Source organism: Bradyrhizobium sp. USDA 4532, assembly GCF_024171315.1.
GTDB lineage: Bacteria > Pseudomonadota > Alphaproteobacteria > Rhizobiales > Xanthobacteraceae > Bradyrhizobium > Bradyrhizobium australafricanum.
The window spans coordinates 7,123,881-7,343,553 of the sequence record NZ_JALJZN010000001.1; the positions used below are offsets into that span (position 1 = coordinate 7,123,881).

General features: G+C 65.0%; 230 protein-coding genes, 3 tRNA genes and 1 pseudogene. 130 read left to right on the forward strand and 104 right to left on the reverse strand.

Annotated elements, in window-relative coordinates; translation table 11 throughout:
• Positions 1–20: 20 nt before the first annotated feature.
• The 5 genes from tilS (at position 21) to J2R76_RS32745 (ending at position 5,956) form a co-directional block, all read left to right on the forward strand.
• Complete coding sequence (tilS, locus tag J2R76_RS32725) at positions 21–1,055, forward strand: tRNA lysidine(34) synthetase TilS (protein WP_057018121.1); 1,035 nt, start codon at positions 21–23, stop codon at positions 1,053–1,055.
• Positions 1,056–1,313: 258 nt separating this feature from the next.
• Positions 1,314–3,236: an ATP-dependent zinc metalloprotease FtsH gene (gene ftsH, locus J2R76_RS32730; protein ID WP_057018122.1), complete on the forward strand. Its 1,923-nt coding sequence runs from the start codon at positions 1,314–1,316 to the stop codon at positions 3,234–3,236.
• 39 nt (positions 3,237–3,275) lie between these two features.
• On the forward strand, positions 3,276–3,662 hold the full coding sequence (locus J2R76_RS32735) for a DUF3052 domain-containing protein (RefSeq protein WP_253625387.1): 387 nt from the start codon (positions 3,276–3,278) through the stop codon (positions 3,660–3,662).
• 121 nt (positions 3,663–3,783) lie between these two features.
• The gene (locus J2R76_RS32740) at positions 3,784–4,983 is read left to right on the forward strand and encodes an ABC transporter substrate-binding protein (protein WP_253625388.1); all 1,200 of its coding nucleotides are present in this window, start codon (positions 3,784–3,786) and stop codon (positions 4,981–4,983) included.
• 136 nt (positions 4,984–5,119) lie between these two features.
• The gene (locus J2R76_RS32745; protein ID WP_076824982.1) at positions 5,120–5,956 is read left to right on the forward strand and encodes an IS5 family transposase; all 837 of its coding nucleotides are present in this window, start codon (positions 5,120–5,122) and stop codon (positions 5,954–5,956) included.
• 172 nt (positions 5,957–6,128) lie between these two features.
• Here J2R76_RS32745 and J2R76_RS32750 read toward each other — a convergent pair whose 3' ends face one another.
• On the reverse strand, positions 6,129–7,628 hold the full coding sequence (locus tag J2R76_RS32750) for a hypothetical protein (protein WP_253625389.1): 1,500 nt from the start codon (positions 7,626–7,628) through the stop codon (positions 6,129–6,131).
• A gap of 398 nt (positions 7,629–8,026) precedes the next feature.
• On the opposite strand from J2R76_RS32750, the gene J2R76_RS32755 reads away from it, so the two are divergent.
• Together J2R76_RS32755 and J2R76_RS32760 are read left to right on the forward strand one after the other, a co-directional pair.
• The gene (locus tag J2R76_RS32755) at positions 8,027–8,701 is read left to right on the forward strand and encodes a TetR/AcrR family transcriptional regulator (protein ID WP_026191806.1); all 675 of its coding nucleotides are present in this window, start codon (positions 8,027–8,029) and stop codon (positions 8,699–8,701) included.
• 94 nt (positions 8,702–8,795) lie between these two features.
• A complete protein-coding gene (locus J2R76_RS32760) occupies positions 8,796–9,224 on the forward strand; it encodes an OsmC family protein (protein ID WP_016841620.1) in 429 nt (142 codons plus the stop codon).
• A gap of 77 nt (positions 9,225–9,301) precedes the next feature.
• On the opposite strand, the gene pyk is transcribed toward J2R76_RS32760, so the two are convergent.
• A complete protein-coding gene (gene pyk / locus J2R76_RS32765) occupies positions 9,302–10,738 on the reverse strand; it encodes a pyruvate kinase (protein ID WP_253625390.1) in 1,437 nt (478 codons plus the stop codon).
• Positions 10,735–11,343, reverse strand: coding sequence for a DUF1036 domain-containing protein (locus tag J2R76_RS32770; protein ID WP_038377731.1), 609 nt, complete (start codon positions 11,341–11,343; stop codon positions 10,735–10,737). Before J2R76_RS32770 ends, pyk begins: the two co-directional genes overlap by 4 nt.
• A 196-nt stretch (positions 11,344–11,539) precedes the next feature.
• Between J2R76_RS32770 and J2R76_RS32775 the strand changes: the two genes are divergently transcribed.
• From J2R76_RS32775 to J2R76_RS32785, 3 genes are all read left to right on the forward strand, one after another.
• Positions 11,540–11,842, forward strand: coding sequence for a DUF1244 domain-containing protein (locus J2R76_RS32775; RefSeq protein ID WP_050422684.1), 303 nt, complete (start codon positions 11,540–11,542; stop codon positions 11,840–11,842).
• Positions 11,843–12,113: 271 nt separating this feature from the next.
• A complete protein-coding gene (locus J2R76_RS32780) occupies positions 12,114–12,386 on the forward strand; it encodes a DUF2312 domain-containing protein (protein WP_016841616.1) in 273 nt (90 codons plus the stop codon).
• A 152-nt stretch (positions 12,387–12,538) separates the two neighbouring features.
• Entirely contained in the window at positions 12,539–14,302 is a 1,764-nt protein-coding gene (locus tag J2R76_RS32785; RefSeq protein ID WP_076828030.1) for an adenylate/guanylate cyclase domain-containing protein, read from the forward strand.
• Positions 14,303–14,338: 36 nt separating this feature from the next.
• Here the strand turns inward: J2R76_RS32785 and J2R76_RS32790 are convergent, their stop codons facing one another.
• The 3 genes from J2R76_RS32790 to J2R76_RS32800 form a co-directional block, all read right to left on the reverse strand.
• A complete protein-coding gene (locus J2R76_RS32790; protein ID WP_253625391.1) occupies positions 14,339–15,934 on the reverse strand; it encodes a DUF882 domain-containing protein in 1,596 nt (531 codons plus the stop codon).
• Positions 15,935–16,199: 265 nt separating this feature from the next.
• Positions 16,200–18,497 (reverse strand): murein L,D-transpeptidase, encoded by a 2,298-nt coding sequence (locus J2R76_RS32795; RefSeq protein ID WP_253625392.1) that lies wholly within the window; start codon positions 18,495–18,497, stop codon positions 16,200–16,202.
• A gap of 308 nt (positions 18,498–18,805) precedes the next feature.
• Positions 18,806–20,296: a sigma-54 dependent transcriptional regulator gene (locus J2R76_RS32800; RefSeq protein WP_253625393.1), complete on the reverse strand. Its 1,491-nt coding sequence runs from the start codon at positions 20,294–20,296 to the stop codon at positions 18,806–18,808.
• Between the two features lie 142 nt (positions 20,297–20,438).
• On the opposite strand from J2R76_RS32800, the gene J2R76_RS32805 reads away from it, so the two are divergent.
• The 10 genes from J2R76_RS32805 to J2R76_RS32850 all read left to right on the forward strand — a co-directional run bounded on the left by J2R76_RS32805 (position 20,439) and on the right by J2R76_RS32850 (position 29,494).
• Positions 20,439–22,355, forward strand: coding sequence for a M3 family oligoendopeptidase (locus J2R76_RS32805; protein WP_253625394.1), 1,917 nt, complete (start codon positions 20,439–20,441; stop codon positions 22,353–22,355).
• 270 nt (positions 22,356–22,625) lie between these two features.
• On the forward strand, positions 22,626–22,778 hold the full coding sequence (locus J2R76_RS32810) for an aa3-type cytochrome c oxidase subunit IV (protein WP_253625395.1): 153 nt from the start codon (positions 22,626–22,628) through the stop codon (positions 22,776–22,778).
• Positions 22,779–22,923: 145 nt separating this feature from the next.
• Complete coding sequence (locus J2R76_RS32815) at positions 22,924–24,048, forward strand: Re/Si-specific NAD(P)(+) transhydrogenase subunit alpha (RefSeq protein ID WP_253625396.1); 1,125 nt, start codon at positions 22,924–22,926, stop codon at positions 24,046–24,048.
• Positions 24,049–24,059: 11 nt separating this feature from the next.
• The gene (locus J2R76_RS32820) at positions 24,060–24,377 is read left to right on the forward strand and encodes a proton-translocating transhydrogenase family protein (protein WP_016841609.1); all 318 of its coding nucleotides are present in this window, start codon (positions 24,060–24,062) and stop codon (positions 24,375–24,377) included.
• Between the two features lie 43 nt (positions 24,378–24,420).
• Entirely contained in the window at positions 24,421–25,818 is a 1,398-nt protein-coding gene (locus J2R76_RS32825) for an NAD(P)(+) transhydrogenase (Re/Si-specific) subunit beta (RefSeq protein ID WP_253625397.1), read from the forward strand.
• Between the two features lie 10 nt (positions 25,819–25,828).
• Positions 25,829–25,999, forward strand: a complete 171-nt coding sequence (locus tag J2R76_RS32830; protein WP_200844487.1) for a hypothetical protein — start codon at positions 25,829–25,831, stop codon at positions 25,997–25,999.
• A gap of 15 nt (positions 26,000–26,014) precedes the next feature.
• On the forward strand, positions 26,015–26,833 hold the full coding sequence (locus J2R76_RS32835; RefSeq protein ID WP_253625398.1) for an alpha/beta hydrolase: 819 nt from the start codon (positions 26,015–26,017) through the stop codon (positions 26,831–26,833).
• 53 nt (positions 26,834–26,886) lie between these two features.
• Positions 26,887–27,984 carry a calcium:proton antiporter gene (locus tag J2R76_RS32840; protein ID WP_253625399.1) on the forward strand — a complete coding sequence of 366 codons (1,098 nt, stop codon included), beginning with the start codon at positions 26,887–26,889 and terminating at the stop codon, positions 27,982–27,984.
• 37 nt (positions 27,985–28,021) lie between these two features.
• The gene (locus J2R76_RS32845) at positions 28,022–28,306 is read left to right on the forward strand and encodes a cupin domain-containing protein (protein ID WP_253626105.1); all 285 of its coding nucleotides are present in this window, start codon (positions 28,022–28,024) and stop codon (positions 28,304–28,306) included.
• A gap of 264 nt (positions 28,307–28,570) precedes the next feature.
• Positions 28,571–29,494 carry a hypothetical protein gene (locus J2R76_RS32850; protein ID WP_253625400.1) on the forward strand — a complete coding sequence of 308 codons (924 nt, stop codon included), beginning with the start codon at positions 28,571–28,573 and terminating at the stop codon, positions 29,492–29,494.
• A gap of 48 nt (positions 29,495–29,542) precedes the next feature.
• Here J2R76_RS32850 and J2R76_RS32855 read toward each other — a convergent pair whose 3' ends face one another.
• Together J2R76_RS32855 and rpsU are read right to left on the reverse strand one after the other, a co-directional pair.
• Positions 29,543–30,205 (reverse strand): tetratricopeptide repeat protein, encoded by a 663-nt coding sequence (locus J2R76_RS32855; protein ID WP_253625401.1) that lies wholly within the window; start codon positions 30,203–30,205, stop codon positions 29,543–29,545.
• 113 nt (positions 30,206–30,318) lie between these two features.
• On the reverse strand, positions 30,319–30,615 hold the full coding sequence (rpsU, locus tag J2R76_RS32860; RefSeq protein WP_021078544.1) for a 30S ribosomal protein S21: 297 nt from the start codon (positions 30,613–30,615) through the stop codon (positions 30,319–30,321).
• Positions 30,616–30,879: 264 nt separating this feature from the next.
• On the opposite strand from rpsU, the gene aqpZ reads away from it, so the two are divergent.
• On the forward strand, positions 30,880–31,602 hold the full coding sequence (gene aqpZ, locus J2R76_RS32865; RefSeq protein WP_057019013.1) for an aquaporin Z: 723 nt from the start codon (positions 30,880–30,882) through the stop codon (positions 31,600–31,602).
• A gap of 173 nt (positions 31,603–31,775) precedes the next feature.
• Here the strand turns inward: aqpZ and J2R76_RS32870 are convergent, their stop codons facing one another.
• Positions 31,776–32,882 (reverse strand): 5-(carboxyamino)imidazole ribonucleotide synthase, encoded by a 1,107-nt coding sequence (locus J2R76_RS32870; RefSeq protein WP_076829604.1) that lies wholly within the window; start codon positions 32,880–32,882, stop codon positions 31,776–31,778.
• Positions 32,879–33,367, reverse strand: coding sequence for a 5-(carboxyamino)imidazole ribonucleotide mutase (gene purE, locus J2R76_RS32875; protein WP_028335999.1), 489 nt, complete (start codon positions 33,365–33,367; stop codon positions 32,879–32,881). The genes J2R76_RS32870 and purE overlap by 4 nt, the downstream gene beginning before the upstream one ends.
• Positions 33,368–33,512: 145 nt before the next feature.
• On the opposite strand from purE, the gene J2R76_RS32880 reads away from it, so the two are divergent.
• Complete coding sequence (locus J2R76_RS32880) at positions 33,513–34,238, forward strand: GGDEF domain-containing protein (RefSeq protein WP_057019015.1); 726 nt, start codon at positions 33,513–33,515, stop codon at positions 34,236–34,238.
• Here J2R76_RS32880 and J2R76_RS32885 read toward each other — a convergent pair.
• The 3 genes from J2R76_RS32885 to J2R76_RS32895 all read right to left on the reverse strand — a co-directional run bounded on the left by J2R76_RS32885 (position 34,233) and on the right by J2R76_RS32895 (position 35,127).
• Entirely contained in the window at positions 34,233–34,484 is a 252-nt protein-coding gene (locus tag J2R76_RS32885; RefSeq protein ID WP_018268738.1) for a hypothetical protein, read from the reverse strand. The two genes, J2R76_RS32880 and J2R76_RS32885, sit on opposite strands and share 6 nt — an antisense overlap.
• A gap of 30 nt (positions 34,485–34,514) precedes the next feature.
• A complete protein-coding gene (locus J2R76_RS32890; protein WP_028336001.1) occupies positions 34,515–34,724 on the reverse strand; it encodes a hypothetical protein in 210 nt (69 codons plus the stop codon).
• A 196-nt stretch (positions 34,725–34,920) separates the two neighbouring features.
• A complete protein-coding gene (locus J2R76_RS32895) occupies positions 34,921–35,127 on the reverse strand; it encodes a YdcH family protein (RefSeq protein ID WP_016847372.1) in 207 nt (68 codons plus the stop codon).
• A gap of 240 nt (positions 35,128–35,367) precedes the next feature.
• On the opposite strand from J2R76_RS32895, the gene J2R76_RS32900 reads away from it, so the two are divergent.
• Positions 35,368–35,553 (forward strand): YdcH family protein, encoded by a 186-nt coding sequence (locus J2R76_RS32900; RefSeq protein WP_016847370.1) that lies wholly within the window; start codon positions 35,368–35,370, stop codon positions 35,551–35,553.
• A 96-nt stretch (positions 35,554–35,649) separates the two neighbouring features.
• Here J2R76_RS32900 and J2R76_RS32905 read toward each other — a convergent pair whose 3' ends face one another.
• Entirely contained in the window at positions 35,650–36,753 is a 1,104-nt protein-coding gene (locus tag J2R76_RS32905) for an NAD(P)/FAD-dependent oxidoreductase (RefSeq protein WP_076829607.1), read from the reverse strand.
• 274 nt (positions 36,754–37,027) lie between these two features.
• Between J2R76_RS32905 and J2R76_RS32910 the strand changes: the two genes are divergently transcribed.
• The 3 genes from J2R76_RS32910 to J2R76_RS32920 all read left to right on the forward strand — a co-directional run bounded on the left by J2R76_RS32910 (position 37,028) and on the right by J2R76_RS32920 (position 43,391).
• The gene (locus tag J2R76_RS32910; protein ID WP_253588853.1) at positions 37,028–39,715 is read left to right on the forward strand and encodes an EAL domain-containing protein; all 2,688 of its coding nucleotides are present in this window, start codon (positions 37,028–37,030) and stop codon (positions 39,713–39,715) included.
• A 350-nt stretch (positions 39,716–40,065) separates the two neighbouring features.
• Positions 40,066–41,589, forward strand: coding sequence for an ABC-F family ATP-binding cassette domain-containing protein (locus tag J2R76_RS32915; protein ID WP_253625402.1), 1,524 nt, complete (start codon positions 40,066–40,068; stop codon positions 41,587–41,589).
• Positions 41,590–41,924: 335 nt separating this feature from the next.
• Complete coding sequence (locus J2R76_RS32920) at positions 41,925–43,391, forward strand: glycerol-3-phosphate dehydrogenase (RefSeq protein WP_253625403.1); 1,467 nt, start codon at positions 41,925–41,927, stop codon at positions 43,389–43,391.
• Between the two features lie 155 nt (positions 43,392–43,546).
• On the opposite strand, the gene J2R76_RS32925 is transcribed toward J2R76_RS32920, so the two are convergent.
• The gene (locus J2R76_RS32925) at positions 43,547–44,776 is read right to left on the reverse strand and encodes a tetratricopeptide repeat protein (protein ID WP_253626106.1); all 1,230 of its coding nucleotides are present in this window, start codon (positions 44,774–44,776) and stop codon (positions 43,547–43,549) included.
• Between the two features lie 295 nt (positions 44,777–45,071).
• On the opposite strand from J2R76_RS32925, the gene J2R76_RS32930 reads away from it, so the two are divergent.
• The 3 genes from J2R76_RS32930 to J2R76_RS32940 are packed head-to-tail and all read left to right on the forward strand — an operon-like array spanning position 45,072 to position 47,907.
• Positions 45,072–46,172, forward strand: a complete 1,101-nt coding sequence (locus J2R76_RS32930) for an ABC transporter ATP-binding protein (protein ID WP_253626107.1) — start codon at positions 45,072–45,074, stop codon at positions 46,170–46,172.
• Positions 46,169–47,083, forward strand: a complete 915-nt coding sequence (locus J2R76_RS32935) for an ABC transporter permease (RefSeq protein ID WP_253625404.1) — start codon at positions 46,169–46,171, stop codon at positions 47,081–47,083. The genes J2R76_RS32930 and J2R76_RS32935 overlap by 4 nt, the downstream gene beginning before the upstream one ends.
• A complete protein-coding gene (locus J2R76_RS32940) occupies positions 47,083–47,907 on the forward strand; it encodes an ABC transporter permease (RefSeq protein WP_253625405.1) in 825 nt (274 codons plus the stop codon). Before J2R76_RS32935 ends, J2R76_RS32940 begins: the two co-directional genes overlap by 1 nt.
• Before the next feature lie 92 nt (positions 47,908–47,999).
• On the opposite strand, the gene J2R76_RS32945 is transcribed toward J2R76_RS32940, so the two are convergent.
• The 4 genes from J2R76_RS32945 to J2R76_RS32960 all read right to left on the reverse strand — a co-directional run bounded on the left by J2R76_RS32945 (position 48,000) and on the right by J2R76_RS32960 (position 53,432).
• Positions 48,000–48,851: a carbohydrate ABC transporter permease gene (locus tag J2R76_RS32945; RefSeq protein ID WP_057019024.1), complete on the reverse strand. Its 852-nt coding sequence runs from the start codon at positions 48,849–48,851 to the stop codon at positions 48,000–48,002.
• Entirely contained in the window at positions 48,848–49,717 is an 870-nt protein-coding gene (locus J2R76_RS32950; protein ID WP_026191797.1) for a carbohydrate ABC transporter permease, read from the reverse strand. Before J2R76_RS32950 ends, J2R76_RS32945 begins: the two co-directional genes overlap by 4 nt.
• Before the next feature lie 204 nt (positions 49,718–49,921).
• Positions 49,922–51,307 carry an ABC transporter substrate-binding protein gene (locus J2R76_RS32955; RefSeq protein ID WP_168855444.1) on the reverse strand — a complete coding sequence of 462 codons (1,386 nt, stop codon included), beginning with the start codon at positions 51,305–51,307 and terminating at the stop codon, positions 49,922–49,924.
• A gap of 160 nt (positions 51,308–51,467) precedes the next feature.
• Entirely contained in the window at positions 51,468–53,432 is a 1,965-nt protein-coding gene (locus J2R76_RS32960; protein WP_253588857.1) for an AsmA family protein, read from the reverse strand.
• Positions 53,433–53,674: 242 nt separating this feature from the next.
• Here J2R76_RS32960 and J2R76_RS32965 point away from each other — a divergent pair, with 242 nt between their 5' ends.
• From J2R76_RS32965 to J2R76_RS32990, 6 genes are all read left to right on the forward strand, one after another.
• Positions 53,675–54,382, forward strand: coding sequence for a CoA transferase subunit A (locus tag J2R76_RS32965; RefSeq protein ID WP_016842309.1), 708 nt, complete (start codon positions 53,675–53,677; stop codon positions 54,380–54,382).
• 24 nt (positions 54,383–54,406) lie between these two features.
• Positions 54,407–55,057 (forward strand): 3-oxoacid CoA-transferase subunit B, encoded by a 651-nt coding sequence (locus tag J2R76_RS32970; protein ID WP_018268725.1) that lies wholly within the window; start codon positions 54,407–54,409, stop codon positions 55,055–55,057.
• Position 55,058: 1 nt separating this feature from the next.
• A complete protein-coding gene (locus J2R76_RS32975; RefSeq protein ID WP_253625406.1) occupies positions 55,059–55,703 on the forward strand; it encodes a GNAT family N-acetyltransferase in 645 nt (214 codons plus the stop codon).
• Between the two features lie 351 nt (positions 55,704–56,054).
• The gene (locus J2R76_RS32980) at positions 56,055–57,062 is read left to right on the forward strand and encodes a GlxA family transcriptional regulator (RefSeq protein ID WP_076829629.1); all 1,008 of its coding nucleotides are present in this window, start codon (positions 56,055–56,057) and stop codon (positions 57,060–57,062) included.
• Positions 57,063–57,165: 103 nt separating this feature from the next.
• The gene (locus tag J2R76_RS32985; RefSeq protein WP_253588859.1) at positions 57,166–57,693 is read left to right on the forward strand and encodes a Tautomerase enzyme; all 528 of its coding nucleotides are present in this window, start codon (positions 57,166–57,168) and stop codon (positions 57,691–57,693) included.
• Positions 57,694–57,706: 13 nt separating this feature from the next.
• On the forward strand, positions 57,707–58,690 hold the full coding sequence (locus J2R76_RS32990) for a carbon-nitrogen hydrolase family protein (protein ID WP_253625407.1): 984 nt from the start codon (positions 57,707–57,709) through the stop codon (positions 58,688–58,690).
• A 58-nt stretch (positions 58,691–58,748) separates the two neighbouring features.
• On the opposite strand, the gene J2R76_RS32995 is transcribed toward J2R76_RS32990, so the two are convergent.
• The 3 genes from J2R76_RS32995 to J2R76_RS33005 all read right to left on the reverse strand — a co-directional run bounded on the left by J2R76_RS32995 (position 58,749) and on the right by J2R76_RS33005 (position 62,374).
• Positions 58,749–60,116: an MFS transporter gene (locus J2R76_RS32995; protein WP_253625408.1), complete on the reverse strand. Its 1,368-nt coding sequence runs from the start codon at positions 60,114–60,116 to the stop codon at positions 58,749–58,751.
• Between the two features lie 78 nt (positions 60,117–60,194).
• Entirely contained in the window at positions 60,195–61,724 is a 1,530-nt protein-coding gene (locus tag J2R76_RS33000) for an aldehyde dehydrogenase (RefSeq protein WP_253588862.1), read from the reverse strand.
• A complete protein-coding gene (locus J2R76_RS33005) occupies positions 61,721–62,374 on the reverse strand; it encodes a GntR family transcriptional regulator (RefSeq protein ID WP_076829643.1) in 654 nt (217 codons plus the stop codon). The genes J2R76_RS33000 and J2R76_RS33005 overlap by 4 nt, the downstream gene beginning before the upstream one ends.
• A gap of 156 nt (positions 62,375–62,530) precedes the next feature.
• On the opposite strand from J2R76_RS33005, the gene J2R76_RS33010 reads away from it, so the two are divergent.
• Entirely contained in the window at positions 62,531–63,328 is a 798-nt protein-coding gene (locus tag J2R76_RS33010) for an alpha/beta fold hydrolase (protein WP_253625409.1), read from the forward strand.
• Positions 63,329–63,459: 131 nt separating this feature from the next.
• Positions 63,460–63,945, forward strand: coding sequence for a Crp/Fnr family transcriptional regulator (locus J2R76_RS33015; protein ID WP_253625410.1), 486 nt, complete (start codon positions 63,460–63,462; stop codon positions 63,943–63,945).
• On the opposite strand, the gene J2R76_RS33020 is transcribed toward J2R76_RS33015, so the two are convergent.
• Both J2R76_RS33020 and J2R76_RS33025 read right to left on the reverse strand, forming a co-directional pair.
• Complete coding sequence (locus J2R76_RS33020) at positions 63,884–64,711, reverse strand: metallophosphoesterase (RefSeq protein WP_253625411.1); 828 nt, start codon at positions 64,709–64,711, stop codon at positions 63,884–63,886. The genes J2R76_RS33015 and J2R76_RS33020 overlap by 62 nt on opposite strands.
• 162 nt (positions 64,712–64,873) lie before the next feature.
• Positions 64,874–68,761 carry a PAS domain-containing protein gene (locus tag J2R76_RS33025; protein WP_253625412.1) on the reverse strand — a complete coding sequence of 1,296 codons (3,888 nt, stop codon included), beginning with the start codon at positions 68,759–68,761 and terminating at the stop codon, positions 64,874–64,876.
• 356 nt (positions 68,762–69,117) lie between these two features.
• Here J2R76_RS33025 and J2R76_RS33030 point away from each other — a divergent pair, with 356 nt between their 5' ends.
• The 5 genes from J2R76_RS33030 to J2R76_RS33050 all read left to right on the forward strand — a co-directional run bounded on the left by J2R76_RS33030 (position 69,118) and on the right by J2R76_RS33050 (position 71,698).
• On the forward strand, positions 69,118–69,516 hold the full coding sequence (locus tag J2R76_RS33030; RefSeq protein WP_092085090.1) for a phasin family protein: 399 nt from the start codon (positions 69,118–69,120) through the stop codon (positions 69,514–69,516).
• Positions 69,517–69,787: 271 nt separating this feature from the next.
• Positions 69,788–70,222, forward strand: coding sequence for a phasin (locus tag J2R76_RS33035; protein WP_028336028.1), 435 nt, complete (start codon positions 69,788–69,790; stop codon positions 70,220–70,222).
• Between the two features lie 190 nt (positions 70,223–70,412).
• Positions 70,413–70,489 (forward strand) — tRNA-His (locus tag J2R76_RS33040).
• Positions 70,490–70,689: 200 nt separating this feature from the next.
• On the forward strand, positions 70,690–70,983 hold the full coding sequence (locus J2R76_RS33045) for a hypothetical protein (protein WP_375166547.1): 294 nt from the start codon (positions 70,690–70,692) through the stop codon (positions 70,981–70,983).
• Between the two features lie 388 nt (positions 70,984–71,371).
• Positions 71,372–71,698: a hypothetical protein gene (locus J2R76_RS33050; protein ID WP_018273595.1), complete on the forward strand. Its 327-nt coding sequence runs from the start codon at positions 71,372–71,374 to the stop codon at positions 71,696–71,698.
• A 13-nt stretch (positions 71,699–71,711) separates the two neighbouring features.
• On the opposite strand, the gene J2R76_RS40715 is transcribed toward J2R76_RS33050, so the two are convergent.
• The gene (locus J2R76_RS40715; protein WP_256521274.1) at positions 71,712–71,846 is read right to left on the reverse strand and encodes a hypothetical protein; all 135 of its coding nucleotides are present in this window, start codon (positions 71,844–71,846) and stop codon (positions 71,712–71,714) included.
• A gap of 34 nt (positions 71,847–71,880) precedes the next feature.
• Here J2R76_RS40715 and J2R76_RS33055 point away from each other — a divergent pair, with 34 nt between their 5' ends.
• Positions 71,881–72,561: a ParA family protein gene (locus tag J2R76_RS33055; protein ID WP_028336032.1), complete on the forward strand. Its 681-nt coding sequence runs from the start codon at positions 71,881–71,883 to the stop codon at positions 72,559–72,561.
• Between the two features lie 462 nt (positions 72,562–73,023).
• Here J2R76_RS33055 and J2R76_RS33060 read toward each other — a convergent pair whose 3' ends face one another.
• Entirely contained in the window at positions 73,024–73,320 is a 297-nt protein-coding gene (locus J2R76_RS33060; RefSeq protein ID WP_028340592.1) for a DUF4282 domain-containing protein, read from the reverse strand.
• A 318-nt stretch (positions 73,321–73,638) separates the two neighbouring features.
• On the opposite strand from J2R76_RS33060, the gene J2R76_RS33065 reads away from it, so the two are divergent.
• The 3 genes from J2R76_RS33065 (at position 73,639) to J2R76_RS33075 (ending at position 74,904) form a co-directional block, all read left to right on the forward strand.
• Positions 73,639–74,097 (forward strand): MaoC family dehydratase, encoded by a 459-nt coding sequence (locus J2R76_RS33065; protein WP_057019033.1) that lies wholly within the window; start codon positions 73,639–73,641, stop codon positions 74,095–74,097.
• Between the two features lie 8 nt (positions 74,098–74,105).
• On the forward strand, positions 74,106–74,588 hold the full coding sequence (locus J2R76_RS33070; RefSeq protein ID WP_076829845.1) for a MaoC family dehydratase: 483 nt from the start codon (positions 74,106–74,108) through the stop codon (positions 74,586–74,588).
• A gap of 172 nt (positions 74,589–74,760) precedes the next feature.
• Positions 74,761–74,904 carry a hypothetical protein gene (locus J2R76_RS33075; protein WP_016841369.1) on the forward strand — a complete coding sequence of 48 codons (144 nt, stop codon included), beginning with the start codon at positions 74,761–74,763 and terminating at the stop codon, positions 74,902–74,904.
• A 107-nt stretch (positions 74,905–75,011) separates the two neighbouring features.
• Here J2R76_RS33075 and J2R76_RS33080 read toward each other — a convergent pair whose 3' ends face one another.
• The 6 genes from J2R76_RS33080 to J2R76_RS33105 all read right to left on the reverse strand — a co-directional run bounded on the left by J2R76_RS33080 (position 75,012) and on the right by J2R76_RS33105 (position 78,818).
• A complete protein-coding gene (locus tag J2R76_RS33080; protein WP_167350365.1) occupies positions 75,012–75,152 on the reverse strand; it encodes a hypothetical protein in 141 nt (46 codons plus the stop codon).
• Positions 75,153–75,538: 386 nt separating this feature from the next.
• Entirely contained in the window at positions 75,539–75,961 is a 423-nt protein-coding gene (locus tag J2R76_RS33085) for a hypothetical protein (protein ID WP_016841371.1), read from the reverse strand.
• A gap of 155 nt (positions 75,962–76,116) precedes the next feature.
• Entirely contained in the window at positions 76,117–77,058 is a 942-nt protein-coding gene (locus J2R76_RS33090) for a hypothetical protein (protein ID WP_253625414.1), read from the reverse strand.
• Between the two features lie 249 nt (positions 77,059–77,307).
• Positions 77,308–77,742, reverse strand: coding sequence for a nuclear transport factor 2 family protein (locus J2R76_RS33095; RefSeq protein WP_026193357.1), 435 nt, complete (start codon positions 77,740–77,742; stop codon positions 77,308–77,310).
• Positions 77,743–78,026: 284 nt separating this feature from the next.
• Positions 78,027–78,287, reverse strand: a complete 261-nt coding sequence (locus J2R76_RS33100) for a hypothetical protein (protein ID WP_028336038.1) — start codon at positions 78,285–78,287, stop codon at positions 78,027–78,029.
• Positions 78,288–78,347: 60 nt separating this feature from the next.
• On the reverse strand, positions 78,348–78,818 hold the full coding sequence (locus tag J2R76_RS33105) for a nuclear transport factor 2 family protein (protein ID WP_253589048.1): 471 nt from the start codon (positions 78,816–78,818) through the stop codon (positions 78,348–78,350).
• A 312-nt stretch (positions 78,819–79,130) separates the two neighbouring features.
• Here J2R76_RS33105 and J2R76_RS33110 point away from each other — a divergent pair, with 312 nt between their 5' ends.
• The 4 genes from J2R76_RS33110 to J2R76_RS33125 all read left to right on the forward strand — a co-directional run bounded on the left by J2R76_RS33110 (position 79,131) and on the right by J2R76_RS33125 (position 81,944).
• Positions 79,131–80,249, forward strand: coding sequence for an alpha/beta fold hydrolase (locus J2R76_RS33110; protein WP_253606857.1), 1,119 nt, complete (start codon positions 79,131–79,133; stop codon positions 80,247–80,249).
• Between the two features lie 419 nt (positions 80,250–80,668).
• The gene (locus J2R76_RS33115; RefSeq protein WP_229191210.1) at positions 80,669–80,902 is read left to right on the forward strand and encodes a hypothetical protein; all 234 of its coding nucleotides are present in this window, start codon (positions 80,669–80,671) and stop codon (positions 80,900–80,902) included.
• A gap of 91 nt (positions 80,903–80,993) precedes the next feature.
• A complete protein-coding gene (locus J2R76_RS33120; protein ID WP_016841379.1) occupies positions 80,994–81,188 on the forward strand; it encodes a hypothetical protein in 195 nt (64 codons plus the stop codon).
• 255 nt (positions 81,189–81,443) lie between these two features.
• Positions 81,444–81,944 carry a GNAT family N-acetyltransferase gene (locus J2R76_RS33125; RefSeq protein ID WP_141343020.1) on the forward strand — a complete coding sequence of 167 codons (501 nt, stop codon included), beginning with the start codon at positions 81,444–81,446 and terminating at the stop codon, positions 81,942–81,944.
• Between the two features lie 27 nt (positions 81,945–81,971).
• Here J2R76_RS33125 and J2R76_RS33130 read toward each other — a convergent pair whose 3' ends face one another.
• From J2R76_RS33130 to J2R76_RS33155, 6 genes are all read right to left on the reverse strand, one after another.
• Positions 81,972–82,388: a pyridoxamine 5'-phosphate oxidase family protein gene (locus tag J2R76_RS33130; protein ID WP_253625415.1), complete on the reverse strand. Its 417-nt coding sequence runs from the start codon at positions 82,386–82,388 to the stop codon at positions 81,972–81,974.
• Between the two features lie 3 nt (positions 82,389–82,391).
• Positions 82,392–85,304 (reverse strand): excinuclease ABC subunit UvrB, encoded by a 2,913-nt coding sequence (gene uvrB / locus J2R76_RS33135; protein ID WP_253625416.1) that lies wholly within the window; start codon positions 85,302–85,304, stop codon positions 82,392–82,394.
• 112 nt (positions 85,305–85,416) lie between these two features.
• Positions 85,417–85,623, reverse strand: coding sequence for a hypothetical protein (locus J2R76_RS33140; RefSeq protein ID WP_371852155.1), 207 nt, complete (start codon positions 85,621–85,623; stop codon positions 85,417–85,419).
• The gene (locus J2R76_RS33145) at positions 85,620–85,856 is read right to left on the reverse strand and encodes a hypothetical protein (protein ID WP_038377734.1); all 237 of its coding nucleotides are present in this window, start codon (positions 85,854–85,856) and stop codon (positions 85,620–85,622) included. The genes J2R76_RS33140 and J2R76_RS33145 overlap by 4 nt, the downstream gene beginning before the upstream one ends.
• Before the next feature lie 108 nt (positions 85,857–85,964).
• The gene (locus J2R76_RS33150; protein WP_253625417.1) at positions 85,965–87,185 is read right to left on the reverse strand and encodes an NAD(P)-binding domain-containing protein; all 1,221 of its coding nucleotides are present in this window, start codon (positions 87,183–87,185) and stop codon (positions 85,965–85,967) included.
• Positions 87,178–88,080: a LysR substrate-binding domain-containing protein gene (locus tag J2R76_RS33155; RefSeq protein ID WP_069276582.1), complete on the reverse strand. Its 903-nt coding sequence runs from the start codon at positions 88,078–88,080 to the stop codon at positions 87,178–87,180. Before J2R76_RS33155 ends, J2R76_RS33150 begins: the two co-directional genes overlap by 8 nt.
• A 112-nt stretch (positions 88,081–88,192) precedes the next feature.
• Between J2R76_RS33155 and J2R76_RS33160 the strand changes: the two genes are divergently transcribed.
• Positions 88,193–88,426: a hypothetical protein gene (locus tag J2R76_RS33160; RefSeq protein WP_076829863.1), complete on the forward strand. Its 234-nt coding sequence runs from the start codon at positions 88,193–88,195 to the stop codon at positions 88,424–88,426.
• 106 nt (positions 88,427–88,532) lie between these two features.
• Here J2R76_RS33160 and J2R76_RS33165 read toward each other — a convergent pair whose 3' ends face one another.
• From J2R76_RS33165 to J2R76_RS33175, 3 genes are read right to left on the reverse strand one after another with little or no spacing between them, the layout of a single operon-like run.
• Positions 88,533–89,210, reverse strand: coding sequence for an SCO family protein (locus J2R76_RS33165; RefSeq protein WP_253589052.1), 678 nt, complete (start codon positions 89,208–89,210; stop codon positions 88,533–88,535).
• Entirely contained in the window at positions 89,207–90,322 is a 1,116-nt protein-coding gene (locus tag J2R76_RS33170; RefSeq protein ID WP_253625418.1) for an MBL fold metallo-hydrolase, read from the reverse strand. Before J2R76_RS33170 ends, J2R76_RS33165 begins: the two co-directional genes overlap by 4 nt.
• A gap of 48 nt (positions 90,323–90,370) precedes the next feature.
• On the reverse strand, positions 90,371–90,550 hold the full coding sequence (locus tag J2R76_RS33175) for a hypothetical protein (RefSeq protein WP_253625419.1): 180 nt from the start codon (positions 90,548–90,550) through the stop codon (positions 90,371–90,373).
• Here J2R76_RS33175 and J2R76_RS33180 point away from each other — a divergent pair.
• Positions 90,549–91,256, forward strand: a complete 708-nt coding sequence (locus tag J2R76_RS33180) for a glutathione binding-like protein (RefSeq protein WP_253625420.1) — start codon at positions 90,549–90,551, stop codon at positions 91,254–91,256. The genes J2R76_RS33175 and J2R76_RS33180 overlap by 2 nt on opposite strands.
• Before the next feature lie 118 nt (positions 91,257–91,374).
• On the opposite strand, the gene J2R76_RS33185 is transcribed toward J2R76_RS33180, so the two are convergent.
• A complete protein-coding gene (locus tag J2R76_RS33185) occupies positions 91,375–92,166 on the reverse strand; it encodes a crotonase/enoyl-CoA hydratase family protein (protein WP_253625421.1) in 792 nt (263 codons plus the stop codon).
• Positions 92,167–92,245: 79 nt separating this feature from the next.
• Here J2R76_RS33185 and J2R76_RS33190 point away from each other — a divergent pair, with 79 nt between their 5' ends.
• Complete coding sequence (locus J2R76_RS33190) at positions 92,246–92,848, forward strand: TetR/AcrR family transcriptional regulator (RefSeq protein ID WP_057019048.1); 603 nt, start codon at positions 92,246–92,248, stop codon at positions 92,846–92,848.
• Between the two features lie 99 nt (positions 92,849–92,947).
• On the opposite strand, the gene J2R76_RS33195 is transcribed toward J2R76_RS33190, so the two are convergent.
• A complete protein-coding gene (locus J2R76_RS33195) occupies positions 92,948–93,622 on the reverse strand; it encodes an HAD family phosphatase (protein WP_253625422.1) in 675 nt (224 codons plus the stop codon).
• 315 nt (positions 93,623–93,937) lie between these two features.
• On the opposite strand from J2R76_RS33195, the gene J2R76_RS33205 reads away from it, so the two are divergent.
• The 3 genes from J2R76_RS33205 to J2R76_RS33215 all read left to right on the forward strand — a co-directional run bounded on the left by J2R76_RS33205 (position 93,938) and on the right by J2R76_RS33215 (position 97,172).
• On the forward strand, positions 93,938–95,521 hold the full coding sequence (locus J2R76_RS33205; protein ID WP_253625423.1) for a DUF1800 family protein: 1,584 nt from the start codon (positions 93,938–93,940) through the stop codon (positions 95,519–95,521).
• The gene (locus tag J2R76_RS33210; protein ID WP_253625424.1) at positions 95,518–96,747 is read left to right on the forward strand and encodes a DUF1501 domain-containing protein; all 1,230 of its coding nucleotides are present in this window, start codon (positions 95,518–95,520) and stop codon (positions 96,745–96,747) included. Before J2R76_RS33205 ends, J2R76_RS33210 begins: the two co-directional genes overlap by 4 nt.
• A gap of 80 nt (positions 96,748–96,827) precedes the next feature.
• Positions 96,828–97,172 (forward strand): endonuclease domain-containing protein, encoded by a 345-nt coding sequence (locus J2R76_RS33215; RefSeq protein WP_057015131.1) that lies wholly within the window; start codon positions 96,828–96,830, stop codon positions 97,170–97,172.
• A gap of 67 nt (positions 97,173–97,239) precedes the next feature.
• Here the strand turns inward: J2R76_RS33215 and J2R76_RS33220 are convergent, their stop codons facing one another.
• From J2R76_RS33220 to J2R76_RS33230, 3 genes are all read right to left on the reverse strand, one after another.
• Positions 97,240–98,181, reverse strand: coding sequence for an aldo/keto reductase (locus J2R76_RS33220; RefSeq protein ID WP_253625425.1), 942 nt, complete (start codon positions 98,179–98,181; stop codon positions 97,240–97,242).
• Between the two features lie 271 nt (positions 98,182–98,452).
• Positions 98,453–98,914 (reverse strand): GNAT family N-acetyltransferase, encoded by a 462-nt coding sequence (locus tag J2R76_RS33225; protein WP_172649052.1) that lies wholly within the window; start codon positions 98,912–98,914, stop codon positions 98,453–98,455.
• 103 nt (positions 98,915–99,017) lie between these two features.
• Positions 99,018–99,833, reverse strand: a complete 816-nt coding sequence (locus tag J2R76_RS33230) for a PAS-domain containing protein (protein ID WP_076829885.1) — start codon at positions 99,831–99,833, stop codon at positions 99,018–99,020.
• Positions 99,834–100,045: 212 nt separating this feature from the next.
• Here J2R76_RS33230 and J2R76_RS33235 point away from each other — a divergent pair, with 212 nt between their 5' ends.
• The gene (locus tag J2R76_RS33235) at positions 100,046–100,399 is read left to right on the forward strand and encodes a DMT family protein (protein WP_028336063.1); all 354 of its coding nucleotides are present in this window, start codon (positions 100,046–100,048) and stop codon (positions 100,397–100,399) included.
• 190 nt (positions 100,400–100,589) lie between these two features.
• Here the strand turns inward: J2R76_RS33235 and J2R76_RS33240 are convergent, their stop codons facing one another.
• From J2R76_RS33240 to J2R76_RS33250, 3 genes are all read right to left on the reverse strand, one after another.
• Positions 100,590–100,745, reverse strand: a complete 156-nt coding sequence (locus J2R76_RS33240) for a hypothetical protein (RefSeq protein WP_168859260.1) — start codon at positions 100,743–100,745, stop codon at positions 100,590–100,592.
• Positions 100,746–100,806: 61 nt separating this feature from the next.
• Positions 100,807–100,983, reverse strand: coding sequence for a hypothetical protein (locus tag J2R76_RS33245; RefSeq protein WP_253625426.1), 177 nt, complete (start codon positions 100,981–100,983; stop codon positions 100,807–100,809).
• 180 nt (positions 100,984–101,163) lie between these two features.
• Positions 101,164–101,817 (reverse strand): glutathione S-transferase family protein, encoded by a 654-nt coding sequence (locus tag J2R76_RS33250; RefSeq protein ID WP_057015955.1) that lies wholly within the window; start codon positions 101,815–101,817, stop codon positions 101,164–101,166.
• Between the two features lie 609 nt (positions 101,818–102,426).
• On the opposite strand from J2R76_RS33250, the gene J2R76_RS33255 reads away from it, so the two are divergent.
• The 3 genes from J2R76_RS33255 (at position 102,427) to J2R76_RS33265 (ending at position 105,202) form a co-directional block, all read left to right on the forward strand.
• A complete protein-coding gene (locus tag J2R76_RS33255) occupies positions 102,427–103,629 on the forward strand; it encodes a pyridoxal phosphate-dependent aminotransferase (RefSeq protein ID WP_028340563.1) in 1,203 nt (400 codons plus the stop codon).
• 249 nt (positions 103,630–103,878) lie between these two features.
• Complete coding sequence (locus tag J2R76_RS33260) at positions 103,879–104,400, forward strand: DUF992 domain-containing protein (protein WP_076829891.1); 522 nt, start codon at positions 103,879–103,881, stop codon at positions 104,398–104,400.
• A 319-nt stretch (positions 104,401–104,719) separates the two neighbouring features.
• Positions 104,720–105,202, forward strand: a complete 483-nt coding sequence (locus J2R76_RS33265) for a DUF992 domain-containing protein (protein WP_168859258.1) — start codon at positions 104,720–104,722, stop codon at positions 105,200–105,202.
• On the opposite strand, the gene J2R76_RS33270 is transcribed toward J2R76_RS33265, so the two are convergent.
• Entirely contained in the window at positions 105,199–106,131 is a 933-nt protein-coding gene (locus J2R76_RS33270) for an alpha/beta fold hydrolase (protein ID WP_083715109.1), read from the reverse strand. The genes J2R76_RS33265 and J2R76_RS33270 overlap by 4 nt on opposite strands.
• Before the next feature lie 124 nt (positions 106,132–106,255).
• Between J2R76_RS33270 and J2R76_RS33275 the strand changes: the two genes are divergently transcribed.
• The 6 genes from J2R76_RS33275 to J2R76_RS33300 all read left to right on the forward strand — a co-directional run bounded on the left by J2R76_RS33275 (position 106,256) and on the right by J2R76_RS33300 (position 112,597).
• The gene (locus tag J2R76_RS33275) at positions 106,256–107,170 is read left to right on the forward strand and encodes a LysR substrate-binding domain-containing protein (RefSeq protein ID WP_253625427.1); all 915 of its coding nucleotides are present in this window, start codon (positions 106,256–106,258) and stop codon (positions 107,168–107,170) included.
• Positions 107,171–107,329: 159 nt separating this feature from the next.
• The gene (locus J2R76_RS33280; RefSeq protein WP_076829896.1) at positions 107,330–109,378 is read left to right on the forward strand and encodes an elongation factor G; all 2,049 of its coding nucleotides are present in this window, start codon (positions 107,330–107,332) and stop codon (positions 109,376–109,378) included.
• Positions 109,379–109,517: 139 nt separating this feature from the next.
• Positions 109,518–110,159, forward strand: coding sequence for a YoaK family protein (locus J2R76_RS33285; protein WP_076829899.1), 642 nt, complete (start codon positions 109,518–109,520; stop codon positions 110,157–110,159).
• 31 nt (positions 110,160–110,190) lie between these two features.
• Positions 110,191–111,033, forward strand: a complete 843-nt coding sequence (locus J2R76_RS33290; protein ID WP_076830082.1) for a shikimate dehydrogenase — start codon at positions 110,191–110,193, stop codon at positions 111,031–111,033.
• 116 nt (positions 111,034–111,149) lie between these two features.
• On the forward strand, positions 111,150–111,728 hold the full coding sequence (locus tag J2R76_RS33295; protein WP_194295382.1) for a hypothetical protein: 579 nt from the start codon (positions 111,150–111,152) through the stop codon (positions 111,726–111,728).
• A gap of 260 nt (positions 111,729–111,988) precedes the next feature.
• A complete protein-coding gene (locus tag J2R76_RS33300; protein ID WP_057015947.1) occupies positions 111,989–112,597 on the forward strand; it encodes a hypothetical protein in 609 nt (202 codons plus the stop codon).
• A gap of 175 nt (positions 112,598–112,772) precedes the next feature.
• On the opposite strand, the gene J2R76_RS33305 is transcribed toward J2R76_RS33300, so the two are convergent.
• Positions 112,773–113,909: an alpha-hydroxy acid oxidase gene (locus J2R76_RS33305; protein WP_016846679.1), complete on the reverse strand. Its 1,137-nt coding sequence runs from the start codon at positions 113,907–113,909 to the stop codon at positions 112,773–112,775.
• 142 nt (positions 113,910–114,051) lie between these two features.
• Between J2R76_RS33305 and J2R76_RS33310 the strand changes: the two genes are divergently transcribed.
• The 11 genes from J2R76_RS33310 to J2R76_RS33360 all read left to right on the forward strand — a co-directional run bounded on the left by J2R76_RS33310 (position 114,052) and on the right by J2R76_RS33360 (position 125,622).
• Complete coding sequence (locus tag J2R76_RS33310; protein ID WP_162832399.1) at positions 114,052–114,225, forward strand: hypothetical protein; 174 nt, start codon at positions 114,052–114,054, stop codon at positions 114,223–114,225.
• A gap of 216 nt (positions 114,226–114,441) precedes the next feature.
• Complete coding sequence (gene glmM / locus J2R76_RS33315) at positions 114,442–115,788, forward strand: phosphoglucosamine mutase (protein ID WP_016846677.1); 1,347 nt, start codon at positions 114,442–114,444, stop codon at positions 115,786–115,788.
• A 305-nt stretch (positions 115,789–116,093) separates the two neighbouring features.
• On the forward strand, positions 116,094–117,344 hold the full coding sequence (locus J2R76_RS33320; protein WP_253625428.1) for an MFS transporter: 1,251 nt from the start codon (positions 116,094–116,096) through the stop codon (positions 117,342–117,344).
• 301 nt (positions 117,345–117,645) lie between these two features.
• Positions 117,646–118,491: an outer membrane protein gene (locus J2R76_RS33325; RefSeq protein ID WP_057017933.1), complete on the forward strand. Its 846-nt coding sequence runs from the start codon at positions 117,646–117,648 to the stop codon at positions 118,489–118,491.
• 201 nt (positions 118,492–118,692) lie between these two features.
• Complete coding sequence (locus J2R76_RS33330; protein ID WP_229190707.1) at positions 118,693–119,577, forward strand: outer membrane protein; 885 nt, start codon at positions 118,693–118,695, stop codon at positions 119,575–119,577.
• Between the two features lie 82 nt (positions 119,578–119,659).
• Positions 119,660–120,250: a glutathione S-transferase family protein gene (locus tag J2R76_RS33335; protein WP_076829905.1), complete on the forward strand. Its 591-nt coding sequence runs from the start codon at positions 119,660–119,662 to the stop codon at positions 120,248–120,250.
• 18 nt (positions 120,251–120,268) lie between these two features.
• Positions 120,269–120,739, forward strand: coding sequence for a GNAT family N-acetyltransferase (locus tag J2R76_RS33340; protein WP_076829907.1), 471 nt, complete (start codon positions 120,269–120,271; stop codon positions 120,737–120,739).
• A 168-nt stretch (positions 120,740–120,907) separates the two neighbouring features.
• Positions 120,908–121,120, forward strand: coding sequence for a hypothetical protein (locus J2R76_RS33345; RefSeq protein ID WP_050382779.1), 213 nt, complete (start codon positions 120,908–120,910; stop codon positions 121,118–121,120).
• Positions 121,121–121,198: 78 nt separating this feature from the next.
• Positions 121,199–122,371 carry a phosphoserine transaminase gene (locus J2R76_RS33350; protein ID WP_076829910.1) on the forward strand — a complete coding sequence of 391 codons (1,173 nt, stop codon included), beginning with the start codon at positions 121,199–121,201 and terminating at the stop codon, positions 122,369–122,371.
• A gap of 228 nt (positions 122,372–122,599) precedes the next feature.
• The gene (gene serA / locus J2R76_RS33355; protein ID WP_076829913.1) at positions 122,600–124,189 is read left to right on the forward strand and encodes a phosphoglycerate dehydrogenase; all 1,590 of its coding nucleotides are present in this window, start codon (positions 122,600–122,602) and stop codon (positions 124,187–124,189) included.
• A 260-nt stretch (positions 124,190–124,449) separates the two neighbouring features.
• Positions 124,450–125,622 carry an acetyl-CoA C-acyltransferase gene (locus J2R76_RS33360; RefSeq protein ID WP_057017940.1) on the forward strand — a complete coding sequence of 391 codons (1,173 nt, stop codon included), beginning with the start codon at positions 124,450–124,452 and terminating at the stop codon, positions 125,620–125,622.
• Positions 125,623–125,695: 73 nt separating this feature from the next.
• On the opposite strand, the gene J2R76_RS33365 is transcribed toward J2R76_RS33360, so the two are convergent.
• On the reverse strand, positions 125,696–126,154 hold the full coding sequence (locus J2R76_RS33365) for a MarR family winged helix-turn-helix transcriptional regulator (protein ID WP_076830085.1): 459 nt from the start codon (positions 126,152–126,154) through the stop codon (positions 125,696–125,698).
• 81 nt (positions 126,155–126,235) lie between these two features.
• Here J2R76_RS33365 and J2R76_RS33370 point away from each other — a divergent pair, with 81 nt between their 5' ends.
• The 3 genes from J2R76_RS33370 (at position 126,236) to J2R76_RS33380 (ending at position 130,530) form a co-directional block, all read left to right on the forward strand.
• On the forward strand, positions 126,236–127,669 hold the full coding sequence (locus J2R76_RS33370; protein WP_253625429.1) for an MFS transporter: 1,434 nt from the start codon (positions 126,236–126,238) through the stop codon (positions 127,667–127,669).
• A 181-nt stretch (positions 127,670–127,850) separates the two neighbouring features.
• Positions 127,851–129,524: a mucoidy inhibitor MuiA family protein gene (locus tag J2R76_RS33375; protein ID WP_253625430.1), complete on the forward strand. Its 1,674-nt coding sequence runs from the start codon at positions 127,851–127,853 to the stop codon at positions 129,522–129,524.
• Between the two features lie 169 nt (positions 129,525–129,693).
• Positions 129,694–130,530, forward strand: a complete 837-nt coding sequence (locus J2R76_RS33380) for an enoyl-CoA hydratase-related protein (protein ID WP_076829918.1) — start codon at positions 129,694–129,696, stop codon at positions 130,528–130,530.
• A 378-nt stretch (positions 130,531–130,908) separates the two neighbouring features.
• Here J2R76_RS33380 and J2R76_RS33385 read toward each other — a convergent pair whose 3' ends face one another.
• The 5 genes from J2R76_RS33385 to J2R76_RS33405 form a co-directional block, all read right to left on the reverse strand.
• Entirely contained in the window at positions 130,909–132,261 is a 1,353-nt protein-coding gene (locus J2R76_RS33385) for an esterase-like activity of phytase family protein (RefSeq protein ID WP_253625431.1), read from the reverse strand.
• A gap of 108 nt (positions 132,262–132,369) precedes the next feature.
• A complete protein-coding gene (locus J2R76_RS33390; RefSeq protein WP_076829921.1) occupies positions 132,370–133,173 on the reverse strand; it encodes a heme ABC transporter ATP-binding protein in 804 nt (267 codons plus the stop codon).
• The gene (locus J2R76_RS33395; RefSeq protein ID WP_253625432.1) at positions 133,170–134,270 is read right to left on the reverse strand and encodes an iron ABC transporter permease; all 1,101 of its coding nucleotides are present in this window, start codon (positions 134,268–134,270) and stop codon (positions 133,170–133,172) included. Before J2R76_RS33395 ends, J2R76_RS33390 begins: the two co-directional genes overlap by 4 nt.
• Positions 134,267–135,217, reverse strand: a complete 951-nt coding sequence (locus J2R76_RS33400) for a hemin ABC transporter substrate-binding protein (protein WP_076829927.1) — start codon at positions 135,215–135,217, stop codon at positions 134,267–134,269. The genes J2R76_RS33395 and J2R76_RS33400 overlap by 4 nt, the downstream gene beginning before the upstream one ends.
• Positions 135,218–135,225: 8 nt before the next feature.
• Positions 135,226–135,432: a hemin uptake protein HemP gene (locus J2R76_RS33405; protein WP_076829930.1), complete on the reverse strand. Its 207-nt coding sequence runs from the start codon at positions 135,430–135,432 to the stop codon at positions 135,226–135,228.
• A 251-nt stretch (positions 135,433–135,683) separates the two neighbouring features.
• On the opposite strand from J2R76_RS33405, the gene J2R76_RS33410 reads away from it, so the two are divergent.
• From J2R76_RS33410 to J2R76_RS33435, 6 genes are all read left to right on the forward strand, one after another.
• Positions 135,684–138,029 (forward strand): TonB-dependent hemoglobin/transferrin/lactoferrin family receptor, encoded by a 2,346-nt coding sequence (locus tag J2R76_RS33410; protein WP_141342807.1) that lies wholly within the window; start codon positions 135,684–135,686, stop codon positions 138,027–138,029.
• A gap of 147 nt (positions 138,030–138,176) precedes the next feature.
• Positions 138,177–138,509 (forward strand): antibiotic biosynthesis monooxygenase, encoded by a 333-nt coding sequence (locus J2R76_RS33415; protein ID WP_021080657.1) that lies wholly within the window; start codon positions 138,177–138,179, stop codon positions 138,507–138,509.
• Entirely contained in the window at positions 138,506–139,030 is a 525-nt protein-coding gene (gene hutX, locus J2R76_RS33420; protein ID WP_244558898.1) for a heme utilization cystosolic carrier protein HutX, read from the forward strand. Before J2R76_RS33415 ends, hutX begins: the two co-directional genes overlap by 4 nt.
• 224 nt (positions 139,031–139,254) lie before the next feature.
• Positions 139,255–139,992 (forward strand): tonB-system energizer ExbB, encoded by a 738-nt coding sequence (gene exbB / locus J2R76_RS33425; protein WP_371852156.1) that lies wholly within the window; start codon positions 139,255–139,257, stop codon positions 139,990–139,992.
• Positions 139,993–139,995: 3 nt separating this feature from the next.
• Positions 139,996–140,442, forward strand: a complete 447-nt coding sequence (exbD, locus tag J2R76_RS33430; RefSeq protein WP_076829938.1) for a TonB system transport protein ExbD — start codon at positions 139,996–139,998, stop codon at positions 140,440–140,442.
• Positions 140,443–140,445: 3 nt separating this feature from the next.
• The gene (locus J2R76_RS33435) at positions 140,446–141,267 is read left to right on the forward strand and encodes an energy transducer TonB (protein ID WP_076829939.1); all 822 of its coding nucleotides are present in this window, start codon (positions 140,446–140,448) and stop codon (positions 141,265–141,267) included.
• A 178-nt stretch (positions 141,268–141,445) separates the two neighbouring features.
• Here J2R76_RS33435 and J2R76_RS33440 read toward each other — a convergent pair whose 3' ends face one another.
• The 4 genes from J2R76_RS33440 to J2R76_RS33455 all read right to left on the reverse strand — a co-directional run bounded on the left by J2R76_RS33440 (position 141,446) and on the right by J2R76_RS33455 (position 145,951).
• Entirely contained in the window at positions 141,446–142,288 is an 843-nt protein-coding gene (locus J2R76_RS33440) for a carbohydrate ABC transporter permease (protein ID WP_016840579.1), read from the reverse strand.
• A gap of 46 nt (positions 142,289–142,334) precedes the next feature.
• Entirely contained in the window at positions 142,335–143,291 is a 957-nt protein-coding gene (locus J2R76_RS33445) for a carbohydrate ABC transporter permease (RefSeq protein WP_076829942.1), read from the reverse strand.
• A 128-nt stretch (positions 143,292–143,419) separates the two neighbouring features.
• The gene (locus J2R76_RS33450; RefSeq protein ID WP_016840581.1) at positions 143,420–144,766 is read right to left on the reverse strand and encodes an ABC transporter substrate-binding protein; all 1,347 of its coding nucleotides are present in this window, start codon (positions 144,764–144,766) and stop codon (positions 143,420–143,422) included.
• Positions 144,767–144,907: 141 nt separating this feature from the next.
• Positions 144,908–145,951: a C-terminal binding protein gene (locus J2R76_RS33455; RefSeq protein WP_028340530.1), complete on the reverse strand. Its 1,044-nt coding sequence runs from the start codon at positions 145,949–145,951 to the stop codon at positions 144,908–144,910.
• 276 nt (positions 145,952–146,227) lie between these two features.
• On the opposite strand from J2R76_RS33455, the gene J2R76_RS33460 reads away from it, so the two are divergent.
• Positions 146,228–147,913 carry a methyl-accepting chemotaxis protein gene (locus J2R76_RS33460; RefSeq protein WP_057015598.1) on the forward strand — a complete coding sequence of 562 codons (1,686 nt, stop codon included), beginning with the start codon at positions 146,228–146,230 and terminating at the stop codon, positions 147,911–147,913.
• 209 nt (positions 147,914–148,122) lie between these two features.
• On the opposite strand, the gene J2R76_RS33465 is transcribed toward J2R76_RS33460, so the two are convergent.
• Together J2R76_RS33465 and J2R76_RS33470 are read right to left on the reverse strand one after the other, a co-directional pair.
• Positions 148,123–149,094, reverse strand: a complete 972-nt coding sequence (locus tag J2R76_RS33465) for a tripartite tricarboxylate transporter substrate binding protein (RefSeq protein WP_229160502.1) — start codon at positions 149,092–149,094, stop codon at positions 148,123–148,125.
• 265 nt (positions 149,095–149,359) lie between these two features.
• The gene (locus J2R76_RS33470) at positions 149,360–149,743 is read right to left on the reverse strand and encodes a nuclear transport factor 2 family protein (protein WP_076829947.1); all 384 of its coding nucleotides are present in this window, start codon (positions 149,741–149,743) and stop codon (positions 149,360–149,362) included.
• A gap of 135 nt (positions 149,744–149,878) precedes the next feature.
• On the opposite strand from J2R76_RS33470, the gene J2R76_RS33475 reads away from it, so the two are divergent.
• Both J2R76_RS33475 and J2R76_RS33480 read left to right on the forward strand, forming a co-directional pair.
• Complete coding sequence (locus J2R76_RS33475; RefSeq protein ID WP_076829948.1) at positions 149,879–150,835, forward strand: LysR family transcriptional regulator; 957 nt, start codon at positions 149,879–149,881, stop codon at positions 150,833–150,835.
• 1,996 nt (positions 150,836–152,831) lie between these two features.
• Entirely contained in the window at positions 152,832–153,359 is a 528-nt protein-coding gene (locus tag J2R76_RS33480) for a hypothetical protein (protein ID WP_141342808.1), read from the forward strand.
• A 10-nt stretch (positions 153,360–153,369) separates the two neighbouring features.
• Here the strand turns inward: J2R76_RS33480 and J2R76_RS33485 are convergent, their stop codons facing one another.
• The 3 genes from J2R76_RS33485 to J2R76_RS33495 all read right to left on the reverse strand — a co-directional run bounded on the left by J2R76_RS33485 (position 153,370) and on the right by J2R76_RS33495 (position 155,819).
• Positions 153,370–153,603 (reverse strand): hypothetical protein, encoded by a 234-nt coding sequence (locus J2R76_RS33485; RefSeq protein ID WP_057015605.1) that lies wholly within the window; start codon positions 153,601–153,603, stop codon positions 153,370–153,372.
• 176 nt (positions 153,604–153,779) lie between these two features.
• Positions 153,780–154,748 (reverse strand): DMT family transporter, encoded by a 969-nt coding sequence (locus J2R76_RS33490; RefSeq protein WP_076829957.1) that lies wholly within the window; start codon positions 154,746–154,748, stop codon positions 153,780–153,782.
• A 225-nt stretch (positions 154,749–154,973) separates the two neighbouring features.
• Positions 154,974–155,819: a metal-dependent phosphohydrolase gene (locus J2R76_RS33495; protein ID WP_229192590.1), complete on the reverse strand. Its 846-nt coding sequence runs from the start codon at positions 155,817–155,819 to the stop codon at positions 154,974–154,976.
• Positions 155,820–155,948: 129 nt separating this feature from the next.
• Between J2R76_RS33495 and J2R76_RS33500 the strand changes: the two genes are divergently transcribed.
• Positions 155,949–156,350 carry a DUF1330 domain-containing protein gene (locus J2R76_RS33500; RefSeq protein ID WP_253625433.1) on the forward strand — a complete coding sequence of 134 codons (402 nt, stop codon included), beginning with the start codon at positions 155,949–155,951 and terminating at the stop codon, positions 156,348–156,350.
• A gap of 121 nt (positions 156,351–156,471) precedes the next feature.
• On the opposite strand, the gene J2R76_RS33505 is transcribed toward J2R76_RS33500, so the two are convergent.
• Positions 156,472–157,086: a TetR/AcrR family transcriptional regulator gene (locus J2R76_RS33505; protein WP_253625434.1), complete on the reverse strand. Its 615-nt coding sequence runs from the start codon at positions 157,084–157,086 to the stop codon at positions 156,472–156,474.
• A 75-nt stretch (positions 157,087–157,161) separates the two neighbouring features.
• Here J2R76_RS33505 and J2R76_RS33510 point away from each other — a divergent pair, with 75 nt between their 5' ends.
• The gene (locus tag J2R76_RS33510; protein WP_057015609.1) at positions 157,162–157,566 is read left to right on the forward strand and encodes a hypothetical protein; all 405 of its coding nucleotides are present in this window, start codon (positions 157,162–157,164) and stop codon (positions 157,564–157,566) included.
• A gap of 205 nt (positions 157,567–157,771) precedes the next feature.
• On the opposite strand, the gene J2R76_RS33515 is transcribed toward J2R76_RS33510, so the two are convergent.
• The 5 genes from J2R76_RS33515 to J2R76_RS33535 all read right to left on the reverse strand — a co-directional run bounded on the left by J2R76_RS33515 (position 157,772) and on the right by J2R76_RS33535 (position 162,908).
• Positions 157,772–158,989 (reverse strand): alpha-hydroxy acid oxidase, encoded by a 1,218-nt coding sequence (locus J2R76_RS33515; protein ID WP_309143559.1) that lies wholly within the window; start codon positions 158,987–158,989, stop codon positions 157,772–157,774.
• A gap of 145 nt (positions 158,990–159,134) precedes the next feature.
• Positions 159,135–159,944 (reverse strand): MlaD family protein, encoded by an 810-nt coding sequence (locus J2R76_RS33520; protein ID WP_253589086.1) that lies wholly within the window; start codon positions 159,942–159,944, stop codon positions 159,135–159,137.
• Between the two features lie 257 nt (positions 159,945–160,201).
• Positions 160,202–161,131: a DMT family transporter gene (locus J2R76_RS33525; RefSeq protein ID WP_253625435.1), complete on the reverse strand. Its 930-nt coding sequence runs from the start codon at positions 161,129–161,131 to the stop codon at positions 160,202–160,204.
• A 214-nt stretch (positions 161,132–161,345) separates the two neighbouring features.
• Positions 161,346–161,732, reverse strand: a complete 387-nt coding sequence (locus J2R76_RS33530) for a hypothetical protein (protein WP_253625436.1) — start codon at positions 161,730–161,732, stop codon at positions 161,346–161,348.
• Between the two features lie 402 nt (positions 161,733–162,134).
• The gene (locus tag J2R76_RS33535) at positions 162,135–162,908 is read right to left on the reverse strand and encodes a LuxR family transcriptional regulator (RefSeq protein ID WP_016842683.1); all 774 of its coding nucleotides are present in this window, start codon (positions 162,906–162,908) and stop codon (positions 162,135–162,137) included.
• 81 nt (positions 162,909–162,989) lie between these two features.
• Between J2R76_RS33535 and J2R76_RS33540 the strand changes: the two genes are divergently transcribed.
• From J2R76_RS33540 to J2R76_RS33550, 3 genes are read left to right on the forward strand one after another with little or no spacing between them, the layout of a single operon-like run.
• On the forward strand, positions 162,990–163,646 hold the full coding sequence (locus J2R76_RS33540) for an acyl-homoserine-lactone synthase (RefSeq protein WP_168857556.1): 657 nt from the start codon (positions 162,990–162,992) through the stop codon (positions 163,644–163,646).
• Positions 163,606–164,970: a cytochrome P450 gene (locus J2R76_RS33545; RefSeq protein ID WP_253589087.1), complete on the forward strand. Its 1,365-nt coding sequence runs from the start codon at positions 163,606–163,608 to the stop codon at positions 164,968–164,970. Before J2R76_RS33540 ends, J2R76_RS33545 begins: the two co-directional genes overlap by 41 nt.
• 38 nt (positions 164,971–165,008) lie before the next feature.
• Complete coding sequence (locus tag J2R76_RS33550) at positions 165,009–165,227, forward strand: hypothetical protein (RefSeq protein WP_016842680.1); 219 nt, start codon at positions 165,009–165,011, stop codon at positions 165,225–165,227.
• Positions 165,228–165,296: 69 nt separating this feature from the next.
• Here J2R76_RS33550 and ybaK read toward each other — a convergent pair whose 3' ends face one another.
• Positions 165,297–165,779 (reverse strand): Cys-tRNA(Pro) deacylase, encoded by a 483-nt coding sequence (gene ybaK / locus J2R76_RS33555; protein ID WP_057015615.1) that lies wholly within the window; start codon positions 165,777–165,779, stop codon positions 165,297–165,299.
• Between the two features lie 347 nt (positions 165,780–166,126).
• Here ybaK and J2R76_RS33560 point away from each other — a divergent pair, with 347 nt between their 5' ends.
• The 5 genes from J2R76_RS33560 to J2R76_RS33580 all read left to right on the forward strand — a co-directional run bounded on the left by J2R76_RS33560 (position 166,127) and on the right by J2R76_RS33580 (position 171,030).
• On the forward strand, positions 166,127–167,419 hold the full coding sequence (locus J2R76_RS33560) for an adenylosuccinate synthase (protein WP_076829982.1): 1,293 nt from the start codon (positions 166,127–166,129) through the stop codon (positions 167,417–167,419).
• 35 nt (positions 167,420–167,454) lie between these two features.
• A complete protein-coding gene (locus tag J2R76_RS33565) occupies positions 167,455–169,002 on the forward strand; it encodes a hypothetical protein (RefSeq protein WP_253625437.1) in 1,548 nt (515 codons plus the stop codon).
• A gap of 195 nt (positions 169,003–169,197) precedes the next feature.
• Positions 169,198–169,632, forward strand: coding sequence for a DUF5413 family protein (locus tag J2R76_RS33570; protein WP_038382276.1), 435 nt, complete (start codon positions 169,198–169,200; stop codon positions 169,630–169,632).
• 375 nt (positions 169,633–170,007) lie between these two features.
• Positions 170,008–170,376 (forward strand): Crp/Fnr family transcriptional regulator, encoded by a 369-nt coding sequence (locus J2R76_RS33575; protein ID WP_024582951.1) that lies wholly within the window; start codon positions 170,008–170,010, stop codon positions 170,374–170,376.
• Positions 170,377–170,469: 93 nt separating this feature from the next.
• Complete coding sequence (locus J2R76_RS33580; RefSeq protein WP_253625438.1) at positions 170,470–171,030, forward strand: DUF4112 domain-containing protein; 561 nt, start codon at positions 170,470–170,472, stop codon at positions 171,028–171,030.
• Between the two features lie 63 nt (positions 171,031–171,093).
• On the opposite strand, the gene J2R76_RS33585 is transcribed toward J2R76_RS33580, so the two are convergent.
• The 6 genes from J2R76_RS33585 to J2R76_RS33610 all read right to left on the reverse strand — a co-directional run bounded on the left by J2R76_RS33585 (position 171,094) and on the right by J2R76_RS33610 (position 175,560).
• Entirely contained in the window at positions 171,094–171,384 is a 291-nt protein-coding gene (locus tag J2R76_RS33585) for a hypothetical protein (protein ID WP_016844322.1), read from the reverse strand.
• Between the two features lie 224 nt (positions 171,385–171,608).
• The gene (locus tag J2R76_RS33590; RefSeq protein WP_016844323.1) at positions 171,609–171,773 is read right to left on the reverse strand and encodes a DUF3309 family protein; all 165 of its coding nucleotides are present in this window, start codon (positions 171,771–171,773) and stop codon (positions 171,609–171,611) included.
• A 196-nt stretch (positions 171,774–171,969) separates the two neighbouring features.
• Complete coding sequence (gene msrB, locus J2R76_RS33595) at positions 171,970–172,383, reverse strand: peptide-methionine (R)-S-oxide reductase MsrB (RefSeq protein ID WP_253625439.1); 414 nt, start codon at positions 172,381–172,383, stop codon at positions 171,970–171,972.
• Positions 172,384–172,497: 114 nt separating this feature from the next.
• On the reverse strand, positions 172,498–173,214 hold the full coding sequence (gene msrA, locus J2R76_RS33600) for a peptide-methionine (S)-S-oxide reductase MsrA (RefSeq protein ID WP_253625440.1): 717 nt from the start codon (positions 173,212–173,214) through the stop codon (positions 172,498–172,500).
• 313 nt (positions 173,215–173,527) lie between these two features.
• Positions 173,528–174,291, reverse strand: a protein-coding gene (locus J2R76_RS33605) for an IS5 family transposase (RefSeq protein WP_139481326.1) whose coding sequence is annotated in 2 segments (ribosomal slippage) — positions 173,528–173,953 and positions 173,956–174,291 — 762 coding nt in all. Because the reading frame shifts where the segments join, the coding sequence is not laid out codon by codon here.
• A 159-nt stretch (positions 174,292–174,450) separates the two neighbouring features.
• Positions 174,451–175,560 (reverse strand): ATP-dependent RecD-like DNA helicase, encoded by a 1,110-nt coding sequence (locus J2R76_RS33610; protein ID WP_057017316.1) that lies wholly within the window; start codon positions 175,558–175,560, stop codon positions 174,451–174,453.
• A gap of 218 nt (positions 175,561–175,778) precedes the next feature.
• Here J2R76_RS33610 and J2R76_RS33615 point away from each other — a divergent pair, with 218 nt between their 5' ends.
• From J2R76_RS33615 to J2R76_RS33645, 7 genes are all read left to right on the forward strand, one after another.
• Positions 175,779–176,984, forward strand: coding sequence for an LLM class flavin-dependent oxidoreductase (locus tag J2R76_RS33615; protein WP_253625441.1), 1,206 nt, complete (start codon positions 175,779–175,781; stop codon positions 176,982–176,984).
• A 216-nt stretch (positions 176,985–177,200) separates the two neighbouring features.
• Positions 177,201–178,151 carry a sulfonate ABC transporter substrate-binding protein gene (locus J2R76_RS33620; protein WP_253625442.1) on the forward strand — a complete coding sequence of 317 codons (951 nt, stop codon included), beginning with the start codon at positions 177,201–177,203 and terminating at the stop codon, positions 178,149–178,151.
• A 41-nt stretch (positions 178,152–178,192) separates the two neighbouring features.
• A complete protein-coding gene (locus J2R76_RS33625; protein ID WP_168857549.1) occupies positions 178,193–179,146 on the forward strand; it encodes a sulfonate ABC transporter substrate-binding protein in 954 nt (317 codons plus the stop codon).
• Positions 179,128–180,309 carry an FMNH2-dependent alkanesulfonate monooxygenase gene (gene ssuD / locus J2R76_RS33630; protein ID WP_253625443.1) on the forward strand — a complete coding sequence of 394 codons (1,182 nt, stop codon included), beginning with the start codon at positions 179,128–179,130 and terminating at the stop codon, positions 180,307–180,309. Before J2R76_RS33625 ends, ssuD begins: the two co-directional genes overlap by 19 nt.
• A 158-nt stretch (positions 180,310–180,467) precedes the next feature.
• The gene (locus tag J2R76_RS33635) at positions 180,468–181,214 is read left to right on the forward strand and encodes an ABC transporter permease subunit (RefSeq protein WP_057017321.1); all 747 of its coding nucleotides are present in this window, start codon (positions 180,468–180,470) and stop codon (positions 181,212–181,214) included.
• Positions 181,215–181,222: 8 nt separating this feature from the next.
• Positions 181,223–182,062 (forward strand): ATP-binding cassette domain-containing protein, encoded by an 840-nt coding sequence (locus J2R76_RS33640; RefSeq protein WP_253626109.1) that lies wholly within the window; start codon positions 181,223–181,225, stop codon positions 182,060–182,062.
• Between the two features lie 7 nt (positions 182,063–182,069).
• On the forward strand, positions 182,070–182,660 hold the full coding sequence (locus tag J2R76_RS33645; protein ID WP_253625444.1) for a flavin reductase family protein: 591 nt from the start codon (positions 182,070–182,072) through the stop codon (positions 182,658–182,660).
• A gap of 26 nt (positions 182,661–182,686) precedes the next feature.
• On the opposite strand, the gene J2R76_RS33650 is transcribed toward J2R76_RS33645, so the two are convergent.
• Positions 182,687–183,064 carry a hypothetical protein gene (locus J2R76_RS33650; protein WP_016844337.1) on the reverse strand — a complete coding sequence of 126 codons (378 nt, stop codon included), beginning with the start codon at positions 183,062–183,064 and terminating at the stop codon, positions 182,687–182,689.
• Between the two features lie 169 nt (positions 183,065–183,233).
• Here J2R76_RS33650 and J2R76_RS33655 point away from each other — a divergent pair, with 169 nt between their 5' ends.
• Entirely contained in the window at positions 183,234–183,389 is a 156-nt protein-coding gene (locus J2R76_RS33655; RefSeq protein ID WP_028333460.1) for a hypothetical protein, read from the forward strand.
• Positions 183,390–183,428: 39 nt separating this feature from the next.
• On the opposite strand, the gene J2R76_RS33660 is transcribed toward J2R76_RS33655, so the two are convergent.
• From J2R76_RS33660 to J2R76_RS33690, 7 genes are all read right to left on the reverse strand, one after another.
• Positions 183,429–184,814 carry a sigma-54-dependent Fis family transcriptional regulator gene (locus J2R76_RS33660; protein ID WP_253625445.1) on the reverse strand — a complete coding sequence of 462 codons (1,386 nt, stop codon included), beginning with the start codon at positions 184,812–184,814 and terminating at the stop codon, positions 183,429–183,431.
• 54 nt (positions 184,815–184,868) lie between these two features.
• Entirely contained in the window at positions 184,869–185,219 is a 351-nt protein-coding gene (gene fliN / locus J2R76_RS33665; RefSeq protein WP_028333458.1) for a flagellar motor switch protein FliN, read from the reverse strand.
• A gap of 20 nt (positions 185,220–185,239) precedes the next feature.
• Positions 185,240–185,863 carry a FliH/SctL family protein gene (locus J2R76_RS33670; RefSeq protein WP_253625446.1) on the reverse strand — a complete coding sequence of 208 codons (624 nt, stop codon included), beginning with the start codon at positions 185,861–185,863 and terminating at the stop codon, positions 185,240–185,242.
• Positions 185,863–186,948, reverse strand: coding sequence for a flagellar motor switch protein FliG (fliG, locus tag J2R76_RS33675; RefSeq protein WP_018273552.1), 1,086 nt, complete (start codon positions 186,946–186,948; stop codon positions 185,863–185,865). The genes J2R76_RS33670 and fliG overlap by 1 nt, the downstream gene beginning before the upstream one ends.
• A 1-nt stretch (position 186,949) precedes the next feature.
• Positions 186,950–188,578 carry a flagellar basal-body MS-ring/collar protein FliF gene (gene fliF, locus J2R76_RS33680; protein ID WP_168857544.1) on the reverse strand — a complete coding sequence of 543 codons (1,629 nt, stop codon included), beginning with the start codon at positions 188,576–188,578 and terminating at the stop codon, positions 186,950–186,952.
• Positions 188,579–188,752: 174 nt separating this feature from the next.
• Positions 188,753–189,028, reverse strand: coding sequence for a DUF1153 domain-containing protein (locus tag J2R76_RS33685; RefSeq protein WP_002714638.1), 276 nt, complete (start codon positions 189,026–189,028; stop codon positions 188,753–188,755).
• Positions 189,029–189,203: 175 nt separating this feature from the next.
• Positions 189,204–190,064, reverse strand: a complete 861-nt coding sequence (locus tag J2R76_RS33690; protein ID WP_253625447.1) for a LysR substrate-binding domain-containing protein — start codon at positions 190,062–190,064, stop codon at positions 189,204–189,206.
• A gap of 80 nt (positions 190,065–190,144) precedes the next feature.
• Here J2R76_RS33690 and mdcA point away from each other — a divergent pair, with 80 nt between their 5' ends.
• From mdcA to J2R76_RS33705, 3 genes are read left to right on the forward strand one after another with little or no spacing between them, the layout of a single operon-like run.
• Complete coding sequence (mdcA, locus tag J2R76_RS33695; RefSeq protein ID WP_253625448.1) at positions 190,145–191,800, forward strand: malonate decarboxylase subunit alpha; 1,656 nt, start codon at positions 190,145–190,147, stop codon at positions 191,798–191,800.
• A 12-nt stretch (positions 191,801–191,812) separates the two neighbouring features.
• Entirely contained in the window at positions 191,813–193,072 is a 1,260-nt protein-coding gene (locus tag J2R76_RS33700) for a malonyl-CoA decarboxylase (protein WP_253625449.1), read from the forward strand.
• A gap of 34 nt (positions 193,073–193,106) precedes the next feature.
• Positions 193,107–193,886 (forward strand): alpha/beta fold hydrolase, encoded by a 780-nt coding sequence (locus J2R76_RS33705; RefSeq protein WP_253625450.1) that lies wholly within the window; start codon positions 193,107–193,109, stop codon positions 193,884–193,886.
• Positions 193,887–193,945: 59 nt separating this feature from the next.
• On the opposite strand, the gene J2R76_RS33710 is transcribed toward J2R76_RS33705, so the two are convergent.
• The gene (locus J2R76_RS33710) at positions 193,946–195,166 is read right to left on the reverse strand and encodes an OpgC domain-containing protein (RefSeq protein WP_057017329.1); all 1,221 of its coding nucleotides are present in this window, start codon (positions 195,164–195,166) and stop codon (positions 193,946–193,948) included.
• A gap of 127 nt (positions 195,167–195,293) precedes the next feature.
• Positions 195,294–195,476 carry a hypothetical protein gene (locus J2R76_RS33715; protein ID WP_038377339.1) on the reverse strand — a complete coding sequence of 61 codons (183 nt, stop codon included), beginning with the start codon at positions 195,474–195,476 and terminating at the stop codon, positions 195,294–195,296.
• A gap of 512 nt (positions 195,477–195,988) precedes the next feature.
• On the opposite strand from J2R76_RS33715, the gene J2R76_RS33720 reads away from it, so the two are divergent.
• Complete coding sequence (locus tag J2R76_RS33720) at positions 195,989–196,966, forward strand: AraC family transcriptional regulator (protein WP_253589101.1); 978 nt, start codon at positions 195,989–195,991, stop codon at positions 196,964–196,966.
• Positions 196,967–197,146: 180 nt separating this feature from the next.
• On the opposite strand, the gene J2R76_RS33725 is transcribed toward J2R76_RS33720, so the two are convergent.
• From J2R76_RS33725 to J2R76_RS33735, 3 genes are all read right to left on the reverse strand, one after another.
• Positions 197,147–197,347: a hypothetical protein gene (locus J2R76_RS33725; protein ID WP_057017332.1), complete on the reverse strand. Its 201-nt coding sequence runs from the start codon at positions 197,345–197,347 to the stop codon at positions 197,147–197,149.
• Between the two features lie 203 nt (positions 197,348–197,550).
• Positions 197,551–197,772 carry a DUF6894 family protein gene (locus J2R76_RS33730; RefSeq protein ID WP_253625451.1) on the reverse strand — a complete coding sequence of 74 codons (222 nt, stop codon included), beginning with the start codon at positions 197,770–197,772 and terminating at the stop codon, positions 197,551–197,553.
• Positions 197,773–197,931, reverse strand: a complete 159-nt coding sequence (locus tag J2R76_RS33735; RefSeq protein WP_253625452.1) for a hypothetical protein — start codon at positions 197,929–197,931, stop codon at positions 197,773–197,775.
• Positions 197,932–198,109: 178 nt separating this feature from the next.
• On the opposite strand from J2R76_RS33735, the gene J2R76_RS33740 reads away from it, so the two are divergent.
• The 3 genes from J2R76_RS33740 to J2R76_RS33750 all read left to right on the forward strand — a co-directional run bounded on the left by J2R76_RS33740 (position 198,110) and on the right by J2R76_RS33750 (position 198,932).
• Positions 198,110–198,295, forward strand: coding sequence for a DUF3606 domain-containing protein (locus J2R76_RS33740; RefSeq protein WP_028333447.1), 186 nt, complete (start codon positions 198,110–198,112; stop codon positions 198,293–198,295).
• A 1-nt stretch (position 198,296) separates the two neighbouring features.
• Positions 198,297–198,473, forward strand: a complete 177-nt coding sequence (locus J2R76_RS33745; RefSeq protein ID WP_253625453.1) for a DUF2934 domain-containing protein — start codon at positions 198,297–198,299, stop codon at positions 198,471–198,473.
• A gap of 114 nt (positions 198,474–198,587) precedes the next feature.
• A complete protein-coding gene (locus tag J2R76_RS33750) occupies positions 198,588–198,932 on the forward strand; it encodes a DUF1236 domain-containing protein (protein WP_028333446.1) in 345 nt (114 codons plus the stop codon).
• Positions 198,933–199,041: 109 nt separating this feature from the next.
• On the opposite strand, the gene J2R76_RS33755 is transcribed toward J2R76_RS33750, so the two are convergent.
• From J2R76_RS33755 to J2R76_RS33765, 3 genes are all read right to left on the reverse strand, one after another.
• Positions 199,042–199,245, reverse strand: coding sequence for a hypothetical protein (locus tag J2R76_RS33755; RefSeq protein WP_125459363.1), 204 nt, complete (start codon positions 199,243–199,245; stop codon positions 199,042–199,044).
• Positions 199,246–199,620: 375 nt separating this feature from the next.
• Positions 199,621–200,334 carry a flagellar hook assembly protein FlgD gene (locus J2R76_RS33760; RefSeq protein WP_069276532.1) on the reverse strand — a complete coding sequence of 238 codons (714 nt, stop codon included), beginning with the start codon at positions 200,332–200,334 and terminating at the stop codon, positions 199,621–199,623.
• Between the two features lie 10 nt (positions 200,335–200,344).
• Positions 200,345–201,937, reverse strand: coding sequence for a flagellar hook-length control protein FliK (locus J2R76_RS33765; RefSeq protein WP_253625454.1), 1,593 nt, complete (start codon positions 201,935–201,937; stop codon positions 200,345–200,347).
• A 357-nt stretch (positions 201,938–202,294) separates the two neighbouring features.
• On the opposite strand from J2R76_RS33765, the gene mnmA reads away from it, so the two are divergent.
• The 4 genes from mnmA (at position 202,295) to J2R76_RS33785 (ending at position 204,770) form a co-directional block, all read left to right on the forward strand.
• Positions 202,295–203,491, forward strand: a complete 1,197-nt coding sequence (mnmA, locus tag J2R76_RS33770) for a tRNA 2-thiouridine(34) synthase MnmA (RefSeq protein ID WP_253606932.1) — start codon at positions 202,295–202,297, stop codon at positions 203,489–203,491.
• Entirely contained in the window at positions 203,415–204,155 is a 741-nt protein-coding gene (locus J2R76_RS33775; RefSeq protein ID WP_253625455.1) for a methyltransferase domain-containing protein, read from the forward strand. Before mnmA ends, J2R76_RS33775 begins: the two co-directional genes overlap by 77 nt.
• Before the next feature lie 53 nt (positions 204,156–204,208).
• On the forward strand, positions 204,209–204,577 hold the full coding sequence (locus J2R76_RS33780) for a hypothetical protein (protein WP_076830031.1): 369 nt from the start codon (positions 204,209–204,211) through the stop codon (positions 204,575–204,577).
• A 116-nt stretch (positions 204,578–204,693) separates the two neighbouring features.
• Positions 204,694–204,770: transfer RNA gene (locus tag J2R76_RS33785), tRNA-Met, on the forward strand.
• On the opposite strand, the gene J2R76_RS33790 is transcribed toward J2R76_RS33785, so the two are convergent.
• Positions 204,727–206,424 (reverse strand): recombinase family protein, encoded by a 1,698-nt coding sequence (locus J2R76_RS33790; RefSeq protein WP_253626110.1) that lies wholly within the window; start codon positions 206,422–206,424, stop codon positions 204,727–204,729. The genes J2R76_RS33785 and J2R76_RS33790 overlap by 44 nt on opposite strands.
• Before the next feature lie 348 nt (positions 206,425–206,772).
• Here J2R76_RS33790 and J2R76_RS33795 point away from each other — a divergent pair.
• Together J2R76_RS33795 and J2R76_RS33800 are read left to right on the forward strand one after the other, a co-directional pair.
• A tRNA-Glu gene (locus J2R76_RS33795) sits at positions 206,773–206,842 on the forward strand.
• A gap of 100 nt (positions 206,843–206,942) precedes the next feature.
• Entirely contained in the window at positions 206,943–207,374 is a 432-nt protein-coding gene (locus J2R76_RS33800) for a DUF6538 domain-containing protein (protein WP_253625456.1), read from the forward strand.
• Between the two features lie 79 nt (positions 207,375–207,453).
• Here the strand turns inward: J2R76_RS33800 and J2R76_RS33805 are convergent, their stop codons facing one another.
• Together J2R76_RS33805 and J2R76_RS33810 are read right to left on the reverse strand one after the other, a co-directional pair.
• Complete coding sequence (locus J2R76_RS33805) at positions 207,454–207,867, reverse strand: hypothetical protein (RefSeq protein WP_253625457.1); 414 nt, start codon at positions 207,865–207,867, stop codon at positions 207,454–207,456.
• Between the two features lie 47 nt (positions 207,868–207,914).
• Positions 207,915–208,310 (reverse strand): hypothetical protein, encoded by a 396-nt coding sequence (locus J2R76_RS33810; RefSeq protein WP_200844448.1) that lies wholly within the window; start codon positions 208,308–208,310, stop codon positions 207,915–207,917.
• Between the two features lie 145 nt (positions 208,311–208,455).
• Between J2R76_RS33810 and J2R76_RS33815 the strand changes: the two genes are divergently transcribed.
• The 3 genes from J2R76_RS33815 to J2R76_RS33825 all read left to right on the forward strand — a co-directional run bounded on the left by J2R76_RS33815 (position 208,456) and on the right by J2R76_RS33825 (position 210,636).
• On the forward strand, positions 208,456–209,388 hold the full coding sequence (locus tag J2R76_RS33815) for a Ku protein (RefSeq protein WP_253625458.1): 933 nt from the start codon (positions 208,456–208,458) through the stop codon (positions 209,386–209,388).
• A 283-nt stretch (positions 209,389–209,671) separates the two neighbouring features.
• Positions 209,672–210,175: an NUDIX domain-containing protein gene (locus J2R76_RS33820; RefSeq protein ID WP_253625459.1), complete on the forward strand. Its 504-nt coding sequence runs from the start codon at positions 209,672–209,674 to the stop codon at positions 210,173–210,175.
• Complete coding sequence (locus tag J2R76_RS33825; protein WP_253589108.1) at positions 210,172–210,636, forward strand: metallophosphoesterase family protein; 465 nt, start codon at positions 210,172–210,174, stop codon at positions 210,634–210,636. Before J2R76_RS33820 ends, J2R76_RS33825 begins: the two co-directional genes overlap by 4 nt.
• A 74-nt stretch (positions 210,637–210,710) precedes the next feature.
• On the opposite strand, the gene ligD is transcribed toward J2R76_RS33825, so the two are convergent.
• Entirely contained in the window at positions 210,711–211,658 is a 948-nt protein-coding gene (gene ligD / locus J2R76_RS33830) for a non-homologous end-joining DNA ligase (protein ID WP_253625460.1), read from the reverse strand.
• 245 nt (positions 211,659–211,903) lie between these two features.
• Here ligD and J2R76_RS33835 point away from each other — a divergent pair.
• Positions 211,904–212,091: pseudogene (locus J2R76_RS33835) on the forward strand (DUF3606 domain-containing protein).
• Positions 212,092–212,116: 25 nt separating this feature from the next.
• Here the strand turns inward: J2R76_RS33835 and J2R76_RS33840 are convergent.
• Both J2R76_RS33840 and J2R76_RS33845 read right to left on the reverse strand, forming a co-directional pair.
• The gene (locus J2R76_RS33840; RefSeq protein WP_141340648.1) at positions 212,117–212,395 is read right to left on the reverse strand and encodes a hypothetical protein; all 279 of its coding nucleotides are present in this window, start codon (positions 212,393–212,395) and stop codon (positions 212,117–212,119) included.
• 362 nt (positions 212,396–212,757) lie between these two features.
• The gene (locus tag J2R76_RS33845) at positions 212,758–213,006 is read right to left on the reverse strand and encodes a hypothetical protein (protein ID WP_253589111.1); all 249 of its coding nucleotides are present in this window, start codon (positions 213,004–213,006) and stop codon (positions 212,758–212,760) included.
• Between the two features lie 412 nt (positions 213,007–213,418).
• Here J2R76_RS33845 and J2R76_RS33850 point away from each other — a divergent pair, with 412 nt between their 5' ends.
• The 3 genes from J2R76_RS33850 (at position 213,419) to J2R76_RS33860 (ending at position 215,926) form a co-directional block, all read left to right on the forward strand.
• The gene (locus J2R76_RS33850) at positions 213,419–213,673 is read left to right on the forward strand and encodes a hypothetical protein (RefSeq protein ID WP_253589112.1); all 255 of its coding nucleotides are present in this window, start codon (positions 213,419–213,421) and stop codon (positions 213,671–213,673) included.
• A 381-nt stretch (positions 213,674–214,054) separates the two neighbouring features.
• Positions 214,055–214,366 carry a DUF736 domain-containing protein gene (locus J2R76_RS33855; protein WP_253625461.1) on the forward strand — a complete coding sequence of 104 codons (312 nt, stop codon included), beginning with the start codon at positions 214,055–214,057 and terminating at the stop codon, positions 214,364–214,366.
• 363 nt (positions 214,367–214,729) lie between these two features.
• On the forward strand, positions 214,730–215,926 hold the full coding sequence (locus J2R76_RS33860) for a DUF932 domain-containing protein (protein ID WP_141340642.1): 1,197 nt from the start codon (positions 214,730–214,732) through the stop codon (positions 215,924–215,926).
• A 121-nt stretch (positions 215,927–216,047) separates the two neighbouring features.
• On the opposite strand, the gene J2R76_RS33865 is transcribed toward J2R76_RS33860, so the two are convergent.
• Positions 216,048–216,275 carry a helix-turn-helix domain-containing protein gene (locus tag J2R76_RS33865; protein WP_141340641.1) on the reverse strand — a complete coding sequence of 76 codons (228 nt, stop codon included), beginning with the start codon at positions 216,273–216,275 and terminating at the stop codon, positions 216,048–216,050.
• Between the two features lie 236 nt (positions 216,276–216,511).
• Between J2R76_RS33865 and J2R76_RS33870 the strand changes: the two genes are divergently transcribed.
• The 3 genes from J2R76_RS33870 (at position 216,512) to J2R76_RS33880 (ending at position 217,827) form a co-directional block, all read left to right on the forward strand.
• Positions 216,512–216,784, forward strand: coding sequence for a DUF2285 domain-containing protein (locus tag J2R76_RS33870; RefSeq protein ID WP_141340640.1), 273 nt, complete (start codon positions 216,512–216,514; stop codon positions 216,782–216,784).
• A gap of 163 nt (positions 216,785–216,947) precedes the next feature.
• Entirely contained in the window at positions 216,948–217,142 is a 195-nt protein-coding gene (locus J2R76_RS33875) for a transcriptional regulator domain-containing protein (protein WP_141340639.1), read from the forward strand.
• Between the two features lie 307 nt (positions 217,143–217,449).
• Entirely contained in the window at positions 217,450–217,827 is a 378-nt protein-coding gene (locus tag J2R76_RS33880; RefSeq protein ID WP_246786598.1) for a DUF2285 domain-containing protein, read from the forward strand.
• A 353-nt stretch (positions 217,828–218,180) separates the two neighbouring features.
• Here the strand turns inward: J2R76_RS33880 and J2R76_RS33885 are convergent, their stop codons facing one another.
• Both J2R76_RS33885 and J2R76_RS33890 read right to left on the reverse strand, forming a co-directional pair.
• The gene (locus J2R76_RS33885; protein ID WP_253625462.1) at positions 218,181–218,468 is read right to left on the reverse strand and encodes a hypothetical protein; all 288 of its coding nucleotides are present in this window, start codon (positions 218,466–218,468) and stop codon (positions 218,181–218,183) included.
• Positions 218,469–218,729: 261 nt separating this feature from the next.
• Positions 218,730–219,176 (reverse strand): hypothetical protein, encoded by a 447-nt coding sequence (locus tag J2R76_RS33890; RefSeq protein ID WP_253625463.1) that lies wholly within the window; start codon positions 219,174–219,176, stop codon positions 218,730–218,732.
• Positions 219,177–219,673: the final 497 nt, after the last annotated feature.

Sequence of the window (219,673 nt, forward strand, 5' to 3'; positions counted from 1 at the left end):
CGCCAGCAGCTGGTTTTGCGATGCCCGACGATCAATCCGCCATCCCGGCAAGGGACGCCAAGCGCCTGTTCGCAGGCCTTGCGGGCGCGCCGGCGCTCCTGCTTGCGGTGTCCGGCGGTCCCGATTCAGTCGCGCTGATGTGGCTCGCCGCGCGCTGGCGCCGCGCGCTCGCGCAGGGACCGCGGCTGGTGGCGGTCACGGTCGATCACGGCCTGCGTCCTGAAGCGGCTCGCGAGGCGCGCGACGTCAAGCGGCTGGCGCGAAGTCTCGAGCTGCCGCATCACACGTTGCGTTGGACTGGACCAAAGCCTGGAACCGGCGTGCCGGCGGCCGCGCGCGCGGCCCGCTATCGACTGCTCGCGCAGGCCGCACGCAAGCATGGCGCCACGCATATTTTGACCGCGCACACCCGTGACGATCAGGCCGAGACGCTGTTGATGCGGATGCTGCGCGGCAGCGGCGTTGCGGGCCTCTCGGCAATGGCGCGCGAGACCGAGCGCGATGGCGTCTTGCTGACACGGCCGCTGCTCGACATCTCCAAGGCCCAGCTGATCGCGACGCTGCAGAAGGCGCGCATCGGCTTTGCCGACGATCCGACCAACCGCGATCGAACCTTCATGCGTCCGCGGCTGCGCGCGCTGATGCAGATGCTCGCGGCGGAGGGCGGCGACGCGCGGAACCTGGCGCGGCTTGCCGCGCGGATCGCGCGCGCCAACGCCGCCCTGGAGGTGCTGGTCGACGGCGCCGAGCACTATCTTGCGTTGAAGAGCGAGGATAACTCTGGCACGGGCTTCGATGCTGCACTGTTCGCAGTAATGCCCGAGGAAATTCGCGTCCGTCTGCTCAAGCGCGCCATCGACCGCGTCGGACATGAGGGCCCGGCCGAGCTCGGCAAGGTCGAAACCCTGCTCGCCGCGATGGACGAGGCCTTGGATGGGACTTTGGGAAAACGCGAATCCAGGCTGAAACAGACCCTTGCCGGAGCGGTCATCAGCATCGCTGCCGGCCGGATCAGGATCGGCCCGGCACCGCCCCGCCGGGCGCGCTCCCGCTGAGCCGGGTTCGATTGTTTCAATCGCTGTCATAATCGGGCAAAGAGGCTTAACCACCCCGGAAAAACACCGGATTCAGCGCCATTTTTTGACCGGGAATCGCGCTAGGATGCGGTAAATAGTCGTGCGTGGTTCCCTTGGCATCTACCCCAGCGGCACCTAAATTGTATGCCATCGACGGGATGGATTCCCTGGGGATTCCCACAGAGCCTGCCCAAGGATAGAGAGAGGCCGCGATCCGCGCGACCACGAAGGAAGACCATGAACGCCAATCTGCGGAATTTCGCCCTCTGGGTCATCATTGTCCTGCTGTTGCTGGCGTTGTTCACGCTTTTCCAGAATCCTGGCCAGCGCTCGTCGTCCTCGGACATCTCGTTCTCGCAGCTTCTCACTGAGGTCGATCAGGGCCATGTCCGCGACGTCGTGATCCAGGGGCCGGAGATTCACGGCACCTTCAACAACGGCACGAGCTTCCAGACCTACGCGCCGAGCGATCCGACGCTCGTGAAGCGCCTCTTTGACGCCAAGGTGCAGATCACCGCGAAGGCGCCCGGCGATAACGTGCCGTGGTTCGTCTCGCTGCTCGTCTCCTGGTTGCCGTTCATCGCGCTGATCGGCGTGTGGATCTTCCTGTCGCGGCAGATGCAGGGCGGCGCCGGCAAGGCGATGGGCTTTGGCAAGTCGCGCGCCAAGATGCTGACCGAGGCCCATGGCCGCGTCACCTTCGAGGACGTCGCTGGTGTCGACGAGGCCAAGCAGGATCTGCAGGAGATCGTCGAATTCCTCCGCGACCCCGGCAAATTCCAGCGGCTCGGCGGACGGATTCCGCGCGGCGTGTTGCTGGTCGGCCCTCCCGGCACCGGCAAGACGCTGATCGCGCGCGCGGTCGCGGGCGAAGCCAACGTGCCGTTCTTCACCATCTCCGGTTCTGACTTCGTCGAGATGTTCGTCGGCGTCGGCGCGAGCCGCGTCCGCGACATGTTCGAGCAGGCCAAGAAGAACGCGCCCTGCATCATCTTCATCGACGAAATCGACGCGGTCGGCCGTCATCGCGGCGCCGGCCTCGGCGGCGGCAACGACGAGCGCGAGCAGACGCTGAACCAGTTGCTGGTCGAGATGGACGGCTTCGAGGCCAATGAGGGCGTGATCCTGATCGCGGCGACCAACCGTCCCGACGTGCTCGATCCCGCGCTGCTGCGTCCCGGCCGCTTCGACCGCCAGGTCGTGGTGCCGAACCCGGACGTCGTCGGCCGCGAGCAGATCCTCAAGGTTCACGTCCGCAAGGTGCCGCTGGCGCCGGATATCAACCTCAAGACCATCGCGCGCGGCACCCCGGGCTTCTCGGGCGCCGACCTGATGAACCTCGTCAACGAGGCTGCGCTGACCGCCGCCCGCCGCAACAAGCGGATGGTGACGCAGGCCGAGTTCGAAGAGGCCAAGGACAAGGTGATGATGGGCGCCGAGCGCAAGTCGCTCGTGATGACCGAGGAAGAGAAGCTGCTGACGGCCTATCACGAGGGCGGCCACGCCATCGTTGGCCTCAACGTCGTCGCGACCGATCCGATCCACAAGGCGACCATCATTCCGCGCGGCCGTGCGCTGGGCATGGTGATGCAGCTGCCGGAGCGCGACAAGCTGTCGATGTCGCTCGAGCAGATGACTTCGCGCCTTGCCATCATGATGGGTGGCCGCGTCGCCGAAGAGTTGATCTTCGGCCGCGAGAAGGTGACCTCGGGCGCCGCCTCCGACATCGAGCAGGCGACCCGCCTTGCCCGCATGATGGTGACGCGCTGGGGCCTCTCGGAAGAGCTCGGCACCGTCTCCTACGGCGAGAACCAGGACGAGGTGTTCCTCGGCATGTCGGTCTCGCGCACGCAGAACGCATCGGAGGCGACCGTCCAGAAAATCGACTCCGAGATCAGGCGTCTGGTCGAGGAAGGCTACAACGAGGCGACCAAGATCCTCACCGAGAAGCGCGAGGATCTCGAGGCGCTCGCCAAGGGCCTGCTCGAGTTCGAGACGCTGACCGGCGACGAGATCATCGACCTCTTGAAGGGCAAGAAGCCCAATCGCGAGTCGGTGCTGGAGCCGTCGACGCCGCGCGCATCCGCCGTGCCGCCGGCCGGCAAGCCGCGCCCGCGTCCCGATCCGGACACCGGCATGGAGCCGCAGCCGCAGGCGTAAGCCTCGCCCGCGATGGCCGGCACGTCCGGCAGACCAGTTGTGCAAAAGCTCGGCCTCAAGCCGGGCTTTTGTATTTTTGTCGACGGGTTGTCCGTTCCCTACGGCGACGTTGTCGGCGAACTGCCCGCCGATGTGCTGGTGACGAAGACCGCAAGGGCACCGCTCGATGCCGTGCACCTGTTCGCCGCCAAGGCCGAGGGGCTTGCGGCCAGGCTGCGGCGTTACCGTCATGCGATCGCCCCTGACGGCATGATCTGGGTATCGTGGCCGAAGAAGAGTTCGGGTGTCGCGACCGACCTCACGGAGAAGGAGGTCCGCGCAACCGGGCTCGCGAACGGCCTGGTCGACGTCAAGGTCTGTGCGGTCGATAACGTCTGGTCGGGGCTGAAATTCGTGATCCCGGTCAGGGACCGCGGCAAGCGCTGAAATCGCGCCTTTCGAATATCCGTGGCCTCCGCTGCAACGCCGTGGCATCCTCCCGCCAAGCCGTCAAACGGCACAGCCGCGATGTCTGAAGGCGCGGCAAGAAAAAGGGAAGGGGAGGCCGATGCGCAAGGCATTCGGCGCGCTTGGCGCCATTTCGTTCCTGCTGCTGCCCACGTCTTCTCTCGCCGACGAGATGCGGGGCGTCACATCAACCGAAATCAGGATCGGCCAGACCATGCCCTATAGCGGGCCGGTGTCGGCGTTCGGCGCACTCGGCAAGGGCGAAGCCGGCTATTTCAGGATGCTGAACGAGCGCGGCGGCATCAATGGCCGCAAGATCAACTTCATCTCGCTGGACGATTCCTACGCGCCGCCGAAGACGGTGGAGCAAACGCGCCGCCTCGTCGAGAGCGACGAGGTCGCGCTGATCTTCTCCTCGATCGGCACCGCGCACAACACCGCGATCGCAAAGTACCTGCAGGGCAAGAACATCCCGCAGCTGTTCCTGGCCTCCGGCGCCTCGAAATTCGGCGACGTCACGCAATTCCCGCAGGCGACGATGGGCGTGCAGGCGCCGTTCCGCTACGAGGCACGGCTCTATGCGCGCTATGCGCTGGCGAAGAATCCGAATGCAAGGTTCGCCGTCATCTCGCAGAACGACGACTACGGCCGCGACTATCTCGCCGGCCTCAAGGACGTGCTCGGCGAGAAGTATGAGTCTCTGGTCACGGTTGCGACCTATGAGATCACGGACCCGACGATCGACTCCCAGATCGTCAAGCTGAAGGCCACCAATGCAGACGTCTTCGTGATTGCGGCGACGCCGAAATTCGCGGCGCAGTCGATCCGCAAGGCCTTTGAGATCGGCTGGCGGCCGATGACGTTCCTGTCCAACACCGCGGTGTGGATCTCGACCGTGATGCAGCCTGCCGGCGTCGAGGCCGGCACCGGCATCATCTCCACGGCCTATGTGAAGGATCCGGACGACCCGGCATGGAGCGACGATCCCGGCATGAAGGGCTGGCGCGAGTTCATGACCAGATACGTGCCGGAAGGCGATCAGCACGACACCAACTACGTCAACGCCTACAACAGCGCGATGGCGCTGGAGGCGGTGCTGAAGGCCTGCGGCGACGATCTCTCGACCGAGAACATCCTGCGTCAGGCATTCGCGATCAAGGGCCTGGAATTGCCGATGTTGCTGCCGGGCATCAAGGTCAACACCTCGCCGGCCGACCACGTGCCGGTCGATCAGATGCAACTGATGCGCTTCAACGGCAAGACCTGGGATCGCTTCGGCGAGCTTCAGACGGGGAATTGAGGGTGGGGCTGATCGCGCTTGAACTGCGAGCGCCGGGGATCAAACCCGTCATCCTGAGAGCCTGACTGAAAAATGGGTGAGTGATCTCAGTGGGGTGTGATTCCATCGGATTTGCAAAGATTCGAGGGAGAGCACGATGCCCTGGACCAAGATCACTCGGGAGCAATATCGGCGGGACGATCTGCGTTATGCAAGCGATATGACCGATGCGGAGTGGGCGGTGATCAGACGCCTGTTGCCGCGAGCGAACCGGCGCGGCCGGCCGCGTAAGACGGAGCTGCGTCGTGTGATCGAAGCGATCCTCTATATCGTTTCGACCGGCTGCCAGTGGCGGGCGTTGCCGCAGGAGTTCCCGCCCTATTCGACGGTGCAGGGCTATTTTTATAGATGGCGGGATACAGGCCGGTGGCAGAGGATTGTCAGCGTGCTTGTCCGACGGGCGCGAAAAAAGCTTGGACGGACACCGAAGCCGACGGCAGCCGTGATCGACAGTCAAAGTGCGCCAACCACGCAAGCTGGCGGACCGCGCGGCTACGATGCAGGCAAGCGCATCTACGGCCGCAAGCGGCATATCGTGACGGATACCAATGGCCTCCTCCTTGGGGTTCATGTTCATCCGGCCAACGTTCAGGACTGCCATGGCGCCGTACCGCTGCTGAAGAACGTGCGGATGAACTTCCCCCGGCTGCGCCACGTCTTTGCCGACCGGATCTACCGCGGAAATCAACTCCTCGACGCGCTCTCAGACTGCGGTCCATGGACTGTCGAGATCGTCGAGCGGCCTCAAGGCGTCAAAGGCTTCCAGCTTCTGCCGAGGCGGTGGGTGGTTGAACGCACATTCGCTTGGTTCGGCAGATGCCGCCGCCTCGCCAAGGACTTCGAGGCGACGGTGGCAACCGAAGCTGCCTGGCTGCTGATTGCACACATCAGGCTCCTGACCCGCAGACTCGCGGCTGCAGCTAAGGTTGGGTGATTTATGAGTCAGACTCTGAGGAGCCGCGCAGCGGCGTCTCGAAGGATCGACGGCCCGACTGGTGGCCGATTCATCCTTCGAGGCTCGCCCAGCGGCGCAATTGCGCCGCAAGGCTCGCACCTCAGGATGACGGGCTCAGCAGTGCGCGATTCCAGGCAACGCAATAGCAAAGCTACTTCGAACCCGTGGCCGCCGCCGCGCCGGTCTTCGTCTCGTCCGAGCGTACATGGATCACGGCGATGTCGTCCTTGTACAGCCGCTTCCAGCCCTTCAGATGATCCAGCGCGTTGCCGGCGGGAGAGTCCGAGCTCAGCAGCGTGGCATCGATCCGGTATTTGTCGAGCAGGCCCAGCAGCCGGCCGACGTCGCGGGCGTCGAGCGCATCGTAATAGTTGAGCACGAATTGCTCGCCATAGAGCTCGGCGCGGCCGTCGATGAACACCTTCATGTCGCGGCTGACCATGTAGCCGCCGAACGGCGCGGTGCTGAACACGCGTTGCGCCTTGTGCTGCTGCAGCACGTCGACCGCGGCAACGGGCGAGAACATCGGGAGGAATTTGAACTGATGCTGCGCGACGAACATCGCCGTCGTCACCCACGCGCCGATCACCATCGCGATCACAGCCAGGATCGTGACGACGGGAAATGCGCGCGTTTCTTCGAAGCGGGCGGCGGTGGCGCCTGCCGTTCCCCATTGCTCGGCGATCGGCTTGGCGAGCACCAGCGGAGCGATGAACGCGAATACCTCGATGTTGCGGACATGGCTCAGCGCCATCCAGATCAGCCCGAGCAGCAGCAGGATCCGCGGCACCGACAGCGTCAGCCTGCGATAGCAGATCAGGCCGATCAGGCCGAGCAGCGTGGCTTCGAAGAAGCTGGGCTTGCTGAAATCCGCCGGCTTCCATTCCCCGATCAGCGTCAGCAATTTGCCGAGGCTGAGGATCTTGGTCGCGCCGAGCAGGCTGTTCCAGCCATAGGGCGTCAGGCAGCTCGCGGCCAGCGCGGCGAAGCCGAACAGGCCCCATCGCACGACAAGCTGGCGGCGGCGGCCGGGCTCCGCGTTCCACACCGCCTCCAGTCCGATCGGTCCGATCAGCGCCAGCCCGAGAACGAAGCCGCCATGCAGATTGGCCCACAGCGTCATCAGCGGCAGCAGCCACCATGACGGTGAAGTGCGGCGATCCGCGGCCGCGAGCAGGCCGCCGATGAACGCCAGCAGCACCGGCAGCGCCAGCACATGCGGCCGCGCCAAGAAGTGGATCGTCGACAACAGCAGCGCCAGCGCCGCGATCAGAAGCGCGCGCGCCGGATCGAAATACGGGCTCAACAGATGCAGGAAGATCGCGACCGTCGCGCCGATCGCCATCGACGACAGGATCACCGGCCCGGCCCAATCGCCGCCGTATACGAGCGCGTACACCACCTGCGACAGCCACGAGCTCGAGATCCAGGGCTCGCCGAAACGGGTGAACGAGAACACGTCCGATGTCGGCATCGCGCCGTGTTCGAGGATCCACTGTCCGACCCGGATCTGCCACATCGTGTCGGAATCGCGCAGCATGATTTCGCCGGCCGAGAGATAAAACAGATAGGCGCCCATGGCGGCGCACAGCGGCACCAGTCCTCGCGCCGCGCTACGGCTGCTCACGCTGCTGGTGATGGAGAGTGACATGCGCTTTCTTGCTTGTTTCGGCCGGGGGCATCCAGAGCCAACGCCACGCGTGATGCTGGCGCGCACTCGACCACGGCTTCCGATAAATTCGGGTAAATGCCGCGGCGATATCGCGAGTGTGCGCAAGATCAGATGTCTCGATTTCGAGCGATCACCTTAGCCGGCGATTTACCATCGCGGCCCTGAACCGGTCGGGGAGAGGCCCGAAGCACCGCCGGCTCAATCAGAGGTGGTACCAGAGGTTGCAAAAAAATCCTTACAATTCCAGCTTGTCAACCAGTCTGAATAGTTGTTCACTTCTTCAGGCGATTGCGGGATCAATCGCTCAAAACGTTGAAGACTCGTGTGTTCTGCCGGTGGGCGCCGGCCGGGGCGCACGGCGGGGGGGACGGAACGCCATGGTTTACCGGCGAACTCATCAGGTCGTGAAACGGCTGGCCGCGCGGCGCAGCGCCATCCTGTCGGCTGCGCGGGACGCGGCGGCGGCGGGCGGCATGGCGGCGGTCCAGATCGCACCCGTCGCGGTGCGGGCCAATGTCGCGGCCGGAACAGTCTACCGCTATTTCCCGTCGAAGGCCGAGCTGATCTCGGAATTGATCACGGAAGTCTCGCGCGACGAGCTCACGGCGATCCGGCGTGCCGCCGATGCCGCGCCGGGGCCGTCATCGGCGCTTGCCGCCGCGGTGACGACGATCGCGGTCCACGTGCTGTCGCAGCGCAAGCTCGCCTGGGGCATTTTGGCCGAGCCGGTCGACGTCGACGTCACCGCCTCGCGCCTCGCCAGCCGCCGCGATATTTCCGGCGAGCTTGCCATGCGCATCGATGCCGCGGTGCGCGCCGGGCACCTGCCGGCGCAGGACACGGCGCTGGCCGCCACCGCCTTGCTCGGCGCGCTGCACGAAGCGCTGGTCGGCCCGCTGGCGCCGGCCAATCTCGACGATCCGATCAAGCTGCGTGACGCGGTGCAGACCGTGACGCTGCTTGCGCTGCGCGCGGTCGGCGTGATGGACGCACGCGCGCGTGGCCTCGTGGTGCAGGCGACGACTCCGGCGAAGGCGCTGGTCGGCGCCTGAGTCCAGGATGAGGCCAACGCGCGCGAAGAACACTTCTGTCGCATTGGCGTTGTAGTTTTGCGGGCTGGGTTCAACCAACCTCACGGAGCAACGCATGACGACAACCCATGGCTCGGCCAAATGGCAGGGCGGCATCAAGGACGGCAAGGGCGCGATCTCGACCAAGAGCGGCGCGCTCTCGGATTACCCCTACGGCTTCGCCAGCCGTTTCGAGGGCAAGCCCGGTTCGAACCCGGAGGAGTTGATCGGCGCTGCGCACGCCGCCTGCTTCACGATGGCGCTGTCGCTGATCCTGGGCGAAGCCAAGCTCACGGCGGAGCATATGGAGACCAAGGCCGATGTGACCCTGGAGAAGGTCGCCGACGGCTTCGCGATCACCGCGGTGCATCTGACGCTGTCGGCAAAGATCCCGGGCGCCGACAATGCGACGTTCCAGGAACTGGCCGGCAAGGCGAAGGCCGGATGTCCGGTGTCGAAGCTGCTCAACACCAAGATCACGCTCGACGCGTCGTTGCAGGGCTGATCGCGGCGCGTCGGGTTAGAGCGTTTTCGAGCGAAATAGGCACCGGTTCGTGTGAAGAAGACGCGTCAGACTGGAATCTAGAGCTGCGCGTCGCCCCTCGGGCCGACCGAGGCGATGCGCAGCATGTTGGTGGTGCCGGGCGCGCGCAGCGGAACGCCGGCAACGATGATGACGCGCTGGCCGGCCTTGGCAAAACCGTCGCGGAACGCAATCGAGCCGGCGCGGTCGACCATGTCGTCGAGATCGTGAGCGTCCTCGGCGACCACGCAATGCACCCCCCACACCACCGACAGCTTGCGGCCGGTGACGAGGTTCGGCGTGATCGCGACCACCGGCACCTTGGGGCGCTCGCGCGCCACGCGGATCGCGGTCGAACCTGATGACGTCCAGCAGATGATCGCCGACAGGTCGAGCGTCTCGGCGATCTGCCGCGCGGCGTCGGCAATGGCGTCACCCACCGTCGCTTCGGGATCGACGCGCTGCGCGTTGATCACGTTGCGATAGGTCGGGTCGCGCTCGACCTCCTCGCCGATGCGGTTCATGGTGGAGACTGCCTCCACCGGGAATTTGCCGGCGGCGGATTCCGCCGACAGCATGATGGCGTCGGCGCCTTCGTAGACGGCGGTGGCGACGTCGGAGACTTCGGCGCGCGTCGGCACCGGCGCCTGGATCATCGATTCCAGCATCTGGGTCGCGACCACCACCGGCCTGCCGGCGCGGCGCGCCATCCGGATCATCTGCTTCTGCAGGCTCGGTACCCGTTCCAGCGGCAGTTCGACGCCGAGATCGCCGCGCGCCACCATCAGCGCGTCCGACGCTTCGATGATGTCGGCAAGGCGGTCGATCGCCTGCGGCTTCTCGATCTTGGCCATCACGGCGGCGCGGCCGCGGATCATCTTCTTGGCCTCGATCACGTCCTCGGCGCGCTGCACGAAGGACAGCGCGACCCAGTCGATCCCCTCCGGCAGCGCGGCTTCCAGGTCGGCGCGGTCCTTTGCGGTCATCGCCGACACCGGCAGATCGGTATCGGGCAGGCTGACGCCCTTGCGGTCCGACATCTTGCCGCCGATCACGACGCGCGTGATCGCGCGCTCGGGCGAGGTTTCCTCGGCGATCAGCCGCACCTTGCCGTCGTCAAGCAACAGCGCATGGCCCGGGCGGAGCGCCGCGAGGATCTCCGGATGCGGAAGCTGGACGCGGCTGTTGTCGCCCGGCGTCTTGTCGGAATCCAGAATGAAGCTCTGGCCGTTCTTGAGCTGGGTCGAGCCTTCCGCGAACGAGCCAAGCCGCAGCTTCGGCCCTTGCAGGTCGACCAGGATGCCGATCGGCCGGCCGTAGCTCGATTCGACATTGCGGATGGTCTTGACCAGCTCCCGCATCTTGTCATGCGGGGTATGGCTCATGTTGATGCGGAAGACGTCGGCGCCCGCCTCGAACAGCTTGCGGATCATCGCGCTGTCTGAGGAGGCCGGGCCGAGCGTTGCGAGGATCTTGATTCGACGCAGTCGTCTCATGGTTTGTTTCCGGGTGGTGCGGCTGGCGGCAGACCAGACGCGCCCGGAGGCGCTGCGCCCGGCGGCGGGTTGGGCAGGCCCGGCATCGCCCCGGGACTTCCTGGACCCACGCCGCCCGGCATTCCCGGTACTTTCTGCGGCTGTTGTTCGTTGGCTTCGGTCAGCTGGACGGTCCATGCACGCTGCTCGCCGGTGTCGACCTCGAAGAAGCCGGTGCGGTCGAACCCGCGCGCCAGGCAATTTTCGGTGCCCTTGATGGTGAATTCCTTGTCGCGCGAGCACATGAAGGCCTGGCCGGACCATTCGCCGCCGCGATCATAGTCGAGAGCGTAGATGTAGTAGTAGCGCGCCACAAGGTTGCCGCGCAGCAAGGTCTCGCAGGTGCGCGACGACACATTCCACCAGCCCTCGGTGGTCCAGCCCTCGGCGTCCTTGTAGCCGAGCGCGATGCCGACGCGGCTCGAGGTGTTGTTGCAGAGCCGGAAATCGGCCGCCGCCGGGCTCGTCCACAGGCAGGCCGCGACCAGCGCCAGCACCGGCAGGAGGCCGGCCAACGTCAGACGGATATTGCGGGGAGCTGAGGCGAGGGAATCTGTTGGGCTCATGCAGCGAAGCTATATCAAATCATGGACGATTTCGCGTGCCCGGCCGGCACTGTCAACGGGCGGGCGCCCGTCTGCGACGCTGTCGGACCATGGCCGGGGTGGCCGGACCGGTCCGTTTTGCGCGCCGATATGGCAAAATCTGTGACAATTCCCACCTGATATCAATATGGTGAGCGCGACACACGGGATCACGATCATGAGCATTGACGACAAAACCAGAACGGAACTCGAGGCCGCGGTCTTCCGGCGTCTCGTCAGTCACCTGCGCAACCGCACCGATGTGCAAAACATCGACCTGATGAACCTCGCCGGCTTCTGCCGCAACTGCCTGTCCAACTGGATGAAGGAAGAGGCCGACGCCAAGGGCCTTGCCGTGAGCAAGGACGAGAGCCGTGAGGCGGTCTACGGTATGCCGTATGAGGAATGGAAGGCGAAGTATCAGGGCAGCGCGACGCCGGAGCAACTCGCGGCGATGAAGAAAGCCCAAAGCGGGCATTAAGCCGAGCAACGTCATTCCGGGATGGTGCGTTAGCACCAGACCTCAGATGCGCAATTGCGCATCGGGGAATCTCGAGATTCCGGGTTCGATGCTGCCGCATCGCCCCGGAATGACGTTTATACCTGAAAGACCAGCATCTCCTGTGGGCGCGCTGTGGATGAGCGCGATGTTTCCTTGACGGAACGCGCGCCAAAATCGAGGGTCGCCCGCAGCAAGCGGTGCGCAAGGCGCGTATTCGCGTAACATTTCAATGCCTGTTCAGGAGTGCGCGATGGCCACCACGTCTGCCGCCGTCAAGGAAGAGCCCGCAACGCGATTTGCCAAGGACCAGCTCAAGTCCATCATCGAGCGCATCGAGCGGCTGGAAGAAGAGAAGAAGACGATCTCGGACGACATCCGCGACGTCTATGCCGAGAGCAAGGGCAACGGCTTCGACGTCAAGGCGCTGCGCGCCATCATCCGTCTGCGCAAGCAGGATCCGAACGAGCGCCAGGAGCAGGAGACCATCCTGGAGACCTACATGCAGGCGCTGGGGATGCTCTGAGGCGGCCAGCGGCCACCCCTGCTGGCGTTTGCCAAGGCGCTCCAAGCCCCCCAAGGCTCAGGTCGATGCTCCTGGAAGGCCTCCTGTCGAGGCTTGGGTGAAATCACGGGATTTGCTACACTGGCGGTGAGGTAACCGGGCAGATCGTTCAGATGGACGTGCCAGGACCAGAGCGCCGGCTCGCTGCGGTCCTCGCCGCCGACATGGTCGGCTATAGCCGCCTGATGGAGGCTGACGAGACGGGCACCCTTGCGCGCCTCAAAACCCATCGCATCGAGCTGATCGATCCGGCCATCGCCAAGAATCGCGGCCGCATCATCAAGACCACCGGCGACGGCCTGCTGGTCGAATTCCACAGCGTCGTCGATGCGGTGCTGTGCGCGGCCGAGGTCCAGAGCCGGATGGCGAAGCGCAACGCCGACGTCGCGCCGGCGCGGTGGATGCAGTTTCGCATCGGCATCAATCTTGGCGACGTGATCGTTGACGGCGCCGATATCTTCGGCGACGGCGTCAACGTCGCGTCCCGTCTGGAGACGCTGGCCGAGCCCGGCGGCATTTGCATTTCCGGCGCGGTGCGCGATCAGGTCGGCGATCGCCTGGAAGATCTGAGCTTCGAGGATCTCGGCGACCAGACCGTCAAGAACATCGCGCGCCCGATCCGGGTTTTTCGCGTTCATCTCGAATCCGGTGCCAGGCCCGTTCCGGAGCACCCGAGCGCGGTGGCCGCCCCTGTCGTCGCCAAGAAGCCCTCCATCGCCGTGCTGCCGCTCGTCAACATGAGCGGCGATCCCGAGCAGGAATTCTTCGCCGACGGGCTCACCGAGGACATCATCACCGAGCTGTCGCGCTTCCACGATCTGCTGGTGATCTCGCGCAACTCGAGCTTCGTGTACAAGGGCAAGGCCGTGAAGGTGCAGGACGTCGCGAAGGAATTCGCCGTCGACTATGTGCTGGAAGGCAGCGTGCGGAAGGCGGGCGGCCGGATCCGCGTCACCGTGCAGCTGATCGACGCCGTGGCCGACCGGCACGTTTGGGCCGAACGCTACGACCGCGAGCTTGCCGACATCTTCGCGATCCAGGACGAGATGACGCGCGCGATCGTGGCGACCTTGCCGGGGCGCGTCGAGGCTGCCGCGCATGACCGCGTCAAGCGCAAGCCGACCGACAACATGGCGGCCTACGAGTGCGTGCTTGCCGCCAAGGTGCTGCATCATCGCTCGGCACGGGACGACAACGCGGAGGCGCAGCGCCTGCTCGAGCGGGCCATCGTGCTTGACCCAAACTATGCCCATGCCCACGCCTGGCGGGCCTGCGTGCTCGGCCAGACCTGGGTCTACAACTGGTGCACCGACCGCGACGCGACCATGGCGCAGGTCGCCGCAGAGCTCGAGATCGCGCTCAAGCTCGACGACAATGACAGTGACGTGCACCGGATCCTCGCCGCGCTGAACCTTAACCGCGACGACCACGACAAGGCGGCCTTCCACCAGGAGCGCGCGCTCGCGCTGAACCCGAACTACGACCTCGTGGTCGTGCAGCAGGGCGAGCTCCTGACCTGGCTCGGGCGGCCCGAGGAGGGCATCGACTGGATCAAGCGGGCGATGCGCCTCAATCCGTTCCATCCGGAGCGCTTCTGGAGCCATCTCGGCCGGGCCTGCTATTGCGCCGAGAAATACGCCGACGCCGTCGAGGCGTTCTCGCGCATCACGCGCCCCGATCACACCCATCATGCCTTCCTCGCGGCGACCTTCGCGCAGATGGGCAACACGGTGGCGGCCTCTGCCCACGCCGCCGAGGTGCTGAAGCGCGAGCCGACCTTCTCGGTTGCCGCGCATCTGACAACCCAGCGCTACAAGTATGAGCCCGATCGGGCACGCTACGAGGCCGGCCTGCTCAAGGCAGGGCTGCCGGCCTGAAGGGGCGGAAAGCTATCTTGTCGGCAGAAGCGCGGCTCAGCGCAGCGAGGCGGTGCGGAGCACGAAGGACTGAGTCGTCAGGAGGGCGGTCGCCGAGCCCGAGAAGCGGTCGCAGGTCATGCCCATCATCGGATCTTCCGAGAAGGTCATGACGACGGCGGCCTGCGGCTTCACGAAATGAGCCCGCATCATGGTCATGTCGGTGTCGCCAAGCACCGTGGTCAGCATGGCATTGCTGGCGCTCGGCGCCAGCATCACCACGCGCATCCAGATATCGTTGCCCTTGGCAGCCGAGATCCGCGCGGAGGTGGTTATCACGCCCTGGCTCGGTGCGCCCTTGGCAACGACGGTGTTGATTTCGGTGCTAGGGACCGCACCATTGCGCGTCGGGCGCACGTTGCGCGGGATCGGCGCGGTCGCTGCGACGATGTTTGCGCGATCGACCGGTGACGCCGCAGGCGCATAGGCCAGCGCCTTGTTGAAGTTTTCGGTTGTCGTGCTGGCAGTGGTCTGCGGATCGGTACCGCCGACCGCCTCGCGGGCCTTCAGCGCGGCTATCTGCGCCGCCGACGCCTGCTTCGGCGCCTCACCCTCGTCACCCCAGAAGCCGCGGGCATTGATGATGTCGGCAGGGGATTGCGGCGCGGTGTTCTCGGCCACCTGCACCACTTGCACCGCCGGCTTCGCCTTCGGCATCGGCACGAGCTGGGCGTCGGCGGCGGCGAGCTGGATGGCGGCGGCGAACTGCGGCTTGGCGCGCGGCAGCGGAACCGGATCGGCGGCTTTGGCGGGCGCGGCGGCAGCCACCACGGTGTTGGCGGCGGGCTTGTCGTTCACGCTGGCCGCGCCTTCGTCTTCATCGTCACTCGACTTGCCGCCACCGAACAGCTTCGCGAACAGGCTCGGCTTGCCGATGGTCGCGGCATCGTCACCATTGCCGCGGCGCTCGATATCGGCCTTGGCAAGCTCATAGCCCTTGAGCGGCGTGCCGTCGGTCGGGACATGGACGGTGCGGCCGTCGGGGAACACCCTGACCAGCTGATCGCGGGTCATGCGCGGCCAGTGGCGGATGCTGCCGGTGTCGAGATGGACGAACGGCGAGCCCGAGGTCGGATAGAAGCCGACGCCGCCGCGCTGCAGGCGGAGGCCGGCGTAGCGGATCTGCTCCAGCGGCACGCCCGGGATGAAGAAGTCCATCGCATGCCCCAGCATGTGCTGGCTGTGGCGCGCAACGCCCGAGGAGCGGCGGCGGAGCATGGCGTTGGTGGCAGGGGCGCGATAGGCGGAGATGATCTGGATCGGCTGCTTGCCGCCGACGTCGTTATAGACGTCCCACAGGATGTCGAAGAGGTGACGGTCCATCACCGTTTCATCCTGGGAACGCCAGTCACGCAGGAAGTGGTTGAGCTGCTTCAGCGCGCCTTCGTCGTAGCGGCCCTCGCGCTTGAAGGTGACGGTGAGGTCTTCGCCGGAATGGGTGTGGTGGAAGGAGAGGGTGCGGGTCTGGTTCAGCGCGGTGGCATCGTGCACCGATCCTGCGCCCGCCAACAGCAATAGCGCAGTCAGGCCGACTTGGTATCCGGCCTTAGGCAACGACAGCGGATTGCAGCGGCGTGCGAAGACAGCCAGCACTATGAGCCCACCCAGTCGACGAGCGTTCGGTCGGCATCTTTCGCAGACCCCCTGCGGAAGACGGTGAACGCTTTCTTAAAGCGGGAGGGTTAACCGAGGTTTACCGACCCGCCCCCAAGTTAGGCTTAACTAACTGGGCGACTGTGGCAAAAGATAGCCCTGCTCCCCGGCCGAGACCCGAAATGGTTAACGTAAACGATCTCGCCTTTTGAGCGAGATCGTTGATTTTGCTTCAAAATTTATCCCAATCGGGCCGCAATGCAGACTAGCGGGTGATCACCCGGCGCTGCTGCTGGGCCTGCCCACGACGGATCGGCTGCGGCTCCGGCTGTCCGAATCCCCCGAACAGGCGCTCGAAGAAGTTTGGTCCGGAGGAGCCAAAGCCGTTGTCGCCGGCGACATTGACGCCGGCGGGCAGGCTGCTGCTCGGCGGACGCGAGTAGCTCGGCTGGGCGTGCGCCACCACCGTCTCGAGATCCTTGCCGCGGTTGTTCCTGAGCAGCGACAGCATGCTGGCATCGCGGCCGTAAACGTCCCTGCGCAATTGCAGCTTGCCGGCATCGTCCACGAACGCGGTCTGGTAGGTGATGTTCACCGGGATCGGCGTCGGGAATTTCAGGTCGACCTCGCTCGAACCGTACATGCTGCGGATCCGCTCCGGCGTGTAGTGCTGGTTCGGCTCGGTAATGTTGAGCAGGACGGCGGCGTACTGATCGGGATTCTGCACGCGCATGCAGCCGTGGCTGAAAGCGCGCTCGTCCTTCGCGAACAGGTACTTGTCCGGCGTGTCGTGCTGATAGACCAGGAACTTGTTCGGGAAGTTGAAGCGGATGCGGCCGAGCGCGTTGGCTTCACCCGGCGGCTGCGAGATGTGGATCGAGCCGTCGCGGTTGCGCTCGAGCCTGAGGCCCATGCGCTGCAGCACCGTCGGATCCTGCTGCAGGGCCGGCAGATATTCGTTGTAGATGATCGACGGCGGCACGTTCCAGGTCGGATTGACCGTGATGTACTTCATCGTCTCGGTCAGAAGCGGCGTGGCATGCTGGCCGGGCTTTCCGGTGACGACGCGGGTGGTCCAGACCGGCGCGCCGTTCTGCATCACCTTCAGCGTGTAGTCCGGGATGTTGAGGATCACATAGGCATTGCCGACACTGGCGGCGCCGAGCTGGCGCGGCAGCCAGCGCCAGCGCTCCATGTTGACGATCACGGTGTCGATCTGCCGGTCGCGCTTCGGATTGTTCAGCGCCTTCACCGTGCGCTCGTCGAGAACGCCGGTCGGCTTGAGGTCGACGCTGCTCTGGAATTTCTCCACCGCCCGCGCGACCGTCGCGTCATACTTGGTGCTGTCGGCATCCTCGGTGATGCCGAGCTTGTTGCGCAGGTCCGGCACGCGCGGATCGTCCATCTCGACCGCAGCCTGCTTCTTGCGCGCCGGCAAATATTTCAGCGTCGGACCGTCCGCGATCGTGATGACCGGACCGTCGCCCTGGCCGCGCAGCTCGGCGAGCTTCTTCTTCAGCTCCTTGTAGAGCTTCTGCGGCGGGTTGTAGCCGTCGAGCGCGGCGGAGGCGTCCTTGGCGGAGGTCACATTGGCGAACACTTCCGCCGGATCGATCGGGTGCTCCGGATAGAGAATGTCCGCCGACACCTGCGACCAGTGCATGCGGCCGCTCTGGGCCTGGCGGGCGTAGTCCAGCATGCTGGCGGCGAGCTTCAGCTCGGCGTCGGCCAGCGCGTCCGGCGAGGTCGCCGCGGCGAAATCCGGCACCGGATAGTCTGATGCATCGAGGCCGTCGGCGGCCGCGTCCTTCAGGCGGGCGATGACGCCCTTGCCGGCGTCGGTCAGCTTGCCGGCCTTGGTGAACACCGGCGCGTATTCGCGAGCGGAATAGAATTTCTCTGCCGCCGCGCGCTCGTTCTTGCGGTCGAAGCTACGCAGCGACTTGCTGGCGAGCAGTTCGCGCAGCTTGTCGGCAACCGGCTGGTCCTCGGCGGCGACGTTGCTCGCCGCCTTCGCCGGTTCGCTCGCCGGCGCTGCGGCGGTCGCGGGGGCAGGAGCTGTGGTCGGCGCCGCTGCCGTTGCAGGCGCGGGGCTTGCGGCAGGCGCGGTGGCCGTTGCAGGGGCGGGGGTGGCCGCCGCCGGCGCGACGGCGGTATCGGTCTTCGGGCCATCGGCGGGCTTCGTCGCCGGCGCGGTCGCGACATCGGCGGGCTTCGGCTCGACGGCCTTTGCAGTCGCGCTCGGCTCCGCCGGCTTGGCGTCGACCGGTTTTGTCTCAGCGGGTTTGGCCTCGGTGGCGTGCACATCCGCTGGCTTCACGTCGGCCGGCTTGGCTGCATCGGGCAGCGCGGCGGTGGTGTCGGCCTTGAAATCGCTTGCGGTGGGGGGCGGCACGTTGGCCGGTTCGGGGCGCGGGATCGCCGCGTCGATCGCGAGTTCCGAAGCGCTGGAGTGCGGCGTGTCCTGCGCGAGGGCCGAGGTCGCGGACACCGTGAGGAAGGTTGCCGCGACGGCCATCAATACGCGGTCAAATCCTCTACGGTTGTTCGAACAGTCACGCATCGTCACACCCCCTGGGTGAAACTGCCCCTCATCAAGTTGGAACAGTTCAAATCAGAATTTGGTTTCATAGCTTGCGCGAAAGCGCCGGCCTCTCGATCGACTCGCACGCCTGCACGCAACGAACGCAGACGATACCTTTGCCCCTCTCATGCAGCCAGCGCCATGCGGGGCAACTCACGACAAACTGACCTCGAAGCAGCTGATTTCGCTCCGGGCTGTGCGTTTTTGCCACGCGGCACAGCCTTTGTCTGTCACCGCCACGACACGGTTCAAAAGGTTCCCTGGTGCGGCCCTGTCGGCCTCGAGGGCTAAGTAGCGTCGTTTGCGCGCGCGCCGGCCGCGGCTTCGTCGAGCTTGCGGTAGAGTGTCGAGCGGCCGATCTTGAGGCGGCGCGCGACCTCCGACATCTGTCCGCGATAATGCGAAATCGCGAAGCGGATGATCTCATTCTCGAGATCTTCCAGGGGGCGCACCTCGCCCGCGGCACTGAGCATGGAAAGGCCGCCGGCGGTGGGCAGGGAGGTGGCAACCGGTATTTCATTACCGGAAATCATGGCGGGGGCCGTGGAAGGCGACACCACCAGCGGCTCGCCCTGCAGCGATTTGCCATCCGGCGCCGGATGCGCCGTTCCTTGCGGGAAATCGGCGAGCCCGAGCTGGTCGCCATCGCTCATCACCACGGCGCGATACACCGTGTTCTCGAGCTGGCGGATGTTGCCCGGCCAGTCGAGCTGCGAGAGGTGGGCCATCGCCTCGCCGCTGATGCCAGTGATGTTGCGGTTTTCCTCGGCGCAGAACCGCGCCAGGAAATGCCGCAGCAGATGCGGGATGTCTTCGCGCCGCTGTCGCAGCGCCGGAATGGTTAGTGGCAGCACGTGCAGGCGATAGAACAGGTCCTCGCGGAACTGGCCGGCTTTCACGAGATCAAGCAGCTTGCGGTTGGTCGCCGAGATGATGCGAACATCGACCTTGACCGGCTTGCGGCCGCCGACCGCCTCGACGGTGCCTTCCTGCAGGGCGCGCAGCAATTTCACCTGCGTGGCCAGCGGCAATTCACCAACCTCGTCGAGGAACAGCGTGCCGCCATGCGCTTCGACGAACTTGCCCTGATGGCGCTCGGTGGCGCCGGTGAAGGCGCCTTTCTCGTGGCCGAACAGGATCGATTCGACGAGATTGTCCGGGATCGCGCCGCAATTCACCGCAACGAACGGCTTGGCCTTGCGCTCGCTGCTGCCGTGAATGGCGCGCGCGAACAGTTCCTTGCCGACGCCGGATTCGCCCTCGATCAGCACCGGGATCGTCGAGGACGCGGCCTTTTGCGCGGTGCGCAGCACCCCGGCCATCGCCTCGCTGCGGGTGATGATGTCGGAGAAGGTCAGCCGGCCCTCGCGGCTGTGACGGATCCGCTGCAATTCGCCCTTCAGCGCCGAGGCGTTGAGGGCGTTGCGCAGGGAAACCTGCAGCCGCTCGAAGCCGACCGGCTTGACGACGAAATCCTGGGCACCGGCGCGCATCGCCGACACGACATTGTCGATGCCGCCATGCGCGGTCTGCACGATGACCGGGACGGTCAAACCAGCTTCACGAATTTTTGCGAGGACTCCGAGACCGTCGAGGCCCGGCATCACGAGGTCGAGCACGACGGCGTCAATCGCCTGCGTCTCGGATGCGGTCAGGGCCGCGATCGCCGCGTCGCCACTGTCCACGACGAGGGGCTCATAGCCGCACTTCTGCACCATGTTTTCAACCAAACGGCGCTGTACTGCGTCGTCATCGGCGATCAAAATGGTGGCAGCCATGGTTTTCCCCGCACGCTACGTTTATTTGTCTCGAATCGGGGCAATGTCGCCGATGCCGATTAACGCACTCTTAAATGTTGCAAACCCGCATTCATTCCGCCGCCGCCGACATCTTTCCGACTGAACTAAGGTTACGAACAAGATGACCTCGCGCTCCAAAACTGCATCCAACAAGTCTGCCCTCGGCAAGGCCGCTCTCCGCAAGGAAGCCGCGTTGCGCAAGACGGCCGCGCAACGCAAATCGTCCGCAGGCGGCCCGGCCGCGAAAAAGGCAGCCAGCAAGACCGGCAAGCTTCCGGAATGGAATCTGGCAGATCTCTACTCCGGTATCGATGCGCCTGAGGTCGCACGCGACTTGCAGAAAATGGACGCAGATTGCGTCGCGTTTGAGACCGACTACAAGGGCAAGCTTGCCGAAAATACCGCCAAGGAAGGCGGCGGAAGGTGGCTGGCCGAGGCGATCAGGCGCTATGAGGCGATCGACGATTTGGCTGGCCGTCTCGGCTCTTACGCCGGCCTGGTCCATGCCGGCGACAGCGTCGATCCCGCGATCTCGAAATTCTACGGCGATGTCTCCGAGCGGCTGACCGCCGCGTCGGTGCATCTGTTGTTCTTCTCGCTCGAGCTCAATCGCGTCGACGACGACGTGATCGAGCGCGCGATGGCCGAACCGGAGCTCGGCCATTACCGGCCGTGGATCGAGGATCTGCGCAAGGACAAGCCGTACCAGCTCGAGGATCGCGTCGAGCAGCTGTTCCACGAAAAGGCGCAAAGCGGCTACGCGGCCTGGAACCGGCTGTTCGACCAGACCATCTCCGGTCTGCGTTTCAAGGTCGGCGGCAAGGAGCTCGCGATCGAGCCGACGCTGAACCTGCTGCAGGACAAGGCGGGGGACAAGCGCAAGGCTGCCGCGCAGGCGCTCGCCAAGACCTTCAAGGACAATGAGCGCAGCTTCGCGCTGATCACCAACACGCTCGCCAAGGACAAGGAAATCTCCGACCGCTGGCGCGGCTTCCAAGATGTCGCAGATTCCCGCCATCTCAACAACCGCGTCGAGCGCGAGGTGGTCGATGCGCTGGTCGCCTCGGTGCGCGCGGCCTATCCGAAGCTGTCGCACCGCTATTACGCGCTGAAGGCCGGCTGGTTCAAAAAGAAGAAGCTGCCGCACTGGGACCGCAACGCCCCGCTGCCGTTCGCGGCGGCCGGCACCATCGCCTGGCCCGAGGCGCGCAACATGGTGCTGTCGGCCTATAGCGGCTTCTCGCCCAGGATGGCCGAGATCGCGGAGCGCTTCTTCGACGATCGCTGGATCGATGCGCCGGTCCGTCCCGGCAAGGCGCCCGGCGCGTTCTCGCATCCGACCACGCCGTCGGCGCATCCCTATGTGCTGATGAACTATCAGGGCAAACCGCGCGACGTGATGACGCTGGCGCATGAGCTCGGTCATGGCGTCCATCAGGTGCTGGCGGCGAAGAACGGCGCGCTGATGGCGCCGACGCCGCTGACGCTGGCGGAAACCGCAAGCGTGTTCGGCGAGATGCTGACCTTCAAGCGGCTATTGTCCCAGACCAGGAACGCCAAGCAGCGCCAGGCGCTGCTCGCGGGCAAGGTCGAGGACATGATCAATACCGTGGTGCGGCAGATCGCGTTCTATTCATTCGAGCGCGCGGTTCATACCGAGCGCAAGAACGGCGAACTCACCGCCGAGCGGATCGGCCAGATCTGGCTCAGCGTGCAGGGCGAGAGCCTGGGGCCGGCGATCGAGATCAAGCCGGGCTACGAGACGTTCTGGATGTACATTCCGCACTTCATCCACTCGCCGTTCTACGTCTATGCCTATGCGTTCGGCGATTGCCTCGTGAACTCGCTCTATGCGGTCTATGAGCACGCGTCCGAAGGCTTTGCCGAGCGCTATCTCGACATGCTCGCCGCCGGCGGCACCAAGCACTATTCCGAGCTGCTGAGGCCGTTCGGGCTCGACGCCAAGGACCCCAAATTCTGGGACGGCGGCCTGTCCGTCATCGCCGGCATGATCGACGAGCTGGAGGCGATGGGCTGAGGGCCCATCGGCGTTCCGGCCGGGCCGGGCGGCAGCCGGTCCCGTGCCAGTTTCGTTCGGCGTTTTTTTGCGCCTGACGGCATGATCGTTCCATGACGCCTGCGTTTGGGAGGCCAATCCTGCCGAGGGGCTGGCGCGGCGTCGTCGCTCGAACGTGGATCGGGGACGATTTGCGCTTCAAATCGCCCGATCGGGACCGCGCCGTTGCCCTGCCTATCCGTTTGCGGTAATGGCTCGCGGAGGAACGCGAATTTCTGACTGGGGACAGCGATGGCAGACCATAGCGAAGTGGCCTACACGACCGCCGACAGCAACGATTACGTGGCGCATGAGCAGACCTATGAAGGGTTTCTCATGCTGGTCAAATGGGGCACCATCAGCGTCGCCATTATTCTCGCCTTGATGGCCTATTTCCTGGTCTGATCCTTAGATCGGCTAGCGGCGCCGCCGTCCCGCGGCGGTGCCGGAATTTCCTGTCGAAACCCGGATGTAAAAACCGGGTATCCAAATCTGGCGAAAATAACGCTAGTTTGAAGACGCGTGCGCCGCTCGCGCCGCCGGAGGGCCCATGAAGATTGCCGTTGCCAAGGAAATTGATCCGTCCGAGCCGCGGGTTGCGGCCTCGCCCGATACCGTGAAGAAGTTCAGGGCACTCGGCGCCGAGGTCGCGGTCGAGCCGGGCGCGGGCATCAAGTCGGGCTTTCCCGATTCGGAGTTCACCGCGGTTGGCGCCACCGTCAGCGCGGACGCGCTCAAGGATGCCGACATCATCATCAAGGTGAAGCGGCCGGAAGCCTCCGAACTGTCCAAATACAAGCGCGGCGCGCTCGTCATCGCGATCATGGATCCCTACGGCAACGAGGCCGCGCTGAAGGCGATGGCCGATGCCGGCGTGTCCGCCTTCGCGATGGAATTGATGCCGCGCATCACCCGCGCGCAGGTGATGGACGTCTTGTCCTCGCAGGCCAATCTGGCGGGCTACCGCGCCGTGATCGAGGGCGCCGAGGCGTTTGGCCGCGCCTTCCCGATGATGATGACCGCCGCCGGCACCGTTCCGGCCGCCAAGGTGTTCGTGATGGGCGTCGGCGTCGCCGGCCTGCAGGCGATCGCGACCGCGCGGCGGCTCGGGGCCGTCGTCACCGCGACCGACGTGCGCCCGGCCACCAAGGAACAGGTCGAATCTCTCGGCGCGAAATTCCTCGCCGTCGAGGACGAGGAATTCAAGAACGCGCAGACCGCCGGCGGCTACGCCAAGGAAATGTCCAAGGAGTACCAGGCCAAGCAGGCCGCGCTGACCGCCGAGCACATCAAGAAGCAGGACATCGTGATCACGACCGCGCTGATCCCGGGCCGTCCGGCACCAATGCTCGTCACCGGCGAGATGGTGAAATCGATGAAGCCCGGCTCGGTGCTGGTCGATCTCGCGGTCGAGCGCGGCGGCAATGTCGAGGGCGCGAGGCCCGGCGAAGTGGTCGAGACCGATGGCATCAAGATCGTCGGCTACACCAATGTCGCCGGCCGCGTCGCAGCGTCGGCCTCGGGGCTCTACGCGCGCAACCTGTTCTCGTTCATCGAGACGATGGTCGACAAGGCCAACAAGGCGCTCGCGGTCAATTGGGACGACGAGCTGGTGAAGGCCACTGCGCTGACCAAGGACGGCGCCGTCATCCATCCCAACTTCCAGCCGAAGTAAGGAGAGAAGCCATGGAGCATCTCGCGCAGGCCGTCGATCCGTTCGTGTTCCGGCTGTCGATTTTCGTGCTCGCCGTGTTTGTCGGCTATTTCGTGGTGTGGTCGGTGACGCCGGCGCTGCATACGCCGCTGATGAGCGTGACCAACGCGATCTCGTCGGTGATCGTGGTCGGCGCGCTGCTTGCGGTCGGCGTCGGCATGGTCTCGAGCGGTTCGGGCTGGGCCCGCGGCTTCGGCTTCGTCGCGCTGATCTTCGCCTGCGTGAACATCTTCGGCGGCTTCCTGGTCACCCAGCGCATGCTCGCGATGTACAAGAAGAAAGCCAAGTGAGCGGCAATCACCTCGGGGTGATGAGGATTTTGGGGGACCTGAGATGAGCGCCAATCTCTCTGCACTGTTGTATCTCGTGGCGGGGGTGCTGTTCATCCTGTCGCTGCGCGGCCTGTCGAGCCCGGCGTCGTCGCGCCAGGGCAACATGTTCGGCATGATCGGCATGGCGATCGCCGTCGGCACCACGCTGGCGAGCCATCCGCCGGACGACGGCGTGGCCTGGCTGCTGGTCATCCTCGCGGTCGCGATCGGCGGCGGCATCGGCGCCGTGATCGCGCGCCGGGTGCCGATGACCTCGATGCCCGAGCTCGTCGCCGCGTTCCACTCGCTGGTCGGCATGGCCGCGGTGCTGGTCGCCGCCGGTGCGTTCTATGCGCCCGAGGCGTTCGACATCGGCACGCCCGGCAACATCCATCCGCAGAGCCTGGTCGAGATGTCGCTCGGCGTCGCGATCGGCGCGCTGACCTTCACCGGTTCGGTGATCGCGTTCCTGAAGCTGTCGGCACGGATGAGCGGCGCGCCGATCATCCTGCCGTTCCGCCACGTCATCAACATCGTGCTGGCGCTGGCGCTGGTGTTCTTCATCGTCGGCCTCGTGATGAGCGGCAGCGCGCTCGACTTCTGGCTGATCACCATCATCGCGCTGGCGCTCGGCGTGCTGATGATCATTCCGATCGGCGGCGCCGACATGCCGGTCGTGATCTCGATGCTGAACTCGTACTCCGGCTGGGCCGCGGCCGGCATCGGCTTCACGCTCGGCAATTCGGCGCTGATCATCACCGGCGCGCTGGTCGGCTCCTCCGGCGCGATCCTGTCCTACATTATGTGCCACGCGATGAACCGCTCGTTCATCTCGGTGATCCTCGGCGGCTTCGGCGGCGAGACCGCCGCGGCCGGCGGCGGCTCGGGTGAGCAGAAGCCCGCCAAGCTCGGCTCGGCGGATGACGCCGCCTTCATCATGAAGAACGCCTCCAAGGTCATCATCGTGCCCGGCTACGGCATGGCGGTGGCGCAGGCCCAGCACGCGCTGCGCGAGATGGCCGACATCCTGAAGAAGGAAGGCGTCGAGGTGAAATACGCCATTCACCCGGTGGCGGGCCGCATGCCCGGCCACATGAACGTGCTGCTGGCCGAGGCCAACGTGCCCTATGACGAGGTGTTCGAGCTCGAGGACATCAACTCGGAGTTCGCCCAGGCCGACATCGCCTTCGTGATCGGCGCCAACGACGTCACCAACCCGGCGGCGGAAGAGGACAAGACCTCGCCGATCTACGGCATGCCGGTGCTGCAGGTCTGGAAGGCCGGCACCGTGATGTTCATCAAGCGCTCGCTCGCCTCGGGTTATGCCGGCATCGACAACCCGCTGTTCTACCGCGACAACACCATGATGCTGCTCGGCGACGCCAAGAAGGTCACCGAGAACATCGTCAAGGCGATGTAAGGCGGTAGCGATGGCGCTGAACCGGGAGTGGCATCGAGCGCATCGCATGCCGCTCCAGGCGACGCGCGAGCAGCGCATCAAGTGGCACGTCGCGCATGCGGCGGCGTGCGCGTGCCGACCGGTCCCCGACAGCATCAAGGCGGACGTCGAGAAGCTGCTCAAGCTCCACGGCAAGACATAGCCGCGGCCACCGCTGATGGCGCTGGCACTCGCAATCCTGAAATGGTTCCTGATCGCCGCGGTCGTCGTCTATCTCGGCGGGCTCGCGGTGCTCTACGTCAAGCAGCGCGAGTTGCTGTTTCCGATCCCGCCGGTCGGACGGACTGCGCCGGCAGCCGCGGGCCTTCCCGAAGCGGAAGAGCATGTCCTGACCACGGGCGACGGCGAGAAGGTCATCGTCTGGCACGTGCCGGCGAAGCCGGGCCGGCCCGTCGTGCTGTTCTTTCATGGCAATGGCGATTTCCTTGCCGGGCGCGTGGCGCGCTTCAAGGCCATCACGGCCGACGGCACCGGGCTGGTGGCGCTGTCCTTTCGGGGTTACGCAGGGTCGAGCGGGTCTCCGAGCGAGCAAGGACTGCTGCAGGACGCCGCAGCGGCTTACGCCTTCACCATCGCGCGCTACTGCGCCGAGCAGATCGTGGCCTGGGGTTTCTCGCTCGGCAGCGGCGTTGCGGTCGCGCTCGCCGCCGAACATCCGCTCGGCAAGCTGATCCTCGAGGCGCCGTATACGTCGACGGCCGACGTCGCCGGCGCGCATTTCTGGTATGTGCCGGTCACCCTCCTGATGCGCGATCAATTCCACTCCGACCGGCTCATCGCGCAGGTCAAGGCGCCGCTCCTGATCATGCATGGCACCGACGATCCGGTGATCCCGATTAGCTTCGGCGAGCGCCTGTTCGATCTCGCCCATGAGCCCAAGCAATTCGTGCGACTGCCCGGTGGCGGGCACGACAATCTCGACGATTTCGGTGCGATGGCGACGGCGCGGCGGTTTATCGGCGCCGCAAGAGGCTGACGGCGGCGATTGTCTGTCGCATAATCGCGCCACCGAAGTGAGGGGACCCCACGATGAGTGCACACGGACCGATGCCGCGGTCGGCCTGGCTGTATCCCGTTCTGGCGGTGCTGTTGTTTGCCGCGGTCACGGCCACCGGCTACAGCTTCGCGCCATCGGCCGGGGGCTGGGTGTTTGCGGCGGTGCTGCTGGTCATTCTGTTCGGCACCGTGTTCGCGGCGGTCCACCATGCCGAGATGATCGCCGAGCGGATCGGCGAGCCGTTCGGCACATTGCTGCTGACGCTCGCGGTGACGGTCATCGAGGTGGCGCTGATCTCGACCATCATGCTGGGCGAAACGCCGGCGCCGACCCTGGCCCGCGACACGGTGTTTGCGGTGGTGATGATCGTCTGCAACGGTCTGGTCGGGCTCTGCATCTTCATCGGCGGCCTGCGCTACAAGGAGCAGGATTTCCAGATCACCGGGGCGAACCTTTACCTCAGCGTGCTGTTCGTGCTCGCGACCATCACGCTCGATATGCCCAATTTCACGCTGACCTCTCCGGGCCCGGTGTTTTCCGCGGCCCAGCTCGCCGTGGTCAGCATAGTGACCGTGCTGCTCTATGCGGTGTTCCTCTACACCCAGACCATCCGTCACCGCGATTATTTCGTCAGCGGCGCCAATGAGGCAGCGGCGCATGGCGAGGTGATGTCGGACCGCATGACGGCGATCAGCGTTGCACTGCTGCTGGTCTCGCTGCTGGCGGTGGTGCTGCTGGCGAAGAAATTCTCGCTGGTGGTCGATGTCGTTACCGTCAAGATCGGCGCGCCGCCGGCCTTTGCCGGCCTGGTGGTGGCGGCCCTGATCCTGTTGCCGGAGAGCGTTGCCGCTGTGTCGGCGGCGCGCAAGAACGACCTGCAGAAGAGCATCAACCTTGCGCTCGGCTCGTCGATCGCCACCATCGGGCTTACGGTTCCCGCGGTGGCCGTAGCCGCCTATGCGCTCGACAAGCAATTGGTGCTCGGGCTCAGCAACCAGCATATGCTGATCCTGCTGCTCACCTTCATGGTCAGCATGCTCACCTTCGGAACCGGCCGCACCAACATCCTGTTCGGGCTGGTTCACATGGTGGTGTTCGCCGTGTTCGTGTTCATGGTTTTCGTGCCGTAGAGCATGATCCGCTTAAAAAAAATTGGAGAAAATGACGATGCTCAGTGCCAAATCGGATGTGCAGGTGGATACGGCGGAAGTCCGGGTGACCGAATGGCGCCTCGCGCCGGGCAGCGCCACCGGCCACCACACCCATGAGATGGACTATGTCATCGTTCCGATCACGGCGGGCGAGATGACGATCGTGGCGCCGAACGGCGAGCGCTCGAAGGCGCAGCTCGGAGCCGGCAAATCCTATTTCCGCAAGGCCGGGGTCCAGCACGACGTGCTCAACGAGACGGCCAGCGAGAGCGTGTTCCTCGAGGTCGAACTCAAGCCCTGACGCGGCGCGAGAACCAAGCAAGGAACCCTGCACCCGCCGAATGGCAGGTCCGAGCCGGTGCGGCTGTGGAAATTCATAACCCGTTAACGGCTGCGCGATGATCTAGCAGGCGGATGCGGCCTGCGCAGGGGACGCCTCCGGCTGAAACCAAAGCGACACCAAAGGTGACGTCGGAACGGGGGTTTGCCACCGATCCGACGCAGTTGATCCCTGAATGTGCCTCAAAGTTCCAGCATGTAATAGCGGGGTGGGGAGTGGCAGGTCATGCTGAGTTACCTGAAGAAATTCGTGATGGACATCTTACCCTCGGTGGCAGCGACCATCATCGGGGCGTACATCGTTAATCACTACATCGTGGCCAAGCCGGAAGCACCGGCAGCCGCAGCCTTGACCGCCGCAGTCGATCCCAAGGTAAATCCCAAGGCAGATCCGAAAGCCGCCGCCAAGCCCGCCACCGTCGTCAGCAGCCTCCCCGAAGCCGGCGTGAAGGCCAAGGGCATGTCCGAGCGCACGCTGATCGAGCGGTCGGCGTCCGAGAAGGCCACCGTCACCGAGAAGGCCACCGTCACCGAGAAGCCTGCCGAGAAATCGGCCGACCCCAAATCGGCCGATGTGAAGCCTGACGTGCCGGCCGATACCGCCAGCATCCCGGCCGACACCCGCCATCATCCGGCGGCGCCGAAGGCCGTCGCGAAGGTCGCGCCCGCCGCGCCGCAGCCGGCCGCGCCCGCGACGTCAGCCGCGCCGGTCGAGGCTGCTGTGACGCCCGAGGAAAGCCGCGACGCCAACGACCTCGCACGCGCCGCCATCGAGCGGCTGCGCAAGGAGCGTCCGCAGGAGGCGGCGCGGTCCCAGGATGCCACGCGCACCGATCTCGCCCGCCTGCCTGAGGCGCAGCGTCCGGCAGCCACGTCGGCGATCCGGCCGTTGCCGCCGCCGATCATGGTGTCGAGCCCGTCCACTGACAATGTCGATCAATCCTCGCAGCCGCGTCCGCCCTATGCCGCCGGCGGCCAGGATTCCAACCGGCTGACGCCGCCGGCCGACATTCCGGTCCCGGTGGTGCAGGCCCCGCTCGACCTGCGCGCCGAGGCGATCATGCCGGCGCAGAAGAACGAGCGCACGTCGGTGACCGACGACATGTTCTCCGGCATGAAGTCGATGTTCCACGCCGTCCTGCCGAAGTAGCCACAGCGCCGCTCGATCGTTTCTGACGGATTGCCTTCACGCCAAGGGCTAGCCGCCGGTGCGCGCCAGCCCGCTGCGCGCATTGCCGTCGCCTGGCCGCAGCGCGAGCGCGCGATTGTAGGACGCCGCCGCCTTGGCCTTGTCGCCGAGCCGCTCATAGGCCTGGCCGCGCGTGCTCCACGCCCCAACATTGCCGGGATCGGCCTGCACGGCCTCGTCGAGATCGCTGGCGGCCTGCTTGGCCTTGTCGAGCGCGAGGTAGCTGGTGGCACGGCCGACCAGGGGCTCGGCCCTCTGCGGCGACAGCCCGCTGGCTGCCGTGAAATCGTCGATCGCCTGCTGATGCTGTCCGCGGCCCTGATAGATCAGGGCGCGGCCGTAGAGCGCCTGGATGTTGTAAGGGTCGGCCGCCAGCGCCTGTTCGAACTCCGCCATCGCCTCGTCGAGCTTGCCGGAGCGCGCCAGCGCCTGCGCACGCGTGGTGTGATCCTTGGCGCTGTTGACGTCTTGCGGGGTGATGGTGTCGGCGACGGGCTTGTCGGCGGTGGCAGCGGGCTTCGGCTTGTCGTCCGAGGAGCCCCATGAACCGAGGTCGAAGGAGCAGCCTGCGAGCGGCAGGCCGAGAAGCACTGCAATGATGACGAGATGCGGCGCGCAACGGCGCTGCGCCGGTCCTGGAAAGGGCGGGCGGGCTACCGGATCAGCCGTCATGCAAAATGCTCTTGCCGGTCGTTTTGCATGGGTACCCCGGAACGCGGCGTGCTTCAAAACGACAACGCGGGCCCGTGGCCCGCGCTGTTAGACTTCCATATCGGCAAAGCGGTTCAGCGAGGGCCGCGACCGGCGCCTGCACCGCCCGGACGGCCGCCGCGGTCGCCACCGGGGCCAGCGCCGAACACCGGCTTCGGCTTCATCGGCAGCAGGCCTTCGCGCTGCAGCTTCTTGCGCGCCAGCTTGCGCGCGCGGCGCACGGCTTCGGCCTTTTCGCGGGCCTTCTTCTCAGACGGCTTTTCGTAGTGACCGCGGAGCTTCATCTCGCGGAAAATGCCCTCGCGCTGCATCTTCTTCTTCAGCGCCTTCAGGGCTTGGTCGACATTGTTATCGCGGACGAGAACCTGCACGCGGCATCCTCTTTTGAATTGATCGGTTCGGAATTCTGGCGAGGTGAAGGGACGGCAAAAGGCCTGCCTCTTAACCCTAGGCGCGCGCATGTATCAGACAAACGCGCAGATGTCCACCGGTCGAGTGACTTTCGGGCCTAGTAAAGCCACGAAATAGGGCGAAAATGCCATTGTGCGGCCCTGATTTGGGTGGTTTGGCGCCCAGATGAGGGCCGCTCCCGGCGTTTTGGATAACCCGGACATTGGAAATAGGGGAGATGCGAGATGGAGATGAAGAAATACGCTGCCGAGGCCATCGGTACGTTCTGGCTCACATTCGCTGGTTGCGGCAGCGCGGTGATCGCGGCCGGCTTTCCGCAGGTCGGGATCGGCCTGGTCGGCGTGTCACTGGCCTTCGGGCTGAGCGTGGTGACCATGGCCTATGCGATCGGCCATATCTCGGGTTGCCACCTCAACCCGGCGGTGACGGTCGGGCTCGCCGCGGGTGGGCGTTTCCCGGGCGGCCAGGTGCTGCCCTACATCATCGCGCAGGTTGTGGGCGCAATCATCGCGGCCTGGCTGCTCTATGTGATCGCGAGCGGCGCGCCCGGCTTCGATGTCAGCAAGGGCTTTGCCTCCAACGGCTATGACGCGCACTCACCCGGCCAGTACAACATGGTGGTGTGCTTCATCACCGAGGTGGTGATGACCATGATGTTCCTGTTCATCATCATGGGATCGACCCATGGCAAGGCACCCGCCGGCTTCGCACCGCTCGCCATCGGCCTCGCGCTGGTGATGATCCATCTCGTCAGCATTCCCGTCACCAACACCTCGGTGAATCCGGCGCGCAGCACCGGGCCGGCGCTGTTCGTCGGCGGCTGGGCGCTGGGGCAGCTCTGGCTGTTCTGGGTCGCACCCCTGATCGGCGGTGCGCTCGGCGGCGTGATCTATCGCTGGCTCAGCGACGAGCCGACCGGCATCGTCGCCGGCGCGAAGACGGCGTGATCGGCGAGAGCGTTTTCGAGCGAAGTGGACGCCGGTTCGCGTGAAGAAAACGGGTAAACAAAAATCCAGAGCATCGGTTCTGATTCAATCAGAACCGTTGCTCTAATGGATCGTGGTTGCCACGATCCCATTTCCATCGATGCGACGAAGGCGGCTATCGGCCGCGTGTGGAATTATCCCTTGCGGGCCGGCGTCACTTCGGTGACGTGTCCCATCTTGCGGCCGGGGCGCGGCGTGCCCTTGCCGTACAGATGCACTGTGGCGCCGGGAACGGTGAGCCACTGCTCGTAGCTCAGGATGTCGTCGCCGATCAGGTTGGTCATGACGACGTCGCCGTGGCGCACCGGCTTGCCCAGCGGCCAGCCGGCGATCGCGCGGATGTGCTGCTCGAACTGTGAGATCGAGGCGCCGTCGAGCGTCCAGTGACCGGAATTGTGCACGCGCGGCGCGATCTCATTGACCAGCACCGTCGCCTTGCTGCCGTTGCCGGGCACCGCGAACATCTCCACCGCGAGCACGCCGACATAGTCGAGCGCCGAGGCGATCTCTTCGGCGATCGCGCGCGCCTGCACGGCAAGCTCATCGGTGATCGCGGCCGGCGCGCGGGAAATTTTCAGGATGTGGTCGCGATGCTCGTTCTCGGTGACGTCGAAGCATTCGACTTCGCCGGACGCGGAGCGGGCCGCGATCACCGAGATCTCGCGCTCGAACGGCACGAAGGCCTCGAGGATGGCCGACTTGGTGCCGAGGTCCTCCCAGACCTGTTCGAGGTCATCGCCCTCGCGGATGATGGCCTGGCCCTTGCCGTCATAGCCGAAGCGGCGGGTCTTGATCACCGCGGGCAGGCCGATGCGTTCGATTGCCGTGCGCAGCGTGCCGACCGAGGACACGTCGGCGTAGTCGGCCGTGCCGATGCCGAGCTTGCTGATGAAATCCTTCTCGATCAGCCGGTCCTGCGTGGTCTCCAGGATCTTGTAGGCCGGCAGCACCGGGCGCCGCGCGGCGAGCACCATCGCGGTCGCGGCCGGGACATTCTCGAACTCATAGGTGACGACGTCGACATCGTTGGCGAACAGTTCGAGCGCCTCGACGTCGGCATATTCCGCGCAGGTCGCGTTCTGCACCACGTCGAACGCCGGGGAGTCCGGATCCGGCGAAAACACCTGGCAGCGGAGCCCGAGGCGCGCCGCGGCCATCGCCAGCATCCGGCCCAATTGTCCGCCGCCGAGGATTCCAATGGTGTCGCCCGGCTTCAGCTTCACTGCGTTCGAAGCCGTCACGCCGCGCCCTCCGGATGCTCGTTGACCGCGTCGGTCTGCTGCTTGCGCCAGGCCGCAAGGCGGGCCGACAGAGCCGGATCGTTGAGTGCGAGCACGCTCGCCGCGAGCAACGCGGCATTGATCGCGCCGGCCTTGCCGATTGCCAGCGTTCCGACCGGGACGCCGGCCGGCATCTGCACGATCGAATAGAGCGAATCGACGCCCGACAGAGCCTTCGACTCGACGGGAACCCCGAACACCGGAAGCTCCGTCAGCGCGGCCGTCATGCCCGGCAGATGGGCGGCGCCGCCGGCGCCGGCAATGATCACCTTGTGGCCGGCTGCCTTGGCGCCCTTGGCAAAGGCATAGAGCCGATCCGGGGTGCGGTGGGCCGAAACGATGCGCGTTTCGCAGGCCACGCCGAGCGCAGCCAGCGTCTCGGCGGCATGGCGCATGGTTTCCCAGTCGGACTGACTTCCCATGATGATGGCGATCGGAGCGGTCATCTCTTCAATTCTGTGCAGGAATCCAAAAGCATAGGCCGATTATAGGGACGGCCCGGGCGTCATCCAAGGCGTGGCAAGGGAGTTAGAATGGACTATCCTGTCTTGGTGAATCCCGGCAAGCCTTCATAAGCAGGCCTCAACAAGGATGCGCATGAAGAAGAAGACGACGTCGGCCGCCTCCGGGGCCGCGAAACGACGGAAAGGCGCGCCCGCCGCGCGCAAATCCAGGCCGGGCAAGACTGCAGCCAAGCGGGCTGGAACCAAACGGGCTGGAACCGGAGCTTCCACGCGAGGCGCGGTCGCATCCGGCGACAAATCGACCATCCGCAGCTTGCGGGCGCAGCTGGCGCGGGCGCAGGCCCGGATCGAGGAGCTGCAGGCCTCCGCCGAGACCGACTTCCTGCTCGACATCTTCAACCGGCGCGGATTCGAGCGCGAGCTCGCCCGTTCGCTCTCCTTCATCAAGCGTTATCAGGCCTCCGGTGCGCTGATCGTGCTCGACGTCGATCGCCTCAAGCCGATCAACGATGCCTTCGGCCACGCGGCGGGCGACGAGGTGCTGAAGGCGATCGTTGCCGCGATATCGGATCAGGTGCGCGCTTCCGATGTGATCGGCCGTCTCGGCGGTGACGAGTTCGCCGTGCTGCTGTGGAATCTCAGCGAGATCGATGCCCGCGCCAAGGCGGCTGCGCTGGAAGAGGCGATCGATCGGTTGACCTTCATGTTTCGTAACAGCCAGGTCACCGCAGGCGCCTCCGCGGGCGTTGCTATCCTTACCGCGCACTCGGATATCGATCGCGTGCTCGATGAGGCCGACCGTGCGATGTATGTGCGCAAGGCCCAGCGGCGCCACGAATCCCGAGAACTATAACGCGCTCAAATCCTCCGGCACATTTCCGTAAGCACGCAACAGCTTGGCATCGCCGAATTCGCCGATCGCAGGATCGCCGGTGCGGCTGAACGCGACGGCGCCGATGCTGCCGGGCATCCGCGACATGGTCTCCGCGCGGCGCAGCGCGACCGCCGAGCTCTGGCATTCCTCGGCATTGCCGGCGACCGGCGTGCCGTCATCATCCTGCATGAAGGGCAGTGCCACGTAATACGTTACATCGGCCATCGCTGTGCTCCCTGAAGATCAGGCCAAGGATCAGGCGGCATCGCTCGCCGCCCGGGTCTGCGCCGGCACGCAGCCGGCGGTGATCGCGGCCTGCAATTCCTCAAGCTCGGCTTCCAGATATTCGTTGGCCATGATCAGCGCCTTGATGGTGCTGCGCAGGTTGCCGTCGCACATCGCGATCGCCTGATCGCAGGCCTTCTCGTAGCGGCTGTTGTCGGGCAGGGAAGGCGGTGCGGACATGGCGAAACTCCCTCTGATGGCTGGCGGCTGGGCTGGCATGTTCTCTTTTTGTTCATGTGGAGTCAAGCGCCGGGAAACCGCCTTCCGTCCGTTGCCGCGAACGTGAAGCCGGCGAGGCGCTGTGGATGACGGGGAAAACCGTCGCCCGGTCTGAACCGGAAGCGCCGAACCGCGAAGGCCCGCGCCGCGGCACGCGTCAGGCAATGATGTCGGGCGTGATCTGGTCTTCGATAAAGGCGATGCGATCGCGCAGTTGCAGCTTCCGCTTCTTCAAGCGCTGCAGCATCAAGAGATCCGGCGCCGGCGACTGATGCAGCGCGTCGATCGCGGCATCGAGGTCGCGGTGCTCTTGTTGCAGCCGCGCGAGTTCGGCGATTAGTTCGCGCTCATCCTGATCGTTCATGGTTGTGTATTAACTGATAAGCACGATAAGGTTGTTGCGGCTGAAGTCGCCGCTCGCCGGAATATCCTCCTTGAACGCGCGCCGCGCAAGCCGGACCGGTTCCATAGTCACGATTGGTTACAGATAAACCGAAATGAGTGCGTGCGGCATTTCGCGTCCCCCATCGACAGCGCCGTCCACTCGTGTACACTCGGCGGTCCGGATCGAACCTGAGGTTTAACGCACCGAGGAGTGTTCGCAATGGCAATACAGGCCCATCTCATTGAGCTGGAGCGTAAACACAAAATACTCGAGAACGAACTGCACGAAGCGCTCGTTCACCCCTCTGTAGACGACCTGCATATTTGCGAGCTGAAGCGCCGCAAGTTGATGGTCAAGGATCAAATCGAGCGGTTGAGACTGTCCGCCGACGACACGGTCCACTAGACCGCCCCCCTGCAAATTAGCAAATAGCCTGGCCTTTCACCGAGGGATGAACGCCCAAGCGCGCGCGCATCCCCCGGGAGGCCTTACTGTATTTGCTCAGAGTTCCGCCAACGCGCCGACATGGTCGGCGACCGCGAGGGACGATGTCAGTCCGGGCGATTCAATCCCGAACAGGTTGATCAGGCCCGCGACGCCGTGATCGGCCGGCGCCTGGATCAGGAAATCCTGGGTCGCCACCGCCGGCGGCACGATCTTGGGGCGGATTCCCGAATAGCTCGGCATCAGCGCGCCGTCCGGCAGGGCCGGCCAGTATTTCCGGATCGCCGGATAGAACCGCTCGGCCCGATCAGGGTCGACCGCGTAATCGATGTGATCGATCCATTGGACGTCGGGCCCGAATCTCGCCTGTCCGGCCATGTCGAGCGTCAGGTGGACGCCGAGCCCACCGGGTTCCGGCACCGGGTAGATCAGCCGCGAGAACGGCGCCCTGGCGCTGCAGCTGAAGTAATTGCCCTTGGCCAAATAGGCCGTTGGAATCAATTCGATCGGCATGCCCTCGACGTTGCGCGCGACTGCCGTCGCGCCGAGCCCGGCGGCATTGACCAGGAGATCGCAGGCCAGCGTCATCGGCGCGGCGCCGCCGGCCTCGATCTCGAACCCGTCGGCGGTGGCCTTGGCGTGGAGCAGCGGCGTATGGAAGGCGAACGCCGCCCCGGCCGCCTCGGCGTCACCGCGCAGCGCCAGCATGTAAGCATGGCTGTCGATGATCCCGGTCGAGGGCGACAGCAGCGCTGCGTCGCAATTCAGCGCCGGCTCCAGCGCGCGCGCCGCCTCGCCGGACAACAGCTGCATGTCGTCGACGCCGTTGGCCTCGGCATGCGCGCGGATCGACTGCAGCTTCTCGGTCTCCGCAGGCGTGGTGGCCACGATCAGCTTGCCGCAATTCTTGTGCGGGATGCCGTGCTCGGCGCAGTAGCGGTAGAGCGCCCGCTTGCCGCTGACGCACATCCGCGCCATCAGGCTGCCGGCGCGGTAGTAGATGCCGGCGTGGATCACCTCGCTGTTTCGCGACGAGGTCACCGTGCCGATCCCCTCGGCCTCCTCGAGCACAATCACTTCGCGGCCGGCCTGTGCCAGCCGCCGCGCCACGGCGAGGCCGATCACCCCCGCACCGACGATCACGCAATCAACCCTGTCCATCTCGTCCTTCAGGTCCGAAAATTTCCGCCCGGCCACGCCATGACCGCTGCCGCCAACATCGTTCAGCCGATCCGGTCGCTTTGGGCAAGTGCTTATTAGGCAAGTGCTTGGGCCATCTCAAAAAGTTGGGAGGCCACGCGCTGTTAGTGGAGCATTAATCATGTCAGGGCAATTGCCATAAATTAAGTCAGCATTTTCCGGTTGCATCAGTACGCGTTTACCCGATCCAAACCGCCGGAGCCGGACACTCGCCCCGGAAATCCGCGGGTGATCGATGGTTGGCAGGAAGGTGCAGGCGGGCGGGAAGAATTCGATTCCGGCAAGGGCCGTGCTCTGCCTGATCGCCGCCGTCGCGCCGTGCGCTGCAGCCCGGGCCGGCACCGGTGCGTTCGCGCCGTCGAGCTATCTGGGCAGCCTCGATCCCGGCCTGGTCTGGGAGCTGCTGATCGGCAGCGTGGTGGTGGCGTCCTTTTTCGGCGCGGTCGGTATGTGGATCCTCTCGGCGCTGCGCAAGGCCAAGCGCGCGCAATTGCGGCGTAACGCCTTCGTCTCGTCGGCACTCAACCATTTGAACCAGGGCGTGGTGATGACCGATGCGCAGGAGCGCATCGTGTTCTGCAACGACCGCTATCTCGACATCTACGGCCTGTCGCGCGCCGACATCAGGCGCAACATGACCGGCGTCGAGCTGCTGGAACTGCGCCGCGACCGCGGCGTGCTCGATCTCAGCGCCGAGGATTTCTTCGCCAGGGCCGCGGCGCCCGAGGGATTGGTTACCGAGCTGCCCGGCGGCAGGTCGGTGCTGGTGAAGTATTTTCCGCTGCCGAACGGCGGCTCGGTCGCGACCCATCTCGATTGCACCGACCAGCGCAAGCTGTCGCGCAAGCTCGCCTCGACCACGCAATTCCTGGAATCGGTGCTCGACAATGTTCCGGTCTGCGTCGCGGCCAAGAACATCGAGGACGGCCGCTACATCTTCGCCAACCGCGCATTCGAGCGCTTCTCGCGCTTCTCGCGCGATCACATCGTGGGCAAGCGCGCCGACGAGATCTTCCGCCCCGAGACCGCCGCCAGCATCGACACCGCCGACCGCGCGGCGCTGAACGCGGCGGAAGGCTATCATCGCAGCGAATTCTTCGTCGAACGCGGTTCGGACAAGCGGATCCTCGCCTCCAACCGCGTGATCGCCCGCAACGAGGCCGGCGAGCCGGAATTCCTGATCGCGCTGTTCGAGGACGTCACCGATCGCCGTTCGCTGTCGCGCGAGCTCGAGAACAACAAGAAGTTCCTCGAGCTCGTGGTCGACAACATCCCGGTCTCGCTGATCGTGCAGCGGGTCAGCGACGGCCGCTACCTGCTGGCCAACCGCAGCGCCGAGACGATCCTCAATCGCCGCCGCGAGGACGCCGCCGGCCTGACCGCGTCCGACATCTTCAATGCGCGTGAAGCCAAGCTGATCATCGCCCGCGACGAGGCCGCGATCAGGAAGCGCAGCATGATCGCCGAGGAGCATCCGATCTCGACCAAGGACGGCCTGCGGCTGTTCCTGACCCGCCGCATGACCGTGCTCGACGATGTCGGCGAGCCGCAATATCTGATCAAGACCCATGAGGACGTCACCGACCGGCGCCAGACTGAGTCGCGGATGGCGCACATGGCCTATCATGACGGCCTGACCGATCTGCCGAACCGCGCCGCCTTCCTGCAGGCGCTGACCCAGATGATCGAGGCCTGCGACGGCACCGACGAGGAGTTCGCCGTGCTCTGCGTCGATCTCGACGGGTTGAAGGAGATCAACGACGTCTACGGCCATGCGATGGGCGACAAGGTGCTGATCGAGGTCGCGCAGCGTTTGCAGGCCGTGGCACGCGGCGGCGTGGTGGCGCGGCTGTCCGGCGACGAATTCGGCCTCATCATCGACGGCAAGCAGCCGGTCGCCGGCATCGCGCTGGCCGAGCAGGCCGCCGAGGCGCTCGGGCAGGATTTCCTGATCGACGGCAAGTCGGTGCGAACCGGCCTCACCACAGGGATCGCGGTGTTCCCGGACAACGGATCCGACGCGGCCTCGCTGCTGGCCAATTCCGGCGCGGCGCTGTTTCGCGCCAAGGCGAAGTCGCGCGGCACGATCTCGATCTTCGAACCGGAGATGGACCAGCAGATCCGCGATCGCCGCGTGCTGCACCAGGAGCTGTCGGTCGCGATCAAGAATGGCGAATTGTCGCTCTACTACCAGCCGCAGGCCGCCGCGGGCGGCAGCGTGGCGGCCAGCCAGATCATCGGCTTCGAGGCGCTGGCGCGCTGGCACCATCCGGTGCGCGGCTTCGTGCCGCCCGGCGACTTCATTCCGCTCGCGGAAGAAAGCGGCCTGATCGTCGAAATGGGCGAATGGATCCTGCGCGAAGCCTGCCGGGAGGCAGCCTCCTGGGCGATCCCGCTGCAGGTCGCGGTGAACCTGTCGCCGGCGCAATTCACCCATGGCGACCTCGTCGGCCTCGTGCATTCGATCCTGCTCGAGACCGGGCTCACGCCGGACCGGCTCGAGCTCGAAATCACCGAGGGCGTGCTGATCGAGGATTTCGACCGCGGCCTGTCGCTGCTGCGGCGGCTGAAGGCGCTCGGCGTCCGCATCTCGATGGACGATTTCGGCAGCGGCTATTCCTCGCTGAGCTACCTGCAGGCGTTTCCGTTCGACAAGATCAAGATCGACCGCGCCTTCGTCATCAATCTCGGCCGCAACCCGCAATCGGCCGCGATCGTGCGCGCGGTGATCGATCTCGGCCACGGCCTTGAAATGTCGATCGTCGCCGAAGGCGTCGAGACCGAGGCGCAGCTCGACTTTCTCGCCGAAGAAGGCTGCGACGCGGTGCAGGGCTATCTGATCGGCAGGCCGGCCCCGATCGGTCAATTCGCCGCGCTGGTCGGCGGCGACCAGCTTGCCGAAACCGTGCGCAGAGCCGGGTAATTTGGCCTGAATGGTCGCCGGTCCGGCCGGCTGTGCTTGCCATCCGCTGCACGTCCGGCTACATCTCGACCCACCACATCATTTCAGCCGAGAAAGGAGGGCCGCGTCGTGGCGAGATACACCGATCCCCACCTCAAGCGTGGCCCCGTCAACGCCCTGCAGATGCGTTTGCAGGGCTGACCGGAAACTCGCGCTAAATCCTTCCTGGTCTGCCCTTCGTGGCGGTGCGGCGTCGACGCTTGAGCGTTCGCGCCCGCACATCAATCCCTCGCCGCGCTTCGACACGCACATCCGATGATGGCTGGACGCCTCGGGATGTTGCGATTGCCGGCAAGACCAGAGAATTGATCGTGACCCTCATCAATGTCCGCAATCTCGGCGTGACGCTGAACGCGCCGCTGTTTTCCGAACTGAATTTCGTCGTCAATGCCGGCGACCGCATCGGGCTGGTGGCCGCCAATGGCCGCGGCAAGTCCACGCTGCTGCGCTGTATCGCAGATGCGATGGAGCCTAACGAAGGCGATATAACCCGCGCGCGCGGACTGACCGTCGGCCATGTCGAGCAGGATGCGCCGCCCAGACTGCTGGATACGCCGTTCCATGCCGCCGTGCTCGAGGCGCTTCCCGGCGAGCAGCGCGCCAGCGAGGGCTGGCGGGTCGACGTCGCCTTGCAATCGCTCGAGGTGCCGGAGGAGCTGTGGACGAGACCGCTGAAGCAGCTGAGCGGCGGCTGGCTGCGGCTTGCGGTGCTCGCCCGCGTGCTGGTGACCGAGCCCGACGTGCTACTGCTCGACGAGCCGACCAACCATCTCGACCTCGCCAAGATCGGCCGGCTCGAGGGCTGGCTGAACGCGCTGCCGCGCGAGATGCCGGTGGTGATCGCAAGCCATGATCGCGCCTTTCTCGATGCGACGACCAACCGGACACTGTTCCTGCGCCCGGAGCGGTCGCAGCTGTTCTCGCTGCCCTATACCGCGGCGCGCGCGGCGATCGACGAATTCGATGCCTCGGACGAGCGGCGCTATCAGCGCGACATGAAGGCCGTGCGGCAGCTCCGGCAGCAGGCCGCGAAGCTCAACAATCTCGGCATCAATTCCGGCAGCGACCTTCTGCTGTCGAAGACCAGGCAATTGAAGCAGCGCGCCGAGAGACTGGAGGAGACGGCGAAGCCCGCGCATCTGGAGCGCTCGGCCGGAACGATCCGGCTCGCTAACCGCGACACCCATGCCAAGGTCCTGATCAGGCTGGACAACGCCGGGATCGCCACACCCGACGGCCGGCTGTTGTTCAGGACCGGCCAGCAGTTCATCTGCAAGGGCGACCGGATTGCGCTGCTCGGGCCGAATGGCGCCGGCAAGACCCGCTTCGTCGCGGCGCTGCGGCTGGCGATCGAGAATGCCGCAGCGGCACCGGCCGAGATCCGGGCCACCGAGTCATTGGTGCTTGGCTATTGCGATCAGGCGCTGGACGATCTCGCCGATAGCGACACGCCGATGCGCATGCTGACGCGGCGCTTCGAGGTCGGTGATCAGCGGGCGCGCGGCCTGCTCGCCGGTGCCGGGCTCTCGATCGAGATGCAGGGCCGACCGATCGGGCGGCTGTCGGGCGGGCAGAAGGCCCGCCTCGGCATGCTGGTGCTGCGGCTCACCCAGCCGAACTTCTATCTGCTCGACGAGCCGACCAACCACCTCGACATCGAGGGCCAGGAGGCGCTGGAGGACGAGTTGATGGAACAGCAGGCCAGCTGCCTCCTGGTGTCGCACGACCGCCAGTTCGTGCGCACGGTGGCCAACCGGTTCTGGGTGATCGAAGGCAGGAAGCTGATCGAGGTCGATGGACCGGAACAGTTCTTCGCCGCGGCCGGCGCGGACTAGCGCGTGATGGCGTCAGATTGGATAGCCGTCGCGAAGGCGGTGTGCCTCTCCCGCTCGCGGGCCGTCGCAGGAGGAGCGCTGCCAAATTATCGAAAACAACCCCATGCAAAGTAGCCGGCGGCGGCGCGGCGTTCGAGCAGGCTACTTGACACGTCGGGCAACTCAGGGGCATTATTCCAATATTCCGAAATCATGCAAGCGTACGCTCGCCCCGCAAGCGGGAAGGTGAGTGTGCCGTGATTCACCCGGACATCATGTAGTTCAGCGCCGCGCCTTGACGCATTTTTCGTGCGAACCCGTCTTTTGTTCGCATTGAAATGCGATAGGCGTTGCGCATGGCGGACTACGACGTCGCGATCATCGGCGGTGGCCTGAACGGCACGAGCATTGCTCGTGATGCCGCCGGCCGCGGCCTGCGCGTGATCCTGCTGGAGCAGGGCGATCTCGGTTCCGGCGCATCGCAGGCTTCGCCACGGCTGGTCCATGGTGATCTGGCCGGGCTGGAACGGCGGGAGTTCTTCCGCGTCCGCCGGGCGCTGAGGGAACGCGACGTGTTGCTGCGCATTGCGCCGCATCTGGTGCGGCCGGTGCGCTTCGTGATCCCGGCGCATGCCGAGGAGCGGCCGCCGTGGCAGTTGCGGTCGTTGCTGCTGCTCTACGAACGGCTGACTTCGCGCAGCGGTCTGCCGCGCTCGGCGACGCTCGATGTCACCCACCATCCGGTCGGCAATGCGCTGAAGCGGCCGTTCGGAACCGCGTTCGAATACTCCGACTGCGTCGTCGACGATTCCCGGCTCGTCGTGCTCACCGCCGTCGATGCCGCAGCGCGCGGCGCCGATATCCGCACCGGCGCGCGCGTGACCCGGGCCGAGCGCGGCGAGACCTGGCGGCTGGTCGCGATCGACCGCGGCTACCGACGGGTGATCACGGCGCGGGCGCTGGTCAGCGCGACCGGCGCGTGGAGCGCCTCGGTCGCCGACATCGTGCTGCGCGTGCCCGCGCCGCAGCTTGCGACCGTGCAGATCAGCCAGATTGTCGTGCGCCGCCTGTTCGACTGCGACAACGTCTATGTGTTTCAGAACCCTGACGGCCGGTTGATCTTCGCCAGTCCCTACGAGCGCGACTTCACCCTGATCGGCAGCGTCAGTCATCCCTTCAAGGGTAATCCGGCGGTGGTCGCAATTGGTGTGCGCGAGGAGGCCTATCTCTGCGACGCAGCCAATCGCTACTTTCGCGAACAGATCGCTCCAGTCGATGTGCTGCGGACCGTCTCCGGTGCCAATTCCGTGCTCGTGCCCGCGCGCCGGCACATGAGCGATGGCGCAGCGCTGCTCGATGTCAGGCGCGGCAAGGCGCCGCTGCTTACGATCTTCGGCGGCGACGTCACCACCGCGCGGCGCCGCGCCGAGCGGACGGTGTCGGAGTTCACGCGGTTTTATCCGATGACGCCGCGCTGGACCGCAACGGCGCCGCTGCCGGGCGGCGAGTTCGCGTGGCAGCGCTTCGAGACCGAGGTCGACATCGTCCGCGACCGCTGGCGCTTCCTCGGCGAGGCGCAGGCGCGGCGGCTGGTGGCCGCCTATGGGCTGAACGTCAGAGATGTTCTGGGCGACGCCAAAGAGAAGGCCGATCTCGGCCCGGCCTTCGGTCCCGAACTGACCGGCGCCGAGGTGCGCTACCTCATGCGCAAGGAATGGGCGCGCTTTGCCGACGATATCCTGTGGCGCCGCTCAAAGCTCGGGCTGACCATGCCGCAAGCCGATCGCGACGCGCTTGCGGCGTTCATGGCGAAGATGGATTGAGCTCCATTCAAACCTCCCCTTGAAAAGGGGAGGTCGCTTTGCTCGCCAGAGCAAAGCGGGTGGGGATTCTGCCTCCATGACAACCGGTGTCGTTCGTGGCCGACCCCCATCCCGACCTTCCCCCTTTCAGGGAAGGAGGAGAGCTCCAGCAGCGGCTATTGCCGGGCCGCCTCCTGTGACCAGGCGAGGTCGCGCCGGGACGGACGGCGATGCAGCCGCTCCGAGATCAGGCTCGTTGCCTGCTGGCCCTGGCCGGCGCGCAGGCATGCGACGATGAAGGTGTCCTCCCACAATTCACGTTGCGCATGGCTGCCGCCGATTCGCACCAGCTCTGGCATCAGCGGCGCAAGGATGCGCACCGCGTCGTCGTGATCGCCGGCGGCGAAGGCCGCGATCCCGCGGCCGAGCCCGATCGCCGCGGGGCCCGGCGCCAGTCTGCCGTCGGCGTCGCGCGTGGCCATCTCGACCAGCCGCGCCTCGAGCGCGTCGTTGTTGGTCGTGGCTGCGACGAGCGCGTGGTGCACGTCGGCGAAATGCGCGCCGGCCTTCGGGAAGTAGCCGTCGCCATAGGCGGCGACATCCTTCCAATGCTGCTCGAGACCGGTCTTGCCGGCGACCGTCAGCCGCCACAGCAGCGAGGCCGTGTCGGTGAAGATATTGAGCGGCGGATAGGGGCGGCCCGCCGGCTTGATGTGCTGCTCGTAAATGTCGAGCGCGCTGTCGGCGTCGCCTTCCTCGATCGCAATCAAGGCGAGGTGCCAGGCGAGATGGCCCTGCAGGAAGCTGGTGCGATCATTCGCCGGCAGCCAGGCGGAGAGGAAGCTGCGGCCTTCCGCCCCATTGCCCTGCTCGAACAGCGCATGCGCCACCGCGTGCGCCGCCCCGGCATTCTCCGGCTTCAGCGCATAGCCGCGCTCGGTGATGGCGCGGCCCGAGACGATATCGCCGGCCTCGGTCTTCGACCAGCCGAGATAGGTGAGGAACCACCAGTCGTCGCCATAGTCGCTGATGTAGCGCTCGCAGATCGAAAGCCGCGCCGAGTCATGGTCGGGCCGGCCGGAGAACGCATAGAGGCCGAAGGCGCCGAGCAACAGCGAGAGGATCTGCGCATCGCGCGGATATTCGGCAAGGTGCTGTTCGGCCGCTGCCATCGCCTTCTTGCCCTGGCCCTCGATGACTGAGGCGATGATCTCGATGTGCTGGCGCTCGCGCGGGCTTGCGGCCGCGGCCAGCTGCCGTGCATCGGCCGCCTTGGCGCGGGCCTTGGCGCCTTCCATGTTGAGCTGGTGGACGCGGGCACGGCCGATATGGGCCAATGCGAAATCGGGGTCCTCGGCGATCGCCGCCTCGAATGCCGCATCGGCGCCATGCAGCGCCGCCAGCATGCGATCGACGCCGTCGACATAGTAGGCGGCGGCGCGGTCCGAGCTCGTCGTCAGCGGCAGGCCGTAGCGGTCGTGAATCATCGGTTGCCCCTCGAATTTGACTGCGAAGTCTAGCAGAGGTGCGGACGCCGACAATATTGCGGGAGATGTCCGTGAGGCGGTTGAGCCGGTGGCGATCCGCCGCTAGCTTGCCGCCAGAATCGGACCTTACGGGGAATCGGGGCTGACGGACGTGACATCGGGCGAAGCGAGTGCGGAGGCGGCAAGGCCGTTGCCTGAACCGGCCGTCCCGGACATGCCGCTGCTGCGGATCGAGGGTGTCGCCAAGTCGTTCGGCAATTTCCGCGCGGTCGACAAGCTCTCGCTCGATATCCGCGCCGGCGAATTCTTCGCGCTGCTCGGCCCGAGCGGCTGCGGCAAGACCACGCTGCTGCGCATGCTCGCCGGCTTCGAGACGCCGGACGAGGGCCGCATCCTGCTTGGCGGCAGCGACATCGCGCAGGTGCTGCCGCATGAGCGGCCCGTCAACATGATGTTCCAGAACTACGCGCTGTTCCCGCATCTGTCGGTGCGCGACAACATCGCCTTCGGGCTGAAGCGCGCCGGCATGGCGCGCGCCGACATCGCGGCCCGCGTCGCCGAGATGGTGGCGCTCGTCAAGCTCGAGGGGATGGAGAAGCGCAAGCCCGACCAGCTCTCCGGCGGACAGCGGCAGCGCGTCGCGCTGGCGCGCTCGCTGGCGCGGCGCCCGCAGGTGCTGCTGCTCGACGAGCCGCTCGCGGCGCTCGACAAGAAGCTGCGCGAGAGCACGCAAGGAGAGCTCATGGAGTTGCAGCGCCGGCTCGGCATGACCTTCATCATCGTCACCCACGACCAGGAGGAGGCGATGACGATGGCCGGCCGCATCGGGGTGATGGATGCCGGCCGTCTGGTCCAGGTCGCCACCCCGCGCAATCTCTACGAGGCGCCGGCCTCGCGCTGGATCGCCGAGTTCGTCGGCGACATCAATCTGTTCAACGGCGAGGTCACGTCCCGCGAGAACGGGCGCCTGACGGTCGCGACGGCTGATGCGGGCAGGCTGGCGGTCAGCGAGCTGTGGCCGCCGGTGACCAGGCAGGTCGTTGCCGTCGCGATCCGCCCCGAGAAGGTGAAGCTGTCGCGCCGCGCGCCGGCAACGGACGGCGGCGCGTCGCAGGCGATCAACCGGCTGGAGGGCGTCGTCACCGACGTCAACTATCTCGGCGGCGTGACCAGCTACCGGGTGAAGCTGGAGACGGGCGCGGTGGTGCGCGCGTCGATGGCCAACACCGCGCGGCTCGATGTAGATGCCTATCTCGCCGGCCAGCGTGTGGTGGCATGGTTCACCGCCGACGATTGCCTGGTGCTCGAACAATGAGCGCGCGCCGCATCTTCGCCCGGCCGGCGCGGTTCGCCGCGATCGCGCCCTATCTGTGGATGGTGCTGTTCTTCCTGGTGCCGTTCGGCTTCGTGCTGAAGATCAGCCTGTCGCAGACCGCGATCGCGCAGCCGCCCTATACGCCGGTGTTCGAGTTCACTGAGGGCCGCGCGGCGCTGGCCGCGGCGTTCGCGCAATTGTCGTTCGACAATTTCCGCCTGCTGATCTCGGACAATCTCTACATCCTGTCCTATCTGCGCAGCCTCGTCGTCGCGGTGACCGCGACGCTGATCCTGCTCCTGATCGGTTATCCCATTGCCTACGGCATGGCGCGGTTGCCGCAGCGTTGGCAGGGCGTGGCGATGATGCTGGTCATCGTGCCGTTCTGGACCTCGTTCCTGATCCGCATCTATGCCTGGATCAACATCCTGCAGCATGACGGCCTGCTCAACCAGGTTCTGCTGGCGCTGCACATCGTGTCCGCGCCGGTGGTCTGGCTGTCGACGGACAGCGCGATGTATCTCGGCATCGTCTATTCCTATCTGCCGTTCATGATCCTGCCGCTCTATGCGACGCTCTCCAGGATGGACGCGTCGCTGCTGGAGGCCGCGGGCGATCTCGGCGCCTCGCCGTTGCAGGCGTTCTGGCTGGTGACATTCCCGCTGTCGCTGCCCGGCATCGGCGCCGGCGCGCTGCTCTGCTTCATTCCTGTTGTCGGCGAGTTCGTGATCCCCGATCTGCTCGCCGGCTCCAACTCGCTGATGATCGGGCAGACGCTGTGGCTCGAGTTCTTCACCAACAAGGACTGGCCGGTCGCATCGGCCGCCGCGGTCGCCTTGTTGCTGCTGCTGGTGCCGCCGCTCGTACTCTACGATCGCCTGCAGCGGCGTCAGCTCAAGGCCAACAGCTGATGGCGCGCCCCGTCACCAGGCTCACCAGGCTCACCCGCTTCAACATGACGTCGCTGGCGCTCGGGCTGGCGTTCCTCTATCTGCCGATCGTCATCCTCGTGATCTACTCGTTCAACGCCTCGCGGCTGGTGACGGTGTGGGGCGGCTGGTCGCTGCGCTGGTACCGCGAGTTCTTTGGCGACCGCGCCATGCTGGAAGCGGCGTGGATGAGCCTGTCGGTCGCCGCGGTGTCGGCGACGCTGGCGACACTGCTGGGCACGCTGGCGGCGATCGGGCTGGCGCGCGGCGAGCGGTTCCGGGGCCGGGCACTGTTCTCCGGCATGCTGTATTCGCCGCTGGTCATGCCCGAGGTGATCTCCGGCCTGTCGCTGCTGCTTTTGTTCGTGGCGCTCAATGCCGAGCGCGGGTTCTGGACGGTGACGATCGCCCACACCACGCTGACGATGTGCTTCGTCACGGTCGTGGTGCAGTCGCGCCTCGCCACGCTCGACCGCAGCCTGGAGGAGGCCGCGATGGACCTCGGCTGCGATCCGGTGCGGGCGTTCCTCCTGGTGACGCTGCCGCTGATCGTGCCGGCGATCGTGGCGGGGTGGATGCTTGCCTTCACGCTGTCGCTCGACGACGTCGTGATCGCGAGCTTCACCGCCAGCCCGGGTTCGGCGACGCTGCCGATCCGGATCTATTCCGAGGTCCGGCTCGGAGTGAAACCCGAGATCAACGCGATCTGCACGCTGGGGATCGCGCTGATTGCCGTGATCATCGTGATTGCCTCGTTCGCCTCGAAACTGTCGAGCGCGCGCGGCGAGAGCGCCGCGCCGCTGTAATTTCCGTCATTCCGGGGCGATGTGAAACATCGAACCCGGAATCTCGAGATTCCGGGTCTGGTGCTAGCGCACCATCCCGGAATGACAGCGCGTCACGACTTGACGGCGCCTGCCGTCAGCCCGCCGACCATGTAGCGCTTGAAGGCGTAATAGACCGCGGCCGGCGGCAGCGCGTAGATGAAGCCGGTGGTCATCAGGAGCTCCCACGGCGAGTCGTCCGCGGCGAGGAAGTTGCCGAGCGCAACCGGCAGCGTGATGTCGGTGTCCTTCGACAGCAGCAGGAACGCGTAGAGATATTCGTTCCAGGCGAGCAGGATCGCATAGGTGCCGACCGCGACCAGCGACGGCATCATCAAGGGCACATAGACCAGGCGGAACAGCTGCAGTGTGGTGGCGCCGTCCATCGTCGCGGCCTCGTCGAGCTCGACCGGCAGCTTGTCGGAGGCCTGCTTCAAGACCCAGATCGCGTAGGGCGCGGCGATCGTCACCATCGCGAGGATCAGCGACCAGTGATTGTTGAGCAGGCCGTAATTGCCCATGGTGCGGTACATCGGCACGGCGAGGAACGCGGCCGGAATGAAGTAGGTGAACAGCGCCAAGTTCATGACGGCGCGGCCGCCCGGCACGCGCAGCCGCGAGATCGAGAACGCGGCGGCGGTGGCGACGAACAGCGTCAGCGCACCGACCGCGAGCGCGATCACGGTCGAATTCCAGAACTGGATCCAGAAGTCGCGCAGGAAGTAATGCTGCTGGTGGAACACGATCGAGAAATTGTGCAGCGTCGGATGCGTCGGCCACAGCTTGCCGGTGAACGCGTCCTCCTTCGGCGAGATCGCGAACACGAACATGTGGTAGATCGGAATCATGGTCCAGATGAAGACCGGGATGCCGATCAGGAGCAGCTTGGCCTCGGTACCGACTTCGCGGAGGGTGGGTAGCTTCATCGCGACAACCGTTTCATCATGAAATAGACCAGCGGCAGCACGAACGGCATGGCGCAGACGATCGAGGCCATCGCCAGCGAGAGCTGGTCGAGGCGCAGATAGCGGATGCCGAGCGTCGACAGCACATGGGTGAGGTCGGCGGGCCCGCCGCCGGTGAGCAAATAGACGCTGTTGAAGTCGCCGAGCGTCCAGATCATCGAGAGCAGCGTGCACGTGACGTAGAGCGTCTGCATCGACGGCCAGGTGATGTAGCGGAATTTCTGCCACCAATTGGCGCCGTCGACGTCGGAGGCCTCGTACAGATCGTGCGAGATGGCGAGCCGTCCGGTCAGCAGGATCAGCGTCCAGAACGGCAGCGACTTCCAGATGTGCACGCCGATCGCCATCGCCAAAGCGACCGATGGATCGTTCAGCCAGTTCGGGCCGTCGTCGCCGGTGAACTTGAAGATCAACTGGTTGACCACGCCCCATTCGGGATTGAGCATGAAGCGCACCGACAGGATGGTCGGGATCGAGGGCACCGCCCAGGGCAGGATGAAGATGACAGACAGCCACCTGATCCAGGGCCGCTGCTGGGCGAAGAAGCCGGACAGGAACAGCGCGATCAGCATCTTGATGTTGATGCCGATGACCAGGAAGATCAGCGTGTTGATCGCCGCGCGCGCGAAAATCGGGTCGTGATAGAGCGCGACATAGCTCGCCGGATGGCGCGCCAGCCACAGGCCGTAGCCGACCGGATAGACCACAAAGGCGAGGAAGACGAGCAGATAGGGCGCGAGCAGCACGATGCCCCAGACCTGCGGCGGCGACAGCCGCGCCGACAACGGCGGCGAGGGGACATCGGATGCGGAGAGTGTGATCGCCATTCGGTTACTCTAAGATGTCGCTTACGTCGTCGATGTCGCCTACGTCGTCGTCCCGGCGAAGGCCGGGACCCATAACCACAGGGCCCGGCCGTTGCCAGAAAGCCGTCGACCAGCCTGCTCCCAAATTATTGCCTCGGCGTATGGGTCCCGGCTTTCGCCGGGACGACGCGGAGCAAGTGTCGGCAGTGCCGGTCATCGTTGATGTTACCCCGCGACCTGCTTGATGCGGGCAATCAGTTCGTCGACGGCCTTGTCCACCGGCACCTTCTCGCTGACGACGCGGTTCATGGCCTTGGCCCAGACGTTCTCGTTGTTCAGGATGGTGAACTTCCAGTTCTTGGTGAAGTCGAACGGCGCGGTGCCGCCGGTGAACTGATTCCACACCGCCTTGCGGTGCCGGTCGGCCTGCCAGAACGGGCTCGCCTGGCTGGCCTTGGTCACCGGGAACCAGCGACCGAGCGCGCCCTCGACATAGGGCCGCACATTGTCTTCCTGCATCAGGAACGCGATGAACTGCTTGCCTTCCGCCTTGTTCTTGGCGTTGGCGAAGATCAGCCCGGTCTTGACGTCGGAGCGGTACTTGATGGTCGAGCCGTCCGGTGCCTTGGGGAAGGACGCGGTGATGATGTCCTGCTCATAGGCCTGCTTGCCGGCGGCGCGCTGCGCGTCGGTCAGCGCCGGGTTGGTGGAATCCTCGAACCACTTCGCCGCGATCGAGATCGTGAAATTGTGGGTCATTACGATCGTCTTGTTGTGGAAGGCGACGTTGTTGTCCGGATCCTTCCAGGTCGTCGAGGAGGGCGGCGTGCAGCCCTTGATGTAGGTGTCGGTGTAGTCCTTCAGCGCGTGGACCAATCCGTCTCGGACCTTGGGATCGTCGACCAGCAGCTTGCCGTCGTCGTCGACCAGCTTGACGTGATAGGCGTCCATGAAGGTGTAGAACGACTGGAACGAGTCGGTGGATTCCACGCCCATCGGCTGGCCGACGCCGTAGATGCGCTGGCCGGTCGCCTTGCGGATCGCCGGCTGCACCTTGTCACACCAGAACGACCAGTAGTCCTCCCACTTGGTCGGGATGTCGGCGGCCTTGAAGCCGGCCTTCTCCAGCATGTCGCCCCAGATCTGGACGTGCATGCTCTGCTGCTTCAGCGGGAAGCCGTAATAGGCCTTCTTCTTGGCGACGTCGTTGTAGAGCAGCGCCGTCTCCAGCGTGTTCGGCGCGAACGCGTCCTTCATCGGCAGCAGGATGTCGGAGAGATCCTCGAGTTTGCCTTCATAGGCCCATTTGCCCTGGGCCTGCACATCGTAGGTGTCCGAATAGGCGACGTCGGGCACGGTGCCGGAATCGAGCGCGGCGACCGTCTTCGGAATCATGTCCTGGATCGCGTATTGCGACAGTTCGACCTTGATGCCGGTCTTGGCTTCGAATTTCTTGATCGTTTCAAGCAGCGCGTCGTCTTCGGATTTGTAAAATCCCTTGCCCCACCAGACGGTGATCGTCTTGCCCTGGGCCAGAGCGGGTGCAGTTGCGGCGAACAGGCCGACCGCGGCGACCGCAATTGATAGCGCACCGATAACCTTGGATCTCACGTTATTCTCCCTCATGAGGCCGGCTTTTTAACCGGTTGGAGAAAACACTAGCGCATGCCCGTGACCCGATAAAGATGTCGCGCCGCCGACTTGTGTAGGGGTTTGCGGCGAGCGCGTGGATCGGTCCCGGTGCATCGATGCGCAAAGTGAATGGATTCGATCAGTTTGACTTCGCATTCTCGGCCGACGCCGCCGGTGCGCCGCCGGGCGCGCCTGCCGCAGCATCGGGCGCCGCCGCGGGCCGCGCGGCTCCGCCGGTGAAGCGCTCGATCACCGAGCGCACCGCGTCGCGGGTCTTGCGATCCTTCACCGCATCGAGCAGCGGAGCGGAGGCCGGCGAGCGGCGGATCAGGCTTTCCGGATCGGGGAAGATCAGCGGATCGTCCCACGGCCCCTGGATCACGAAGGGCAGATCGAAACCGTTGCCGCCGGCCGATGCCGAGGTCAGGCTGGCGACGCCCTTGAGATCGTATTCGCGCGACGGCACCGAGGCCGTGCCGGTCAGCGTGATCTTCGCGGTGGGGCTTTCGACATGAATGTCGTCAGCGGTCGCGACGCCGTCGGCGAATTTCACCGAGATGCTGAGATTGTCGTAGGGCGTCGAGCCGGAGCGGAAATTGCCGCCGCCGGACAGCGGCCGCTTCTCCAGCCGCTTCAACAGCTGCTCGACATTGAAGCCCGCGATCGCGCCGTCATGTCCATTCAGCGTCGCGGTGCCGTCGAGCGACGACGCGAGCCCGAACGGGCTCGAGCCCGAGGCGGTCAGCGAGACATTCAGGTTGCCGCGGCCGGACAGCTTGTTGATGCCGAACAATTCGCTGGCGCAGGCCTGCAGATCGACATCGGTGAACTGGAATTGCGCCCTGACGTCGGCGACCGCATCCGAGCGCGCGATCGCGAACGAGCCCTTGGCGATGCCGCCATACATCTGCGCCTCGCCGACGCTGAGCGCCAGCGCGCCGCCGCGCAGATTGGCGCCGAACGCGGTGCGGCCGAGCTTGGACGGGCCGACCGTGACCTTGGCCGCCGACAGGCGCATGTCGAGATCGGTCGACGACAGCGAGGAAAGGTCGAACAGCTGCCTGTTCCAGTCGCGCTGGCCGCTGGCCAGCAGGCGGAACGTCGAGATGTAAGGCGTGAAATCGAGGTTGCCGGCGGCAAGCGTCGCCTGCAGCGTCTGCCGGCCGTTATTGGCGTAGGTCATCACGCCCTCGGCGACGTTGCCGTCGAGCTCGACATTGACATTGGTGAGCGCGACCGAGCCGCCGACCACATTGGCGCGGGCCTTCAGCGCGAAGCGGCCGAAGCCGCCACCGCCGCCGGGCGGGGCCTGTCCCATCCAGCGCAACGCGTTGCGCAGCGACGGTGAGTCCATGGTGGCGACGCCTTCCATCATCAGGCTGGTGCGGTTGGCGACGGTTCCGTCGAAAGCAACTTTCAGCGGCGCGCTGGCGAGCCGTGCCTTCAGGCCGGAGCGGTCGCCCGACAGCAACGCGACGAAGTCGCTGGCGCTGATCGAGCCGTCGACGCGTTCGCCGCGCCAGTCGAACTGGCCGGTTGCGGCAAAGGAACGCGAGATCGAGGGCCAGGCCAGCGACAGGTCGATATCGCCGAGCTGCTCGGAGATGTTGTTGGTGCCGTCCTGGTAGTTCAGCTCGCCGTCCTGGATCCGGATTTCGGAGAACGACACCTGGTTCTCGGCGCCGGGCGTCATCGCCTTGGCGATGGTCTCGACGAACGGCGTCCAGTTGCTCTCGCCGGCGCCGTCGCGGACCACATGGATATGGGGACGGAGCATCATGACGTCGGCAATCTCGAACCGCCGCAGCAACAGCGGCAGCAGGCGCAGATTGGCGGTCAGCACGTCGACCTGCAGGGCGGGACCGATGGTATCGGCGCCCTTCAGCCCGACATTATGAAAGGAGACGTAGCTGCCCGGAAAAACCGAGACGTCGATCGGGCCGTTGACGACCAGTTCGAGCCCGGTCACGGCGCGGATCTGCGCCTCCACCGCGCGCTGCAGCGCGTCCCGGTTGAGGAACCACGACGTTCCGACCAGCCCGACCAGCGCCAGGCCGAAAAGCGCCGCGATCGGCATCCCCAGGCGCTTAATTCCTTGGGCCATCGTCAATGACATATCCGGGTCGGGTTGAATTTTGTCGGGTCGTCGTCGAACACAGCGGGCTCTCGCCGGAGGCCCCTGCCAACCCACGCAACTTGAAGGGTTTTCTTGTCGCTTTCAAGGCCATGTTGCTGCCGCGGGCCGCCGCCCGTCGCCGCACCGGGCCGTGATTGACGCATTGCGAAGATTTCGCCTAATAATCCGCTTTGCCACAGCCGTTCCGCCCTCCATCAGGTATTCGCTGCATGAACAAAGTTTATCCCGACGCCAAATCGGCACTCGATGGTCTCCTCAAGGACGGCATGATGATCATGTCGGGCGGCTTCGGCCTCTGCGGCATCGCCGAGACCCTGTCCGACGCGATCCGCGAGTCCGGCGTCAAGGGCCTCACCGTCGTCTCCAACAATGCCGGCGTCGACGGCATCGGCCTCAGCCGGCTGCTGGAGACCCGCCAGATCAAGAAGATGATCTCGTCCTATGTCGGCGAGAACAAGCTGTTCGCCCAACAGTATCTCGCCGGCGAGCTCGAGCTCGAGTTCAACCCGCAGGGCACGCTGGCCGAGCGCATCCGCGCCGGCGGCGCCGGAATCCCGGCCTTCTACACCAAGACCGGCGTCGGCACGCTGATCGCCGAAGGCAAGGAAGTGAAGGAATTCGACGGCGAGAAGTACATCATGGAGCGCGGCCTGTTCGCCGACGTCGCCATCGTCCATGCCTGGAAGGGCGACACCGCCGGCAATCTGGTCTACCGCAAGACCGCGCGCAACTTTAACCCGATGATGGCCACCGCGGCGAAGGTCACCGTCGCCGAGGTCGAGCACCTGGTGCCGGCCGGCGAGATCGATCCGGACCACATCCATACCCCCGGCATCTTCGTCAAGCGCATCGTCGAGGTCGGGACCGGCAAGAAGCGGATCGAGTTCCGCAACACCCGTCCGCGGCCCGCCGCCTAAAACATAATCCTTCAGGAGAGCCACATGGCCTGGACCCGTGAACAGATGGCCGCCCGCGCCGCCAAGGAGTTGCGCGACGGCTATTACGTCAATCTCGGCATCGGCATCCCGACGCTGGTCTCGAACTACATCCCCGACGGCATCGACGTCAGCCTGCAGAGCGAGAACGGCATGCTCGGCATGGGCCCGTTCCCCTATGAGGACGAGGTCGACGCCGACCTGATCAACGCCGGCAAGCAGACCGTGAGCGAGCTGCCCTCGACCAGCTATTTCTCGTCGGCCGATTCCTTCGGCATGGTGCGCGGCGGCCATATCGATCTGTCGATCCTTGGCGCCATGCAGGTGGCGCAGAACGGCGACCTCGCCAACTGGATGATCCCCGGCAAGATGGTGAAGGGCATGGGCGGCGCCATGGACCTCGTCGCCGGCGTCAAGCGCGTCGTGGTCGTGATGGAGCATTCCGCCAAGGACGGCCCCAAGCTGCTCAAGCAGTGCAACCTGCCGCTGACCGGCGAGCGCGTGGTCGACATGGTCGTCACCGATCTTGCGGTGTTCACCATCGACAAGCACGGCAAGGACGGCATGGCGCTGATCGAGCTCGCCGACGGCGTCACGCTCGACGAGGTCAAGGCCAAGACCGAGGCCGAATTCCGCGTCGCGCTGAAGAACACCTGAGATGATCGGCGCGGGACGATCCTCGATCCGTCCCGCACGATCCGATGACGCCGGCTTCATCGCCCGCATTGTCCTGGCCGCGCAGCGCGGCCCGTTGCCGCGCGGCTGGTTCGACATCGCGCTCGACCGGGGCGAGGCGGAATGCCTGGCGTTCATGACACGGCTCGCCGTGGCGCGGGTGCGGTCATGGTATCACGTCGCCCATTTCCTGATTGCTGAAGTCGATGGCGTGCCGGCTGCCGCGCTGTGCGCGATTCCGGCATCCGGAACCGTCCTCGCCGCACGTGCGGCGATCGAGGAAGTCGCAGCAGAGACCGGCATGGACGCCGATGCCATCGTCGCGCGCGGCGGCTATGCCCGTAACTGCTGGGTGCAAGGCGGCGAGGGCGACTGGCTGATCGAGCATGTCGCCCGACAAGCGTCCCATCGCAGCGGCGGTCTGGTGCAGGACTTGATCCGCCGCGCACTCGCCGACGGCAAGGCGGCCGGTTACACGCAGGCATCGATCTCGTTCCTGATCGGCAACGACGCCGCCGAACGCTGCTACGCCAGGGCCGGCTTCGCCTTCGCCGAAGAGAAGCGCGACGCCGCCTTCGAGGCGATGACCGGCGCGCCGGGCTTTCGCAGATTTGCGCGGGCGATGTGAATAGGGCGCACGGCGAACGGCCCGCATATACATCTGTCGTCCCGGCGAAGGCCGGGACCCATACGCCGCGGCGGATGTTGCAGGCGGGACTCGTCGTTGCAATCGCGCATGACAATTCGCGTCGGTGGTTATGGGTCCCGGCCTTCGCCGGGACGACGGTGAGTGTGCGGCACGGCTTGTGAGTCATACGCCCGCATTTTCGCGACATGGTTTGTCCGGGTTGACAGTTTTTTGCTGAGTTTCCCGTCGGGCAGCCACACGGCGCGGCGCATTCGGCGCCCGCCGCCCGCTTGTCCGGTCGTCCATGCAATGGCAGAATTGCGCCATGTTGTGCAAAATCGGACACGGGCCATGCCACTCATCCGGATCTGGGTCTATGACGGTATCCTCGCTTCGGGCGTGGCGGGGATTGTCGACGTGTTCACCGCCGCCAATTCGGTGACGTCGCGGCGACCGCGACGTCGCAGCGGCACGCCGTCGCAGCTGCGGTGGCGCGTCGAGTCCTTGAGTGGCCGACCGGTCCACACGGCGTCAGGCCAGGTCATCGGCGTCGATGGGCCGATCGGTGCGCGGTCTTCGGCAGACGCGGTGGTGATCCCGGGACCGTTCGTCGGCGATATCGAACGTTTCTTCGCGCGGCTCGATACCGTCGAGCCGCTACTCGCGGCGCTGCGTCGGCAGCATGAGCGCGGTACCCTGCTCGCGTCCTATTGCACCGGCAGCTTCATCCTCGCCGAGGCCGGCCTGCTCGACGGCAGGGTTGCGACCACCCATTGGGCGAAGGGACGGACATTCGCGATGCGCTACCCGGCGGTGGATCTGCGCGTCGCCGAGATCCTCACCGAGCAGAACCGCATTGTCTGCTCGGGCGCGGTGACCACCTCGCTCAATCTCGCGCTTCGGCTGGTCGAGAAATTCGCCGGTGCCGACGTAGCCGCCGAGACCGGCAAGCTGATGCTGATCGACAGCAATCGCGTCTCGCAGGCACCCTATGCCAGCCGCGCGCGCGACACGCAGCACTCCGACGCGCTGGTGGCGCGGGCGCAGAGCATGATGGAGAAGTCGCTGCAACAGGGCTTCAGTCTGGCCAGGCTGGCCCGCGACCTTTCGGTCAGCGAGCGGACGTTGAACCGCCGCTTCAAGCTGGCGGTCGGCGAGGCGCCCTTGCAATATCTGCAGGCGCTGCGGGTGGATGTCGCCAAGCGCCTGATCGAAACCACGCGGCTGAAGCTCGACGCGGTCAGCGGGCGCGTCGGCTACAACGATCTGTCGACCTTCCGTCGTCTGTTCAAGCGCGAAACCGGGCTTTCGCCCCGCGAATACCAGCGTCGGTTCGTGCGCAGGGCCCCCGCTAGCTGAGAAGGCCGTGTCCGAATTTGCCCTGAGAATGGCGATACTGCCACTGCTGCAAGGAGCACGCCGCGCATAGACCTCGTCCTGTCAACAACAGGAGGTCGCCTCAATGCCGATGATCGACGTGACAATTCCCGAAGGAGCCCTGAAGGTGGAAGCGGAGGCGCGGCTCATCAAGGAGCTCGGCGATATCCTGATCGGCCACGAGGGGTTCGATCCGGCGAACAAGGTTGCGCAAGGCGTCACCGTTGTCTTCCTGCATCGGCCGGCCGCCGTTTATGTGGCGGGCCAGCCATCGCCATCGCCACGATTTCGCATCGTCCCGACGGTCCCCGAGGGGCAGTACACCGAAGCCTCGCGCGCGGCCTTGGTGAAGGACGTCACCGACGCGGTGGTGCGCGCTGCCGGCGGTTCGTTCGAGGATGTGGCGCCGCAGGTCTGGGTGTTTCCGACCGAGATCCCCGACGGCCAGTGGGGCAGCCGTGGCGTCATTCGTCCGCTGCCGGACATCCAGGCCTTCATCGCCGGCGAGCACGAGCGCAAGGTCGGCGAGGCGCGTCTGGCGCGACGGCGGCGCGTCAAGGCGCTGGAGTTGCTTGCGGGCGCGCTCGACGCTGCCCGCAAGGGCGTCGACTGACGCGGGCACAATCATGACATCCGACACGCATTTCAGGCTCGCGGCGGTCCAGGCCGCCGCGGTGCAATTCGATCGCGACGCTTCGCTGGAGAAGGCCTGCCGCCTGATCGGCGAGGCCGGCGCCATGGGCGCGACGATCGCCGCCTTCGGCGAGACCTGGCTGCCCGGCTATCCCTTCTTCTGTCACGCGCCGACCGGGCCGAACACGTTTCGCGCGATGGCCGAATATCTCGACAACGCGGTCGAGATTCCCTCGCCCACGACCGATCGGCTCTGCGCCGCCGCCGAGGCCGCGGGACTGGATGTCGTGATCGGCGTCGCCGAACGTGATGCCGTGACCAAGGGCACGGTCTACTGCACGCTGCTGTTCATCGGCCGCGAGGGACGGCTGCTCGGCCGCCATCGCAAGCTGAAGCCCACCTTCAACGAGCGCTCGGTGTGGGCCGATGGCGACGCGGCGGGCCTGCGCGTGCATGAGCGGCCCTATGGCCGGATCAGCGGCCTCAATTGCTGGGAGCACAACGCGATGCTGCCCGGCTATGCTCTGGCCGCGCAGGGAACGCAGATTCACGTCGCGGCGTGGCCGGGGCGGGAGCCCGCGGTGGCGCCACCGTCGCCGACGCCGCTCTGGCCGCGGCAGTTGTTGCTGTCGCGAGCGTTCGCCTCGCAAGCCGGCTGCTACGTCATCGCGGTCGGCGGCATGCGCTCGCACGAAATCACGCCGGAACGTTACCGCGAACTATCGACGATCGAGTACAGCGGTGACAGCGTCATCATCGATCCGCGCGGCGAGGTCATCGCAGGTCCGGCGCAGGGCGAGACCATCCTGATCGCGGACGGCTCGCGGGAGGCCGTGCTCGCCGCCAAGGCGCTGTGCGATATCGGCGGCCATTATTCGCGCCCCGACCTGCTGCGGCTGATCGTCGACCGCAATCCGCAGGAGCAGGTCATCGACTGCGGCTTCGCCGGGCGTGTCACGCCGGAGATGTGGGAGTGACGCGACGGCGCGGGTAACCCGCGCCGTCAAAGCCTGTAGCGAGAAAGGTCGCTCCGTGTCACGAAGCCTCCTGCGGAATTGCGGATGGTGATTCCTCGCCCTTGAGCTCCTCGAGGCTGCGGTGCCGCGGCTCGATGCCGAGCGCCCATACGGTGATGATCTGCACGATGAGCAGTCCGATCATCAGGGCCATCACGCCGGCGACGCCGCGCGCTTCGAACAGCATCACGACCAGGAATGGTGTCACGATGGTGGCACCTCGACCGAGTGTGTTGACTATGCCGGATGCCCGCAGCCGCACCTCGGTCGGGAACAGTTCGGGAATATAGATGCCGAACAACAGTGCGACCAAGACATAGATCGGCACGGTCAGCGCGAAGCCGACGGCCGGCAGCAGGAATGGATCCGAGATCATCGGATAGATGACGCCGAGGATGATCGATATCAGCGATGCGCCGATGATCGTGGGCTTGCGGCCCCAGCGGTCGGCGGTCAGGGCGCCGATCGCCGAGCCGATCGGCGCGCCAAGCGCCATCAGCAGCGAGTAGCCGAACGAGGTCGCGACGGACAGGCCCTGCTTGATGAAGAACACCGGCAGCCAGGTCACGAAACCGTAAAGCAGCGTATTGATGGTAATCAGGCATACCGCGCCGACGATCATGCGGGACAGCAGCGGCGCAGCGAACAGCGTGGCGAGATCGGGCGACACCGGTGCCGGCGTTGCAGCCGCGGGCGCCGGCAAGGGCTGACCCTGGGAAGCTTCCTTCTCGATCGCCTGCATCAGCGCCTCGGCCTCGGCGGTGCGTCCTACCGCCTCCAGCCAGCGCGGCGACTCCGGCAGCGACTTGCGCAGGTACCAGACGATCAAGGCGCCGACGCCGCCCAGCACGAACATCGCGCGCCAGCCGAATTGCGGGACGACGACCGATGCGACCAGCAGCGCGATGGGCAGGCCGGTCACGACACAGACGGCGGTGAAGCCGAGCCACTTCCCGCGGCTCCGGGCCGGCACGAACTCGGTCATGGTGGAATAGCCGACAACATTTTCGGCGCCGAGACCGACGCCCATCACGAAACGGCAGGCAATCAGAAAGGCCATGTTTGGCGCAAGCGCCGCCGCCAGGGACGCGATGCCGAACAGCAGCAAATTGAACTGGTAGGTGAAACGCCGTCCGTAACGGTCGCCGAGGAAGCCGGTGCCGAAAGATCCGAGCATCATGCCGACGAAGGTTGCGGAGATGAACGCGGCGTTTTGGGCGAGCGTCGAGAATCCGGTCTTCAGCGTCACGCCAAGCACGGTGCCGGCGATATAGATGTCGAAACCGTCGAAGAACATTCCGATCCCGATCAGGATCATGATCCGGCGGTGGAATGGTCCGATCGGTAGCCGATCGAGGCGGCTCCCGGCATTGACCGATGTCGACATATGCGCTCTCCCCTTGACTGTTTCCTCGGTGATGCGGCCCGCCATCTGTGGGCGGTTTGCCGCTTTGCTCGACTGCGGCTAGTTCAACCGGCGCTGGCTGGCCGTGTCGCGGTACCAATCGAACGGCTGTTCGTGGGTCGCGACCATCACGCTCTTGGTGTTGAAATGGTCGTCGAAGCTCTCGGTGCCGCATTCCCGGCCGATGCCGGAATCGTCAACGCCGCCCCAGGGCGAGGCCGGATCGAGCCGGTGGTGATCGTTGATCCAGACGATCCCGGCCTTGACCGCGGCGGCCACGCGATGCGCGCGCGCGACGTCGCGGGTGCGAATGGCGGCGGCGAGGCCAAAGGGCGAATCGTTGGCGAGCCGGAGCGCGTCGGCCTCGTCCTTGAAGGGGGTCACCGAGGTGAAGGGACCGAATACCTCCTCCTGGAAGATCCGCATGTCGGATTTGACGTCGGCGAACACGGTCGGTTCGACGAAATAACCGTTGTCGTGGCCCGCGACCTTTGCGGCCACGCCGCCGGTGAGCAGCCGCGCGCCGTCTTCATGACCGTAGCGCGCATAGCTGAGAACGCGGTCGCGCTGGCGTGCCGAGATCACCGGCCCAAGCTGCGTGTTCGGATCGAACGGATCGCCAATGCGGATGGTGCGGGTCTTGGCCTGCAGCTTTTCGACGAACTCGTCGTAGATCGAGGCCTGCACGATATGGCGCGACGCGCAAACGCAGGTTTGGCCGGCGCCGATGAAGGCCCCGAACGCGGCATAGTTAACGGCGCGGTCGACGTCGAAATCGTCGAATATCATCACCGGCGTCTTGCCGCCGAGCTCCATGGTCTGGTGCGCGAACACCTTCGCCGCGGCGCTGCCCGCGATGCGGCCGGCTTCGGTCCCGCCGGTCAGCACAAGCTTGTCGATGTCGCCATGCTCGGCGAGCATCTTGCCGGCGCTCTGGCCGAGGCCAAGCACGATGTTGAAGACGCCGGGAGGCAGTCCGGCCTCGCTGAAGATCTGGGCGAGCTTCAATGTCGTCAGCGGCGTGTATTCCGACGGCTTGACAACGGTGACGCATCCGGTCGCCAGCACGACGGCAAGCGACTTGCACAGGATCATGAGCGGGTGATTGAAGGGCGTGCAGTTGGCGACGATTCCGATCGGCGTGCGCAGGGTGTAGTTCAGATACGCGCCTTCGACCGGGATGACGGAATCGCGGCGCGACAGCGCCAGTCCGGCGAAGTAGCGGAAGAAATCCGGCAGGCGCGACAGCTGCGCGCGGGTTTCGTTGACCGGACGGCCGTTGTTCAATGTCTCCAGCCGGTACAGCGTGTCGAGATTGGCCTCGAACGCGTCGGCGAGCCTGTTGACGAGCCGGGCGCGCGCCCTCGTGTCCATCCCGCCCCACGCCTTGCCTTCGAATGCAGCGCGAGCGCTCTTCATCGCACGGTCGATATCCGCGGCGGTCGAATTCGGAATCCGGGCGATGACGTCGCCGGTCGCGGGATTGCGGACGTCGAGCATCTCGCCGTCTCCGGCCTCGACCTCGCGTCCGTCGATGAAGTTGCCGTGGATCTCGACGTCGATCGTCGCGGGCTTCGACGGAATGTTCATGATGACCTCTCTTCGACGATGACGGCGTTGCGCTTGAGTGCCGGCAGCACGCGCTTTTCGGTCGCCGCGATGTGAGCCTTGATGATGCGGGCCGCGGTGCGTGCCTCGCGCCGCTGCATGGCGTCGATCAATGCGACATGCTCGGCCACGAGCTTCGCCGGGTCGTGGCCCTTCAGATTGGAGACGCTGACGCGCACCAGCCGATCGGCCTGGCCGATCAGGTCGCAGAGCGTGGTCGCCATGCGGCGGTTGCCCGACGCGTGCGCCAGCGCCGAGTGGAAGCCGCGATTGTAGGTGATGAAGTCCTCATGGCTGCCGGAGAAGCGACGGAATTCATCGAGTGATTTCAGGATGCTGTCGGGCGCGCTCTCGATTGCTTCGGCGACGCAGGCCGGCTCGAGCGCAAGGCGGAAGCGCAGCAGATCGCGGGCGTCGGACAGCGAGATCGGATTGACCCGGTAACCCTGGCGGGGCTGCACCGTCACGAGGTGCTCGCGCTCGAGCCGCAGCAGGGCGTCGCGGACCGGCTGGCGGCTGACCGCGTAACGCTCCGCCAGATCCTGCTCTCGTATTTCATCGCCAGGAGCAAGCTGACACGATAAAATATCAGATCGCAGGTTTTCGTAGATATTCTCGCGGAGAAGGATCATTTTATTGGAGTCTCCTGCCCAATAAAATGCAGTCTGTGAAATATCACGTCAAGCTGAAATCCTTGAAATCCGGGTGATTTGATTTATCAATCGTCCGCAGGGGCGCTTTGGAGCCCAAATGCGCGAATTTCGGGCACGATTTGAAAGAGAGCGACGATGGACAGGCTTTTGGCCAACCGCACAGTCAACGCAGCCCAGTCGGGCGAGGGGCCGCCGCTGGTCCTGTTTCACTCGCTGCTGTCGGATCGCGCGAGCTTCGATGCGATCGTGCCGGAACTTGCCCGCTCGTTTCGGACCATCGTGCCGGAACTACCGGGATTCGGTCGGTCGAGCGCGGTCGAGGGTGGTGGCCTCGCCGCGATCGCCGATCGGATGGCGGACGCGGTGCATGATGCGGCTGATGGCACGCCGGCCATCGTGCTCGGCAACGGTTATGGCGGGTTCGTCGCGCTGCAGATGGCAATCCGCCACCCGGCGATCGCGAGCCGGCTGATCCTCGCCGACAGCGGTGCGGCGTTCTCCGAGCCGGGCCGCGAGGCGTTTCGCAACATGGCCAGGGTTTCACGCGAGAAGGGGCTCGCCGCGATCACCGACATTGCAATGCGCCGGCTGTTTGCACCGGATTTCCAGGCACAGCATCCCGCGCTGATGCAGGATCGCCGCGACGCATTCCTGCGCACCGATCTCAACGTGTTCTGCGCGGCCTGTGACGCGCTGGCGAGCCTCGATCTTCGTGCCGAACTACGCAGCGTGACTGTACCGACGCTCGTCGTGGTCGGCGAATATGACGAGGCGACGCCGCCGCCGATGTCATACGAATTGGCAGGCGGCCTGCCGAGAGCCAGGCTCAGGGTCATTCCGGGATGTGCGCATGTCCCGCAACTGCAATCGCCAAAACTGTTCCTCGATACGATCGGCGATTTCCTGGCGGTCAAGCATAACGCGCCCGCCTGAGGCGCGCGCAAAGGGCTGGATCGCGCCGCGGGTCACGCGGTGGCGTGCCGACAATTTGGGCAGAACGCCCAGCTAATGCCGTTTGACGCGACAGCATCTCTGCCTAGTCTGACCGGAGACGGAGATGAAACATGCGAGCGATCCTTGATCACTGCACCGGCGGTCGCAGGCGCAGCCTGCCGGCGGGCACGGATTTCATCGAGGAGGGCGGCAAGACCGGTCATCTGTTCGTGCTGCTCGAGGGCAAGGTGGAAGTCGTCAAGGGCGACAGCTTGGTGGCCGTGATCGACGAGCCCGGCGCGGTGTTCGGCGAGATGAGTGTGTTGCTCGACCGGGCGCACAGCGCCAACGTGCGCACGGCCACTGATTGCGTCCTGTACGAGTTCGACGATGCGGCGTCGTTCCTGCGCGAGCAGCCGGAGGTGGCGCTGCTGATCGCGCAGCTCCTGGCGCAACGGCTTCATGTCGCCACGACCTATCTTGCCGACCTGATGCACCAATATGCCGATCACGGCACCCATCTGGCGATGGTCGGCGAGGTGTTGCAGAGCATGATCAACCTGCCGCCGATGCAGGTCGCGCCAGGCTCGGATCGGCAATCCGATCCAAGGATATGAGCCAGTCCGGCGCCTCGTGCAGGGGAGCCGCCGGCCGCGACAGCGGCGCCTTGAGATCGATCATCTGCGCATCGCCGGCGGCGAGCCAGAACGCCTTGTCCTGTGCGAGATCGAGCACGATGTAGACCGGTGGACGGCCGGGCTGCAGGCCGGTGTTGAACACCCAGGTCGGTCCGATCCGGTCGAACCACGAGCCCATCTGGATGAACGGCGACTGATGCACATGGCCCGAGATCACCAGCGCCGGATGGTGGCGCTCGATCCAGCCGAGCAGCTCGGCGTCGCCGAAGAAGCGCTTGCCGCCCCAGCTGGTCGGCGAATCCGCCGGCGGGGCGTGATGGACCCAGACCCAGCGGCGGTGCGGCACCGCGGCTGCCGCGCGAAGCTGCTCGTCGATCCGCGCCTTGACCAGCGGGCCGTCCCACCACGGGCACACCGTGAACAGCGTGTCGTCGATGGCCAGATTGTCGCCGTCGCAGGCGACGCCGAACCCCCTGATGCCGGCGACCCAGCGCGCGATCTTCTCGCCCTCCGGGTTGCGCTCGTCGAGGTCGTGATTGCCCGAGCAGAAGATCACCCGCGTGAGATCGGCGAGCCGCGACAGGTATTTCGTGACGACGACGATCTGGGCGCGGAAATCGACCGCCGAGCCGAGGTTGAGCGCATCGCCGGCGAAGATCACGAGATCGAATTGCGGTGCCGCCGCCAGCAGCCAGTCGAACTGCGGCAACGAGTAATGCAGATCGGCGACGACAAGACAGCGCATCGGTGAAATCCGAATGCCCGGAAAACGGGCGGGGCCGCACGGCAATGATTTCAAACAAGCCAAATCGCAGCAAGATCTATGCCGCGCCGCGCGGATCCGACGCGACAGATGTTCGCAGTGTCCTGGAATCGGCCGGCAAGAGCGGGAAGGGCGGATCGCTGCTCACGCCCTTGCTGTGGCGTGGGCGAAGGTCACCTCGATCAGCGTGCCGGTGCGGCCGCCGGTCCGGATCTGGAATTTGGCGCGATTGGCTTCGACCAGCGCCTTGGTCAGCGACAGGCTGACGCCGCCGGAGCCGGCCTGATCTGATGGCGTCGGGGCGCGGAACGGCTCCAGCGCGGCGGCGACCTCGTTGTCGTTGAGACTCTGCCCGGTGTCGCGCACGCGCAGCATCACCTCGCCGAAATCCGACAGCGCGGTCGAGACGATCACCTGGCCGCCGGCATTGGCGAGATGGATCGAATTGCCGATCAGGTTCAGCGTGATCTGGCGCAACGCGCGGGCGTCAGCGACCACAGGCGGCAGCGTGTGGGCGAGCGAGGTGCGGATGATGATGCGCTCGCGGTTGGCCTGCGGCTGCATCACAGCGACGCAGCTCTCCACCATCTCGTTGAGGTTCTGGCTGGCGAAGGCGAGGTCGAGCTTGCCGGTCTCGATCCGCGACAGGTCGAGCAGATCGTTGACGATCGCGATCACCCGCTCGCCGGAGGCGCGGATGTCCTTCATGTATTCGACATAGCGCTCGTTGCCGAGCGCGCCGAAGCGCTCGCCGATCATCACCTCGGCAAATCCGATGATGGCGTTGAGCGGCGTGCGCAGCTCGTGGCTGATCCGCGCCAGCATGTCGGACTTGGCGTTGGCGGCGCGTTCGGCGAGCCGCCGCGCCTCGCGCAATTCGCCCTCGCTCTTCTTCGTTTGCGACAGATCACGGAACACCGCGAAGAAGTTCGGTCCATCGGCGCGGGTGCGGCCCATCGTCACCGACAGCGGGATGATGCCGCCCTGGCGGACGCGGCCGAGCGTCTCGCGGCCATGGTCGAGCAGGCTGGCGACGCCGGCCGATTTCAGGCTGGCAAGATAGTCGAAGATGCCGTGCTGGCTTTCCGGCGCGAACAGATCGGCGAGCTTGCGGGTGACGAACTCGTCGCCGTCATAGCCGAACAGCGCCTCGGCGCTGCGGTTGCAGGAATGGATGTTGCCCTCGGCATCGAACATGATGATGCCTTCGGCCGCGGTGTCGAGGATCGCGCCGAGCTCCTCGGCGTCGGCGTGGCCGGCCTGCGGCTCAGCCGGCGCAAGCAGCGGCTCGGCGGCGGCCACAGGCTCCGGCTCGGACAGCGCCGCGGCGATCGCGGCATCCTCGTCCAGCGTGCGCGAGAAGATCAGCGCCAGCGCGGAATCGTCGTCCCAGGTGATGGTGTGCAGCCGCGCCTCGGCGGACACCGACTGCGCGCCGTGCTCGGTGCTCTGGTTCGCGGAGATCGTCACCGGCGTGCCGGTGCCCGACGTGCTGCTCGCCTGCGAGACGCCGGGCTCGACATAGAGCGCGTCGAGGCCGCCGGCGGCTTCCAGCGCGTGCAGGCTGTCATGGCCCATGCGCGAGAGGAAGGCGCGGTTGGCATAGAGCAGGCGGTCGAGCCGGTAGATCAGGATGCCGACCGGCAACAGATCGAGCAGCGCGCGGTCGCGCCGGGAGTCGGCGCGCGGCGCCGGCTCCGCCGCAGCCAGCCAGCTGGCCTTTGGTGTTTCCGCCGGTGTCTCCAGCTGCGCGACCGCCTCTTGCGCTGGCGCCTCTGCTTGCTGCGGCGGTTCGCTTGCGGGCGGCGCTTCGGCGACCGGCTCGGCCGGCACGCTGTCGTCCGTCGTCGCGGCGAGGCCGGCCTCGTTCTCGAGCCGCGCCGACAATTGACGGGCGAGCTCGTTGAAGGCGTTGTTCTCGACCGGCGTCAGCGACGGCGGCCGGGTGTCGCCGGCGGGACGGAACGGCACCACATTCGGTGGCGGGTCGTGACGCACTTCGTGCGTTTCCTCGTGCGTTTCCACGGCGTGATCCGGATCGGCTCGGTGTGAAGTCTCTGCGGCTGTCGGCTCGGTCAATTCCTCGGGTGGTGCTGCTGCGGTCGTGTCGGGCGGCGGCTCCGCGTGCGGCGGAGGATTGTCCTGTGGCGCGGCGGGCCCGGGCGGCGCAACGGTGCGCGGCGCCGGTGCGACATCGGCCGACAGCGATTGCGGCGCGACCGTGCCGCTGAAGAACTCATAGCGGCGCAATGCGGCGAGTCGCGCAAGCCCGTCGAGGTCGCGACACACACCAAAGCCGCGGTAGCCGGCGAAATTCCTGGCACGATCGAACACCGGCAGGCCGGACAGTTCGACCGGCAGCCGGCCGCCACCGTCGACTGGCCAGTGCAGCGTGATGCCGCTCCAAGTGTCATGGCTGGCGAACGCCTGCATGACGCGGCCCTCGGGATCGAGGCCAAAACTCTCGGCGATGTCGCTCCACAGCCGGCCGAAGCCCGCCGCGGTGTGCAGGCCGATCAGGCGGGTGAATTCATCGGAGCCAAGCGAGAAGCGGGCCTCATGGTCCATCTGCCACATGAAGCGCAGCGGATGGCGCCGCACCGGCAACGGCTCGTCGAGCCATGATGGTGGTGGCACCGGCGCCAATGTCGCGGGCTCCGGCTCGGCGGCAGGTGGCGGCGCGGGCGCATCCGCGATCGCATAAGGCGAGGGGGCGGGATCGGCCGGGGGCGCCGATATTTCCGGCGCGTGCGTGCGTGCCGTCTCTGCGAGATCAGGCGCAGGCTGTTCGACCGGCGCTTCAGCGGGTGCTTCGATCAGCGCTTCCGACAGCGGCTCCTCCACGGCGGGGCTTTCGTCGGGCGTGGTGTCGAGAGGTGCAGTCTCGACGGGCGTCGGCTCTGAATGCGTGAGTTCTGCCGACGCAAGTGGCGGGGCAAGAGGCGTAGGCTCTTCGATCTGCGCGCCGTCCGGCACTTCGATCAGTGCTTCCGACAGAGGTTCCTCGGCGGCAGCTGTTTCGTCTTGCGTGGTGTCGAGAGCTGCGGTCTCGACGGGCGCCTCTACGTGCGCCGCCTCTGCTGCCGCGGCAGATGGAGCAGCATTCTCAGGTTCGGATTTAGCCGCGCTGACGATCGGCTCGATCGTGACGCGCTCTTCCAACTGCGGATCCAGCGCGTCGAACAAGGCGATCGGTGCTGCGCTGGCCGTCGCGGGCGCTTCGTCATGCGCAACGGCTTGTTCGATAACTGCAGGTGCTGGCGGCGGCTCTACGGCCATGGCCTCTTGCTGCGCTGGCGCTGCGGGAGCCGGTGCTTCGCGCGCCGGCGTCTCCGGCTCAACCGGCGCAGGCACGATCGGCGCCGGCCTTGCGGCGAGATGCGCCGCCGGCTTGATCAACGCGACCAGCGCGCGATCGGCGCCGTGCCCGATCCGCTGCAGCACGACGCGGCCGATCGCAACGCTCGCCGCCGCGCGGCCCTGCGCCAGCGCCTCACCGCGCGCGGCATCGAGACCGGCTTCGGTGAGGTCGTGCAGGCCGGGCAGCGTACGCGCCGCCTCATTGGTTGCGACCAGCAGTCCGTTGCTGGTGAAGGCGGCGGCCGGACGCGGCAAGCCCTGCAGCAGCCGCTGCAGGCGTTCCGCGAGCGGCATGCCGCGGCCGGTCGCGTTGAGCGCCGTCATCAGGATGCCGTGGCTGCCGTCCGGCAGGTCGATCCGGGCGCAGCCGCAGGTCGCGAGCATGCCGGGCGCAGCGCCGAAGCCGCGCAGCCGCTCCAGGCGGACCGCGCCATTGGCGTTCAGGCTGTGGCCGAGCCGCGCGACCTGGCGGCGGTGCGGATCGGCCGGGCTGAAGCCGCGCTTCGCCAGCTCGGCGCCGTTGGCGGCACCGAATACCTGCGCGCCGACCGGATTGGCCCAGAGAATCCGCGCGCCGTCGGCCGCCCACAGCCATGCCGGCAGGGCGCCCGTCGCATGATCCGCCAGCCTGACATCGCCGAGCGCCTGGATCTGGAATTCCGCGTCACTCATCACGCAAGATTTGACCGCATGGGTTTGGCTTTCTTCCTTAAGCTCAGCCGAAGGCCCGGCAGCCGCAGGACAACAGCCTTAACAGAAGGTTAGTATCGCAACTGGGGGGCGGCAGGTCCATGTCCGCAGCGAAACTGCCCCCGCCAAAGCCGGGATAACGTTAACTCGGCTGAACGATCCACAGCCGTTTGGCGTTGTCGGGCAAAGAGAGGTTGCTGCGAGCCGCGCGATGCGGAACCAGGCGGCGCCGCGTCACACCTGCGATTGCAGTGCCACGATATATATTCTGCCGTCTATCTTGCCCTGGGCCCGCAGGGCCAAGCGGCGGGCCGATCAGCAAGCGAGGGAGAGCGACCATGAGCGACAACGGGCGTGACCATTTCGAGATCCCCAAGTTCGAGATTCCCAAGGATATGCGGTCGATGGCGGAGGCGAGTTTTGAGCAGGCGCGCAAGGCGTTCGAGCAATTCGTGACCAACGCCAAGGACACCGCCGGCAAGATCGAGGAGCGCAACGCCACGGTGCGCGCCGGCGCCAAGGATCTTTCGACCAAGGCGCTGTCCTATGCCGAAAAGAACGTGCAGTCGTCGCTGGACTACGCCGAGGCGCTGCTCAAGGCCAAGGACCTCAGCGACGTCATGCGGCTGCACAGCGAATATGTGCAGGGCCAGATGCGCTCGCTCGCCGAGCAGGCCAGCGAGATGGGCCAGGCCGTCAGCCGGGCCGCGATGGACGCGGTCAAGCCGAAGAACTGACGAGGCGCATTGGCCGCGGCCGACCCTGGCGCATTCAGCCTCGGTCGGCCGCGGTAATCTTTTGTTCCGTCAGATAAAAAATGTGGCGTCGCACGCGATCTTACGTTGCGTTGCACAAAATTGACATGATATGGGTGTTTATTAGGCGCGCCCGACGAAGGGCACTCCCGTGAATCAAGGCAGCGTGATCCATTTCAGCGCTCCCGCCCTGATGGGCTCCGGGACGTCCGCAATGGTCACATCTACTCACCCGTTGCGAAGGATTACACGTATGACCAACCCGTCCGATCCGTTTTCCGCCTCGATCATTCCGTTTGAAGTTCCCGAGCAGATGCGCGCGTTCGCCGAGAAGGGCGTTCTGCAGGCCCGCGACAGCTACGCCAAGTTCAAGGACGCTGCCGAGACCCACAACTCGACGGTCGAGGCCGTGTTCACCTCGGTGAGCAAGGGCGCCAGCGAGTATTCGGCCAAGCTGATCGAGTTCTTCAAGGCCAACACCACCTCCTCGCTCGACTTCGCCCAGGAGCTGTTCAGCGTGAAGTCGCCGACCGAAGCGGTCGAGCTGTGGACGTCGCACGCCCGCAAGCAGTTCGAGACCTACACCGCGCAGGCCAAGGAACTGGCCGAGCTCGGCCAGAAGGTCGCCAGCGAGACCGCCGAGCCGATCAAGGCCAGCGCCTCGAAGTTCTACAAGCCGGCCGCCTGATCGCTGCCGTTTGGGAGACCAGCGAAAGGCCCGGGCCGAAGCGGTCCGGGCCTTTTTGCTGGGCAGGAGCCCGTCAAGCGGCCCGACATAACAGCGGAAATCGACGCGTTACGGCCTTGCCAAAGCGCGGCGTTGCACCTAGTTTCCGCCCGAAATCGCCGCCCCGCTTGAGCGGGCCGCGCGTCAGGATGCAGTTGTAGCTCAGTTGGTTAGAGCGCCTGTCTGTGGAACAGGAGGTCGGTGGTTCGAGCCCACCCAACTGTACCATCCGCAAGATCAGTCAGCGCGACATCGCAAAATCCGGCCATCGCAAGGTCGCTCGCCCTTGTCGCCCGGCGTGTCACCGCGTCCGCTTGCACTTCTCCGTCCCGTCACCCAAACTGACTGACACGACGCCTTAACGACGCCTAGTGACACCTTTGGGGGGATGCATGGGGATCGCCTGTTCAAGGAGTTTTTCGTTTGCGTTGATATCAAGCATCGCTCTTGCGGCGCTGCTGCTGCCGGGCCGAAGTGAGGCCTATACGCAAGACCAGCAGCAGGCCTGTACGCCGGATGCGTTCAGGCTTTGCGGCCCCGAGATTCCCGACGTCGATCGCATCACGGCCTGCATGATCAGGAACAAGGCGCAGCTCTCGCCGGCCTGCCGGGTGTTCTTCCGCGGTGGTCCCGAGCCGCGTGAAGCGAGCGAGCGCGTGGAACGGCGTCCTGCCAAGCACAAGGCCGCCAAATCGCACAGGGCGAAGAAGTCCACCCACTAAATGATTCCCATCGCGCGCACGCGGCTAACTTGGCGCATTCTCGTCGAGCGGACCGCTGTGCGCTTCACCTCGCCCCGCGTGCGGGCGCGTGCGGGGAGAGGTCGGAACGCATCGTCAGATGCGTTCCGGGTGAGGGGGAGTCTCCACAAGCGCAACTATCGCCATCCACGCGGAGACAGCCCCTCACCCCAACCCTCCCCCCGTAAGAACGGGGAGAGGGAGCGCAGCGCCATCGCGGTCAACGCAATCTCATCGCGCGGTGGATCGCCTCCATGCGATTTCAAGGCTGCGATGCGCGACAGACTGACGCCTTGTGACGCTGTCACGCAGCATCATCTCTGGGGCTTGTATTGTCAGCCAAATCTGTTCCGCTTGTGGAACGGATGGAGTGGGACGCGTGAGCGAATACTACAAACAAGAGATCGATCGGCACTTCGCCTGGTTCGAAGCCAAGCTGCCGGAAAAGCCGGCGCGCTTCGTCGCGTGGCTGCGCAAGCCGTCGTCGCGCTATGTGCGGATTCCGCTCGCGATCCTCCTGATCATCGGCGGCATCTTCAGCTTCCTGCCGGTGCTCGGACTCTGGATGCTGCCGCTCGGACTCCTTTTGTTCGCGCAGGACGTTCCGTTCCTGCAGAAACCGACCGCGCAATTGCTCGGCTGGATCGAGCGCAAGTGGATCGAGCGCGAGCGCGCGAAAGCTGCCGGAAAACGCTAGGCACCGAGTCATATCAAACGCTTAGGGCTTCCATTTGCGGTTGCGTCATAAGTTCGGTGTGACTCAAAAAGCAAAACGCACCGGTAATCTTGGCCACTTTGCGGATTGCAAGAAATTTTTTCTTTCGCGAATCAGCGTGCTGATTCATTTTCGCCTCCTGGGGTCAATCTGGAGGCCAACGTATGAACGTGATTGTTTTCGCTTCGCGTAAGGGGGGCTCGGGAAAAAGTACCCTGGCTGCTCACCTCGCCGCGCAAGTGCACAAGGCAACGAAGCCCTGTCTGCTGATCGACGCCGATCCGCAGGGCTCGCTGACTCTCTGGCACAAGCTGCGCGGCACCAACGAGCCGGCGATCAAGACGGCGGTGAACTCGGTCAGCGGGATCATTGCCCAGGCCAAGCGTGACGGCATCGAGTGGGTGTTCATCGACACGCCGCCGAACCTCTCGGCCGTGGTCGACGACTCCATCAAGAACGCCACGATGGTGATCATTCCGGCGCGGCCCGGCGTGTTCGACGTCAACGCCGTGCAGGAAACCATCCAGACCTGCCGCTCGATGCGCAAGCCCTATGCCGTCGTGATCAACGGCGCGCCCGCGCAGCGTGACGGCGCCGAGAGCCGCATCGTCGCGATCGCGCGCGAGGCGCTGGCGAAATTCCGCGCTCCGGTGTGGAGCGGCCAGATCACCAACCGCGCCGATCTTCTGATGGCGCTCGGCCAGGGCGAAGGCGCCCGCGAATATTACGCCGAAGGTCGCGCCGCTGCCGAGATCAATCGGCTGTGGGCCGCGATCGAACGCTCGATCAAGGCGATCCGCGGCACGGCGTCGGCGTCCGGTACGATGCACAAGCAAGCGGCGTAACAACGCCGCTTACGTTCGAAATGGAAAGAACGCGCGGCTCCCGCGCGTTTTTTGTCGTCGAGAATATTGGAGTCATTCCGGGGCATGCGAAGCATGAGCCCGGAATCTCGAGATTCCGGATTCGATGCTCACGCATCGCTCCGGAATGACGGAGGGGATGCCCTCACGCCACCATCAGCAGATAGAACACGATCACCGGCGCCAGGGTCAGGATCACCGACCAGATGCCGACAGCCCATAAAATATCCTCGGTCGTAAAGCCCGGCTCGGCACCCGGCCTCACGGCAACAAACCCATTCCTCGAATTCACGACGCCCCCGCGCTGGTCTTGGCAATGCGGAAGGCTGTACGCGAGCGGATTTAAGATACCGGTCGGAATTTCGCGGGCATTTGCGCGCGGGTGCTACTTCGGATTAACCACAGCCCCGCCGGTCGGTCGCGTTCGGCCGGGTGCCGTTCGCTTCAGTGCATTGCTCCGTCCCGATCGCGGATCGCTCCGAGATGCTCGTTGATCCGGAATACGATCAGGATGAACTCGGCGGCGATGCGCGAGAACACGATGCCGACGAAGACGCTGGCGATCGACGCGAGCAGCTGGATGAATCCGACGAACGGGCTGATCGCCATCGCCGTGAGGCTCCACAGGATGCCGGAGATCCCGAACAGCACGATGACCGCGATCACCAGCCAGTAGAACGTCTTGATGATCGTGGGCGTGATGAAGCGGTCCCACTGAAACAGATCCTGGAAATCGAACATCATGGTTCTCCCGGCCAGCCGAATATGATTCGCGTCTCGTTCATCCTACTGCGTGACCGCCGGCGTGATCACTTCATCCCGGGAGCCTGCGCCGCAGGCGTCCGTCGGGAAGAGGCTTTCGCCGGGCCAATGGTTCGGGACGGCGCCAGGCGCCTCCGCGACCAGAGGGATCGATACCGCAGAAGCCCATTCGGTCTCGCCAAAGGCGAGCCCCGGACCGGGCGCCGGCAGTCCAGGGGCGAGCTATGCGAGTGGGCCGGTTGTGATTGCCGCAAATAACGGCCACAATCGGGCTTCCCTCCGGCATATCCTCACCCAATGACCACGCTGACCTTCGAAGACTTCAAGCCCGGCCGCTTCGGCACGTTCGGCCCGCGCCATGTTTCACGCGAGGAGATCCTCGCCTTTGCCGCCGAATTCGACCCGCAGCCGATGCATCTCGACGAGGAGGCGGCGAAGAAATCCATGCTCCGCGGCCTGTCGGGCTCGGGCTGGCATCTCGGCTCGCTGATGATGCGGATGCTGTTCGACGGCTTCATCGGCCGCACCGCCTCGCTCGGTTCGCCCGGGGTCAACGAGATGCGCTGGGTGGCGCCGCTGCGTCCGGGCGACGATTTGACGCTGGATGTCGACGTCGTCGAGGCGCGCGTCTCGAAGAGCCGGCCCGAGACCGGCATCGTCACTTTCAAGGGCACCATCCGCAACGCGCGCGGCGAGATGCTGTGCGAGATGGAGTCGCCGATCATCGTCAGCCGCCGCGACGGCGCGAGCGCATAGGAGAGGTCATGCGCTTTTTTGAAGATATCGAGATCGGCGCGCGGCGCGAGTTCGGCTCCTTCACCTTCACGCCCGAGGACATCAAGCGGTTCGCCGCGCAGTTCGATCCGCAGCGCTTCCATCTCGACGAGGAGGAGGGGCGCAACTCGCTGTTCGGCGGGCTCGCCGCATCGGGCTGGCATGTCGCCAGCGTCTGCATGAAGCTGCTCGTCGCCGACGGCAAGCGGCTCGCCGCGGAAGCCGCCGCGCGCGGCGAGGAGGTCGCGGTCTGGGGGCCCTCGCCGGGCTTTCGCGAACTGCGCTGGATCCGCCCGGTGCTGGCGGGCGATACCATCAGCTTCACCAACCAGGTCGAGACCAAGCGCACGTCCGAAAAGCGGCCCGAATGGGGCATCCTTCAGGCCCGCAACACCGGCGTCAATCAGCGCAACGAGGTGGTGTTCTCGTTCCTCGCCACCGCTTTCGTGCCGCGGCGGAATCCCGGTTCCTGATGTTGCCCGCGCGCCTCTGATGTTGCCCGGACGCCATGGTTAGCGAATGACTTCTGCTGCCGACGCAGTTGTGCGTTGCGTGGAACTCAGTTTTTGCTAACGCATTCTGAACCTTTGTCCCTGCCTTATGGTTTGAGGGCACGGACATCTGGCAAGAATGACTGGGGATACCATGGCAGATCGCAGCGCGCTGAAACTCGTCGGCATTATCTTCGCGACGGTAACGGTTGTGGTGATGCTGGCCACCGGAATGGTCGTGAAGGGCTTTGCCGACGGCAATTATTCCTTCGAGACCACCGCGAGCATCGACCGCTGATTGACCGTCTGTAACTCCCGGCGCTCGAGGGAGCGCAGGTGGCGTGCATTTGCGCTTTTCAATGTGATCTGTCGGCAGGCTGCGTCACATTTCTTCCAAGCTTCAGTCTAACGATTCCAGATCAGCACCATCACGACCGTCGCGGCTGCCAGGATGCCGATGAAGCGGATCATGATCGTGCCGATGCCCTGCTGCGGCTGGCGCAGCGGAATCGGATCGGCGGCGTTATCCGGCCGGACGCTCTGCATGACTTCGTCTCCAAATGGATGCCCGGCTAGTGTCCCGAATCCGAAGTTCGCATCATTTGCCGCACCTTCGGAGCGAACTTCGGATTCGATAAGGACACTAGCAAACCTTTGATTCTAGTGTACTTTATGAATGCGAAGTTCGTGAAAGTGGCTGCCGCGAAATCGCACGAACTTCGCATTCAGCACACTAGGCGCGGTCCGGACGCGAATTCCGGATTGGACGCGGGCTCGACATCCCCAGTTCAAATCGGCTTCTGCAAAAAATTGACGTCGCGGAGTTTACACCGCGCTGAATAACGAATCGTTCTGCGCTGAATCAGGCCGCAAAGCGAAGCCGCCGCCCCCTGTTCAGGAGGCGGCGGCGATCAGTTTGGAAAACTGAAGTATCAGCTGTTGCGCAGGCCGTCGGCGGCGCGCTTCCACTGCGAGACGTTGTCGGCGATCATGCGCGTCGACTTCATCGCGGCCTGGCTGAGCTGGGCATAGCCGGAGATCTCGCGCTGGACGCGCTGGCCCTCGGCATGCAGCAGGTCACGCAGGCTCTCGAGCTCGCCGATCAGCTTCTCGATCTCGGCGAGCGAGGTGCCGGCGACGCGCTGGATCAGCGAGTTGACGTTGCTGACGGTGGCATCGGTGTTGGTGTCGGTCGGCGCGGTCTCCGGACTCGCCACCGGCCGGCGCAGATAGGCGATATCGTTGCGCACGAAGTCGCGGATGCCGGCTTCGACTTCCGAGACGGCGGCGAGGTTGGTGTCGACCTCGGACGTCGTTTCGACTTCGGCTTCCTCGGTACGGTTGGTGGCGTTCATCGGCTTTCCCCTTGGTCGCAATGGCGAAGCGCGGCTTGTCCCCCGCACGACGAATTGATGAAGTTACGGACCTATCAGTGCCGCCGAATTTGACCGCATCTGGGCCAAGTTGCGGCAATGCCTGATCATTTAGCGCGATAGAGCTAACAGACCGTTCACCATGAGCGCTTGTAGCCGGCGCTGATGCTCTTGTTGGTGGTGCCCTGGGAGGTCTCGCCGACCGAGCCGGAGACGGTAACGCCGTCGAACAGCTTCTGCTCGGCACCGATCCGGCGCAGCCATCTGTCGTCGGAGGTCGACAGCGTCTGGCCTGCCGTGATGCTGGTGCCGGTGTCGTTAACCGACAGGCTCGCCGACTGATCGGTGTCGTAGCTGCGCGAGGAGTGGTTGATGATGCCGGGCACCGGGACCACGCCCTGCTGGATGAGGTTGTAGCCGTTCTGCAGCGTCAGCGAATATTGCTCCGACAGCGGCACCGACTTGCTCAAGGAGGTGCCGACCTTGCTCTGGTCGGCGGAGGGATCGACCCGCGCCTCGACCGAGGTCTTGTCCCAGATCGAGGCCACGCCGCCGGTCGAGATCGCGGCCCAGGCCGAGCCGCCGGACTGCGGCAGGCTGCCGCCATTGGCGAGCCGCTCCGACAATTGCTCCGACGTCGTCATCGTGCCTTGCCTTGCGATCGTCATGTCGGCGCCGATGCGGGTATCGAGGAATGGCGAGATCGACTGCTTGACCGACACCGCCGACGAGCCGTTGGCGTTGTTGTTGGTCGACCAGGATGGATCCTTGCCGGCGATGCTGGCGGGCCTCGCCGCACGCTTCGGCGCCAGCGTGGGCAGGCTCGTAGAATCGGTGTCGAGCTGGCTCCAGTCGAGCTTGCTCTCGTCGATGTCCTTCAGGATGTCGGCGTCATTGGCATTGGCCGCCGGCGGCTCCTCGTCGGCCGCAGCCTCGGCGTTATCAGCTGCGCTATCCTGGGCGGCGGGAGCGATCTGCCACGGCGGGGTTTGCGCGCCGGCCGACAGCGCCATCGCCAGGCTGAAGCCGGCTGCCAGCACCTGCAGCCTTGCCCAGCCAAATCGTAATGTGAAAGTCATTCCCAGCCCGCAAATTCCAGAGCCGCAGCATGCATTGCCGTGGCGCAAAATTGTGGCATCGGCGCTCTGAAAGCAAGTGATCAACGCGTGATCGTCATGTCCGGGACAAACGCGCAGCGCGTTCGCGCGGCGCGTCCCGAGCGCGGCCGTTCGGGGCTGGCAAAACAGGCCGCCGCTGCCGGGGCGCCTGAACGCGAAGACGCGCTTCGCGCTTTAGCGCCCCGGACATGACGAAGGCGTGAAAAGCCGTCAGACCGCGATGCGCGGCAGATGGATCGGGTAGCCGACGGTCTGCTCGACGAGGTCGAAACTGTCGACCAGCACGCGGAAGCTCGTCAGCTTGCCGGCCCTGAACTGCGCGAAATGCGCGATCCGGAGCGAGATCGGCTTGTTGGAGTCGAGTGCCGTCAGCGAATAGCGCAGCATCGAGGCTGCGGAATCCACGCCGAGCATGATCTGTTCCCGGTCGAAGCGGTGAACCCTGAGGTTCTCGCCGATCTGCCGGATCACCTCGAGCACCGCGGCCTTGCCGCGGCGCGCGCCGAAAAAGGAAAACAGGTCGATCGGCCCATAGATGGACCATTCGACCTCGTCGTCGAGCAGCGGCTCGATATCTGCAAGCTGGCGTTCGTTGATCGCGCGATGCAATGCGCGCGAAAAACGCCAGAGACTATGCTCTGTCATTTTGGCCTTGTCCTGAAACTGGATTTTCAAACGCAAACGGATGGCAGGGGGTCAGCGCCGACGCCTTGCCAGGTTGCTGCACATCGCTATTGCGGCCTGAAATAGTGCCGAACGGCAAAAACGCAAATGACTTTTTTGCAATGCACAATTGCGCGGAATTTTACCGGAATGTGACCGCCGACCTCTGGATTCTGGTTCTGACGCGCTTTTTTGTTGCGAACCGGCATCCACCCCGCATCACGTGGGGAGCAGGCTTCGCGCGGAAAGGCTCCGGTCGCCGCAATTCAGCGGTCGCGCTGCCGCACCGGTTGCCGCTCGATCACGATTTCGGCGTCGCGGATCGCCACCACCGCGAACAGCAGTGCGCCGCCGATGCCGCCGATCGCGGCGCCGAGCGGCATGAAGGTGAAAAACACCAGCGTTCCGCTGTCGATACCCGAGGTTCTGGCCAATCCGATCCAGCTAAGGCCGGCTCCGATGCCGAAGGCGGCGCCGCCAAGGGCGCCCAGCGCCAGGCCAAGCACAGCGAGCAATGCGATTTTCATGGTGGTTTCAGCCCCGACCGCAACAAGCCCGGTAATAAGTCAGCGCCGGGCTGTCGAGGTTCAACGCCGGCGTTGCGAATTTGCCTGCACGATGTCGTCGCGCCCGGTCAGCGCCGCCGCGACGTCGCGCTCCAGCACCTGCTGGACGAGGTCGAAGGTGTCGATGATCTCGCGGATCTCGGTGATCTTGCCGTCGCGCAGCGTGTAGAACACCGCCACATCGAACTGCACCACGCGGGCGTTGTTGCGCTTGCGGAAGAACACGCGCAGCTGCGCGGCGACCCTGTCGCCCTGGGTCACCACGATCGGCGCCTCATAGCGCATGTCCGAATAGCGCTCGTGGATCGTGGTCCACATCTGGCGCAGCGCGGCCTTGCCGCGGTGCTGGCCCATATGCGGAAGAATGTCGATCGGGGCGTTGGCGAGAAACGCGACGTCGTCGCTGCAGCGATCGAGCGCGCCCTCGATGCCGCCGGCATAATAAACGTCGAGGAAGTTCAAGACGCGCTGCCGGTTCAAATCCTCGCCCATGATCGACTCCGCCGGTCCGACTCGCTCTGGCCCGGCATTGTGAACCGGAGCATTCCACAATCAAACAACATATGTTTGACGCGCGAGACGCGATTAGGTTCGGCAACCAGCGCGTGCATTGTGGCGCAAAATGCATGCGGCGCGCCGGTTCGCGCAATGCGACGACGGGCGGCTGTCGCGGTGCAGGCGGCGGTTTATTCCGCGCCTGCGCCGCTTAAATCTTCGCGCCCGCGGCCTTGCCGCGGCGCCGCCGGCCCGTATGCTTCGCGGCGGAAGGCGGCCGAACAGAGCCGCCCCGATGGGGAGAGACCAATGAAGCGCATCACCCACTTCGCCGCGATCCTGTCGCTGCTGGCATGCCCGGCGATCCCGCCCGCCTTCGCACACACGCCGCAGCAGCCTGCCCACCAGCTCTACAACGAAGGCGACCTGAAGCTCGAGAGCGGCGAGGCGATCAAGGATTTCTCGATCTCCTACGTCACCCACGGCACGCTGAACGCGAAGAAGTCGAACGCCATCCTGATGGTGACCGCGATCTCGGGCAATCATCACCGGCTCGATTTCATGATCGGCCCCGGCAAGGCGCTCGACCCCGACAAGTATTTCATCGTCTGCACCGATGCGATCGGCAACGGGCTGACCACGTCGCCGAGCAATTCGAAGGCGCAGCCGCGGATGCAGTTCCCGAAATTCGCGATCCGCGACATGGTGGAATCGCAGTATCGGCTGATGAAGGAGAAGCTCGGTATCGACCATGTCGTCGCCGTGGTCGGCCCCTCGATGGGCGGCATGCAGGCGCTGCAATGGGGCGTCAGCCATCCGGACTTCATGGACGCGCTGGTTGCGATGGTGCCGCTTGCGAAGACGCCGGCCTGGTCGGTCGCGGTGATGGAGGCCTCGCGCAAGGCGATCATGAACGATCCGGCGTGGAAGGACGGCAATTACGAGGCGCCGCCGGAGAAGGGCCTCAAGCTGTTCCGCGATATCGTCGCGCTGCTCGCGGCGCGCACGCCCGACATGTATGCGGCGCAGTTCAAGTCCGGCCCCGACGTGTTGCCCTGGATGGCCGAGCAGGAGACCGCGCTGTGGAAGCTGTTCGACGCCAACGACTGGATCTACCAGAGCTGGGCCTATGACCGGCACGATGTCGGCACCACGGCCGGGTTCGGCGGCGACACCGCGAAGGCGCTGGCTTCGATCAAGGCGAAGACGCTGATCCTCACCGGCACCAAGGACCTGCTCAACCCCGAATTCGAGCCGAACCAGATGGGCCAGAACATCGGAGGCGTGACCATCAAGACGATCAGCCCGGGCACCGTGACCGGCCACGCTTCGGCCGGCGGCTTCTTCCCGGCGGATGTCGAGTTTCTCAACCGCGAAACCGGGGTGTTCCTCGACGGCGTGACCGACGGCGGCAAGAAACTGGAGTGATCGGCTGAACCGGCCGCGCCTCGCAGACGTGGAGGCATGCGGCGGGCAGCTGTCCGCGAGTTAATGAAACCTCCGCCCGCGCCCCCGGTTGGTTCGGCGTGGGCGACGCATCCGCGATCAGGAGTTCCTTATGAGAAACACCATGCCGCTTGCCGTCGCCGCCCTGGTTGTCTCCAAATAAATCATGCGAGCGCGCACCGCGCGACGGTGAGCCGGCGTCGACGCCGGCCACGAGGCCTTGAGCTCCTCCGGGGCCGGCCGGTGAAATCGCGCCGGCTCGCTGTCGCGGTGCGTTCGACAACAGCTAATCCGACGGCGCCGCCTTGCCGGCGGCGCGGTCGATGGTGAACCGCTCGTCTTCCCGGAACCGGCGGTGCCGCTGCGCCGTTGATGCGGCAGCATTGCATTGGAGCCGCATCATGAAATCGATTGTTCTCGCGTCCGTCATTGCCGTCAGCGCGCTCGCCTTGGCGTCGCCTGCCGACGCCAAGGGTTGCATCAAGGGCGCGATCGTCGGCGGCGTCGCCGGTCATTATGCCGGCCATCACGGCATGCTCGGCGCCGCCGCCGGTTGCCTCTACGGCCGCCATCACGCCAAACAACAGCGCCAGCAGCAACCGCAGTCACAGCCCGCGCAGCAGGAGAAGCTGTAGGATCAGTTGTGAAGCCACGTTCCGGGAATGAAGTCTCGTTCCGGGAACGCCGTCCGCACCGGCCGCGTTGTCTCCATGCGTAACGGAGACGATGATGACGAAACCAAAGACAAAGACCATCCAGCCCGTTCCTGACGACAACAAGAGCCACAAGGGCCCCGGCAGCACCCCCAGCGTTCCCATCGACACCACCAAGGGCCATCGCGACGACGAGAAGCACAACATCCGCGAGCAGGCCGCGCACGGTAATCTGACCCAGAACACCAGCAACAAGCGATCGGGTTAGACGCAAGGCGAGCATATTCCGCCGTCGTCCCGGCGAAGGCCGGGACCCATAACCCGCGGCGGATGTCGTGAACGGGATTCGTCGTTCCATTGTCTTTCACGATGATCGTCTGTGGTTATGGGTCCCTGCTTTCGCAGGGACGACACCGAATATGTGGTTCGGCCGGTGAGTCATACCTCCGCATTCTCGCGACATGATCTGCCCGAGCTTTGCGCTTCCCTTGCGCCCCGTTCTCGATCGGCCTTATCTGCGAGCATGCAGATCAAGGACGAACGCCCCGAAGATGCCGCCGCGATCAGCCGCATCACGGCGGCAGCATTCGCAACAGCGCCGCACAGCAGCGGCACCGAAGCCCGCATCGTCGAGGCGCTGCGCCAGGCTGACGCGCTGACGATTTCTCTGGTCGCTGTATCCGACGACGGCAGCATCTTCGGCCACGTCGCGTTCTCGCCGGTCCGGATCGAAGGTGTAGTAGGACGTTGGTATGGGCTTGGCCCGGTCTCGGTCGCACCCGACCTGCAACGGCAGGGCACCGGCGGCGCGCTGATCCGCGCGGGACTTGCTCGCCTCGCGGCGATGAATGCTGACGGCTGCGTCCTGCTCGGCGATCCCGCCTATTACAGCCGCTTCGGCTTTGTCAGCGATCCCGCGCTGACCTATGGCGGCGAGCCCAGCCCGTACTTTCAGCGGCTGGTGCTGAAGGGCGATCCGCCGAAGGGGGATGTGAAGTACCATGCGGCGTTCGATGTGACGTGATCAGGTACCGCCTCAAGACGACGTGGCTCACGGCAGAGTCATTTCCTCGATCCGCGCCGGCACCGCGCCAAAATCGCTGAACCGGGCCCAGTTCGGCCGTATCCGCACATAGCCGATGTTCGGCCATGTCTCGCGCTCCGGCCCGTCGGGCCACGCCGCGAAATACACCTGCTTGCAGGCGATGAGCTCCGCGCCGCTCGGGAAGTCTGCGATGCCCTCGACCTGTGCGGTCTGTTCGGCGTCCCAACCGATCACCAATGCCGCGCGCGGATCGGCGCGGAGGTTCTGGTATTTGCGCGAGGTGGTCAGCGTGTCGAAGAAGATCTCGAGATTGTCGCTGACCGCGATCCCGACGACCGCCGCCTGGGGCGCGCCGTCGTGAGCCGTGCTGACCACCGCGAGCCGATGCACCCGCAGGAAGGTGAGAAGCTCGGCGCGCGTCATGATCTACCTTTTCTTCCACCCGCCCCGCTTGCCCGGCGCGCCGCCGCTCGACCGCGGCGACGGGCCGAACTCCGGCCCCGACTGCCGCGAGTCGGTCGGCTGGATGATGCGGCTCGTGGTGCCGAACGGCTTTGCGGGCAGCGCGCCGCTGGGGCGGAAGGGCAGCGATTCCGGGCCGTGCATCTCGTCGAGATCGGGCTTGTGGATGCGTGAGCCGGACTTGCCGCCGCGGCTCGCCTTGAGCGAGGTCTGCGCCGACTTGTTCTTCAATGCGCTGACCGGCAGGTTGGCGGCATCGCCGTATTTTCTTGTGCCGGCATAGGCGCCGGCCTGCTTCTGCACGTTGCGCTGCTTGGCGGTGGGGTCGTCGACCACGGCCATCTCGGTGGCGCGCAGCCGCTTGACCTCGTCGCGCAGTCGCGCGGCCTCCTCGAAGTTCAAATCGGCCGCGGCCTCGCGCATCCGCGTTTCGAGATCGCTCAGCACGGCCTCGAAATTATGCCCGATACTGATGACATCGTCGGCGATGCCGCCGTCGCCGATCTCGACCAGCACGTGGTCACGCTCGTAGACGGAGTTGAGGATGTCGCCGATCGACTTCTTCACGCTCTCCGGCGTGATGCCGTTGGCCTCGTTGTACTCGACCTGCTTCTCGCGGCGCCGCGTGGTCTCGGCCATCGCGCGCTCCATCGAGCCGGTCATGCTGTCGGCATAGAGGATCACCTTGCCGTCGACGTTGCGCGCCGCACGGCCGATGGTCTGGATCAGCGAGGTCTCGCTGCGCAGGAAGCCTTCCTTGTCGGCATCGAGGATCGCGACCAGCGCGCATTCGGGAATGTCGAGGCCCTCGCGCAACAGGTTGATGCCGACCAGCGCGTCGAATGCGCCGAGCCTGAGGTCGCGGATGATCTCGATGCGCTCGATGGTGTCGATATCCGAGTGCATGTAGCGGACGCGGATGCCCTGCTCGTGCAGATATTCGGTGAGGTCCTCCGCCATGCGCTTGGTGAGCACCGTGATCAGCGAGCGATAGCCGGCCGCCGCGGTGGCGCGCACCTCGCCGACGAGATCGTCGACCTGGGTGCGGGCAGGGCGGATGTCCACGGGAGGATCGATGAGGCCGGTCGGACGGATCACCTGCTCGACGAACACGCCGCCGCTTTCGTTCAGCTCCCAGCCGCTCGGCGTCGCCGACACCGCAACCGTCTGCGGCCGCATCATGTCCCACTCCTCGAAGCGGAGCGGCCGGTTGTCCATGCAGGAGGGCAGGCGGAAGCCGTATTCGGCGAGCGTCGCCTTGCGGCGGAAGTCGCCGCGGAACATGGCGCCGATCTGCGGCACGGTGACGTGGCTCTCGTCGGCGAAGATCAGCGCGTTGTCCGGTACATATTCGAACAGCGTCGGCGGCGGCTCGCCGGGGCGGCGCCCGGTGAGATAGCGCGAATAGTTCTCGATGCCGGCGCAGCTTCCGGTCGCCTCCATCATCTCGAGATCGAAGGTGGTGCGCTGCTCGAGTCGCTGTGCCTCCAAGAGGCGGCCCTGGTCGTTGAGCTGGTCGAGGCGCTGCTTCAGCTCCGACTTGATCGACTTGATCGCCTGCACCAGCGTCGGGCGCGGCGTCACATAGTGCGAATTGGCGTACATCTTGATGAATTCGAGCTCGTCCTGCTTGTGGCCGGTGAGCGGATCGAACTCCTCGATCGTCTCGATGGTGTCGCCGAACAGGTTCACCCGCCAGGCGCGGTCCTCATAGTGCGCCGGGAAGATGTCGATGACGTCGCCGCGGACGCGGAAGGTGCCGCGGGTGAAGTCGGCCTGGGTGCGCTTGTACTGGAGAGCAACGAGGTCGGCGATGAGCTGCCGCTGATCGATGCGCTCGCCCTTCTTCAAGGCGAAGGTCATCGCGGTGTAGGTCTCGACCGAGCCGATACCGTAGATGCAGGACACGGAAGCGACGATGATGACGTCGTCGCGCTCGAGCAGCGCGCGCGTCGCCGAGTGACGCATGCGGTCGATCTGTTCGTTGATCGAGGAATCCTTCTCGATATAGGTGTCGGTGCGCGGGACGTAGGCTTCCGGCTGGTAGTAGTCGTAATAGCTGACGAAATACTCGACGGCGTTGTCGGGGAAGAAGTTCTTGAACTCGCCATAGAGCTGGGCGGCCAGCGTCTTGTTCGGCGCCAGGATCAGCGCCGGACGCTGCGTCGCCTCGATCACCTTGGCCATGGTGTAGGTCTTGCCCGAGCCGGTGACGCCGAGCAGCACCTGGGTGCGGTCGTTGCGGTCGATGCCCTCGACCAGCTCGGCGATCGCGGTCGGCTGGTCGCCTTTCGGCTGGTAGTCGGACTTGATCTCGAAGCGCACGCCGCCTTCGGATTTTTCCGGGCGCGGCGGGCGGTGCGGGGTCCACACCCGCATCGAGCCGTCGTCCTTGCGGAATTCCGGGCGGCCGTCGCGGATCAGGTTCTCCAGCGCGTCGGCAGTCGCCTTGACGCCGAGCGCCTCCATCTTGCTGCGCGGCGGCCGCGCCAGGGCTTCGTCGTCGTCCTCGGCGGTCGGCAGGCCGAGCTGCCGCGCCAGTTCCGGATCGAGGGTCGGGATCGTGGCCGAGGTTCCGTAATTGGCCTGCGGGGCCTCCTCGAGCCCGGAAGCATCGCGCTTCGCGACGCCCTCGTTGGTCTCGCGCGTCGACGCCCGCGCGCGATGCGCGGCGGCCTCGCCGCCGGCGCGACGGTCCCAGGAATTGTCCGGCGGCGGCTGCAGGCCGGTGCCCGAACCCATGCCGGCATCGCCGCGGTTGATCGCCGGATTGAGCAATTCGGCAAGCGCGGGCCCGATCGGGAGGACCTCGGGCCGGTGTGCTTTGGATTTGGGGGTTTTGCCGGGCTTTTTCGGAGTGTTCGGTGTCTTCGCCATGCCCCGAATATGGGACGAGTCCGGCAGCGAGAAAAGGGCAAACGGCGGCCGGATCGCTGCTCGGGCAAGGCTGCTGACAGCAGGGTGTCAGCAGGCGGCGGCTTCGCGGACTTTACGCCCGCGGCAGGTCGACGATGTCGAGATGGATCCCGCCGCAGCCGTCGCAGCGCATGGTCCAGTATTCGGCGGCGCGGCCGGGGATCACGCGCAGCAGCGAAAGCGATGCGGCACATTCCGGGCAGCTGGTGCGGACCTGCGCCGGCCAGACCGGATCCGGCTCGCATTGCGGGACGGCGGCGACCACGACGTTACCGGTCACGCCGACGCTTCGGCCGCCGGCATTGTCATGCCATAGCGTTGCGGGAACCGGTCGATAGCCCGCTTCGCGTCGGCGATCGCCGCATCCGGATCGGACCACGCAAAGCCGATGTCGAGCGTCGGAAACAGCATGCCATCGATGACGACCGGCCTTTGATCGACCCGTTGAACCCTGGCGTGCCATTGCCCCTTCCCCACTTCGAACGACTTGATCTCAAAACCGCTGTAAATCATGTGCGACCTCGAAATGCCCTTCTCATAGGAAGCACGAGCGCGTTGCGCTAAATGTGAAGCAGTTCACAACTCGCCGGGTTTATTTCCGCGCAGCAAAGGAACCCGGAGCTAGCCGCGGCCGGCGATGTGGTCGGCGAGCACCGCGGCATCGTCGCCGACGCCTGACAGGAACGAGGATTTCATCTTCGACAGCCATTGCAGGCCGAGGAAATAGAGGCCCGGCACGTCGGAGACGCCATGGCGGTGGCGCGGGGCCCCGGCGGCATCCAGCACCGGTATGTCGATCCAGTTCAGATCGAGACCGTAGCCGGTGGCCCAGATCACGCTCCTGATCCGCGCGGCGCGCAGGTCGATCGCGTCGAGCGGCGCGGTGAGGCACGGCGGATCGGGCAGGCGGAGGCGCGCCAAGGGATCATCGGGATGATCGAGGCCGCGCGCCGCGACGAAGTCGTCGACGATCCCGAGGAACGTCGCGTAATAGGCGTCGCCATTGGCGATGTTGGCGGCGAGATCGGGCGCGATCTCGAGCACGCCGTCGCGCGCCGCCGTCACGCGGCCGAGCAGGGTCACGCCGCCGGCGGCGAAGCGGCGGAAATCGACGGTGTGGCCGCCATGGGCGCCGGAAATCACCGGCAGCAGCCGCGACGGGCCGCGCTGCTCGACCGGCGTCCGGTCGATGCCCATCTCGGCCAGCCACCAGATCAGGTCGCGGCCGCGATAGCGGCGCGGCAGGCGGTTGTGACGTCCGACCGAGAGGACGACCTCGCGGCCGGCGCGCATCAGCTCTTCGGCGATCTGCGCGCCCGAGGCGCCGGCACCGACCACCAGCACCGCGCCGTCAGGCAATTGCGCCGGATTTTTGTAGCCAGCGGCATCGATCTGGAACAGGCCGGGATGCTCGCGCAGCAGCGCGGGCCGCAGCGGCCGTTGATAGGGACCGGTGGCGATGACGACGTTGCGGGCTGCGATGCTGCCGCCGGCAAATTCGGCGAGGAAACCGCCGGCGTCGTGGCGCAGCCTGGTGACCGCGACACCGCAGCGGATCGGCGGCGCGACGAACGCGGCGTAGTCCTCGATGAAGGCGATGATGGCGGCGGTGTCCGAGAAGCCGTCGGGATCGCTGTGCGGAAACGCGAAATCCGGCAGCCGCACCGACCAGTTCGGAAACTGGAACATGAGGCCGTCCCAGCGTTCGCTGCGCCAGCGCTCGGCGATGCGCCCCCGCTCCAGCACCAGATGGGCTATGCCGCGCTGCTTCAGCCGATGGCTCATGGTGAGCCCGGCCTGGCCGCCGCCGATCACCAGCGTATCGACGGTCTCGTCAGGCACTGCGCGATCCCTTGCGGCGGGCCGCGGGCTCCGCCGCGGCGCGGATGATCCAGCGCCGGAACGCGGCGAAATCGCGCTGTTCGGCGTGGAAGCCGCGATAGACCAGATACCAGCGCATGCCCTTCGGCACGCTGAGCGCAAACGGCGCCACCAGCCGGCCGGCGGCGAGATCGTCGTCGATATAGGGCCGGATGCCCATCGCGATGCCGAGCCCGTCGCTAGCTGCCTGCAGCGCCTGGCCGTAGAACTGGAATTCCGGCCCGCGCGCGGTCAGGCGCGGCACGCCCGCCGCCTTCAGCCAGGACGGCCAGTCGTCGGGCGAATGCGCGACGCGGATCAGGCTCGGGCCCTTGAGGTCGGCGGGGCGCTTCAGGGTGTTGGCGAGCCGCGCCGTGCACACCGGCATCAGATCGGCGGCGAACAGCGGCTCGGCGACGAGGCCCGGCCACTGGCCGTCGCCGAGCTGGATGCCGCAGCTCCAGTCGTCGGCGAACGGCACCGCCATGCCGCCGGTCGTGATCCGCACCTCGATGTCGGGCTCCGCTTTGCGGAACTCGGCGAGGTGCGGGATCATCCATTTCAGCGCAAAGGTCGGTCCGACGCCGACGGTCAGCACCCGCGCGCTCGCGGATGCCGTGACCTGCGCGGTGAGGCTCGCGAGCGCGTCGAAGATCGGCGTCAGCCCGCCCTGATAGGCGCGGCCCGCCGGAGTGGTGACGAGGCGGTTGGCCTTGCGCTCGAACAGCGCGACGCCGAGCCGCTCCTCGAGCAGATGCACCATCCGGCTGATCGCGGCGGCCGAGACATTGAGCTCGCTGCCCGCCGCCGCGAAGCTGCCGGTCCGCGCCGCGGCTTCGAACGCCTTGATGCCGTTGAGAAAGAGCAGCCGCCGCATGAACCCTCAGGAAAACTGATGCAAGGTCAAGATAACTCAGTTTGCCGGAAGAGGCCAAGCGGCGCAGAAATACTGGAGACAATGAATCCCTGCTGATCCCGGCGAGGACCACATGACAGAGACCACAGACGCCCTGGTGCTCGATCTCGTGGAATGGGTGGCGCGCGAGCCGCGGCCTTATGCCGAGGTGCTCGAGGTCTGGCGCACCTCATGCCCGCGGCTGACGATCTGGGAGGACGCCGTCGACCGCGGCTATGTCGCGCGCCGACCCTCGGTTGAGGGCATGCGGGTAACGGTGACGGAAACCGGTGAGACATTCTTGCGCGCGCATGGGCGGATACATTGAGTCCGGCGATTTGTCCGATCCGCCTGCCGAACTGCTTTCTTCACCTCACCCGCAAGCGGGAGAGGGGGCGCAGTATTGACGCGGCTGGAATTGCCAATCTCTGATGTCAGCGTACCGGTTCGGCGAGCCGTGGCCGGATGATCTCGACCATCCGGTCGGCTGATGTCCCCGGCGGAAAGAAGCCGAGATAATTGCCCTCGCGGTCCATCAAATAGATGTAGGCGGTGTGATCGACGGTATAGTCGCCGGCATCCTTCAGCGGCACCCGCGCGAAGTAGACCTTGTAGGCATCAGCGAGCTTGCGGATCGCATCACCGCTGCCGGTCAGTCCGATCAGGCGCGGGTGGAACATCGGCACGTAGTCTGCGAGATGCGCCGCGGTGTCGCGCTCGGGATCGACCGTGATGAAGATCGGTTGCACCTGGTCGCCGTCGCGGCCGAGCTTGTCGAGCGCCAGGGCGATCGCTTGCAGATCGGTCGGGCAGACGTCTGGGCAGGTGGTGAAGCCGAAATAGATCAGCATCAGCTTGCCGCGAAACTCCTTGTCGGTGCGTTCATGGCCGGCCTGATCGGTCAGCGCGAACGGGCCGCCGACCGGCTCCCTGTTCCACATCAGGATGTCCATGATCTCGGCGGGCGAGCGCGCCGATTGCGGCGGCGCATCGGCGGCCAGCACCGGCGCCAGCGTCAGCCACAGGCCGGCGCCGGCGAATGCCAGGCCCGGGCCAGCGAATGCCAAGCCCGCGCCAGCGAATGCAATGACGCGCAGGATCGGCGCGATCATATGCCGAAGGAGAGGCGGCTGCCCGTCGTCGTGACCAGCACCTTGTCGCCCATCTGCGCGGTCGCCTCCTGCACGAAGTTGAGCCCGGAGCAGTGCATCGGGATCAGCACGTCGGGGTCGAGCTTCCTGATCTCGGCGACCACCTCGGTGAGGTAATCCTTCGGCGCCGGCCCGAGATGGAAGCCGCCGACGATGGCGTGCACCTTCTGGATGCCGGAGACCTCCTGTGCCTGCTTCACCGAATTGACGATGCCGACATGGCCGCAGGACGAGATCACGACGAGGCCGAAGTCCCGCACGTTGAAGCAGGTGGCGTGCTCATGGATGTGCTCGTCGGGCACGATCTTGCCTTCCATCTCGGCCGGCAGATAGTGGCTGGCATTGCAGCCGAGCCCGTCCTTGATGCCGAACTCGACCCAGGTCTGCGGCAGCACGCGCTCGATGCTGCGGCGGGTGATCTTGCCGGTGGTGAAGGCGTGGCCGGCGATCACGGTCGGGGTCTCGCACAGCACCGTGGTGACGCGCTGCGCCGCGAGCTGGCGGCGATCGAGCGTGCCGAAATCGTTGAACTGGCCCTTGGTCGGCGTTGCGCTGACGCGGTGGCAGAAATTGTCCTCGCCGCCGGCATAGAGCCTCACGTCGGCCGGCAGCTTGTCGCGGAACTTGTCGAGGAAGCCGTTGAGGCCGCCGAAATGGTCGTAATGCCCGTGGCTCACGATCAGCCCATCGAGCTTCGCCGGATCGACGCCGACCAGCGCCATGTTGTTGAGCAGCACCTCCGGCGTGTAGCCGTAGTCGAGCATCAGCGTGCGCCGTGCGCCCTTGGCTTCCGACTCCAGCCACAGCGACAGGCCCCATTCATTGTGCAGCGACTTCTGGTAGTCGGCGGAGCGCGGCGGCGGCACGATGGTGACGCCGCCGGCCTGCTTCGGCTTGAAGAACAAATCGAAGCTGGAATCGACCAGCACGCGGATCGAGAGCTTGTCGACGGTCGGCACCTCGATCGGTGCGGCGCTCGCGATCTCGACGCAGGAGAAGGCGCCCGCGGCTGCGGCGCCGGCGAGCGCCGCCGAACCTTTCAGGAAATCACGTCGTGCCAAATCCCGCGTCATCGCAATCCCCCGTGTTTTGAAAACTTTTCAATACCAAACACGTTGAGCCTAGGAGCAATCGGGACGCGGCTCAATCGGGCACTTGCGCTGCTTGCAGATCACATTCGCGCGCGGTGCAATGCGGGCGCCATTGACTTGGGTGCGGATATGCGTCCAACTCCATGCATTCGCATCTTTCTCGCCGATGCGTGGCATCGGCAGTCCCTGGCAATGCAGGATCACGCGCATGATCGACCTTCACTACTGGTCCACGCCGAACGGTCACAAGGTAACGATGTTCCTTGAGGAGGCCGGATTGGAGTACAAGATTTTCCCAGTGAACATCGGCAAAGGCGATCAGTTCAAGCCGGACTTTTTGCAGATCGCGCCGAACAACCGCATCCCCGCAATTCTCGATCACGCGCCGAAGGGCGGTGGCAAGCCGCTACAGCTGTTCGAGTCCGGCGCGATCCTGCTCTATCTCGCCGAGAAGACCGGACAATTCCTGCCGGCCGATATCCATGGCCGCTATGACGCGATCCAGTGGACGTTCTGGCAGATGGGCGGGCTCGGGCCGATGGCCGGGCAGAACCACCATTTCCGCAACTACGCCGTCGAGAAGCTGCCTTACGCGATCGACCGCTATGTCAACGAGACCAACCGGCTCTACGGCGTGCTCAACAAGCGGCTCGCCGACCGCGAATTCGTCGCCGGCGACTACTCGATCGCCGACATGGCGAGCTATCCCTGGGTCGTGCCCTACAAGAACCAGGGCCAGGAGATCGACGATTTCCCGCATCTGAAGCGCTGGCTGGAGACGATCGGCAAGCGCCCGGCGACCGTGCGCGCCTATGCCATGGCGAAGGAGGTCAATCCGAATTTCGGCCAGCCCGCGATCCGCACCGAGGAAGAGCGCAAGTTGCTGTTCGGGCAGACCGCGGCGGTGGTGCGGTAGGGCGAACTCCTCCGTCATTGCGAGGAGCGAAGCGACGAAGCAATCCATCTTTCCGCGTATGCGGGTCGATGGATTGCTTCGCTTCGCTCGCAATGACGGATGTAGCACTCGCGGGTTTTCAAGCCCCGACATACCTCGCCAGCCGCCGTTCCTTCCACGCCGCGAGCCCCTCGGCGAGATCGCGGCCCGGCACCAGCGCGGCGAATTGCTCGCTCTCGACCAAAAGGCCCTCGGCAATCGGCATGTTGAGCCCGCGCGTCACAGCGGTGATGGTGCCGGCGACGGCGCCGGGCGAATGCCTGGTGATGCGGCCGGCGAGCTCGCGCGCGGCCGTCAGCAATTGATCGTGCGGCACGATCTGATTGACCAGCCCGATCTCACGCGCATGCTCGGGCGGGAACGGATCGCCTGCGAGGAGCAGCTGCAGGGCGCGCTTGCGTCCGGCCAGCCGCGGCAGCCGCTGCGTGCCGCCGAAGGTCGGGGGCATGCCGAGCTTGATCTCGGGTTTTGCAAATAGCGCGCGGTCGCTGGCGACAGCGAGATGCACCGCCTCGGTAATCTCGCAGCCGCCGCCGAAGGCGAGCCCGTTGATCGCGGCGATCACGGGCTTCTTGAATGCCTCGAGCCGCGCGGTCATGGCCTGGCCGCGGCGGACGAAGTCGCGCACCGCGACGGCGGAGCCCTGCTTGACGCTCTCGGAAAACTGCTTGATGTCGGCGCCGGCCGAGAAGGCCCGCTCGCCGGCCCCGGTCAAAATCACGGCGCGCACCTCAGCGTCGCCCTCGATGCGGTCGAGCGCGGCCATCAGCTGATCGATCAGCGCGTAGTTCAGCGCGTTGAGCTGCTCCGGACGGTTCAGGGTGATCAGGGCGATCGTGTCGGTGATCTCGAGCAGGATGGGGGCGGGCATGATGCAGTCTCCAGTGTCGGGCCGAATGTAGGGCCAGCCGCAATTTGTGTATATTCACTGGTTAGTATACATACGCGCCATGCCCAGACCCTCCGAGCCCACCCGCGAGCGCATCGTCCAGGCGGCGAGCGCGCTGTTCTACAATGAAGGCATTCGCCGCGTCAGCGTCGACGAGGTCGCCGCCAAGGCCGGCCTCACCAAGCGCACGCTGTACTATCACTTCAAGAGCAAGGACGATCTGGTCGCTGCCTATCTCGCCGCGCGCGACCAGCCCAATCTCGCGCTGTTCCGAAAGTGGTTCGCGGAGGCCGAGGGTGGCCTGCCGGTGAAGGTCGAGGCGATCTTCAGGAACCTCGCGCGCTCGGCGCGGCATCCGAAGTGGAAGGGCTGCGGCTTCCTGCGCACCTCCGCCGAACTCGCCAACATGCCCGGGCATCCCGCGATCAGGATCGGCGCCGCGCACAAGAAGAAGTTCGAGGACTGGCTGCGCGCGACCTTCGCGGAGCAGGGCATCGCCGATCCGCTCAAACTGGCGCGGCAGATCCTCTTGCTGCTGGACGGATCGTTCGCCGTGGTGCTGCTGCATCGCGACCCGAGCTACATGGAGACCGCCGGCGAGGCCGCGCGCACACTGATCGAGACGGCGCTGGGGAAGCAGGGCGTAAGCGGGGTTAGGACATGACGAGAGTAGGTTGAATGGTAGTCGCGAAGGCGGTGCGCTCCCTGCCCCGCAAGCGGGAGAGGTGCAGCAGCCTGCGGCGAGACCGTCTCGCAATGACGGCTAAAGCGCGCCGCGCTCCTGCAGCAGCGCCAGCACGGCGTTGAGATCCGGCAGCACGGCCGCGCATTTCGCGTGGGTCTCATCTGTCGGCGGCGCCATGTCCGGCACCATCAGCGTGATGGCGCCGGGGGCGTGGGCGGCGGCGACGCCGTGGTTGGAGTCTTCCACCGCGATGCAGGACGCCGGCCTCACGCCGAGCCGCGCGGCGGCCTTGAGATAGAGCTCGGGATCCGGCTTGCCCTGCGCGACATCGTCAAGCGTCAGCAGCGTGTCGAAGCGCGCGCGGATGCCGGCGAGGGTGAGGTTGCGTTCGGCCGAACGGCGCGATGACGAGGTGACGATCGCCATCGGGCGCTCCGCAAGCGCGAGCGCATCGAGCAGAGCGAGCGTGCCTGATTTGAGCGGCAGGCCCGACCGCATCATCCGATCGCGATGTTCGAGAAACGCTTGGTTGACGTCCGCGAGCGGAAACGCCGCGCCGTAATGGTCGCGCAGCATCGCCTCGCAGACCGGGCCGGGAAGCCCGACCATGGAGTGGCACAGCGCGACGACGTCGTCGGTGTAGCCGCACACGTTCAGCGCCGCGACCAGGCTGTCGAAGTAAACCTTCTCGGTGTCGAGCAGCGTGCCGTCCATGTCGAGCAGGACGGCGTCGACGGTCCAGCGTGCGTTCACGTGGCGCTCACCGCTGCTTGCTGTTCCGCGAGCTTCCGCAAGCATGCGGGGCACAGGCAGTCGCCGCCGTCGGTCGGCATCGGCAGGCGAAAACTCTCATCGCAGCACCAGCATGCTCCGGTGAGCGAGCAGGAAAATTCGCTGCCGCATGCCGTGCAGGCAAGCTGGCGCGGAGATGCTGGTTTGGAACGATCGTTTGACGAGAGGTCCATTCTAACCGCGATTTAATGCGCGAATTAATCTCGGGTTCATCCCGGACCGCGCTATGATGCCAGGCAACTGATATAGCCGGGATAGGCCGTTAAGGGAATTCTGATGGCCCGTGATTCGCAAGCCGCGCTGGTTGCCCTCAACCGGTTTGGATTCGGTGCCCGCGGCGGGGCGTCCGGCGACTTCATCAACGCCGCCTCCGATCCGCGCGGTTTCGTGCTGGCGGAACTGGCGCGTCCGAACGGCGCGCTGCTCGAAGTGCCGGGCCTGCTCTCGACGCCGGAGCTCGGCAAGCAGGTGTTCGACTATCAGTTCGAGATCCAGCAGGCGCGCAATGCCGCGAAGGTCGCGCAGCAAGGCGCGAGCGAGACACCGCCGCAAGGGTCCGACGCAAAGCCGGCGCAGCGGCGCAATCTGTCGCTGTCCACGGCCGCCAAGGAGATCGCCGGCAAGGATCCGGCGATGCAGGCGCAGGGCGCCGATGGCGCCAACGCGGCGATGACGCCGTCGGCTCCGATGCAGCCTCCGACGATGCAGACGGTGCCCGGTCCCCCCAAGCCGCCGGCGCAACCGCTCAACATCATCCAGAAGACGTTCCGCGCCGAGGCGCTGGCGCGCCTGCAGCGCGGCGTGGTCGCCGATTGCGGCTTCGTCGAACGGCTCGTGGTGTTCTGGTCCAACCACTTCTGCGTCTCCGCCAACAAGGGCGCGCTGGCGCGGATGTGGGCCGGCTCGTTCGAGCGCGAGGCGATCCGTCCGCATGTGCTCGGCCGTTTCTCGGACATGCTGAAGGCCGTCGAGCAGCATCCGGCGATGCTGTTCTTTCTCGACAACCAGCAATCGCTCGGCCCGGAGTCGCGCGCCGGCATCAACCGCAATCGCGGCCTGAACGAGAATCTCGCGCGCGAGATCATGGAGCTGCATACGCTCGGCGTCGGCGGCGGCTACACCCAGGACGATGTGACGGCGCTGGCGCGCGTCATCACCGGCTGGACCTTTGCCGGCCGCCGTGGGCAGTTAGGTGTGCCCGGCAGCTTCGTGTTCAACGCCAATGCGCACCAGCCCGGACCGCAGCAGGTGCTCGGCAAGAGCTACGCGCAGGCGGGCGTCGCGCAGGGCGAGGCGGTGCTGGCGGACATCGCGCGGCATCCCTCGACCGCAAAATTCATCGCGACCAAGTTCGCGCGCCACTTCGTTGCCGACGATCCGCCGCCGGCGCTGGTGGCGAGGCTGCAGGATACATTCACGAAAACGGACGGCGATCTCAGGGCGCTGGCCACCGCGCTCGTTCAGTCCAGCGAGGCCTGGCAGGCGCCGCTGACAAAGATGCGTTCGCCTTACGAATTCCTGGTCGCCTCCGGCCGCCTGCTGGCGCGCAATCCCGAGGATCCGAGCCGCTATCTCAATGGCCTCAATGTGCTCGGCCAGCCGCTGTGGTCGCCGGCCGGGCCGAACGGATTTTCGGACACCGCCGCGGCCTGGGCGGCGCCTGAAGGCATCAAGCTCAGGCTCGACATTTCGGCGCAAGTCGCCTCCCAGCTCGCCGACCGGTTCGACCCGCGCGACCTGCTCGAGCTCATTGCCGCCGATGCAGCCTCGCCCGAGACGCGGCGCACCATCGAGCGCGCGGAATCGCGGCAGCAGGCGCTGGCGCTGCTGTTGATGTCGCCCGAGTTCCAGAGGAGATGACGATGGAATGCTCCGAGAGCCTGATGCTGCAGGCGACGTCGCGGCGCGCGCTGCTGCTCGGCGGCGCCTCCTTTGCGGCCTGGGCCTACCTCCCGAAATTCGCGCGCGCCGCCGATGGCCGCGATCCGCGCTTCGTCACCATCATCCTGCGCGGTGCACTCGACGGCCTCGCCACGGTCGCACCGGTCGGCGATCCTGATTATGCCGGCTTGCACGGCGCGATCGCGCTGCGCCCCGATGGCCCGAACGCGGCGGTGATGCTGGATCAGTTCTTCGCCCTGCATCCGGCGATGCCGGAATTTTCGCGGATGTATCGCGCCAAGCAGGCCGCGGTGGTTCATGCGGTGGCGACCTCCTATCGCGATCGCTCGCATTTCGACGGTCAGGACGTGCTGGAAAGCGGCTTCCCCGGTCCGGGCCGCGTGCAGTCCGGCTGGCTCAATCGCGCGCTGGAAGCCTTGCCGAAAGGCGAGCGGGTGACGAGCGCGCTCGCGGTCGGCCCGACCACGCCGCTGGTGCTGCGCGGCGCGGCGCCGACCGTCGGCTGGGCCCCGACCGCGCTACCGCAAGCCGCCGACGACACCGCGATGCGGCTGCTCGATCTCTATCAGCACCGCGATCCGGCGCTGGCGAGCGCGCTGACGCAAGGCTTGCAGCTCGAGAAGCAGGCGCAGGGCGAGGAGATGAAGCCGAAGCACGGGGCGGGCGGCGTGGCGGCGATGCGCCTCGTGGCGCGGGGCGCCGCGAAATTGATGGCGGCCGATGACGGCCCGAGGATCGGCGCGCTCGCCTTCGACGGCTGGGATACCCATGCCAATGAAGGCGGGCCGGTCGGCCGCCTCGCGCAGCTGCTCGGCGGCCTCGACGGCGCGCTGGCGGAATTTCAGAGCGGCCTCGGCGCGCGCTGGCGCGACACCGTGATCGTGGTCGCGACCGAGTTCGGCCGCACCGCGCGCATCAACGGCACCGAGGGCACCGACCACGGCACCGGCACCATCGCGTTGCTCGCCGGCGGCGCGGTGAATGGCGGCCGCATGATCACCGACTGGCCCGGCCTCAAGCCCGCCAATCTCTACCAGGCCCGCGACCTCGCCCCGACCACCGACCTGCGCGCCGTGATCAAGGGCGTGCTGCACGACCAGTTCGGCCTCGGCGAGCGCGTGCTGGCCGATGCCGTGTTTCCGGACAGCGCCCCGGTAAAGCCGATGAAGGGGCTGGTGGCTTGACTTCCTCGACCTCTCCCCGCTCTTTGCGGGGAGAGGTCGGAAGCGACGCATCGCGTTGCTTCCGGGTGAGGGGCAGGGCAATGCGTGGCCGCAAGGAAACACCTATCCGACTCGCGAAAGGGCTGCGCGCCAATCAAACGGACGCGGAGACCGTGCTTTGGAATCGCATCCGCAATCGCCAGATTGATGGCCATAAGTTCGCACGGCAGGTGCCGGTCGGGAGTTACATTTGCGACTTCGTCTGCCGCGAGCGACGGCTCGTGATCGAAGTGGATGGCGGTCAGCACGCGGACTCAGCTGCAGACGTGGTCCGGGACTGGTATCTCACCGGGGAGGGCTATCGCGTGCTTCGCTTCTGGAACAACGATGTGCTCGGCAACGTCGAGGGTGTGTTGATTACAATTCAGACTGAGTTGCGCGGATAGATGCCCCTCACCCCAACCCTCTCCCCGTAAAGGACGGGGACAGGGAGCGGAGAGAGTGCCGTTCGCTTCACGCCTTCGTTATCCCATCGATCTCCGCCATCTCCTCCGCGGAGAGCTTCCAGCTGATCGCCTTGACGTTCTGCTCGATCTGCTCGGGACGCGTCGCCCCGGCGATGACGCTTGCGACTTGCGGGCGGGCGGCGAGCCAGGAGAAGGCGAGCTCGAGCATGGCGTGGCCGCGCTCCCTGGCAAACGCCTGCAGCTTCTCGACGATGTCCTCGTTGCGCGGCGTGACGTAGCGATCCTTCAGGGCCGGCGCCTTGGCGAAGCGGGTATCGGCGGGTGCAGCGGCGCCGCGCTGGTACTTGCCGGTCAACAGGCCGCTGGCGAGCGGGAAGAACGGCAGCAGGCCGAGATTGTATTGCTGCGCCGCCGGCAGCAGGTCCTTCTCGATGCCGCGCACCAGGAGGCTGTATTCGTCCTGGCAGGACACGAAGCGGTTCATGTTCATCTGGCGCGCGACGTACTCGGCTTCGGCGATCCGCCAGGCCGGGAAGTTGGAGTTGCCGATGTAGCGCACCTTGCCCTGGCGGACGAGATCGTCGAGCGCGCGCAGCGTCTCGTCGATCGGGGTGAGCGGATCGTAGTCGTGCTGCTGGTAGAGATCGATATAGTCGGTCTTCAGGCGAGTGAGGCTCGCTTCGACCGCCGACATGATGTAGCGCCGCGAGGCGCCCTGCTTGGTGCCGTCGGTCGCCATCGGCTTGGAGAATTTGGTGGCGAGCACGATGTCCTTGCGGCGGTCGCCCAGCACGGTGCCGAGCACGGTCTCCGAGCCGCCCATGCCGGCATAGATGTCGGCGGTGTCGAACAGCGTGATGCCGAGATCGATCGCCTTGTGGATCACCTTGCGCGAGGTCTCGAGGTCGGTGCGCTGGCCGAAATTGTTGCAGCCGAGGCCGACCGCGGACACGCGCAGCCCGGAGCCGCCGAGATTACGAATTTCCATGAGACAATCCTGTGGGATAGGCGAGCGGTGCCGCGTATTGTGACAAGCACACTAGGGCCCGGCAAGGTGCCGTCCTACCGCCGATCACGCATGACGATGTCGCAAAATGAGATGCCGCAAAAAAAGCGGTCCCGGTCAGACGCGGCGACTGACGGGGACCGCTTGGCGAAGATCTGAGACGGGGGGCCTGATCTGCGCGAGCGGAAGCCTAGCCGGGCTTTGTAACGTGCCGGTGACACCTCTGTTCAATCCACAGGCCGCGAAGATCCGCTCAGACAATCTTGCGATAGATGACGAAGCCCGGCTTGTCTGCGACCTTGTCATAAAGCTGCATCGCGGTGTGGTTGGTCTCATGCGTCTGCCAGTAGACGCGTGGCGATCCCGCGAGCCTGGCCTGCGCGTAAACCCCGTTGATCAACGCGCGGCCAACGCCCTTGCCGCGTGCGGCTTCGCTGGTGAACAGATCCTGCAAATAGCAGGTTGGCGCGATCGCCGTGGTCGAGCGGTGAAACAGATAATGCGTCAGCCCGAGCAATCTGCCGCCGGCGTCGGCGACCAGCGCGTGCACCGGCTCATAGGCATCGAAGAAGCGTTCCCACGTCATCGCGGTGATCTCGGGCGCGAGCGCGGTCGGCCCGGATCGCTCATAGAAGGCATTGTAGCCGTCCCACAGAGGAAGCCACTGGGCGTAGTCGTCGCGGGTGACGAAGCGGATGGTGACGTCGTCGGCCATGGAGGATTCCTGGATGATCCTGCGTTGCGGGCGATGTCTCCGCACCGCTCGCAAGGTTCTACCGTCGCTATCTCGCAGGATCAATTGCGGACGAGGTCGCGCCTCACTCGGCGGCGCGCAGCAGCCGCGCCAGACGGCGCTCGCGCCCGGCGCGCTGGGCCCGATATTCATCGGCCTTGGCGGGATCGTCGGTGTGCCGCACGAGGTCGGTGACCGGCGTGTAGCTCAGCATGCGGCCGCCGTCCGGCAGTGCGGTGCAGCTGAAGCGCAGCACCTGGCCGTCGGCGAGGTTGAGATTGATCGGCGTGGAGTCGCCGGCGCGCATCATCGCGATGCGCTCGGCGATGAACGCGCTCAGCTCGTCTTCCGGCAGTTCATAGGCGCCGGTGTCGCGGCCGTGATACATCAGCGCGACGAAGGGCGGCTTGCTCTCGGCCTGCGCATCCGACAGCGCGAAATAGTCGCGGAAGGCGCGGTTGATGAATTCGGCGCGGGTGTCGGCGTCGAGCAGCACGATGCCGATGTCGACCTGGTCGAGCGCGGCTGCGAGCCGCTCCGCGGTGGCGTGATGCTGCTGGTCCGCGGCAAAGGCGTCGATCCATTTCTGCCGTAGCATTCCGGTGATCACGGCGGTGCCGGCCGCGGTCGCCGCCAGCATCAGCATCCGCGCGACGTCGGCGGTGTCGTAACCGGGCAGCGCGCGATGATTGAGGAAGAACAGCGCCGAGGCGGCCACCGCGATCGCGGCGGAGATCAGCCCGGAGGTGATGCCGCTGATCGAGCTCGCAAGCGCCACGATGCAGACGAACAGCGGCGCGGGATTGGGGACGGCGACAACGAGGCGATCGAGCAGGAAGGCGGCGGATGCCGTGATCGCCGTCAGGGCCGGACCTGAAATTGCACGCCAGTCGAACCGCATGCGCGTTCTCGCTATCTATCAAACGAACGATAAAGCCGCAGTTTGACGACAGGGCCGCAACCGCGCCGGCATTTCCTTCCCGACCGTTAAGCGGGCGTTGCGGGGGCCGAACCAGCTTTCGCTGCTTTCAAATCAAATGATATGCAGATCGGCACGGAACCCGGTTCCGTGCCTGCGGGTTACCGCGTGCTTTGCTTGCAAGAGGACATTCGATGCCCGCCATTTCGCCGTCGCTGCTGCCGATCCTGATGCTGTTCGCCTCGAACGTCTTCATGACCTTCGCCTGGTACGGCCATCTCAAGTTCAAGGATCATTCGCTCCCCATCGTGATCCTGGTGAGCTGGGGCATCGCCTTCTTCGAATACTGGCTGGCGGTGCCGGCCAATCGCTGGGGCAGCGCGGTCTACTCGGCGGCGCAGCTCAAGACCATGCAGGAGGTGATCACGCTGGTCGTGTTCGCCGCCTTCTCGGTGTTGTACCTGAAGGAGCCGCTGGGCTGGAATCACGCGCTCGGATTTGCCTTCATCGCCGCCGGCGCGTTTCTGATCTTCCACAAATGGGGCTAATGCTTCACCTCGCCCCGTGTGCGGGGAGAGGTCGGAACGCATCGTTAGATGCGTTCCGGGTGAGGGGGACTCTCCGCAAATGCAGCGATCTCCGAATACGCGGAAAGAGCCCCTCACCCCAACCCTCTCCCCGTAAGAACGGGGCGAGGGAGCACACTGCCGCCGCGGTTCGACCTGATCTCATTGCGCTTTAGTGGTGCGGGGCCGGCTTGGCGGTCGGCGTCGTGACATGCGCGGGGCGTGCGCGGTCTTCGCCTTGCGTGCCGGTCACGATCAGGAGCGATGCCGCCAGCAGGATCGCCGCCGACAGCGTCACGGTCACCAGTCCGACGGGGGTCTTCATCATGTCGCGCCGCTGTCTCTCCCGCGCCTTGCCGCGGATCAGGTGCCAACCGGAAATTGCTTGATTACGCCGGGATCGCCGTTGCCATGGTGATGTTGCTCGACAGCACCGTCACGGCGACGACCAGGCACAACGTCAGCGCGCCGAGCGCGAGCGACGCGGCGATCGCGTTCGTCAGCCGGGATGATGCCACCGGGGCAGGGCGGCCATCGAAGCCTGCCGTGCCGGACCACAGTTTCATGGTCTAAATCCCTCAGGCCGCGAGCGAATCACTCGCGACATCCGCGCGAATCTGCCGGTTGTCACCGGCAACATTGCGGCGGCGGCGCCGTCCAAAAATGGCTAAAATACGGCGGTGGCGCGAGTTTTGCCCGTTATTTGGGCAGTTTCCCCGTTATTCCCTGGATTCACACCCGGCCGTTCAGACGCCGGCCGCGAGGCGAGGCTCAGGCTCGGCCTCGGTACCAGGCTGCCAGTCCATCGAGACAAATCCGGGGGTCTGCTCGACCCGCTTGAGCCAGGCGCGGATCGACGGAAAGGTCGCCAGGTCGAAGTCGCAGCGGTCGGCGACGTGGGTGTAGCCGTAAAGGGCGATGTCGGCGACGGTGAGCTGTCCGGCGGCGAAATAGGCGTGTTCCTTGAGGTGATTTTCCATCACCTGCAGCGCCGCATAGCCGCGCTCCATCCAGTCCTCCAGCGCGTGCGTCTGCAGGTCGCGTCCGCCCTTGACCAGCGACAGCCAGAAATAGGCAGCGCCGATGTTCGGCTCCAGCGCGTGCTGCTCGAAGAACATCCACTGCAGCGCCTCGGCGCGCTCGATCCGCGACTCCGGCGCCAGCGGCGTGCCGATCGCGACATACCAGAGGATGGCATTGGACTCGGCGAGATGGCGGCCCTCGGCGACCTCGAGCAGCGGCACCTGGCCGCTCGGATTCTTGGCCAGGAATTCCGGCGTGCGGCTCTCGCCGCGCAGGATGTCGATCTCGATCGCCTCGTACGGCGTGTTCAGCACGGCAAGCGCCAGCCGGACCTTGTAGCTGTTGCCGGAGCGCTGCATCGAATAGAGCTTGTACATTGCGTCGTGGTTCACTCGGTCAGGGAGACGGTACGCTTAAAAATTGCGCGGCCTGTCACACCGCAACGCCGCTAAACAATGATGCTGACGGGGGTGCGTCGCAAGCCCTGCAGTGTGGAAAAAGTCGAAACGTCTACTGCACTGCACACGTGCAGAACGATTCCATCCACACGGCAGAACAACTCGGATCACGCCTGCGCGACGCTCTGCACGGTGGCGGTCGATCGCCAAGGTCGCGACCATGGCCGGTGCGCTGCAATTCACAAACCTTAACGCGCGTCCTTGGCGGCACGACGCGCGCCGGTCTGCGTTGACGACCCGCCGTTAGCGCTGTCAGGCAGGTTGCCGCGCGGCATTGTCCTCGGAGCAATCCGCGCTGGCGCATGCCGCCGAAAGGCCCCGCCGGCAAGACCCGAGCGGGCTTGCCGGATATGAGTCATCCGGTGCCGGAACTTGCGGAAAATTGCGCGCGCCGCGAGCCATGCGCGAAAGTTTTCGTGCTTTACCGCCAAGCTTCTTGCGGTGCAGCGGCGACAGGCCTAGGGTGCCGCGATCCCATTCAAATCAAGTCGTGGCCCTACGGCTCACGACGTTTGCCAGGAGATGATAATGGCCTTCCTGTCCGCTGCGCTCGACCGTGTGAAGCCGTCCGCGACGATCGCGGTCACGGACAAAGCACGCGCGCTGAAAGCCGCGGGCCGCAACGTCATCGGCCTCGGCGCCGGCGAGCCTGACTTCGATACGCCCGCCAACATCAAGCTGGCAGCGATCCACGCGATCGAGGCCGGCAAGACCAAGTACACCGATGTCGGCGGCATTCCGGAGCTCAAGGAAGCCATCATCAACAAGTTCGCGCGCGAGAACGGCCTGACCTACAAGCCGAACCAGGTCATCGTCGGCACCGGCGGCAAGCAGGTGCTCTACAACGCGCTGATGGCGACCATCAATCCGGGCGATGAGGTGATCATCCCGGCGCCGTACTGGGTCAGCTATCCCGAGATGGTGGCGCTCGCCGGCGGCGAGTCGGTGCCGGTGGTGTGCCCGGCCTCGACCGGCTTCAAGCTGCGTCCGGAAGATCTCGAGAAGGCGATCACGCCGAAGACCAAGTGGGTGATCCTGTGCTCGCCGTCGAACCCGACCGGCTCGGCCTATACGAAGAGCGAGCTCAAGGCGATCACCGACGTGCTGGTCAAGCATCCGCATGTCTGGGTGATGACCGACGACATGTACGAGCACCTCGTCTATGACGACTTCGTCTTCACCACGGCGGCGCAGGTCGAGCCGAGCCTGTACGATCGCACGCTGACCGTGAACGGCGTGTCGAAGGCCTACTGCATGACCGGCTGGCGCATCGGCTATGCCGGCGGCCCGGCGCAGCTGATCAAGGCGATGGCGACGATCCAGTCGCAGTCGACCTCGAACCCGTCGTCGATCGCGCAATGGGCGTCGGTCGAGGCGCTCAACGGTCCGCAGGACTTCATCGCCGCGAACAACAAGGTGTTCAAGGAACGTCGCGACCTCGTGGTGTCGATGCTCAACCAGGCGAGCGGCATCGAGTGCCCGCGGCCGGAAGGTGCGTTCTACGTCTATCCGTCCTGCGCCGGCACGATCGGCAAGAAGGCGCCGTCGGGCAAGCTGATCGACAACGACGAGGCGTTCGTCACCGAATTGCTCGAGAGCGAAGGCGTCGCCGTGGTGCAGGGATCGGCATTCGGGCTCGGACCCGCGTTCCGCATCTCCTATGCGACCAAGACCTCCGATCTCGAGGATGCCTGCAAGCGCATCCAGCGCTTCTGCGGTAATCTGCGGTAGTTCGATCCGAACTTAAAGAAACGCTCCCGCACCTGGTGCGGGAGCGTTTTTGTTTGTGCGCCGAAATCGCGCCGGTAGATTCGACGAGTCAAATCACATCCAGCTCACCTCACGCGCGTGTGTGCGAACATCGATGCCACACGCGGGAAGTTTTTACGGCGTCTTTGCGCGCTGCCTTGTTTTGGACACGAGCCTTCCTTCCTGTCCGCCGCGCGAATTCAGTTCAGTTCACCTTGCGGAGACAGTTCAATGCGACTTTCGACCCTCACCCTTGCAGCGCTTGCGTTGCTGGCGCAGTTCGCCACCGCCAACGCGGCGCCTCAGGTTCAAGCCGGGGTCCTGCAATGCCAGGGCGGCGAGAATGTCGGCTTCGTTGTCGGCTCTGTCGCGCGCCTCGAATGCGTGTTTCAGAGCGGCGGCCGTCGGCCCGAGCCCTATGTTGCGACCGTGAAGCGGATCGGCGTCGACCTCGGCGTCACCGCGACGACCCAGCTCGCCTGGGCCGTGAGCGCGCCGACCACGCAGCTTCCGCGCGGTGCGCTGGCCGGCAGCTACGGCGGCGTCGGCGTCAACGCCTCGGTCGGCCTCGGTGCCGGCGGTAACTTCCTGTTCGGCGGCCCGAACAATGCCTACGCGCTGCAGCCGGTCAGCGTGCAGGGCCAGACCGGCCTCAACGTCGCGGCCGGCATCGCCGGGATCGATCTCGAGCCGGTCGCCTACGGCGGTCCGCGCCGTCATCATCGTCACCACCGTCATCATCACCACCACTAGATTTTGTTTTGACGCGTTTTCTTCACGCGAACCGGTATCCGCTTCGCTCGAAAACGCTCTAGGCTGGTCGGTGTTCGATCAAAGAGGCCCGCGAAGGCGGGCCTCTTTTTTGTTGTCTGTTGTTTGCTGTCCATTGCTCGATCAATCGGCAGACCGAAAGGAACAGCAGCGCCGCAACATCTCCTGACAATCGGTGGCCGGGCACCGCAAATTCTGGCTGGACGTTCGATGTTGTGGCATAGGATGCGAACGGCGCCGCAGACACGGCGCCGTTCGGTTCTCTGCTCGCGTCATGCCTCTCAGCCGGAGACTCCCCAACATGCGTCGCTTCACTCGCCTCGCCGGTGCCGCCATCGCCACGCTGACCGCAATCGTTGGCGCCAGCGCCCAACAGCCGATCCAGCGCGTGCAGGTCGGCGTCCTTGAATGCCGCGGCGGCGCGAGCGTCGGCTTCATCGTCGGTTCCGTGACCCATCTCGGTTGCGTGCTGCGCGCCAATGGTCTGCCTGAGGATCGCTACATCGCGACCATCCAGAAGGTCGGCATCGATCTCGGCATCACCCAGGAATCGGCGCTGGCCTGGGGCGTCTATGCGCCGGTGGAGCGGCTCGGGCCGGGTGCGCTCTCCGGCAACTATGCCGGCGCGCAGGGCAGCGCGACGCTCGGTGTCGGCGTCGGCGGCAACGTGCTGGTCGGCGGCTCCGACAACACGATCGCCCTGCAGCCGCTCAGCGTGCAGGGCCAGGTCGGCATCAACATCGCCGCCGGCCTCGAGAGCCTGGAGCTGCGTCCGGGCCGCTAACGCGCGCCCGTGCGGTTGATCAGCTTGCCGAAGAAGCCGCTTGCTTCTTCGGCAACGATCCCGGGCGCCTCGGCGTGAACATAGTGCCCGGTCTCGACGAACCTGATCGAAGGTTCGCTCCAATAGTCTTTCAACCTGTCCGACCATTCGGGCGCGATCAACGGATCGCGGCGGCCCCAGAGAAAGCGCGACGGCACGTCGATGCGCGGCTGCGCCGGCAGCTTGCCTTCCAGCCAGAGCCGGCGATTGGGCGCGGACGAGAGATACCAGTCGAAGCCGCCCTGGATGTTGCCCGGCTTCATGAAGTTGTCGACATAGGCTTCCAGCAGGTCGCCGAACACCGCGGGATCGTCGCCCGACCAGTGGTCGAGGAAATGCCGGAAGTAGAGCCGGCATGACTCGCGCGAGCTTCCGACCAATTGCGCGGCCCATGGCAGCTGCTGGAAGTATTGATACCAGACCTCGATCAGGTGGCCGGGCTGGCCGTAGCGATGCCCGAGGCCCGGATAGGGCGTGCAGAGATAGAGCGTGCCGGTCAGCCGCTGCGGCTGACGATGCGACATCGCCTGCATGACATAGGCGCCGAGATCGCCGCCGATGACGCCGAAGCCGTCATGACCGAGCGCGTCCATGACGGCAAACATGTCCAGCGCGTGGCGCTCAGCGGTGGCGGACGCATCGGGCCCCGGTGTCGGCTTGCCGGTGTCGCCGCAGCCGCGCAAGTCGGGCGCGATCAGTTCAAAACTGTCGCCGAGGCGCAGCATCAGCGGGCGCCACACCAGCCAGAACTCCGGCCAGCCGTGAAGCAGGAGCAGCGGCGGCCCTTTGCCGAAGCGCGCGACATTGACGCGCAGGCCGCCGATATCGATCTTCTGTTGTGTGATGCCTGCCGCGGCTGCTTCCGCGAAGGCTTTTTCCAGCGCCGTCATGAGGACTCCCTGTGCTTTGCCGCAGGCTGTCCGCGTTCGCGCGTCCGGTCCAATACTCGTTCGATACGGTTGCAGAGCTGTTGCGTATGACTGACGGCACCCGCCGCCGTGCTATACCGACGGCATGGAATTGCGACATCTCAGATATTTCGTGGCGCTCGGCGAGGAATTGAACTTCACCCGCGCGGCCGAGCGGCTGCACATCGCGCAACCGCCGCTAAGCCAGCAGATCCGTCAGCTCGAGGACGAACTCGGCGTGACGTTGCTGCAGCGGAATAGCCGTCCTGTCAGGCTCACCGAGGCGGGCGAGCTGCTGCTTGCGCGCGCCCGCTCCCTGCTCGCAAATTTCGAGGCCGCGGTTGCGGACACGCGGCGCGTCGGGCGCGGCCAGGCCGGCAAGCTCGCGATCGGATTCGTCGGCTCCGCGATGTTCGCCGGTCTGCCCGATATCATAGGCAGCTATCGCGACGCCTGTCCCGACGTCGAGCTCGTGCTTGACGAGATGCTGGCGGCCGAGATTGCCGAAGCGCTGCGGCGACGCCGGATCGATGTCGGCTTCGCACGCCCGGCGCTATTGCCGGAGGCGGGTCTTGCCCAGCGCCTGATCCTGGAGGAGCCCTATGTCGCGGCGTTGCCGCGCGCGCATCCGCTTGCCGAGAGGGACGACATTGCGCTTGCCGAATTGTCCGATGATGCCTTCGTGCTCTATCCGGCGCGGCCGGAGCCATCGGTCACCGGCCTGATCGTCGCCGCGTGCCAGGCCGCCGGATTCACGCCGCGACTCGCGCAGGAGGTGCTGCATCTGCAAACCGCGATTGGCCTGATCGCCGCCGGCGTCGGTGTATCGCTCGTCCCGGAGGCCGCGGCACGCGCGCAGACCGGTCGCGGCGTGGCGTATGTCCGCTTGGCCGCGCCGGCGGTGACGGCGCCGCTCACGATTGCGTGGCCTGAAGAAGATGTCTCGCCCGCCGTGCAGCGTCTGCTCGACCTTGCGACACGCTGGCGCGAGATTGCTCCGGGACTTGCGCGAAGGAACTGACGCAGCGGATGCAATTGTCCGGACGATGGCTCGGAATTGCAAACCTCCGCGACGCCGCACCGCAGCGACGTTTTCCCGCTTGCCAAATGTCAAACGCAGGCAGAGCATAAACGGTCGCCGACCCAATCATGGGCCGAGCTCCAAAACGAGGAGGCGGCAATGGGACAAGACGTCAGAAGTCCCCGAGGTCCACGGTGCATCGCATTGGTGGGCCCTTTCCAAAGCGGTAAAACCACACTTCTGGAAGCGATCCTGGCGCGCACTGGCGCCATTAAAACTGCCGGCAGCGTCGATGCCGGAACCTCCGTCGGCGATGCCAGCCCCGAGGCGCGTCAGCACAAGATGGGCGTAGGCCTGACCGCCGCCACCACCACCTTTATGGGGGACAGCTACACCTTTATCGATTGTCCCGGCTCGATCGAATTCGCGCACGATATGCGTGCAGCGTTGCCGGCGGTCGATGCCGCGGTCGTGGTCTGCGAAGCCGACGAGAAAAAGCTGCCGCAGCTGCAGATCATCCTGCGCGAGCTCGAGGAGCTCGGAATTCCCCGTTTCCTGTTCCTGAACAAGATCGACCGCGCCAACAAGCGCGTCCGCGAGACGCTTGCGACGCTGCAGCCGGCCTCGCGCGTGCCGCTGGTGCTGCGCCAGATCCCGATCTGGAACGGCGATCTGATCGAAGGCTTTGTCGATCTCGCGCTGGAGCGCGCCTTCGTCTATCGCGAGCACAAGCCGTCGGAGGTGATGGCGCTCGAGGGCGGCAATCTCGATCGCGAGAAGGAAGCCCGCTTCTCGATGCTGGAGAAGCTTGCCGACCACGACGACGCGCTGATGGAGCAGTTGCTGGAGGATATCCAGCCGCCGCGCGATGCCGTGTTCGACGATCTCGCCCGCGAACTGCGCGAAGGGCAGATCTGTCCGGTGCTGCTCGGCGCTGCGAGCCGCGAGAACGGCGTGCTGCGCCTGATGAAGGCGCTGCGCCATGAGGCGCCCGGCGTCGCCGAGACCGCCGATCGGCTCGGCATCAAGGATCAGAAGGATGCGCTGGCCTACGTGTTCAAGACCGTGCACTTGCAGCACGGCGGCAAGCTGTCGCTGGCGCGCGTGCTTGCGGGCCGGCTCGACGACGGCGCGACGCTGCAATCCTCAAGCGGCGAGAGCGGACGCGTCTCAGGCATCCTCGCGGTCTCGGGCGGGCATGACAGCAAGCGGCCGCAGGCCGAGGCCGGCGACACCGTCGCGCTCGGCAAGCTCGATGCGATCAAGACCGGCGATACGGTCTCGAGCGGCAAGACGGCGCCGGCCTCGCTGGTCAAGGTCGAGCCGGCCGCGGCCGTGCTGTCGATCTCGATTGCCGCGACCGACCGCAAGGACGATGTCAAGCTCGGCCAGGCGCTGCTGCGGCTGAACGAGGAAGATCCCTCGCTGACGATGATCCAGAACCCGCGCACCCACGACACCGTGCTGTGGGGGCAGGGCGAGATGCATCTGCGCGTGGCGCAGGAGCGGCTGAAGGACCGCTACGGCGTCAACGTCAAATCGCATCCGCCGGCGATCGGCTATCAGGAGACCATCCGCAAGCCGATCACCCAGCGCGGCCGGCACAAGAAGCAGTCCGGCGGCCATGGCCAGTTCGGCGACGTCGTGCTCGACATCAAGCCGAAGCCGCGCGGGTCAGGCTTCGAATTCCACGAGAAAGTGGTCGGGGGCGCGGTGCCGCGCAACTATATCGGCGCGGTGGAAGAGGGCGTTGTCGACGCGCTGGCGCGCGGCCCGCTCGGCTTCCCCGTGATCGACGTCGACGTCACGCTGACCGACGGCTCCTATCACAGCGTCGACTCGTCCGATCTCGCGTTCCGTACCGCGGCGAGGATCGGGGTCAGCGAAGGGTTGCCGCAGTGCCAGCCGGTGCTGCTGGAGCCGATCCATATGGTCGAGATCGTCTGTCCGACCGACGCCACCGCCAAGATCAACGCGATCCTGTCGGCGCGCCGCGGCCAGATCCTCGGCTTCGACACCCGCGACGGCTGGATCGGCTGGGATTGCGTCCGCGCCACGATGCCGGAATCGGAGATCGGCGACTTGATTGTCGAACTGCGCTCCGCCACGGCCGGCGCCGGCACCTTCACCCGCCAGTTCGACCGCATGGCCGAAGTGACGGGCCGCGCCGCCGACCAGATCATCGCCGCGCATCGCGACGCGGCGTGATCGAATTGTCATTCCGGGATGGTCCGAAGGACCAGACCCGGAATCTCGAGATTCCGGGTTCGATGCTGTCGCATCGCCCCGGAATGACGGGCCAAGATAGCGCCCGTGATTCCCTTCCTATGACGCAGTTTCCGCCAGCATGCTTGAATCCCGCCGTAACCTGGCGCTGGCCTGCGCGCTCAGCGCAATGGCCGGCTATGTCGACGGCATCGGCTATCTGCATCTCGGCGGGCTGTTCGTCTCCTTCATGAGCGGTAACTCGACGCGGCTTGGCGTGACGCTGGCCGAGGGGCATTGGCAGCACGCCCTGGAAGCGCTGGAGCTGATCGTGCTGTTCGTCGCCGGCGCCGCAGCCGGCAGCCTGATCGTGCTCAGCGCGCTGGTGCATCGCCAGCCCCTGCTCCTGCTCATCGAGGCGTGGCTGCTCACGGCGGCGGCGGTGGCCTATGCCTATGGCCTGTCGAACGCCGCGGTCGCCGCCATCGTGCTGGCGATGGGGCTCGAGAACGCCGTATTCCAGCTCGAAGGCGGGGCCGGGCTCGGCCTCACCTATGTCACCGGGGCGCTGGTGAAGGCCGGTCAGCTGATCGCCGCCGCGCTCACAGGCGGTGCGGGCTGGGCCTGGCTCCCGAACCTGCTGCTGTGGGCGGCGCTGGTCGCGGGCGCGCTCGCCGGCGGGCTGGTCTATGGCTGGATCAACCTCGCCGCGATCTGGTTCGCCGCAGCCGCCGCGTTCGCCCTCAGCGCGCTGGTTGCCGCAACCGCGAAGCGGACGCATTGACAGCGCGCCCGCCTTGGCCGATGTCACGATCATGACGTCCTCAAGCAAAACCCGCGCCGCGTGCCTGATCGGCTGGCCCGCCGCGCATTCCCGCTCGCCGTTGATCCATCATTACTGGCTGCGCACGCTCGGCATCGAGGGCGGTTATGTGATCGAGGCGGTGCCGCCGGAGGACTTCAAGGATTTCCTGTTCCGCCTGTCGCTGCGCGGCTTCGTCGGCGCCAACGTCACCATTCCGCACAAGGAGCGCGCGCTGGCGCTGTCGGCACCGGATGCGCGCGCCCGCGCCGTCGGCGCCGCCAACACGCTGTGGTTCGCCGATGGCGAGCTGCGCTCGACCAACACCGATGTCGAAGGCTTCATCAACAATCTCGACGCCTGCGCGCCCGGCTGGGACAAGACGGAGGACGCGCTGGTGCTCGGCGCCGGTGGCGCGGCACGTGCGGTGGTGTTCGGCCTGATCGAGCGCGGCATCGCGCGCGTGCATCTGGTCAACCGCAGCATCGATCGCGCCCGCGCGCTGGCCGGGCAATTCGGCGCGCGGGTTCATCCCGCGACATGGGACGAGGTTGATGAGCTGCTGCCGCGCGCCGGCCTGCTGGTGAATACCACCTCGCTCGGCATGCATGGTCAGCCCGCGCTCGAGATCGATGTCGGCCTGCTGCCGCAACACGCGGTCGTTTCCGATCTCGTCTATGTGCCGCTGGTGACGCCGCTGCTTGCGGCGGCAGAGGCGCGTGGTCTGAAGACCGCTGATGGACTGGGCATGCTGTTGCACCAGGCGGTGCGCGGTTTCGAATTGTGGTTCGGGCGGCGTCCGCAGGTCACGCCGGAGCTGCGCACGCTTGTTGAGGCCGATCTCACAAAGACTTGAGGCCTGGAATAGCATCTCCGGAACGGGGTCTGGTGTTAGTCCCCCCGCGTTCCCTCCGGAGATCAGTCATGCCTGCCAGCCGCTCCCATCTCATTCGGCCGTTCATCGCGCTTGCGATGGTGACGGTGTCCACGCTCTACGCGCTCGCGCAGCAGCCGCCGACACCGACGCGGGTGCGTGGAACCGTCGAGAGCGTCGACGGCGATACGCTCGCGGTGAAGTCGCGCAGCGGCGAGGACGTCAAGCTGCACATGGCAGGCAACATGGTGGTGCTCGGTCTCACCAAGATCGCGCTGTCCGACATCAAGGTTGGTTCCTTCATCGGCACGACCACCGTGCCCGGCCCCGACGGCACGCCGAAGGCGGTCGAGGTGCACGTCTTCCCGGAGAACATGCGCGGCACCGGCGAAGGCTCGCGGCCGTACGATCTGAAGCCGAACAGCAGCATGACCAATGCGACCGTCGCGCAATCCGTCGTCAGCAATGACGGCCACACATTGCTGGTCAAATACAAGGACGGCGAGAAGAAGGTGGAAGTCGCACCCGATACACCGGTCGTGACCTATGTTCCCGGCGACAAGGCGGACCTGAAGGCCGGCGCCAAGGTCATCGCCTTCATGAAGAAACTGCCAGACGGCTCGCTTGAAACCGATCGCGTCAGCGTCGGCCGCGACGGGCTTACGCCGCCGATGTGACGCGCAGCGCGTAGCCCGGATGGAGCGGAGCGAAATCCGGGAATCTTCCCAGGAAGGCGGTCCCCGGATTGCGCTCCGCTCCATCCGGGCTACGGCAGAACATGCAAACGCATCACCTGTCCGTTATCGCAGTAACGGCCCCCTCATCCGGTCCGTAGTTGTTGAACGGTCACCTTTCCCGCGAACGGGAGGTAGCCGCACGGAATACCTTCAACTCCCCGGTGTTCCCTGATTCGCCAGCCCAACCCATGAGGGACACCATGCCGAAATCGACGCTGTTCGCCGCATTGCTTCTCGTTGCCTTTGCCTCGGCTGCATCCGCGCAGCAGCCGCCGGCGGTGCGTATCCGAGGCACCATCGAGGCCGTCGACGGCGCGATGCTGTCGATCAAGTCGCGCGACGGTGCCGACATGAAGGTGCGGACCACTGACAACGTCGCGGTGTTCGGCGTCGCCAAGACCGATCTGTCGGAGATCAAGCCCGGTTCCTATATCGGTGTCACCGCGATGCCCGAGCCCGACGGAACGCAGAAGGCGATCGCGGTTCACATCTTCCCGGAGAACCAGCGCGGCGCCGCCGAAGGCTTCCGCCCCTGGGACCTGCGCGCCAATTCGACCATGACCAACGCCACCGTCGCCGAGACCGTGAAGGGCACCGACGGCCAGAACATCACGGTGAAGTACAAGGACGGCGAGAAGAAAGTCGTGGTGCCGCCGGGCACCCCGGTCGTCACCTTCGTCGCCGGCGACAAGTCGGAGCTGAAGCCGGGCGCCAAGATCATCATCTTCGGCGCGCTGAAGAAGGATGACGGCACGCTGGAAGCCAACCGCGTCAATGTCGGCCGCGACGGGATTGCGCCGCCGATGTGAGGCAGAGCAGGCTCCGCTGTCGTCCCTGCGAAAGCAGGACCCATAACCACAGGGTTGAGTTGTTGAAGCGCGCTGTCGCCGCGGCGTTGCGAAACGACGGCCATCGGTGGTTATGGGTCCCGGGTCGCGCTTCGCTTGCCCGGGACGACGTGTTGAGAGAGGCTGCCGCTCCGCGCTAAACCGCCAGCACGTGATCGTCGATCTCGGCGATGGTGTTGACGCCGCACAGTCCCATCGTGGTGGTGAGCTCCTTGCCCAGAATATCGATCGCCTTGGCGACGCCTTCCTGGCCGCCGGCGCCGAGGCCATAGGCATAGGCGCGGCCGATCATGCAGGACTTCGCGCCGAGCGCGAGCGCCCGCATGACGTCCATGCCGGTGCGGATACCGCCGTCGAACATGATCTCGAGCTTCGAGCCGACCTCATCGACGATCTCCGGCAGCACCTCGATCGAGGACGGCGCGCCGTCGAGCTGGCGGCCGCCATGGTTGGAGACCACGATCGCCTGGGCGCCGGTCTTGGCGGCAAGCTCGGCGTCCTCGACGTCGAGGATGCCTTTAAGGATCAGCTTGCCCGGCCAAATGCTGCGGATCCAGTCGATGTCCTTCCAGTTCAGCGAGGTGTCGAACTGCGAGGCGGTCCATTCCGACAGTTTCGTCAGATCCTCGGTGCCTTTGACGTGGCCGGCAATGTTGCCGAAGGTGCGGCGCTTGCCTTGCAGCACGCCTGATACCCAGGCGGGCTTGGTCGCGAAGTCGATCAGCTTCGACAGTGACCATTCCGGCGGCACCGTCATGCCGTTCTTGATGTCCTGGTGGCGCTGGCCGATCACCTGCAGGTCGACGGTCAACACCAGCGCCGAGCATTTCGCCGCGATCGCGCGCTCGATCAGCGACTTGATGAAGCCGCGGTCCTTCATGACGTAGAGCTGGAACCAGAACGGCTTGTCGACGGCGGCGGCGATGTCCTCGATCGAGCAGATCGACATCGTGCTCTGGGTGAAGGGAATGCCGGCCGCCTGCGCGGCGCGGCAGGCATAGATCTCGCCGTCGCCATGCTGCATGCCGAGCAGGCCGACCGGCGCCAGGATCAGCGGCATCGCGGCCGGCTCGCCGAGGATCGTGGTCGCCAGGGTGCGCTTGGACACATCGACCAGGATGCGCTGGCGGAACTTGATCTGCTGCAGATCTTCCGAATTCGCGCGCAGCGTGTCCTCGGTGTAGGAGCCGCGGTCCGCATAATCGAAAAACGCCTTCGGCACCCGGCGCTTGTGCAGCTGGCGCAGATCTTCGATGCAGGTAATGTGCTTCATGGACGGTCCCGGCCCTTCTTCTGTGTCGCAAGTTCGATATCGCGAGCCTTGTTTTAGGCAGCAAGTCTTGCGGGTGTTCGATCTTGCCGTCATCTAGCATGGATGGGAGGCCTGCCAAATCGAAGACGGATGGGAGAGCGCGATGACCCAATCAGGCTCCAAACCGAAAGCAGACGAGAACGCCGAGAAGCGCCGGCTCGACGAGGCCCTGGAAGAGGGGCTGGAGGAGACGTTTCCCGGTTCCGACCCCGTCAATGTCACCCAGCCGGCCCCCAGCAAGGGCGACCAGCACGTCAAGCGCAACGGCAAAGGGTAGGGGACGGCGTTCGTTCCCCAGGTTGCCGAAAGAGTAATAATGTTATATCTTTCAGTGCCTTAATGTAGAGGCACGGGGTTTAGCCCCGGTAATGATTCATCATATTTTTTGAAGTCCTTTTAGCGCCTGGCAGTCTATAAGGCCGATGCACGCTAGACTGGTAGGCGTTCAGGACTCTCTCGCCGGGTGGTTCGAGAGGTCCGTCTTGGGGGTTACATGAGCCGCAAATATTTCGGGACCGATGGAATTCGGGGCCGCGCCAATGGGCTGATCACGCCGGAGCTCGCGCTCAAGGTGGGGCAGGCCGCAGGGTTGGTGTTTCAGCGTGGCGATCATCGCCATCGCGTCGTGATCGGCAAGGACACGCGGCTGTCCGGCTACATGATCGAATACGCCATGGTCGCGGGCTTCACCTCGGTCGGTATGGACGTGCTGCTGGTCGGCCCGATGCCGACCCCGGCGATCGCGATGCTCACCAAGTCGATGCGCGCCGATCTCGGCGTCATGATCTCGGCGTCGCATAATCTTTTCGAAGACAACGGCATCAAGCTGTTCGGCCCGCAGGGCTTCAAGCTGTCGGACGATGTCGAGAAGCAGATCGAGCAGCTGCTCGACGAATCGCTCGACCGCCGCCTGGCGCAGAGCGCGAGCCTCGGCCGCGCCCGCCGCATCGACGGCGTCCATGACCGCTACATCGAATTCGCCAAGCGCACGCTGCCGCGCGATCTCTCGCTCGACGGCCTGCGCGTCGTGGTCGATTGCGCCAATGGCGCCGCCTACAAGGTGGTGCCGGAAGCGCTGTGGGAGCTCGGCGCCGACGTGGTGCCGATCGGGGTCGAACCCGACGGCTTCAACATCAACAAGGAATGCGGCTCCACCTCGCCGGAAGCGCTGTCGCGGAAGGTGCGCGAGATGCGCGCCGACATCGGCATCGCGCTCGACGGCGATGCCGATCGCGTCATCCTGGTCGACGAGCGCGGCCACATCGTCGACGGCGACCAGCTGCTCGCGGTGATAGCGCAGAGCTGGAAGGAGGAGGGGCGCCTCGCCAAGCCCGGCATCGTCACGACCGTGATGTCCAATCTCGGGCTGGAGCGCTTCCTGCAGGGCCTCGGGCTGCAGATGGTCCGCACGCCGGTCGGCGACCGCTATGTGCTCGAGCAGATGCTGAGCGGCGGCTACAATCTCGGCGGCGAGCCGTCGGGCCATATCATCATGTCGGACTATTCGACGACCGGCGACGGTTTCGTCGCGGCACTGCAGGTGCTGGCCGTGGTGCAGAAGCTGCGCCGCCCGGTGTCGGAGATCTGCCGGCGTTTCGACCCGTTGCCGCAAATCCTGAAGAACGTGCGCTATCGCAGCGGCAAGCCGCTCGACGACGCCGAGGTCAAGTCCGCGATCACCGACGGCGAGAAGCGCCTCAACGGCCATGGCCGTCTGTTGATCCGCCCCTCCGGCACCGAGCCGGTGATCCGCGTGATGGGCGAGGGCGACGATCGTATCCTGGTGGAAGAGGTCGTCGACAACATCGTCAGCGCACTCGGCCACGCCGCCGCGGCTTAAGCCCCGTCCGGCCTCGTCAGCTCGTGATCCTGAGGAGCGCGCCCTTGCGCGCGTCTCGAAGGATGCACGGCCCATTGTCGCAATGTGGCGAGCGCCGGGCCGTGGACCCTTCGAGACGCGCGGAGCCTGTCATCGGGCCGCGCTTTGCGCGGACCCGTTGGCGCTCCTCAGGGTGACGGGGATAGAGTTTGGCCGCCGGCTGGCCACACAGCGCATCGCTGCCATCGGCTAACGCAACTGGTTTGCCTCACCTCCGCGTCGTACGACACGGAGGTATTTTTGCGAATCTGTCCGGGAATGCTGCATTGAACAAACCCGTCGTGAGCAAACAGGCGCTGGGCGAGCCGGTGCGGGTGCCGGAGTTGACGGCCGCGAAGGTCGCCGCCGCTGCGGGGCCGGCCTATGTCGTGCTTGCCGGCATCAGCTTCTCGCACTTCCTCAACGACACGATGCAGTCGCTGATCGCTTCGGTCTATCCGATCCTGAAGGACAATTACGCGCTCGACTTCGCGCAGATCGGCATGATCACGCTGGCGTTCCAGTTCACGGCGTCGCTGCTGCAGCCGCTGGTCGGGCATTTCACCGACAAGAAGGCGCAGCCGTTCTCGCTTGCGATCGGCATGGGCTTCACCTTTTTCGGTCTGTTGCTGCTCAGCGTTGCGCACACCTATGGGGTCATCCTGATTGCGGCTTCGCTGGTCGGCCTTGGCTCCGCGGTGTTCCACCCGGAATCGTCGCGCATCGCGCGGCTGGCGTCAGGCGGACGTTACGGTTTCGCGCAATCGGTGTTCCAGCTCGGCGGCAGTTTCGGCACCTCGATGGGGCCGGTGCTCGCAGCACTGATCGTGGTGCCGTTCGGTCAGCCCTCGATCGCCTGGTTCTCCTCGATCGCGTTCCTTGCCATCGTGATCCTCTGGCGCATCGGCGTCTGGTACAAACCGCAGATATCGGGCAAGAAGACGGCCGCCAGCGCGCGGCATCCCGACCATCCGGATCAGCGGCGCGTGAAGATCGCGCTCATCGTGCTGGTCGCGCTGCTGTTCTCCAAGCAGCTCTATGTCTCGAGCCTGTCGAGCTATTACATCTTCTATCTGATCGACCGGTTCGGCGTCTCGACGCAGGCGGCGCAGCTCTATCTGTTCGTCTTCCTTGCCGCCAACGCCGCGGGTGCGTTCATCGGCGGTCCGCTCGGCGACCGCTTCGGCCGCAAATACGTGATCTGGTTCTCGATCCTCGGCGCGCTGCCGTTCACGCTGGCGCTGCCCTATGCCGGCCTGTTCGCCAGCGCCGTGCTGACCGTGGTGATCGGTTTGATCATCTCGTCGGCGACGTCGGCGATCATCGTGTTCGCGCAGGAATTGATGCCGCATCGCTTCGGCATGATCTCTGGCGTGTTCTTCGGCGTCGCCTTCGGGATCGGCGGGCTCGGCGCCGCCGTGCTCGGCAAGCTCGCCGACCACACCTCGATCGCCTTCGTCTATCAGCTGTGCGCCTTCCTGCCGGCGATCGGCCTGCTCGCGGTGTTCCTGCCGAGGATGCCGCGGGCCGTGCGCTGAACGCCCGGCCGCGGACGCGACGCCCGCGTTAAGCATTCGCTAACACACCCGGCCCGCGTGCCTTGCGAACGGCGCGGATGCGTCAACGCTTCATTAGCACTTTTGGCGGGATCGCGATGTTTCGTCGCCAACCTGCGTCATTTATGGACCCATAAGCGACAGCCGCAGAGAAAGGTGAGAGAAAATCAACCTTAAAAATTAGGGTTAAGTGCCGCTTAAACATTTCCTGCCATCGTCCGGGCCGTGAGTTTCAGACGTGGGGCTTTCGTGTCGCCTCACTTGGCCCAAAAGGACGAAGCCAATGCGTAGCGTAAAGACCCTGATTGCCGCCGGTGCGGCATCTCTGTTGTCCTCGGCGGCGTTCGCCGCCGACATGCCCATCATGCCGCCACCTCCGATGGCGTATGCTCCTCCGCCGGTCCAGGATTTCGGCGGCTGGTATCTGCGCGGCGACATCGGCATGACCAACACCCAGGCCAAGCTGCACGTCAACGCCTACGACACACTGCCGGCCGGCACTGCCTTCAACCAGTATGGCCACGGCTTCGACGGCGGCGTGCTCTACGGCATCGGCGTCGGCTATCAGTTCAACAGCTGGTTCCGCGCCGACATCACCGGTGAGTATCGCTCGAAGGTGAGCTTCAACGGCACCGATTTCTTCACGTTCCCCGGGCCCAGCCCGCTGAGCGACGCCTATCATGGCGGCATCCAGAGCTGGGTTGGCCTCGTCAACGTCTACGCTGATCTCGGCACCTGGGGCTGTTTGACCCCGTTCATCGGTGCCGGTGTCGGTGCCGCGACGATCAAGACCTCGGCCTTCTCCGACGTCGCGACGTTCCCGAGCGGGTCGGGCCTCACCAGCTCCTTCATCGCCGATGGCGCCACCAAGACCAACTTCGCCTGGGCGCTGCATGCCGGTGTCGCCTACAAGGTCACCAACAACTTCACGGTTGAACTGGCCTATCGCTACCTCGACATGGGCACTGCCGCCCACGGCCAAGGTCACTTCTTCGACGGCACGCCGGCCGGTCCCTCGAGCTTCCAGTACCGCGACATCACCTCGCAGGACGTGAAGCTCGGCGTGCGCTTCAACTTGCCGTGCTGCGACGTGCCGCCGCCTCCGCCGCCGCTGATCCGCAAGGGTTAATTTCGGGCCTTCACGGTTAACGATTGCAACGGCGCGGGACCATCCCGCGCCGTTTTTCTTTGCCGCGTCATGTCGCGAACTTGCCGCGTCATGTCGCGCACTTCTGCAACTTGCATGCTCGAAAACGGGCGGCGACAACGATTGGTTAAGGTTAACAGGCGATGATCAGCGCGAAATCGGTGCGGTGGATGGAGCGTTGCAATGCGTAGGTTGGTGCTGGCGGCGATGATGATTGGAACGGTGACCGGCGCGCAGGCTGCCGACCTGCCGGACTTTCCGATCCTGCGCGGCTCCTATGTCGATGCACCGAGCAGGAGCGGGAACTGGGAAGGATGGTACGTCGGCGGCCAGATCGGCTATTCCTCCGGCGACATCGATTTCAGCCACGCGCCAAGCGCGATGACCTCCTTCATGCTGCGCGAGAGCGTTCTGGCCGACCCGGTTTCGGGTTGGGCCCTGCTGCCGAAGAACCATGCGCAGAGCAACGGGTTCGGCGCGTTCGTCGGCCGCAACTGGCAATGGGACGACGTCGTGCTCGGCGTCGAGGCCAACTACAATTACCTGAACGGCCTCGAAAGTTCGGCGGGCGACTCGATGACGCGGCAGATCGTGAATCCCAAGGGCGAGACTCCTCCGAGCGGGCACACCTACACCTACAACACCACGTTGTCGGGGAGCGCCGCCTTGCAGGTCAAGGACGTCACGACCTTCCGTGGACGCGCCGGATGGGCGGCAGGCAACTTCTTGCCTTACATGTTCGGCGGTGTTGCGGTGGGACGCATGTCCGTGTCGCGTTCGGCGACGGTGTCGTTTGACAAGTACGATGCCTGGGCCGAGACCCAGACGGTCGGCAACAACACCGTTACAATTCAGCATAACGACTACCTGGGCTCAGGCAGCGCCGCCCAGACGGAGCAGCGGGTGAACAACTATGCGGTCGGCTGGACCGCGGGCCTCGGGCTTGAATATTGCGTGGTCGGCGGGTTGTTTCTCCGCGGCGAGTGGGAATATGTGCGCTTCGCGGCGGTCAAGAATATCGCCGTCGACATGAACAGCTTCCGGGTCGGCGCCGGCTACAAGTTCTGATCGCCGCTGCCGTAGCCGGCGACGGTTGACAGACCGGGGAGCGACTGCTGCTCTGTCGCCACACGGTGCGGAGCGCGATCACATGAAAATCTACGGCGACGCCAATTCAGGCAACTGCCTGAAGGTGAAATGGGTGTGCGACAGGCTGGCGCTGCCGTACACATGGGTCGAGATCGACACCATGAAGGGCGGCAGCCGGACCGCGGAATTCCTCAAGCGAAACGGCTGGGGCCAAGTGCCGACGATGGAGCTGGATGACGGCCGCACGCTGGCACAATCCAACGCCATCATCCGCTATCTCGCGCGCGGCAGCGACCTGATCCCGAGCGATCCCTATCGCGCGGCGCAGATGGATGCCTGGATGTTCTGGGAGCAGAACAGCCACGAGCCTTATGTGGCCGTCTGCCGCTTTCAGGCCGTGTATCTCGGCAAGGCCATCTCGGAGATCGATCCGAACCTCGTCAAGCGCGGCTATGTCGCGCTCGATCATCTGGAGCGGCATCTTGCGGGGACGCAATTTTTGGTCGGAGACGCGTTCTCGCTCGCCGACGTCTCGCTGCTCGCCTATACGCGTGTCGCGGAGGATGGCGGCCTCGAGCTCGCGCGCTATCCCGTGATCCGTCGCTGGATCGCCGATGCCGAGCGCGTGCTCGCGCTGCCGCCGGTCCGCTGACCTCAGGTGAATGCCGCCATGACTGAAGCTTCATCCATCACGATCCGCCGCGCTCGCCGCGAAGACGTCGCCGCCATCGTCGGCATGCTTGCGGACGATCCGCTCGGCAGTGCGCGCGAGCGGATCGAGGATCCGCTGCCGCAAAGCTATTACGAGGCCTTCGCGCGGGTCGAGCGCGATCCCAATTTGCAGCTCGTCGTCGCCGTCGACGGGGACGGCGTCGTCGTCGGCTGTCTGCAACTCGCGGTTCTGCCGGGCATCAGCTCGCAAGGCGGCTCGCGCGGCCTGCTCGAGGACGTTCGCGTTGCAAAGCATTGCCGCAGCCGCGGCATCGGCGAGAAGCTCGTGCAGTGGGCAGTCATGGAGGCGCGCGCGCGAGGCTGCATGCTCGTCGAGTTGCTGACGCATCAGACGCGGGTCGATGCGCAGCGCTTCTATGAAAGGCTCGGGTTCGCGCGCAGCCATGTCGGGATGACGATTCGCTTTTGAAACGCGTGCAAGAAGTTGTGCCATCTACCAGGCAATACCTGCAGCAGCGGATAGTCTGCGATCCGGTTAACAGCCAATAAACTAAGCCGGTCTCTGTGATTTTACGGGTCGGAACGAGTCCGGTATGTCGGACGTCTCCCACGGGGCGGCGGGCAACTGGGGATTGGAATGTCGGATTATTCGATCGTGCGGGTCGGCAACGAATACATCGTGCAGGCCGGCGAGAAGCGCATTCTGAAAGTATCGAGCCGGCGCAGGGCAGTTAAGATCATGACTCTGGCGGCAGATTTGCTCGATCAGGAGACGATCCAGCAGGTCGAGGACGCCCCATCAATCAGCCGTGATGCCCGGATTGTTCCAGACGAGTCCGAACTTTCTTGACGTTTGGGTACCTTTCCACTATCCCCGACTGCGGGAAACCTCTCCCCACCGAGAGGCAGCTATCTGGAAGGGTAGATTATGACTGCAGCGAAGCCCGCTTCGCGGCCTGAAGTGCCGCATTTTTCCTCCGGCCCCTGTGCCAAGCGCCCCGGCTGGAACCCCAACAATCTCAAGGACGCTGCCCTCGGCCGCTCGCATCGCGCGAAAGTCGGCAAGCTCAAGCTCAAGCTCGCGATCGAACTGACGCGCGAGGTGCTTGAGGTGCCCGCCGATTACAAGATCGGCATCGTGCCGGCGTCGGACACCGGCGCGGTCGAGATGGCGCTGTGGTCGCTGCTCGGCGCGCGGCCCGTCACCACGCTCGCCTGGGAATCCTTCGGCGAGGGCTGGGTCAGCGATATCGTCAAGGAATTGAAGCTGAAGGACGTCACCAAGCTCAACGCGGCTTATGGTGAAATCCCCGATCTCTCCAAGGTCGATCCGAAGTCGGATATCGTCTTCACCTGGAACGGCACCACCTCGGGTGTGCGCGTGCCGAACGCTGACTGGATCAGCGCGGATCGCGAAGGCCTGACGATTTGCGACGCGACCTCGGCCGCCTTCGCGCAGCCGCTCGATTTCGCCAAGCTCGATGTCGTCACCTTCTCCTGGCAGAAGGCGCTCGGCGGTGAAGCCGCGCACGGGATGCTGATCCTGTCGCCGCGCGCGGTGGAACGGCTCGAGACCTACAAGCCGGCCTGGCCGCTGCCGAAGATCTTCCGCCTCACCAAGGGCGGCAAGCTCAACCAGGGCATCTTTGAAGGCGAGACCATCAACACGCCGTCGATGCTCTGCGTCGAGGACTATCTCGATGCGTTGAACTGGGCGAAGTCGATCGGCGGCCTGAAGGCGCTGATCGCCCGCGCCGATGCCAACACCAAGGCGCTCGCCGACTGGAAGGCGAAGACGCCGTGGATCGACTTCCTGGCCAAGGATCCCGCGATCCGCTCCAACACCTCGGTGTGCCTCAAGTTCACCGATCCCGCGATCACCTCGCTTCCATCGGACGCACAGGCCGACTTCTGCAAGAAGCTGGTCGCGCTGGTGGAGAAGGAGAACGCCGGCTTCGACTTCGCGTATTACCGCGATGCGCCGGCGGGTCTGCGGATCTGGTGCGGCGCCACCGTCGAGGCCAAGGATGTCGAGCTGCTGACGCAGTGGATCGACTGGGCGTTTGCCGAGACCAAGGCAGCGTTGCCCAAGGCGGCATAAGCTTTCTCTTGTCACCTCTTCCCGTTCTTGCGGGGAGAGGTCGGATTGCTCGGCAGCGCAATTGCGCGCCTGAGCGATCCGGGTGAGGGGCCCTTTCGGCTTGTTCCTCGCCCGTGGCTGCCGTCACCCCAACCCTCCCCCGCAAGAGCGGGAGAGGGAGAAGTGATCAGAGACTTCACCAGATCGGTCCAGGAGACCCGCCCGCGGCAGGGCAAAGGAACAATCGAGATGACAAAACCCAAAGTTCTGATTTCCGACGCGCTGTCTCCCGCCGCCGTCCAGATCTTCAAGGATCGCGGCGTCGAGGTCGACTTCCAGCCCAACCTCGGCAAGGACAAGGAAAAGCTCGCCGAGATCATCGGCAATTACGACGGCCTCGCGATCCGCTCGGCCACCAAGGCGACCGCCAAGCTCATCGAGAAGGCGACGAGGCTCAAGGTGATCGGCCGCGCCGGCATCGGCGTCGACAATGTCGAGATCCCGGCCGCGACCGCCAAGGGCATCATCGTGATGAATACGCCGTTCGGCAATTCGATCACGACCGCCGAGCACGCGATCACGCTGATGCTGGCGCTGGCGCGCGAGATTCCGCAGGCCGACGCCTCGACCCAGGCCGGCAAGTGGGAGAAGAACCGCTTCATGGGCGTCGAAATCACCGCCAAGACCATCGGCGTGATCGGCTGCGGCAATATCGGCACGATCGTCGCCGACCGCGCGCTCGGCCTGCGCATGAAGGTGATCGCGTTCGATCCGTTCCTGTCGCCGGAGCGCGCCAAGGACATCGGCGTCGAGAAGGTCGAGCTCGACGATCTCTTGAAGCGCGCCGACTTCATCACGCTGCATACGCCGCTGACCGAGAAGACCCGCAACGTGATCGATGCGGCCGCGATCGCCAAGATGAAGAAGGGCGTGCGCATCATCAACTGCGCGCGTGGCGGCCTGGTCGACGAGCAGGCGCTGGTCGACGCGCTGAATTCCAAGCATGTCGCGGGCGCCGCCTTCGACGTGTTCGTCGAGGAGCCGGCGACCTCGAACGTGCTGTTCGGCCATCCCAACGTGATCTGCACCCCGCATCTAGGCGCCTCCACCACCGAAGCGCAGGAAAACGTCGCGCTGCAGGTCGCCGAGCAGATGTCGGACTATCTGTTGTCGGGCGCGATTTCCAACGCGGTCAACTTCCCCTCGATCACCGCGGAAGAGGCGCCGAAGCTGAAGCCGTTCATCGAGCTCGCCGAGAAGCTCGGCTCGTTCGCCGGCCAGCTCACCGAGAGCGGCATCCTCAAGACTGAGATCACCTATGAGGGCCACGTCGCCGAGATGAAGATCAAGGCGATCACCTCGGCGGTGCTGTCGGGCCTGCTGCGGCCGATGCTGGGCGAGGTCAACGTGGTCTCGGCGCCGGTCGTCGCCAAGGAGCGCGGCATGGTGGTGGACGAGGTCGTCCGCGCCGCGCAGAGCGACTATGAAAGCCTGATCACGGTCACAGTCACCACCGAGCGTCAGGAGCGTTCGGTGTCCGGCACCGTCTACGCCGACGGCAAGCCGCGTCTCGTCGACATCAAGGGCATCCGTGTCGACGCCGAGTTCGGCAAGTCGATGATCTACGTGACCAACGAGGACAAGCCGGGCTTCATCGGCGCGTTCGCGAGCCTCTTGGGTGATGCGAAAATCAATATCGCGACCTTCCATCTCGGCCGCGTCAAGCAGGGCGGCGATGCCATTGCGCTGGTCGAGGTCGACGGCGCGGTGCCGGCGGAGCTGCTCGCCAAGGTACAGACACTGCCGCAGGTGAAGCAGGCCAAGGCACTGACGTTCTGAGCCGCTGACGTTTTAAAGGCGCTGGCGTTTCAAACGCTGTTTGAGCGGTCCTCGTCATCGCCCGGAACGCCCGGCATGACGGAAGGAAGATACCGCTCAAGCAGTCCATATTCCGATCTGCGGAACATGACGCCGTCTCCGGTCCCGGAGGCGGCGTTTGTCGTTCCGGGGCGTCCGGTATTGCTGTTGCGCCCGCCGAAAAATGTGTACGAACGGGCCACGACGCGCCACAATGACCGTCATCTCAGAGGGAGAAAACAATGCGTGAAGCCGTAATCGTTTCCTACGCGCGCACCGGCCTGGCAAAGTCCGGCCGTGGCGGATTCAACATCACCCCGCCGATGTCGCTCGCCGCGCACGCCATCAAGCACGCGGTCGACCGCGCCGGCGTCGACAAGGAATATGTCGAGGATTGCTATCTCGGCAATTGCGCGCATGGCGCGCCGAACATCGGCCGCCAGGCGGCGCTGCTCGCCGGCCTGCCGAAGTCGACCGCGGGCGTCTCCGTGAACCGCTTCTGCTCGTCGGGCCTGCAGACCATCGCGATGGCCGCCAACTCGATCCGTTCCGACGGCTCCGATTGCATCGTCGCCGGCGGCGTCGAGAGCATCTCGATTCCCGGCGGCGGCTCGCCGAAGGAATCGATCGATCCCGAGCTGCTCAAGACCGCGCCCGACATCTTCATGGCGATGATCGATACCGCCGACATCGTGGCCGAGCGCTACAAGCTCAGCCGCGAATACCAGGACGAGTATTCGCTGGAGTCGCAGCGCCGCATGGCCGCCGCGCAGCAGGCCAACAAGTTCAAGGACGAAATCGTCCCGATGAAGACGAAGATGAAGGTGGTCGACAAGGCGACCAAGGCCGAGTCGATCGTCGACTACGTGGTCGATCGCGACGAGTGCAACCGCCCCGAGACCACGCTGGAGGGCCTCGCCAAGCTCGAGCCGGTCAAGGGCCCGGGCAAGTTCATCACCGCCGGCAATGCCAGCCAGCTCTCCGATGGCGCCGCCGCCGTGGTGCTGATGGAGGCCAAGGACGCCGAGAAGCGCGGCCTCAATCCGCTCGGCCGCTTCGTGGCCTGGGCCTCGGCCGGCTGCGAGCCCGACGAGATGGGCATCGGTCCGGTGTTTGCGGTGCCGAAGCTGCTCAAGCGCCACGGCCTGAAGGTGGACGACATCGATCTCTGGGAGCTCAACGAGGCGTTCGCCAGCCAGTGCCTCTATTCGCGCGACCAGCTCGGCATCGATCCCGAGAAGTATAACGTCAATGGCGGTTCGATCGCGATCGGCCATCCCTTCGGCATGACCGGCGCCCGGCTCACCGGCCACCTGCTGCAGGAGGGCCGTCGCCGCAAGGCCAAGTGGGGCGTCGTGACCATGTGCATCGGCGGCGGCCAGGGCGGCGCCGGCCTGTTCGAGATCTACAGCTAAGCGCGATCGACACTGATCGTGTGCGAACGAGCGGCCCGGCGGCAACGCCGGGCCGCTTTTCATTTGGAGCCGGCTAGCTCGCCGGTGAGGTAAGCGCGCGCTCGTCAAACTCGAGCGAGGCAATCAGTTCGAGCGTCTGCCGGAGATCGGCGGCCTGCCTTGCGCCGAAGGCGGTCTCGAAGCGCTCCTGCGCCTTGAGCCATGCGGCCTGTGATTCCTCGAGCCTGGCTTCGCCGCGCTTGGTGAGCCGCACCAGCCGGCTGCGCCGGTCGCTCTTGTCGACGGTGATGGTCAACAGACCGTCGCGCTCGAGCGGCTTGAGGTTGTGGTTCAGCGCGGTGCGGTCGAGCACCAGGGCTGCGGCAAGCTCGCCCATCGTCGGCGCGCCCGACCGCCTGACATAGACCAGAATCGCCCGTTGCGTGCCGCGCAGGCCGGATGTCGCAAGGACCTGATCGTAGAGCTGCGACACCCGCCGCGTCGCCTTGCGCAACGCCGTGAGATTACACCGGCTGGGTTCCGTTTTCGCCATCGCTGCCTCCGAGGACTTGACAGATACATGCATATGCACCTAATGGCAATAGATGCATATGCACGTATTTCGGAGGGTGTGATGTCGGAGGTAGAGGCGGAGACCATCGATCTGGTCGTCGAACCTGATGCGCGGCCGCGGTCCTGCGTCGCCACCGCAACCCCGCGCCAGGTGCTTGCGATCGTGTCGGTCGGAATTTGCCTCGCCAATCTCGATCTGTTCATCGTCAATGTCGGGCTGTCGAACATCGCGCAGGAATTTCGCGCCGCCTCGCTTGAGGATTTGTCCTGGATCCTCAATGCCTACGCCATTGCCTACGCGGCGTTGCTGGTGTTCTTCGGCCGGCTCGCCGAACGCCACAGCCGCAATCTCAGCTTCCTGCTCGGCGTCGCGCTGTTCACGGCCGCGTCGGCGGCATGTGCGCTGGCCTCCAGTGTCGAGTTCCTGGTCGTCTCCCGCGTGGCGCAAGCGGCCGGTGCGGCATTGATGACGCCAACCTCGATCGGCCTGCTGCTGGCGTCGTTTCCGCCCGAGCAACGCGCCGGGGCGGTGCGCACCTGGACGGCGATCGGCGGCCTTGCCGCCGCACTGGGCCCGCTCGCGGGAGGCGTGCTGGTCACCTTCGACTGGCGCTGGATCTTCATCGTCAATGTCCCGATCGGCGTCGTCGCGCTGATCGTCGGCTGGCTGAAATTGCCCGAAGTGCCCGGTCACGACGTGCCGCGTCCGAGTTCATGGGCTGCGCTGCTGGTGACCTCCGGTATCGGTGCGCTGACATTTGCGATCGTGAAGGCGAACGATTGGGGATGGAGTTCGCGCGGCGTCGTGCTTGGCTTTGCCGTCGCGACCGTCTCGCTCGCGGCCTTCGCGTGGCATTGCCTCAGATCGAGGAATCCCTTCGTCGATCCTGCGCTGTTCGCGGTCAGGCCGTTCACCGGCGCGTCGTTGGTGATGGCGCCTTATTCGGCGGCCTTCGGCGCCATGCTGCTGTCCTGCGTCTTGTGGGAGCAGACGGTATGGGGCTGGTCGGCGTTGAAGACCGGCCTTGCGATCGCTCCCGGCCCGCTGATGGTGCCGATCACCTCGCTGCTGTTTGCCGGCCGGCCGATTGCGCGGTTTGGCGCCGCGGCCGTCGTCTCCGCCGGAATCCTGGTGTTCGCGGCCGGCCTCGCGATCTGGGCGACGCTGCTCGGGGCCGACCCGAATGCGCCTGCCGTCGTCGCGGGCGTGATGCTGATCGGTATCGGCGTCGGGCTGACCTTTCCGACCCTGATGGGCGTCGGCGCCGGCGCGCTGCCGCCGTCGTCGTTTGCCACCGGCTCCGGCGTCATCAACATGATCCGGCAGGCGGCACTGGCGATCGGCGTCGCGATCTTTGTGGCGATCCTTGCAACGCCGGTCTCGATGACCGAGCGGATCGCAGCGTTTCAGCGCGGCTGGTGGATCATGATCGCGATCACCTTGGCCGGCTTCGTGCCGAATTATCTGTTCATCCGGCGCAAGGCAGATCGCTAACGCCCGAAAGACATCGCCGCGCCATGCGGCAGCCGCGGCGGCGCCATCGTCGCGCCGCAGGGAAACCTCAATCGAACCAGTCCCTTCCTCGCTGCGTCTCACCACGAGAAACGGCGCGCAGTCGAGCCCGGCGCGCCGTTCGTCTCGCGCGCGATGCGGCGTTTTTTTCTGGAGGGATGTCATGTGTAGGATTGCGAATTATCTTGTGACCACCAGCCTGGTGCTGGCGGGTGCGCTGGTTGCCGGGCCGCTGCAAGCGGCCAATCTCGATGCGGCCTCGCAGGTCGATGCCGTGACCGTCTATCCCGATGGCGCGAGCGTCACCCGCGTCATCACGCTGGATCTGCCTGCCGGCGACAACACCCTCATCGCCAGGGATTTCCCGATCGGGCTCGATCCGTCCTCGCTGCGGGTCGAAGGCGAGGGCGGAGCGAAGCTCACGATAGGCGCGATCGACACCAAGCTGCCGGGGCCGCTGCTGCCGCAAAATCTCTCCGAGATCGACAAGCGCATCGAGGCGCTGAACGATCAGCGCGCCGATTTGCAGGGACTGATCAGCGCGGCCGAGGCGCGGCGCAAATTTGCCGAGCGGTTTGCCGAGGCGTCACCCGCGGGCCTCGGCGAAAAGGGCGAGGCGCGTCCGCTCAGCGAGTGGCGCGCGGCGTTCTCGGCGGTGGCCGACGAGGTCGCAACCGCCGACAGCGCGATCCGTGACGCCGAGCGCAAGATCCGCGTGATCGACCGCGATCTTGCGCAGCTCGCAGCCGATCGCACCAGCAAGCCGCCGAGCAAGGTCGAGGTGCGGATCGATGTCGCCTCGCAGGCGGCGACCAAGGCGACCTTGCGGGTCACCTATGCGGTTCCCAACGCGCGCTGGACGCCGCTCTATGACGCCCGGCTCGACACCGGCGCCAAAGACCGCAAGCCCGCGATCGAACTGGTCCGCCGCGCCGAGATCACCCAGTCGACCGGCGAGGACTGGTCGAGCGTGGCGCTCGTCGTCTCCACCGTGCGGGTCGCGCGCGGCGGCAATGCGCCCGACCTCCGCTCGCTGATCGTGCAATATCCGCAGCCGCCGCGGCCGCTGGCGAAGCTTTCGGGAGAGGCCAGCATGCGGTCGCGCGAGGCGCTGGCACCCGCGCCGGCCGCCGACGCGGTTCAGCAATTCCGCTTTGGTGGGGGACGCATGGACGAACTGGAAGCCACCGCCGAGGTCGGCGCCTTCCAGGCCACCTTCAAGATTCCCGGCCGCGTCAGCGTTGCCGCCAATGAGGGCGCGAAGAGCCTGCGCATCTCGACGGCGACCATCACCCCCGATCTCGCGGTTCGCGCCGTTCCGGTGATCGACCCGACCGCGTTCCTGGAAGCGAGCTTCGTGCAGGCCGACGATGCGCCGTTGCTGCCGGGGCAAATCTCGATCTACCGCGACGGTATCTTTGTCGGCCGCAGCCGGATGGCCACCGCCGCCAAGGACGAGACCGTGCGGCTCGGCTTCGGCGCCGACGACAAGGTCAAGATCGAACGCACGGTGGTGAAGCGCAACGAGGGCTCCGCCGGCCTGATCGTGACCACGTCGAAGACCGACGAGCGCGCCTTCAAGACCACGGTGCGCAACGGCCACGACTTCCCGATCAAGGTCGCGATCCAGGATCAGCTCCCGGTCAGCGAGAACGACGATATCGTGGTGGAGATGCTGCCGTCGTCGACGCCTGCCACGACCACCAATCTGCGCGACAAGCGCGGCGTGCTGGAATGGGCGTTCGAGGCCAAGGCCGGTGATATCAGGGACATCAATTTCGCCTGGCGGATGCGCTGGCCCAAGGACAAGGGCGTCGTGATGGTGCCGGCGGGCTAGAGCCCGTGCCGGGGCTCTAGCGTTGTTGCTTGACGCGTTTTCTTCACACGAACCGGAACCCACTTCGCTTGAAAACGCTTTGAGGACCTGCGTCATCTGCCGATGACAACCCTCCCGATCTCGGGCATCACTTTGCCAAAGGCAACAAAGCCTGAGATCGGGAGGATCCATGAGCTACCAGCACATCATCGTCGATGATCCGCGTCCGCGCGTCCGCCGCATCACGCTGAACCGACCCGAGAAGCGCAACGCGCTGAACAATCGCCTGCGCGGCGAGATCTTCGAGGTGCTGGAGCAGGCCGACCGCGATCCCGAAATTTCGATCTCGATCCTGCGCGGCGCCGGACCCTGCTTCTCGGCGGGCTACGATCTCTCCGCCGACAACCGCGTCGACCAGCCCTATCATTCGGCATCCGGCCCCGGCCAGTGGTCGCGCCATGTCGTCGAGGGCTGGTTCTCGATCTGGGATCTCGCAAAGCCCGTGATCGCGCAGGTGCACGGCTATTGCCTCGCCGGTGGCACCGAGCTCGCGACCGCCTGCGACGTGGTTTATGTCGCCGACGACGCCCAGATCGGCTATCCGCCGGTGCGGCTGATGAGCCCGCCCGACATGCAGTATCACCCGTGGCTGGTCGGCATGCGCCGCGCGATGGAATTGATGCTGACGGGCGACGCGATGTCCGGCCGCGAGGCCGCCGAATGGGGCTATGCGACCCGGTCGTTTCCGCTCACCGAACTGGAGGCGAAGACGCTGGATTTCGCCGAGCGCGCGGCGAAGGTGCCGATCGAGCTTCAGCAGCTCAACAAGCGTAGCGTCCACCGCGCGATGGAAATCATGGGTGCCCGCGCCGCGATGCGGGCCGGCACCGAGATCCAGGCGCTGGCCTTCACCACCGAGGCCAGCAAGGCCTACATGGCAGGCTTCCGCCGCGACGGCGGCAGCGTGAAGGCCCAGCTCGACCAGCGCGACACGACGTTCGGAGATTACCGGACGAAGAAGGAGTGACGATCACGCAAGCCGCGCGCTGAGCTGTATCACCGTCACCCTGAGGAGGCCGCAAAGCGGCCGTCTCGAAGGGCGGCAGCCCGGCTCTCCGCGCGGCTGCATCGGGGGCCGTGCATCCTTCGAGGCTCACCCAGCGGCGCAATTGCGCCGCAAGGCTCGCACCTCCAGCGACAAAGGCGTGGCCTTTGCGCGGGGAGGACGGAATGGCTGTCGTGCCGGGATGAGCATCACGCTATCCGCATATTCGCTGTCATGCCCCGCCTTGAGCGGGGCATCCAGTACGCCGCGGCCCATCCACTAAGTTCGGACGTCTCTGCAATACCGGGTCGCCCGGCCGAGCCGGGCAACGACACGCGTGTGATCGGCGAAAGCAGCCCTTCACTTCGCCTTCAGGAACTCGCCGACCTCGAGCAGCACGAACTCGTCGTCATCGGCCTTGTTCGGGTCGCGGCTGGAGGAGAACGGCAGGTTGTTGTCGTTGCCGACGATGATGTGGGTCTCGTCGACCCGGTCGACATTCTCGATGGTGAAGAACGGGAAGGTGTAGACGCCGTCGTTGAGCGGCTTGCGCGCCTTCTTGTTCGGATCGCGGATCTTCATCAGGTCGATATAGGCGATCTTGCGCACCGGCTTGCCGACATTGGCATCGGACAGCTCGATCTTGTAGACGCGCTTGAACTTGGCGAGGTCAGGAAAACAGTTCTCGCCGCGCTGGCCTTGCGGGCAGGCCTTGTCGGCGGTGCCTTCGCCATTGTCGCGCTCGATCACGAGGCCCTGGGCCGGATCGATCATGTTGAAGTCGCCGATCGCATTGCCGTTCTGCTCGAACGCATATTGCCAGTAGCGTCCAGTGAACTTCTCCGCCGCGACGTCGAATTCCAGGATGCGCGAGGCTTCCTTGCCGTCGACCTTCTCCCAATCCTTCTTGTCGGCATCCCACAGCGGCCCCTCGAGCAGGCCGTAAAGGAACTTGCCGTCCTTGGAGGAAGCAAAACCTTCATAGCCCTTGGAGCGGCGCAGGTTGACGTTGGTGTAGCTGGCGCCGGGCGCGCCGGGCGACTGCACCGCCCAGTGATCCGGCGAGCGCACCGGCTTGCCGTCGGCGACGGTCTCGAACACGGCGAGGATCTTGCCGGTCTTGTCGGCCTTGAGGATGTAGGGCCCGAATTCATCGCCGATCCAGAAAATGTCGTTGATGATCTGGAAGCCTTCGGTGTCGAAATCGGCACCGGTCAAATAGCGCTTGGCGGTGTCCTCGTGGACGATGCGGAACGGCACCTTCCTGTCGGGATCGTGCAGGAACACGGTCTCCTGACGCTCGATCTTGCCGCTCGCCCAGTCGATCTTGTGCCGGTTCAGGTACAGCATCGAGTCTGCCGAGTTGTAGCGCGAGCCCATGCCGTTGTCGGTGATCACCCAGAACGAGCCGTCGGGCATCACCTTGATGCCGGAATGGCCCTGCAGCGGCTGGCCTTTGAACGGCAGCGACACGCCGGTCGGCCGCTCGTACGATTTGCCCATCACGGTGCCGATGGCGTCGACGCGCTTGCCGGTGGTGTATTTGCCCGAGGTCTTCATATCATCAGGGGCGTCGGCGGGCGCGTCGATGAAGCTCTCCGCCGGCATCACGGCGTGTCCCGCCAGCGTCGCCGGGAATTCGCCCTCACCCTGCGCGAATGCCGATGTGGCGAGCAGGATCGAGGCGACGGAGCAGAGCAGGGACAGGCGCATGGTTGATCTCCCAAAGGATAAACGATGCGGTGTTCTCCGAGCCGCCTGTTACAGCCGGCTGACAGTTTTGTGAACCGCGGATGTTGCGGCGGGATAAGGCTTGCGGCGTTACGTCGCCTTGCCCGCCGGCTGCATCGTCTGCGGCAGCAGGAACGGCACGCCACCTCCGGTATAGGCGATCGCAGCGTCGATCTCGAAGATCTCGCGCAGCGTCTCGGCCTTCATCGCCGCCGTACGGTCGCCGTCGACGGCAAGCCGGCCGCGGTGCAGCAGCAGGATGCGGTCGGCGAACCGCATCGCGAGGTTGAGGTCGTGCAGGATCGCGATCACCGCGGTGCCGCGGGCGGCGCGCCGCCGGGCCGTTTCGACCAGGTCGATCTGGTGCCGCAGATCGAGGCTCGAGGTCGGCTCGTCCAGCAGCAACAGTCCCGGTCCATGCAGCGCTTCGCCGCAGGCGAGCTGCACCAGCACGCGGGCGAAATGCGCCCGCTGCTGCTCGCCGCCCGACAGCGTCGGCAATTGCCTGAAACGGAAACGCGCGAGCCCGACCTCGTCGAGCGCCGCCTCGACCAGCGCGCGCGCCACCGCGCGCGGGCTTTCGCCGGCGCCCATGCTGACGATTTCCTCGACGGTGAACGGGAAGGTGACGTTGACGTGCTGCGACAGCATCGCGCGGTGCTGCGCCAGCGCGCGCGGGCCGTAAACCTGCAGGTCGCGCTGCCTCAGCCTGATCGCTCCGCGCGACGGGCGCAGGTCGCCCGACAGCATCCGCAGCAGGGTCGATTTGCCGGCGCCGTTGGGACCGACGATCGCGACCATCTCGCCGGCACCGATCTGCAGCGACACCGCATCGACCAGCGTCGCGCCGCCGACCGTCATCGATACCGACTGTGCTTCGAGCAGGGCCGTCATAGCGACACCAGCCCGCGCTGCCGCAGCAGCATGGCGAGGAAGAACGGCGCGCCGATCGCTGCCGTCAGGATGCCGATCGGCATTTCCGCGGGTGCCACGATGGTGCGCGCCACGGTGTCGGCGCCGACCAGGAGGATGGCGCCGAGCAGCGCGGAGGCCGGCAGCAGCAGCCGATGCGCGGGCCCGATCACCAGCCGCAACAGATGCGGCACCACGATGCCGACGAAACCGACCACGCCGCAGACCGAGACCGCGACCCCGGTCATCGCCGACACCAGCACGATCGAGATCCGCTTCAGCCGTTCGACGTCGACGCCGCTGTGGAACGCCTCCGCCTCGCCGAGCACCAGCACGTCGAGCCCGCGCGAGATCGAGAGGCAGGCGGCCAGCGCGACCGCCAGCACCGGCGCCAGCGCCGTGAGCTTGCTCCAGGTCGCACCGCTGAGCGAGCCGAGCAGCCAGAAGGTGATGTCGCGAAGCTGGCGATCGTCGGCGACGAACACCAGAAGGCCGATGCCGGCATTGGCGATCGCGGCGATCGCAAGCCCGGCCAGCAGGAAGATCGCGATCGATGTCCGGCCGCCGCGGCTGGCGATGCCGTAAAGCACGACGGTCGTGATCAGCGAGCCGGCAAAGGCCGCGATCGGCAGCAGCTGGTGTTGCAGGAAGCGCAGGCTTTCGCCGAGATGGCTGTCGGTGAACACGATCGCGGCCGCCGCGGCAAACGCGCCGCCGGAGGAGACGCCGACCAGCGCGGGGTCGGCAAGGGGATTGCGGAACAGGCCCTGCATGATCGAGCCTGATACGGCAAGGAGGCCGCCGACCATCGCCGCCGCCGCGATCCGCGGGATGCGGATCGACCACACCACGAGCTGGTCGCGTGCGAGCAGCGGGTTGGCGACACGATCAGCCCAAAGCCCAAGCGCCGCCGGAAGCCGAGCCATTGGAATGCCGGCAGCCCCGACCGTCAGGGCGACGAGGGCGGTGCCTGCGAGCGCCGCAAGCAGGCAGAGCAGGGTGAGTGTCGCGGCCGGCCGCAGCGACATGCCGGCGCGCCGTCGTTTCGCACGCCGGCGGCGTTCGGCCAGCACGCTCATTGCCGGCAATTCGCGGTCAGCGCTGCCGGCTTGAAGTAGTCGGCCTCCGGCGCCAGCGCCGGATAAAGCTTGACCGAGAGGTCGCGTGCCGCGGCCGCGGTGCGCGGTCCGAAGCCGAGCAGATAAAGGCCTTCCATCGAGATGAAGGCCTTGTTGGCCGCGACCGGCGTCAGCGCGAAGGCCGGATGCGCGAACACGGCATCCGACGTCAGCGAATCCTTGCCGCGATCGATCGACAGCACGACATCCGGTTTCGCCGCCACGATGGCCTCGTCATTGACCGGCTTGTAGCCGTCGTAACCATCGATGGCGTTGACGCCGCCGGCAAGCCGGATGATCTCGTCCGCCGCGGTCTTGTGGCCCGCCGCCATCGCCCGGCCGTTCAACAGCGACATCACGAACATCACGCGCACCGGCTTCGTTACCTTGGCACGCAGCGCGCGCAGTTGCGCGAGATCGCTCTCCACCGCCGTGGTCAGGCAGGCGGCGCGCGGATCGGCGCCCATGGCGTGGCCCACCAGTCTGATCTTCTCGACCAGCCCGGCCTCCGAGAACGTCTCCGGCACCAGCACCAGCGGCACCTTGGCCGCCTCGAGCACGTCCATGGTCTCCTTCGGCCCTGAGCCCTGCACCGCGAGCACCAGCGACGGGTGCAGGCCAAGCACGCCCTCCGGCGACAGCTGACGCATGTAGCCGACGTCGGGCTTCTCGCGCAGCGCAGCCGGCGGGTAGAGGCTGGTCGCATCGACGCCGGCGATGCGGTCCTCGAAGCCGAGGGCGTAGAGGATCTCGGTGATCGCGCCGCCGATCGAGACGATCCGCGACGGATTGTCGATCACGACGTCGCGGTCGCGCGCGTCATGCACGGTGATGCCCTCGGCCGTCACGGCTTCGATCGGCAGCAGGCAGGAGAAGGCGAGCAAAGCGAGCGTGCGACAAATTGTCATCGGGGCCGTCACTTGGTCAGGATCAGCTTGTTCTGCGAGGTCAGCCGCAACCGGTAATGTTCTTCGCCGTGCGTGATGATGATCTCGCGCTCCGCAGCGAACAGGTCGCGGCTGTCGAGACGATTACCGCGCATGATCAGCGTTTTGGCCGCGCCGGATGCAGGCTCGGTCTGCTTTCCGGCTGCGTCGATATTGTCTTCGGAAGCTGCGGACATATTGTGGTGCTGCGCCTGCGAAAATTTTCAAATGGTGTTTGCTTGTATAAGCGGACGAAGGCGCATTCCAACGGCGGCACTTTACAATCGATATAAACAGCGCTGCCGCATTCTTGACCGTTTTGTTGCCGGCTCGTAACCAATCCTCACGCGATGCAGGCGGGTGACTTGCATCGCGATGTAGCCAGCAAGCCGCTCGTCGGAGCGCACGCCAGCCAAACCAGAAAAGCGATGATCAGGCTGGGGCTAGAATGGCTGATGGGGCTAGGGTTTCGCGCGCCCTGATTTTGGGCGCGTCGGTGTTTTCATTTGCGGCAGCACTGCCGGAACGCGGTTTCGCGCAGACCGCCGATCCGTCGGCTGCGCATCCTTCTACCGAGCGGCTGAAGCAGGCCAAGCGGAAGCCGAAGCCGGCGGCCGAAGCTCAGGCGGCGTCGGCGGCGATGAACGCGCGGGCGCAGATCGGCGCGGTGCCGGTGCAATCGCTCGACACCATCACGGCGGTGGCCTCCAAGACCGAGGAGCGCGCGATCGATGCGCTGGCGCCGGTCAGCTCCGTCACGCTGGAGAAGATCCAGGGCCTGCAGCCGAACCGGCTCTCCGATATTTTCTATAACGTGCCCGGCGTCTCGGTTCAGGAGCGCGGCGACGATCCGGCAACCGTCATCAACATCCGCGGCTTGCAGGATTTCGGCCGTGTCGCTGTTGTCGTTGACGGCGCGCGGCAGAACTATCAGCGCACCGGCCACAACGCCAACGGCTCGTTCTTCCTCGATCCCGAATTGATCGGCGGCGTCGACGTGGTGCGCGGCCCGACCGCGAACATCTACGGCTCCGGCGCGATTGGCGGCGTGGTCTCATTCCGCACCAAGGACATCGACGACGTGGTGCGTCCCGGTGAGCGCTGGGGTGTCGACATGTCGGGGTCCTACGGCACCAACAAGGACCGCGGCATGGGCTCCGTGTTCGGCGGTGTACGCGTCGATCCGAATGTCGATGTGTTCGGCGGCGCGGTTTATCGCACCCAGGGCAATTACAAGGACGGCGCGGGCACCGAGATCGGTAACACCGGCAACGATATCGCGGCCGGCCTGATGAAGGTGACGTTCCGCCCGGCCGAAGGCCACGAGTTCAAGATCGGCGGCATCTTCCAGGACTACCAGTACAATATCGGTCAGCCGAACCGCGGCCCGACCACGGCGGCGGCACCGCTCGCCGCGATCGCGGGCTCCTCGGTCTATGCCTCCGACGCCAAGAACTACACGGGCACCTTGAGCTGGCGATATTCCAAGCCCGACGACATGCTGTTCGACTGGAATATCTCGGTCTACGGCAACCGCACCGACAACGACCAGGTCAAGACCTACAGCAACCGCATCACCACCGGCGGCGGGGTCTGCACGCTCGCCAATCCCGGCAACAACATCTCCGGCTGCGTCGGCGACAAGCGCGGCTATTTGCTGGATACGGTTGGTGTCGACGTCAACAACACCTCGCGCTTCAATTTCGGCGACTGGCGCAACGCCGTGACCTACGGTTTCGACGCCTTCCGCGACGATGTCGAGACCTTCGATTCGCGCGGCAATTCCAACATCACGACGCCGGGCGGCCAGCGCACCGTGTCCGGCGGCTTCGTGCAGCTGAAGCAGAACTATTCGACCTGGCTCGAGCTGATCAGCGCTGTCCGCTACGACCATTACGAACTCAATTCGATCAACACCACGACCAGCGGCGACCGGCTGTCGCCGAAGATCACGCTCGGCGTCACGCCGGTTGCCGGCTTCACGCCCTATGCGAGCTATGCCGAAGGCTATCGCGCGCCGTCCATCACCGAGACGCTGATCGCGGGCGGCCACGCCACCGGCGGCGGGCCGGCGCTGTTCAACTGCCCTGACGGCACCAGCGGCCTGTTCTGCTTCCTGCCCAATGCAGCGCTGCGGCCGGAGGTCGGCAAGAACAAGGAAGCCGGCATCAACCTGAAATATGACGGCATCTTCACCGCGAGCGACTCGTTCCGCGGCAAGGTCAACGTGTTCCGTAACGACGTCGACGGCTATATCGACCTCGTCGCCTCGGCGCCGACCCTGACGCCGTTCGGGCGGTTCAGCCAGTTCTACCAGTACCAGAACATCGCCCACGCCCGCATCGAGGGCTTCGAGCTCGAGACGATGTATGATGCAGGCGACTGGTTCGTCGGCGTCGCCGGCCATCTGATGCGCGGCCGGAACACCCAGACCAATGTCGGGCTCGCCACCATCACGCCGCGCAAGGTGACGACGACGGGCGGCGTCCGCCTGCTCGACCGTTCGCTGATCGTTGCCGCGCAATGGTCCTCATTCGGCGCCAACAACGACCTGCCGGCGGGCTATCTGCCCTCGACCGGCTACGAGCTCGTCAACCTCTATCTGACCTGGAACGCCACCAAGGACATCACCTTCACGGCATCGGTCGACAACCTCTTGAACCAGTACTACCGGCCTTATGCGATCCCGGGCTCCTCGACCGACGGCACGACGCAGAACGACGTGCTGTTCTCGAGCCCCGGTCCGGGCACCGTTTACAAGGCCGGACTCAGGATTCACCTAGGTGGAGCGTAACGCGAGACGCCGATCATTCCATCCAGGTTGCTCCGGCCGCGCTGGTGCCCCCAGCGCGGCCTTGGCGTATTCCTTGGCGCGTTCATGTTATTAACGAGATCAACCGGCAGGATCCGGGCATCCGCCGTCAAACAGGAGAGAGTTTTCATGTTCATCGCAATGAACCGGTTCCAGGTGATCAAGGGCAAGGAGCAGGCGTTCGAGACGGTCTGGAAGACGCGCGAATCCTATCTCGGCGATCTGCCGGGCTTCATCGAATTTCATCTGGTGAAGGGACCCGAGGCCGAGGACCACACGCTCTATGCGACCCATACCGTCTGGGCCAGCAAGGCGGCGTTCGAGGACTGGACGAAATCCGATGCGTTCCGCCGCGCCCATTCGCGCGCCGGCAACGAGACCGGCGGCAGCCTCTATCTCGGCCATCCCAAATTCGAGGGTTTTGAGGTGCTGATCACCGAGCGCGCGAAGAGCCCGGCATGACGGAGACGGCCGTGCAGAACGCGGAGCTTGCGGGATTGAAGGCCTATATGGCCGACAATCCCGGCACGGTCATCGAGGACGTCGCGCGCGAGCGCAAGGTGACGCCGCGCGCGGTGCTCGAGGCGCTCCCCGAGAGCATGGTGCGGATCGGCGCCGGTGAATTTGCCGCCGCGATGCAGGACATCGCGGAGTGGGGCGAGGTGACGCTGATCGTGCATACCGATGACGCGATCTTCGAGTTCACCGGCGCCATTCCGAACGGCGCGGTCGGTCGCGGCTATTTCAACCTGATGCAGCCGAAGGGCTTGCACGGCCATCTGAGGCACGATCGCTGCGCGGCGATCGCGTTCGTCGAGCGGCCTTTCATGGGCAAGGTGTCGGCGTTCATCGCCTTCATCAATCGCGACGGCGGCATCATGTTCAAGGTGTTCGTCGGCCGCGACGAGACGCGCGCGCTGCGTAGCGATCAGCTGGTGCGCTTTCATGCGCTGGCGGACCGCCTCGCACCGAACGCGGGCTGAAGATTTCTTCTCCCTCTCCCGCTTGCGGGGAGAGGGTCGGGGTGAGGGGACCCTCCGGGCACCGTGCTCGTGGAGAGTCCCCCTCACCCGGCTCGCAACTTGCGATGCGATCCGACCTCTCCCCGCAGGCGGGGCGAGGTGAGATGCGGTTGGAGGTGAGTATGCTAATTCGCACGTTTGGCAGAAGTAGCCAGCTATCAATCGTCGTCCAGTTGATTGCGGTCGTGACTGCATCTCTCCCAAGCAGTAGCCTTGCCGCATCCGACGCCGCACTGCTGCCGCGCAACCTCTCGCCCTGGGGCATGTTCGAAAGCGCCGACATCGTCGTGAAGGCGGTGATGGTTGGGCTCGCCTTCGCCTCGCTCGTCACCTGGACGGTCTGGCTCGCCAAGACCGTCGAGATCCGCCGCAAGACCGCGCTCGCCCGGCAGCGGATCGGCCTCCTTGAGCGCGACACCCAGCTTGCCGAGGTCGAGCAGGCGAGCCGCGACGGCAGCGATGCGGTAGCGCAGATCGTGCAATCGGCCTCGCGCGAGGCTGCGCTGTCCGGCGGGATGTTCGACGACGGCTTCAAGGAGCGCACCGCGCTGCGGCTGGAGCGGGTCGAGGCGGCGATGTCGCGGCAGATCGCGCGCGGCACCGGCGTATTGGCGACGATCGGCGCCACCGCGCCGTTCGTCGGCCTGTTCGGCACGGTATGGGGCATCATGAACGCCTTCATCGGCATCTCCGAGGCCCACACCACCAATCTCGCGGTGGTCGCGCCCGGCATCGCCGAGGCGCTGCTTGCGACCGCGCTCGGCCTGGTCGCCGCGATCCCGGCGGTCGTGATCTACAATCACCTGACCCGTTCGATCGCGTCCTACCGCGCATTGCTCGGCGACGCCTCCGCCATGGTGATGCTGCTGGTCAGCCGCGAGGGCGATCGCAGCCTGTTCCGGCTGGCACGCGCTGCGGAGTAGGCGATGGGCGCGAAGCTTGGCACTGGCGGCGCATTCGGCGGCCGGCGTCGTGGCGACGACGATCTGGTCGAGGCGCATGAGATCAACGTCACCCCGTTCATCGACGTGATGTTGGTGCTGCTGATCATCTTCATGGTGGCGGCGCCGCTCGCGACCGTCGATCTCGGCGTCGATCTGCCGGCCTCGACCGCCGAGCCGCAGCCGCGGCCGGACAAGCCGGTGTTCGTCACCGTGAAGTCCGATCTCTCCGTCGCGGTCGGCGAGGACGTGATCGCGCGCGAGACGCTGACGTCGACGCTCGATGGCGCCACACAAGGCAGGAAGGACGAGCGCATCTTCCTGCGCGCCGACAAGGCGGTCAGCTATGGCGATCTGATGGAGGTGATGAACCTGCTGCGCAACGCCGGCTATCTCAAGATTGCGCTGGTTGGCCTCGACGGGCGTAGCTGATCCATGAATGCGTACGCGCTTCATGATGCGGGCGACGAGATCTGGCTGCGGCGCTGGGGCCTGTCGGTGGCTGCGATCCTGGCGGCGCATGCGGCAGTGCTCGCGGTTGGCACGAGCTGGGTCCCGGCGCCGCCGCCCGGCGTTGCGGTGCCGGCGGTGCTGGTCGATCTGACGCCGATCACCTCGGCGCCGGAGATTTCGGAGACCGAGCTGCCGCCGGGGCCGGCGATGCAGGAGGCCGACGCGTCGCCGCCGGAGCCTGCCGCCGCGCAGCCAGTGCCGCAGGAGATCGCGCCGACGCCGATGCAGGAGAAGCCCGACGTCGTCGCGCCGCCGGAACAGAAGCAGCAGATCACGCCGCCGAAACCCGAGCCCGCGAAAGTCGTTCCGGAGACGAAGGTCGAACCGGTCAAGCCGAAAGTGGTTCGTCGGGAAGCAAAGCAGCCGTCCGAGGCAACCCCGGCACCGCGCACCATCGCACCAAGCCGCGCCGAACGGCAGGCGCCGGCTGCGTCCGCGATCAGTGCCGGCGCGGCCGCGTCAGCGATCGCCGCTTATAACGCCCGCGTCCGCGCGCATCTGTTGCGCTTCCATTCCTATCCCGCAGGCGGCAACGGCCAGCGCGGGGTGGTCCGCCTGGTGTTCACGCTCGGCCGCGGCGGGCAGGTGCTGTCGAGCCATCTCGGCGGCTCCTCCGGCAATCCGACCTTCGACGCGCGCGCGCTGGCGATGGTGCGCCAGGCCCAGCCGTTTCCGGCGTTTCCGTCCGAGATCACGCAAGGCTCGATGGGTTTTTCCGTGCCGGTCGCGTTTGTGCTGCGGTAGTGTCAGATTCTTGTTGATCCAGGCCGCGCTTCCTTCCCCGTCATCCTGAGGTGCGAGCGGAGCGAGCCTCGAAGGATGAATCGGCCACCGGCGGGGCCGTGCATCCTTCGAGGGTCGCCGAAAAAGCTCGCACCTCAGGATGACGGAGATAGAGCGAATTGCGCGTACCTGTGCCCAGTTACTCCTTCACCGCCCCCGTCAGCGACGACACGTAGTAGTCGACGAACAGCGAGTAGAACAGCGCGACCGGCAGCGAGCCGAGCAGCGAGCCGGCCATCAGCGCGCCCCACTGGTAGACGTCGCCGGTGACGAGCTCGGTCAGGATCGCGACCGGCACCGTCTTGTTGGCGCCGCTCTGGATGAAGGCGAGCGCGTAGATGAACTCGTTCCAGGACAGCGTGAAGGAGAAGATGCCGGCCGAGATCAGGCCGGGCACCGCGAGCGGCAGCGTGATCCGCCACAGGATCTGCAACCGCGTCGCACCGTCGACCAGCGCGCATTCCTCGAGCTCGTAGGGGATCGACTTGAAATAGCCGATCAACAGCCAGGTGCAGAACGGCACCAGGAAGGTCGGATAGACCAGGATCAGCGCCAGCGGCGAGTCGAACAGGCCGAACTGCACGATCACGGTGGCGAGCGGAATGAACAGGATCGACGGCGGCACCAGATAGGCGAGGTAGATGCCGAGGCCGACATAGGGACTGCCGCGGAAGCGCAGCCGCTCGATCGCGTAGGCGGCGAGCGTCGAGGCGAACAGCGACAGGAAGGTCGAGCCGATCGCGACCAGCATGGTGGTCTTCAGCCAGCGCGGATAGGCCGTGTCGAACAACAGATGCTTGATATGCGCGAGCGTCGGCGAGGTGATCCAGAACGGATTGTGCTCCTTGTAGTTCAGCAGCTCGGCGTTCGGTTTGAACGAGGTGACCGCCATCCAGTAGAACGGAAACAGCAGGATCAGGATGAAGCAGGCGAGCGGCAGATAGATCATCACCACGCGCCGGGCGCGGGAGTCCCACGCCATCGTATCGGGCGTGGCGCTGGCGACGTTGGAGGATTGGGCTGCAACGTCAGTCATTGGCTTCTCCCTGCTGCCATTTGCGGCGCGCGAGGCCGAAGTAGCTGAACAATGTTGCGAACACCAGGAACGGGATCATCGAGACGGCGATCGCGGCACCCTCGCCGAGTTCGCCGCCGGCGATGCCGCGCTGGAACGCCAGTGTCGCGAGCAGATGGGTCGAGTTGACCGGGCCGCCGCGGGTGATGGCGTAGACCAGCTGGAAGTCGGTGAAGGTGAAGATGATCGAGAACGTCATCACGATCGCCAGGATCGGCATCATCATCGGGAAGGTGATGTAGCGGAAGCGCTGCCAGGAGGTGGCGCCGTCGAGCATCGCCGCCTCGTAGAGCGAGGGCGAGATGGTCTGCAGCCCCGCCAGCAGCGAGATTGCGACGAACGGGATGCCGCGCCAGATATTGGCGGCGATCAGCGAGAACCGCGCCGGCCAGGGCGAGCCGAGGAAGTCGACATTGCTGTCGCGCCAGTGCAGCACGTCGACCAGGAGATAGGAGATGATCGAGAACTGCGGATCGTAGATCCACCAGAACGCCAGCGCGGAGAGCACCGTCGGCACGATCCACGGCAGCAGCACGATGGCGCGGATCAGGCTCTTGAACGGGAAATGGTTGTTGAGCAGCAGCGCCAGCCAGAAGCCGAGCGCGAACTTTCCGAAAGTTGCGATCGCGGTGTAGAAGATCGAATAGAACACCGCGTTCCACCACAACGGATCCTTGAGCAGATACTGGAAGTTCTCAAGTCCGATGTAGATGCCGCGCTGGCCGATCGTGGTGTCGGTGAAGGCAAGCCAGATGCCGAGGCCCAGCGGATAGGTGAGGAACACCAGCAGCAGGCCGATCGCGGGCGCAAGGCACATCACGATCAGGAACGGCTTGTAGTCGAACAGGCGCGCGAGCCAGCCCGGCTGGTGCAGCGCCGCGCTGCGTGAGGGGAGGGTGGTGACAGACATCAGGTTCTTGTCTCGGTCCGACTTCCAGGGGCATTCCGGGATGGTGCGTTAGCACCAGACCCGGAATCTCGAGATTCCGGATTCGACGCTACGCATCGCCCCGGAATGACAGCGGCTTGAGGTCGATCTTACCGGCCCTGCCGCCGGAAGTACCGCTTGGCGCGCTGTTCGGCTTCGGCGGCTGCGGCTTCGGGCGTTGCGGCATCGGTCGCGACCGAGGCGCACATCTGCACCAGCACATAGTCGGCGTTGACGGCGCCGGTCGCGGTCGAGATCGGCCCCTTGTAGCCGTTGTAGTAGGGGCTCCGCATCGTGTCCTTGAAGATCGCGACCTTGGGGTCGCTCGACCACACCGCGGCGTCGGCATAGGCCGCCAGCGGCTGCGACCAGTAGCCGGAGTTGGCGTTGAGCCACGGCTCGTACTGTTCGTGCTCGAGCATGAACTGCAAGAACGCCTTCGCGGCGTTGGGATACTTGCTGTGCTTGAACACCATTGCGTTCAAGGTCAGGCCGGACATCGGAGAGGTGGGAGCCAACCCCTTGATCAGGAACTGATGCGCGGTGTCGTCGGCGATCGCCTTGGTCGCGGGATCGTTCTTCAGCGAGAAATACAGCGAGACGCCGTTTGCGGTCAGGCCGATCTCCTGCGACGAGTAAGCGCGGTTGTTGGAGACGTCGTTCCAGGACGGGGTGCCGGCGATGAAGGTCGGATAGAGTTCCTTCAGATATTTCAGCGCCGCGATCGTCTCCTTGCTGTTGATGATGATGTTGCCTTCCTCATCGAGCAGCGCGGCGTTGTGCGACCACAACAGCCAGTTGGCGAAGCCGTTGCCGTCGCCGACCGCGTTGCCGAGTGCGAAGCCCGCGGGCTTGCCGGCCGCCTTCAGCTTCTTGCAGAGTTCGAGGAAGCCGGCGTGGTCCTCCGGCACCTTGTCGAAGCCGGCGGCGTTGACCAGCGACTTGCGGTAGACCAGCGGGCCGCCCGAGGCGCCGAACGGCAGGCCGACCCAGCTCTTCGACTTCGAGCGCATGCCGTATCGGCGCGCCAGCGTGAGCCATCCGCCATAGCGCTTGTCGAGATAGTCGGCGACATCGGTCAGCTCGATCAGCTTGTCGATATAGATGTGCGGCGCGTCGCCGAAGCCGATGATGATGTCGGGGCCGGCGCCGGAGTTCGAGGTCACGGCGGTCTGCTGGTTGATGTCCTCCCAGCCGACGAAGTCGACCTTGATGTCGACGCCGGTCTTGTCGGTGAATTTCTTGGCATTGGCGCGGAACACGTCCTCGTCGGCCTGGACGAAGCGCACCGGCCGCAGCATGCGTAAGGTGGCGTCCTTTTCGATCGGCAGCGACGGCGCCGCCACGTCGGCTGCCTTCACCTTCGACGCCTCCTGCGCCGAAGCGCCGGTAACCGCCAGCGCCGCCGCGGAAGCCCCCAGCACCAGCGCGTCGCGACGCGTGATCTCGTACTTCATGTCGTTCGCACTCCCGTTCTTATTGTTTCGTTGTTTTTTCCTTCCCGGCGTTTGGCCGCCGGTGAAGGTGTCTTGGTCTCGGCGCCTGCCGCGCAAAGGGCCCGCAAGAGACGGGCCCCGCACGAAAAACGCATTCCCGCCCTAGCTGTTCGGACCGCGATCCATGCTGACGGGCTGCCAGCGGCGCAACGCGGTGTTTTGCAGCACCGACGGGTTGACGCAGCTTACCGGCCACATGCCTTGCAGCACTAGTGACAATTCGTAGCCCACCCGGCGCTTGCGCGCCTCGTCAAAACGTGCCGACGCCGACGCGACATGGGCGGTCAAGGTAACATTGTCCATCCCGAGCATCGGATTGTTGTGCGACGGCGGCTCCTTTTCCAGCACGTCGAGCGCGGCGTGGGCGATCCAGCCCTCCTGCAGCGCCTTGATCAGCGATTCCTCGTCGACCGTGGCGCCGCGGCCGGTGTTGATGAAGATCGCCGACTTTTTCATCTGGCGAAAATGCTTCTCGGTCAGCATGTGGTGCACTTCGGGCCGCGCCGGGGCGTGCATCGAGACGAAATCCGACTGAGACAGCACCTCCGACAGCGTCGAGGGGATCACGCCGTGGTCGTACATCAGGGTTTCCTGGATGAAGGGATCGTAAGCCACCATCCTGAGGCCGAACGGCGCGGCGCGCTTGGCCACAGCGCGAGCGACCCGGCCGAACGAGATGAAGCCGAGCGTCTGGCCCATCAGCCGCGGAATCTTCAAAAGCGCCGGGCGGCCCTCGGCCCAGCGGCCGGTGCGCACCATCTTGTCCTGCTCGATCAGGCGGCGGAAGCCGGCGAGCAGCAGCATCATGGCGTGATCGGCGACCTCCTCGATGAAGGTGTCGGGGATGTTGGTGACAGGAATGCCGCGGGCGGTCGCGGCCTTGACGTCGACCGAGTCGACGCCGACGCTGCCGAGCGTGATCACCTTGCAGTTCTCGAGCGCGTCGATGACCGCCTTGGTGATCGGCATGCCCTTGGCGTAGATCGCGTCCGCGGTGCGTGCCGCCGCGATGAATTCGGCCTCGTTGGCCGGCGCCTCGACGATCTCGGCGCCGATCGGATCGAGCGCCTCGCGCTCATAATCGTAGCCGCCGCCGGCGACCGTGAAGCTCGCGCCCTTCGGCGTGACCACCCTGAATTTCGACATTGTCTGCTCCCGATGTGAGTCTGCTGTTCTTGCTTCTTGCTGGTTTGCTTCTTGATCTTGATTCTTCTTGCTTCTTGGAGCGCGGCTGGGTCGCCGCCTTCCCATGCTTGTACGCGAGCCGCGCTGTTCTCTCCACAATTGCCGGTTGGTCCGCGGCCTGATTCTCCGGGCTTCTACGGGGAACCTCCGTAACCATCAGGTAAAGGGTCTCACATTACGGTGCGCGGAATCAATCCGCCAATCGCGTCGCGTTCCCCGCCTCTTCTGGAGACCCCCGTGAAGCTGTCAAATCTGAAGATCACCCCCAAGCTCGGCATTCTGGTGGGGGTGACCCTCCTTGGCCTGTGCACGGCCGGCATCCTCGCCGGTCACCTGATGCAGCGGGAGATGATGAATGCGCGCATCGACCAGGCCAAGGCCATCGTCGAGATGGCGAAGAACATGGCGGCGGGCCTGAAGAAGGATGTCGACGCCGGCAAGCTGACCAAGGAAGCGGCACTGGCCGAGTTCGGCAAGCGCGCCAACACCCTGACCTACGACAACGGCGCCGGCTATCTGTTCGGCACCGACTACAGCGGCATCACGGTGCTGGCGCCCGATCCGAAGCAGGTCGGAACCAATCGCATGGACATCGTGACCAATGGTCGCAAGCTCTCGCAGGAACTGATGGACGGCGTGAAGGCCAAGGGCGAGATCCTGCTGTTCTATGATTATGTGAAGCCCGGCCAGGAGACGCCGATCCGCAAGCTCGGCTACGCCGTCGCGGTCCCCGGCTTCGATATGTATCTCGGCACCGGCGCCTATCTCGACGATATCGATGCCAAGATGCGGCCGATTGCCTGGCTGCTCGGCCTCGCGATCCTCGGCATCGGCATCGTTTCCGGCTCGGTCGCCTGGCTGATCGGCCGCAGCATCTCCCGTCCGCTCAACCTCCTCGGCGCTCGCATGCGCGACATCGCCGACGGCAAGCTCGACGGTGACATCCCCGGCGTCGGCCGCGGTGACGAGGTCGGCGGAATGGCGGCCACGGTTCAGGTCTTCAAGGACAACGCGGTTCGCATCCGCGGCCTGGAACAGGCCGAGGCCGAGACCAAAGCACGCGCGGAGGCCGAGCGCCGTGGTGCGATGGAGAATATCGCCAACGATTTCGAGCGCAGCGTGAACGGCATCGTCCGCACGGTGGCCTCCGCCGCCGCCGGCATGCAGACCACGGCGCAGTCGATGACCGCGACCGCAAGCGACGCCAGCGCGCGGGCCGCGACCGTCGGCGCTGCGTCCGACAGCGCCTCCAACAATGTCGGCACCGTCGCCGCTGCCGCCGAGGAGCTCTCCAGCTCGGTTGCGGAGATCTCCCGCCAGGTGGCGCGCTCCAGCGAGGTCGCGAGCCAGGCGGTGGCCGATGCCGAGCGCACCAACGCGACCGTGCAGGCGCTCTCCACCGGCGCCGAGAAGATCGGCGAGGTGGTCAAGCTGATTCACTCGATCGCAGCCCAAACCAACCTGCTCGCGCTCAACGCCACCATCGAGGCGGCACGCGCCGGCGAATCCGGCCGCGGTTTCGCGGTGGTCGCCTCCGAAGTGAAGGCGCTGGCCAACCAGACCGCGAAGGCGACCGAGGAGATCTCGGCGCAGGTCGCCGCGATGCAGGCGTCCACCGGCGAGGCGGTGACCTCGATCGGCGGCATCACAGCGACGATCGCGCAGATGAGCGAGATCACCGCCTCGATCTCGACCGCGATCGACCAGCAGGGCGATGCGACGCGCGAGATCGCGCGCAACATCCAGCAGGTCGCGGCCGGCTCGAGCGAGATCTCCGCCCATATCGGCGGCGTCACGTCAGCGGCCGCCGCCACCGGCACCGCGGCCGGCGACGTGCTGTCGAATGCCCGCGAGCTCGACACGCAATCGGGCATGCTGCGCAACGCGGTCGACGAGTTCCTGCAAAAGGTGCGCGCGGCGTAAGCGAGCCGCGTAGGGTGGGGTAGCGACGCTACGCCACCCTACGATTCCGCATCCCCCGTCATCCTGAGGAGCGCGCTCTTGCGCGCGTCTCGAAGGATGCACGGCCACCAGTGGGGCCGTCGATCCTTCGAGACGGCCGCGTTGCGGCCTCCTCAGGATGACGGAGTTGGCAGACTTCGTCGCGTCGCTTCGCTCGCAACGACCGGGGCCTACTGCTTCTCGATTCCGGCGTCGGCGATCAGCTTCTCCCACAGCACGAGCTGCTCCTTGAGGAATGCCTCAAACTCCTCGGGCGTGCCGGAGAATGCCTCCATGCCGCGCTCGGCGAGCTGGCTCTTGATGTCCGGCCGCTCGACGATCTTGCGGATCTCCGCATTCAGCCTGACCACGACGTCCTTCGGCATGTTGGCGGGGCCGAGATAGCCCTGCCAGGAGGTGATATCGAAGCCCTTCACGGTGTCGTCCATCGTCGGCAGGTCCGGCAGCAGTGCCGACTTCCGTTTGGTGGTGACGGCGAGCGGCTTCAGCACCTTGGCGTTGACGTGCGGCAGCCCGGTCGGCACGTCGATGAACATCATCGAGATGCGGCCGGCGATGACGTCGGTCAGTGCCGGCGGTGAGCTCTTGTAGGGCACATGCAGCAGGTCGATGCCGGCGAGGCGCGCGAAGGTCGCGCCGGAGACGCTCGCCGATGACGAGCCACTGGCGTAGCTGTACTTGCCCGGCTCCTTCTTGGCGAGCGCGATCAGCTCGGCGACCGAGTTCGCCGGGATGTCCGGATGGATCACCAGCATGAAGGGCAGGTCGCCGGTGCGCGCGATCGGCGTGAAATCCTTGATCGGATCGTAGTTCATGGTCTTGAGCAGATACGGATTGGCCGAGTGCGTCGTGTTCGTGGTGACGAACAGCGTGTAGCCGTCGGGGGCGGAGCGGGCGACATAGTTCGCCGCGATCGAGCCGTTGGCGCCGGCCCGGTTGTCGATCACCATGCCGACGCCGAGCGCAACGCCGAGCTCCTTGGAGATCAGCCGCGTCGTGGTGTCGGTGCCGCTGCCGGCGGCAAACGGCAGCACCAGCGTGATGTTGCGGGTGGGATAGGTCTGGGCAAGTGCCGCCCCGGATATCGCCGCAAGCGCGGCGGTGGCTGCGGCCGCCAGGCAGCAGTATCGTCTCAATCCCATGATCATGTCGTCGTCCCCCCGCGCAGGCCCTGAACAGGCCCATTGCGGCCGAAGCTAACCCGGCCGCCATGGCCGCGGAAGCCGTGCCGGGAGCAGCCTTTCGCCGCATGGCTACTCCCGGGCCTCGCAGGGGCGCGCTGCCAAAAATATCGAAAACAACCCCATGCAAAGGAGCCGGTGGCGGCCGGCGCTCGACCAGGCAGCTTGACACGTCGGGCAAATCAGTGTCATATTTCTAATATTCCGAAAGTCGGCCGTGAGTGCGTTACGATCCCGCCGGAAAGACCTGCGCGACGTGAAACGCCTTGGTGGTGATGAGCCACCGGCCGTCGATCCGATGAAACACCAGATGATCGATGAAGCCGGTTTGGCCGGCCCTGACGCGCACCTTGGCGATGGCCAGGTCGGACGCGGTCTGGTCGATGCTGATGATGGCCTCCTCGCGCGGCGATTTCATCGACGCCGGCGAGGGACGGCTGCGGATGAAGTCGCGGAATTCGGCGGCCGACCGCACCGTGTGCCTGCCGTCCCGGATGCCGTGCACGATGCAGGCATCGGAGAAGACGTCGCGGAACCGGCTATCGTCGACGTCGTACATCAGGTTGAAATATCCATCGATCGCGGATGCGATGGCCTGGATGTCGCTCATTGCAAAATCTCCTTGGCGGTTGATGTGGCGGTGACCGCACCGGATCGAACCGGTGATCTGCGCCGACAGTGGCCGATATGGCGGCGGAGTGCTACGACTGGGCGGTCATCTCTTGGATGACTGAAGGGCATCGGCATGGACGAAGTTGACGGTCGGCTGGTTGGCGGCCTGGTGGTCCTCGCGGCGCTGGCGGATGCGCGCAGTTTTGGCCGGGCCGCCGAACGGCTCGGCATGACGCAATCCGGGGTCAGCAAGGCGATCGCCAAGCTCGAGGCGCGCCTCGATGCCAGGTTGGTTCACCGCACGAGCCGCGCCGTCGAGCTCACCGAGGAAGGACGCGCGCTGTGCGAGCGGGTTGCTGCGCATCTGGCCGGGATCGGCGAAGCGGCGGCGGAGACCTCGAAATCGCGCGATGCGGTCCGCGGCAGGTTGCGGGTCAATGTCGACCCGCTGTTCTCCCGCATGGTGCTGTCGCCGAAGCTGAGCGAGTTCCTGCTGCAGAATCCAGGCATGGAGCTGCGTATCGAGACCCGCGACCGGATCGCGGATCTGGTCAGCGACGGTTTTGATCTGGCGGTGCGTTTCGGCGAGCCGGTGCCGTCGGCGCTGATTGCGCGCCGCGTGCTCGATGCGCGCGTGCTCACCGTGGCCTCGCCGATCTATCTCGAACGACACGGCCGGCCGCTTGATCCGCGCGAGCTGGCAAGCCGCGACCATCAGTGCATCCATGCAATCGATGCGGCGACCGGGCGTCCCTTCGATTGGGAGTTTCGGCGCGGCAACGAGGTCGTGCCGGTCGCGGTCAACGGGCGGCTCACCGTAACCGATTCAGGAACCAAGCTCGGCGCTTGCCTGGCCGGCTTCGGCATCGCGCAGGTGATCGATCTCGGCCTCGACGATCACCTGAGGAGCGGCGCGCTGATCGAGCTGTTTCCGGACTGGCCCGACGAGTGTTTTCCGCTCTACGTCTATTACGCCTCGCGTAACCACGTGCCGGCGAAGGTGAGGCGGTTTATCGACTTCATCACGGACACGCTGGCGGCAAAGCCATATTCGCCACGCAAATCCGCCGGCTTGCGCAAGGTCAGCTAGCCATCTCCTCGGCGTCTGCTAGAGCGGGATGGGTTTGGTTGGATTGGCTTGGCGCGCTCTCGGTTCACCTATCCCGTTGGGGAGAGGTCGGATTGCGCCTGGCGATGCGAAGCATCGTCCAGTGCAATCCGGGTGAGGGCTCTTGCTCTCTCGATAGATGGTGCTGTCCTAGCACGCAGCGCGGACCAGGACACCCCGACCGTTAAGCATCCGGACGATTTGTTTACCTTTGATTCACTCAAGTTAATTGACTGGCACACGCTTTGATTCGATCATTCCCGCACTGGGCAAGGCGGTTTCATTAAGGACAATTTTTTCAGGCCCAGAGGGGCTAGCCCGATTACCGACGCGGCGGCTCGGCAAGCAATGGAATGAGGAGCGGCCTCAGCATCACCTCCAAGGGTGCTGGGGCCGTTTCTTTTGCCGTTAGGCAGTTCGCTGACTTGCCTATGCGAATGCGGTGGCTCGGAACCGGGCGCAGACTGGGCGCCATGTTCAGGCTCAGTCACTACGATGGCGTCGAGTACACCTTTATGGCGTTGGCGGCGATATCGTTCGTAGCGCTCATCGTAGGCGTCGGCGTCCTGTTGTCGGCGTCCTGTTTATGTGATGAACCTGTCATCTCATGGATTGATCCAACCGCCTTGGCCTCAGCGTGTACCCCCTCGCCGGGGCCATTTCTTTGGATAGGAACGGCCGACGTGGATCCCGGTTACCGCAACGTCCATTGCTGACTACCTGCCCACAGCGCATGGACGAATCCACGGGAAATCGGCCCCAGCCAGTCGCCTCGCTGGGGCTGCTTCTTTGGAGCGCTCCCAAGAGCGCCCACCGTCGATTACGGTGAAGTTGCGCGTTACGCGCAAAGTGAAAGAGGCCATCAAACTGGGGCGGTCTCGATCTCAAACAAATAGAACGATGGCAACCAGAGCGATGGGGCTCAGCCCCAACGCTACAATGCTCGCCCTATAAAGTAGCTCACTAGTCATGATACAACCCCTGCGTGGGGTTGAAATCTAGCTCGGGATGACTGGCGACCGAAGTGCAGTTTGTGCCACTGCTAGGAAATTAATCGTGCGCTGGATGAGAATAGGCCGCCAGCTGAGGCGGTCTTACTTGCCGTATGCCCGCGACGGTCATTTGCACGCCGAACACCGCGCGGCTTGTTCGGCATCGGTTTGATGGCGGTCCACTCGTAGTCGCTGAGTTCGCCGCGCATGCTCCGAGGCTCCGGTTTTCGGAGCTTGAATCACGTCTCGGGCAGCGCCATCAACTGGCAACGCCCCGTGCCGTGTCGCTAATGCTCTGAATTGACTTCCGCTTTCGGCGGCACAGCGGACTGGGCCGGACTTGCTACTGGCTCGACCCGGTCGCGGATGACCCGCAACGGACTTTAGGAACGCCCCGGGCCGATAGGAACAATCCATTCCGCATGGCTTTTACGTGCGATGGACGATCTGCTCAAGCGCGCCGACCGCGCTATTGAGGATAGCTATCGCGTCAAGGAAGAAGCGATAGAGCACCTTATACGGGCCCAAAGGGTAGCCCGGGAGGTGAGAGCTACTATCGTTCGTGCCGAAAGCGCTAGGTCCCGCTATCGTCAGCTTGGGCTGGAAACGGCTGAGAGGCAGGGCGCGTTTCAGGAAAATCCTGCGGGTACCTCACCTTCCGATCAGCGGGACTGAAGCCCAATAGTCGTCGCGCGGATATTTGGTCCAGCAGGCGTTTATGCGCTGCAGAAACAGCCTCCGCCAGCTGTCTGGAACGCTGTATAGCGGCGTCGGCACGCGCGAACAGTGTCTCAAGGTCCTGTGCCATGCCAGATAACGCGGGGGGGGGGGGGCGCCGTTCCGGCGAAGGCGCCTCAAGTGAACTGCCGCCCGCTTCGCTGTATTCAGTGCCCTAATTCCAGTAAAGTGCCCTTGTCGTCGGCGGCGGTTCCGCGTCCCCCCGACTGGGGCCGGTCGCGCTTCCGCCTACGACAGGGAGCGCCGGGATGGTGTTGCCAGGTTTCCGCTTTTTCCGTCTCTCGTCGCTCGACAGAGAGCACGACGCTCGTCACCTGGCGTCGGGACGCGCAGCCATTGCGCTGGGCCGCAAAGTGCTTTCGGAAAATCCTCGACCAAACATTCCAAAAACCAAGCAGCGCGAGATCAAAAAACCATTACCTCAGCAGCCTCACGGCTTTCGGATGCAAGCAGCTATCGATAGAAAAAGGAAGGCGCAGGAGCGGCGCTCTTTTGAGCGGCAACAGCTATCTATTGCCAATAAACACGTAGCGAAGGCTGAATGCGTGATCAGGGAGCAAGTGGCCTTGATCGAGAACCTACGATGCAGCGGCCAAGACACGAAGCTCGCGGAGGAAACGTTGCGGGTATTCGAGGCCAATCTACAGGTAATGCAAGAACACCGCGAGCTTATCGTTAGGGCCATCGAGGAGACCGAGGAAGGGCTTCAAGGCAACCTTGTTAGTTGGCCAGCTCCCGCATGGGGAAAACAGGGAGCCGATTCGGCCGAACCGTAACGTCCGGTGATCAAGCCAGCCCCTCGTCGATCTGCTCAATCGTTTTGACAATTATCGCTCGATGCTCACGCAGCGTCTTTAGATTGTGCTCAAAGCCCGTGAGCATCTCCTCCGCAACTTTGGTGTCGTGACCTTCCGCCCGCAAATTATCAAGTAAAAGTCGTTGCTTCGTGATGTGTTGCTCGGCGGTCGCGATATGCCTGTCGGACTGCGCAAGGTGTTCGACTTCGGCTTGTCGATCCATGTTTTAGCTCCACGACGCCCATCTTCAAACGCGTCCACGGAGATGTCGTTCCTTTGGGCGGTACGTCAAAATGTACCGAAGTTGCCTATTGGCCCATCGCGTCATTTAGCTGCGCTGCAGAATTTGGTCGCTATCGGTGCTATAGCAGACTTTGGCAAGCTGTCCGCCCGGCAGATTTATGGGTTCACGGCCTCGCGCTTCGCCGACGTCTTGGCCGATCCTTGCCGCGAGGCGATGATGACGCCGGCGAGCACCAGCGCGTAGCCGATCAGATGGAACGGCGCGAGCGTCTCGCCGAGCAGCAGGATCGCCATCGCCGAGCCGAACACCGGCACCAGATGGAAGAACGGCGCGGCGCGGTTCGGACCGATCAGCGCGACGCCGCGGTTGAAGAACAGATAGGCGAGCGTGGACGGGAAGATCAGCACATAGGCGAGCGTTGCGCCGGTCAGCAAGTCGAACTTCAGCGTCACGCCGTTGGCGAACTCCCAGGCCGCCACCGGCAGCAGCATCAGCGCACCGCAGCAGGTGGTGAACGAGATCAGCGAGAGCTGGTGGATTTTCGGCCGCCGCGGGATCAGCGCCGAATAGAGTCCGAACGACACCAGCGAGGCGCCGAACATGATGTCGCCACGGTTGAAGCTGATGCCGGCGAGCGCGGAGAAGTCGCCGCGCAGGATGATGGTCAGCACGCCGGCCAGCGAGATCGCGATGCCGGCCAGCTGCGCCGGCGTCAGCCGCACGCCGAACAGGATCAGTGACCACAGCGCCACGAACAGCGGCCCCGCCGACTGGATCAAGAGCGCGTTGAGCGCCTCGGTATACTGCATCGCCCAGTAGGAGATCGCGTTGTTGAAGGCGAAGCCGACCGCGGACAGCAGCAGCATCAGCGGCAGGGCGCCGCGCAGCTTCGGCCAGTCCAGCTTCAGATGCGGCCAGGCGAACGGCAACAGGATCAGGAAGACGCCGAACCAGCGGATCGTGGTCAGCGTGACCGGCGGCACATGGCTGCCGACATGCCGCGCCAGCACGATGTTGGCGGCCCAGAACAGCGATGTCAGGCTGAGCAGCAGATAGGGCTGGTTATTGAGCCAGCTGAGCGGCGAGCGGCGTGGGGTTGTGGCAGGTGCGGGCAAGGCGGTCATTATCGGGCGGATGTTGTGCCCGAATCCGGCGCCGCGACAAGACGAAAGAGCGGATTGGAGCCATGCGCGGGCGCTCAATCTGACGCGGAAGCCACACTGCCGCGGAATAACAGAACCCGTCATCCTGAGAGACCGTGAATGAATGCCTCTCGATGCCGCAACATACTCGATGTCGTCCCGGCGAAAGCCGGGACGACGAGCGGAGAGATTGCGCTGCATCCCTGCCTATTTCTGCGGCCCCGACAGCGAGATGTCGCGCTCGGCGCGAAACACGTTGCTGTAGAGATTGGCGATCCATTGCCGTCCGCTCGAGGTGATGTTGAGGTAGCGGATCGCCTTCTGCACATGCGGTGCGACGCTGTCCCAGTAGAACCGCGGATAGCGGTCGACGAGATCGGCCGGCGAATCGTAGCCGAGCTGGCGGTTCAGTCCGGCCTCCTCGAATTCGATGTACAGCGCGTTGGCCTTGCGGATGTAGTGGGGATCGCCGAGCTGGCCGATCAGGTCGGCCGCGCGCAGCAGGGTGGCCTCTTCGCCGAAATCCTCATCGTCATCAGGCGCGCTCAGCGGAAAGCGGGTGCCTTCGATGGCACGCACGATGCGCTCCTTGTCGAGCAGGGTGACGCCCTTGAGCCGCTCCATCACGAAGATCTTGGAGCGGTCGACGTGGTAGGACATCAGCGCCGCATCCGACGAGCCGCGCGGCAGGATGATCTTGCGGCCGTCGGCCTCGACCAGATAGCCGTCCTGGCCGTCGGCCTCGAACAGCCCGCGCACATAGCCGATGTCATGGGTGAGGCAGGCGATGATGACATGGGCATAGTCTTCGGCGCTCATATGCGAGTGCAGCGCGCGGCCGCGCAGGATGTCGTGGCCGGCCAGCGTCACCAGCATGGTGTGCTCGACATTGTGATAGAGCGCGTCGCTGTTGCCGATGCATTCGAGCGCGATCCGGGCGATCGAGGGCACCATTTCCACCAGCTGGGTCTGCGAAGAGCCGAACCGGCGCTGCATGTACTCGCCGAGGAACTTGCCGAGCGCGTCGGCCGCTAGTTCTGGAAGGGTCATCACGGCCTTGACCTCCGAGAGCTGACCTGAGCTTACGGCTCGGCGGTATTTCAGGCTAGTCCCGCGATGTGACATAATCGTTGCGGCCGGACCGATGTGGCGGGAGTGACGGGCTTTGGGCGGGAGCGGGTGATGGGTGTCGATCTCTTGAACGTCAAAGGCCTGAACGAGCTGGACCGCGAGGCGCCGGTCGTGATGGTCAATCTGATGCGGTTTCGCGCGCGGTCGCTCGACGGCGACGGCTCGGGCTGGGATGCCTATTTGCGCTACAGCGCGCTCACCGTCCCGATGATCAAGGCGCGCGGCGGCACGCTGTTGTGGACCGGCAGCGCCGAGACTGTCGCCCTCGGCGAGCCGGCCGGCCAGCGCTGGGATTATCTCGCGCTGGTCTACTACCCGAGCGTCGCCGCCTTCATCGACATGATGACCTCGGCCGACTACGAAGACCGCTGCGACCCGCATCGCCGCAACGGCTGCGAGGAGCACGTCATCATCGCGACGCGCGAGGCCTACAGCAAGTTCAAGATGGGGTAGCCGACGAGCCGGCTCCCATCCCGTCATTGCGAGCGTAGCGAAGCAATCCATTTCACCGCGTAGTGGAGCGATGGATTGCTTCGTCGCTAACGCTCCTCGCAATGACGGTTGACAGTGACCCTCAGGATGATGGGTTTGCGAGCGGCTGCAGCGCCGCGTGGCAGGCGCTCTGCACGACACGGCAGACATCATCGCTCGACCGCCCCGCGCTCAGCGATGCGAAGGTCGGATAGCTCGTCAGCGCGAAGATCAGGTCGACGGCGTCGCTGCGGGCTTGCTGTGACGCGCCCTTGCCCGCGATGCGGTCGATCAATCCGGTGACGCCGCGGCGGCGGCGCTCGTTGCGCTCGCGCACGGCTTCGGCGAATTCGGGATCGGTCGCCATCGCGTCGTGCAGCCGGCCGACCGCGGAATCCCGGCTCCAGAATCCGCAGAAGATCTCGACCATCCGGTCGAGCGCGGCGCGCGGATCGGCCATCGTCATGGCGTCGGCGAGCTGGTGCAGCCCGCCATGGCGCGCGATCTCGTCGAACACCGCCTCGAGCAGCCCGCGCCGCGAGCCGAACTGGTTGTAGACCGTCAGCCGGGTCACGCCGGCCGCCTTGGCCACCGTATCGAGCGAGAAGCGCGCGATGCTCTCGTCGCGCAATGTGCGCGAGGCGGCCTCGATCACGCGCTCGCGGGTCTCGGCGGCGGCAGCGCTGCGCGCCGGGCTCACATAGCTGCGCGGCGGCATCGGTTTGCCTTGCTTTCGTCAGATTGACTATACATTATGTATATCTAATTTCCAATGCCCATCCGGAGCGACATCATGCAGACCGCCCTGATCATAGCGCTGTCCCTTCACGTCCTGTCATCGGTGTTTTGGGCCGGCTCGAGCTTCACCCTGGCGCGCACCGGCGGCCTCGGCGGCGAAAAGCTGCTGTTTCCGCAAATCGGCGCCGCGACGGTCGCGATCGTGACCGGCGGCACGCTCTGGCGCCTGGTCCACGAAGGCTCGTTCGGGCTGTCGGAGCAGATTCTGGCGGGCGGCGCGATCGCGGCGCTGGCCGCGATCGCCGTGCAGGTCATCGTCGGCGGCGGCGCGGTCCGGCAGCTGCGCAGCAGCGCGGGCGATACCTCAGCCGCGCGCTCGCGCCTGGCGGTCGCCCAGCGCATCGCCGCCGCCCTGCTCGCGATCACCGCGCTGTGCATGGGCGCGGCGCGCTATGCGTGAGCCTGGAGCCTTTCCCGTTCCGGTAGAATCGCAACGGGGCTCTAAAGCGCGATGAGATTGGGTTGAATCATCATCGCGCTTTAGCTCCTTGTATGAGCATGATCTTTTCGGAAAACCGCTTCGCACTTTTCCGGATCATGCTTTGGACTCTTGTTGTGACGCGTTTTCTTCACGCGAACCGGTATCCACTTCGCTCGAAAACGCTCTAGAACTTCCGCACCAGGTCCGGGGTGATCTCCTTCAGGCTGCGGATGCCGAGCAGCGCGAGATCGCGGTCGATCTCGGCATGCAGCAGCGAGATCGCGCGCGCCACGCCGGCCTCGCCGGCGACCACGGCGGCATAGAGGAACGGCCGCCCGACCCAGACGAAATCCGCACCGAGCGCCAGCGCCTTGATCACGTCGGTGCCGCGGCGGATGCCGCCGTCGACCATCACGGTCATGTTGCCCTTCTGCGCCGCGATCTCCGGCAGCGTGCGCAAGCCGGAGACGGTGTAGTCGAGCTGGCGGCCGCCATGGTTGGAGACCATGACGCCGTCGCAGCCATGCTCGCGCGCCAGCCGGGCGTCTTCCGGCGAGATCAGTCCTTTGACCACGAGCTTGCCGCGCCAGCGCTTGCGGATCAGCTCGACATGCTTCCAGGCCAGCTGGTCGCGGCTGCCGATGTTGCGCATCAAATTCTTGGACAGCACCGGCGGGCCCTGCTTGGCGTCCATGTTCTCGAAATGCGGCATGCCGTGGTTGAACACGGTGCGCGCCCAGGTGTTGAGCAGCCAGTCGGGATGGGTGATGGTGTCCCAGAACACCCGCGGCGTGATCTCGAGCGGCACCTGGAAGCCGTTGCGGATATTGTTCTCGCGGTTGGGCGGCACCGGCACGTCGGCGGTGACGACGAAGGTGTCGTAGCCGGCGGCGGCGACACGGTCGACCAGCGGCTCGATCCGCTCGGGAAGGCCGGCGAGATAGGCCTGGTACCAGGCCGAAGGATTGGCGGCGCGAACGTCCTCCAGCGTGATCAGCGAGGAGGCCGACAGGATCATCGGGATGTTGGCGGCAGAAGCGGCGCGCGTCAGCACGATGTCGCCGCGATAGGCGCAAAGCGCGGACGAGCCCATCGGCGGAATGCCGAACGGCGAGGCGTAGCTCTTGCCGAACAGCGTCGTGGTCTGGTCGCGGCCGGAGACGTCCTGCAGCACCCGCGGCACGAAGCCGTATTCCTCGAACGCCCGGCGATTGTCGGTGCGGGCCATATCGGTCTCGGCGCCGCCCGAGATGTAGCCGTAGAGGAATTTCGGCAGCAGCCGGCGCGCCTGCGGCTCGAAATCGTCGAGCGTGAGATAGCGCCGCAGATGCCGGGGTACGGCGGGTGCAGCGCGGTTGACGGTTACGGCAGGCGGAGAGGGGGCTGCGGTCCGGTCGTGCACGTTGAGCGTTTCCGTTGTTCTTGGTTCTTGGTCGGAAGGCCAGACTAGAGCATGATCCGGAAAAGTGGATACCGGTTTTCCGAAAAGATCATGCTCAAACAAAGAGATGAGATCATGATGCGATTCCATGGAAACGCATCATGATCTAGCGCCTGCCGGCGGGCCCGACAAATTTCTCGTTGAACTTGTTGACGGACTGGCTGACGTCGCTGAGCGTCTTGCGGGTCTCGGCGATCATGGCGCCGGATTTCTTGTCGAAGCTCTGGATCAACTCGCGCAGCGAGATCACGGTCGGCAGCAGCTCGCCGCCATATTTGTCGCTGCCGAAGCTTTTCAGGAACTTGTCGGCCGAGTTCATCTTGGCGTCGACCGCGCTGATGCCGTCGTCGGCGGCGTCGATGAAGCCGGCGATCAGCTCGCCATTGCCGGACAGCGAGTTGGTGAAGTTCTCGAGCCCGAGCAGCGAGTCCTTGATGTCGGCCTCGTTCTCGCTGATGACGCGGTCGACATTGCGCAGCGCGACCCGCAGCTTCTCCTGGATCCCCATCGTGCCTTCGGCGTCGGCCGTCAGTTCGGGAATGCCGTCGGCGCCGAGCGTCGGCGGCGGCGCATCGTCGGTGCCGCCGGTGAAGGAGATCGAGGCGATCCCGGTCAGGCCCTGGAATTCGAGGCCGGCCTGGGTATCCTTCTTGATCGGGGCGTTGCCTTCGATCCGCGTCATCGCCACCACGCGGTGCCGGTCGAGCCTGATCGAGACCACCTCGCCGATCCGCACGCCGGCGAAGTTGACGCTGCCGCCGCGGCGCAGGCCGGAGGCCGAGCCCTCGAAGATGACGCGGAACGGCACCATCCGCTTGATGCCGGCATAGCGCTGATAGCCGAGCCAGCCGCCGAGCGAGCCGGCGACCAGGGCCAGCGTCAGGGTGCCGATCAAGAGATTGCTGGCGCGCGCCATGCGTAAAACCCGTCTGCGAAGCAGACCTCAAGAGATAGCGGATTTGCCGCCGATAGTCACCGCGGGCTTTCCTTACCTCGCCCCGCTTGCGGGGTCGAGACGAGCGAAGCTCGCTCTTAGAGGTCGGATCGCATGCAGCGCAGCGGAATGCGGTCCGGGTGAGGGGAGTCTCCGCGCATTCGTCTCTCGCCGTCCTCGCGGAGCGAGCCCCTCACCCCAACCCTCTCCCCGTAAGAACGGGGAGAGGGAGAGGAGAATTACGCGCTCTGCTTCCGCGATGCCGCGAACACGCCGGCCAGCACCAGCGCGAAGCCGATGAAGTGGAAGGCCTGCGGATGCTCGCCGATGAACACGATCGACATGATGGTGCCGAACACCGGAACCATGTGGAAGAACGGTGCGGCCCGGTTGGCGCCGATCAGCTGCACACCGCGGTTGAAGCACAGATAGGCCAGTGTCGAGGGGAACACCGCGACATAGAACAGCGACAGCAGATTGTTGATCGTGAGCTGCATCACCGGGCGCGCGCCGAGTTCCCAGATGTAGAGCGGGATCAGGACCAGCGCGCCGCAGCCGAAGGTGAAGGCGGCGACCGACAGGCCGTGGATCTTGGGCCGCTTCAGGGTCAGCACCGAATACAGCGCGAAGATCACCAATGCGACGATGAAGATCAGATCGCCCTTGTTGAACTCGATCTTCGACAGCGTCGTGAGATCACCGTGCAGCAGGATCACCAGCACGCCGGCGAGCGACAGCAGCACGCCGAACAATTGCGCCAGCGTCAGCCGTGCGCCGAGCAGGATCAGCGACCACAGCGCGACCACCAGCGGTGCCGCGGATTGCAGCAGCAGCGTGTTGAGCGCCTGGGTGTGCTCGAGCGCCCAGTATTGCAGCGTGTTGAAGGCGCTGATGCCGGTGATCGACATCAGCACCATGATGCCGAGATTGTTGCGGATCACCGGCCAGTCGCGGACGAGGTGCTTCCAGGCAAACGGCAGGATGATCAGGAATGCCGCCGACCAGCGCAGGAACGACAGCGTCACCGGCGGAATGTGGCCGGCGGCGAGGCGGCCGACGATCGCATTGCCGGCCCAGCACGTCGCGGTGATGCAGAGCAGCAGATGGGGCTGGTTGGCGATCCAGGAGCCGGCCGCAGGCGTTGATGTGGTGGAATCGGAGGCAGACATGAAGAGGGCCCGGGTTCACGACGCCGCGGCCTGCCCGGCTGGCACCGCCGGGCCGGTATGGATCTCCCCGGCTCGGATCACAGACACGGATTTCGTCATTCCATCAATGGGGATAGACGCATCGCGACCATGCGCGAAGACCCCTTCACCAAGGCTGACGGCGCCTGGCCGGGCCAGCCCCGCGCCGGTCGCGCAGGGGATCGAACATTTGGTCCTAGCCGGTCTCCGGCGGCGTGGTCTGGCGCTTGACGATCTGCTCGGCGAGCTCGATCAGGATCCGCTTGGTGTCGGGGTCCTGCACGTCGCGAAACACCCGCAGCATGCGCAGTTCGAGCAGGGACTGCAGCGATTCCGCTGTCTGGCCGGCCTGCGCCGGCGCTGCCGTGACCGGCCGGCGATTGAGGATGTCGGCGGCGATTCCGAGCATCTCGGCGACCGTCGCCAGGCGACCGGTATCGATCTTCACCGTGCCGTCGACGCCGTTCTTTTGCAGAGAGGCCCCTGCGCACAGGATCTCGGCGAGATCCGCCTGTGACAGCCCGATTGCGCGCCAGCGCGCCTGCACCAATTGGTCGATCTGGTCGTCCTGTGATGTGCTCATGATGCGTTCAGACCATCTCCAGCTAGGTCCGTGGACAGCATTTCCGCTACAAAAGTTGGTAGCAAATGAACCGGCGGTTCGTCGCGATGGGACTTCTACGGATCATCGGCTGGACAACGGGTCCTGCCGTACCGGGCAACGTGCAGGATGATCGGCGCCTCGACGCCGGCCGGGCAGTCGCGCCGGACGGGCACCGGAGTGCGCACCCTGGTCTGGGATGCTCGCATCAGCGTCATCCGGCCACGGCCCTTATTATCAAGACCGTGCGCGAATGCAATCAGGGGGCGATCGGGAAGATGAACCCAACCGGATGTGTGACCGCGCCACATATCGCGGTGTCTGGTCCTGGCAGGGCGATGCGGTCGGCATGGCGGCAGCCCCGCCATGGCTGCGCGGCGCCGCTCACAAATCGATGATTCCGAGCGCGATGCTCTTGGCCACCCCATGGGTCTTGTTGGATGCCTCGAGCTTGCGCAGCGCCTGCTTGATGAAGCCTTCCACCGTCTCCGGCGAAATGCCGAGGATCTGCGCGGTGTCGGCCACGGTCTTGCCGCGCGCCGCCCAGGCGATCACTTCCTTCTCCCGCCCGGTGAGCTTGATGGTTTCGGCGGCGTCCGCGGGCTTGAGGATGGTCGGCGCGTTGCGCTGGTCGCGGTTGACGATGTCCATCGCCCGCTGCACCCAATAGATCATCAACAGATGCAGTTCATGGCGATGGCAGACGAACAGCTTGTCGAAGTCGCGCGGCTCGTCTTCCCAGAAGAACACCGTCGAGCTCGAATGCACCGCGCCGAGCCGGTCGCGATAGTGGAAGGGAACGACGAAGCCGTCCTTGAATCCGAACTCCCGGGCGGCATCCATCGTCTTGACCTCGGGCGGTCGCTTGCGTCCGCTGCGCTCCGGCAGCTTCAGGCTGCTCCAGCTGAACGGCGTGTTGGTGCGTCGTGACCGCGCCAGCGCCGGATCGGCATGAACGAACTCGTTCTGCACATACGCCCGCTTCCAGGCATCGGGAAATGTGCCGATATGATAGGGCAGATCAAGGTCGGGCCGGCCGGCATCGACAAAGGCAAAGCCCGAGAAGCCGTAATTCTGGACAACGCGATGCAATGACGAGCTGAGCTCGTCGATGGTATCCGACGCCTCGATGGTCGAAATCGCGTCTACCAGGCCCATTGACGAAAACCCCCGGTTTTAGGGGGTACCACAGTTAACCCCTTTTGTTCCAGATGTTCCCGCATTTGGAGGAAGGGACAAATGCTTCATTCATTGGACGGCTACCACGCCCTCATTACCAGGGAAGAGCTTGATCCGGCGCATGTCGGGGCGATGTTGCGGCTGCGCAAGCGCCTGTTCGTCGACCATTGCGGCTGGCTTCTGACCACGGTCGGGGATGTCGAACGCGATCAGTTCGACTGCTGGTATACCGAGCACTGCCTGTTGTTCTCCGGCGTCGAGCTCGTCGGCGGTTTCCGGGCTATCCGCACCGATTATCCCTATCTCACCAAGTCGGTCTTCCCGCAGCTTGCGCTGCGTCGCTTTCCGACCAGCCGCGACGCCTGGGAGATCAGCCGTTTCGGCGTGCTGCCGAACGTTGCGAGGTCGCAGGCCGCACGCGTGAACTACGCGCTGATGTTCCGCTTCGCCGAGCTGCGCGGAGCGAAGGCGCTCGTCGCGTTGGCCGACCTCTCCTATGAGCGTTTTCTCACCCGTATGGACATCCGCACCCGCCGCTACGGCCCGCCGCAGGTGATCGGCAATGATCGCATGGGGCGCCCGCTGACGGCGCTCGCCGGAGAAATCCCGCTCGGTCTCGCCGCCAATCCCGGCCTGACCAAATTCCTCGACCTTGGACGGCAATTGGAGATCCACGATGCTTCACATGTTCTCGGACGTTCGAGCATTCCAGCGTGATCCGCTGCGTCTGCTGCTGACGCGCGGCAACGAGTCCGCGCTGGGGCTGGTGCCGTTGCAGCTCGGTCCTGCGCCGGTGTTCCTGGTGAACGATCCCGATCTGCTGCGCCCGATCCTCAAGGCGCCGGAGACCGACATCGGAAAGGGCAAGCTGATCAAGAAGCTGACGCCGGTGCTCGGCCGCAGCTCGCTGATGCTGAGCGGCGAGGAGCACAAGCGGCGGCGAGCGGTGCTGCAGAAGCACATGGCCAAGGGCAGCGTCGAGAAATTCCTGCCGCATATGTGCGCCGAGATCCGCGCGGTCGGCGCCAGCCTGGCGCGGCTCGGATCGTTCGATCCGCACCATGTCACCGCGATGCTGGCGCTGCGGACGATCTGCGTCGCGATCTTCGGCTCCCAGGTGATGTCGTCCGGCGACGAGGAAGCCCTGGTTCAGGCGGTGGGCGCGATCGAGGACGATCTTGCGGAAGAGATGTTCCGCGCGTTGCCGTTCGGTCCGGTGGCCTGGTATCGGCGGCGCAAGAACCGGATCTGCGCCAAGCTTGCGATGTCGACAGTGGTGCAGCGCCTTCGCCGCAAGGCCGGCTCGAGCAGCGCGCTGCGCGATCTCGAGGCGCTCGGCCTGACCGATCGCGATCTCGAGGACGAGATCCTGACATTGCTGCTGGCCGGCCATCACACCACGGGTTCGACCGCGGCGTGGATGTTCTACCAGATGGCCGCCGATCCCGCCCTGATGGACGAGATTGCCGACGAGGCGGCGGAGTGCCTCGGCGACGACGGCGAGCTGCGGCTCGACGCGGTGAAGCGCGCCAATCTGAGCGCGACGCTGGTCAAGGAGGTCTGCCGGCTCTACCCCAGCGCCTGGTGGTTCTCGCGCGAGGTGATGCAGCCGGTGACGATCGGCGGGCGCGATCTCAAGGTCGGCACCTCGCTGTTGATCTGCCCCTGGCAGCTGCAGCGCGATGGCAGGCATTTCGAGGATCCGGACCGCTTCCTGCTGACGCGGCGCTACAACACCGACGCCTACATCCCGTTCGGCGCCGGCCCGCGCGCCTGCGCCGGGATGGGGGTTGCGATGCTCGAGCTGCAACTGCTCGCGCTCGAGATCGCCGCGGCCTATCGCTTCACCGGCGTCAGCCCGAATCCGGCGCCATGGCCGAAAGCCTCGGTGACGCTGATTCCCCCGCCGATGACCATCGACATCGAAATCCGCGAGATGCGCCCGCGCATCCCGCATCTCGGCGACGAAGCCGAGCATCTGCCGTACATCCCAACCGTGGGTGCGGCGTCCATCAGCACACTACAATCGGTATCCCAATGACAACTCAGCTAACAACGGCCAGCGCCGGGCAAAGGGCCATGGATCAAGTGCAAGTGCGCAGTTTGCGCGACGTCATCGCTGTCTTGATCGAGCAGCGCAGCATCGTGAGGGCGGCCGGCGCAAGCTTCGCCGCGCATCTGCTCGACCTCGCGATCATGCAGCTGCGGCTCAACGTCAACGATATTACGGCGGAGGAATTATCCGGTCTGTCCGACTTCGTCGGAGCGGAGTTTATGAGGGACAAATCCTCGCATTGATCGCGGCGACCGGTCTTCGGATCGGTCTTGCGTAGGATCCGTCTTGCGCAGGCTCAGCCTTGCGCAGGATCAGTCTTGCGTCGCCACCAGCGCCTTCATCGTGGCGCCGGCGGCAAGCGCGGCATCGTTCGGATCGATCTCGATCTGCAGGCCGCGCTGGCCGCCATTGACGAAGACCGTGACGTGGGTGAGGGCGGTCTCGTCGATCGCGGTCGGCACCTTCTTCTTCTGGCCGAACGGGCTGATGCCGCCGACATGGTAGCCGGTCAGCCGCTCGGCATCGGCCGGGCGCATCATCCTGGCCGACTTGCCGCCGAAAGCGGCGGCAAGTTTCTTCATGCTGACCTCGCAGTCGGACGGCACCACGGCGCAGACCGGCTTGCCGTCGACCTCCGCCATCAGCGTCTTGAGCATGCGATTCGGGTCGACGCCGAGCGCCTCGGCCGCCTGCAGCCCGATGCTCTCGGCGCTGGAATCGTAGACATAGGTGTGAAGCTTGAAGGCAATGCCGAGCTTGCGCAGCGCCATCGTCGCTTGGGTGGAATTGGGCATGGACCCTGCCGGTTAATCTAGGTGAATGATCGCCGTAATAGGAGCTGCGATCAATCCACAGCAGGTCCGGCGTCACGTTGCCGTAACATTAAATTCCCGCCAGCCCGGCGCGGCCGGGCGCAGCATGGAATTTAATGGGGATATCAAAGGGTTGTAGGTCGTCTAAAAGGCGTAAACGAGCCCCTTCTTGCTTGCGCAGCCGAGCCGCTTCCTTTATCCGGTAGGCGCCTTGCGTGCGCGCGGCCGTGCGCCGCGATTTAGGCTGGGCATATCAATGCAGGTCGCTGTGGGCGGACGCGTTTTCGCCGCGATCATGGTCTGAAACACCTGAAGGGAACATCTTCGCAATGGCCAATGTTGTCGTCGTCGGCGCCCAATGGGGTGACGAAGGGAAGGGCAAGATCGTCGACTGGCTGTCGGAACAGGCCGACATCGTCGTGCGCTTCCAGGGCGGCCACAATGCCGGCCATACGCTCGTGATCAATGGCGAGACCTACAAGCTGGCGTTGCTGCCCTCCGGCGTGCTGCGGGCGAACAAGCTCGCGGTGATCGGCAATGGCGTGGTGTTCGATCCGCAGGCCTTCCTCGACGAAGTCGCCAAGCTGAAGGGGCAGGGCGTGGCGGTCGGACCGGACAATCTGCGGATCGCCGAGAACGTCACGCTGATCCTGCCGCTGCATCGCGAGCTCGACGCCTTGCGCGAATCGTCCAACGCCATCACCTCGATCGGCACCACCCGCCGCGGCATCGGCCCGGCCTATGAGGACAAGGTCGGCCGCCGCGCCATCCGTCTGATGGACCTCGCCGACCTCGACACCCTGCCGCACAAGATCGAACGCCTGCTGGCGCATCACAATGCGCTGCGCCGCGGCCTCAACCTCGCGGAGATCGACGGCAAGAGCATCCTGAGCGAGCTGTCGGCGATGGCGCCGAAGCTGCTGCCCTATGCCGAGACGGTGTGGCGGCTGCTGGACCTCAAGCGCCGCGAGGGCAAGCGCATCCTGTTCGAGGGCGCCCAGGGCGCGCTGCTCGATGTCGACCACGGCACCTATCCCTATGTGACGTCGTCCAACACGGTGGCGGCGCAGGCCGCGACGGGCACCGGCCTCGGCCCGGGCGCGGTCGGCTATGTGCTGGGCATCTGCAAGGCCTACACCACCCGGGTCGGCCAGGGTCCGTTCCCGACCGAGCTGAACGACGAGATCGGCGAGGAAATCGGCCGTCGCGGCAAGGAATTCGGCGTCAATACCGGGCGCAAGCGCCGGGTCGGCTGGTTCGATGCCATGCTGGTGCGACAGACTGTCCGCACCTGCGGAATTGCCGGGCTGGCGCTGACCAAGCTCGATATTCTCGACGGGTTCGACAGCATCAAGGTCTGCATCGGCTATAAGCTCGACGGCAAGGAGATCGACCATCTGCCGGCGGGTGAGGGCGCGCAGGCCCGGGTCGAGCCGATCTATGAGATCATCGAGGGCTGGAAACAGCCGACGGCCAATGCGCGGTCCTGGGCGGACCTGCCGGCCCAGGCCATCAAGTACGTTCGCCGGGTCGAGGAACTGGTGGGGTGTCCGATCGCCCTGCTGTCCACCAGCCCGGAACGTGAAGATACTATTCTGGTACAGAATCCGTTCGAGGCTTAACGGGATATTACCTATATCCCTCCAATTGTGTGGAAATGGCTGACTACTACCCGCTGATCGCCCGCGCCATCGCCGGATTGGACCCCAACGCCCCCGGCGAAGCTCGCCGTGCGCTGTATGCGCGGGCGCGAACGGCGTTGATCCAGCAGCTCCGCGGCGTGCAGCCGCCGCTCTCCGAGTCCGAGATCACCCGCGAACGGCTGTCGCTGGAAGAGGCGGTTCGCAAGGTCGAGTCCGAGGCCGCGCAGCGCGCCCGCGAGGCCTCCCGCCCCGGCGGTGCTGCCGCTGTCCGCGGCAGCCGCGCCAATGCCCGGCCGCCCGAGCCCGGTCCCGCCGACACTGCCGCACGCCCGCGGCCCCCGGCCGACCCCCGTCCGCCGCGCAATCCGCGCCCCGACACGCCGCCGCCGGCCCCGCCGCGGCCGCAGAACCCGCCCGGTCCCGAGACCCAGGCGCCGCCGGTCCGGCCGGGCCCGCCCCGCCGCGGTCCGGAAGGCGCGCCGCCGCCGGTGCCGCCGGCCGCGCCGGGCGTGCGCGGCTTCCGCGACATCACCGCCGATGCTGACGATCTCGGCCGTGCCGCGGCGCAAGCCAGCCGCAACGCGCGCAAGACCTACGCCAACGTGCCGTCGCCCTCGCCGGAATTCGATCGGCTCGAGCCGAGCCTTGAGAATCGCGGCGGCGATCCCGAGGCGCCGTATTCCTACGACGAGTCGATCGAGGAGGCCGAGCGCTACACCCCGCAGCCGCCGCAAGGTCCGCCGCCGCAGCGGTCGCGGGCCGGCAACGGCGAGCGCGAGCCGAAGAAGCCGCCGCGCGTCGGCTCGATGTTCCCGTTCAAGACCGCGATCGTGATCGGCATCCTGCTGATCCTGGTCGGCACCGGCATCCTGTTCCGGCAGCAGGCCATGACCCTCGTCAGCAGCCTGCTCAAATCCTCGGCCCCGGTCGAGGCGCCGAAGGATGCCGCGTCGACGCCTGCGAGCAAGAAGATCACCGACCGCGTCGGCCAGCCCTCGTCGTCGGGCGAGACGGTCGCCCCGGTGGCGCAGCGCGTGGTGCTGTATGACGAGGATCCGTCGGATCCGAAGGGCAAGCAGTATGTCGGTTCGGTGGTCTGGCGCACCGAGCAGGTCAAGGGATCGGGCAACCAGAAGCCCGACATCGCCGTGCGCGCCGACATCGACATCCCCGATCGCAAGTTCAAGATGACGATGTCGTTCCGCCGCAACACCGATTCATCGCTGCCGGCGAGCCATACCGCGGAATTGACCTTCATCCTGCCGCAGGACTTCGCCAATGGCGGCGTCGGCAACGTGCCGGGCATCCTGATGAAGTCGAACGAGCAGGCGCGCGGCACGCCGCTGGCCGGGCTCGCGGTCAAGGTCACCGACGGCTTCTTCCTGGTCGGCCTCTCCAATGTCGACGCCGACCGCTCGCGCAATCTGCAACTCTTGAAGGAGCGCTCGTGGTTCGACGTGCCGCTGGTCTACACCAACCAGCGCCGCGCCATCATCGCGATCGAAAAGGGCGCCCCCGGCGAGCGAGCCTTCAACGAGGCGTTCGCGGCGTGGGGTGAGTAGCGGCCTTAGCTCGCCCCGGTCGCCAGCAATGTCGTCGCCCGGCTTCGTCCGGGCGATTCCGTATCGCAGCAAGATCAGCGGCTGTTGCAGCGCATCGACGTGCAGAGCTCCGGAACATCGCCGCGACTTTCGATTTTTCCCTAGAACCGTCGCGCGACCGCGTTACACTTGGTTGACGTCGGGCAAGGGCACGCCATGAAACGCTATCTGATCTTCGCAGCCATCGGGCCGTTCATCGGCGGCTTCCTGCTGCTGCTCATGACCACCTATCAGTCCGGCTACTGGACCGAGACCAGTGGCGGCGAGGTGACCAAGCTGCTCGTCGTGTTCGTGAAGTCGCTGCAATACAATTATCTGTTCGGTATCGTGCCGTCGCTGATGTTCGGTGCGATCGACGACATCCTGATGCATGTGAAGCGGATCGCGCCGGTGGTGCGGATGCTGCTCGTTGGTGCGGTGGCGTTCGTCGGCGCGGCGTTGACCTACGCCTCGCACGGCTCCGAAAGCGGCGCGGTGCAGTTCATCCTGTACGGAATGGTCGGCTTCATCCCGGGCGTGATCACGTCCTGGCTGGCGCACAAATATGCCGAAGAGCTGCACGCGCCGGCGCAGCCGGCTTCCCAGCATTAAGGCAGGTGCTCAGTACCAAGGGAAAAGCAGAAGTCGCGTTCGGCGCTTCTGACCCAACCGCGAAATGAGCACGTCGCGATCGGACAAGGGCCGCGCTCAACGCCCGGCGCGGAATAGATCGCCCCTTGCAGCAATCGTATCAGCGCGCGAGACGCCGGAGGTCCGGCTACCTTCACACAACTGTCATATCATCGTCATGCAAACGTAGTCCCAATGTCATGTCCGCGTTCGTTCTCGCGACCCGCGGCCGCCCGGGGCAGTGGCGATGCCGATCCCGGGCCTGCTCTATTCTGTGTTCGCGCATTTATTTCAGCCGTCGCTGCAGACGACCGGGACGTACCGATCTGCGTCCGGATTCGGGGAAAGGAATTTCGAGTGGCAGATGCAAGCTTCAGCCTTCTGACGGGCAACAGTATCGAAACGCGCCTGGTCCGAGCCGGCGGCATTATTTTTCGCGAGGGCGAGCAGGCCAACGAGCTCTTCGTGATCAAGAGCGGCTACGTGCGCATTCAGGTCGGCAACAAGACGATGGCGGATCTGGCGCCCGACACGATCTTTGGCGAGATGGCGTTGATCGACAATGAGCCAAGGAGCGCGACCGCCACGGCGCTCACGGACGTCGAGCTCGTCCCGGTCTCGGAAAAACAGTTTCTCTTCCTCGTGAGCCAGACGCCGCATTTTGCCCTGAAGGTGATGAGGACGCTGGCGCAGCGGCTCAGAACGATGAACAAGGGCGTCTACTGAAGCGAGCACGGCAGAGCCTCGAGGTAACAGGCCTTGAAGGTGACACAGTGGTAATGTGACGCAACTTGAACCGCCTGCCTGCGTTACCATGTGATGGCCATGCCCCAAGACGACATCTTCACGCCCCACGCCGCGCGATCGCGGCCGCCCTTTGGCGGCGCGCAGGCGCGCGGCAAGGTCATCGACCAGGATGGGCGCGAACTCGCCGATGGCCCGCTGCATCCGCAGTTCCAAGGTTTTCAGGGAGCCTTTCAGGAAGGCTTCCAGTTCGACTTCCGCAACTCCACCGCCAACCCGTTCGGCAATCTGACTCGCGAGCAGCGGCTGCAGCGGCTGGAGACGATCGCAAAGTTGCTCGACGTCGCCTTCATCGTGCCGGGCACCAATGTGCGCTACGGCATCGACGGGCTGATCGGCCTGATCCCGGTGGTCGGCGATATCATCACCACCGCGATCTCGCTATGGCTGGTGCGCGAGGCCCGGTTGCTGGGCGCGCCCTGGCACATCACTGCGCGGATGCTCGCCAACGTCGCCGTCGACGGCGTGATCGGCATGGTGCCGGTGGCGGGCGATGCCTTCGACGTCATGTTCCGCGCCAATATCCGCAATGTGCGGATGCTGCGGCGCTGGCTCGACAAGCAGCCGAGATTGTGACCCTCAAAAACAAAAGCCCCCGGAACGATCCGAGGGCTTTTCGTTGAGCGAAGAGCAGAAAGCTTATGCGGCGTCAGCGTCGGTCTGGCTGGCGGCCGGGCGCGGACGACGCGGCAGCGGAAAAGCCTCGCTCTCATAGAGCGAGCGGATGCCGTTCTGGTCGAAACGGGCTTCCTCGACCTGGAGATAGGCGCCGTTCAGCGAGTCCGCCGGCAGCTGCTCCATCGCGAACTGCACGGCCTCGGCAGCGGTGCCGAAACGGCGGTAGGCGAAACCCGCCCGCTTCTTCTTGCGGATCGCGGCGGGGAACAGTTCGGCGGATGTGTTATAGTTGAACGGACGCAGGGGACGCATGGTCGACGACCTCTTGTGTTCTTTTCAGTTGGCGTTGCGAAAGGGATTTTGGGGGACGGCGGCCTATTATCGGCGGCGCGCCGTACATGTCATTTCGACCCCTAATATAGGCCTCTTTGACAAAAATGCGACCCCAGAAGAGCCCCTGACAGGGCACATGCTGAATCCGCGCATAGCACCGGCACCAGCCAGATAAGTCATTTTGTTTCAATAACTTATGGCTCTCAAATCTTGTCGAGCCAGGCCAGGATCGCGACCACGATCAAAATCACCCCGAAAAGGCCCATTCCGGAGTGGCCGAGGCCATAGCCATAGCCGCGAATTCGGCCGCTATAGCCGCCCAGCAGGATAATCAGCAAAAGGATGATGAGGATCAGTCCAAGCGACATGGCGCCCTCCTCAGAACAGGCGGCAGCCGCACGGCGAGACGCCTACGGCCCCGCGAACACCGAGCAAAGCACATTCCGGCCTGCGAGTCGTTAAGGCCGTCAGCCGATCACGAGGATGTTGCCGGGCGCCGGAGCCAAAACAAAGCCCCACGCGACTGGCCTGCTGGTCGCGTGGGGCGCGGCGTGGTGGGCGCCGTTACTTCTTCTCGTCGAGCTTCAGCGCCGCCGAGTTGATGCAGTAGCGCAGGCCGGTCGGGCCGGGGCCGTCGTTGAAGACGTGGCCGAGATGGCCGTCGCATTTCGAGCACAGCACCTCGGTGCGGATCATGCCGTGGCTCATGTCGCGCTCCTCGTCGACATGGCTCTCGACCGCGGGCTTGGAGAAGCTCGGCCAGCCGCAGCCGGAATCGAACCTCTGGTCGGATTCGAACAGCGTCTGCCCGCAGCCGGCACAGACATAGGTGCCCTTGCGGGGATCATGCTCGTATTCGCCGGTGAAGGGCCGCTCGGTCGCTTTCTCGCGCAGCACGGCGTACTGCATCGGCGTCAATTCCTTGCGCCACTCGGCCTCGCTCTTGCGGACCTTGCCGTCGGTCTTGGTATCGGACATGGAAACTCCCTTGTTGGTTGTCATTGCGAGGAGGGAAGCGACGAAGCAATCCATCTTTCCGCTTGCCGCGGCATGGATTGCTTCGCTTCGCTCGCAATGACGGGAAGCGTCGCCTCAGTTGGTGACCTTGGTGCTGCCCACCAGCGTCGGCTTCTCGATGTAGTTCTCCGCGAAGATCTTCTTCAGGTTCTCGACCTTCGGGATGTCGTTATAGGCAATATAGGGTTGGTTCGGGTGCAGCGTCAGATAGTCCTGGTGGTAGCCCTCCGCCGGATAGAAAGCCTCGAGCGCGCCGACCTTGGTGACGATCGGCTTCTTGTAGACCTTGGCGGCGTTGAGCTGGGCGATATAGGCGTCCGCCACCTTCTTCTGCTCGTCGCTGGTGGTGAAGATCGCCGAGCGATATTGCGCGCCGGAATCCGGGCCCTGCCGGTTCAGCTGGGTCGGGTCGTGCACGACGGAGAAGAAGATCTGCAGGATCTTGCCGTAGGAGATCTTCTGCGGGTCGTACTTGATTTCGACGGACTCGGCGTGGCCGGTGGTGCCGGTCGAGACCTTCTCGTAATCGGCGTTCGCCTTGCTGCCGCCGGAGTAGCCGGACACCGCGCTGACGATGCCGGCGGTGTGCTGGAATACGCCCTGCACACCCCAGAAGCAGCCGCCGGCCAGCACTGCGGTCTTGATGCCGGATTCCGGCGCGCTCGCGGCTGGCGGCGGGATGATCACGGCGTCCTCGGCGGCAAGCGAGGGCGCAACGGCAAAAGCTGTGACGGCCAGCGCGCCGATCGCGGCGGCGCACAGCGAGAGGCGGCTGAGGGAGCTTTTGGGCATGGGTTCCTCGTGGGATCGCAATTGGGGCCAGTCTAGAGCGGGAGCCGGCATTGGCCAATCAGGCCGGGTGGCTCCGACGCTTCAAAATACGGGCGAGGAGGCGTTTTGTTACGGCGCCGGCCACACGGTTTCGTGAGGGAAATGCTGGGGATATAGCGCAATCTCTCCTCCCGTCGTCCCGGCGAAAGCCGGGACCCATAACCACAGGATTGAATTGTTAGAAGGCTGTGGCCCCAGCGTCGTGCAACAATGACCTTCGGTGGTTATGGGTCCCGGCTCCCGTGCGCAATTGCGCACTAGGTGGTGTGGACATTTATCGCATCCATAAGACGATGGCTGCGAGAGTAACGACGGCCAGGTAATTTCGGGCGGTCTTTTCGAAGCGGGTTGCGACGCGGCGGAACTGCTTGAGTTTTGAGAAGCAGCATTCGACGAGATGACGCTGGGCATAGAGATGCTTGTCCAGCGGATATTTGAGCGCACGTGACGGGTTGTTGGGGATGACGGCGAGCGCGCCTTTGGCAGCGATCGCCTGGCGCAAGTGATCGGCGTCATAAGCCGTATCCGCCATGACGACCTGGGCAGGTAATCCCTCGATCAATTCGGCGGCTTGCGGTACGTCGCTCTTCTGACCTGCGGTGAGCTTGAACCGTACGGGACATCCCAGGCCGCGAACGGCCATATGTATCTTGGTGCTCAGGCCACCGCGCGAGCGACCGATCGCCTGATCTTCAGACCCCCTTTTTTCGCCCCAGCGGCGTGCTGGTGCGCCCGGACGATGGTGGAGTCGACGATCAGATACTCGAAGTCCGGATCACCGGACATCGCTTCGAATATGCGCCACCAGACCCCCTTGATGCTCCATCGACTGAAGCGCCGAAACACGCTGTTCCAGTCTCCAAACACCTCCGGAAGATCACGCCAGGGAGAGCCAGTGCGCACGATCCAAAGTACGCCCTCCACAAACATCCGGTTGTCCCGTCCGGTCGAACCCTTCTGGTCAGGCCGGCCGATGATCAGCGGCGCCATCCGCTCCCATGTCGCGTCGCTCAATACCAAGCGGTCCATCACACCCAAGGCGGCCTCCCCAAAAGCAGCCTTGAATCTGATTTGCGCCTAAAAGGGAATCCTTAGAGTCCACACCACCTAGGCCGGGACGACATCGGGTATGTTGCGTCATCGAGAGTCATACATTCACGGTCTCTCAGGATGACGGGTCTACAAGTGCGCGGCACGTCACACCACCACGCTCAGCCGCTTCGCCGCCCGCGTGATCCCCGTGTACAGCCACCGCGCGCGCGAGTCCTGGAAGGCAAAACTCTCGTCGAACAGCACGACGTCGTCCCATTGCGAGCCCTGCGACTTGTGCACGGTCAGCACATAGCCGTAGTCGAACTCGTCATAGGGCTTGCGCTGCTCCCACGGCACGCCCTCGACGCCGCCGTCGAAGCACTCGCCGCGCACCGAGACCTTGGTGACCTTGTAGCCGAAATCCTCGTCCGGCATCACGCGCATGGTGATGATCCTGGATTTGGACTGCGCGCGCGCCTTGACCCGCCACAGGCCGCCGTTGAACAGGCCCTTCTTGCGGTTGTTGCGCAGGCAGACCAGTTTGTCGCCGGCGACCGGCAGCGGATCCTCGATGTTCTGCCGCTGCCGCACCCGCATGTTGTAGGCGCGGCGGGTGTTGTTGCGGCCGACCAGCACCTGGTCGGCGCTCATCACGCGGTCCGGATCGAGCTCCTTGCGTGACACCACCTCGCTCTCGCCATGGCGGCCGATCTCGAGCTCGCGACCCTCGCGGATATCCATCGACATCCGCACGATCGGATCGTCCTGCGCCTGGCGGTGCACCTCGGTCAGCATCGCGTCGGGCTCGGCATCGGTGAAGAAGCCGCCGCCCTGGATCGGCGGCAATTGCGCGGGATCGCCGAGCACCAGCAGCGGGCAGTCGAACGACATCAGATCGCGGCCGAGCTCGGCATCGACCATCGAGCACTCGTCGATCACGATCAGCTTCGCCTTCGATGCCGGCGCATCGTCCCAGAGCTCGAAGCTCGGCTGCTCGACGCCGGACTCGCGGGCGCGGTAGATCAGGGAATGGATCGTCGAGGCGCTGTCGCAGCCCTTGTTGCGCATGACGAGCGCCGCCTTGCCGGTGAAGGCCGCGAACTTCACCTCGCCGTCGACGCCTTCGGCGATGTGGCGGGCGAGCGTGGTCTTGCCGGTTCCGGCATAGCCGAACAGGCGGAACACCGGCGGCGTGCCGTTCTGGCCGGGCTTGGCCTTCAGCCAGTCGGCGACGGCTTTCAGCGCAGTGTCCTGATGCGGCGTGAAGGTGGTCATGGGCTTTCGGAAGAGTGAGCGCGCGACCGATAGCGCCGCGACTCAGGCCAGCACAAGCTAAACATTCATGCGTTCCGATCAAGCCGTCTCCCGCTGCGCGGAATTGGGGTTTCGCCCCCGAGGCTAGACTTGATCCGGAGCGCCACTAGACTGCCCCAAAACAACAAGCGGTCGAGACCACGATAATTGGTCGAAGAAGCGACCTTGGGAGTGACTCCATGAAATTCGGCATCTTTTACGAGCTGCAACTGCCGCGCCCCTGGAACGACGGCGACGAGCTCAGGCTCTACCAGAACGCGCTGACGCAATTGGAAACCGCCGACCGGCTCGCTTACGACTACGCCTGGGTCGTGGAGCACCACTTCCTCGAGGAATATTCGCACTCGCCGGCGCCGGAATCCTTCCTTGCCGCCGCGAGCCAGCGCACCAAAAACATCCGGCTCGGCCACGGCATCTTCCAGCTCACCACCAATCATCCCGCCCGCGTCGCCGAGCGGGTCGCGGTGCTCGATCTCCTGAGCAACGGCCGCTGTGAGTTCGGCATGGGCGAGAGCGCCTCGATCACCGAGCTGACGCCGTTCGGCCGCGACATGGAGACCAAGCGCGAGGTGTTCGAGGAAGCCGTGCAGGCGATCTTTCCGATGTTCAGCAAGGTAGGCACCGAGCATCACGGACAATATTTCGATATCCCGCTGCGCAATGTCGTGCCGAAGCCGGTGCAGAAGCCGCATCCGCCGCTCTGGATGGCATGCTCGCAACTGCCGACCATCGAACGCGCCGGGCAGAACGGCTTTGGCGCGCTCGGCTTTCAGTTCGTCAGCGCCGAGGCGGCGCATGCCTGGGTGCACGCCTATTACAACGCGATCACCAAGCGGCTGAAGACGCTCGCCGACTACGAGATCAATCCGAACATGGCGTTGGTCTCGTTCTTCATGTGCGCGAAGACCGACGAGGAAGCGCGCCGGCGTGCCGACGGCGCGACCTTCTTCCAGTTCGCTCTGCGCTATTACGGCCAGGCGCAGAACCGGCAGCGGCCGGCGCCCGGCACCGTCAACATGTGGGACGAGTACAACAAGTGGAAGCGCGACAATCCGGAGGCGCAGGAGGCAGCGCTGCGCGGCGGCCTGATCGGCTCGCCCGAGACCTTGCGCAAGAAGCTCCGGCGCTTCCGTTCCTCGCATATCGATCAGGTGATCCTGCTCAACCAGGCCGGCAAGAACACGCATGAGCACATCTGCGAGTCGCTCGAACTGTTCGCGAAGGAAGTGATGCCGGAGTTCCAGCACGATCCCGAGCACGAGGCCTGGAAGAAGGGCGTGCTCGACGGCTCGATCCAGCTCGAGGAGATCGACACCCAGGCGTTCACGGACCGCTATGGTAAACTCGCTGTCAATGTCGGCTCGAAGGCAGCAGCTGCGGGCTGATCAATTAATGCGCAGCCGCCTCGCGATCGCGTGAAGAAAATAATTCGCTACACGCGCTCGGAGCTTTAAAAGAAACGGCACGCGCGATGCCTGCACCGAAGTGCGGGCATCGCTATTTTTGTGCGGTGCTCGACAGCTTCATTCGCGCGCCCCATCATCCTGACATCGCATGATCGTGCAGCGCGATAGCGCGCTTGATCGTCAGGAGAGTTTGGAATGAAGCGTCGTGAGTTCCTCCAGCTGTCGCTCGTCACAGCCGCCGCCGCCGCGCTGTCACGCGGTGCGAAGGCGCAGGCGGACGCGAAGGAAATTCGTATCGGCTACCAGAAGAACGGCGTGCTCGTTATCACGCGGCAGCGCGAGGCCTTGGAAAATCATTTCAAGCCGCAGGGCATCAGCGTGAAATGGGTCGAGTTCTCCTCGGGCCCGCCGATGATGGAAGCGATGAATGTCGGCAGCGTCGATTACGGCGCGGTCGGCGATTCCCCGCCGATCTTCGCGCAGGCCGCGGGCGCGGCCATCGTCTATGCCGCGGCTCAGCCCATCATCAATGGCTCCGGCATCCTGGTGCCGCAGAATTCGGCGATCGCGTCAATTGCCGATCTCAAGGGCAAGCGCGTCGGCTTCACCAAGGGATCGAGCGCGCATAATGTCGTGATCCAGACGCTGGAGAAGGCCGGGCTCACCTATGACGACATCACGCCGGTCTATCTGACGCCGCCGGACGCCGGTCCGGCCTTCGCCAATGGCGGCATCGATGCCTGGGCGATCTGGGATCCGTATTTCGCGATCGCCGAGACCAAGCAGAACGGCCGCATCCTGGTCAAGACGCGCGACATCACCAAGACCAACTCGTTCTACATCGCCCACCGCGACTTCGCCCGCAATCGCGGCGCGATCCTGCAGCAGATCGTCGATGTCACGACGTCGAGCGCGGCATGGGCGCAGGCGCATCCCGACGAGGTCGCCAAATCGCTGGCCGCCGTCACCGGCGTGCCGCTCGATATCCAGACCATCGCGGCGAAGCGGGCGGGCTTCTCGGTCGGACCCGTGACCGACGACATCATCGCGACCCAGCAGGGCGTCGCCGACCGCTTTTTCAAGCTCGGCCTGATCCCGAAGCAGATCGCGATCCGCGACATCGTCTGGCGCAATCCCCAGACCTGATCGGCGCGCGTTTGGTCATTTCCAATGCAGAGGATAGTCCCATGACGCGTTTATTTCGACGCTGGATCGCCCGCGCGGTGCTGTCGCTCAGCATCGTCGCCGCAACCGTCAGCGCCTCCTACGGCGAGGAGAAGGTGGTCCGCATCGGTTACCAGAAATATGGCAAGCTGGTGCTGCTCAAGAGCAAGGGCTCGCTCGAGGAAAAGCTGAAGGCGGTCGGCACCAAGGTGGTGTGGACCGAGTTTCCGTCCGGGCCGCCGCTGCTCGAGGCGCTCAATGTCGGCGCGATCGATTTCGGCAATACCGGCGAGGCGCCGCCGATCTTCGCGCAGGCCGCCGGTGCGCCGATCCAGTATGTCGCCTACGAGCCGCCGGCGCCGAAGGGCGAGGCGATCCTGGTGCCGAAGGACAGCGCGATCAAGTCGGTCACTGACCTGAAGGGCAAGAAGGTCGCGCTGAACAAGGGCTCCAACGTCCACTATCTGCTGGTGAAGGCGCTGGAGAAGGCCGGCGTCAAATATTCCGAGATCGAGCCGGTGTTCCTGGCGCCGGCCGATGCACGCGCGGCGTTCGAGCGCGGCGCGGTCGATGCCTGGGTGATCTGGGATCCATTCCAGGCCGCGGCGGAGGCTGCGACCGGCGCCCGCACCGTCGCCGACGGCACCGGCATCGTTGCGAACTATCAGTTCTACTTCGCCTCGAAGAAATTCCTGCAGGCCGATCCGAAGATCGTCGAGCTCGTGCTGGCGCAGCTGAGCGAGGTCGATGACTGGGCCAAGGGCGATATCCACGCCGTTGCCGAGCAGCTGGCGCCGAGCATCGGCCTGTCGGTGCCGGTGGTCGAGGTCGCGTTGAAGCGGCAGGCCTACGGCATCAAGCCGGTCACCGATGCAGTGGTCGCGGATCAGCAGCAGGTCGCCGACACGTTCTTTGCGCTCGGCCTGATCCCGAAACAAATCAAGATTTCCGACGTCGCATGGAGGCCGGGCACGTGAGCACCCCAACCAACGCCAACATCCTCTGGTTCCTGCCGACCCACGGCGACAGCCGCTATCTCGGCACGTCGATCGGCGGCCGCGAGGTGAACTTCAATTATCTGCGCCAGATCGCGCAGGCCGCCGATCAGCTCGGCTATTACGGCGTGCTGCTGCCGACCGGGCGGAGCTGCGAGGATTCCTGGGTGGTGGCCTCGGCCGTCGCGCCCTGGACCGAACGCCTGCGCTATCTCGTGGCGGTGAGGCCCGGCCTGCAGTCGCCGAGCGTCGCCGCACGGATGACCGCGACGCTGGACCGGCTGTCGAACGGCCGCCTTCTGATCAACGTCGTCACCGGCGGCGATCCGATCGAGAACAAGGGCGACGGCATTTTCCTCGATCATGACGAGCGCTACGCGGTGACCCGCGAGTTCCTCAACGTCTACAGCGATCTCCTGGCGGGCAAGACCGTCAATGTCGAAGGCAAGCACATAAGGATCGAGGACGGCCGCCTGCTGTTCAATCCGGTGCAGTCGCCGCGGCCGCCGCTGTATTTCGGCGGCTCCTCGGATGCCGGCATCGACGTCGCGGTCGACACCGTCGACAAATATCTGACCTGGGGCGAGCCGCCGGCGCAGGTCGCCGAGAAGATCGCCAAGGTGAAGGCGATGGCGGCGCAGCGCGGCCGCAAGCTCTCGTTCGGCATCCGCCTGCATGTGATCGTGCGCGAGACCAATGCGGAAGCCTGGAAGGCCGCCGACGAGCTGATCCAGTACGTCACCGACGACACGGTGGCCGCCGCGCAAAAGATCTTTGCGCGGATGGATTCGGTCGGCCAGCAACGCATGGCGCAACTCCATGGCGGCCGCCGCGACCAGCTCGAGATCAGCCCGAACCTGTGGGCCGGCGTCGGCCTGGTGCGCGGCGGGGCCGGCACCGCGCTGGTCGGCGATCCCGAGACCGTCGCCGCGCGGATCAAGGAGTATCAGGAGATCGGCGTCGATACCTTCATCATGTCGGGCTACCCGCATCTCGAGGAAGCCTATCGCTTCGCCGAATTGGTGTTCCCGCTGTTGTCGCTGGCGCAGGGCGGCAACGTGACGCCGATCCGCGTCAACACCGGGCCGTTCGGCGAGACTATCGGCAACGACTACCGTCCGCAGAAGCAGGCATCGCAATCATGAGTCTCATCGACAGTCTCCCGCGCCGCAAAGCGTTTTCGAGCGAAGTGGATGCCGGTTCGCGTGAAGAAAACGCGTCAAAACAAAAATCTGGAGCTCCGTTCCGATCCCATCGGAACGGAAACAGCTCCAGCGCGCCGAAACTCCCGAAGGTCGATGGCTTGATCCCCTGGATCGTGCCGCTGGCGATCGTGCTGGTGTGGCAGCTTGCCTGCGTCACCGGCTACGTGCCCTCGCGGGTGTTGCCGGCGCCGACTGACGTGGCGGTGGCGGGATGGAAGCTGCTGCTGTCCGGCGAACTGGTCCGCAACATCTGGGTCAGCTTCTGGCGCGCCTCGATCGGCTTCTTGATCGGCGGCGGCATCGGCTTTGCCTTCGGTCTCGCCAACGGGCTGTCGCAGCTGTCGGCAAAGCTCACCGACACCACCTTGCAGATGGTGCGCAACATTCCGCATTTGGCGCTGATCCCGCTCGTCATCCTGTGGTTCGGCATCGACGAGTCGGCCAAGCTGTTCCTGGTTGCGCTCGGCGTGTTCTTCCCGATCTATCTTAACACGCTGCACGGCATCCGCACCGTCGACCCGCAGCTGATCGAGATGGGCCGCATCTACGGTATGACCGACGGCGAGCTGTTCCGCCGGGTGATCTTCCCCGGCGCGCTGCCCTCGATCTTCGTCGGCCTGCGCTTCGCGCTCGGCATCATGTGGCTGACCTTGATCGTCGCCGAGACCATCGCGGCCTCGTCGGGCCTCGGCTACATGGCGATGCAGGCGCGCGAGTTCATGCTGATCGACGTCGTCGTGCTCTCGATCCTGATCTACGCCTTGCTCGGCAAGCTCGCCGACAGCGCCTCGCGGGCGCTGGAGCGGCTGACCCTGTCGTGGCATCCCGCCTTCCAGAAGAAGTGAGAATGAGAATGCAAGAAGCGCTTCGTTTCGAAACCGCTGAAGCCGAGCCGGTCGACCGCACCGAGATCGTCGTGAAGGCGAGGCAGTTGCGGCGCGTGCCGGAAGGCGCGGCCCGCGGCCTGTCGCTGACCATCCGCGGCCTGCGCAAGGCGTTCGGCGACAATGAGGTGCTGCGCGGCATCGACCTGCACATCCCGGCCGGCCAGTTCGTCGCGATCGTCGGCCGGAGCGGCTGCGGCAAGAGCACGCTGCTGCGTCTGATCGCCGGCCTCGACGCGCCGACGGCGGGAAACATCGCGTTCGGCGAGCCGCCGCGGGCGCAGGACGTCCGCGTCATGTTCCAGGAGCCGCGGCTGCTGCCCTGGGCGCGGGTGCTGTCCAATGTCGAGGTCGGGCTGGGGCGCGAGCGTGCCTCCGCCGACGCACAGGCGCGCGCCGAACGCGCGCTGGTCGAGGTCGGACTCGGCGACAAGCGCACCCAGTGGCCGTCCGTGCTGTCGGGCGGGCAGAAGCAGCGCGTGGCGCTGGCGCGGGCGCTGGTCAGTCAGCCGCGCGTGCTGGCGTTCGACGAACCGCTCGGCGCACTCGACGCGCTGACCCGGATCTCGATGCAGCAATTGCTGGAACGGGTTTGGCGCGATCAGGGCTTCACCGCGATCCTGGTGACGCACGACGTCGCCGAGGCGGTCGCGCTCGCCGACCGCGTGCTGGTCATCGAGGACGGCCGCATCGCCGAGGATGTCGCGATCGACCTGCCGCGGCCGCGCCGGCGCGGGTCGGCCGAACTCGCCGCGCTGGAGGGCGAGATCCTGAAGCATTTGCTCGAAGGCAGCGAAGACAGTCTGTGAGGTCGCCATGAATTCCATCGTCCGCAATGTTTCGATCGAGCCCGCGGTTGCGGCCGCCGAATTTCGCGGCGCGATGCGTCACCTCACCGGCGGCGTCAGCGTGATCACGGCCGGTCGGGCCAAGGATATTTCGGGAATGACGGTGACCTCGGTGTCGTCGCTCTCGGTCGAGCCGCCGTCCTTGATCGTCAGCATCAACCGCGCGGCCTCGTCATGGCCGCTGATCGCACGCCATGGCGTATTCGGCGTCAATATCCTGGCCGCGGATCAACGCGACATCGCCGAGCGCTTCACCGGCAAGGGCGGCCTGAAGGGCGCGGACCGCTTCACCGGGGCCGAATGGACGACGCGCGCGTCAGGCGTCCCGCTGCTGGTCGGCGCGCTTGCCGCGGTTGATTGCGAGGTCGAGGAGACCATCGAACGGCATTCGCACGTGATCGTCATCGGCCGCGTGCTCGACGTGATTGCGTCCGAGCGTACCGCCGCGCTGGTGTATTGGCACGGCGAGTATGTCGCGATCGACCATGAGGAAGACGCCGCACGGCTGGCTGAGGTCAGCCTGCCGTCGCGTCATGTTCATGTGCGAGGGCCGCGTTAGCGCGCCGTGCTTATCCGGATCGGACTTTAGAAAACTGCGCTCAGCGATGCCGGGCTGTCGATGATCACATTGCTGCCGCGGACGCCAGCCCATACAGCCTGGACGGTCTGAGCTGCATTGGCCAGCGGAATGCCAACGACGAGTGTGGTCGGGATACGGCCAAAGCTCGACGGGGTCTCGTTATAGGTGAAGCTTGCGACGACCGGCGAGACCGTGCCATTGACGGTGACTCCGAACACGCCGCCCGGAATATCGTTGCCCGTGGCGTAGGGATTCGGAACGTTAAGGGTGATGATCGCGGTGGTGCCGACGCCCTCCGGAATCGTCAGGCTGAGGCCTTGCATCGGCGTTAAAGTCGCGGAGGTCGTGGACAGGGTGCCGCTGGTCTGCGCATAAAGGGCCATATCACTCTCCAGTTGTCTAATAATGTAAACGCAATAGGAGATTGAATAAGGCAACCTGCCGCAAGATTCAAGGGATGAACGGCGCCGAGGCCGGCGCGGCACGTTGGCCGTGGCGCTTTCCCAATCGGCGCATTAAATGGCGCGGATGTTTCGGAGAGGTGATCGTTGGATGAAGCGCGTGGGAACCTGGCTGTTCTACATCGTCGGTGCGATCGCCGTCGCCTATCTCGCGCTCTATGCCTATGTGACGTTCACGGGCCGCGACATCACGCCCGGCGATCCGATCCGGATCTTCCGCAAGCCCGACGCGCCCAGCTATTCGTGAGGCGAGGCAAGCGGCGGGACTTGCCGCCACCAGGGTTTCTCAGCCGGCGTTCGCCATGCGCTGATAGTCGGGCGCGCCATTGCCGGCCGGGGTGATCGGGATGCCGCCGTCGGCATATTCGTTCAGCTTGTTGCGCAGCGTGCGAATCGAGATGCCGAGGATGTTGGCGGCATGGGTGCGGTTGCCGAGGCAGTGCTTCAGCGTCTCCAGGATCAGGTCGCGCTCGACATCGGCGACCGTGCGGCCCACCAGCGCGCGGGTGACCTGCTCGGCGGCCAGCGTGGCGTGCGCGACCGCGGGCGCGGTCTTGGCGAGGTCGAGGCGGTCGCCGTCGGGGGTCAGGATCGCCTCAGCGCCGATCTCGTCGCCCTGCGCCATCAGGACCGCGCGATGGATGGTGTTCTCGAGCTCGCGGACGTTGCCCTGCCAGCGGTTCGCGGTCAGGATGCGGCGGGCATCAGTCGAGATCGGACGCACCGGCATGCCGTTGGCCTCGGCATATTTCCTGGCGAAATGCTGCGCCAGCTCGAGGATGTCGGCCGGGCGGTCGCGCAGCGGCGGAATCTTCAGGTTGACGACGTTGAGGCGGAACAGCAGGTCCTCGCGGAAGGTGCCTTCGCGCACCGCCTCCGAGAGGTTGCGGTTCGAGGTCGCGATGATGCGGATGTCGACCGGGACCGGCTTGGTGCCGCCGACGCGGTCGATCACGCGCTCCTGGATCGCGCGCAGCAGCTTGGACTGCAGCCGCACGTCCATCTCGGAGATTTCGTCGAGCAGCAGCGTGCCGCCGGTCGCTTCCTCGAACTTGCCGATGCGGCGGGCGACCGCGCCGGTGAAGGCGCCCTTCTCATGGCCGAACAGCTCGGATTCAAGGAGGTGCTCGGGGATCGCGGCGCAGTTGATCGAGATGAACGGCCGCTTGGCGCGGGCCGAGCGGGAATGGACGTAGCGCGCCAGCACTTCCTTGCCGGTGCCGGACTCGCCGGTGATCATGACGGAGGCATCCGAGCCCGCGATCTGCTGCGCCAGCTTGATTACCCGGCCCATCGCCTCGTCGCGGTAGATCAGATCGCGCGCGTCGTTGGCGACCGCGGCCAGCACCGCTGCGATCAGCTCGGGGTCGGGCGGCAGCGGGATGTATTCCTTGGCGCCGGCATGGATCGCGGCGACCGCGGCGCGGGCGTCGTTGGAGATGCCGCAGGCGACGATCGGCACGTGGATGTGCTCGGCTTCGAGCCGCATCACGAGGTCGCGGATGTCGAGGCCGACATCGACCAGCAGGAGGTCGGCGCCCTTGCCGCCGCGCAGCACGTTCATCGCCTGTTCGGCGGCCTCGGCGTGGGTCACCGAGGCGCCGTTGTCCATCGCGATCTTGGTCGCGGTCGTGAGCTGGCCCTTCAGGGTGCCAACGATGAGAAGCCGCATGATGATCTCCTGTTCGTCTGGTCGCGCAGGTCCCGCGCGTGACCGCCTGAGTTGTTAAGAGCGTTCTGCCTTGATGATTTCGGTCATAGTCACGCCGAGCTTGTCTTCCACCAGCACCACTTCGCCACGCGCCACCAGGCGGTTGTTGACGTAGATGTCGATCGCCTCGCCGACGCGGCGGTCGAGCTCGAGCACGGTGCCCGGTCCGAGCTTCAAGAGGTCGCCGACGTCCATCTTGGAGCGGCCAAGCACCGCCGAGACCTGCACCGGCACGTCGAACACGGCCTCGAGATCGGCCGCGATGCGCGCGGCATGTTCGTCCTCGTTGTAGCCGATGTCGTCGATGGTGGGCGCGTCGGCGGAGTTGAGATCGGGAAGCGGGACTTGGGTGTCGGTGTCGGTCATGGTTCAGCCCTCAATCGCCTTCAGCCGGCCTGGCCGCGGGACGCCAGATAGCGCCCGACGAGTTCGTTGATCTTGCCTTCGATCGCGGCGCGTTCCAGCACGACGCCGCCATCGGCCCATTCGATCCGGCAGTCGCCGGTCGCAATCGTCGGCTCGGCCAGGATCACCAGCCGGCCCTGAAAGCCGGAATGCGCCGCCATCCGCTCGATATTGTCATGCGCCGCCTCGTAGAGCGCGTCGTTGATGCGGACCACGAGATGCGGCGTCGCCACCAGATGCGAGAAGCAGTCGGAGACCAGCGCGGTGATCTCGCCGAGCGGCTCGCGCGCGAACAGCTCGGAACAAAGCTTGCGGGCGACCGCCACCGCGACGTCCACCGCCTCGGTCTCCATCCGCGTCTCGATGCCGGCGAAGCGCGCCGCGATGCCCTTGATCGCGGTGCCGATCTCCTCCAACGCCTGCGCGGCGCGGCGGTCGCTCTCGACCTTGGCCTCGCGCAGCGCGGCCTCGTAGCCGGCGCGATAGGCCCGCGCCTCGGCGTCGGCGACCTTCTGCGCGACCTCGGCCGGCGTCGGCGCGCGTTCGCGTGCGCGGTCCGGCGCCGAGAAATCCGTGTCGAACAGGAATTTTGCGGGCGCGGCCATCAATACACCAGCTCGTCGTCGGCGCGGTTCTTGGTCAGCGTGATCTCGCCGCGGGCGGCGAGATCCTTGGCGAGGTTGACCAGAAGGGCCTGGGCCTCGTCGACGTCGCGCAGCCGCACCGGGCCCATCGCGGCCATGTCGTCCATCAGCATCTTGCCGGCGCGCGAGGACATGTTGCCGAGGAAGAAGCTGCGTACCTCCTCGTTGGCGCTCTTCAGCGCGACGCCGAGCTTGTCCTTGTCGATGTTGCGCATCAGCGTCTGGGCCGAGGCGGTATCGAGCTTGATCAAATCGTCGAAGGTGAACATCAGCGCCTTGATGCGCTCGGCGGATTCGCGGTTTTCCTCTTCCAGCGAGGTGATGAAGCGGGTCTCGGTCTGGCGGTCGAAATTGTTGAAGATCTCGGCCATCACCTCATGGGCGTCGCGGCGGCGGGTCTGCGACAGGTTCGACATGAACTCGGTGCGCAGCGTCTGCTCGACGCGCTCGATGACTTCCTTCTGCACGGCTTCCATCCGCAGCATGCGGCCGACCACGTCGAGGGCGATGTCCTCGGGCAGGATCGCGAGCACGCGCGCGGCGTGCTCCGGCTTCAGCTTCGACAGCACCACGGCGATGGTCTGCGGGTATTCGTTCTTGAGGTAGTTGGCGAGCACCTCTTCCTGCACGTTGGAGAGCTTCTCCCACATGTTGCGGCCGGCCGGGCCGCGGATCTCGTCCATGATGCCGGAGACGCGCTCGGCCGGCAGGTATTGCTGAAGCAGCCGTTCGGTGGCGTCGAAATTGCCCATCAGCGCGCCGGAGGCCGACATCCGCGAGACGAATTCCAGCATCAAGTCCTCGACCACGTCGGCCTCGACGGTGCCGAGGGTCGACATGTGGACCGACAGCTCGCGGACTTCCTCGTCGTCGAGCATCGACCAGATCTTGCCGCCATACTGCTCGCCGAGTGCGAGCATCAGGATTGCCGCGCGCTTGGGGCCGGGCAGCGGCTTGCCCTTGGGCCGGGCGCTTTGCCGGTTCGCCAGCGTCGAGAGGACGGTGGCGATGTCGTTGGCGTTGGTGGTCTGGGGTACGGCGGCCATGTCAGTTCTCTACCGGCTCGCTCAGCCATTGACGGACGATGGAGACGGTTTCGTTCGGATTGCGTTCGGCGAGCTCGCCGACCCGGTGCACGGCCTGGGCGTGGACCTGGCCCTGGATCTGGGCGACGTCGATCAATTGCGCTGCGCCGCTGCCGCTCGGGATCAGCGCCTGACCCGGCGTTGCGGCGCTCTCGGCATGGGCTTCCGCCAGCGCGGGCATGCCCGCGCCGGTCAGCGCCGGAATGACGTCGGCCGCCACGATGCGCTTGACCAGCGGGCGGACCACCATGAACAGTACGACGAGGCCGAGCATCATCATGACGCCGAGCTCGATGACGTACATCACGTCATCCTTGGTGAACTGCAGCATGCCGAGCAGGCCGGTCGGCTCGGCGATCGGCTGCGCGGCGGGCGGCTCGGCGAAGCGCAGGTTGACGACCTCGACCTGGTCGCCGCGCTTCTGGTCGAAGCCGATCGCGGAGCGGACCAAAGCGGCGATGCGGTCGAGCTGCTCCTTGGTGCGGTCCTGATAGACCAGCTCGCCTTTTTCGTTCTTGGAGTAGCTGCCGTCGACCAGCACCGCGACCGAGATGCGGTTGACGCGGCCGGCCTCGGTCACCTCGGTCTTGGTGGTGCGGGAAATCTCGTAATTGTTGGTCTCTTCGCTCTTCTTGCTCTGGTCGCGGGCGCGGGCGGCGTTGTCCTGGTTCTGGCTGCCCGGCAGCTCGTTGGCGACGGTGACCTGGCCGGAATTGTCGGCGGTGAGGCTACTTTCCTCGCGGGTCTGGGTCGAGCGCAGCACCCGTCCTTCGGGATCGAACTTGTCCGAGGTCTGGGTGATCTTGTTGTAGTCGAAGTCGGCGGAGAGCTGGACGCGGGCGCGGCCGGCGCCGACCACCGAGGAGACGATGTCCTCGACCTGCTTGCGCATCCGCTTCTCGAAGGCGGCGCGGCGCTCGTCGCCGACCGCGGCATCGGCGTCGGACTGGGCGCCGTCGGCGAGCAGTTGCCCGGCCTCGTCGACGATCGAGACCCGCTGCGGCTTCAGCCCGTTGACCGCGGAGGCGACGACGTGGCGGATCGCCCGGATCTGCTGCGGCTCCAGCGCGCCGCGCACCCTGAGCACGATCGAAGCTGATGGTTCAGGCGTCTCGCGCGAGAACAGCGGCTTCTCCGGCAGTACCAGATGGACGCGCGCGGCCTGGACGCGGTCGATGGCGCGGATGGTGCGGGCGAGCTCGCCCTCCAGCGCCCGCAGATGATTGATGTTCTGGACGAAGCTCGTGGTGCCCAGGGCATCCGACTTGTCGAAGATCTCGTAGCCGACGCCGCCGCCCTTGGGCATGCCGCCCTCGGCGAGCTTCATCCTGAGCCGCGTCACCTTGTCCTTCGGCACCATGATCGCAGCGCCGTCATTGCGCAGCTCGAACGGGATCGCCTGGCGCTCCAGCTCCTTGATGATTCCAGAAGAATCCTCGGTCGACAGGTCGGTGAAGAGGGTGGTCATCTGTGGCGTCGTGACGCGCATGATGACGAAGGCGAAGAAGCCGATCAGAGCCGCGGTGACCGCAACCATGGCCGCGAGGCGGGCCGCACCAAGACCTCTCAGGAAAGCAACCAGACTTTGCACCAACGGCCCCCAGGGATTCGGCCCGCGCGGGTCCGACTGGGCAAATATTGCCTAGGGTATGGTTTCCATATGGTTAACGAAGGTTAAGGACCGCGGCAAAATCGCGGACATGAAAAAAACCGGCTTCGCACGGCGAGGCCGGTTTTCGTCAAATGCCACAGGATCGGCGCCGAATTACTGCCGATATTGCTGGATTCGGGTGGTGCGCAGCCCGGCCAGACCGTGCTGGTCGATCGAGAACTGCCAGGAAAGGAATTCATCGACGGTCAATGTGTAGCGGCTGCAGGCCTCCTCGAGGGAGAGCAGGCCGCCGCGGACCGCAGCGACGACTTCGGCCTTGCGGCGGATGACCCACCGTTTGGTACCGGGGGCCGGCAAATCCGCAATCGTTAACGGGCTGCCGTCAGGCCCGATGACGTATTTCACCCTCGGGCGATGGGGTTCTGTCATGGCGTACTCACAAACTCTCAACCACTGAACTCGCAAGGGGTAAGCTACGCCTCCCGGTTTAAAATTTGCCTAAGCCCAAGCGTTCAATACGAATCTCGTTGGAACGGCCGGGAACAGGCGGGTCTGCCCGCCGGCAGGCACACCGGCGCGCGGCGCAATTCGCGGTTCGGCGCGCTCAGATCGTGGGGCGCAGGGGACCGCGCGCCAGCGTCAGCAAGGCGTCGGCGAGCGCCTCCGCGGCCTTGTCCGGCCGTCTTTTCTCGTAGATGGCGAATTCTAGATCGGGAAGCGGCGGCAGGCCGTCGCCAATTCCGAGAACGCGCAGGCCCGTGGTGACCGCGCTGAGCGGCAGCGGGGTGACGGCAAGTCCCGCGACGGCGGCGGCACGGACGCCGGTCAGGCTCGGGCTGGTATAGACGATCTCCCAGCCGAGCTCGCCGTCGCGCAGCGCGGAGAGTGCGGCGTCGCGCGACACCGATCGTTCGCGGTACAGCGCCAGCGGCAGCGGCGCGCCGGGAACGAGATCGAACGTTTCCGCCGCGGTCCACACCAGCGGTTCGCGCCACACCAGACGGCCTTTCGACGTTCCGAGCGGCCGCTTGGCGAACACCAGATCGAGCCGGCCCGCATCGAGCTGCTCGATCAGTTCGGCGCTGACACCGATCTGCACCTCGAGCTTGACCCCGCGATGCAGCGCGGCGAAGCGGCCCAGCGCCGACGGCAATGAGCCGCCGGCGACTTCCTCGACCACGCCGAGACGAACCGAGCCGGACAGCCGCGGCGCCACCAGCCGCTGCCGCGCCGCTTCCTCGAGCTGCAGCAAACGCCGCGCATCGCCGAGCAGCATCTCGCCTTCGTCGGTCAGCGCGACGCTGCGCGTCGTGCGCCGGAACAGCGGCCGCCGGGTCTCGAGCTCGAGCCGCTTGATCTGCTGGCTGATGGTCGACTGGGTCAGATGCAATTGCTCGGCGGCGCGGTGGAAGCCGCCGCAATCGGCGACCGCGACGAAGGCCCGCAAAAGTTCGAGGTCGAGCATCGATTAATCCATATCTGTAATCAATCATATTATAGAATATCGTTTCTATTATCAATTCCGCCCGCCTACCTTCGCTTCAGATGATCAAGCAAGGAGAGGCCATCATGTCGGAGACGACACCACGAACCGATCGCACGGCGCGCCTGGCGCGCGCGCGAACTGTCTGCGGCACAAACGGAAAGGTCTGCCCGACCGACCGCGCGGTCGAGCTGCTCGAGGCGGTCATCGCATCCGGCGACCGGGTGGCGCTCGAGGGCGACAACCAGAAGCAGGCGGACTTCCTGGCCGCGTGCCTCGCCGGGGTGGACCCGTCGCGGGTGCATGATCTGCACATGGTGCAGTCGGTGCTGGCGCTTCCCGATCATCTCGCGGTGTTCGAGCGCGGCATCGCCAACCGCCTGGACTTCGCCTTTGCCGGCCCGCAGAGCCGCCGCCTTGCCGAGCTCGTTGCCGCCAAGGCGCTGCGGATCGGTGCGATCCATACCTATCTCGAGCTTTACGCGCGGATGCTGGTGGACCTGACGCCGCAGGTTGCGCTCATCGTGGCCGACAAGGCCGATCGCGACGGCAATCTGTACACCGGTCCGAACACCGAGGACACGCCGACCATCGCCGAGGCCGCGGCGTTCCGCGGTGGCGTCGTCGTGGCGCAGGTCAACGAGATCGTCGATCGTCTGCCGCGCGTCGACATCCCCGGCGACTGGGTCGATGTCATGGTGCCCGGTCCGAAGCCGTATGCGATCGATCCGCTGTTCACGCGCGATCCCGCCAAGGTCAGGGACGAGAACGTCCTGATGGCGATGATGGCGATATCGGCGGTGTATGAGCCTTATCAGGTGACACGGCTCAATCACGGCATCGGCTATGCCACCGCGGCGATCGAGCTGATCCTGCCGACCTTTGCCGCCAAGCGCGGGCTGAAGGGCAAGGTCGCGCGGAATTTCGTGCTCAACCCGCATCCGACGCTGATCCCCGCCATCGAAGCCGGCTTCGTCGACAACGTCTATTGCTTCGGCTCGGAGCTCGGCATGGAGCGATTTGTCGCCAGCCGTCCCGACGTGTTTCCGGTCGGCGCCGACGGCAATCTGCGCTCCAACCGCGCGCTGGCGCAGGTCGCCGGACAATATGCCTGCGACCTGTTCGTCGGCGGCACCTTGCAGATCGATCCCGAGGGCAACAGCTCGACCGCCACCAAGGACCGCATCACGGGCTTCGGCGGCGCGCCGAACATGGGTGCCGATCCGCGCGGCCGACGCCACGACAGCGTTGCCTGGTTGCGTGCCGGCGAGGAAGCAGGCGAGCGTCTGCGCGGCCGCAAGCTCGTGGTGCAGATGGTCCAGACCTGGCAGCCGAACGGCGCGCCGAGCTTCGTCGAGCGCCTCGACGCGTTCGACCTCGCGGCCTCGGCCGGCTTTGCGCTGCCGCCGGTCATGATCCATGGCGACGACGTCAGCCACGTGATCACCGAACGCGGCGTTTGCAACCTGTTGCGTTGCCGCTCGCCGCAGGAGCGCGAGGCCGCCCTGCGCGCGGTCGCCGGCGACACCGAGTTCGGCCGGCGGCAGGACGCCGGGACGACCGACGGCCTGCGCCGCCGCGGCATCGTGATGCTGCCGTCCGATCTCGGCCTCGACGTCGAGACGGCGACGCGCGACTGGCTCGCCGCGAAATCGATCGACGACCTCGTCACTGCATCGGGCGGCCTCTACGTGCCGCCTGCCAAATTCCGCCGCTAGAAGGAGGCTCCCATGACCCACGCCGAGCACATCCCAGGCAGTCCACCGGCCTCACTCGACAAAGCGAGGCAACTCGCCGCGGCATTGTTGTCCGAGCGCGGCGAAGCGTCGGGCGCCCTGATCGCGCGCCAATTGCAGCAGACCATGCGCGCGCTCGATGCCACCGGCCGGCACGGCTTTCAACGTTATCTGGCGAGCGCGTTTCAGCCCGACGCGGCGGCGCTGCAGGATGCGGCGAAGCGTTATCTTGCCGACGGCACCGCGGCGGCCGCGGCCGATTTGGCCGACGCCGCGGATCCGCCGCGCCAGGAGGTGTTGCGGCGGATGAACATGGCGCCCGGCGGCACGGCGAGCCTGATCGCGATGCGCAGCGAGATCGCCGGCCGTTTCGGCTCCGAACCGGAGCTGAAGCTGCTCGATGCCGATCTCAAGCATCTGTTCGTCTCATGGTTCAATCGCGGCTTCCTCGAGCTTCGCCGCATCGACTGGCAGTCGCCGGCCGCCGTGCTCGAGAAGCTGATCGCCTATGAGGCGGTGCACGAGATCAAGGGCTGGGACGATCTGCGCCGCCGCCTTGCGCCCGACCGCCGCTGCTTTGCCTTCTTCCACCCCGCGCTGCCCGGCGAGCCGCTGATCTTCGTCGAGGTCGCGCTGGTGCAGGGATTGGCCACCGCCGTGCCACCGCTGCTGGTGCAGGATGCGGATCAAGACAGCGCAGGCCTCAGGGCCGCGCATGCCGACACCGCGATCTTCTATTCGATCTCCAACTGCCAGGACGGACTGCGCGGCGTGTCGTTCGGCAATTTCCTGATCAAGCAGGTGGTCGAGGAGCTGCAAACGGAATTCCCGCAGCTGAAGCGCTTCTCCACGCTGTCGCCGATCCCGGGCTTCCGGCGCTGGCTCAGCCAGCAGCCGCAATCCGGCGGCAACGAGGTCGCGATGCTGCGCGAGCTGGAGCGCGAGGGCTGGTGGCACGACGCGGCGACCTGCGAGACCTGGCGTTCGGTCCTGATGAAGCTGTGCGCGCAATATCTCACGCGCTCGCCGGTGTCAGGAAATCGCATCGATCCGGTGGCGCGCTTCCATCTCGGCAACGGTGCCCGGCTGGAGCGGATCAATTGGCTCGGCAACACGGCCGACCGCGCGATGCCGGAATCCTTCGGCATCATGGTCAACTATCTTTACGATCACGACAGCATCGAGCGTAACCATGAGGCCTTTGCGCGCGTAGGAGAGATTGTCCGTTCACCGCAGGTGGACGCGCTTCTCTGATTTTCAACTCAGCATACAACAACGGAGCAGTAACATGATGATGAACAGACGCGCCTTCTCGACCGCCTTGCTCGCTGGAGCCGCGGCTTCACTGGTGTCCACGCGCGGCATGGCCGCCACCACGCCGCCGGTCAAGGCGCGCAACGTCGTGCTGGTGCACGGCCTGTTCGCCGATGGCTCCTGCTGGTCCGAGGTCATTCCGCGGCTGCAGGCCGCCGGGCTCAACGTCACGTCGGTGCAGAATCCGTTGACCACGCTGCCTGAAGCGGTTGCCTCCGCGCAGCGGGTGCTCGATCGCCAGGATGGTCCGACCGTGCTGGTCGGTCATTCCTTCTCCGGCATGATCGTCACCGAGGCCGGCGTGCATCCGAATGTCTCGGCGCTGGTCTATGTTGCGGCGCGCGCACCCGATGCGGACGAGGATTACACCGCGCTGGCCAAGACCTATCCGACGCCGCCAGCGAGCGCCGGCATCGTGTTCGACGGCGACGAGGGTCGGCTCGGCGAAGAAGCGTTCCTGCGCGATTTCGCCGGCGACCTGCCGGAGGCGAAGGCGAAGGTGCTCTATGCCGTGCAGCAGCCGTTCCGCAAGCAACTGCTGGCCGGCAAGACCAGCCATGCGGCCTGGCGCAGCAAGCCGAGCTACTACGCCGTCTCGACCGAAGACCGCACCATCAATCCGGATCTCGAGCGCTTCATGGCCAAGCGGATGGGCGCCACCACGATCGAGGTGAAGGCCAGCCATCTCGCGCTGATCTCGCAGCCCGACGCGATCGCGCGGCTGATCCTCGACGCCGCGCGACAGTCGAGCTGAGCGTCGGCGCCAGCCGTGCGTGGGAGAGCATCCGCTTCTCCCGCGCACGATGGCGCGCCTTAGAGGATATGCGCGCCATGACCGTCGAAAATGCCGCGATCGCCGGCGCGCGGCACAAGGTCATGTCCGGCGGCATCGACATCCGGCGGCCGGGCGCGCTTGGTGCCGAGCGTGTTCAGCAGCGTCGCGACCGCGGCCATCGCAGCAACACCGGCAAGACTGAGTCCGATCTGCATCGAGAGCCGGTTCGAGATGTCGAACAGGTCACATTGGCTGCCGAGCGCCAGCAGGACGCCGAGACAATAGATCGGCAGCGAGTTCTCGCCACAACGCCTCGCGCTGCGCAGTATCGGCATCGACAGTCCCTGCCAGCCCGCGGGAACGAGCCATGACACCACGATGGCGAGCGCCAGAAAATGCAGCAGCCGCAACGGGCTCAGATTCGACTTGTCCATCGGAAACAGCAAATCCGTCAGCGCCTGCGGCAGCAGCGGCGGCTTGATGCCGTGGCCCAGCGCAACGACGAGGCCGAACACAAGATAGAGCGCGGACAGAACCAGCGCAGGGCGCGACGTCACCCATCCCTGGATCGTCCTTCCCTCGATGACGTACCATGCGCCCAGCACGACCGGAAGCTGCCAGGCCAGCGGGTTGAAGAACCAGACGCCGTCGGGCCAGGAGGGAATGCTCCAGCCGAAGACATGCACCAGCGCATAAAGCGACAGCGAAAGGCCAAGCGTCAGGTTCGGCGCCCGCAGCAGCAGCCACAGCAGCGGTGCGAATAACACGTGGCAGATCACAAAGACCGGCAGCACGTCGGTATTGACAGGGTGGAATTGCAGGACCGCGGCGTGCGCAAGCGCTGCGCCCGGACGTTCGAACAGAACCCGCGTATTGCTGTCGTCGGCGAGGCGATCGCTGCCCGCGAGGTAGACGACGATCGCGCAGGCGAGCGTCAGCAGCAGAAAGGCGGCATAAATATCCCATCCTCGCCGCAGCGAACGGCCGATCATGCCGCGCCAGCCGTCGCGCTGACGCGCTCTGCCGTAGGCCAGGGCGCAGGTGACGCCCGAGATGAACATGAAGATTTCGGCGGCATCGCAGAAGCCGTAGTTGCGCAGGGTCAGCCAGCTTCCGACGTTGTCTGGAATGTGATCGAGAAAGATCCACCACAACGCGATTCCGCGACAGACATCGATGCGCGGGTCGCGGCCGGTCGATCTGAACTCCGGCGGGGTCTCGCCGAGCAATCGCTTCGAGCTGCGGGTTCGATCGTGCATCTGTCGATCTGTCTGGCGGGCGCGCGCGGCCTCATCGGACCTAGGTCCATGAGACGCTCGGGTGCTCCGAGGCGTGCGCGTGCCGGACTAGCCTCCGGCCAACCTGTATGATTGTGCGCTCCAGCTACTACCCGAGGGTTGGCGGCGCTTCCGCCGGCCAGCCGCAATCACGGGGACCGGGTGGATCGCTATCCTCTGACGGCGCCGCCTGCGCGACGTCGCCGATGGCCGGCAACAAATGCTGCTTTCGCATTTCGGCGAGGCGGGCACGACAGTATTCACGATAAAGCATGTCGAATATGATGGACATGATCGAACGCCTTCTTGATCACCAGGTTGACTTTCCCACGTGACAGATTTCGACCATTTCAACCGGCGGCGATAACCGACAGTGCCGCAGGCAGTCCGACGCAACCAAAATCGATATCAGTCGTTCTACTGAATGACCTGCGCGTGGCGTCTTAGCCAGGAAACCGCGTACAGGGCACGACACTGATTTGCGCTTGCACGCTGCCCGGAATGTTTGAAACGGATCCGATGGCAGCAATTATAAATAGAGCGATCGCGACTGCTTCTTCTTAAGAGGGAAATTTGCCGCAATTTTCATGATGTCATTATATACGTAATATTCTAATCACCAAGTGAACCAGTTCACATCAGTATCAATCACAGGCGAGCAAGACTAGCAGACCGGTAGCGTGGCTTCTTGGACTCATGCGCACGGATCGGGCGAAGACCGGTGCGTGAATCGCAAAATGCAGATACCGATTGTGGAGTGCCGCAACATTTCATTCCGACGTTTTGTGAAGGCTGGAGGTCCCCATGCCGATGGACGCAGCCAATTTCGCATCGTATCGATTTTCGACGTGCGAGCTTCCGGAACGCATTCGTATCCCGCTCTGGCGCGAGCACTTTGGCCGATGCATCGTGCACGCCGATATCGAGCCTCTATCGAACGTTTCATTCCAGGCCGATGCGTCGCTGCGAGCGGTTCAGGGTTTGCGCATGCTGGCGCTGAAGGGCACGTCGATGCGGTTCAAGCGTTTGCAGGCGAACCTTGCCGATGGCGATGACTCCATCGGGGTCATCTTCTGCTCTCCGGGCAGATGTCAGCTATCGCAGCGCGGCCGGGACGCCGATTTTCGCGCCGGCGACGCAATTGCAATTCTGCATTCCGAGCCCGCCAGCGTCACCTATATCGACGGGTTGCAATTCGGCCTGGCCGTGCCGCGCGAGGCGCTTGCGCAGCGCGTGACCGACGTCGAAGGTCTGGTCATGCGGCCGATTTGCCACCGGACAGAAGCATTCCGACTGTTCATCTCATATCTGAAATCGGTGCTTAAGACGAAAGCGCTGAGCGCGCCGAAGCTTCGCGATACAGTCGTGACCCATATCCACGATCTCATCGCGCTCGCGATCGGCGAGTGTGCTGCGTTGGGCGAGAGCAGCGCGAGCGCCGTCGTCGCTGCGCGGCATCGTGCTATGCTCGACTACATCGCCGCACACTTTGAGGAGCCCGGGCTCAACGTTCAAACGGTTGCGCGTGGCCAGGGCATCTCGCCGCGCTATCTGCAGCGCCTGATGGCGTCATCAGGCCCGTCGTTCACCGAGCGCTTGAATGAATTGCGGCTCCAGCGGGCGCTCAAATTGCTCACCGAGCCAGATGCCGGCCGTCGGCGAATTTCCGATATCGCGCTCGAGGTCGGTTTCTCGGATGTTTCGCATTTCAACCGTCTGTTCCGAGCCCGCTTCGGCGATTCGCCACGCGGTATGCGGCTCGCACGAAAGGGCTCTCACTGAGCCGCCGCCCCTGATCGGCATGTGCGCGAGATGCTGCCTGGGGGTGCTCCGGAGCGAAGGGCGAGGTGGGTTGAGGCCGGCTGCAAGTCTGGTTGGGGGCGGGCCCGAGCCTCGAACGCCTCTCGCGGCTGTGCGCGCATTAGCTTATGTGAATCGACACAACTTATGTGAATCGAAGCGCTATGGTGGCGGCTCTGCTCCCGGAGTGGCGAGCCATTGGTCGATCTGGACGGCGCGCTCGGCCTCGCGGGCCTTTTTGAGAAGTCGTTCCCGCTCGGTGCCGGGAGGCAGATGCGAAGCCCTCGCGCGGGCCGCTTCCTCCAGCTGAATGAGGCGGTATGCGAGCGTCGTGGTTTGCTTGAAGCGATTACGGCGTTTCATGTGTGCAATTGGTGTTTTCAACCCTGATGTAGGTCCGAACCGCGCTCGTCGTCGTTTGTTCCTATTGAACGGCGGGGCGTGGCCTGTCCTGGTCGCGTCTTGAGAGCACCATGCGGCGGGCCGGCGAAGGAATGCCGGACATCGGCCGGCAGCGTCGGTCTGCGGGAAGCGAGCCGAGCCGAGCTGAGAACGACCGTTCCCCGTCAAACGCTCGTCGAAGCCAGCGGGATGCGGAAGAGCTCGCTATCGCCCGCATCGCGAACCGAAATGAAATTGCCGCCGCGAACCATCTCCGGCTTTTCAGTCCCGATCCGGTGAGCGATGAAGCTGCCGTGATCCTGGGCGTCCTTGTCGTCGGCACAGTCGTGACCGACGACGTCGTGTGCGGGGATGTCGCCCGCGAGATGGAAGAAGTATCTGGGCATCTAGGTCAGCTTGTCCAAATTGCCAAATGGCTTCGCGGGCGGCGCGTTCTCGGCGTTCTTGATCTGCTGCGCGCCTTCCTCGGCTAGCCTGCCATCGTTGATGATCTCGGCGATGAACTGCTTGACCCGTCCGCCGATCCTGTCTGCAATGCCTGTCATGGCTTACCTTTGTTCTTGCGGCCGCCCGCTGCCTCTCACCACTGAAGTATCGCTCGCGGATAATGTTCCTCCGAGGGGGGAGCACCCAGCCATCCAAGAAAGGAACAAATGACTGTCCGGAAGATTGGATCGCCAGCAACGGCCGAGGCTCAGGCCGAGCGCTGACGCGAGAAGTTCAGTGACGAAGCGCCTGACCAGGAAAGAGCAGTTCGATCGATCGAAGATCAACATGCATGATCTGCTTCAGGTGAGATGCTGGACACATGCCCTCGGCGTGTCGCGCGAACAGCTGCGTAAAGCCGTCGAGAAGGTCGGTGACTCGGCCGTGACGGTTCGCAAGGAGCTCGGAATTCCCGAGGAATGACATGGGCACCGAACAGCAGATCCGGGACTACGCGCGGCAGCTCTGGGAGAAGGCCGGAAAGCCCGACGGCAGGGACGAGGAATTCCGGCACGCGGCCGAGGTCGAGCTGAATGCGGAGAGCGAAAGTCCGGACGCGCCAACACTGGACCAGCCGAACAAGACGTCCATTCCCGGATGAACGCCTTGGCGCGAGGAGCGCGCCGGCAACGCGATTGATCGGGATCCTCCGTTAGGAACATTGCCATTCTGTCGCGGTTCTCGAAACGCCGCATGGAGCGGTGAGGAGGACGTTATGAAGAAGCTGGTTCTGATTTCTGTTGCCGCCGTATTGGCGTCGACGGGCGCTTTTGCCCAGAGCACGATTGTCGGCACGACCGGTGCCGGACATGCCGCCACCGTGCAGATCGAGCCGCAATATCGCACGCGAATCCACAGCTATGTGACCGAACACAAGATCCGTCCCGTCGAGACGCGGGAGAGGATCGTCGTCGGCTCGCCTGTGCCGCGCGAGGTCGAGCTTGAAGCGGTGCCTGCCGATTGGGGTCCGTCGCTCACCAGATATCGCTATGTCTATACCGGCCAGCGCGTGATGCTGGTCGATCCCGACACCCGTACGGTGGTGCAGGAAGTCGAGTGAGGCCGCTCTGATGGCGGGCCGCCTGCAACGGCGGCGGCCCGCGCTCAGCCGGAACGTCCGATCCGCGGGGCAAGCGCGTTCCGTCAGCGGCCATCGACCGCGTCGGCCGTCAGAGACCGATGCTGGCCACAGCCGCTTCCGCGACGCCCTTCGCGTCGAGGGCGCCGGTCTTGCCGATCTCGATGACCTTGCGGGCCACGATCTCGCAAAGCGGATCGTTGCGATCGACCAGACCCATCGAATGCAGCGCCAGGCTGAACGCCCTGTTGAAGAGCTCGATTTGCTCCGGCGTGTATTCGCCCGTCTTCAGCAAGCGATTGATCGGCATTGTCGAGCCCCACAGCAAGCAGCCAAGTGACGTGGCTATAGCATGGAACCGTCGCGATCGGCACCCGGCTTTCCCTGCGCCCTTTACAACAGAGGCGAGACGAGAAGCAAAAGCTCGGGCAAATCATGTCGCGAGAATGCGATCGTGTGACCCACAAAAACCGTGCCACACACTCAGTGTCGTCCTGGCGAAAGCCAGGACCCATTACCCCAACTCTCAATTGTTGCGCGACGCTGGGGCCACGATCCCGTTTATCATCAAATGCGGTGGTGATGGGTCCTGGCTTTCGCCAGGACGACGATACAGTGTGGTGAGCGCGGTCGCCCGCTCAACGCGCAGCTACGGATCGTGACAATGTGCTCAGCTCGAGCCAGTCGCCCCGCGCACCACGCGCTTGATCTTGTCGGTGGTGTAGGTCTGCCCGCCGATCGAGAGCAGCGGCGGGGAGGCGGTCAGGTCGACGGAGTCGACGACGCCCTGCACCTCGGTCGAGATGGCGATCGGGTTGCCCTTGGAATCCTTGCCGGTGGCGGTCAGCGTGTAGGTGCCGGCCGGCCATTGCGTGCCGTCGTTGCCCTTGCCGTCCCAGACGAAGCTGGCGTTGCCCTGCTTCAGGCTGAAATTGCCGGAATAGGCGGTCTGGCCGGTCGAGCTGGTGATCGTGATGGTGGCGCTGGTGGCTTGCGGGGACACCAGATTCCAGGTCGCGGATTTGTCGAACTGGGTCTTGCTGCCGTCGACCGCGACCGTGTTGCCGACATAGACCAGCGCCTGGGTCGACTGCGCGCTCTTCTCGATCTCGATCAGCGACTTCAGCTGATCGTTGGATTTCAGCTGCTGCTCGACGCCCGCGAACTGCACCAGCTGCTGGGTGAACTGGTTGGTGTCGAGCGGGTCGAGCGGGTTCTGGTTCTGCAACTGCGTGGTCAGCAGCGTCAGGAAGGTCTGGAAATTGTCGGCGATGCCCTGCGAGGAGGTCGTCAGGCCGCTGCCGCTGCTGCTTCCAGAGTTCGTTCCGTTGCTGGTGCCCGGTGCTGAGACGACGGGCGTCGGCATAGTTGCATCGACTGCCATGGTGAACTCCTTACACTCTGATATCGACGCCGCCGAGGGCGCCGGTTGCACGGCCGTAGGAGCGGCCCGCCGCTGCGGCGGGAACGCTGTCCTCCTCGGTGACGATCAAACGATGGGCGTTCGGATTGGACTGGCCATTGTTGTTTTGGCCTGACTGCGACTGGTCGCGCAGGCTGAACTGCAATCCGCCATTGCCGGTCGAGAGGCCGGCATTGTCGAGCGCGCGCTGCAGCTGGTTGGCGTCCTGGCGCAGCATCGACAGCGTTTCAGGGCGTTCGACGGTGAGATGCGAGGTGACCTGGCCGTTGCGATCGACATCGATGCGGACATCGATGCGGCCGAGCTCGGCGGGGTCGAGCCGGATCTCGAAGCGACTCTTGCCGCTCTTGGCGGAGGCGGCGATCTGCATCGCAAGACCGCTGAGCGGCACGGCGGCGCTCTGCGCGGCGTTGGTCACGGTCAATTGTGCGGTCGCAGACGGCGTCGTCTGGGTGGTCGCGGGTTGTGGCTGCAGTGCGCTCGCTGCCTGCGCGCCGGGATCGGGGGTCGTGAGCTGGGTCTGCGCGGCGGCGTGGCCGCCGACCGCCGGCGTCGGCGCGGCATTGCCGTCGCCGCCCGCGTCGGCCTTGATGGCATCGGCGGCACCGTCTGCGGCGGCCTTCGCCTTGCCGGCAACGGCGGCCGGCTGCGCGACGGCAGGAACGATGTTGGTCGGAGCGGCCTGCGCGGTGTTGGCGCTGCCCGCCGTGGCGCCGTCCTGATCGGCCGGCATCGTCGCCGTCGCGTCCTTCGCGGTGAGCTGTGTCTTGGCCTGCGCCGTCGTCTTGGTGGCGGGCGTTCCGGCGGCAACCGCGGCGGCGAATGTCGCATCGCCGCTCGCTGTCGCTGCGCCCGATGCCGTTGCCGCATCGCTGGTGGTGATGATCTGCGCGTCGGTCTTGACGCCGGCCGCCTTGGCGACCTTGTCGGTGTTCGCTGTGGTGGCTGCCGCCGCTGCGGTGTCGGCGCCGGCAGGCGCGCTGGTGCCGGCCGCCGCGCCGGTGCCGGCGATGGCCGAGCTTGCCGCGATGGCCGCCGCCGCGATCGCGAGCGGTGCGGCCGGCTGGTCGGACGGCGCGGTGGCCGCCGGTGTCGGGGCGGTCGCCGGTGTCGCGGCAACAGGAGCAATCACGGCATTCACGGTTGCCGCACCGGGATCCTGCTGCGCAGCGGGCTGCGTCGCGTCCGGCTGGTCACTGGTCGATTTCGCATCGGAGCTCGATTTCGAGTCGTCCGATTTCGATTTCGACTTGGTCCTGGACGGCGCGTCGCTGTCGACCCTGTTGTCGTCGCGCGAACTGGCGGAATCCCGCGACGTTCGGTCGGAGCCCGTGCTGGTGTCGCGGCGGCGTGCGTCGGTCGTCGAGGGCGGATCGTCGGACCGCCGCGAGGGCGCCGGCTGGGAGTCATAGCGGCTGCTGTCGTTGGTGGACGCAGTGTTGCTGTCGACCAGCGCGGCAAAGCCGTCGTTCCCCGCCTGCGAAGCGGGATCAGGCCGCGACGACCGCTGCGTCGCGCCCTGAAAAGACCGGCCTGCCAATGCTTCCGACGTGACGCTGACCACTGCCAACCCTCGCAAATGAGACTTCCGGCATTTGTCAGCAAGGAGTGGGCCAACCGGCGATGGTAATAAATATTGAGTTATTTCAGAAGGTTATGGAGTGCCTTGGCCGGCTGGAACGGGTTCCCGGCAGGTCTCCTTTTTGCCCGGCGGCAAGATTTGCCGTCCAGGCGCGGCGCCGCACGGCTTCCGCGGATTGCCTCACCGGAATACGGCCTATATTAAAGGTGGCCTCCAACGCGTCCGAACCGACCGAACCGGCCTTGGATGTGTTCTAAGGCTCTCTGGACAAAAGGCTTTTTCCAATATCGTCGCGGAGCGTCTAAGCTCGCCGCGACAGTGACCAATGACCGCTTAAAGATGCTCAACAGTCTGGATCTCGAAGGCCGCCCTGAAGACACACGGATCGTCGTTGCCATGTCCGGCGGCGTCGACTCGTCGGTGACGGCTGCGCTGTTGAAGTCGCAGGGTTACGACGTGGTCGGGATCACGCTGCAGCTGTACGACCACGGCGCCGCGACCCATCGCAAGGGCGCCTGCTGCGCCGGCCGCGACATCCACGACGCGCGCAATGTCGCCGAGCGGATCGGCATCCCGCATTACGTGCTCGACTACGAAAGCCGCTTCAAGCAATCGGTGATCGACAATTTCGCCGACAGCTACGCGCTCGGCGAGACGCCGGTGCCGTGCATCGAGTGCAACCGTTCGGTCAAGTTTCGCGACCTGCTCGCGACCGCGCGCGAGCTTGGCGCGCAGGCGCTCGCCACCGGTCACTATGTCGCCTCGCGGCGGCTTGCCGACGGATCGCGCTCGCTGGTCTGTGCCGCGGATGCCGATCGCGACCAGAGCTATTTCCTGTTCGCGACCACGCGCGAGCAGCTCGACTTCCTGCGCTTCCCGCTCGGCGACATGACCAAGCCGCAGACCCGCGAGCTGGCGCGGCGCTTCGATCTCGAGGTCGCAGACAAGCAGGACAGCCAGGACATCTGCTTCGTGCCGACCGGCCGCTACACCGACATCATCGGACGGCTGAAGCCGAATGCGATCGCGCCGGGCGACATCGTCGATCTCGACGGTCATGTGATCGGCCAGCACCAGGGCATCGTTCATTTCACCGTCGGCCAGCGCAAGGGGCTCGGCATTGCCTCCGGCAGCCCGCTCTATGTGGTCAAGCTCGATGCGGCGACGCGCCGTGTCGTGGTCGGGCCGCGCGAGGCACTGCGGATGGATCGCATCGCGCTGCGCGACGTGAACTGGATCGGCGACGGCGCGCTGGATCGCGTGATCGGCGAGGGCATCGAGATCTATGTCCGCGTGCGTTCGACGCGCGCGCCGCAGCCGGCGTGGTTGCGCGCCGTCGATGGCGGCTATGAGGTCGAGCTCGTCGCCGGCGAGGAGGGCGTGTCGCCCGGCCAGGCCTGCGTGTTCTACGACGCCGCCTCCGGGCAGGCGCGTGTGCTCGGCGGCGGCTTCATCAGAAGTGCAAGCGCCAGCCGCGCAATGCGGACCGCGACGCAGGACGCGTTGGCGCCGCTTGCGGAAGCGGTTCGCGGATAGACAGAAGAAACGTCGGGGCAGGGGAATGGCTGGGGACATCGACCGCGAAGGGGTCGAAAAGGCGTATGGCCGCTGGGCACCGATCTACGATCTGGTGTTCGGCAAGGTGTTCGATCAGGGCCGTCAGTCGACGATCGCGGAAGCCGACCGGATCGGCGGCCGCGTGCTCGACGTCGGCGTCGGCACCGGGCTCTCGCTGTCGGAATACAAGCGCACCACAAAGCTATGCGGCGTCGATATTTCCGAGCCGATGCTGCGGCGGGCGCTCAAGCGCGTGCGCACGCAGGGCCTGACCAATGTCGAGGCGCTGGCGGTGATGGACGCCAAGAATCTCGCATTTCCGGATGCGTTCTTCGACGCGGTGGTCGCGCAATATGTCATCACCGCGGTGCCGGATCCCGAGGCGACGCTCGACGATTTCATCCGCGTGCTGAAGCCCGGCGGCGAGCTGATCCTGGTCAATCACATCGGTGCCGAGAGCGGCCCGCGCCGCGTCTTCGAACTCGCCTTCGCGCCGCTGGCGCGGCGGCTCGGCTGGCGTCCGGAGTTTCCGTGGGAGCGGCTGACCAATTGGGCGGCGAAGCATGGCGGGGTCAGCCTTGCGGAGCGCCGGCCGATGCCGCCGATGGGGCATTTCTCGCTGATCCGCTTCCGCAAATCGTGAGGTTGCGGCGATTTTGCGAGGGAACATCGACGCGTCGCCACGGTTTTCTCGTCATGAGGATCAGTCGAACACTCGCTTTATCCTGTGTGCTGATGCTGGCACCCGCTGTTGCCGCGGCGCAGGCGCCGCCGACATCAGCCACGCCGCCGGCCCAGACCGCGCCGCCGGCGCCGCAGCGCGCCGCCGCGAATTGCGCGCCGCAGCAGCAGCCGTCGCATCCCGGCGCGCCGGCTCCCGAGGGAACCACCACCGGGCAGAGCAGCCAGCCGCTGGGCGACAAGCTCGCCAAATCCGACGGGGTGTTGTGCCCGCCGGCCGGGGTCGATCCCGAAATGCGTGCGCCGACCCCGCAAGGCGGCAACACGCCGGTGATTCCGCCGCCCGGCAGCCCCGGTGGCGACCCATCGGTGAGGCCGAAATAGCCTCTGCCTGCAATAAGTTGCTGCCCCGTCCGGGTTTGCTTGACAGGCGCGCATGCCACTCTTTATATGCCGCGCGTTCGCACCCGCGGCTCACCAGCCGCCGATGGCGAGCCCATGGCGGGGTAGCTCAGCTGGTTAGAGCACGGGAATCATAATCCTGGGGTCGGGGGTTCGAGTCCCTCCCCCGCTACCATCTTTCCCCACACTCCTTTGACTTGGTTTGGATAGGCCTTTTCCCCGAGCAGGGCGTTTAGCCGGCCTGCTATCTCCACGGCTACACCACCTGGGCGGCCTGGATCGCGGAACACGGTGACCGACTCAACCAAGTCTCTGATCGCTTCTGCGGCCTCTCCGTCGCCCGCACTGACACCTTTACCAAGTGCTTCTTCAAGCCGACCGAGTTGCTCCTCATATCGTTTGAGGATGGCCGGATGCAGTGCGACTTCCTTCAGGGCGGGTGGTTCACTCTGCAACTCCTCAGATATCCGCTTTCGTTCGGCATCTAAGGCAGTCGATCGCGGTCCGAAAACGGATGGATCGCCATGTCCTTTCGCGATCGCATCCACCAGTCGTTCGATTTCCCGGTTTATTTGCCCAAGCTGCTGCTCAAGGCGCTGCCGTTTTGCATGTGAGGTGGCCGCGAGGCGCTTCCGCTCCTCAAGATACGTGCGTACGTATTCTGAGATAACCTTCGGTGCGCGCAATTCGGCCTTTAGTCCGTTGAGGACTGCGCTCTCGACAGTGTCTAAATAAAAAGTCTTGGCGTCCGGACACGTGCCGCTCTCCGTCGCCGCCGAGCAGCGAATGCGAACGCGCCCTGATTTGTCCCGCCCATTGGTTGCCATGCCCGAGCCGCACGAGCCGCAACGGAGCAGGCCAGACAGCATCCGACGAGGCCGGCGTTGATGGCTGGGGTGGGTGTGACCGCGTTCCTCTTTGCGCTGCTGAGCTGCTCTAAATAGCTCTGGATTGACAATTGCAAGATGCGGCACTTCAGCCACCTGCCAGTCACTCTTAGGATTTGGTCGTGACAGGCGCTTTCCCGAGTCGGGATCTTTCACCATCCTGACTTTGTTCCAGACGAGGCGCCCTACATAAAGCTCGTTCTGCAGAATGCCGGCACCTCTTTCGAGATTGCCATTGATAGTTGAGGCATTCCATGCCCGCCCTCGCGGAGGTGATACCCTCTCTTTGTTGAGATCGTGCGCGATTTCGCGAGGCGTCCGACCGTCCACGTATTCCTGGAAGATGCGCCGGATCACTTGTGCCTCGGCCTCGACGATGACCCGTTCGCCACTCTTTCCAGCGACCGCAGCGTATCCGTATGTTAGGCCACCTCCCGCCAAACCCTGCTTGACCCGGCCTGCTTGGCCACGCCGCACCTTGTGCGCGTTGTCCTCACGATAGAGTTGTCCGACCAAGCCGCGAAGACCGACCAGCATGGTATTCACGACGCCTTCGTGGACTGCCCGGATCTCGATGCCGAGAAAAGATAGTCGCTTATGGATACCTGCTAGATCTTCCATATCGCGAGAGAGGCGATCGAGCGCTTCGACGATCACCACGTCAAAGGATCTCTCCCGCGCTTGGTCTAACATCCGCAGAAGGCCTTCGCGTCCCATGACCGAGCCACCTGAACGAGCCCGATCTTCATGGCTGCTGATAACCGTTAAACCTTCGCGCTCTGCATAGGCTTGACAAAGTGAAAGCTGATCTTCAATCGAGCGCTCGTTCTGAAGATCGGTTGAGAATCGAGCATAGATCGTCGCTCTCTTCCTTTTCTCTTCGATCGGCGAGCTCTCTTTCATGATCTTCCCTCGCGGCCAGACGAGCAAGTACGCGCGCAAGGCGTAAGATCGCCTTGTCTGGATTCGTCTGCAAGGACAATTTGCGAGGCGCTTCACGCACGATCGAACCTCTAGGTGATCGCGCAACTCAACGAGGTGCACACACCTGCGCTGGCGCCACACCACAAAATGTCGGCGTCGGAGATCATCCAGAGCATCATGCTTGGGCGGTGCCTAAGCGGAATGGCCGCTATGAGCTCGTCGTGCAATTGGATGCCGCGGCGAAGAAAAAGGGATAGAGTTCAGAAGGCCTTCACCGCCGAAGTGCGTGCTGCTAGGCACCCCTGCTCATGCAGACGAGCCGGGCCAGAGATCCGTAAGGTCTCCATCGCAGGACTCTCCTCACGATGATCATCAGGCGGATCGACTTTACCCTCTCAAGGCTGAAACAGGGGTTCGATTCCCCTAGGGAGCGCCAGCGGCTCTAGAAGCGCTGATAGATCAAAAACATCCTGCAAATCATGGCTTTGTCTGCTGTCGGGTGGTAGCAGAGAGTAGTAGCTTTGACGCGCGCGCTGATGGGACTGATCAAGGACAGACACGGGACTTACCACGCTCAGCGCAAGGTGCCGGAACGCCTGCAGGAGGCGGTTGCGCATGTGCTCAATTCCGGCCGCGACCGCCAAGTCTTCCTCAAGAAATCGCTCGGCACCAAGAAGCTCAAGGACGCAAACGTAGCTGCCACGCACGTCTTGGCTGATTTCGACCGAACATTTGCCGCTGCCGAGGAGCTGCTCAAGAAGCGTCCTGTCATTCCCTCACTGACCGATGGCCAGATCAAGCGCATGGCCGAAAGCATCTACGCCAGCACGTTGGCGAACGACGAAGAGGAGCGCCAAGAGGGAACTGGATCGGAGGCAATCTTCCAGAGCGTTGCGGAGCAGCTTAACCTCGGCGCGATGCCTCACTGTGGCTGGCGCATTCGCGAAAAATTTTCTCGTCGCCCTTAGTGTCCGGAAGTATTCGAACCGCCGCTGACGTGCGCTGTCGTACGCGAGCGCCCTCGGATGTTCGCATTGACGTTGCTCGTCACACAGAGCCAACTCTCGTCCTGTCGAGCTTTATGCGGATAGGAGGGCCACGTGAGATACGATCGACGAGATCGTGCACGAAGGTGGTCGGCGGGAACTTCATCGTCGCGAGGTCCACGTCGCTCGGCGTCTTGCAGCGCGCGCACCTGATCTCCAGCCAGGGGAAGCCTCCATTCACGGCCTGATCGATGGTCGGCGATGGATCGATCGGTTCGCCGTCACTCCACATCCGCTCGTTCCAGCTCTCGCAAAGCAGCCTGTCCGCTTGCTGGATCATTGCTTCGCCCTTGGCCCGCATCTCCGCCGATTGGCCAGCCAGGATATTCGCCATCGCGCGTGCCTTGCCGAGCTCTTTCGCCAGAGCCTTGCGCTCGCCGCCCGACAGGGGCGTAGGGTGATACTTCGGGGCCATCCGGACATCCAGGCGCAAAGAGATCGGATCGGCAAATCCTGAGCAAACTACGGCGTCTCGAACGCTGGCCAGCACCCGTCTTCTTCATGTCTGCCGGTGCGCTGCTGGCAGGTGTTGTCGAGCAACCGTTGCGCCACGTCCTTCCAGACGGCGTTGGCGCCATACAAGCGGACGGCATCGGCGGTCTGGATCTCCACGGTCCGCTCGCAGCGGCGGCAGGAGACGCGCAGCACGTGGGCCTTAATTTCCGAGAGGCGTCGCTGTCGAGCCTGGGCCACGGCCGGGCCGGCGCGAGGGTCTTTGAGGACCGATTCCCAATATTCGGCCGGGAGCGGAGCATCTGGACCCGCAGCGGACGGCGCTCGTCTACGGTCGGCTTCAGCGGTCAGTTTTTCCATTTGCTTCGGGTTCGGCATGCGCCAGCTCGCGGGTCGGTCGGTCATGTCCGAATTAGAACATAGCAAGAACAAATGTCGAGTCCGACCTAGCAGCAGCTGAGAAAAATCCTCCTTTGGGACGGGTCGCGATGTCGGAACCAAGCCGGGTCGTTCGTCTTGAATCCGGTATCAGTATCGGAGTTCCCCCGGCATGGCCCCCCGCGCTAACTGGAAAGGCTTCCTGCGTCTTTCCCTCGTCACCTGTCCGGTCGCGCTTTATCCGGCCACCTCGGACTCCGAAAAGGTCTCATTCAACCAGCTGAATCGAAAGACCGGCCATCGGATCAAGTACGCCAAGGTCGACGCCGACACCGGCGAGGAGGTCGACAACGAGGACATCGTCAAGGGCTACAAGGTTGATACCGATACCTTCATCGAAGTGACCAAGGAGGAGCTTGAGAACGTCGCGCTGGAATCGACGCGAACCATCGAGATCGACGAGTTTGTCGACCGAAGCGAGATCGATCCGCGATATCTCATTCGCCCCTATTACCTGCGTCCTGACGGCAAAGTTGGGCACGATGCCTTCGCCGTCATTCGGGAAACCATCCGCGAGATGAACAAGGTCGCGATCGGCCGTGTGGTGCTGACCAATCGCGAGCACATCATCGCGCTCGAACCGCTCGACAAGGGTCTGATGGGTACGCTGTTGCGCTACCCTTACGAAGTCCGCTCCGCCGAAGAGTATTTCGACGAGATCCAGGACGTCAAAGTCACCAAGGACATGCTCGATCTCGCCAAGCACATCGTCAATCAGAAGGCGGGCCATTTCGAGCCGGACAAGTTCGAAGACCAGTACGAAACCGCCCTCATCGATCTCATCAATCAAAAGCGCGCCGGCAAGCCCATCACCGCGAAAGCGCGTCCCCGCGGCGAGAACGTGGTGGACCTGATGGACGCGCTGCGCAAAAGCATCGGAAGAGAGGGCGCGTCCGCGACAAAGGCACCCAAGAAATCAGGAAAAAAGCCGCGCAAGGCGGCGGCCGGGCAGAAGGAAATGCTGATGCCGATCGCAGGCAAGAAGCCGGCGAAAGAGGCCGCGGCGAAGAAGCCGGCGGCCAAGCCGCAGCGGAAGTCGGCTTAGGTGTCGTGAAGCATCCGGTGACGCCGGACGGCCCTACTTCGATGTCCGAGGCAGGCTCGGGAGAATGGCAAATCCTATCTCGACGAGGTCACGCGAAATCATCTCGTCGGCCGTCTATTGGCGACCCGATGGGGCGATGCGCGCCAGGAAGGCGGCCGACCGCGAGGCCGAAGTAACGGTGCATGGGACGTGGACGAGGCTAAGCAGGCGCTCGGCGAACGCGGTCCGGTATGGCGGGACGACGGCTCGCCGGCGCTCGATTGCTCTGCAAAGTAGGAGCGATATGGCTGCGGTGAAAAAGACTTCCAGGAGATCGACCTTGAGCGCAGGCATTCTCGCATACCGCAAGGGCGCTCATGGGCTCGAGGTTCTGCTCATTCATCCCGGCGGCCCGTTCTGGCGTAAGAAGGATGATGGCGCCTGGTCCATTCCTAAGGGCGAAATCGATGCCAATGATGCTCCGGAGCACGTCGCTCGACGCGAATTTGCCGAAGAACTCGGCCCGAGCGCTTCGATTGGTCCGCTCCAGCCGCTGGGGGAAGTCCGACAGCGAGGAGGGAAGCGTGTCATCGCGTTCGCCGGCGAGGGCCACTTTGATCCGGCAGCGCTGACCAGCAATACCTTCGATATCGAATGGCCGCCCCGAAGCGGTCGACGGCAGAGTTTTCCCGAAGTCGACCGCGCGGAATGGTTTGATATCGAACTCGCGCGGACCAAGATGCTGTCCGCTCAGGTGGAATTTCTCGATCGCCTTTTGGCAATCGCGGTTGAGAGCGTCGGGAAATGAGCTTCCGGATTGGAATCATTTCGGACACACACGGCCTATTGAGACCCGAAGCGGAACGAGGCCTGACGGGCGTCGATCACATTATCCATGCCGGCGACATCGGGCGCCCCGAGATCGTCGACGCGCTTCGCCGGATCGCGCCCGTCACGGCCATTCGTGGAAACGTAGACAGTGGCGAGTGGGCTCGCGACTACCCCGACACGAAACTCTTACGTCTGGCGGGTAAGTCGATCTACGTTCTGCACGACCTGAAGACGCTGAAGGTCGATCCCGGCGCCGGCATCGACGTCATCGTCTCCGGGCATTCCCACGTGCCGAAGATCGACACGGTCGGTGGCATTCTCTACCTGAATCCCGGCAGCGCGGGACCGCGTCGTTTCAAGCTGCCGATCACGCTTGCGACGCTCGAACTCACGCCTGACGGCATGCGACCGGAAATCCACGACCTTGAAGGCGACTGAGTGCCACCGCGGAGGGCCGGAGGAGGCGAGTGCGTCAATCCTTCCGTTGCCGGGTTACGCCCCCGAGGGAAGTGCTATTTGCGCGGACGTTCTCGCTCGCGTACGACCTCCTTCGCCCGCTTGTCGGACCTGAGCCCAAGATAGACGGGCTGACGCAGTTCGCCCTTACTCGTCCACTCCGCGAATTTGACCTCGGCAACCCACGAGGGCTTGACCCAGGTCGTGGCAGCCTCGTCCTTCACTTTGGCAGGGAAGGGTGATTTCGGGGTCGTCAGCTTCACGAGCTTGGCGTGGAGCCCTTCCAGGACCTTGTGGCTGAAGCCAGTGCCGACATGTCCGATATAGCGCCATGTGTCGTCTTCCCGCACGGCGAGGATCAGGGCGCCGAAGAACGGCCTGGTGCGCTTAGGCGCCGTGAAGCCAGCGATCACCACTTCCTGCCGCTTTGCTGTCTTGATCTTCAGCCAATCCGCCGTCCGCCTTCCGGACGCATAGGCGCTGTCGGCGCGCTTCGCCATGACGCCTTCCAGACCCTTCCGCTCGGCCTCGGCGAAAAATTTCGTGCCGCTCGCTTTGCGGTGACGGCTGAAGGCGATCAGCCGGTGACGCGGTAGGATCGCCTTGAGCCGCTCCTTGCGCTCGAGAAGAGGCTGTTTGCGCAAGTCAACCGTGTCCTGAAACATGAGATCGAAGGCGCAATATAGGAGCTTGGCTTCATGACGCAGCGCGTTCTGAAGCAGCTGGAAATGCGAAACGCCGTCCTTTCCGATCGCGACGAGCTCGCCATCGATCACGGCGTCGCCCTTCACGCCCTCCAGCGCTTTGGCGACCTCGACATAGCTGCGGCTGATGATCTTGCCGTTGCGGCTGTAGAGTGCAACCTTGCCCCGCCGGATTTCCGCGATCATCCGGAAGCCATCGTACTTATCCTCGAAAACCCAGCCGCGGTCATCGAACGGCGCGTCGGTGAGCGTAGCGAGCATTGGCTGTAGGCGTTTCGGCAGGGTCGACGTCCGGCTCATTCAAGGGCCAATCCTTCGGAGCGTGTTGCGTAATGCACGGACGGCACCTTATCGCTCGAGGTAGCCAGGGCCGGTTCGATGAAGCCGGGGAAAAGCGCCTTGGTACCGATAGCCGCCGGCCTTTTACGCTGAAACGCCACTGAAGAACTCCACGCTGCAGCCAATTCAAATTGGCACAGTTCGAATCGTTCCGGAACGTGCGAATCCTTGTCGCGTTTGCTTCGATGTCGCAACAGGAGGCACCGATGGCGGTAGCGAGGAGGAGCAAGACGGCGCGCGGACGAAAACAGGACCGGGCGCGGGTGGCTGGCGGGCAGGACTACGAAGTGCAGTACGAGGCAAAGAAGAGTGGAAAGTCGGCACCGCGGTGAAAAAAGCAGTCAAGAAGGTCGGCAATTCGCGCAAGCGTGTAGAGAAACGGCTGGGCCGCTGAGTCGGAGAAGGGTCGGCGTCGGGAGCTAGCGCCGGTCCTCCTCGTCAGGGAGGCATTCTGGGCAGGTATCACCAATCGAGTCCAGCACGTCGCGAACCGCGGCCTCCGCTGCTTGACGGGATACGTCTTCCGGCAGGTCTCGGCGGGCGATATCGAAGGCCCGCTCTCGGGCATGCGGATCGGCGCGGTCCTGCATCCAACCGTGCTCCTCGCACTCGCGGATGGCGCCGGCTTCGTTCAGCACGTTGATCGCCCAACCGCGCAGGGTGCGGATCGCCGGCCGTCTCTGCTTGGTCATCAGCATTGAAAGGTTCTCCCACGCTGAGACGAATCGTTTAGCCCCGCAGACGTTCCCCATCGCTAACACACGACTGGGATTCTGGAGTGGGATCTCGTGGTCCATCGAAGGCCGAATTTTCCGCGCGGCCAGGTGCCAGGGCGGGCAAGAACGAACTGAAGAAACCGTTTTCCGATACTTCAGACGTCTTATCCGTTTTTTGCGCATGCGGCTGTCGCCGCACCGGGCCCTCGTGAACCGAGCCCCGGAGCATCTACGCCTTGCGGCTTCGATCCGTCGCGCACGAGCAGACCATGGCCCCTCGCGGGGCAGAAACGAAAAACCGGACCTTTGTGCAGCAGCCACCTGCACAAAGGTCCGGTCTTATCTTAGCGTGCCGCGATACCGAACGGCTGCAAAGGACGCTTCATATCTTTTGGAAGGTCTCGCTTTTCATCCGGGTTGCGACCCGGAGGCGGCAATAGATCAGTAGCCGATACGACTACTTCTTTTTCTTTGAAGTCTTCTTTGCCACCTTCTTGGTAGCTGCCTTCGCGGTCTTCTTTGCCTTCTTCGCTTTCTTGACCATGTCGTCCTCTGTAAGAATTGGCTCTAGTGAACATGCCCACGCCGTGCATAGACACGCGCACGAGTGAGACGATATCACAAAAGCAAAATTGATACCAAGGAGACGTGAATCCGCATTGAGTCGCTCGCCGGAGGCACTCGCCCTCGGGCCCGCCGTCATTGCATGCCGGCGTCGCTATCACTGCCCTTCGGGTCGGGTGCCTTTTTAACCGGTCTCGCGACTGCACTCGGTCCCGGGTCCCGCCGCTACGCGTCGGCGCTATGCTGACCCTCCTGCGGGTGCCTCTTTTGATTCTCTCACTCTTCTCTTGTTGTCAGCCCTGCCGGGCTACCCGGCATTCTCACGGTTGAGATCTAAGTCCGTATGTCCTTTAGCGCCAGCATAGCGGCGCCATCGGTCTCCGTCGCAGTCGAGCCGCCGCCGCGTATGAAGGCGCGGCGGCTCGACATCGGAGAATGCAGATGCAGAAGATTCTTTACGTGGGGCTCGACGTTCACAAAGTCAGCATTTCGGTGACCGTGGCGGAGGACGGACGCAACGGGACCGTGGGTTTCATCGGTGCGGTGCCAAACACACCGGCAGCGTTATCTAAGCTGCGCAAACGGTTGGCCAAGGACGGCCATCGACTGGAGTTTTGTTACGAAGCCGGCTTCTGCGGCTATGGCATATATCGGCACCTTCGCCCACGTACGCGGGAGTGCGATCAGGGTCGCTAGCGTTTGCCGGACGCGCCCTTTTAGCCGTTGATGCGCTGGTGTCAGCAGGTGCCCGTTTGATCCGGCTGTGTCCTTGTGCTGCGTCGATTTCGACCGCCATGGTGGTCTCCGTCAGTTCGTTCATGGCGCGTCCAACGCAACCTCGAAGGGGCTGATCAGGCCCGAGGGCCGGCAAAAGCCTCGATCGCCTTCCCGCAACGGCTACGCCTGCTTTTTTCCCCTGCCGCGAAGGGGCGGCATTCCTCGCGGTACAAAAAAGCAGGCTATCGCCGTCCTCCGCTGGCGCTGCGGGCCTGAAGGCTGCGGGCCGATCGCTCCCCGGGCCAAGGATCGCCATCGAGGCTGCGATGGGCGCGGCCCGAGCAACAAACGGAGACCACCATGGCTACCATCGGCACCTTCACCGCTTCGGACAACGGCTACATTGGCTCGATCAAGACGCTGACGCTGAACATCAAGGCGAGGTTCGCCGTATCCGAGAAGGACAACGACAAGGCGCCCGACTACCGCATCTTTGCCGGTGTGACCGAGTTCGGTGCCGCGTGGAAGAAAACCGCCCGCGACAGCGACCGTGAATACCTCTCGGTCAAGCTCGACGATCCGAGCTTTCCGGCTCCGATCTACGCCTCGCTGGTGAAGGTCGACGGCGACGAGGGCTTCACCCTGATCTGGTCCCGCCGCAACGGCGACTGATCCCATAGGGATCATCAGCCCCGCCTCCTCGGAGGCGGGGCTTTTTGCTTTTCTTGCGCCGCTTTGCAGGAGGAAGAGCATTTTTTCTTTGAAGAGATTGCGAAGGGCTCCGCCCTCGCGCGGGCAAGGGTGAAGCACACTTCGTGTGCCGGCCGGAGCGGTATCCCCGGTCTTCCGCGCAAGAGTTCTTCATGACGACGTCGTCGTCAGGCGCGTGCAGACGCGCGCCGCTGGCGCGCCCTTGCCAGGCGGGTGATCCCCCTCCGCGTCCTGCCGCCCTTGCCCTTGCTACCCCAGGTCTCGCCGACGGGCAGGGTTGCAGCGCAGCGCTGCGCTTCAACCTCAGCCCATAGGAGAGCGATCATGAACACAATGACCTTGTCCCAAAGCGAACAGCCTGCGCCCGGCGGTTTCCGCGTGGATATATCGCGCGGCCAGCGGATTGGCCGCGTGTCGTCTGAGTGGTTTGCGCGACCCGATGACGAACGGTATCTGAATTTGCCGGACCTTTATGAATCGGTGCGAGGACGGGCCGAACGCGCGCAAGCTCGGACGGTGGAAAGTCGGACCATTCGGGTGGAGGCGAGCCGGGACAATGCCGAGCGGCTGGCCCTCACTGTGCCGGGACGTGACGAGCCGGTGGCGCCGACCCATTGGAGCTTTGGCCAGTTGTGTACGCTGGTCGGGGCGCCGACCTCCTATCTGCGGCTGCTTCCCGCGGCCCTGTCGGCCATCAACCTGCAACACGGCTTGCTGTCGCATCGCGCCGAGCTCGTGAAAACCTTGGAGACCAATAGCGGACGCGTCGAGCTTCGTGCTGTCACCGGGCCGGACTATGGCCGTATCTGGGATCATGAGCTGGTCGCGGCCGTCATGAAGATCGCGGGCAACGGCACGGGTGACACCCGGTGGAAGGTTCCGGGCGTGATGGACTGGGCGACCATGACCCACAATCCCTTTGTGGACGTGACCAAGGACACGACGACACTCTACGCCAGCGATCGCGACGTGTTCCTGTTTCTGGTCGACGATACCAATCCGATCGAGGCGGGACGCCTGCCGGATGGATCACCGGATGTGTATTTCCGGGGATTCTATTGCTGGAATAGCGAGGTCGGCAGCAAGACGCTGGGGATCGCCAGCTTCTATCTCCGGGCCGTCTGCATGAACCGCAATCTGTGGGGCGTGGAGAATTTCGAAGAGATCACGATCCGGCATTCGAAATCCGCGGCCCAACGTTTCGTGCATGAAGCCGCCCCGGCGTTGACTAGCTTTGCCAATTCCTCGCCCGCGCCATTCGTCGCCGGGATCAAGGCGGCGCGGGAGCGGATTGTTGCCCGCACTGACGAGGACCGAGAGAGCTTCCTCCGCAAAAGCGGGTTTTCCAAGTCCGAGACCTCGAAAATCATTGAGACCGTTCTGGGCGAAGAGAATCGCAAGCCGGAAAGTATCTTCGATTTCGTGCAGGGCATTACCGCATTGGCGCGCGGCAAGGCTCATCAGGATACGAGGCTTGAGCTTGAAAGCAAAGCGAAGCGCTTGATGAAGCGCGCAATCTGAAGACTTGAGCCGCGTAACCGGGGCGCCAGTTGCGCGGCCCCTCCAAGCCGGATCGCCGGCGGCGCTGACGCGCGTCCGCGTCCGGCGCTCGCCGGGCCTTCGGCCCGGCTCGCGGAAGAGATCAGGATCGAATCTTAGACACTTTCTCGTCAAGCAGGTCGACCGGCCGCACCTCCAAAGCTTGGGCCGTCTCCCAGATTGTGAGCAGGGTCGCGTTTTGCAGCCCTCTTTCCATACTACTGATGAAGGCCCTATCGACGCCCATGCGTTCTGCGACGGCCTCCTGGCTCAAGCCAAGGCCTAGCCGAAAACGGCGCGCATTTGCTCCAAAGACCTTGCGAATGTCCATCCGCAGGATAGGAAGCAATCGCGTATTTTGGCGCTACGTGTTATAATACGCGGACGACCTCGGTTGCGTGTGCTCGCAAAAGGAGTTTCGAGTGCGGAAGGATAGAAGAACGCGCTTTCCTGCGGCGCCAAGCTTGGGGCAGGTAGCATGCCATGCGCTGGTGTCGGCGACGATGCGAGAGCGCGCGTTGCGAGCGCTGCGAGTCGAGTCCCGTTCCCTGGAACAGGGTAGCCCCGATGCCAAAACCACCGCTTGATCCGGAGGTTGCGGACGCCGCGCCGGACGATCCGACCGTTACACCATATGACCAGCAGCATGTCGTAACCTACATGCGACTTCTACAGGCTGAGGGTGAGGGGGCGGACTGGCGCGAAGTGGCTCGAATCGTCCTGCATATCGCTTCGGAACATGAGCCCGAGCGCGCGCGGATCGCATACCAGAGTCATCTTGCGCGCGCCAAGTGGATGACCGAGCAGGGCCGTCTTCTACGCGGTGCGGGGGCGAGCTAGAGGAGATTCGTCAACCAGAAGATCAATCTAGAAACGTCTTCTCCAGCCGCAGGTGGTCATCCGGAAGCACCACGTGGTGCCAAACTAGGGACTTCCTACAACTCGCCAGTTCACGATTATCGCACCGCAATCCTTGTTAGTTGCGTGCATGCGGGTGGAAGCAATGCCTGAGTTCGACTGGCGGTCGCCGGAATCCTACAAGAGTCTTCAGGACGCAGAGATTATCGACATCGCCGGGGAATGTCTTCGCCGTAACGTGGATTACCGACGCAGCTATGAAGCGATGCTCGCCAACAGCCCGGATGGCGAAGTGACGCCCGAATTCAGGAGGAGGTGGGGCATCTGCTTTCGCTCATGACCCGCTGAGGTTCTTCAAGGAACAGACGGTCTTTTGGGCATCCGAGGTTCTGCCGACCGTCGTTCCAATCTCAATGACCACGTCGCCCGTTAGCAGTGACGCAGCGTCTCAGCCGTCGATCGATGTCGCGGCTGGTCGGGTTCGCCGCGCCGCCGACGGCTGGCATGCAGTGCTGCGCATTGGCGCGGTCGACCACCGTGTCTGGTCAAGAGAAGCGCCGGCCGTTGCCACCCACTACGTGGCCACGTTGTCGTTTGACGGCGACTTCGCCGCGCGGGCGTACGCTGCGCGACGGCTGTGGCGAGCCATGAGCGGGCGTGCGCCAAATCCTGCCTTTCACGAGCTATCCAAACAGCGACGCGAACGGTTGAGCGCGGCTCTTCGCGCGCTCGATGCGCGTGGGGACGGCGGCACGTATCGCAGCATCGCTGAAGCGTTGTTCGGCAGCAAGCGTATCCCGGACCGTGCCTGGAAAACACACGATCTGCGCAACCGGAGTCCGTCTGGTGCAAACCGGCCTCGCAATGGTGCGCGGCGGTTATCGCCAAATTCTGCGGCGCGGGCGCACGGGCAAATAGCACAGCCCCGCCTGGGGTATCGAAAATCGTCCTTCTCAAACTTCGGCTCCCACTCCGAGATCGCGCTCCCTCTAGGTCTACTTGGCCGGTATAGCGCATCTACCTGAGCTTTCGCGACCGATGTGGCGTGCCCGGCGCGTTTGCAGCGTCCATGCGGGACCAACGCGTTACGAGAGACATCTTGCGGGCGGTCCGTCGCCGGCGGAAACGCAAGCCAATATCAGCGATCTCGCGAGCTTGCCGGGAGTTGGGGTTCGCGTTCAATCGCTCCCACGGTGAGTTCCGCTGGACCGCCAGTCCATTGGACATGTCGGTGCGGCCGAGCGTCAGGTATACTTTCACGCCAGCCGGAACGACGATCATGGTGCTGTCTCCCTTGCGGCGAGCTGCCGCATCACCGCAGGCGGAGTGCTGCTGGCCGGCGCAAAGACACGCCGTCCATCGGCCAGCTTGGTGTCCATTATGCCGCCCGCGGCTGCACCAGAACGCGCAAGGCGGCGAGCGCCGGCATCTCATTGGCCGTGCCGTAGGCGTGCGTCACCGTCGCGAGTTGCGGTGCCTTGCAAGCGGTCAGCCAGCGGACCGCCATGCTGGTGGCGGCGCCATCGCGCCGGCAAACCTGCGCCACGCTGACGCCCGGCTTCTCCGTCTGCTGCTCGATCGCCTGCTTCGCCTTGTTGCTGAACCGACGCCGGATCGACCGGCCGTCCACCGCTTCCGGTGTCACGTAGTTTTGGGGCGCGCGCAATTAGCAGCGCTGCTTGATTGAGCCCGGGCACCCGGAGAAGAACAATCGCCAGTCCAAACTCGTCGCCGGAATCTTCGGGACGATCGCGCCAGATCCGCAGCGAATCGGGCGAAAGACCGAGCGTCGCGGCATACCCGGCATGCCCGATGCCGCTCCAGTTCATCGCCTTGACATGCATGCCCAGAACGCTCGAAGCCCGATCGGATCGCAGTTCGAGCGCACACTGTAGCGAGAGCGCGTGGGCCTCTTGCGCCGCTTCGGCTACCGCTTGTTGGGTGGACGTTCTGCCGTCGCTTGGCGAAAATTCCGCTGCTCTTCCACACGTTTGCGCGAGCCTCCCGGACTCACCAGATGGCGAACCCAGCGCTCGAACCTCGCCATCGAAAGCATGCGCCGGCCGCAATATTCCTCCGCATCCTGGTCGTCGCAGTACCAAATCTGAACGTGCAACGACCAGCGGGGTTCGCCTTTGCCCATGAACGGCGAGGCGCCGTCGGAGATCATCCACTGGAGCAGAAAACCCGAAATGGAACGAGAACACACTATGGAAGAGTTGTGCAGGGACCGGACGCTTAAAGACGACCGAGCGATGGCGAGATAAAAGGGCGCAATGTGCGCCGCGGTCGGTTCGTTGTGTTGTTTGGAGTTTTCCGCCTGCCGCGCAAGGTGCTTGCCTGGGCAACAATGTGCGCGCTGCACGCAAGTCACTGACACTCCGCGATCTAATAAACATTGCCGAGGTTGGCGGCGGCTGAGGATCGTGAGTTTCGCATCCGGCCCGGCGGCATCTGCTCATCCACTTCGCAGCGGGCGCGGCGCTTTATTGCGCAGGCGATCGCGGCGGCGCAGAGGGTTGGCGGGCAGGTGCCCCGTTCGGACCGCATTATTACGGGCAACCGGTCACGCCTCGGGCGCGGCCGGATCGCCAGCGTGCCGGCCAACCACCTGTTGACGGGGCGCTCGTGCCTCGTCGTGATCAAGACCCGCGTCATCCGTCACATCGCCCGCGCCGCGCCGTTCGTCGCCCACCTCAATTATCTCCATCGCGAGGGGGGGCGACGACACGGACAAGGCGCGGCTGTTCGGGCCGCAGACCGAGGACGTCGTCGGCCGTGCCCTCGCGGAGCGAGAGCATGGCGGGCCTCAAGTCCTTCGCCCGCGAGCTAATGGGCCAGGTGGCGAAGGATCTCCTTGGCGGCTCGGGC

Bases quoted from the DNA above. Each gene is read 5' to 3' on its own strand.
- J2R76_RS33025 (WP_253625412.1), bottom strand. From the start codon at position 68,761: ATGAGTGACGCGGAATTCCAGATCCAGGCGCTCGGCGATGTCAGGCTG.
- J2R76_RS33690 (WP_253625447.1), bottom strand. From the start codon at position 190,064: ATGCTCGACCTCGAACTTTTGCGGGCCTTCGTCGCGGTCGCCGATTGC.
- J2R76_RS32825 (WP_253625397.1), top strand. From the start codon at position 24,421: ATGAGCGCCAATCTCTCTGCACTGTTGTATCTCGTGGCGGGGGTGCTG.
- J2R76_RS32770 (WP_038377731.1), bottom strand. From the start codon at position 11,343: ATGAGCCCAACAGATTCCCTCGCCTCAGCTCCCCGCAATATCCGTCTG.
- hutX (WP_244558898.1), top strand. From the start codon at position 138,506: ATGACGGAGACGGCCGTGCAGAACGCGGAGCTTGCGGGATTGAAGGCC.
- J2R76_RS33465 (WP_229160502.1), bottom strand. From the start codon at position 149,094: ATGGGATTGAGACGATACTGCTGCCTGGCGGCCGCAGCCACCGCCGCG.
- J2R76_RS33570 (WP_038382276.1), top strand. From the start codon at position 169,198: ATGAAACGCTATCTGATCTTCGCAGCCATCGGGCCGTTCATCGGCGGC.
- J2R76_RS33280 (WP_076829896.1), top strand. From the start codon at position 107,330: ATGGGACAAGACGTCAGAAGTCCCCGAGGTCCACGGTGCATCGCATTG.
- J2R76_RS33615 (WP_253625441.1), top strand. From the start codon at position 175,779: ATGAAATTCGGCATCTTTTACGAGCTGCAACTGCCGCGCCCCTGGAAC.
- J2R76_RS32990 (WP_253625407.1), top strand. From the start codon at position 57,707: ATGACATCCGACACGCATTTCAGGCTCGCGGCGGTCCAGGCCGCCGCG.
- J2R76_RS33160 (WP_076829863.1), top strand. From the start codon at position 88,193: ATGACAGAGACCACAGACGCCCTGGTGCTCGATCTCGTGGAATGGGTG.
- J2R76_RS33700 (WP_253625449.1), top strand. From the start codon at position 191,813: ATGACCCACGCCGAGCACATCCCAGGCAGTCCACCGGCCTCACTCGAC.
- J2R76_RS33305 (WP_016846679.1), bottom strand. From the start codon at position 113,909: ATGAAGCACATTACCTGCATCGAAGATCTGCGCCAGCTGCACAAGCGC.
- J2R76_RS33685 (WP_002714638.1), bottom strand. From the start codon at position 189,028: ATGACAGAACCCCATCGCCCGAGGGTGAAATACGTCATCGGGCCTGAC.
- J2R76_RS33330 (WP_229190707.1), top strand. From the start codon at position 118,693: ATGCGTAGGTTGGTGCTGGCGGCGATGATGATTGGAACGGTGACCGGC.
- J2R76_RS33290 (WP_076830082.1), top strand. From the start codon at position 110,191: ATGACGTCCTCAAGCAAAACCCGCGCCGCGTGCCTGATCGGCTGGCCC.
- J2R76_RS33620 (WP_253625442.1), top strand. From the start codon at position 177,201: ATGAAGCGTCGTGAGTTCCTCCAGCTGTCGCTCGTCACAGCCGCCGCC.
- J2R76_RS33760 (WP_069276532.1), bottom strand. From the start codon at position 200,334: ATGGCAGTCGATGCAACTATGCCGACGCCCGTCGTCTCAGCACCGGGC.
- J2R76_RS33485 (WP_057015605.1), bottom strand. From the start codon at position 153,603: ATGGATCGACAAGCCGAAGTCGAACACCTTGCGCAGTCCGACAGGCAT.
- J2R76_RS33055 (WP_028336032.1), top strand. From the start codon at position 71,881: ATGAACGTGATTGTTTTCGCTTCGCGTAAGGGGGGCTCGGGAAAAAGT.
- J2R76_RS32780 (WP_016841616.1), top strand. From the start codon at position 12,114: ATGGCCACCACGTCTGCCGCCGTCAAGGAAGAGCCCGCAACGCGATTT.
- J2R76_RS33345 (WP_050382779.1), top strand. From the start codon at position 120,908: ATGTCGGATTATTCGATCGTGCGGGTCGGCAACGAATACATCGTGCAG.
- J2R76_RS33655 (WP_028333460.1), top strand. From the start codon at position 183,234: ATGAAGCGCGTGGGAACCTGGCTGTTCTACATCGTCGGTGCGATCGCC.
- J2R76_RS33875 (WP_141340639.1), top strand. From the start codon at position 216,948: ATGCCTGAGTTCGACTGGCGGTCGCCGGAATCCTACAAGAGTCTTCAG.
- J2R76_RS33000 (WP_253588862.1), bottom strand. From the start codon at position 61,724: ATGAACATTCCGTCGAAGCCCGCGACGATCGACGTCGAGATCCACGGC.
- J2R76_RS32805 (WP_253625394.1), top strand. From the start codon at position 20,439: ATGACCTCGCGCTCCAAAACTGCATCCAACAAGTCTGCCCTCGGCAAG.
- J2R76_RS33530 (WP_253625436.1), bottom strand. From the start codon at position 161,732: ATGAGCACATCACAGGACGACCAGATCGACCAATTGGTGCAGGCGCGC.
- J2R76_RS33480 (WP_141342808.1), top strand. From the start codon at position 152,832: ATGGTGTTGCCAGGTTTCCGCTTTTTCCGTCTCTCGTCGCTCGACAGA.
- J2R76_RS33410 (WP_141342807.1), top strand. From the start codon at position 135,684: ATGGCTGATGGGGCTAGGGTTTCGCGCGCCCTGATTTTGGGCGCGTCG.
- J2R76_RS32830 (WP_200844487.1), top strand. From the start codon at position 25,829: ATGGCGCTGAACCGGGAGTGGCATCGAGCGCATCGCATGCCGCTCCAG.
- J2R76_RS33245 (WP_253625426.1), bottom strand. From the start codon at position 100,983: ATGAAACTGTGGTCCGGCACGGCAGGCTTCGATGGCCGCCCTGCCCCG.
- J2R76_RS32845 (WP_253626105.1), top strand. From the start codon at position 28,022: ATGCTCAGTGCCAAATCGGATGTGCAGGTGGATACGGCGGAAGTCCGG.
- ybaK (WP_057015615.1), bottom strand. From the start codon at position 165,779: ATGCCCAATTCCACCCAAGCGACGATGGCGCTGCGCAAGCTCGGCATT.
- J2R76_RS33750 (WP_028333446.1), top strand. From the start codon at position 198,588: ATGAAGAAGCTGGTTCTGATTTCTGTTGCCGCCGTATTGGCGTCGACG.
- J2R76_RS33300 (WP_057015947.1), top strand. From the start codon at position 111,989: ATGCCGAAATCGACGCTGTTCGCCGCATTGCTTCTCGTTGCCTTTGCC.
- J2R76_RS33105 (WP_253589048.1), bottom strand. From the start codon at position 78,818: ATGGGCGAGGATTTGAACCGGCAGCGCGTCTTGAACTTCCTCGACGTT.
- mnmA (WP_253606932.1), top strand. From the start codon at position 202,295: ATGCTCAACAGTCTGGATCTCGAAGGCCGCCCTGAAGACACACGGATC.
- J2R76_RS33080 (WP_167350365.1), bottom strand. From the start codon at position 75,152: ATGCAGAGCGTCCGGCCGGATAACGCCGCCGATCCGATTCCGCTGCGC.
- J2R76_RS33360 (WP_057017940.1), top strand. From the start codon at position 124,450: ATGCGTGAAGCCGTAATCGTTTCCTACGCGCGCACCGGCCTGGCAAAG.
- mdcA (WP_253625448.1), top strand. From the start codon at position 190,145: ATGATCAAGCAAGGAGAGGCCATCATGTCGGAGACGACACCACGAACC.
- J2R76_RS33120 (WP_016841379.1), top strand. From the start codon at position 80,994: ATGATGACGAAACCAAAGACAAAGACCATCCAGCCCGTTCCTGACGAC.
- J2R76_RS33265 (WP_168859258.1), top strand. From the start codon at position 104,720: ATGCGTCGCTTCACTCGCCTCGCCGGTGCCGCCATCGCCACGCTGACC.
- J2R76_RS33270 (WP_083715109.1), bottom strand. From the start codon at position 106,131: ATGACGGCGCTGGAAAAAGCCTTCGCGGAAGCAGCCGCGGCAGGCATC.
- J2R76_RS33815 (WP_253625458.1), top strand. From the start codon at position 208,456: ATGGCCCCCCGCGCTAACTGGAAAGGCTTCCTGCGTCTTTCCCTCGTC.
- J2R76_RS33560 (WP_076829982.1), top strand. From the start codon at position 166,127: ATGGCCAATGTTGTCGTCGTCGGCGCCCAATGGGGTGACGAAGGGAAG.
- J2R76_RS33155 (WP_069276582.1), bottom strand. From the start codon at position 88,080: ATGCGGCGGCTGCTCTTTCTCAACGGCATCAAGGCGTTCGAAGCCGCG.
- J2R76_RS33625 (WP_168857549.1), top strand. From the start codon at position 178,193: ATGACGCGTTTATTTCGACGCTGGATCGCCCGCGCGGTGCTGTCGCTC.
- J2R76_RS33125 (WP_141343020.1), top strand. From the start codon at position 81,444: ATGCAGATCAAGGACGAACGCCCCGAAGATGCCGCCGCGATCAGCCGC.
- J2R76_RS33220 (WP_253625425.1), bottom strand. From the start codon at position 98,181: ATGGAAATTCGTAATCTCGGCGGCTCCGGGCTGCGCGTGTCCGCGGTC.
- ligD (WP_253625460.1), bottom strand. From the start codon at position 211,658: ATGAGCCGGACGTCGACCCTGCCGAAACGCCTACAGCCAATGCTCGCT.
- J2R76_RS32900 (WP_016847370.1), top strand. From the start codon at position 35,368: ATGGCAATACAGGCCCATCTCATTGAGCTGGAGCGTAAACACAAAATA.
- J2R76_RS33745 (WP_253625453.1), top strand. From the start codon at position 198,297: ATGGGCACCGAACAGCAGATCCGGGACTACGCGCGGCAGCTCTGGGAG.
- J2R76_RS33415 (WP_021080657.1), top strand. From the start codon at position 138,177: ATGTTCATCGCAATGAACCGGTTCCAGGTGATCAAGGGCAAGGAGCAG.
- J2R76_RS32885 (WP_018268738.1), bottom strand. From the start codon at position 34,484: ATGGCCGATGTAACGTATTACGTGGCACTGCCCTTCATGCAGGATGAT.
- J2R76_RS33060 (WP_028340592.1), bottom strand. From the start codon at position 73,320: ATGTTCGATTTCCAGGATCTGTTTCAGTGGGACCGCTTCATCACGCCC.
- J2R76_RS40715 (WP_256521274.1), bottom strand. From the start codon at position 71,846: ATGAATCAGCACGCTGATTCGCGAAAGAAAAAATTTCTTGCAATCCGC.
- glmM (WP_016846677.1), top strand. From the start codon at position 114,442: ATGAGCCGCAAATATTTCGGGACCGATGGAATTCGGGGCCGCGCCAAT.
- J2R76_RS33810 (WP_200844448.1), bottom strand. From the start codon at position 208,310: ATGACCGACCGACCCGCGAGCTGGCGCATGCCGAACCCGAAGCAAATG.
- J2R76_RS32960 (WP_253588857.1), bottom strand. From the start codon at position 53,432: ATGGCCCAAGGAATTAAGCGCCTGGGGATGCCGATCGCGGCGCTTTTC.
- J2R76_RS32835 (WP_253625398.1), top strand. From the start codon at position 26,015: ATGGCGCTGGCACTCGCAATCCTGAAATGGTTCCTGATCGCCGCGGTC.
- J2R76_RS33705 (WP_253625450.1), top strand. From the start codon at position 193,107: ATGATGATGAACAGACGCGCCTTCTCGACCGCCTTGCTCGCTGGAGCC.
- J2R76_RS33175 (WP_253625419.1), bottom strand. From the start codon at position 90,550: ATGCGCGTGATCCTGCATTGCCAGGGACTGCCGATGCCACGCATCGGC.
- J2R76_RS33660 (WP_253625445.1), bottom strand. From the start codon at position 184,814: ATGCGGCTTCTCATCGTTGGCACCCTGAAGGGCCAGCTCACGACCGCG.
- J2R76_RS33780 (WP_076830031.1), top strand. From the start codon at position 204,209: ATGAGGATCAGTCGAACACTCGCTTTATCCTGTGTGCTGATGCTGGCA.
- J2R76_RS32910 (WP_253588853.1), top strand. From the start codon at position 37,028: ATGGTTGGCAGGAAGGTGCAGGCGGGCGGGAAGAATTCGATTCCGGCA.
- J2R76_RS33435 (WP_076829939.1), top strand. From the start codon at position 140,446: ATGAATGCGTACGCGCTTCATGATGCGGGCGACGAGATCTGGCTGCGG.
- J2R76_RS33800 (WP_253625456.1), top strand. From the start codon at position 206,943: ATGGGACTGATCAAGGACAGACACGGGACTTACCACGCTCAGCGCAAG.
- J2R76_RS33385 (WP_253625431.1), bottom strand. From the start codon at position 132,261: ATGCGCCTGTCCCTGCTCTGCTCCGTCGCCTCGATCCTGCTCGCCACA.
- J2R76_RS33405 (WP_076829930.1), bottom strand. From the start codon at position 135,432: ATGTCCGCAGCTTCCGAAGACAATATCGACGCAGCCGGAAAGCAGACC.
- J2R76_RS32810 (WP_253625395.1), top strand. From the start codon at position 22,626: ATGGCAGACCATAGCGAAGTGGCCTACACGACCGCCGACAGCAACGAT.
- J2R76_RS33310 (WP_162832399.1), top strand. From the start codon at position 114,052: ATGACCCAATCAGGCTCCAAACCGAAAGCAGACGAGAACGCCGAGAAG.
- msrB (WP_253625439.1), bottom strand. From the start codon at position 172,383: ATGTCCGATACCAAGACCGACGGCAAGGTCCGCAAGAGCGAGGCCGAG.
- J2R76_RS33090 (WP_253625414.1), bottom strand. From the start codon at position 77,058: ATGACTTTCACATTACGATTTGGCTGGGCAAGGCTGCAGGTGCTGGCA.
- J2R76_RS32985 (WP_253588859.1), top strand. From the start codon at position 57,166: ATGCCGATGATCGACGTGACAATTCCCGAAGGAGCCCTGAAGGTGGAA.
- J2R76_RS33450 (WP_016840581.1), bottom strand. From the start codon at position 144,766: ATGAAGTACGAGATCACGCGTCGCGACGCGCTGGTGCTGGGGGCTTCC.
- J2R76_RS32820 (WP_016841609.1), top strand. From the start codon at position 24,060: ATGGAGCATCTCGCGCAGGCCGTCGATCCGTTCGTGTTCCGGCTGTCG.
- J2R76_RS33805 (WP_253625457.1), bottom strand. From the start codon at position 207,867: ATGGCCCCGAAGTATCACCCTACGCCCCTGTCGGGCGGCGAGCGCAAG.
- J2R76_RS33020 (WP_253625411.1), bottom strand. From the start codon at position 64,711: ATGCGCTGTCTTGTCGTCGCCGATCTGCATTACTCGTTGCCGCAGTTC.
- J2R76_RS33860 (WP_141340642.1), top strand. From the start codon at position 214,730: ATGAACACAATGACCTTGTCCCAAAGCGAACAGCCTGCGCCCGGCGGT.
- J2R76_RS33375 (WP_253625430.1), top strand. From the start codon at position 127,851: ATGTGTAGGATTGCGAATTATCTTGTGACCACCAGCCTGGTGCTGGCG.
- J2R76_RS33015 (WP_253625410.1), top strand. From the start codon at position 63,460: ATGCGAGCGATCCTTGATCACTGCACCGGCGGTCGCAGGCGCAGCCTG.
- J2R76_RS33340 (WP_076829907.1), top strand. From the start codon at position 120,269: ATGACTGAAGCTTCATCCATCACGATCCGCCGCGCTCGCCGCGAAGAC.
- J2R76_RS33580 (WP_253625438.1), top strand. From the start codon at position 170,470: ATGGCCATGCCCCAAGACGACATCTTCACGCCCCACGCCGCGCGATCG.
- J2R76_RS32905 (WP_076829607.1), bottom strand. From the start codon at position 36,753: ATGGACAGGGTTGATTGCGTGATCGTCGGTGCGGGGGTGATCGGCCTC.
- J2R76_RS32940 (WP_253625405.1), top strand. From the start codon at position 47,083: ATGGCGCGCCCCGTCACCAGGCTCACCAGGCTCACCCGCTTCAACATG.
- J2R76_RS32800 (WP_253625393.1), bottom strand. From the start codon at position 20,296: ATGGCTGCCACCATTTTGATCGCCGATGACGACGCAGTACAGCGCCGT.
- J2R76_RS33065 (WP_057019033.1), top strand. From the start codon at position 73,639: ATGACCACGCTGACCTTCGAAGACTTCAAGCCCGGCCGCTTCGGCACG.
- J2R76_RS33500 (WP_253625433.1), top strand. From the start codon at position 155,949: ATGGGTGTCGATCTCTTGAACGTCAAAGGCCTGAACGAGCTGGACCGC.
- J2R76_RS33445 (WP_076829942.1), bottom strand. From the start codon at position 143,291: ATGTCTGTCACCACCCTCCCCTCACGCAGCGCGGCGCTGCACCAGCCG.
- serA (WP_076829913.1), top strand. From the start codon at position 122,600: ATGACAAAACCCAAAGTTCTGATTTCCGACGCGCTGTCTCCCGCCGCC.
- J2R76_RS32795 (WP_253625392.1), bottom strand. From the start codon at position 18,497: ATGCGTGACTGTTCGAACAACCGTAGAGGATTTGACCGCGTATTGATG.
- J2R76_RS33350 (WP_076829910.1), top strand. From the start codon at position 121,199: ATGACTGCAGCGAAGCCCGCTTCGCGGCCTGAAGTGCCGCATTTTTCC.
- J2R76_RS32785 (WP_076828030.1), top strand. From the start codon at position 12,539: ATGGACGTGCCAGGACCAGAGCGCCGGCTCGCTGCGGTCCTCGCCGCC.
- J2R76_RS33850 (WP_253589112.1), top strand. From the start codon at position 213,419: ATGCAGAAGATTCTTTACGTGGGGCTCGACGTTCACAAAGTCAGCATT.
- J2R76_RS32935 (WP_253625404.1), top strand. From the start codon at position 46,169: ATGAGCGCGCGCCGCATCTTCGCCCGGCCGGCGCGGTTCGCCGCGATC.
- J2R76_RS33285 (WP_076829899.1), top strand. From the start codon at position 109,518: ATGCTTGAATCCCGCCGTAACCTGGCGCTGGCCTGCGCGCTCAGCGCA.
- J2R76_RS33510 (WP_057015609.1), top strand. From the start codon at position 157,162: ATGCAGACCGCCCTGATCATAGCGCTGTCCCTTCACGTCCTGTCATCG.
- J2R76_RS33545 (WP_253589087.1), top strand. From the start codon at position 163,606: ATGCTTCACATGTTCTCGGACGTTCGAGCATTCCAGCGTGATCCGCTG.
- J2R76_RS33645 (WP_253625444.1), top strand. From the start codon at position 182,070: ATGAATTCCATCGTCCGCAATGTTTCGATCGAGCCCGCGGTTGCGGCC.
- J2R76_RS32740 (WP_253625388.1), top strand. From the start codon at position 3,784: ATGCGCAAGGCATTCGGCGCGCTTGGCGCCATTTCGTTCCTGCTGCTG.
- J2R76_RS32930 (WP_253626107.1), top strand. From the start codon at position 45,072: ATGCCGCTGCTGCGGATCGAGGGTGTCGCCAAGTCGTTCGGCAATTTC.
- J2R76_RS32855 (WP_253625401.1), bottom strand. From the start codon at position 30,205: ATGACGGCTGATCCGGTAGCCCGCCCGCCCTTTCCAGGACCGGCGCAG.
- J2R76_RS33180 (WP_253625420.1), top strand. From the start codon at position 90,549: ATGATCGACCTTCACTACTGGTCCACGCCGAACGGTCACAAGGTAACG.
- tilS (WP_057018121.1), top strand. From the start codon at position 21: ATGCCCGACGATCAATCCGCCATCCCGGCAAGGGACGCCAAGCGCCTG.
- J2R76_RS33440 (WP_016840579.1), bottom strand. From the start codon at position 142,288: ATGGCGTGGGACTCCCGCGCCCGGCGCGTGGTGATGATCTATCTGCCG.
- J2R76_RS33475 (WP_076829948.1), top strand. From the start codon at position 149,879: ATGGACGAAGTTGACGGTCGGCTGGTTGGCGGCCTGGTGGTCCTCGCG.
- J2R76_RS32970 (WP_018268725.1), top strand. From the start codon at position 54,407: ATGGCCTGGACCCGTGAACAGATGGCCGCCCGCGCCGCCAAGGAGTTG.
- J2R76_RS32945 (WP_057019024.1), bottom strand. From the start codon at position 48,851: ATGAAGCTACCCACCCTCCGCGAAGTCGGTACCGAGGCCAAGCTGCTC.
- J2R76_RS33130 (WP_253625415.1), bottom strand. From the start codon at position 82,388: ATGACGCGCGCCGAGCTTCTCACCTTCCTGCGGGTGCATCGGCTCGCG.
- J2R76_RS33870 (WP_141340640.1), top strand. From the start codon at position 216,512: ATGCCAAAACCACCGCTTGATCCGGAGGTTGCGGACGCCGCGCCGGAC.
- aqpZ (WP_057019013.1), top strand. From the start codon at position 30,880: ATGGAGATGAAGAAATACGCTGCCGAGGCCATCGGTACGTTCTGGCTC.
- J2R76_RS33535 (WP_016842683.1), bottom strand. From the start codon at position 162,908: ATGGGCCTGGTAGACGCGATTTCGACCATCGAGGCGTCGGATACCATC.
- J2R76_RS33855 (WP_253625461.1), top strand. From the start codon at position 214,055: ATGGCTACCATCGGCACCTTCACCGCTTCGGACAACGGCTACATTGGC.
- purE (WP_028335999.1), bottom strand. From the start codon at position 33,367: ATGACCGCTCCGATCGCCATCATCATGGGAAGTCAGTCCGACTGGGAA.
- J2R76_RS32775 (WP_050422684.1), top strand. From the start codon at position 11,540: ATGAGCATTGACGACAAAACCAGAACGGAACTCGAGGCCGCGGTCTTC.
- msrA (WP_253625440.1), bottom strand. From the start codon at position 173,214: ATGCCCAAAAGCTCCCTCAGCCGCCTCTCGCTGTGCGCCGCCGCGATC.
- J2R76_RS33395 (WP_253625432.1), bottom strand. From the start codon at position 134,270: ATGAGCGTGCTGGCCGAACGCCGCCGGCGTGCGAAACGACGGCGCGCC.
- fliG (WP_018273552.1), bottom strand. From the start codon at position 186,948: ATGGCCGCCGTACCCCAGACCACCAACGCCAACGACATCGCCACCGTC.
- J2R76_RS33490 (WP_076829957.1), bottom strand. From the start codon at position 154,748: ATGACCGCCTTGCCCGCACCTGCCACAACCCCACGCCGCTCGCCGCTC.
- J2R76_RS33880 (WP_246786598.1), top strand. From the start codon at position 217,450: ATGAGCGGGCGTGCGCCAAATCCTGCCTTTCACGAGCTATCCAAACAG.
- ftsH (WP_057018122.1), top strand. From the start codon at position 1,314: ATGAACGCCAATCTGCGGAATTTCGCCCTCTGGGTCATCATTGTCCTG.
- J2R76_RS33710 (WP_057017329.1), bottom strand. From the start codon at position 195,166: ATGCACGATCGAACCCGCAGCTCGAAGCGATTGCTCGGCGAGACCCCG.
- J2R76_RS33525 (WP_253625435.1), bottom strand. From the start codon at position 161,131: ATGTCTGCCTCCGATTCCACCACATCAACGCCTGCGGCCGGCTCCTGG.
- J2R76_RS33250 (WP_057015955.1), bottom strand. From the start codon at position 101,817: ATGTACAAGCTCTATTCGATGCAGCGCTCCGGCAACAGCTACAAGGTC.
- pyk (WP_253625390.1), bottom strand. From the start codon at position 10,738: ATGAGACGACTGCGTCGAATCAAGATCCTCGCAACGCTCGGCCCGGCC.
- J2R76_RS33380 (WP_076829918.1), top strand. From the start codon at position 129,694: ATGAGCTACCAGCACATCATCGTCGATGATCCGCGTCCGCGCGTCCGC.
- J2R76_RS33225 (WP_172649052.1), bottom strand. From the start codon at position 98,914: ATGGCCGACGACGTCACCATCCGCTTCGTCACCCGCGACGACTACGCC.
- J2R76_RS33335 (WP_076829905.1), top strand. From the start codon at position 119,660: ATGAAAATCTACGGCGACGCCAATTCAGGCAACTGCCTGAAGGTGAAA.
- J2R76_RS32815 (WP_253625396.1), top strand. From the start codon at position 22,924: ATGAAGATTGCCGTTGCCAAGGAAATTGATCCGTCCGAGCCGCGGGTT.
- J2R76_RS33730 (WP_253625451.1), bottom strand. From the start codon at position 197,772: ATGCCCAGATACTTCTTCCATCTCGCGGGCGACATCCCCGCACACGAC.
- J2R76_RS33275 (WP_253625427.1), top strand. From the start codon at position 106,256: ATGGAATTGCGACATCTCAGATATTTCGTGGCGCTCGGCGAGGAATTG.
- J2R76_RS33230 (WP_076829885.1), bottom strand. From the start codon at position 99,833: ATGCGGTTCGACTGGCGTGCAATTTCAGGTCCGGCCCTGACGGCGATC.
- J2R76_RS33520 (WP_253589086.1), bottom strand. From the start codon at position 159,944: ATGGCGCGCGCCAGCAATCTCTTGATCGGCACCCTGACGCTGGCCCTG.
- J2R76_RS32890 (WP_028336001.1), bottom strand. From the start codon at position 34,724: ATGTCCGCACCGCCTTCCCTGCCCGACAACAGCCGCTACGAGAAGGCC.
- ssuD (WP_253625443.1), top strand. From the start codon at position 179,128: ATGGAGGCCGGGCACGTGAGCACCCCAACCAACGCCAACATCCTCTGG.
- J2R76_RS33165 (WP_253589052.1), bottom strand. From the start codon at position 89,210: ATGATCGCGCCGATCCTGCGCGTCATTGCATTCGCTGGCGCGGGCTTG.
- uvrB (WP_253625416.1), bottom strand. From the start codon at position 85,304: ATGGCGAAGACACCGAACACTCCGAAAAAGCCCGGCAAAACCCCCAAA.
- J2R76_RS32975 (WP_253625406.1), top strand. From the start codon at position 55,059: ATGATCGGCGCGGGACGATCCTCGATCCGTCCCGCACGATCCGATGAC.
- J2R76_RS33825 (WP_253589108.1), top strand. From the start codon at position 210,172: ATGAGCTTCCGGATTGGAATCATTTCGGACACACACGGCCTATTGAGA.
- J2R76_RS32850 (WP_253625400.1), top strand. From the start codon at position 28,571: ATGCTGAGTTACCTGAAGAAATTCGTGATGGACATCTTACCCTCGGTG.
- J2R76_RS33540 (WP_168857556.1), top strand. From the start codon at position 162,990: ATGCTTCATTCATTGGACGGCTACCACGCCCTCATTACCAGGGAAGAG.
- J2R76_RS33145 (WP_038377734.1), bottom strand. From the start codon at position 85,856: ATGATTTACAGCGGTTTTGAGATCAAGTCGTTCGAAGTGGGGAAGGGG.
- J2R76_RS33100 (WP_028336038.1), bottom strand. From the start codon at position 78,287: ATGAAAATCGCATTGCTCGCTGTGCTTGGCCTGGCGCTGGGCGCCCTT.
- J2R76_RS33590 (WP_016844323.1), bottom strand. From the start codon at position 171,773: ATGTCGCTTGGACTGATCCTCATCATCCTTTTGCTGATTATCCTGCTG.
- J2R76_RS33325 (WP_057017933.1), top strand. From the start codon at position 117,646: ATGCGTAGCGTAAAGACCCTGATTGCCGCCGGTGCGGCATCTCTGTTG.
- J2R76_RS33185 (WP_253625421.1), bottom strand. From the start codon at position 92,166: ATGCCCGCCCCCATCCTGCTCGAGATCACCGACACGATCGCCCTGATC.
- J2R76_RS33115 (WP_229191210.1), top strand. From the start codon at position 80,669: ATGAAATCGATTGTTCTCGCGTCCGTCATTGCCGTCAGCGCGCTCGCC.
- J2R76_RS33240 (WP_168859260.1), bottom strand. From the start codon at position 100,745: ATGATGAAGACCCCCGTCGGACTGGTGACCGTGACGCTGTCGGCGGCG.
- J2R76_RS33070 (WP_076829845.1), top strand. From the start codon at position 74,106: ATGCGCTTTTTTGAAGATATCGAGATCGGCGCGCGGCGCGAGTTCGGC.
- J2R76_RS32980 (WP_076829629.1), top strand. From the start codon at position 56,055: ATGCCACTCATCCGGATCTGGGTCTATGACGGTATCCTCGCTTCGGGC.
- J2R76_RS33370 (WP_253625429.1), top strand. From the start codon at position 126,236: ATGTCGGAGGTAGAGGCGGAGACCATCGATCTGGTCGTCGAACCTGAT.
- J2R76_RS32950 (WP_026191797.1), bottom strand. From the start codon at position 49,717: ATGGCGATCACACTCTCCGCATCCGATGTCCCCTCGCCGCCGTTGTCG.
- J2R76_RS33110 (WP_253606857.1), top strand. From the start codon at position 79,131: ATGAAGCGCATCACCCACTTCGCCGCGATCCTGTCGCTGCTGGCATGC.
- J2R76_RS33255 (WP_028340563.1), top strand. From the start codon at position 102,427: ATGGCCTTCCTGTCCGCTGCGCTCGACCGTGTGAAGCCGTCCGCGACG.
- exbD (WP_076829938.1), top strand. From the start codon at position 139,996: ATGGGCGCGAAGCTTGGCACTGGCGGCGCATTCGGCGGCCGGCGTCGT.
- J2R76_RS32920 (WP_253625403.1), top strand. From the start codon at position 41,925: ATGGCGGACTACGACGTCGCGATCATCGGCGGTGGCCTGAACGGCACG.
- J2R76_RS33505 (WP_253625434.1), bottom strand. From the start codon at position 157,086: ATGCCGCCGCGCAGCTATGTGAGCCCGGCGCGCAGCGCTGCCGCCGCC.
- J2R76_RS33190 (WP_057019048.1), top strand. From the start codon at position 92,246: ATGCCCAGACCCTCCGAGCCCACCCGCGAGCGCATCGTCCAGGCGGCG.
- J2R76_RS33715 (WP_038377339.1), bottom strand. From the start codon at position 195,476: ATGTCCATCATATTCGACATGCTTTATCGTGAATACTGTCGTGCCCGC.
- J2R76_RS32840 (WP_253625399.1), top strand. From the start codon at position 26,887: ATGAGTGCACACGGACCGATGCCGCGGTCGGCCTGGCTGTATCCCGTT.
- J2R76_RS33390 (WP_076829921.1), bottom strand. From the start codon at position 133,173: ATGACGGCCCTGCTCGAAGCACAGTCGGTATCGATGACGGTCGGCGGC.
- J2R76_RS33085 (WP_016841371.1), bottom strand. From the start codon at position 75,961: ATGAACGCCACCAACCGTACCGAGGAAGCCGAAGTCGAAACGACGTCC.
- J2R76_RS32995 (WP_253625408.1), bottom strand. From the start codon at position 60,116: ATGTCGACATCGGTCAATGCCGGGAGCCGCCTCGATCGGCTACCGATC.
- J2R76_RS33845 (WP_253589111.1), bottom strand. From the start codon at position 213,006: ATGCACGGCGTGGGCATGTTCACTAGAGCCAATTCTTACAGAGGACGA.
- J2R76_RS32965 (WP_016842309.1), top strand. From the start codon at position 53,675: ATGAACAAAGTTTATCCCGACGCCAAATCGGCACTCGATGGTCTCCTC.
- J2R76_RS33400 (WP_076829927.1), bottom strand. From the start codon at position 135,217: ATGACAATTTGTCGCACGCTCGCTTTGCTCGCCTTCTCCTGCCTGCTG.
- J2R76_RS33030 (WP_092085090.1), top strand. From the start codon at position 69,118: ATGAGCGACAACGGGCGTGACCATTTCGAGATCCCCAAGTTCGAGATT.
- J2R76_RS33210 (WP_253625424.1), top strand. From the start codon at position 95,518: ATGACGATGGAATGCTCCGAGAGCCTGATGCTGCAGGCGACGTCGCGG.
- J2R76_RS33010 (WP_253625409.1), top strand. From the start codon at position 62,531: ATGGACAGGCTTTTGGCCAACCGCACAGTCAACGCAGCCCAGTCGGGC.
- J2R76_RS32750 (WP_253625389.1), bottom strand. From the start codon at position 7,628: ATGTCACTCTCCATCACCAGCAGCGTGAGCAGCCGTAGCGCGGCGCGA.
- J2R76_RS33670 (WP_253625446.1), bottom strand. From the start codon at position 185,863: ATGGCCGCGCCCGCAAAATTCCTGTTCGACACGGATTTCTCGGCGCCG.
- J2R76_RS33610 (WP_057017316.1), bottom strand. From the start codon at position 175,560: ATGACCACCTTCACGCCGCATCAGGACACTGCGCTGAAAGCCGTCGCC.
- J2R76_RS33365 (WP_076830085.1), bottom strand. From the start codon at position 126,154: ATGGCGAAAACGGAACCCAGCCGGTGTAATCTCACGGCGTTGCGCAAG.
- J2R76_RS33550 (WP_016842680.1), top strand. From the start codon at position 165,009: ATGGATCAAGTGCAAGTGCGCAGTTTGCGCGACGTCATCGCTGTCTTG.
- J2R76_RS33865 (WP_141340641.1), bottom strand. From the start codon at position 216,275: ATGGACATTCGCAAGGTCTTTGGAGCAAATGCGCGCCGTTTTCGGCTA.
- J2R76_RS33075 (WP_016841369.1), top strand. From the start codon at position 74,761: ATGGCAGATCGCAGCGCGCTGAAACTCGTCGGCATTATCTTCGCGACG.
- J2R76_RS32925 (WP_253626106.1), bottom strand. From the start codon at position 44,776: ATGCTGGCGGCGCTGCATGGCGCCGATGCGGCATTCGAGGCGGCGATC.
- J2R76_RS33260 (WP_076829891.1), top strand. From the start codon at position 103,879: ATGCGACTTTCGACCCTCACCCTTGCAGCGCTTGCGTTGCTGGCGCAG.
- J2R76_RS33840 (WP_141340648.1), bottom strand. From the start codon at position 212,395: ATGCTGATGACCAAGCAGAGACGGCCGGCGATCCGCACCCTGCGCGGT.
- J2R76_RS33215 (WP_057015131.1), top strand. From the start codon at position 96,828: ATGCGTGGCCGCAAGGAAACACCTATCCGACTCGCGAAAGGGCTGCGC.
- J2R76_RS33565 (WP_253625437.1), top strand. From the start codon at position 167,455: ATGGCTGACTACTACCCGCTGATCGCCCGCGCCATCGCCGGATTGGAC.
- J2R76_RS33650 (WP_016844337.1), bottom strand. From the start codon at position 183,064: ATGGCCCTTTATGCGCAGACCAGCGGCACCCTGTCCACGACCTCCGCG.
- J2R76_RS33170 (WP_253625418.1), bottom strand. From the start codon at position 90,322: ATGACGCGGGATTTGGCACGACGTGATTTCCTGAAAGGTTCGGCGGCG.
- J2R76_RS33735 (WP_253625452.1), bottom strand. From the start codon at position 197,931: ATGACAGGCATTGCAGACAGGATCGGCGGACGGGTCAAGCAGTTCATC.
- J2R76_RS32760 (WP_016841620.1), top strand. From the start codon at position 8,796: ATGACGACAACCCATGGCTCGGCCAAATGGCAGGGCGGCATCAAGGAC.
- J2R76_RS33725 (WP_057017332.1), bottom strand. From the start codon at position 197,347: ATGAAACGCCGTAATCGCTTCAAGCAAACCACGACGCTCGCATACCGC.
- J2R76_RS33235 (WP_028336063.1), top strand. From the start codon at position 100,046: ATGCCCGCCATTTCGCCGTCGCTGCTGCCGATCCTGATGCTGTTCGCC.
- J2R76_RS33820 (WP_253625459.1), top strand. From the start codon at position 209,672: ATGGCTGCGGTGAAAAAGACTTCCAGGAGATCGACCTTGAGCGCAGGC.
- J2R76_RS32895 (WP_016847372.1), bottom strand. From the start codon at position 35,127: ATGAACGATCAGGATGAGCGCGAACTAATCGCCGAACTCGCGCGGCTG.
- J2R76_RS33585 (WP_016844322.1), bottom strand. From the start codon at position 171,384: ATGCGTCCCCTGCGTCCGTTCAACTATAACACATCCGCCGAACTGTTC.
- J2R76_RS33035 (WP_028336028.1), top strand. From the start codon at position 69,788: ATGACCAACCCGTCCGATCCGTTTTCCGCCTCGATCATTCCGTTTGAA.
- fliN (WP_028333458.1), bottom strand. From the start codon at position 185,219: ATGACCGACACCGACACCCAAGTCCCGCTTCCCGATCTCAACTCCGCC.
- J2R76_RS32745 (WP_076824982.1), top strand. From the start codon at position 5,120: ATGCCCTGGACCAAGATCACTCGGGAGCAATATCGGCGGGACGATCTG.
- J2R76_RS33470 (WP_076829947.1), bottom strand. From the start codon at position 149,743: ATGAGCGACATCCAGGCCATCGCATCCGCGATCGATGGATATTTCAAC.
- J2R76_RS32755 (WP_026191806.1), top strand. From the start codon at position 8,027: ATGGTTTACCGGCGAACTCATCAGGTCGTGAAACGGCTGGCCGCGCGG.
- J2R76_RS33205 (WP_253625423.1), top strand. From the start codon at position 93,938: ATGGCCCGTGATTCGCAAGCCGCGCTGGTTGCCCTCAACCGGTTTGGA.
- J2R76_RS33720 (WP_253589101.1), top strand. From the start codon at position 195,989: ATGCCGATGGACGCAGCCAATTTCGCATCGTATCGATTTTCGACGTGC.
- J2R76_RS33005 (WP_076829643.1), bottom strand. From the start codon at position 62,374: ATGATCCTTCTCCGCGAGAATATCTACGAAAACCTGCGATCTGATATT.
- J2R76_RS33640 (WP_253626109.1), top strand. From the start codon at position 181,223: ATGCAAGAAGCGCTTCGTTTCGAAACCGCTGAAGCCGAGCCGGTCGAC.
- J2R76_RS32880 (WP_057019015.1), top strand. From the start codon at position 33,513: ATGCGCATGAAGAAGAAGACGACGTCGGCCGCCTCCGGGGCCGCGAAA.
- J2R76_RS33455 (WP_028340530.1), bottom strand. From the start codon at position 145,951: ATGTCGAAATTCAGGGTGGTCACGCCGAAGGGCGCGAGCTTCACGGTC.
- J2R76_RS33295 (WP_194295382.1), top strand. From the start codon at position 111,150: ATGGTGACGGTGTCCACGCTCTACGCGCTCGCGCAGCAGCCGCCGACA.
- J2R76_RS33095 (WP_026193357.1), bottom strand. From the start codon at position 77,742: ATGACAGAGCATAGTCTCTGGCGTTTTTCGCGCGCATTGCATCGCGCG.